The organism is Streptomyces sp. BPTC-684 (genome assembly GCF_030028635.1).
Classification (GTDB): Bacteria; Actinomycetota; Actinomycetes; order Streptomycetales; family Streptomycetaceae; genus Streptomyces; species Streptomyces noboritoensis.
This window is the reverse complement of record NZ_CP124863.1, coordinates 1067844-1296510: the sequence shown is the minus strand read 5'-3', so window position 1 is coordinate 1296510 and position 228667 is coordinate 1067844. Positions and strand designations below refer to the sequence as shown.

Below are 228667 nucleotides of genomic sequence, written 5' to 3'. Positions count from 1 at the left end.
GTGGTGTGGCTGGTGCCGATCGGCCCGTCGGAGGCGGCGTTCGTCGCGGAGAAGGGCTGGCAGGAGTTCGAGCGGGAGCTCGTCCGCCAGGACCCGGACCTGCTCGACCTGCGCCGTCCGGAGATCGCCCTGTGACGAAGGGCTGAAAGGCCCGGAGAAACGAGCGGTGCCCGGACCCCTTGTGGGGGTCCGGGCACCTTTCACGTTCCAGTCAGCCGCCTGACCGTCAGAACGTGAGCTTGAAGTTGTCGATGTAGCCCGTGTCGTACCGCGCCTTGTCCTGGACCTTCAGCTTCCAGGTGCCGTTGGCGACCTCCGAGGAGGCGTTGACGGTGTACGTGGTGTCGATGTTGTCCGTCGAGCCGCCGGTGCCGGTGGCCTTCAGCGGGTACACCGAACCGTCGGGCGCCACCAGGTCGATCTGGAGGTCGCCGATGTAGGTGTGGACGATCTTGACGCCGACCTTGAGGGTGCTGGGCGCGTTGCCCGTGACCCCGGTGACGTTGACCGACGAGGTGACCGCCGCTCCCGGGGAGTCCGGGATGTTGACGTTGGTGCCGTTCTCGAAGACCTTGCCGCCCGGGTCGCCGCCGCCGTGGCGGGCGCCGACCGCGATGGCCGCCCACGCGTCGGTGATGTTGTTGACCTCGGCGCTGCCGGCGCCGTACAGCTCGGTCGCCGCGGCGATCGTGCCGTCGCGGGCGCCCTTGTAGTCGGTGCTCGAGTTGAACTTGGTGGTGAGCGCCTTGTACCAGATCAGCTGGGCCTTGTCGCGGCCGATGCCGGTGACCGGCAGGCCGTCGGAGGTCGGCGAGTTGTAGGTCACGCCGTTGATGACCTTGGTGCCGCTGCCCTCGGAGGCCAGGTAGAACCAGTGGTTCGCCGGGCCGGAGGAGTAGTGGACGTCCAGGTTGCCGATGCCGGCGTACCAGCTGTCCTTGGAGCCGCCGTCCTTGCTCGGCTTGTCCATGTAGCGCAGCGGGGTGCCGTCGCCGTTGATGTCGATCTTCTCGCCGATGAGGTAGTCGCCCGGGTCGGACGCGTTGTTGGCGTAGAACTCGACCGAGGTGCCGAAGATGTCCGAGGTCGCCTCGTTGAGGCCGCCGGACTCGCCGCTGTACTCCAGGCCCGCCGTGTTGGAGGTGACGCCGTGCGTCATCTCGTGGCCGGCCACGTCCAGCGAGGTCAGCGGGTCGTTGTTGCCCGAGCCGTCGCCGTACGTCATGCAGAAGCAGCTGTCGTCCCAGAACGCGTTGACGTACGCGTTGCCGTAGTGGACGCGGGAGTACGCGCCGACGCCGTCGTTGCGGATGCCGCTGCGGCCGAAGACGTTCTTGTAGAAGTCCCAGGTCTCCCCGGCGCCGTAGGCGGCGTCGGCGCCCGCGGTGGCGGCGTTGGAGTTGGTGCCGTCGCCCCAGGTGTCGTTGGTCTGGGTGAACAGCGTGCCGGTGCCCGAGCCGCTGCCGTGGTTCAGGTTGTACGTCTTGTGGTTGCCGCGGCCGCCGTCGGTCAGCGTGTAGTTCGAGCCCGACTGCGTGGTGCCGAGGGTGACCTGGCCGCTGTAGTGGGTGTTGCCGACACCGGTCTCGATGCCCTGCCACTGGTACAGCTTCGCGCCGGTCGCCGCGTCGGTGATGACGTGCAGCTGGTTCGGGGTGCCGTCGTCCTGCAGACCGCCGACGACCGTCTCGTACGCGAGGGTCGGCGTGCCCTTGGCCATCCAGACGACCTTGCGCGGGGCGCGGTCGGCGGTGGCCTTCTTGGCGCCCTTGTCGGCGGCGGCCGCGAGGGCCTGCTTCTGCGCGCCGGCCGGGCCCTGCTTGGCCGTGGTGGCGACGTTCGTCAGCTGGGCGGCGTTCGCCTTGATGACGCCCTGGGTCCGGCCGCTGGCGGCCGTGTCGACGACGAGGTCGCCGCCGAGGACCGGGAGCCCGGCGTAGGTGCGCTCGTACCGCGTGTGCTGGGTGCCGTTCTGGTCCTTGATCACATCGCGGACGACGAGCTTCTCCTGCGCGCCGAGGCCGAGGCTCTTGGCGGTCTCCGCCGCCTTGTCGCCGGCCTGGCGTATGAGCTCGGCCCGCTGCGAGGGCGAGAGCTTGGCGGGCAGAGCGCCCGGGTTGCGTACGGCCTGCGCCTTGAGGGCGTTGGCGGACGCGGAGTCGTCGGGACGTGCGCTGGCGCTACCTGCCTGGACTCCGACGGTGAGCATGGCGGCTGCGGAGAGCAGAGCGGCGGTTGCGGTGGCACGACGACGGTGCGTGGATCTCACGCGAACTCCTTCTGCGAGGGGGGTACCGGCGGCTGGGTGGGGCCGTCCGGGCGAAGCATGCGGAGCAGTGGTTCTTGGATCGGGGAGAGAGTGCCAGGAGTGGCCAGGCGCTGTCAGGAGCGCGTCAAGAAGTTGGCCGGAAATCGTTCGTTGTACGAAGGACGCCGTTCGTTAAGCGGACGTTTCCTTTGTCAACACCATGTGTACAGGGGGCGGTTGGGTGCGTCGCGATCGACGGGAGTGTCCGGATACGCACCCTGCCCCACCAGCGCGAAAGGCGTCCGGAGGGGGCGCGGAAGCCGCTCGCGACAATGGCCGCAATGAGCCTCCGCACTTGCCGCCCCGGGACCCGCCGGGCGTCCGCCAGGCGGACAGTTGGACGGGCGGGACGGCGATCCGGTTCCCGTCGCCCCTCCTCTTCCGGTTACGCCAGGCTCTCCCGCCACGCCCGGTGGAGATCCGCGAACCGGCCGGTGCCCGCGATGAGTTCGGCGGGCGGGCCGTCCTCGACGACGCGGCCGTGCTCCATCACCAGCACCCGGTCCGCGATCTCCACGGTCGACAGCCGGTGGGCGATGACGACGGCGGTACGGCCGTGCAGCACGGTGTGCATCGCGCGCTGGACCGCCCGCTCGCCCGGGATGTCCAGGGACGAGGTCGCCTCGTCGAGGATCAGCACCGCCGGGTCCGCGAGCAGCGCGCGGGCGAAGGCGACCAGCTGGCGCTGGCCCGCCGAGATGCGCCCGCCGCGCTTGCGCACGTCGGTGTCGTAGCCGTCCGGCAGCCGGGTGATGAAGTCGTGCGCGCCGATCGCCTTCGCGGCCCGCTCGATCTCCTCGCGGCTCGCCTCGGGGCGGCCGATGGCGATGTTGTCGGCGACCGTGCCGGAGAAGAGGAACGCCTCCTGGGTGACCATCACGACCCCGCGCCGCAGCTCGGGCACGGCCAGCTCGCGCAGATCGACGCCGTCGAGCAGCACCCGGCCGGTGGAGGGGTCGTAGAAGCGGGCGAGGAGTTTGGCGAGGGTGGACTTGCCCGCGCCGGTCGAGCCGACCACGGCCACGGTCTGCCCGGCCGGAAGGGTCAGGTCGAAGCGGGGGAGGACCTCGCCGCCCGTACGGTACGAGAACCCGACGCCGTCGAACTCGACGCGCCGCCCCGGGAGTTCCCCGGACCGCTCCGGCAGCGGCACCGGCCGCTCGGGCTCGGGCACGGTCGGGACCTGGGCCAGCAGCCCGGCGATCTTCCCGAGGGACGAGACGGCCGCCTCGTACGAGTTGAGGAACATCCCGAGCCGGTCGATCGGGTCGTACAGCCGCCGCAGATACAGCACGGCGGCGGCGAGCACGCCAAGGGCGAGGGTGCCGTCGGCGACCCGGTAGGCGCCCCACAGCACCATCGCGGCGACGGCGGTGTTGGCCACCAGACGCGAACCCACCACGTACTGGGCCATTTCGAGGATGGCGTCGCCGTTGGTGCGCTCGTGCTGGCGGTTGAGCTTCTGGAACTCCTCGTCGTTGGTGCGCTCGCGGCGGAACGCCTGGACCGGCCGGATGCCGTTGAGGGTCTCCGCGAACTTGACGATCACGGCCGCGATCGCCGTCGAGCGGGCGTCGAACGCGCGCGAAGCGCGGCGCCGGTAGCGGCGGATCAGCAGGTGCAGCGGTGCGTAGGAGGCGACGGCGAGCGCGCCGATGCCCCAGTCGAGCCAGAGCAGCACGACGCAGATGTACACGCCGGAGAGCACGACGCCGATGAGCTCCTGGAGCCCCTCGTTGAACAGCTCGCGCAGCGACTCCACGTCGGAAGTGGAACGGGAGATGAGCCGGCCCGAGGTGTACCGCTCGTGGAAGTCCACGCTCAGCGCCTGCGCGTGCCGGAAGATCCGCCCGCGCAGATCGAGCAGCACGTCCTGGCCGACGCGGGTGGAGGCGCTGATGAACGCGTACTGGAGCAGCCCGGCCCCGAGAGCGCAGACGAGGTATCCGGCACCGACGGCTGTCAGCGGCCCGTAGTCGTCCTTGCGGAACGCGGGCACGCCCCGGTCGATGGCGTACGCGACGAGCAGCGGCCCCGCCTGCACGGCGGCCTGCTGCAACAGGATGAGCAGCGCGGTGACGACGACACGGCGCCGCATGGGGCGGAGCAGGTCGAGGAGGAGGGCGCGGGTGGCGCCGGCGGGGGAGGGAAGGGCATCGCGGTCGAAGGGATCGCCGGTGGGTTGGGGGGCTTCCCCTTCCGGCTCCTCCGGATCGGCCTGCCGCTCCGCACCGATGGTGGTCGTCATCGTTCGTCCCCTTCGTCCCCCGCGCCGGACATCAGCCAGGCGTACTCGGCGTTGCTGCGCAGCAGTTCCTGATGGGTGCCGACGGCGGCGACGCGGCCGCCGGAGAGCAGCGCGACCCGGTCGGCGAGCATCACCGTCGACGGGCGGTGGGCGACGACCAGCGCGGTGGTCTCGCGCAGGACGTCGCGCAGGGCCGCCTCGACGCGGGCCTCGGTGTGCACGTCGAGCGCGGAGAGCGGGTCGTCGAGCACCAGGAACCTGGGCCGCCCGACGACCGCCCGCGCGAGGGCGAGCCGCTGGCGCTGCCCGCCGGAGAGGCTGAGGCCCTGCTCGCCGACCTGGGTGTCGACGCCGTGCGGCAGCTCCCGCACGAACCCTGCCTGCGCGACGTCGAGCGCCCGGTCGAGGTCCTCGGGCCCGCCGCCGCCCATGAGGACGTTCTCGCCCACGGAGGCGGAGAAGAGGGTGGGCTCCTCGAACGCCACGGCGACGAGCTCGCGCAGCCGTTCGCGGGGCATGCGGGCGATGTCGACCCCGTCGAGGGTGATGCGCCCGCCGGTCGCCTCGTACAGCCGCGGCACGAGCGCGGTGAGCGTCGTCTTCCCGGACCCGGTCCCCCCGACGATGGCCATGGTCTCGCCGCTGCGGATGTGGAGATCGATCCCGGAGAGGAGGGGCGGGCTGTCGCCGGGGGCGTCGGGGTAGCGGAAGGCGACGTGGTGGAACCGGATGCCGAGGTTTTGTGCGGGTGGGTTGGTGGTTGCGCGTTCGTCTGCGGGCCGGTGGGGGCTTGTCGCGCAGTTCCCCGCGCCCCTTAGGGGGTTGGGGGTGTCCGGCGCCGACCCGTCAGGTTCAGCCGACCCGTCGGGTTCAGGGGGGCTGGGCAAATTCAGCCCCTCCGGCGTTTGAGGAGCGGGGTCCGGGGCGGAGCCCCGAGGCGGGGACGGGGGTGCGGACCCCGTAGCCCGCCCACCCCGAGGCGAAGCCCCCACGGGGGTACCGGGGGCAGAGCCCCCGTGGCGGGGTGCAGGGGCCGCAGGCCCCGCGTCGGGGTCCGGGGGCGTAGCCCCCGGGAGACCACCCTTACCCCCACCCACCCCCGGAGGGTTTAGGGAAGGGGCGGGGAGGGGCTCATCCAGGACCTCGAAGAACCGCTCCGTCGCCGTCCCCGCCTCCTGGCTCATCGCCAGCAGGAACCCGATCGAGTCCACCGGCCACCGCAGCGCCAGCGCCGTGGACAGGAACGCCACCAACGTCCCGGCGGACAGCCCGCCGTCGGCCACCCGCACAGTCCCCAGCACCAGCGCCGCCCCGATCGCCAGCTCCGGTATCGCCGTGATCACGCCCCACAGCGCCGCCAGCAGCCGCGCCTTGTGCAGCTCCGTGCCCCGCAGCTCCCGCGCCAGCGAACCGAACGCCCGCGCCTGGCTGCGATGCCGCCCGAACCCCTTGATGATCCGGATGCCGAGCACGCTCTCCTCGACCAGCGTCGTCAGATCGCCCACCTGGTCCTGCGCCCGCCGCGCCGCCAGCGAGTAACGCGACTCGAAGAGCGAGCACAGCGCCACCAGCGGCACCACGGGGACGACCAGCACCAGCCCCAGCGTCCACTCCTGCGACAGCAGGATGACGAAACCCACCACAATCGTCACCCCGTTGACCAGTAAGAACGTCAGCGGGAACGCCAGGAACATCCGTACCAGACTCAGATCCGTCGTCCCCCGCGACAGCAACTGGCCCGACGGCCACCGGTCGTGGAAGGACACCGGCAGCCGTTGCACGTGCCGGTACAGATCCGCCCGCATCGCCGCCTCCACCCCCGCCAGCGGCCGCGCCACCAGCCACCGCCGCAGGCCGAAGAGGAGCGCCTCCGCCACCCCGAGCAGCAGCAGGACGAGAGCCCCCAGCCAGACCCCGCCGGGGTCGCTGTCGCTCACCGGCCCGTCGACGATCCACTTCAGTACGAGCGGGATCAGCAGACCGAGACAGGACGCGAAGACGGCGACAAACGCCGCGCCGAACAGGCGAGTTCGAACGGGGCGTACGTACGGCCAGAGCCTCAGCAGCGTACGGACCGTCGACTGGTTCTTGGTGGGTGCATGTATGTCTGGCATCAATCATCGAGCCTAAACTTCACCACCGACAACGCCCACCGGCTTTTTGGGCTAGCCCGTCACGCGCAGCACCTGTACCGACCGCGCCCCCACCCCCACCTCCCCCCCACCCCGGTGCACCCGCCCGGCCACCCCCACCTGGTCCTCCACCGCCGTGTCGACCACCACCTCGTACCCCTCTCCCCACGGCGCCCCCGGCACCACGAACCCCGTCGGACGGCTGCCCGCGTGCAGCACGATCAGGAAGCTGTCGTCGACCACCGGCGCGCCGAGCGCGTCCCGCCCGGGGATGTCGCGGCCCGACAGGTACAGGCCGAGCGTGGACGTCGGCGCGTACCAGTCCCGCTCCGTCATCTCCGACCCGCGCGCGGTGAACCACGCGAGGTCGCGGAGCCCGTCCGCCCCCTGCGCCCGGCCGGAGAAGAACGCGCGGCGGCGCAGCACCGGATGGCGGTGGCGCAGCGCGACCAGGCGGCGGGCCAGTTCGAGCAGCCCGCGCGGGCCCGGCTGGTCCAGGAGGGACCAGTCGACCCACCCCACCTCGCCGTCCTGGCAGTACGCGTTGTTGTTGCCCCCCTGCGTGCGCCCCATCTCGTCCCCGGCCACCAGCATCGGCACCCCGGTGGACACGAGCAGCGTCGTCAGCAGGTTGCGCAGTTGGCGGCGGCGCAGGGCGTTGATCCGGGGATCGTCCGTCTCGCCCTCCACCCCGCAGTTCCAGGACCGGTTGTCGTCCGTCCCGTCCCGGTTGCCCTCCCCGTTCGCCTCGTTGTGCTTGCGCTCGTACGAGACCAGGTCCCGTAGCGTGAAGCCGTCGTGGGCCGTGATGAAGTTGATCGAGGCGTACGGGCGGCGGCCGCCCCACGCGTACAGGTCGCTCGACCCCGACAGCCGGTAGCCCAGGTCGCGCACGTCCGGCAGCGCCCCCCGCCAGAAGTCCCGCACCGCGTCCCGGTAGCGGTCGTTCCACTCCGTCCACAGCGGCGGGAAGGCCCCGACCTGGTACCCGCCGCGCCCCACGTCCCACGGCTCCGCGATCAGCTTGACCCGGCGCAGCACCGGGTCCTGGGCGATGACGGCCAGGAAGGGGGAGAGCATGTCGACGTCGTGCATCGAGCGGGCAAGGGCAGCCGCCAGGTCGAAGCGGAAGCCGTCCACCCCCATCTCCGTCACCCAGTACCGCAGCGAGTCCGTGATCAGCCGCAGCACCTGGGGCTGCACCACGTGCAGCGTGTTGCCGCAGCCCGTGTAGTCCGCGTACCGGCGCGCGTCCGACTGGAGGCGGTAGTACCCCTTGTTGTCGATGCCCCGCAGCGACAGCGTCGGGCCGCGCTCGCCCGCCTCCGCCGTGTGGTTGTAGACCACGTCGAGGATGACCTCGATGCCCGCCGCGTGCAGCGCCCGCACCATCCGCTTGAACTCGCCGACCTGCTGACCCGCCGTCCCCGACGCCGAGTACGCCGCGTGCGGCGCGAAGTAGCCGATCGAGTTGTAGCCCCAGTAGTTGCGCAGGCCCCGGCGCAGCAGATGGTCCTCGTGGGTGAACTGGTGCACAGGAAGCAGCTCGACCGCCGTCACCCCGAGGCGTACGAGATGGTCGAGCGCCGCCGGGTGTGCCAGCCCGGCGTACGTGCCGCGCAGCTCCTCCGGGATCCCCGGGTGCCGCTTGGTGAAGCCGCGCACGTGCAGCTCGTAGATGACCGAGTCGGCCCACGGCGTCTTCGGGCGGCGGTCGTCCGACCAGTCGTCGTCATCGTGGACGACGACCCCCTTGGGGACGTACGGCGCCGAGTCCCGGTCGTCCCGTACGGTGTCGGCCACCTGCTGCTGCGGCCAGTCCCGCACGTGCCCGTACACCTGCGGCGGCAGCGCGCTGTGTCCATCTCCTATGGCGCCGTCGACCGCGCGCGCGTACGGGTCGAGCAGCAGCTTCGACGGGTTCCAGCGGGCCCCCGTCCAGGGGTCCCAGCGGCCGTGCACCCGGTAGCCGTACCGCTGCCCCGGCCGTACGCCCGGCACGAAGCCGTGCCAGATCTCATGGGTGAGCTCGACGAGGGCGAGCCGGGTCTCGGTGCCCGCCGCGTCGAACAGGCACAGCTCCACCGACTCCGCCCCGCCCGCCCACAGCGCGAAGTTGGTGCCCGCCACCCCGTCGGGCCCCACCCGGAACCGGGCCCCCAGCGGGGTCGGCGCACCCGGCCAGACCGCCGGCCGCACCCCGCCGGGACCGCCCCGCGGGCCGCGGTGGCCGTTCAGTTCCCGGTGCCCTTCCCCCTGCGGAGCCGGGCGCCCCACCCCCTGCTCTGCCTCCTGCTCGGCTGCGCTCGACACCCCTCGGCCTCCCGCGGCTCGGCGCCTGGACGGAGCGCGGCGTCCCGGCCGCGGCTCCCCACGCGTGTCCTCGCAGGTTTTCTTCCCGTTACCCGGCTCGTACTCACGTTTCCCCCGGCGGGGCGCGGTCGTTGACCGGACGTGAGATTCGTACTGAAGCGGGCAGGGGCGACCACCGCGGCCGCTCTGACATGGGTGGGACTGACGGCGGCGCTGGTGGCCGGGACGGCCGGGTGCAGCGGGGAGCACCTGGACATCGGCGGGGTCGACGGGGTCAAGGACGTCGTCGCGGGCAAGGCGCCCTCGCCCCGGGACGTGATCCTGGTGACTCCGGGGGACGGGGCCAAGGGCGTCAAGGCGGACGGGAGGATCGAGGTGCGGGTGCCCGGCGGGCGCCTGGAGCGGGTCAGGGTGATGAAGGCCGAGGACGCGCAGCCCGAGGAGGTGCCGGGCCGGATCACCGAGGACGGGCTCTCCTGGCAGCCGACCCGGGGGGCCGCGGGGCGGCTCGAACTGGCCGCCAAGTACACGGTGGACGCGGTGGCGCTGGACGGCCACGGCCACCGCCAGGCCCGGCACACCAGCTTCACCACGCTGGTGCCCGAGCACCGGTTCATCGGCTACTTCAAGCCGGAGAACCGCTCGACGGTCGGCGTCGGCATGATCGTCTCGTTCAACTTCAACCAGGCGATCGAGAACCGGGCGGTCGTGGAGCGCGCCATCAAGGTCACCTCGAAGCCCGCGGTCGAGGTCGTGGGCCACTGGTTCGGCAAGGAGCGCTTGGACTTCCGGCCCAGGGAGTACTGGAAGCCCGGCACCAAGGTCACCGTGGACATGCGGCTGCGCGACGTCCCCGGCGCCCCGGGGGTCTACGGCATCCAGGAGAAGCGGATCGGCTTCACCATCGGGCGCGACCAGGAGTCCCTGGTGGACGCCGACGCGCACACGATGGAGGTGCGCCGCGGCGGCGAGCTGGTCAGCAAGGTCCCGATCTCGGCGGGGTCGCCGAAGAACACCACGTACAACGGCAAGATGGTCGTCACCGAGATGTTCGACGTGACCCGGATGAACAGCCGTACGGTCGGCTTCGGCGGGGAGTACGACATCCCGGACGTGCCGCACGCCATCCGGCTGACCGCCTCCGGGACCTTCCTGCACGGCAACTACTGGGCGACGTCCGGCACCTTCGGCTCCAGCAACACCAGCCACGGCTGTGTGGGCCTGCGCGATGTGAAGGGCGGCAGCCCGGACACCCCGGCGGGCTGGTTCTTCGACCGCACGCTCGTCGGGGACGTGGTGGAAGTCATCAACTCCCGTGACAAAACGGTCGCGCCCGACAACGGGCTCGGCGGCTGGAACCTCGACTGGGCGAAGTGGAGGGCGGGCTCGGCCCTCTGACCCTCCCTCGCCGGCCGGCCCGGCCCGTACACCCCCGGTGACGTCCGGATGTCGCCACAGCGAACGCACCGGACCATTGGGACTGAACGGTGACATTCGCGTGGCGTTGCGTGTGCGTCCGGTGTGATTACCTAGGCAATCGTGTGCGCGCGAGGACGCGCGCGGGGGTGTTTTTTCAGTGCGGGCCGTGGCGTGATCCAGGCCGTGCGAGGGGAGAGAACTGTCGTGAACGGGCAGCACATATCGGGGGCTCCGAAGAGAGCGGCGGGGCTGCGGCGCGGCACGCCGGCTCTGTTGCTGGGGGCGCTGCTTCTGCTGGTCACCGCGTGCGGTGGCGGTGACGACTCGGCCGGTGGCGGTGACGGCAAGGGCAAGGGCGGCGCCGGCAAGGCGGGCGAGGACACCAAGGCCTCGGCCGCGGTCGTCACCATCGCGCCCAAGGACGGCGCCAGCGACGTGCAGACGAGCGGCGCGCTGAAGGTGTCCGCCTCCCAGGGCAAGCTCACCGCCGTCGCGGTCGCGGACACCAAGGGCAACGCGGTGGCCGGAAAGATATCCGCCGACGGCACCGGCTGGACCCCGGACCAGCACCTCGCCTCCGCCACCAAGTACAAGGTCCACGCGGTCGCCAAGGACGACGACGGCCGCGAGTCCGCCAAGGACACCACGTTCACGACGCTCGTCCCCAAGAACACCTTCATCGGCACCTACGCCCCCGAGGACGGCGACACCGTCGGCGTCGGCATGCCGGTCTCGATCAACTTCAGCCGCGGCATCACCAACCCGCAGGCCGTCGAGAAGGCCATCAAGGTGACGGCCGAGCCGGCGGTGCCGGTCGAGGGCCACTGGTTCGGCAACGACCGCCTGGACTTCCGCCCGGAGAAGTACTGGGCCGCGGGCACCAAGGTGACCGTCAAGTTCAACCTGGACGGCGTCGAGGGCCGCCCCGGCGTCTACGGCAAGCAGACCCGTACGGTGAAGTTCACCGTCGGCCGCTCGCAGGTCTCCACGGTCGACGCCGCCGCCCACACCATGACCGTCGTGCGCGACGGCAAGACGCTCAAGACCATCCCGATCAGCGCGGGCTCCCCGCAGAACACCACGTACAACGGCCAGATGGTGATCAGCGAGAAGTACCAGGTGACCCGGATGAACGGCGCCACGGTGGGCTTCGGCGGCGAGTACGACATCAAGGACGTGCCGCACGCGATGCGCCTGTCCAGCTCGGGCACCTTCATCCACGGCAACTACTGGGGCGACCCGTCGGTGTTCGGCAACACCAACACCAGCCACGGCTGCGTCGGTCTGCGGGACGCGCGCGGCGCGGGCGACTCCTCGACCCCGGCGGCCTGGTTCTACGACCGCACGCTCATCGGTGACGTGGTCGTCGTGAAGAACTCCAAGGACAAGCAGATCCAGCCGGACAACGGCCTCAACGGCTGGAACATGTCCTGGGCGGAGTGGACGAAGTAGGACGCGCCTGACAGGAGCGGACCCGGTCGCTGTGACGCACAGCACCGGGTCCGCCGCCGTTAACCGCAACTAACCTGCTGCCATGACTGTGACCCTCGAAGTCTCCGAAGGCGTCGGCACCCTCCGCCTGGACCGCCCCCCGATGAACGCCCTGGACATCGCGATCCAGGACCGGCTGCGCGAGCTCGCCGAGGAGGCGACGCGCCGCGACGACGTACGCGCCGTGGTGATCTACGGCGGCGAGAAGGTGTTCGCGGCGGGCGCGGACATCAAGGAGATGCAGGCGATGGACCACACCGCGATGGTGGTGCGGTCCCGGGCGCTCCAGGAGTCGTTCACCGCCGTCGCGCGCATCCCCAAGCCCGTCGTCGCCGCCGTCACCGGGTACGCGCTCGGCGGCGGCTGCGAGCTCGCGCTCTGCGCCGACATCCGGATCGCCGCCGACAACGCCAAGCTGGGCCAGCCCGAGATCCTGCTCGGTCTGATCCCGGGCGCGGGCGGCACCCAGCGCCTGTCCCGGCTGATCGGCCCGGCCAAGGCGAAGGACCTCATCTTCACCGGCCGGATGGTCAGGGCCGACGAGGCGCTGTCGCTCGGCCTGGTGGACCGGGTGGTCGCGGCGGAGAAGGTGTACGAGGAGGCGCACGCCTGGGCGGCGAAGCTCGCCCAGGGACCGGCGCTCGCGCTGCGCGCCGCCAAGGAGTCCATCGACGCGGGTCTGGAGACGGACATCGAGACCGGCCTGGCCATCGAACGGAACTGGTTCGCGGGCCTGTTCGCGACCGAGGACCGCGAGCGCGGGATGCGCAGCTTCGTCGAGGAGGGCCCCGGAAAGGCCAAGTTCCTCTGAGCCGAGCGCCGTTGGGGGCCGGTCGTACACCCTGCGGGTGGATTAGCCTGGCCTTAATGGAGTCTTAAGTACGACCGGCTCCGAACTCTTGGTGATCAGTCGATCGCGGCCCGTCATCGCAGCTCGTGGGCGGTACGGACGTGATCCACTGCCCTCGGCATATGCTGAACGAGCTCCCCGGAACCTCTGGTTCCGGGGGCCGTTTTCCCCGGGAACGGCCCCGGAGGCGGCTCCGGGCGGCCATGATGGGGGCATGGCGGGGCTGGAGGGTGTGGAACAACCGCGGCAGCGCGCTGGCGCGACCGCGGCTCGGTGGTCGCCGGCCGTCGAGGACGAACGGGCGCTCAAGGCGCTGGAGTTGTTCGGCAACCCGACGGACGAAGAGGTACGGCTGCCGTCCCGGCCGGAGTCCGCGGCGACCGCGCGCCGGCTCACCCAGTGCGTGATACTGCGCCAGTGGGCGCTCTCCCCGGCCCTCGCCGAGCAGGCGATCCTGCTCGTCTCCGAGCTGGTCGGCAACGCGGTGCGGCACACCGGTGCCCGCGCCTTCGGGCTGCGGATGATGCGGCGGCGGGGCTGGATCAGGATCGAGGTGCGCGACCCCTCGCGCGGGCTGCCCTGTCTGATGCCGGTCCACGAGATGGACATCAGCGGGCGCGGACTCTTCCTCGTCGACAAGCTCTCCGACCGCTGGGGCGTGGATCTGCTGCCGCGCGGCAAGACGACCTGGTTCGAGATGCGGGTCGCCGACCGCTAGACCGGCCTCTGGACCCCTTGAGTACGCCGAAGCCCCCGTGCCTGCCGGGTGCGGCCTGCCTGCGGGGGCTTCTGCGGAGCGCCGCCGTGGATCGAAGGGGGTGTGATCCACGGCGACTGAAGACGACCGAGCTCGGGTCAATGAGGGGTCGTGTCTCCGACTATGGCAGACGGGGGGCCTTCACGCCAAAAGTCCTTACTCGGACAAACTTCCTCATACCGTCACAGTTTAGCTGTGAATCGTAGGTGAGCTAGAGCACGGGCCTTGTAAATGGTGAATAAGTATGGGCACGGCTGAGTGATTCATCGAACCGACCTGCCCGGCGAATGGCGTGTCTCCGGCGACCCGCAAAGGTCCTGAAATGGGTCAATCATTACCTTCCGCCCGTCGGCGCACTTAAATGTCCATGTGCTCAATCCATCTCCCCGTGGGGTCGACCGCCGCAGCGCACTGCGTGCCGGGGCGGGGGCGGCCGTCGCGGGGGCCTTCGCGGCCGGCTGCGCGGACGACGGGGGCGGCGCCGGATCGCCGCCCGCCGCCGCGACGCCCCCCGCGTCCGCCGCGTCCGCCCGCCCCGGCACCACCCGCGCCGCCCCGGCCCCCCGCGCCTTCCCGGCGCAGCCCGCCCAGATCGCGCACGGGCCCCGGGACCGGCCGAAGGTCGCGCTCACCTTCCACGGCCAGGGCGACCCCAAGGGCGCCACCGCCGTCCTCGCCGAGGCCGAGCGGGCCGGCGCCAAGGTCACCGTCCTGGCCGTCGGAAGCTGGCTCGACGAACACCCGCAGATGGCCCGCCGCATCCTCGACGGCGGCCACGACCTCGGCAACCACACCCAGCGCCACATCGACATCTCCGCGCTCGCGGAGCGGGACGCGTACGCCGAGATCACCGGCTGCGCGGACCGGCTGCGCCGGATCACCGGCTCCATCGGGACCTGGTTCCGGCCGTCCCGTACCCAGTACGCGACGCCGCTCGTTCAGAGACTGGCCCGGCGGGCCGGGTACCCGCACGTGCTCTCGTACGACGTCGACTCGCTCGACTTCACCTCGCCCGGTGCCCCGGCCGTGACGCGCAACGTCACCGGGCGGATCCGCAACGGATCCGTGGTGAGTCTGCACTTCGGCTACGCGGACACGGTCGCCGCGCTGCCGGCCCTCCTCGCCGACCTCGACCGCCGCGGACTGCGCGCGGTGACCACCACGGAGTTGCTGACCTGATGCCGACCCCCACCAAGAGGACCGCCGCGCTGCTGTGCGGCCTCCTGCTCGCCGCGCTCGCCGGCTGCGGCTCGTCCGCGGACAAGGGAGGGAACGAGGCCCTGGGCACCAAGGGCGCCGCGCCGCCCGCCGTCCCGAAGAAGGCGGTGCCGCAGGGCCTGCCCGGGATGCCGCCGGTCCTGGACCCCAAGGACGCCTACGCCGCGGACCGCCCGAACGCCCTTCAGCCGGCCGTGAAGAACTTCCTCGAACGCGTCTACGTGCCCAACACCAACTCCAACACGGTGTCGGTGATCGACCCCAAGACGTACAAGGTGATCGAGACCATCCCGGTCGGGCACCAGCCCCAGCACGTCGTCCCCTCCTGGGACATGAAGACCCTGTGGGTCAACAACGACCTGGGCGACAGCCTCACCGCCATCGACCCGGCGACCGGCAAGACGGGCCGCACGGTCCAGGTCTCCGACCCGTACAACCTCTACTTCACGCCCGACGGCAAGTACGCGGTCGTGATGGCGTCGATGGACCGCGAGCTGGTGTTCCGCGAGCCCGTCAACATGAACCGGGTCAAGACCGTCCCGGTCCACTGCGCGGGCGTCAACCACGCCGACTTCTCCCTGGACGGCCGCTACTTCATCGTCTCCTGCGAGTTCTCCGGCGAGCTGCTCAAGGTCGACACGGCGAAGATGGAGGTGATCGCCCACCAGAAGCTGCCGTTCGAGGGGGCGATGCCGCAGGACGTGAAGATGTCCCCGGACGGCAGGACCTTCTACATCGCCGACATGATGGCCCACGGCATGTGGGTCCTGGACGGCGACCGGTTCAGCACGCCGACGCTGCTGCCCACCGGCAAGGGCTGCCACGGCCTGTACGTCAGCCGCGACTCCAAGGAGATGTACATCTCCAACCGGGGCGAGGGCACGATCTCCATCTTCGACTTCGCCCGGAACAAGCTGACCAAGAAGTGGCACCTGCCGGACGGCGGCAGCCCCGACATGGGCGGGGTCTCGGCGGACGGCAAGGTCCTGTGGCTGTCCGGCCGCTACGACGCCGAGGTGTACGCGATCGACACCGCCACCGGCCAGGAGATCGCCCGCATCCCGGTCGGCTCGGGCCCGCACGGCCTCGCGGTCTACCCGCAGCCGGGCCGCTACTCGCTGGGCCACACCGGCATCTTCCGCTGAGTCCGTACGGACGCACGGACGCACGGCCGCCCCCGGGACGTCCTCCCGGGGGCGGCCGCGTCTCACCGGCCGTGTCTCACCAGAGCACCGGCAGCCGTTCCGGCAGGCGCTTGATGAAGCCGGTGCGCCACACCAGCTGTTCCGGCGGGACCGCCAGGCGCAGCCCCGGCAGCCGCTCCACCAGCGCGCCGAGCGCGATCTCCGCGTGCGCCCGGCCCAGGCCCGTGGCCGGGCAGAAGTGGCGGCCCGCGCCGAACGAGAGGTGCGGGTTGACCTCGCGGTCCAGGTCGAGCCGTTCGGGGTCGGTGAAGACCTCCGGGTCGAAGTTGGCGCCCTCGACCAGGACGAGCACCAACTCGCCCTTTCTCACCAGCACTTCGCCGACCCGGACGTCCTCGGTGGCCAGCCTCGGCAGGCCGTCCCCGATGGAGAGGTTCCAGCGCAGCAGCTCGTCCACGGCCCGGCCCATGCGGTCCGGGTGCGCCCGCAAGTACGCGATCAGCTCCGGGTGCTGGAGCAGCGCGAGCACCGCGAGCACCAGGAACGCGGACGTGGAGACGGCGCCCGCGCCGAAGAGCGAGACCGCGACCGTCGCCAGCATCTCGTCGGTGAGGTGCGCGGACTCCTCCTCCGTACGCAGCTCCGCGAGGCGGCCGAGCAGACCCGCGCGCTGGTCCTCCGGCGCGTTGAGCCGGTCGACCATGTACCCCAGGTCCTTGTACCAGTTGAGGCGGGAGCCGTCGAAGGCGTGCGGGCTGGTCATGAACGCGATGTCCAGACCGCTCATCAGCCGCCGCCAGTCCGCGAACGGCACCCCGACCACCTTGCAGTGCAGGGCCGCCGAGAAGGGGTCGGCGAACCCCGCCCGGAAGTCCGCCGGGGGTCCCTCGGCGAGCAGGCCGTCGACGAACTCGTCGGCCCGCTCCCGCAGCCACTCCCGCAGGCCGTCGGTGCGCGGGTTGAGCGCCTTCATCACGGCGCCGCGCAGCCCCGCGCTGTTGATGTTCCCCATGTTGTTGACGACCTCCGGCGGGATCGTCAGCGCGTACTGGCGCGGGGCGTCCGGGGCCGCGGTGTCCTTGAGGCTGAACCGGTCGTCCTCCAGGACGCGTTTGGCCAGCGCGTAACTGCTCACCAGCCAGGCGGTGTCGCCGGTCAGGGTGCGCACCCGGGCCACCGGCTCCTTGGCGCGCAGGGCGGCGCACTCCTCGGGGAGCACGTCCCCGCGCCGGCCGAGCGGGAAGTCGAGCAGCGGGCCGGTGTCGGTGGTGGTGCTCATGCGGCGACTCCTTCCGGGCGGACGGCCTGCTGCGGGCGCACGACCGCGTACGCCTGGTTGCGGGAGGCGCGCAGACCGCCGCCCTTGGCGTAGAGGAGTTCGGTGAGCGGGATCAGCGCGTGGTAGCTGGACACCGAGGACGGGACCTGGAGGATTCCCGGGGTGTCGAGGAAGAACGGGAGCTCGGCGGCGATGTAGTCGAGGCAGGCGGCGGTCTGCGCCTGGCTCACCGGGGCGCCGTCGGCCTTCCCGGCCAGGAACGCGGCGGCCATCTCCTCGCAGCCCGTGCGGAATTCGCGGTCGGTCGCGAGGAAGTGCCGCACCCGGCGGTGCAGCAGGTCGTACACCGGGTTGCCCTCGAACTCGGAGAGCGCGTGCACCCCGACCGGGAGCCCCGGGCGGCGGGCCTCCTCGACGCCCCGCACGATCCTTCTGCGGACCGCCTTCAGCTCCTTGGCGGCCCGCCTGCGCGCGTGCTCGTCGTCGTAGCCGAGCGTCGCGAACATCCGGTCCACATGGCGGTCGGCGTAGACGAGGTCGACCCGGTCGAAGCGGGCGGAGGCCCAGCGGACGAGACCGGCGATGCGGTCGGCGCTGAAATAGCTGTTTCCCGGGCTCACCCCGATGAGGACGTGGTCGCCCTCGTCCCAGATGAAGCGGCAGCTGCGGGTGAACGGCTGGAAGGTAAAGGTGGTGGTTGCTTCAGTGGTGGCAGTCACTCCTGAATCGCCCCAGCGCCGCGAGTCCCTGGGAGCCCTGTGCTCCCGGTGTGGCGGCGACAGCACGAAGTTATCGCCCGGTGGCGGAGCGTAGGGAAGGGGGTCCCGGACTTTTGGCGGGAATTCGACCCCGCGAAATGCCGGGGGCGATGTTTGCGGGACTTGGTGCGGTACCGCGCCCCTTCAGGGGCGCGGGGAACTGCGCGACCAGCCACAGACGGCCCGCAGTCGAATCACTGCCCCTCCAGCGGAGCGCACAGCAGCGCTTCCGAGCCGACCGGGCGGTACCCCGCCGCCTGGAACGTCCGTACGCTGCGGGCGTTGCCCGGCGACTGCTGCGCCCAGATCACCGGCTCGGGCGCCAGATGCCGCGCCGCCAGCGCGAGCTGTACGCCGAGCCCGCGCCCCCGCACGCCGTCGTCCACCTCGATGGCCGCCTCCCAGCGCCCCGCCACGCCCCGCCCGAGCACCAGCACCCCGCCGTCCGCCGCCCACACCCGGACGTCGTCGCGGAACTTCAGCGCCCGGGCCACCCGGGGATGGTCGGGGTCGTGGAGCTCGGTCAGCGCGAGCGGCGGCTCACCGGGCAGGGCGGGTGCGCAGGTGAGGAGGTCGACGCAGTTCATCCGACGGCCGGTACGGGCCATCAGCGCGGCCAGGAACGCCGGATTCATCGAGGCGGCGAACGGATCGGCGTCGGTGGCCGCGAGCGTGGCGAGCACCCACTTCGGATCCTCGTCCAGGAACACCACCGAGTGCGCGGTGAAGGCGAGCACGCCCGCGTCGCGCGGGTTCGGCTGGGGAACGACGGTCGTCGCCCCGTCCGTCGGCGGGAAGTGCCCGCGCGCGGCGGCGGCCAGTATGCCGCCCAGTTCCTGCCCCATGTCCCTGCAACCTCTCCTGCCGCCTCTTCTGCCCTCCATGATCACCCATGGACGGGGCCGGGCGCCGTACGGGAAGGGCGCGGGGCCGGTTAGTCTGACCCCCGTCAAAAACGCACCAAGATAGGGGTGGACCCAGTGGCGGACATCGAAGAGGCCCGCAAGGCGTTCGCGCGGCTCGACGTCGACGGCAACGGCGAGGTGACGGCGACCGAGTACAAGCAGGTCATGGCCCAGCTGGGCGACTTCCACGTCACCGAGACCGTGGCCCAGGCCATCATCAGGGCCAAGGACGCCAACGGCGACGGCAAGCTCTCCTTCGAGGAGTTCTGGGCGTCCCTCGACAAGTGACCCCGAGCCCGTCCGCCGGCCCGCGTTCTCACCGCGGACCGGCGGACGGAGCCGTCAGCACTCGATGATGTTGACGGCCAGACCGCCGCGCGCGGTCTCCTTGTACTTCACGGACATGTCGGCGCCGGTCTCCTTCATGGTCTTGATGACCTTGTCCAGGGACACCTTGTGGCTGCCGTCGCCGCGCATCGCCATCTTCGCGGCGGTCACGGCCTTCACGGCCGCCATGCCGTTGCGCTCGATGCACGGGATCTGGACCAGACCGCCGACCGGGTCGCAGGTCAGGCCCAGGTTGTGCTCCATGCCGATCTCCGCGGCGTTCTCGACCTGCTCGGGGGTGCCGCCGAGCACCTCGGCCAGCGCGCCCGCGGCCATCGAGCAGGCGGAGCCGACCTCGCCCTGGCAGCCGACCTCGGCGCCGGAGATCGAGGCGTTCTCCTTGAAGAGCATGCCGATCGCGCCGGCGGCCAGCAGGAAGCGGACCACGCCCTCGTCGTCCGCGCCGGGCACGAAGTTCATGTAGTAGTGCAGCACGGCCGGGATGATGCCCGCGGCGCCGTTGGTGGGCGCGGTGACGACGCGGCCGCCCGCCGCGTTCTCCTCGTTCACCGCCATCGCGTACAGCGTCGCCCACTCCATCGCGTGCGCGTCCGGGTTGCCCTCGGCGCGCAGCTGGCGGGCGGTGGTCGCGGCCCGGCGGCGGACCTTCAGGCCGCCCGGCAGGATGCCCTCGCGGGACATGCCGCGCGAGACGCACGCCTGCATCACGCGCCAGATCTCCAGGAGCCCGGCGCGGATCTCGTCCTCGGTGCGCCAGGCCTTCTCGTTCTCCAGCATCATCGCGGAGATCGACAGGCCCGTCTCCTTGGCGAGGCGCAGCAGCTCGTCACCGGTGCGGAAGGGGTACTTCAGGACCGTGTCGTCGGGCACGATCGGGTTCTCGCCCGCTACCGCGTCCTCGTCGACGACGAAGCCGCCACCTACCGAGTAGTACGTCTTCTCCAGGACAAGGGCGCCCTCGCTGTCGTACGCGAAGATCGTCATGCCGTTGGCGTGGTACGGCAGCGCCTTGCGGCGGTGCAGGATCAGGTCCGCGTCGAAGTCGAAGGGGATCTCGTGGGCGCCGAGCAGGTTGATCCGGCCCGCCGACTTGATCCGCTCCACCTGCTCGTCGGCGCTCTCCACGTCGACCGTGCGCGGCGAGTTCCCCTCCAGGCCGAGCAGCACCGCCTTGGGGGTGCCGTGGCCGTGGCCGGTGGCGCCGAGCGAGCCGTACAGCTCCGCGCGTATCGCGGCCGTGTGGGCCAGCAGGCCCTCGTTCTTCAGGCGCCGCGCGAACATCCGGGCAGCGCGCATCGGGCCGACCGTGTGGGAGCTGGACGGGCCGATGCCGATCGAGAACAGGTCGAAGACCGAGATGGCCACGGGAGACTCCTTGAGGGGTAGACGCCGTTGTCTGCCGGGGTGGTGCAGAGCGAGCAGGAAGAACGGGCGGTGCAAGGGTTCGGGGCACCGCACTCACTGTCCAGTGTGCGCGGTGCCCCGAAGGTTCGTACGAATAAAAGGGTACGAAACTACTTCAGGCCGGGGTACAGCGGGTGCTTCGCGGCCAGGGCGGAGACCCGGGCCGAGAGAGCGTCCTTGTCGAAGTCCGGCTTCAGGGTCTCGGCGATGATGTCGGCGACCTCGCGGAAGTCGTCGGCGCCGAAACCGCGGGTGGCCAGCGCAGGCGTGCCGATCCGCAGGCCCGAGGTGACCATCGGGGGCCGCGGGTCGTTCGGGATGGCGTTCCGGTTGACCGTGATGCCGACCTCGTGGAGGCGGTCCTCGGCCTGCTGGCCGTCGAGCTCGGAGTTCCGCAGGTCCACGAGGACCAGGTGGACGTCCGTGCCGCCGGACAGGACCGAGACGCCGTGCGCGGTGACGTCGTCCTGGACCAGGCGCTCGGCCAGGATTCGGGCGCCGTCCAGGGTGCGCTGCTGGCGCTCCTTGAACTCCTCCGAGGCGGCGACCTTGAAGGACACCGCCTTGGCCGCGATCACGTGCTCCAGCGGGCCGCCCTGGAAGCCCGGGAAGACCGCGGAGTTCAGCTTCTTCGCGAAGTCCTTGTTCCGGGCCAGGATGATGCCGCCGCGCGGGCCGCCGAGCGTCTTGTGCGTGGTGGAGGTGACCACGTCCGCGAAGGGCACCGGGTTCGGGTGCAGCCCGGCCGCGACCAGGCCCGCGAAGTGCGCCATGTCGACCCACAGCAGGGCCCCGACCTCGTCCGCGATGCGGCGGAACTCGGCGAAGTCCAGCTGGCGCGGGTACGCGGACCAGCCCGCGATGATCACCTTGGGGCGGTGTTCCTTGGCCAGCCGCTCGACCTCGGCCATGTCGACCAGACCGGCGTCGTCGACGTGGTACGGGACCACGTCGAACTGCTTGCCGGAGAAGTTCAGCCGCATGCCGTGGGTGAGGTGGCCGCCGTGCGCCAGGTCCAGGCCGAGGATCGTGTCGCCGGGCTGGGCGATCGCGAACAGGGCGGCCTGGTTGGCGGAGGCGCCGGAGTGCGGCTGGACGTTGGCGTACTCCGCACCGAACAGGTCCTTGACCCTGTCGATCGCGATCTGCTCGGTCACGTCCACGTGCTCGCAGCCGCCGTAGTAGCGGCGGCCCGGGTAGCCCTCGGCGTACTTGTTGGTGAGGACCGTGCCCTGGGCCTCCATGACCGCCACCGGAGCGAAGTTCTCCGAGGCGATCATCTCGAGGGTGGACTGCTGGCGGACGAGCTCGGCGTCGACGGCGGCGGCGACGTCCGGGTCCAGCTCATGGAGGGACTGGTTCAGAAGCGACATCAGAAGTTCCCTGGAGTGGTAGGTCAGCCGGCGGAGAAGGCGGTGTACTCGTCGGCGGAGAGCAGGTCGCCCGGCTCCTCCGCGACGCGCACCTTGAACAGCCAGCCGCCCTCGAACGGGGCGGAGTTCACCAGCGACGGGTCGTCCACGACGTCCTGGTTGGCCTCGACGACCTCGCCCGTCACCGGGGCGTAGAGGTCGCTGACCGACTTGGTCGACTCCAGCTCGCCGCAGGTCTCGCCCGCGGTCACCGTGTCGCCGACCGACGGCAGGTCGGCGTAGACGACGTCACCGAGCGCGTTGGCCGCGAACTCCGTGATGCCGACCGTCGCCACACCGTCCTCGGTGGCCGACAGCCACTCGTGCTCCTTGCTGTAACGCAGCTGCTGGGGGTTGCTCATGACCTGAATTCTCCTGTACGAGGGGGAGTGGTGGTGAACAAGAAAGTCATGCGGTGCGTGTGCGAGGGGTCACTTCTGGCGCTTGTAGAACGGCAGCGCCACAACCTCGTACGGCTCATGCGTACCGCGAATGTCGACGCCGACACCGGAGGTGCCCGGTTCGGCGTGCGCGGCGTCCACGTACGCGATGGCGATCGGCTTGCCCAGGGTCGGCGACGGGGCGCCCGAGGTGACCTCGCCGACGGCCTCGCCGCCAGCGACCACGGAGAATCCGGCGCGCGGCACCCGGCGGCCCTCGGCGATCAGGCCGACCAGCTTGCGCGGGGCCTGGGCGGCGGCGCGCTCGGCGGCGGCCTCCAGGGCCTTGCGGCCCACGAAGTCGCCCTCCTTCTCGAACTTCACGACCCGGCCGAGCCCCGCGTCGAACGGGGTGAGCGCGGTGGTCAGCTCGTGCCCGTACAGCGGCATGCCCGCCTCCAGGCGCAGCGTGTCGCGGCAGGACAGACCGCACGGCACCAGGCCCGCGTCCTTGCCCGCGTCGGTGAGCGCCAGCCACAGCCGCTCGGCGTCGGCCGGGGCCACGAAGAGCTCGAAGCCGTCCTCGCCGGTGTAGCCCGTACGGGCGATCAGCGCCGGGACGCCGGCCACGGTGCCGGGCAGGCCCGCGTAGTACTTCAGGCCGTCCAGGTCGGCGTCGGTGAGCGACTTCAGGATGCCGGGGGACTCGGGGCCCTGGACGGCGAGCAGCGCGTACGCGTCGCGGTCGTCACGGACCTCGGCGTCGAAGGCGGCCGCGCGCTCGGTGATCGCGTCGAGGACGACCTGGGCGTTGCCGGCGTTGGCGACGACCATGTACTCGTCCTCGCCGAGGCGGTAGACGATCAGGTCGTCGACGATGCCGCCGTCCTCCTGGCAGATCATCGTGTAGCGGGCGCGGCCCACGCCGATGGTGCTCATGTTGCCGACCAGCGCGTAGTCCAGCGCCTGCACGGCCTGCGGGCCGGTGACGGTGATCTCGCCCATGTGGGAGAGGTCGAAGAGACCGGCCCTGGTGCGGACGGCGTTGTGCTCGTCGCGCTCGCTGCCGTACCGCAGCGGCATGTCCCAGCCGGCGAAGTCGGTCATGGTCGCGCCCAGCGAACGGTGCAGTGCGTCAAGGGCGGTGAGGCGGGGATTGCTCATGAGGGTGTGACTCCCAGGGCATGACGGCGAGGACGATCCTCCCCATCTGTCATCGGAACCTGAGAGGTTCGCCGGGAGACCCGGCTTGCACCTTGGGTGGGACCGCGCCGTCCGAGGACGTGCGGCCCGCTTTTCAGATCTGCCTCATCCACGCGGTACGGGGCCTGAGAGATTCAAGGGAGGGACTTGCTCCTTCGGCGCCCCGCGATCCTCCCGGCCTTCTGGGGCCTTGGGGGAACTGCCGGGGACTCTCCCGCGTGGATTCAAGCGGCCGGTATGCAGTTTGGCGGGCACATCATTGCACGCCTCCCGCGGGCATCACATACCCGAGTCTCATTACCATCCTTTTACGCGCATGGGGAAAGGGTCGTACGACCCGGCAGGGGGAGCACCGATGACGGTTCACACGACGGAGGCGGCGCACGCGGACGCCCCGGTTCCGGTGGTACGGGACCTGCGCGGCCGGGGCGGTCGCTCACCGCACACGCTCCGGTTCGCCGAGGGGGACGTGGTGGTGGTCTCCGGCCTGCCCGGCAGCGGCAAGACGACCCTGCTGCGCCGGGCCGTCACCGGCGCCGGCATCGACTCGCAGGACACCCGCCGTGCCTGGGAGGCCCGGATGGGCGGGGTGCCGTACGCGCTGTACCGGCCGGTAGTACGGGTCGCCCACTTCCTGCGGATGCACCGGGCGCTGCGGTCGGGCGGGGGTCTGGCCGTCCACGACTGCGGCACCCACGCGTGGGTGCGCTGGTCGCTGGCGAAGGCCGCGGCGCGGGAAGGCCGCGCGCTGCACCTGGTGCTCCTCGACGTCACCCCGGAGACGGCCCTGGCGGGCCAGCTGGCCCGCGGCCGCAAGGTCTCCGCGTACGCCTTCGCCCGCCACTCCAGGGCGGTGCCCCGCCTGATCGCCGCGGTGGCGGAGGGCCGCCTGCCGAGGGGCGTGGCATCGGCGGTCCTGCTGGACAGGACGGCTGCGGAAACGCTGGCCCGGATCGCTTTCGGGGAGACCCCGGCCCGCCGCTAAGGTTTCAGGTGCCGGGACCCGCACCCCTCACTCTTTTAGGGGCGCGGGGCTGTGACATTTGCGGCTCCGCCGCGCGGGCGCGACCGGCCGTACCCGCTAGGGGCGCGGGGAACTGCGCGACCAGCCACAATCGGCCCGCAGACGAAGGACGGCAGATGGACCTGCTCCAACCACACGGCGGCGGCTGGCCCGGCAACGAGCTGGAAGAGGCCTTGGCGGCGGCCCTGGGCAACCCCACGGCGGGCCCCCGCCTGATAGAGGTCCTGGGACGGAACCCGGTCTGGATCCCCCTCCCCAACGGCGGCAGCCGGGACAGCGCCGACCTCGACCTCCCCACGATGGAGATCGCCGGCTCCCCCTACGTCCCCGTCTACAGCTCCGAGCAGCAGTTCCTCCAGTGCGTCGGCCCGCACATGTCGTTCGCCGTCGCCCCCGCCGTCGAGTTCGCCCGCGGCCTGCCCCCGCAGCTGGGCATCGCGCTGAACCCGGAGGGCGCGGTCGGCGTACCGCTGCCGCCGCCCGCCGTGGCCGAGCTGTGCCGCACCGGGCGCACCGCCCTCGACGGGCCCGCCTCCGGCGCCCGGGTGCGGCTCTTCGAGCCCGACTGGCAGGAGGACCCGGTCGACTTCCTGGCCGCCGCGGCCGAGGAGTTCGACGCCACCGGCGTGGTGCGCACCGCCCGCCGCGCGCTCGCCTCGATCGAGGGCGACTCCCCGACGCTCTTCATCGGCGTGGAGTTCTCCACCTGGGACGGGGCCGGGCGCAACGCCCCCATGGAGGCCCTGGGCCGGGCGCTGGGCCGGGTCCCGGTCGGCTGGCCGGTGAACCTGGTGCTGCTCGACGTGGCCCAGGACCCGGTGGGCGACTGGATGCGCGAGCGAGTGCGCCCCTTCTACACGCGGGCCACCCCCTAGCTACTCCCGCATAAGCTGGTTTCATAATCCGTAGACCCCCACGGCCGCACGCCTGTGCACCGGCGGCGCGGGGGAACGAAGAGGGGCGGGACCCAGGGTGAGTGCGTCAGGCACCGCGGCGGCCGGGCAGGTCGAGCACATGCTGCGCCAGGTGGCCCCCGGACGCTACGACGCGTACGAGGCGCTGCTGCACGCCCTCGCCGACCCCTCGTCCGGCCGGCTGTGGATGCTGCTCTGGCACGGCCGGCCCGGCGCCCCCGACGCGCAGTACGGGAACATGGAGGTCGACGGGGTGGCGTACGCACCCTGTGTGACCTCCGCCCAGGAGCTCTCCGCCAGTGGCTGGAACCGGGCCCACGAAGTGGTCACCGGCCGTGACATCGCCCGCGCCCTCTACCCCGACCGGTACGGGATCTGGCTCAACCCGCACGCCCCCGGCGGCGGGGTCGGCATCCCCTGGCCGGATCTGCGCCGGATCGCCACCGGCCTCGACCGGATGCCCGCGGGCCCGCTGCGGATCACCGAACCGGCCGTGGAGATCCCGCAGTTCTACGCCCTGCTCACGCAGCACGCGCACCGTACCCCGGCCGTCCGGGCGCTGCGCCGCGCCTGGGTGCAGCCCGCGCTCGGCACGCCGTACCTGGCCATCGGGCTCGACCTCTACGACACCGGGCCGCAGTCCGTGGACGCGGTGCGCGCGATGATGCAGCAGGCCGTCGCCGCCGTGCCCGACGGGCTTCCGGTGTCCACGGTGGCCCTGTCCGACGAGTACGACCCGGTCGGGATGTGGCTGCGCGCCAAGGGGCGCCCCTTCTACGACCGCGAGGCGTACGCCGCCCCCGCGGCCCCGGCGGGCGGGTACGGCTACCCCCCGGCGGCCCCGCGCGCCTACTGACGTCACACGTATCACCTACGCAACACGCATCAAACCCCTCCTCATCAGTCACCCCTGCCCCGGTTGCCCTGACTGCTCCACCCAATTCGGCCGCTCATAAAGGCAGTTGGGTGACATGACCGATCTGGTCGGTTAGTGCCCGACTGGTCCGCTCAGACGATCACGACGTCCGGATAACGGAAGCCGTCTGACCGCATCACGTTTAGGCAACCATTCACCGCCAGGTCTGGCGGGTGATCGCGAACGCGTTGAAGACTCCCGGCTAACAAGGGCCGGTTGGCCCGTCGCAGATCACCGCACCACCTGATGGAACAAGCCGCCACAGCGGCTGGTACGGGCCGGCCATCCGCCGGCCGGGAGGGGTCAGAGGCACTGTGACCGCACCGCTCGAGACCACCGGATCGGCTGCCGAGGTGCCGCCGGAGGCAGTACTCACGGGGGCCAAGCAGAGCCAGATCGAGGGCCGTTCACTCGGACAGATCGCCTGGACGCGCTTCAAGCGCGACAAACTCGCGGTCGCCGGTGGCGTCGTCGTCGTCCTGCTCGTCCTGCTCGCCGTTCTCTCCAAGCCCATCCAGTGGGCGTTCGGAATGGATCCGAACGAGTTCCACCAGGACCTGATCGACCCGGCCCTGCTGGCACCCAAGGGAGCCTGGGGCGGCATGAGTTGGGAACACCCGCTGGGTGTCGACCCGCAGTACGGGCGCGACATCCTGTCCCGGATCATCGAGGGCTCCTGGGTGTCGCTGCTCGTCGCGGGCGGCGCCACACTGCTCTCCGTGGTCATCGGCGTGATCATGGGCGTCACGGCAGGGTTCTACGGCGGCTGGGCGGACACCCTGATCAGCCGCGCGATGGACGTCTTCCTGGCGTTCCCGCTCCTGCTCTTCGCCATCTCGATCTCCGCGTCCCTCCAGGACGGGGCGTTCGGACTGACCGGGCTGCCACTGAGGATCAGCGTGCTGATCTTCGTGATCGGCTTCTTCAGCTGGCCGTACATGGGCCGTATCGTCCGGGCCCAGACGCTCAGCCTGCGCGAACGCGAGTTCGTCGAGGCGGCCAAGAGCCTCGGCGCCCGCGGTCCGTTCATCCTGATCCGGGAGCTGCTGCCGAACCTGGTCGCACCGATCCTGGTCTACTCCACGCTCCTGATTCCCACGAACATCCTGTTCGAGGCCGGACTCAGCTTCCTCGGCGTCGGCATCTCGCCGCCGCAGGCATCGTGGGGCGGAATGCTCTCCACCGCGACCGACCTCTACGAGGCGGACCCGCAGTACATGATCGTGCCGGGCCTGGCGATCTTCATCACGGTCCTGGCGTTCAACCTGCTGGGCGACGGGCTGCGAGACGCCCTCGACCCGCGAGGAAAGTAAGCACGCGGCACCTGCCACACAACGACACATCTGCCGCAACCATCCATAGAGGGGGCATTCCTCAGGTGAAGACGAGAAAAGCGACCGTCCTGATCGCTACCGCCGTGGCGCTGACGCTGGGGGCCACCGCGTGCAACGACTCCAAGGACGACGACGGCGGTTCCAAGCCCGGCAAGTCCGTCGCTGACGCCGGCCTGACCCAGATCGTCAACAAGTCCGACAAGAAGGGTGGCACCGCCACCTACGCCATGTCGGACGTCCCGGACTCCCTGGACCCGGGCAACACGTACTACGGCTGGGTGCAGAACTTCTCCCGCCTGTACGGCCGTACGCTCACCACGTTCAAGCCGGCCGCCGGCAAGGACGGCCTGACCGTGGTCCCGGACCTCGCGGAGTCGCTCGGCAAGCCCAGCGCCGACGCGAAGACCTGGACGTACACCCTGCGCAAGGGCCTGAAGTTCGAGGACGGCACGCCGATCACCTCGAAGGACGTCAAGTACGCCGTCGAGCGGTCGAACTTCGCCCCCGAGGCCCTGTCCAACGGCCCGACGTACTTCAAGTCCCACCTGATCGACGGTGACAAGTACGAGGGTCCGTACAAGAACAAGGACCCCAAGGGCATCGCGTCGATCGAGACGCCGGACGACAACACCATCGTCTTCAAGCTGAAGGACGCCTTCGCGGACTTCGACTACCTGGCGACGTTCTCGCAGACGGCCCCCGTGCCGAGGGACAAGGACAAGGGCGCGACCTACGTCCAGCACATCGTCTCCTCCGGCCCGTACAAGTTCGAGTCGTACGAGGAGGGCAAGGGCGCGACCCTCGTCCGCAACCCGCAGTGGGACCAGAAGACCGACCCGAACCGCCCGGCCCTGCCGGACAAGATCAGCATCCGGTTCAAGGTCAACGCGGTCACGGTCGACAACGACCTGCTCGCCGACAACCTGACCGTCGACGCGGCCGGCACCGGTGTCTCCCCGCAGACCCAGCCGAAGGTCATCACCAACCCCAAGTACAAGGCGCAGACGGACGGTTCGTACGCCGGCGCCACCTCGTACATCGGTCTGAACCTGAAGGTCGCCCCCTTCGACAACGTGCACTGCCGCAAGGCCGTCCAGTGGGGCATCGACAAGGCGTCGATCCAGGCCGCCGCGGGTGGCGCGCCCAAGGGTGACGTCGCCTCGACGCTGCTGCCGCCGTCGGTCAACGGCTACGCCAAGTTCAACCTGTACGAGACCCCGGGCGACAAGGGCGACGAGGCCAAGGCCAAGGACGAGCTCAAGCAGTGCGGTCTGCCGGGCGGCTTCTCGACCAACCTGACGGCCCGCTCCGACCGCCCGTCCGAGATGGCCATGGCCACCGCGGTCCAGGCGTCGCTGAAGAAGCTCAACATCAACGCCGAGATCAAGTCCTTCCCCGCGGGCAAGTACTTCCAGAACTTCGCCGGCAACCCGCAGTACGTGCACGACCACAAGCTCGGCATGATCATGACCGCGTGGGGTGCCGACTGGCCGACCGGCTTCGGCTTCCTGGACCAGATCATCAACGGCTCGGCCATCAAGCCGTCCGGTGGCAACAACGTCCAGGAGCTGAACGACCCGGCGATCAACAAGGCGCTGAACGACGCCATCGCCAACACGGACAAGTCCGCCCGTGAGAAGGCCTGGGGCGACATCGACAAGATGGTCGCCGAGAACGCCTCCGCCGTTCCGCTGATCTACCGCAAGAACCTGCTGTTCCGCCCGACGTCCGCGACGAACGTCACGGTCACCCAGGCGTACCTCGGTATGTACGACTACCTGCTGATGGGTTCCTCCAAGTAAGCGGCTGAGCCCCCGAGTTCTTTGAAAGGCAGGTGAAGGCTCCGGTGCCCGCCGGGTCGGGAAGACCCCCGGCCTGGCGGGCACCGGTTGCCGGACAGCTGTGGCTGCGTACATCATCCGACGCGCTTTCGGCGCGGTGGTCCTGCTGCTGATCGTCAGCGCGGTCACCTTCGCGATTTACTTCCTGGTGCCCCGGCTGGCCGGCCAGACGATGGACCAGTTGGCCGCCCAGTACGTGGGCAAGGACGCCAATGCCGGTGCGATCGCCGCGGTGAAGAAGAACCTCGGGTTCGATCAACCGCTCTACGAGCAGTACTGGCACTTCATCAAGCAGATCTTCGTCGGCGCGACCTACAAGTTCGGCCCCGACGCCTCGGTCTGCAACGCCCCCTGCTTCGGCTACTCGTTCAAGAACCACGTCGAGGTCTGGCCGCAGCTGACCCAGCGCATCCCGGTGACCTTCTCGCTCGCCATCGGTGCGGCCGTCATCTGGCTGGTCTCCGGTGTGGCGATCGGTGTCGTCTCCGCCCTCAAGCGGGGTTCGTTCATGGACCGGATCTTCATGGCGATCGCCCTCGCCGGCGTCTCGCTCCCGATCTTCTTCACCGGAATGCTGGGCCAGGGGCTGTTCACCGTCCAATGGCCCATCTGGAACGGCGTGCACTATGTGAACTTCACGGACAACCCGGCCGACTGGGCCTGGAACCTGCTGATCCCCTGGTGCAGCCTCGCCTTCCTCTACTCCGCGCTCTACGCCCGGCTCACCCGGGCCGGAATGCTGGAGACCATGGGCGAGGACTACATCCGCACCGCCCGCGCCAAGGGCCTGCGGGAGCGGACCGTCATCGGCAGGCACGGCCTGCGCGCCGCGCTCACCCCGATCGTCACCATCTTCGGCATGGACTTCGGTCTGCTGATCGGCGGCGCGGTCATCACCGAGCAGGTCTTCTCCTTCCCGGGCCTCGGCTTCTACGCGGTCGACGGCGTCCGGAACAACGACCTCCCGGTCGTCATGGGCGTGACCCTGGTCGCCGCCTTCTTCATCGTTCTCTGCAATCTGCTGGTGGACCTGGTGTACGCCGCGATCGACCCCAGGGTGAGGCTCTCGTGAGCGACCTGAACAAGACCGGCGCGGCCGTCGGCGAGCCGGTGGCCGAGCGCCCCGCCGACGCCGGGGAGGCGTTCCTCTCCGTGCGGGACCTGCGCATCCACTTCAACACCGACGACGGCCTGGTCAAGTCCGTCGACGGGGTCAGCTTCGACATCAAGCCCGGCAGGACCCTCGGCATCGTGGGCGAGTCCGGCTCGGGCAAGTCCGTCACCTCGCTCGGCGTGATGGGGCTGCACCGCAGCGCCAACGCCAAGATCTCCGGCGAGGTGTGGCTGGACGGCGAGGAGCTGATCGGCGCCGACCCCGACCACGTACGGCGGCTGCGCGGCCGGAAGATGGCCATGATCTTCCAGGACCCGCTCTCCGCGATGCACCCGTACTACTCGGTCGGCGCGCAGATCGTGGAGGCCTACCGGGTCCACAACGAGGTCTCCAAGAAGGTCGCCCGCACCCGCGCGATCGAGATGCTCGACCGGGTCGGCATCCCGGAGCCCGGCAAGCGCGTGGACTCGTATCCGCACGAGTTCTCCGGCGGTATGCGCCAGCGCGCGATGATCGCGATGGCGCTGGTCAACAACCCCGAGCTGCTGATCGCGGACGAGCCGACCACCGCCCTGGACGTCACCGTCCAGGCGCAGATCCTGGACCTGATCCGCGATCTGCAGAAGGAGTTCGGCTCCGCCGTCATCATGATCACGCACGATCTGGGCGTGGTCGCCGAGATGGCGGACGACCTCCTGGTGATGTACGGCGGCCGGTGCATCGAGCGGGGACCTGCCGAGAAGGTCTTCTACGAGCCCCAGCACCCGTACACCTGGGGCCTGTTGGGGTCGATGCCGCGCATCGACCGCGAGGAGACGGACCGGCTGATCCCGGTCAAGGGCCAGCCGCCGTCGCTGATCAACGTGCCGTCCGGCTGCGCCTTCAACCCGCGCTGCCCGTACGCGGACCTCCCCAAGGACAACGTCACGCGCACCGTGCGCCCCGAGCTCAAGCAGTGGGACGACGCCGAAGGGCACTTCTCGGCCTGCCACATGTCGCAGGAGGAGCGGACCCGTATCTGGACCGAAGAGATTGCGCCGAAGCTGTGAGCGACAAGAACCCCACGGGCACCGAGGGCACCGAGAAGGCGATCCCGGAGCAGTCGGCCGCCTCGCCCGAGCCGCTTCTCAAGGTGGAGGGGCTCGTCAAGCACTTCCCCATCAAGAAGGGCCTGTTCGGGCGGCAGACCGGCGCGGTCAAGGCGGTCGACGGCGTCTCCTTCGACGTCCGGGCGGGTGAGACCCTCGGCGTGGTGGGCGAGTCGGGCTGCGGCAAGTCGACGATGGGCCGGCTGGTCACCCGGCTGCTCGAACCGACGGGCGGCAAGGTCGAGTTCGAGGGCCACGACATCACGCACCTGTCGGCCGGGCGGATGCGTCCGCTCCGCCGCGACATGCAGATGATCTTCCAGGACCCGTACGGCTCGCTGAACCCGCGCCACACCATCGGCGGGATCGTCTCCACCCCCTTCCGGCTCCAGGGCGTCACGCCCGAGGGCGGGGTGAAGAAGGAGGTCCAGCGGCTGATGGAGCTGGTGGGCCTCAACCCCGAGCACTACAACCGCTATCCGCACGAGTTCTCCGGCGGCCAGCGCCAGCGCATCGGCATCGCCCGCGCGCTCGCGCTCAACCCGAAGCTGGTCGTGGCGGACGAGCCGGTCTCGGCGCTCGACGTGTCGATCCAGGCGCAGGTGGTCAACCTGCTCGACGACCTCCAGAGCGAGCTGGGCCTCACGTACGTGATCATCGCCCACGACCTGTCGGTCATCCGGCACGTCTCGGACCGGATCGCGGTGATGTACCTCGGCAAGATCGTGGAGCTCGCCGACCGCAAGTCGCTGTACTCGGCGCCCATGCACCCGTACACCAAGGCGCTGCTTTCGGCCGTGCCGGTGCCGGACCCCAAGCGCAAGGGCCTCAAGAGCGAGCGGATCCTGCTCAAGGGCGATGTGCCGTCGCCCATCTCGCCGCCGAGCGGCTGCCGCTTCCACACCCGGTGCTGGAAGGCGACGGAGATCTGCAAGACGCAGGAGCCGCCGCTGATCGCCCTGAAGACGGGCCACCAGGTGGCCTGCCACCACCCGGAGAACGCGCCGGACCAGGCCCCGGGCGAGGCGGTACTGCCCGAGGCGCGGGAGTCGGTGGAGGTGGTGTCGGTCGTGAAGGCCGAGGCGTCCCCGGAGGCCGAGCCGGTCACCGAGACGGCCGCCGCCGCGGAAACGCCGGACGCTGCTGAGCCCGAGTCGGAGTCCGCATCCGGACCGGACTCCACCGTTCAGGAGTCAACCGACAAGTAACGCATGACGGTTCGGCAAAGTCATGTTCACGCCGAAACGGGAGAGTGCAGAGTCTGCCTGTCCGTACGCACGGAAACGCGTTCGAAGGGCAGACTCATGGCACTCTCCCGTTCGGCACGCCGTACCTCACGGCTGCTCGCCCTCGCCACCGCGGCGGCATCGGCCTTCACCATCGCCGCCGCACCCGGCGGCGGCTCGCCCGGTGCCGCCGGAATCGGCGACCCCTACTTCCCCGACCTCGGCAACGGCGGCTTCGACGCCCTCCACTACGACCTCGGCGTCAGCTACCACCCGGACTCCGGGCGGCTCGACGGGCGTACGACGATCACCGCCCGCGCCACCCAGACCCTCACCAGCTTCGACCTCGACCTCCAGAAGCTCACCGTCGACGCGATACGGGTGAACGGCAGACCCGCCGACTTCACCCGCAGCGGCGACGAGATCGTGGTGACGCCCCGTCACAAGCTGCGCAAGGGCCAGGAGTTCGAGGTCACCGTCGTCTACGGCGGCGTTCCCGTCGCACTCAACGGCCCCATCGTCTTCGGCTCCGACTACGGCTGGATGAAGACCAAGGACGGCGTCTTCGTGGCCTGTGAGCCGAACGCCGCCTCCACCTGGTTCCCCTCCAGCGACCACCCCGCCGACAAGGCCACCTACGACATCCGCATCGACGCCCCCAAGGGCCTGACCGGCGTCTCCAACGGCCGTCTGGTCTCCTCGTACGACCGGGGCGACCGCTCGTACTCCCACTGGCGCGAGAACAAGCCGATGGCGACGTACCTGGCCACGGCGACCATCGGCAAGTTCGACGTGAGGACCGGGAAGACCCCGGCCGGGACGCCGATCTACGTGGCCGTCGACCCGGTGCTCCAGGGGCAGAACCAGGTCGACGTGTACGCGGTCACCGCCGAGGCCACCGACTACTGGTCCCGGCTCTTCGGGCCGTACCCGTTCGAGGAGACGGGCGCGATCGTCGACGACATGCCCCAGGCGGGCTTCTCGCTCGAAGTGCAGTCCAAGCCCGCGTACTCGGCGGTGCGCAACGAGACCACGATCGTCCACGAGCTCGCCCACCAGTGGTTTGGCGACTCGGTCTCGGTGGCGCAATGGAAGGACATCTGGCTCAACGAGGGCTTCGCGAGCTACGCGCAGTGGCTGTGGGAGGAGCACAAGGGGCGGGGGACCGCGCACGACCTGGCCCGCGCCTACTACAACCGGGTCCCGGCCGACAGCGCGTTCTGGCAGATCAAGGTCGCCGACCCGCAGCGCGACACGATGTTCGCCGGGGCCGTCTACCGGCGCGGCGCGCTGACGCTCCAGGTGCTCCGCGAGCGCATCGGCGACCAGGCGTTCTTCAAGCTGCTGCCCGCGTGGACGAAGCTCCACCGGTACGGCAACGCGAACACGTCCGAGTTCATCCAGCTGGCCGAGAAGATCTCCGGGCAGCAGCTGGACGACCTCTTCCAGACCTGGATCCACTCGACCGGCAAGCCGGCCTGGTAGGAGAACGGCAGGAGCGCGGGAGCACCCGACACGTTCGAGCGAGGAACAGATATCGGGGTAAAAATGTCGGGTGCTCCACGAACTGTTCACCCCCTCCGTCCAGCATGCGCTCGACCTCGTCGGAATCTTCGTCTTCGCGATCTCCGGCGCGCTGCTCGCCGTACGCAAGAACTTCGACGTGTTCGGCATCGCGGTCCTGGCCGAGGTCACCGCGCTGGGCGGAGGGCTGTTCCGGGACCTGATCATCGGCGCGGTGCCGCCCGCCGCGTTCAGCGACCTCGGGTACTTCATCACTCCGCTGCTCGCCGCCGTCCTGGTCTTCTTCCTCCACCCCGAGGTCGAGCGGACCCAGAACGCGGTCAACGTGTTCGACGCGGCGGGCCTCGGCCTGTTCTGCGTCACGGGCACGACGAAGGCGTACGACTACGGACTCGGCCTCACCTCGTCCGCGGCCCTCGGCCTCGCCACGGCGGTCGGCGGCGGCGTCCTGCGCGACATCCTGGCCAACGAGGTCCCGTCCCTGCTCCGCTGGGACCGCGACCTGTACGCCGTCCCGGCGATCGTGGGCGCCGCGATCGTGGCCCTCTGCATCCGCTTCGACACCCTGAACGCGGCCACCAGCGCCGCCGCCATCGTCACCGCGTTCCTGCTGCGCCTGGCAGCGATGCGCTACCACTGGCGCGCACCGAGGGCGTGGAACCGGCGGAGCGCGGCGGCGGAGGAGGGGTAGGGGGCGTAGCCCCCGGCCCCTGTTTCGTCTGCGGGCCGGTGGGGGCCGGCCGCGCAGTTCCCCGCGCCCCTTAAGGCAGAAGGCGGGCCCGGCAAATTCAGCCCCTCCGGCGTTTGAGGAGCGGGAAGCGGGAAGCGGGAAGCGGGGGCGGAGGCCCTGAGCGGGGTGCGGGGGCCGCAGGTCCTTCGGGGGTGCAGGGGCCGCAGGCCCCGCGAGGGGGTGCAGGGGCGCAGCCCCGCCAGGGGTGCAGGGGGCGGAGCCCCCGCCCGGGGGTCCGGGGGCGTAGCCCCCGGGAAACCCACCTCCACCCCCACCCACCCCCGGAGGGTTTAGGGAAGGGGCGGGGTGGGGCAAAAAAAGCTACCGCTCAGTAACGTACCCGTGTACCTTTGCCGCATGGCACAGGCAACGATCGGGGACAGCGAGTTCGACCGGGACACCGCCGTCACCCCGCGCGAAGACGAAGACGGCGTCTACGACGCCCACCTCTCGGCGGGGTGGACGATCATCCACGCCGTGAACGGCGGATACCTCCTCGCCCTCCTCGGCCGCACGCTCGGCCACGCCCTCCCGCACGCCGACCCGTTCAGCGTGACGGCCCACTACCTCACGCCCTCGGCCCCCGGCCCGGCCGTCGTCCGCACCCAGCGCGTCCGCACCGGCCGTACGCTCTCCACCGGCCAGGCCTCGCTCTTCCAGTACGACGAGAACGGCGCCGAGGTCGAGCGCATCCGCGTCCTCGCCTCGTACGGCGACCTGGACGCGCTCCCGGACGACGTCCGCACCACCGCCAAGCCGCCCGCGATCCCGCCGATCGAGCACTGCCTCGGCCCGGCCGACGGCCCCGCCCCGATCCCGGGCAGCTCGGCCATCACCGAGCGGCTGATGCTGAAGCTCGACCCGACCACCCTCGGCTGGGCGGTCGGCGCCCCCTCCGGCAAGGGCGAGATGCGCGGCTGGTTCGGCCTGGCCGACGGCCGCGACGCCGACCCGTACTCGCTGCTGCTCGCCGTCGACGCGCTCCCGCCGACCGCGTTCGAGATGGGCCTGACCGGCTGGACCCCCACCGTCGAGCTGACCGCGCACATCCGCTGCCGCCCGGCGCCCGGCCCGCTGCGGGTCTCCATCACCACCCGCAACCTGGCCGGCGGCTTCCTGGAGGAGGACGCCGAGGTCTGGGACAGCGCCGACCGGCTGGTCGCCCAGTCCCGCCAGCTCGCCCGCGCCCTGCGCACGCCGTAACCCGTACGCACACCCCTCCGCCGGGCCGCCGCCCTCAGCCCAGCTCTCAGTCCAGCTCTCAGTCCAGCCAGTGGCGGCGGCCCAGCGTGACCAGCCTCAACTGCCGCCGCGCGGTGGCCAGTACGGCCTCCTCGGCCCGCCGCGCCGCCTCTTCGCCGCCGTCCGCGTCCGCGTCCGCGCCCGCCTCCAGGATCGCCGACGCCGTCATCACCATGTGGTCGACGTAGACCCCGGCCAGCATCCGCAGATCCGCCGCGCTCCACCCCCGCGACTCGGGATCCGTGCCCAGCGCCTCGGCCACCTCGTCGGCGAACCGCCGCAGCTGGACGCCGATGGCCTCGCGCACCGGCGCCACCCCGCCGTGCCGCTCCCGCGCGATGAACCGGACGTGCGCCGGGTGTGCCCGTACATGAGCGGCGATCAGATCCACGGCCCGGTCGATGCGCTCGTCGCTCCCGCCGGTCGTCACGATCGCCGCCCGGATCGTCTCGTGCAGACTCCCCAGCGCCCCCTCGACCAGCGCCACCCCGAGGTCGGCGGTGTCCTTGAAGTGCCGGTAGAACGCGGCGGGGGCGACCCCCACGGCCCGGGTGACCTCGCGAAGCCCCAGGCTGCTGAGGCTCTGGTGCTCCAGCAGCCCGAGTGCCGCGTCCAGGAGGGCCTGACGCGTCTTCTGCTTCTGGGCCTGCCGGATCCCGAGAGTGTGGCTCATTCCACTCAGTAAACAGCTGTTCGCTGATTTTGGGAAGGCTAGACTGGGTAGTCAGTGAACAGTCGTACTCCGAAAACGACTTGATCCGCAAAACGAGACAAGAGAGGCACCCCATGCTTTTCCTCGTCGCAGCCCTCCTCCTGCTGGGGGTCGTGCTGGGCTCAGCGGCGCACCTTCCGCTCCCGGTCACTCTCGCCGCCGCCGGCGCCATCGGGCTCTGGTTGATCGTCTTCGCCGTACGTGAACGCATCTCGTCGCACCGGAGGGCCTGACCATGGAACTCGTCCTGAACCGCAGTCGTGTCCGTGACAAGGACGCCGACGGCATGGCCGTCGCCGCCTTCGTCCTCGGTCTGCTCGGCCTGCTGGTCATGAACGTCGTGCTCGGCCCGATGGCCATCGTGCTCGCCGGACTCGCCCTGCGGTACCGCACCACCCGGCGCGGCCGCGCCTGGCTCGGACTCGCCCTCGGCATCGCCGACCTCGCGGTCCTCGCGGGCCTGGTCATGGCCGACGGAACCGTCTCCTGGGGGCTCGGCGCCTGAGGTCGGTCCCGGTGGCTCGTAGAATCGGGCCCACCATGGCTTACCTCGACCACGCCGCGACCACCCCGATGCTCCCGGAGGCGGTCCAGGCGATGACCGCCCAGCTCACCGCCACCGGCAACGCGTCCTCGCTGCACGCCGCCGGACGCCGGGCCCGCCGAACCGCCGAGGAGGCCCGCGAGGAGCTCGCCGAGGCGCTCGGCGCGCGACCCAGCGAGGTCGTCTTCACGGCCGGCGGCACCGAGGCCGACAACCTCGCCGTCAAGGGCCTGTACTGGGCCCGCCGCGACGCCGACCCGCGCCGGGTCCGGGTCCTGGCCAGCCCCGTCGAGCACCACGCCGTGCTCGACGCGGTCCACTGGCTCGCCGAGCACGAGGGCGCGACGGTCGAGTACCTGCCCGTCGACCGGTACGGGCGGGTGCACCCCGAAGCCCTGCGCGAGGCGATCGCGCGCGACCCCTCCGACGTGGCCCTGGCCACCGTCATGTGGGCCAACAACGAGATCGGCACGGTCCTGCCGGTGGCCGAACTCGCCGCCGTGGCGCGCGAGTTCGACGTCCCACTGCACGCCGACGCGGTCCAGGCCGTGGGCCAGCTCGACGTCGACTTCGCCGCGTCGGGCCTGGCCGCGATGACGGTCTCCGGCCACAAGATCGGCGGTCCGTACGGCATCGGCGCCCTGCTGCTCGGCCGTGAGTACACCCCCGTGCCCGTGCTGCACGGCGGCGGCCAGGAGCGCCACGTCCGCTCCGGCACGCTGGACGTCCCGGCCATCGCCGCGTTCGCGGTGGCGGGACGGCTGGCCGCCGAGCGCCGCGGCGACTTCGCCCGCGAGGTCGGGGACCTGCGCGACCAACTGGTCGACGCGGTCCGCAAGGCGGTCCCGGACGCGATCCTGGGCGGCGACCCGGCCCCGGGCGGCCGCCTCCCGGCGAACGCGCACTTCTCCTTCCCGGGCTGCGAGGGCGACTCGCTGCTGCTGCTCCTGGACGCCCAGGGCATCGAGTGCTCCACCGGCTCCGCCTGCACGGCGGGCGTGGCCCAGCCCAGCCACGTCCTGCTCGCCACCGGCACCCCGCCCGACCTGGCCCGGGGCACCCTGCGCTTCTCCCTCGGCCACACCTCCACGGAAGCCGACGTCCAGGCGGTGGCGACGGCGATCGGCCCGGCGGTGGAGCGGGCGCGGACGGCGGGGCTGAGCTGACGCCCCCGGCGGGGTGCGGCCCGGCCCGCACCCCGCGCCCGGGATACTCGCGAGCCACCCGGCCCGCACGGCACGTACCCTGGTGGGTGCTATGACGAAGACACCCCCGCGCCCCCTCCGTGTGCTGGCCGCCATGTCCGGTGGCGTCGACTCGGCCGTCGCCGCCGCCCGCGCCGCCGAGGCGGGCCACGACGTCACCGGCGTCCACCTTGCCCTGTCCGCGAACCCACAGTCCTTCCGCACCGGTGCCCGGGGCTGCTGCACCATCGAGGACTCCCGCGACGCCCGCCGCGCAGCCGATGTCATCGGCATTCCCTTCTACGTCTGGGACCTCGCGGAACGCTTCCGCGAGGACGTCGTCGAGGACTTCGTCGCCGAGTACGAGGCGGGCCGCACCCCCAACCCGTGCCTGCGTTGCAACGAGAAGATCAAGTTCGCCGCGCTGCTCGACAAGGCCCTCGCCCTCGGCTTCGACGCCGTCTGCACCGGCCACTACGCCACGGTCGTCCTCAACGAGGACGGCAGCCGCGAGCTGCACCGCGCCAGCGACATGGCCAAGGACCAGTCGTACGTCCTCGGTGTCCTGGACGAGAAGCAGCTCGCCCACGCGATGTTCCCGCTCGGTGACACCCTCACCACCAAGGACGAGATCCGCGCCGAGGCCGAGCGCCGGGGCCTGGCCGTCGCCAAGAAGCCGGACAGCCACGACATCTGCTTCATCGCGGACGGCGACACCCAGGGCTTCCTGGCCAAGCGGCTCGGCAAGGCCGAGGGCGACATCGTCGACGAGTCCGGCACGAAGGTCGGCTCCCACGAGGGCGCGTACGGCTTCACCATCGGCCAGCGCAAGGGTCTGCGCATCGGCCACCCGGCGGCCGACGGCAAGCCCCGCTACGTCCTGGACATCTCCCCGGTGAACAACACGGTCACCGTCGGCCCCGTCGAGGCCCTGGACGTCACCGGCCTGACCGCGATCAAGCCCCGCTGGTGCGGCGACGCCCCGGCCGGCCCCGGCACGTACACCGCCCAGCTGCGCGCCCACGGCGGCGAGACGACGGTGACGGCGGAGCCCGTGGACGGCGAGCTCGTGGTGAGCTTCGCCGAGCCGGTGCGCGGCGTCGCGCCCGGCCAGGCGATCGTGCTCTACGACGGCACGCGCGTGGTGGGGTCGGCGACGATCGCGACCACCACACGGCGTACCGAAGCGGCGGTCTAATTCACCGGTCTGGCTCGCCGGTCTAGTTCACCGCGAGGGCCTCGCCGGAGGCGGCACCGGGCTCGGTGTCGGACTCCGTGCCTATGAAGCACAGGTGGTCCTTTATCAACGTCACGGCCGCCAGCGGCTCGTGGTAGGCCCAGGCTATGTCCGGCGCGTCCGGCAGCGACCAGTACGCGGCAACTCCCTTGTACGGGCACGTGGTCCGGGTGTCCGACGGGCTCAGCAGATCCAGTCGGACGTCCTCGGTCGGCAGGTAATAGCGGACGGGCAGGCCGTCCTCGTGCACCAGCAGCGGGCGGGTGCTGTCGGCGAGCACCTGCCCGTCCCGCACCACGCGGACGCGGAGCGCGCCCTCCCCGGCCGCCCCGGCCGAGACGAGGTGGTCCGGGTCGTAGGGCGGCGGCGGGCCCGGCGGCGGCTGCGAGGCGTTGGTGGGCTCGGCGCGAATCGTGTGAATCGTCGTAGTCATGCCCGCTCAACGGCCCATCGCCCGCTGCTTGTTCCCCCGATTCGCCGTTCGGGACACTGTTCACCCGTTCGAGTGTCGGAGGTCTCCCGGCGTACGGTTGAGCCATGAACATCTGCGTCTTCCTCTCCGCCGCCGACCTCGACGACCGCTACACCCGCCCCGCCCGCGAGTTCGCCGAGCTGCTCGGCAAGGGCGGCCACACCCTCGTGTGGGGCGGCTCGGAGAGCGGTCTGATGAAGGTCGTCGCGGACGGCGTGCAGGAGGCGGGCGGACGGCTCGTCGGCGTCTCCGTCGACTTCCTGGCCGCCAAGGCCCGCGCGAACGCCGACGAGATGGTCATCGCCAAGGACCTCGCGGAGCGCAAGGCGCTGCTCCTCGACCGGGCCGACGCCGTGGTCATCATGGTCGGCGGCACCGGCACCCTCGACGAGGCCACCGAGATCCTGGAGCTGAAGAAGCACGGCAAGCACACCAAGCCGGTGGTGCTGCTGAACACCGCGGGGTTCTACGACGGCCTCAAGGAGCAGTTCCGCCGCATGGACGACGAGGGCTTCCTGCCGCTGCCCCTCACTGACCTGGTCTTCTTCGCGGAGGACGCTGTCGCCGCCCTCGCCTACCTGGAGGAGTCGGCGGGCATCCAGTAGTGCGAGCATGTCGGGTATGGCTACACACCTGATCACTGGGGCAGGCTCCGGCATCGGCGCGGCGGTGGCGCGGCGGCTGCACGAGCGCGGCGACGAGCTCGTGCTGCTCGCACGCGACGCCGGGCGCGCCAAGGAGCTCGCGGGGCGCTTCCCCGGCGCCCGTACGCTCGTCGCAGACCTCGCCGACCCGGACCGCATCTCCAAGTCGCTCGGCATGCAGCCGATGCCGGACCACCTCGACTCCCTCCTGCACATCGCGGGCATCGTCGACCTCGGGCCCATCGGTGACCTGCGCCCCAAGACCTGGCACCAGCAGCTCAACGCGAACCTGATCTCGCCCGCCGAGCTCACCCGGCTCTTCCTGCCCCAGTTGCGCGCGGCCCGCGGACACGTCCTGTTCGTCAACTCCGGCGCCGGGCTCAACGCGCACGCCGAGTGGGGCGCCTACGCCGCCTCCAAGCACGGCCTGAAGGCGCTCGCGGACTCGCTGCGCCACGAGGAGCACACCAACGGGGTGCGCGTCACCTCCGTCTACCCGGGCCGCACCGCCAGCCCCATGCAGGCCAAGGTGCACTCGCAGGAGGGCAAGGAGTACGACCCGGCGAAGTTCATCGACCCCGAGTCGGTGGCGACCACGATCGTCATGGCGATCGACCTGCCGCGCGACGCCGAGGTCAACGACCTGACGGTGCGGCCGGGCCGATGAGCGACGCCGTCAGCGACTTCCCCTGGGGCGCGGCCACCGGCGTCGGCTCCATGCCCGGTGGCGACGCGCGCGAGGCCGCCAAGACCGTCACCGGGTCCCTCATCGGGGCCGACGGGTCGGCCGGCGACTTCCCGTTCCTGCCCGAACTGCCCGCGCGCGGCCCCGGCGCCGACATGATCGGGCGCACCGCCGGGCTGCTCGTCGAGATGTACGCGCGCGTGGAGCCCAGCGGCTGGCGGCTCGGTGACCGGCCGGGCCGCGACACCCGGCGGGCCCACTCCTGGCTCGGCGAGGACCTGGACGCCCTGGAGGAGTTCACCCAGGGGTACGAGGGGCCGCTCAAGGTCCAGGCGGTCGGGCCGTGGACGCTCGCCGCCGCCCTGGAGCTGCGCGGCGGCGAGGCCTCGCTCGGCGACCCGGGCGCCTGCCGCGACCTGGCCGGATCGCTCGCGGAGGGCCTGCGCGCCCACCTGGTGGACGTGCGCCGCCGGGTGCCGGGCGCGCGGATCCTGCTCCAGCTCGACGAGCCGTCCCTCACCGCCGTGCTGCGCGGGCAGATCAGGACCGCCAGCGGCTACCGCACCTACCGCGCGGTCGACCGGCAGGTCGTCGAGTCGGCCCTGCGGGACGTCGTCGCGGTGCACGACGGCCCGGTCGTGGTCCATTCCTGCGCGCCCGACGTGCCGTTCGCGCTGCTGCGCCGCGCCGGCGCCGCCGCCGTCTCGTTCGACTTCTCCCTGCTCACCGAGCGTGACGACGATGTGATCGGCGAGGCGGTGGAGAGCGGCACCCGGCTGTTCGCCGGAGTGGTCGGCGGCACCGACGGCCCATTGTCAGACCCTGCCGGTAGCGTCATGGGTGTCAGGACGTTGTGGCGCAGGTTGGGGCTGCATCCGGGGACTCTCGCCGAGTCCGTTGTGGTCACCCCGTCGTGCGGTCTCGCGGGCGCCTCGCCGGCGTATGCCCGCGCGGCCCTCGCGCACTGCGTCCGGGCGGCGAGATCGCTCGCGGACAACCCTGAGTGACGGGGAAGACGGGAAACGGGAGGACATGACAGTGGCTGGCGAACAGAACGACGTGGTGCCCGCGGACGCACGGGAGAAGCACGCGCTCCTCGCCGAGCAGGTCGAGGAGCACCGCTTCCGGTACTACGTGAAGGACCAGCCGGTCATCAGCGACGGCGAGTTCGACAAGCTGCTGCGCGGCCTGGAGGCCCTGGAGGAGGAGTATCCGGAGCTGCGCACGCCGGACTCGCCGACCCAGAAGGTCGCGGGGGCGTACGAGACGGACTTCGCCTCGGTGGAGCACCGCGAGCGGATGCTGTCGCTCGACAACGCCTTCGACGACGAGGAGCTGGCCGCCTGGGCCGAGCGCGTTGCCAAGGACGTCGGCACCGCCGAGTACCACTACCTGTGCGAGCTGAAGGTCGACGGCCTCGCGGTCAACCTGACGTACGAGCACGGGCGGCTGACCCGCGCCGCCACCCGCGGCGACGGCCGCACCGGTGAGGACATCACGCCCAACGTCCGCACGATCGCCGACATCCCCGACCGCCTCAAGGGCGACCGCGTCCCCGACCTGGTCGAGATCCGGGGCGAGGTCTACTTCCCGATGGAGGCCTTCGAGGGGCTGAACGCGCGTCTGGTGGAGGCGGGCGACAAGCCGTTCGCCAACCCGCGCAACGCGGCGGCCGGTTCGCTGCGCCAGAAGGACCCCAAGGTCACCGCCACCCGGCCGCTCCACATGGTGGTGCACGGCATCGGCGCGCGCGACGGCTTCACCATCGACTGCCTCTCGCACGCCTACGGCCTGCTGCGCGAGTGGGGCCTGCCCACCGCCCAGCACAACAAGGTGGCCGGCTCCCTGGACGAAGTGCGGGAGTTCATCGCGTACTTCGGGGAGAACCGCCACTCGGTGGAGCACGAGATCGACGGTGTCGTCGTCAAGCTCGACGAGATCCCCCTCCAGGGCCGCCTCGGCTCCACCGCGCGCGCCCCGCGCTGGGCGATCGCCTGGAAGTACGCGCCGGAGGAGGTCAACACCAAGCTGGTCAACATCCGCGTCGGCGTCGGCCGCACCGGCCGCGTCACGCCGTACGCGCAGGTGGAGCCGGTGACCGTGGCGGGCTCCGAGGTCGAGTTCGCCACCCTGCACAACCAGGACGTGGTCAAGGCCAAGGGCGTCCTCATCGGCGACACGGTGGTGCTGCGCAAGGCCGGTGACGTCATCCCGGAGATCCTGGGCCCCGTCACGGACCTGCGGGACGGCACCGAGCGGGAGTTCGTGATGCCCGCCGAGTGCCCCGAGTGCGGCACCGCGCTGCGGCCCATGAAGGAGGGCGACATCGACCTGCGCTGCCCCAACGCGCAGTCGTGTCCCGCCCAGTTGCGCGAGCGGCTGTTCTATCTGGCGGGCCGCAAGTGCCTGGACATCGAGAACTTCGGCTATGTCGCCGCCGCGGCCCTCACCAAGCCGCTGGAGCCGTCCGAGCCGCCGCTGCTCGACGAGGGCGACCTGTTCGACCTGACCATGGACCGGCTGCTGCCCATCAAGGCGTACGTCCTGGACCAGGACAGCGGGCTGCCCAAGCGCGACCCCAAGACCGGCGAGGAGAAGGTCGCCCTGGTCTTCGCCAACATGAACGGCGAGCCGCGCAAGAACGCGGTCTCGATGCTGGAGAACATCGCGGCCGCCAAGGAGCGCCCGCTGGCCCGGATCCTCACCGGTCTGTCGATCCGTCATGTCGGCCCGGTCGCCGCCGAGGCGCTGGCCCGCGAGTTCCGTTCCGTGGAGCGCATCGAACAGGCCACCGAGGAGGAGCTCGCGGCGGTCGAGGGCGTCGGCCCGACCATCGCGGCCTCCCTCAAGCAGTGGTTCGAGGAGGAGTGGCACCGCGAGATCCTCCGCAAGTGGAAGGCCGCGGGCGTCCGCATGGAGGAGGAGGGCTCCGGCGAGGACGAGGGCCCGCGTCCGCTGGAGGGGCTGACGGTCGTGGTGACCGGAACGCTGGCCCGCCACACCAGAGATGGCGCGAAAGAAGCGCTCCAGAGCCGTGGAGCCAAGGTCACCGGTTCCGTTTCCAAGAAGACGTCGTTCGTCGTCGTCGGGGACAGCCCTGGTTCGAAGTACGACAAGGCGATGCAGCTGAAGGTTCCGGTTCTCGACGAGGACGGGTTCGCTGTCCTGCTGGAACAGGGTCCCGAGGCTGCTCGCGCAGCGGCTGTGCCGAGCGCGGAAGAGGGGGAATAAGAGGAGTGGAAGGCTCCTCTCGGAGGGTCCGGGGTCACCCGTTCAGCGCATAGCAGACGGATCGTGGTGCCCAGGTCGCATTCGGGCAAGAGCTGTAGACCGCTGCCCGCCGGAGCCTTCCGCGGCCTACTGTTGTGATGAGCGCCAGTCGTGCACGGCTGAAACGGGGAGCTTGGGGGAGTTCCCGGTCGTGGTGGCATGACAAAGGGGCCATCGCGTGGCATCGGCACCGCCGGCTGTGAGAGGGACGGGAATGAAACCGACCGAGAGCGCCGCCCCGGCCGCACGGCTGCGCGGGTTCGCGGGATTCTCCTCCAGGCTGACCGCCGGCGTCCTCGGGACCGCCGCCCTCGCCCTGGCCGTGGGGTTCTACCGGGCCCTCGACACGGGCGACGCCCTCTTCCCCGGTTCCACCAGGGGCTGGGCGCTGGCCGTGCTCACCGGGATCATCGTGGGCCATCTGGTCGCGCTCGGGCGCGACCGCTGGTGGGGCGGCACCGGCTCCGGCGCCGCCCTCACCCTCGCCGTGCTGCTCCTGTACGGCTGGGTGCCGGCCGGGCTCGTCTCCATGGCGGTGGTGGTGCTGGTCGGCGCGGCCCGCCGGCACCGCTGGCGCCAGGGCGTGCTGCACGGCGCGGTCGACGTCCTCGGCATCGGCGCGGCCGCGCTGGTGCTCGCCCTGTTCGGCCACCATCCCAGCGTCCGCTCACCCTGGTGGCCCACCGACTGGACGGTCTCCTCGGCCCCGGTGGTGGTCCTGGCCGCCGGAACGTATCTGGTGGTCACCCGGATACTGCTCTGGTACGCGCTGGCGCCGCGCGGCGGCGGACTGCCCACGGTCGCCCGGACGGCCCTGCTGCGGCAGGGCCTCGTCGCGGTCGCCCTGCTCGGCATCGCCCCGCTGATCTGCGTGGTCGCGATGGCCCTGCCGGTCCTGCTGCCGCTGTTCGCGGTGCCGTTGATCGCCCTCGACTCCACCTTGTGGATCGCCCGCGCCCGCGCCGAGGAGCAGCTGCGCGACCCGCTCACCGGACTGCCCAACCGCCAGTGGCTCCTGGAGCGCACCTGGGCCGCCCTGGAGGAGGCCGAGGGCCCCGGCAACCGGGCCGCCCTCGTCCTGATCGACATGGACCGGTTCCGCTCGGTCAACGACACCCTCGGACACCTCGCCGGGGACCGGCTGCTCCTCCAGATAGCCGAACGGCTGCGGCTCGCCCTGCCGCGCGGCGCCGAGGCGGCCCGGCTCGGCGGCGACGAGTTCGCGGTGCTGCTGCCCGTGGCGGACTCCGCGACCAGCACCATGCGGATAGCCCGAGGCCTGGTCGCCGAGCTCTCCTCGCCGCTCGACCTCGACGGGCTCACCCTCGTCCTGGAGGCCAGCGCGGGCGTCGCCGTCTACCCCGACCACGCGCTGGACGCGGAAGGGCTGCTGCGCCGGGCGGACGTGGCGATGTACCAGGCGAAGCGGGACCGCACGGGCGTGGAGGTGTACGAGTCGAAGCGGGACTCCAACACCCCCGACCGGCTGGGCCTGTTGGGCGATCTGCGGCGCGCCCTCGACGCGGGCGACGTGGAGCTCCACTACCAGCCGAAGGTTCGCTTCGACGGCCAGGTGGCAGGCCTGGAGGCTCTGGTTCGGTGGGTGCACCCCGAGCGCGGCCGGGTCCCTCCCGACGAGTTCATCGCCATCGCGGAGTCCTCGGGGCTGATGCCGCACCTGACCGAGTACGTCCTGGAGACCGCGCTCGCCCAGGTCGCCCGGTGGCGGGCACAGGGGCTCACGGTCCCGGTCGCGGTGAACGTGTCGCCGCGCGACGTCCACACCCCGGGCTTCGCGGGCGCGGTGGCGGCCCGCCTCGCCCGGCACGGGGTCCCGGCGGGCGCCCTCCAGCTGGAGATAACCGAGCATGTGCTCCTGGAGGACCCGCAGCGGGCCGCCGACACCCTGGCGGGCCTGACCGGCCACGGCGTGAAGATGTCCCTGGACGACTTCGGCACCGGGTACTCGTCGCTGGTGCACCTGCGCCGGCTGCCCGTCAGCGAACTCAAGATCGACCGCTCCTTCGTGGCCCGGCTCGCCGTCGACAACGAGGACGCCGAGATCGTCCGCTGCACCCTCGACCTCGCCCACTCCCTCGGCCTGCTCGTCGTCGCCGAGGGCGTCGAGGACGACGAGACCTGGGAGCGGCTGCGCGACCTGGGGTGCGACGCCGTCCAGGGCTGGCTGGTCGCCGCCGCGATGCCGCCCGCCGAGGCCACCGCCTGGCTGCTCGCCCGTGGCTCGCGCGGCTGGCAGCGCCCCGCCGACCTGGAGGCGGCGGCCAAGTCCGCCGCCGCGGCCGAGGAGCCGTCGGGCACACCGGTCCAGTGACCCGGCGTGCCCGTCCCCGCGGTGCTCAGCCCGCGTGGACCGTGCCCGCGTACCGCTGGACGAACCGGGTGCCCGCGTCCGGCGTCACCGTAACGTCGTAGCGGCCCTTCAGGACACGGCAGGGGACACGGGGGGTCTGGTCCCCTCGGGCTGAGTTGGCTGGACAACTTCGCCCAGTCAGCCAGGACTTCCCTCACGTGACGTGAACGGGACATGACCGGCGGCCACAGATCCGGGGACGCGTCGGCGGGGCACGCGCGCGTGGCGGCGGCGACGGTGGAGGGGGCCGCGCGGCCGGTGATCGGGGGCCGCCGCACAAACCGTTTAGTCGAGTGGCGACCGGGCCCCATAGGATTGGGGCCTGTCGTCACATTCCCGCCTGCCCCGCGACACCTGGCACGCACGCTCGCACCAGGCGCCGCGGGGCCCGCCCTCCGGGCGGACGACGGGAATGTGACGACAGGCCCCGGCCCCAAACCACACACACCCGAACCCCTGAGGATCGCTGCATGCCTGGCATTACGCGCGAGGAGGTCGCCCACCTCGCCCGGCTGGCGCGTCTGGAGCTGAAGAGCGAAGAGCTGGACCACTTCGCCGGACAGCTCGACGACATCATCGGCGCGGTCGCCCGCGTCTCCGAGGTCGCCGACCAAGACGTACCCCCGACCTCCCACCCGCTGCCGCTGACCAACGTCATGCGCGCGGACGAGGTCCGTCCGTCGCTCACCCCCGAGCAGGCGCTCTCCGGCGCCCCGGCCCAGGAGCAGCAGCGTTTCAAGGTGCCGCAGATCCTGGGGGAGGACTAATCACATGACGGACATCATCAAGCTCACAGCCGCCGAGATCGCCGCGAAGATCGCGTCCGGCGAGCTCACGGCCGTCGAGGTCACCGAGGCCCACCTGGCCCGCATCGAGGCCGTCGACGAGAAGGTGCACGCCTTCCTGCACGTCGACCGCGAGGGCGCGCTGGCCCAGGCCCGTGCCGTCGACGCCAAGCGCGCGGCGGGCGAGAAGCTCGGCCCGCTGGCCGGCGTCCCGCTGGCGCTGAAGGACATCTTCACCACCGAGGGCATCCCGACCACGGTCGGCTCGAAGATCCTCGAAGGCTGGATCCCGCCGTACGACGCCACGCTCACCAAGCGTCTGAAGGCCGCCGACGTCGTCATCCTCGGCAAGACCAACATGGACGAGTTCGCCATGGGGTCCTCCACCGAGAACAGCGCGTACGGCCCGACCGGCAACCCGTGGGACCTCACCCGGATCCCCGGCGGCTCCGGCGGCGGCTCCTCCGCGGCGCTCGCGTCGTACGAGGCCCCGCTCGCCATCGGCACGGACACTGGCGGCTCCATCCGCCAGCCCGCCGCCGTCACCGGCACGGTCGGCGTCAAGCCGACCTACGGCGCGGTCTCCCGCTACGGCATGGTCGCCTTCTCGTCCTCCCTCGACCAGGGCGGGCCCTGCGCCCGTACGGTCCTGGACGCGGCGCTGCTGCACGAGGTCATCGCCGGGCACGACCCGCTCGACTCGACCTCCATCGACGCGCCGGTCCCGCCGGTCGTCGAGGCCGCCCGCAACGGCAGCGTCGAGGGCATGCGCGTCGGCGTCGTCAAGCAGTTCTCCGGCGAGGGCTACCAGGCCGGCGTCGTCCAGCGCTTCAACGAGTCGGTCGAGCTGCTCAAGTCGCTCGGCGCCGAGATCGTCGAGCTGGACTGCCCGTCCTTCGACCTGGCCCTGTCGGCGTACTACCTGATCGCGCCCTCGGAGTGCTCCTCCAACCTGGCCCGCTTCGACGCCATGCGCTACGGCCTGCGGGTCGGCGACGACGGCACGAAGTCCGCCGAGGACGTCACCGCGCTCACCCGCGAGGCGGGCTTCGGCGACGAGGTCAAGCGCCGGATCATCCTCGGCACGTACGCACTGAGCTCCGGCTACTACGACGCGTACTACGGCAGCGCCCAGAAGGTCCGCACGCTCATCACGCGGGACTTCGAGAAGGCCTTCGAGCAGGTCGACGTGATCGTCTCCCCGACGACCCCGACCACCGCCTTCCCGATCGGCGAGCGCGCCGACGACCCGATGGCGATGTACCTCGCGGACCTGTGCACCATCCCGACCAACATGGCGGGCAACGCCGCCATGTCGCTGCCCTGCGGCCTCGCGCCGGAGGACGGCCTGCCGGTCGGCCTGCAGATCATCGCCCCCGCCCTGAAGGACGACCGCCTGTACAAGGTGGGCGCCGCCGTCGAGGCCGCCTTCGTGGAAAAGTGGGGCCACCCGCTGCTCGAGGAGGCTCCGTCGCTGTGAGTGCACTGACCAAGGCCAAGGGCTTCAAGAAGTCCAAGACCGGTACGTATCTGTCGATGGGCACCACCGCGTTCGGCGCGCTGAGCGTGGCGAAGCAGGTCAAGAAGGCCCGCCTGGAGCACGACACGCTCAAGCTCGTCGACGCCGTCGTGTCCGCCGCCGCCATCGTCACCGGCCTCGCGATCCTGTACCGCGAGCTGAAGCGCCTCGGCGACGACGACGTCCTGCTGGGCTGAGAGGGAATTTCCACTGTGACTGTCACCGAACTGCTGTCGTACGAGGACGCCCTCGCGTCGTACGACCCCGTCATGGGCCTCGAGGTCCACGTCGAGCTCGGCACGAAGACCAAGATGTTCTGCGGGTGCTCCACCGAGCTGGGCGCCGAGCCCAACTCGCAGACCTGCCCCACCTGCCTCGGCCTGCCCGGCTCGCTCCCGGTCGTCAACGCGATCGGCGTCGAGTCGGCCGTCAAGATCGGCCTCGCGCTCAACTGCGAGATCGCCGAGTGGTGCCGCTTCGCCCGGAAGAACTACTTCTATCCGGACATGCCGAAGAACTTCCAGACCTCGCAGTACGACGAGCCGATCGCCTTCAACGGCTATCTGGACGTCCAGCTGGAGGACGGCGAGATCTTCCGCGTGGAGATCGAGCGCGCCCACATGGAGGAGGACACCGGCAAGTCGACGCACGTCGGCGGTGCCACCGGCCGCATCCACGGCGCCTCGCACTCGCTCCTGGACTACAACCGCGCGGGCATCCCGCTCATCGAGATCGTCACCAAGCCGATCGAGGGCGCGGGCGAGCGGGCCCCCGAGGTCGCCAAGGCGTACGTCGCCGAGCTGCGCGAGCTCATCAAGGCGCTCGGCGTCTCCGAGGCCCGGATGGACAAGGGCCAGATGCGCTGCGACGTGAACCTGTCGCTGCGCCCGAACGGGACCGAGAAGTTCGGCACCCGCAGCGAGACGAAGAACGTCAACTCGCTGCGCTCGGTCGAGCGCGCGGCCCGCTTCGAGATCCAGCGCCACGCGGCGGTGCTCTCGTCCGGCGGCACGATCGTGCAGGAGACCCGTCACTTCCACGAGGACGACGGCTCCACCACCTCCGGCCGCATCAAGGACAACGCCGAGGACTACCGGTACTTCCCGGAGCCCGACCTCGTCCCGGTCGCCCCGGCCCGCGAGTGGGTCGAGGAGCTCCGCAAGGGGCTGCCCGAGCTGCCCCGGGTGCGCCGCAACCGGCTCCGCGAGGAGTGGGGCGTCTCCGAGCACGACATGCAGTCGATCCTCAACGCGGGCGCGGTCGACCCGATCGTCGCCACCATCGAGGCGGGCGCGGACGCCGCGGCCGCCCGCAAGTGGTGGATGGGCGAGCTGGCGCGCAACGCCAACGAGCAGGGCAAGGCCCTGGACGAGCTGCCCATCACCCCGGCCCAGGTGGCCCGCCTCGCGGCGCTTGTGGCCTCCGGCGACCTCAACGACAAGCTGGCGCGCCAGGTCATCGAGGGCGTCCTCGCGGGCGAGGGCGACCCGGACGCGGTCGTCGAGAAGCGCGGTCTGAAGGTCGTCTCGGACGAGGGCGCGCTGGGCGCGGCCGTCGACGAGGCCATCGCGGGCAACGCGGCCATCGCGGACAAGATCCGCGGCGGCAAGGTGCAGGCCGTCGGCGCCCTGGTCGGCGCGGTCATGAAGACCACCCGCGGCCAGGCGGACGCGGCCCGCGTCAAGGAGCTCATCCTGGAGAAGCTGGGCGTCAGCGAGGGCTGATCCCCGGCGGCTTCCTCACGTACGTAGTACGTGTACGAGTCGGCCCCCGCATCCATGCGATGCGGGGGCCGAGTCATATGCCACGGTGGCGCGGAATCAAACCCTCCTGCCGGGTGACCTCGTTCCGGAACGTCTATAGGGTGCCGAGCGTGGACGGGCGAGAAGCGGTGAGAGTGCTCGGGCGCCGGACGGCGCTGCGGTATCTGGCGCTGGGGACGGCGGCCAGTGCCGTGTCCGCGTGCACCGGCGCGGGCGCGGCGGAGGGGCCGCGCAAGCAGGCGCTGAAGGCGTTCGTGAAGGGCGAGTGGGCCTACCGCTCGAACCAGAACCACCAGGGCGTCCTGACGGTCAATCCCGATGGTCACTGGTCTGTCACTCAATGGGGTGGAATGTCCGGTCAGTGGATGCTTGACGGCGCCGTCCTCTCGGTGAGCACCGACGCCCCCACGGGCGACGCCGAGTCCGAGGACCAGGAAGCCTTCACGCTGACGAGCATGCCGGAGAAGGTCTCCCGGTCGTTCTCCGAGCTCTTCACGCTCTCCGGCGGCTGGTCGAGCATCGGCACCGCCGTCGAGGCCGGCTACAGCAAGGGCGTGCTGACCCTCGCCTTCCGGGGCGACGGCGCCGAGGACCTGCTCGTCACCTGCGCCCGCCGCAAGTGACGGAAGGCGTCCTTGGGGCTCCTGTCCGCATGGGCCCGGGACCCTCCCTGTGCCCGTCCTGTGAGTAACCCCACGAAACGGGCAAACGATCACTATTCGCTGTCAGAGTTGCAGCGCGTAGAGGTCATGCGTTCTTTGCGGGCTGTTCAAGCCGTACCGGCTGTTCCCGGGCAAAGACCCACGAACCATCCAGGGAGCACATTCGTTGGCAGCCATCGCACGGTGGTGCATCAGGCACCGCCTCGTCGCCGTCCTGCTCTGGCTCCTCGCGTTCGGCGGCGCCACGGCCGCCACCGCCGTCGCCGGCTCCGCGTACTCCAACGACTACGAAGTCCCCGGCACCGAGTCCGGCCGCGCCACCGCCCTGCTCGACGCCGGATTCCACGGCGGCCGCGGCGGCGACACCGACACGGTCGTCTGGCGCACCGACAACGGATCCGTACGCGCCCCCGACGTGCAGCAGCGCATGTCCAAGGCCCTCGGCACGGTCGCGAAGCTCCCCGGCGTGGCCTCCGTGACCGGCCCGTACGGCCGCGACGGCGGTGCGCAGATCAGCGCGGACGGCCGCACGGCCTACGCCTCCGTGACCTTCGACCGGGCCGCCGACGACATCCCCGAGGCCCAGGCGCGGGCCGTCGTCGACACCGCGAAGGCCGCCTCCGCGGACGGCCTCCAGGTCGCGGTCGGCGGCAGCGCCGCCGCGCTCACCGAGACCAGCTCCGCGCACCTCAGCGAGATCGTCGGCGTGGTCGTCGCGGCCGTCGTCCTCTTCCTCGCCTTCGGCTCGCTCGCCGCCAGCATCCTGCCCATCGTCACCGCGGTGATCTCCGTCGGCACCGCGTACGCCGGCATAGGGCTGCTCGGCCACGCCATGACCGTCGCCGACTTCGCGCCCATGCTCGGCCTGCTCATCGGCCTCGGCGTCGGCATCGACTACGCCCTGTTCATCGTCACCCGGCACCGCCGCGGCCTGCGTCAGGGGCTCTCCGTCGACGAGGCCGCGACCCGGGCCGTGGCGACGACCGGGCGGGCGGTGGTCTTCGCGGGCGCGACCGTCTGCATCGCGCTGCTCGGCATGCTCATCCTGCGGCTCGGCTTCCTCAACGGGGTCGCCGTCGCGGCCTCGCTGACCGTCGTCCTCACCGTCGCCGCGTCCGTGACGCTGCTGCCCGCGCTGCTCTCCCTCATCGGGACGCGGGCGCTCAGCCGCCGCGAGCGGCGCCGGCTCGCCGAGCACGGGCCGCAGCCGGAGCCGCCCACCGGCTTCGCCGCCCGCTGGTCCGCCTTCGTCGAGCGCCGCCCCAAGCTGCTCGGCGCGGTCGCCGCCGTGGTGATGCTGGTGCTCGCCCTGCCCACGCTCTCGCTCCACCTGGGCACCTCCGACCAGGGCAACAACCCGGCGAAGTCCACCACCCGCACCGCCTACGACCTGCTCGCCGACGGATTCGGGCCCGGCGTCAACGGGCCGCTCACCCTCGCCGCGAAGCTCGACGGCGCCGACGACCGGCTCGCCATGGAGCGGCTGCCCGGCGTGCTGCGGTCGAGCCAGGGCGTCGCCTCGGTGAGCCCGGTGACGTACAACGCCAGCGGTGACACGGCCGTCCTCACCGTGGTGCCGGACTCGGCGCCGCAGTCCCAGGACACCAGCGCCCTCGTCGACCGGCTGCGCCACGAGGTGCTGCCGGGCGCCGAGAAGGGCACCTCGCTCGACGTCCACGTGGGCGGGGTGACCGCGAGCTACGACGACTTCGCGGGAGTGATCATCGGGAAGCTGCCGCTCTTCGTCGGTGTGGTGATCACCCTCGGCTGCGTCCTGCTGCTCCTCGCCTTCCGCTCGATCGGCATCCCGCTCAAGGCCGCCGCGATGAACGTGGCGGCGGTGGCCTCCGCGTTCGGGATCGTCGTCGCCGTCTTCCAGTGGGGGTGGGGGAGCGAGCTGCTGGGCCTCGGCCGCTCCGGCCCGATCGAGCCGTTCCTTCCCGTGATCATGGTCTCGGTGCTCTTCGGGCTCTCCATGGACTACCAGGTGTTCCTGGTCAGCCGGATGTACGAGGAGTGGCTGGAGACCGGCGACAACCGGCGGGCGGTCCGGGTCGGCCTCGCCGAGACCAGCCGGGTGATCAACTCGGCCGCCGTGATCATGATTTCGGTCTTCCTGGCGTTCGTGCTCAGCGGCGAGCGGGTGATCGCGATGTTCGGCATCGCCCTCGCGGCGGCCGTCGCGCTCGACGCGTTCGTCCTGCGCACCCTGCTCGTACCGGCCCTGATGCACATGCTCGGCGGCGCCAACTGGTGGCTGCCCGGCTGGCTGGACCGGCGGCTTCCGCGGATCAGCATCGAACCGCCCGAGTGCCGTCGTGCGACGATACCGGTGCAGCGCGCGAGCGAGCCGGTGGACGAGCTCGTGAGCTAGCCGTACGGGAATCATGCAGGACACATGAGCATGAGGGAGCAGCGGGATGTTCGCGATATCGCTGGGGGACGACGGCGCGGAGCTGCGGCCGCTGGAGCCGCACCACGCCGAGGAGTACCTCGCGCACATCGACCGGGGGCGTGACTTCATCGGGCAGTTCATCCTGCTCGCCGAGGTGAGCAAGGACCTCGAATCGGCGCGGGCGTTCCTCCAGGGGTACGCGGACAAGGCGGCCGCCGACACCGGGCGCATCTACGGCATCTGGTCCGACAGCACGCTCGTCGGCGGCGTCCTCTTCCGTACGTTCGACGCCCGGCTCGGCACCGCCGAGGCCGGCTGCTGGCTGGAGGAGTCGGCGGTCGGACGCGGGCTCGTCACGCGCGCGGTCCGGGTGCTGATCGACTGGGCCGTCGAGGAGCGCGGGATCCACCGCGTGGAGTGGCTCGCCGCCTCCGGCAACACCGCGAGCATCAACGTGGCCAAGCGGCTGGGGATGTCGCGGGACGGGGTGCTGCGGTCGAACTACCCGTACCGGGGCGAACGCCAGGACACCGAGGTGTGGTCGGTGCTGGCTCCCGAGTGGCGCGGTGCGCGTGAGGAGCGGTGAGCCTCTGTAGGTGAGCGGCTGCGGACCGTGCGATGGGGGTCCCCCCTGCTCGAACGAAGTTGAGAGCTTGGGGGATGGTCGCGCCCACGCGGCGGAGCCGCACAATGTCACGGCCCCGCGCCCCTTATCGGGCGCGGTAGCGCCCGTTAAGGCGCCTCTCAGAAACGCCGCCTACCGTCCCCGGCATGACTGCCACTCCCGCCACCACCAAGACCGACAACGAAGCCGACGCCGAGGCGACGGCTGCCGAGGAGTCGGAGGCCGCCGCCACTGACGCCGCCGCACAGGCCCCGGACGACGAGGACGAGCTCGGCGACGACCTTCCGCCCGCCCCTCCCGTCCGCACCGGGATCGGCGCCGGTGCCGCCGCCGTCGTCTCCGGGGCGCTCGGCCTCGCCTCGCTCACCGGCACCTGGACGGGCAAGGTCCTCTCCGAGCGCGAGACCCTGCTCGGCCAGATCAAGACCGCCCAGGGCGGCTCGGCCTCCGCGCAGATCCACGAGATCTACGGCGACTCCTGGCACACCACCGCCGCCGTCAACGGCGGCTTCGCCCTGCTCGCCCTGCTCGTCGGCGCGTTCGTCCTGGCACGCCCCGCGTTCGGCGCCCCCGACGCCCACCCGCAGCCCGTCTGGGTACGGGCGGTCGCGCTCGGCGGCCTCGTCCTCGGCGCGATCGGCCTGCTGCTCTCCGTCGGGATGTACTTCGACCTGTTCGCGACGCTGCCCTCGACCGGCTCCTGACGGCTCAGAGCGCCGGGGGCGCCATCGTGAAGCGGGCGAGGACGGCGGCGTGCACGGTCTGGCGCTGAGGCTCCAGATCGAGCGCCGGGACGCTCTCCGGCGCGCCGCCGCCGTACGCCGCCGCGCGCATCATCCCGGGCGCCGCCACCGGATACGGCCGCGCGTCCTCGGCGCCCTCGTCGGCCAGTTCGAGCAGCGCCACCAGTTCGCTGCCGAGCGCCGTCGCGTACTCGCGGGCGCGCTCCACCGCCTGCTCGACGGCCCGGCGCCGGGCCTTTCCGTACGCGGGCGAGGCCGGGCGCAGGCCCCACCAGGGGCCGTCCACCCGGGTCAGTTCGAGCGAGGCCAGGCGCGAGGCGAGTTCGCCGAGCGCCGTGAAGTCACCGAGCTCCACCGTCACCCGCACCTGCCCGTGGTACGCGCGCACCCGCTCGCCCCGGCCGAACTTGCCCAGTTCGGGGCTGACCGAGAACGAGCCCGTCTCCAGCTGCTCGACCGCCTCCCCGTACGACTTGACGAGGTCGAGGACGGCCGCGTTGCGGCGGGTGAGGTCCTCAAGGGCGGTACGGCGGTCGGTGCCGCGCGCGGTGACCGCCACACCGAGCCGGGCGATCTCCGGGTCGACGTCGAGCACGGCCTCGCCCCGGACCGCGATCCGGGGGGCGTCGGGGGTGCCGTAGGGCAGGTGCGGGGACGGGTCGGTCATCTCGGCTCCATGGGTCGGCTGGGTGCGCCCCACTCTTCCACCGGCCCGCCCCTAAGGCATCCACCAAGGCATCCGCCCGGCGTCTAAGCCCCCTGCCGGACGCCTAAGCACCCCACCCCGCCGCCCTAGGCGCATCTAAGGCCCCGCCGCCGTGCGGATGCGGCACTCTCCCGATGTGCCGGAACCCCCTGGGAGACGAGAGTTGAGGCATCGCAGGAAGCGATGAACCACCAACAAGAGCCCCGCACCAGGGGCACCAGGGAGCCCGAGATGTTCGCGTACGAGATGCACAAGGTGAACCAGGCCGAGCTGCTCCGCGAGGCCAACGCCCAGCGGCTGGTCCGCCAGGCCCGCCTCGCCCGCCGGGCCCGGCGCAACGCCGACCACGAAGGCGAGGGGCGGGTGAGCCACCTCCGGGACCTGCGCGACCGTTTCGCGCACGCCGCCTGAGCGCCGCGAGGACCGCGATGACCTCGACCGTCACCACGGGTGCCGCGGGACCGGACGGCTGTGCGATGCTCGGCGACGTGGAGACCAGGTCTTTCAGCCCCGTGTTCGTCGGCCGCGCCGGTGAACTGACCGCCTTGACCGAAGCGCTCGCCCGCGCCACCGCGGGCGAGCCGCAGGCGTTGCTGGTGGGCGGTGAGGCGGGGGTGGGCAAGACCCGGCTCATCGAGGAGTTCACCAACGCCGCCTGCGACGCCGGAGCCGTGGTCGCGGTCGGCGGCTGCGTCGAGATCGGCGCCGACGGCCTGCCGTTCGCCCCGTTCTCCACCGCCCTGCGCACCCTGCGCCGCCGACTGCCCGACGAGCTCGCCGCGGCCGCCGAGGGACAGGAGGAGGAGTTGGCCCGGCTGCTGCCGGAGCTCGGCGAGGCCAGCCGGGAGACCGGCGAGGACGGCACCGCCCGCCTCTTCGAACTCACCGTACGACTCCTGGAGCGGACCGCCGCCGACCGCACGGTCGTCCTGGTGCTCGAAGACCTGCACTGGGCGGACGCCTCCACCCGCCATCTGCTCGCCTACCTCCTGCGCACCCTGCGGCGCGGCCGCCTCGTCGTCGTCGCCACCTACCGCGCCGACGACATCCACCGCCGCCACCCCCTGCGCCCCCTGCTCGCCGAACTCGACCGGCTGCGCACGGTCCGGCGCATCGAGCTGTCCCGCTTCAACCGGGGCGAGGTCCACCGCCAGCTCACCGGAATCCTCGCCGCCGAGCCCGAACAGGCACTGGTGGACGAGATCTTCGCGCGCTCCGACGGCAACGCCTTCTTCGTGGAGGAGCTGAGCGTCTGCCACGAGTCGGGCTGCGTCCCCGGCAGCGGCCTCAGCGACTCCCTGCGCGACCTGCTGCTCGTACGGGTCGAGGCGCTGTCCGAGAACGCCCAGCTCGTCGTGCGCATCCTCGCCGAAGGCGGCTCCACCGTGGAGCACCCGCTGCTCGCCGCGGTCTGCGGGCTCGCCGAGGACGACCTCAACACGGCGCTGCGGGCGGCCGTCGGCGCCAACATCGTGCTGCCGACGGAGGACGGCGACGGCTACCGGTTCCGGCACTCGCTGGTCCGCGAGGCCGTCAGCGACGACCTGCTGCCCGGCGAGCGCTCCCGCCTCAACCGCCGTTACGCCCAGGCCCTGGAGGCCGACCCCGCGCTGGTCCGCGCCGACGTGCACGCCACCCGGCTCGCCAGCTACTGGTACTGCGCGAACGACGCCGCCAAGGCGCTGCCCGTGGTGCTGCGCGCCGCCGTCGAGGCCCGCAAGCGGCACGCCTACTCCGAGCAGCTGCGCCTGCTCGAACGCGGCATGGAGCTGTGGGACTCGGTCCCCGCCGAGGTCCGTTCCGACCTGCGTCCGCTGGACTACGCGGGCGCCTACCCCTCGTGCGGCACCTGCGACCCCGCCACCACCCCGCTCGGCTACCTCGACCTGCTCGCCGAGGCGGCCGTCGCGGCCCGCTTCAGCGGTGAACGCGAGCGCGCCGTGAAGACGGCCAAGCGCGCGCTGCGGCTCATCGAGTCCGAGGAGGGGGACGCCCCGCCCGGCACCCCCCACGGCGACCCGCTGCGGGCCGCCTGGTTCTGGACCGAGCTCTCCAAGCTGGTGCAGAACCTCGGGCGCGGCGACGGCTGGGACGAGATCGCCACCGCCCAGGAGCTGGTGCGCGGACTGCCGCCGTCCGCCGTGCACGCGGCGGTCCTGGCCACCGCCGCGGGCTGGGGCATGCTGCACCGCCCCGGCCCCGAGTCGCTCGCCGCCGCCGAACGCGCCGTGGAGTACGCCAAGCTGGTCGACGCCGAGGAGATCGAACTCAACGCCCGGCTCACCCTCGGCAGCCTGATGGTCGACGCGGGCGACATCGAGGGCGGCCTCGCCGCGATGCGCGGCGTCATCGATCGCTCCCTGGAACTCGGCCTCGTCGGCGAGGCGGGCCGCGGCTATGTGAACCTCGCCTCCAGTCTCGAATCGGTCGGCCGCTCCCAGGAGGCCGCGCGGACCGCGGCCCAGGGCGTACAGGTCTCGCGCAAGTTCGGCCTCCTCGACAACGAGGCCTGGGCTGCGACCAACGAGTCCGACGCCCTGCTCAGCCTCGGCCGCTGGGACGAGGCCACCGAGCGCGTCGAGTGGGTCCAGCGCTCCGGCGTGAGCGGCAAGCCCAGGGGCTACTCCGCACTCCGCCTTGCCCAACTCTCCTTGCTGCGCGGCGAGTTGGAGCTCGCCGCCACCCGTCTCGCCGACGCCGTCGGCCACTTCGGCGCCCGCGACCTGCTCCCGCAGAACGCGTTGCAGGTGGCCCGGGCCGAGCTCACCGTCGCGGCCGGGCAGGGCCGGTTCGCCGACGCGCGCGCCGTGCTCGCGCGCGCGGCCGAGGCCGGCTTCCCGCCCGGCACCCAGCGGTACGGCTGGCCGCTGCTGATCACCGCCGCCGCCGTGGAGGCCGATCTGCGCGGGCTGCCCGCCGCCGGGCCCGGCCGGGACGAGGCCCTGGCCCTGATCCGCTCGGCGGCCCGGACGATGGCCACCCCCAGCCCGGTCACCAAGGCGTACGCCCTGTGCGTCGAGGCGGAACTGGCCCGTGCCGAGGGCCGGGACGACGCGGCCCGCTGGGAGGCGGCCGCCACCGCGCTCCAGCCCCTTGAGCGCCCGTACGAACTCGCCCGGGTCTGCCACCGGTGGGCCGCCGCGCTGCTCGCCGAGGGCAACCAGCGCGACAGGGTCGGCACACTGCTGCGGCAGGCGCACTCCGCCGCCGTACGCCTCGGGTCCCGGCCGCTGGTGGAGGAGCTGGAGCTGCTGGCCCGCCGGGCCCGGCTGCCGCTCACCGCGCCGGAGCCCGCCGTCCCGGACGAGCCCGCCGACCCGGCGGGGGCGCTCGGGCTGACCAGCCGGGAGCAGGACGTCCTGCGTCTGGTCGCCGCGGGACACAGCAACCGGCAGATCGCCGAGGAGCTGTACATCTCCCCGAAGACGGCCAGCGTGCACGTCTCCAACATCCTGGCCAAGCTGGGCGTCTCGGGCCGGGGCGAGGCCGCCGCGCTGGCCCACCGGCTCAACCTCTTCACGGAGAAGGCGGCCTGAACGGGGGCGGGGGTGCGGGGCGCGGCTCGGCGCGCCCTGCCCCCTGCGCCTAAGTCACCCCTGCGCCTACGTCACCTCCAGTTCCAGGATCTTGTCGTCGCCCGGCTTCGGGGTGCCCCGGCCGTCGGTCTCGCTGGTGACCAGGAGCAGGGTGCGCGGCCCCGTCGCTATCACCGTGCGCAGTCGTCCGTACGTGGACGTCAGGAACGCCTCGGGCCGCGCGAGCGGCTTGGCGCCGTCGAGCGGGATGCGCCACAGCCGCTCGCCGCGCAGGGACGCCATCCAGATGCTGCCCGCCGCATAGGCGACACCGCTGGGTGAGGCGTCCGAGGTCTTCCACTGCTCCACCGGGTCCACGAACCCCGGCTTGTTCCCCTTGCCCTCGACCAGCGGCCAGCCGTCGTTGTCGCCCGGCCCGATCACATTGAGCTCGTCCCAGGTGTCCTGGCCGAACTCCGAGGCCCACAGCCGGTTCGCGCTGTCCCAGGCGAGGCCCTGCACATTGCGGTGGCCGTACGAGTACACCACCGAGTCCGCCTCGGGGTTGCCGTGCACCGGCTGCCCGTCCGGCGTCATCCGCAGGATCTTGCCGCCCAGCGACTTCTTGTCCTGGGCCAGACCCCGGTCGCCCGTCTCGCCCGTGCCCGCGTACAGCATCTTGTCCGGGCCGAAGGCGATCCGGCCGCCGTTGTGGATGGTGCCCTTGGGGATGCCCCGCAGGATGGTGTCGGGCGCGCCCAGCTGCTCGCCCGCCGGGCGCTTCTCGTCGTAGATCATGCGGGCGATGCGGTTGTCGGACTCGGTGGTGAAGTACGCGTACACCTGGTGGTCCGAGGCGAACGCGGGGGAGAGCGCGAGGCCGAGCAGGCCGCCCTCGCCGCCCGGTTCGACCCCAGGAACGCTGCCGATCACCGTCTGTTTGCCGGCCGCGTCGATCCGGCTGACCGTGCCCTCGTCGCGCGAGGCGACCAGCAGGCCCCCGTCGGGCAGCGGGGCCACGCCCCAGGGCGACTTCAGGCCCTGGGCCACGGTTCTGGTGACCTTCACCGAGCCCTTCGGGGGCGGGAGATCGGCGGCGGGCGCGGAGGTGGAGGCCCCCGGGGAGCTGGGCGCGGGCGTCGAGCGGGCGCCGCCGTCGGGCCGCGGTGCGGTCCCGGACGAGCACCCGGCCGCGAGCACCAGCGCGGCAGCGGCCAACAGGGCCGTCACAGCAGGACGTTGCACGGTTCGCTTCCTTTCGAGCGGCTGCGGTCTCTACCGTACTTACACCGCCCGAGCCGCTCAGGTTCCCGATTCCCTGATCGCCTTACCCGGCCCTGCGGGACCCCTCAGCCCCAGGCCTCCTCAGTCCCGGGCCCCCTCAGTCCCACGACCCCCGCGCCCCCGGCAGCCATTCGATCTCCGCCTCGTCCCGCGCCGTCAGCGCGAGCCCGGCCGCCGCGGCGTTCTCGCGGGCCCACTCCTCGCGCTTGGTGCCCGGGACCGGGACCACGTGCGGGCCCCGGCCGAGCAGCCACGCCAGGGCGACCTGGGCCGGGGTCACCCCGTCCCCGTGGCGCGCCGCGACCCGGCGCAGCCCCGCCACCACGGGCTGGTTGGCCGCCATCATCTCGGCGGTGAAGCGGGGGTGCCGGGCCCGTACGTCGTCCGGCTCGAAGCCCTGGCCCGGGGTGAGCGTGCCGGTGAGGAAGCCGTTGCCGAGCGGCATCGCGGCCAGGAAGCCCACGCCCCGCGCCGCGCACCACGGCAGCAGCGCGTCCAGCGCTTCCCGCGACCACACCGACAGCTCCGCCTGGACGGCGCTGACCGGGAAGACCTGCTGCACGCGCTCCAGTTGACGTATCGTCACTTCATAAGGGGCGCCGGACCGGCGGGCCGTCCGGGAGCCGCCCGTCGCGCACACCCCGAGCGCCCGCACCTTGCCCGCCGTCACCAGCTCCGCCATCGCGCCCCAGGTCTCCTCGACCGGCACTTCGGGGTCCGCCCGGTGCAGCTGGTAGAGGTCGATCACATCCGTCTGGAGCCGCCGCAGCGAGGCGTCGCAGGCGCGCTTCACATAGCCGGGCCGCCCGTTGGCCACGACGTGCGCGTCGCCGCCCACCAGCAGTCCGCACTTGGTGGCGACGAAGGCGTCCGCGCGGCGCTCCTTCAGGGCCCGGCCCACCAGCAGCTCGTTCTTGAACGGGCCGTACATGTCCGCCGTGTCGAGCAGGGTGGCCCCGGCGTCGAGCGCGGCGTGCACGGCGCGCAGCGAGCGGTCCCCGCGCTGCTGCGACGTGGTGTAACCCCAGCTCATCGGCATGCAGCCGAGGCCGATCGCGCCCACCTCCAGGGCCGCCGCACCGATAGTCCTGCGCTCCAACTCCCCGTACCCCTCCGTACCGCCCTGGGTGTGCCCCCCAAACTAACCTCTGGCCGCCGCCGGTCCTGACATAGCCTCCCGGCATGACTGCTGACGTGTGGCTCCCCCTCCCGGCCGACGAGATCCCCGGCCTGCCCGACGGCCTGACCTACCGCCTCTGGGACGGCGGCCCGGACTATCCCGCCGACCCCGCCGACTGCGCCTTCTATGTGGTCCCGTACATGAAGGGCGCCGACATCGCCGTGCGGCCGCTCGCCGCGATGACCGGCGTACGGGTCGTACAGACCCTGTCGGCGGGCATCGACCACATAGAGCCGGGTCTTGGCGCGCTGCCTACGGGCGTACGGCTCTGCAACGCGCGCGGTGTGCACGAGGCGTCCACCGCCGAGCTCACCCTCGCGCTGATCCTGGCCTCGCTGCGGGGGATTCCCTCGTTCGTCGCGGGGCAGGAGAAGGAGGAGTGGCGGTCCGGGTTCTATCCGGCCCTCGCCGACAAGTCGGTGCTGATCGTCGGGTACGGATCGATCGGCGCGGCCATCGAGGACCGGCTCGCGCCTTTTGAGTGCGCCCGGGTGGCGCGCGTGGCGCGCTCCTGGCGCACGACTGCGCGCGGCCCGGTGCATCCCCTCACCGAACTGCCCGCACTCCTCCCCGAAGCCGACGTGGTGGTCCTCTCCACGCCGCTCACCGAGCAGACGAAGGGCCTGGCGGGCGCAGAGTTCCTGGGCCGCATGAAGGACGGAGCGCTCCTGGTGAACGTGGCCCGGGGCCCGGTAGTGGACACCAAGGCGCTCCTCGCCGAGCTGGAGAGCGGCCGCATCCGCGCCGCCCTGGACGTCACCGATCCCGAGCCGCTGCCCGCCGGACACCCGCTGTGGCATGCGCCGAACGTTCTGATCAGCCCTCATGTCGGGGGCTCCACTTCGGCGTTCCTGCCGCGCGCGAAGGCGCTGATCGCCCGCCAGCTGACCCAGTACGCGGCCGGGCGGCCGCTGGACAACATCGTCCTGACGACCGGGTAGGGCCGCGCCGCCTTCGATTGGCAACTCTGCGCACCGGTCCGAGTGCGATCCGTGTCCACAACTCCCTTGGTGGTCACGGAGCGTAGAGGAACTATGTCCCTGAGTGACGAGACTGGTGTATCGTCCCGACCGGGGGCTGCGCCGCGCGTCTGGCGGCGCGGGGGAGCGAATGTCACAGCGAGGGGGGCGACGGGCGATGCACGGCCAATGGACCAACGATCCGACGCGGCGGAGCCGCCGACGGCTACCCCGAGGCGCACGGGCGGGGCTCCCGAGGGACCGCATCCGGCCCAGGATCCGCAGCCGGGCCCGCACCCGGATGCCGGCCAGGACCCGGCCGCCGGCCCGGGCGGCCCGCCCGCCCTCGCCGACCGCCCGCCCGGCGGCCGCGAGGGCCCACCCGCAGGGCCGGGCGAGCGGCCCCGGAGCGCACCGCACGTGTACGGCGCCCGGGCCCGGAGGGGCCCGGTGAGCGCCCCCGGTGCGGTGCTGCCCCACCGGCCCGTCCCCGGCGGCGGGACGGGCCTGGTCTCCCAGCTCGTCCTCGCGGTGATCTGCGCGGGGTACGCGACGGGTGCGGCGCTCGGCTGGGGATCCCCGGAAGTCGCCGATGTGATGGGGGACTTCGGGCTGAGCGCCGCGGCGACCGCGGCCTCGGTCTCCTGCTTCCTCTACGCGCGCGGAGGCGCCGGGGAGGGGGAGAGCCGCTTTCGGCCCGCATGGCTCCTCTTCTCGTTTTCCTCCGCCATGGCGGCGAGCGGCAACGGAGTCTGGGGGTGGTACCAAGTGGTGCTCGAGCACCCGGTCCCCTCGCCCTCCATGGCCGACCTGTTCTTCCTGCTCTTCGCGCCGCCCGCGATCGTCGGGCTGCTGGTGCTGGCCAAGCGTCCGGTGACCCGGGCGGGCTGGGTCTGCCTGGCCCTCGACTCCTGGCTGATCGGCGGCTCGCTGCTGACCCTCTCGTGGAGCCTGGCGCTGGCGCACACCGCGCACTTCGAGGGCGAGAGCGTCGCCCGCGCCGCGCTGGCGCTCGCGTACCCGCTGCTCGACATCGTGCTCGTGAGCATGGTGCTCGCGCTGCACTTCCGGCGCTCCTCCGCCAACCGGTCGGCGATCAACACGGCCATCGCCGCGCTCGCCCTGACCGTGCTGTGCGACGCGCTGTACACCTCGCCGCTGCTGCGCGAGCACTACCGCTCCGGCCAGCTCCTGGACGCGGGCTGGTTCGCCGCCTCGCTGCTGCTCGCCTACGCGCCGTGGGGCGCCCGCAGGCTCGCCCCGGGCCCGGCGTCCGCGCAGCCACCGCCGCCCCGGCGGCCCGGCGCGCTCCCGGCCAGCAGGCCGATCGCGGGCTCGCTGGGGGCGCTCACGCCGTACCTCGCGGCCGCCGTGTGCACCCTGGGGATCCTCTACAACGTCATCGAGGGCCGCCGGGTCGACCGGGTGGTGGTCTTCACCGGGTGCACGGTGGTGCTCGCGCTCGTCGTACGCCAGGGGATCATGCTCGTCGACAACATCGCGCTGACCCATGAACTGGCCCAGAAGGAGAACCACTTCCGCTCCCTGGTCCAGGGCTCCAGCGACGTCATCATGATCGCCGCGCCCACCGGGATACTGCGCTACGTCAGCCCCGCCGCCGCGGGCGTCTACGGACGGGACGCGGAGGACCTGGTCGGCTCCGAGCTGGCCTCCCTCATCCATCCGGAGGACCTGGGCCGGGTCGTGCACGAGGTGCGGCGCTTCCTGGCCGCGCCCCCGCTGGACGAGCCGGCCGGCCGGATCGAGTGCCGCTTCCGGTCCGGCACCGGCGAGTGGCTGAACGTGGAGTCGACCATCAACCGCCACCAGGGCGGCCTCATCCTCAACAGCCGGGACGTCACCGAACGGGTGCGCCTGCAGGCCCAGTTGCAGCACAACGCCGAGCACGACCCGCTCACCGACCTGCCCAACCGCGCCCTGTTCACCGAGCGCGTCCGCCAGGCGCTGAGCGGCCGCCGCGCCTCCGACCCCGGCACGGCGGTGCTCTTCATCGACCTCGACGGCTTCAAGCAGGTCAACGACACCATCGGCCACCAGGCCGGCGACGAGCTGTTGATCCAGGCGGCCCGCCGCCTCCAGGACTCGGTGCGCGCCGGCGACACCGCGGCCCGCCTCGGCGGCGACGAGTTCGCGGCCCTGATCCTCGGCGACGGCAGCCGCGACCGGGCGGCCCGCCAGCGCCAGGTGCACGAGATCGCCGACCGGCTGCGCCTGACCCTCTCGCAGCCGTACCAGATCGACGGCAACGAGGTGCGGGTCGCCGCCTCCATCGGCGTCGCCTTCGCCGAGCGCGACGTCAGCGCCCGCGAGCTGATGCGCAACGCCGACCTCGCGATGTACCGGGCCAAGTCCGGCGGCAAGAACCGCGTCGAGATGTACGCGCCGCAGATGCAGGCCGAGGTCGTCCGCAAGACCGAGCTGGCGGCCCGGCTGCGCACCGCGCTGCACGAGGGCGAGTTCGCGCTGCTGCACCAGCCGGTGGTCAACCTCACCACCGGGCGGGTGGCCGCCGTGGCCGCGCAGGCGCGCTGGAGATCCGCCCAGGGCATCCTCTTCACCCCGGCCGAATTCCTACGGGTCGCCGACGACAGCGAGCGCACCGCGGAGCTGGGCCGCTGGCTGCTCGAAGAGGCCGTCGAGCAGGCCGCCGAGCGGGGCAGGGCCGGGCACGACACCCCGGTCGCGGTGCGCCTCCCGGCCCGCCGCCTGCTCGACAAGTCGATGCCGTTCGGCTCCGTGGAAGCCCTGCTGACCAGGCACGGGCTGCCGTCGGGCGCCCTGGTGATCGAGCTGTCCGACAGCGACCCCCGGATCTCCTTCGACGAGCTGGAGCGCCGGCTGGTGGGCCTGCGCCGGCTCGGCGTGCGGATCGCCCTGGACGGCTTCGGCAGCGGGTACGCGGCGATCAACGCCCTGCGCCGGCTCCCCATCGACGTACTGAAACTGGACAGGGGACTGGTCGAGGGCGTGGTCGAGTCCGCCCGGCTGCACAAGATCACCAGCGGGCTGCTGCGGATCGCCTGCGACCTCGGGATGCAGTCCGTTGCCGACGGCGTGGACGTGCCGGAGCAGGTCCTGGCGCTGCGGGCGATGGGGTGCACGCACGGGCAGGGCATGGCCTTCTCCGGGCCGCTGGACGAGTACCGGCTGCGCAGGGCGCTGGTGCGGGGCGCCTTCCCGGTGCCGGGCGGGGCCGCGTTGCCCGTGCTCAGCGGCCGGGCGCTGCCCTCCGTCCGGGTCAATCACTCAAATAGTGAGACACCCGTCCCACCCACTTGACACTACCGGGGCGCCGGGGGGAGGGTCATTGCCATGCGCACCCGAATTCTCGTACTTGGAAAGCGCGTCGGCTGAAGCCGGGCCCCCACGCGGGCCCAGTGGACCACACCCGACGCGCTCCCCTCGCTTGCCTCACGGCACGAGGGGTTTTTTGTTGCACTGGCACCCCTGAAGCACGACAGCGATCTCGACCAAACCCCCGCAAAAACCCTCAGCTTCGAGAAGAGAATGCCGATGACCGAGCAGGCCACCGGGGCCCACCACCCGCAGCCGCGGGCCCGTAACGGCGGACACCACACCGCCACCGTTGAGCACGTCACGGGCGCGCAGTCCCTCATCCGCTCTCTTGAGGAAGTCGGGGCCGAGACCGTCTTCGGCATTCCGGGCGGCGCCATCCTCCCGGCGTACGACCCGATGATGGACTCCACCCGGGTCCGCCACGTCCTGGTCCGCCACGAGCAGGGCGCGGGTCACGCCGCCACCGGTTACGCGCAGGCCACCGGCAAGGTCGGCGTCTGCATGGCCACTTCCGGCCCCGGCGCCACCAACCTGGTCACGCCGATCGCCGACGCCCACATGGACTCCGTCCCGCTGGTCGCGATCACCGGTCAGGTCTCCTCCAAGGCGATCGGCACCGACGCCTTCCAGGAGGCGGACATCGTCGGCATCACCATGCCGATCACCAAGCACAACTTCCTGGTCACCAAGGCCGAGGACATCCCGAAGACGATCGCGGAGGCCTTCCACATCGCCTCCACCGGCCGCCCGGGCCCCGTCCTGGTCGACATCGCCAAGGACGCCCTCCAGGCGCGGACCACCTTCTCCTGGCCGCCGCAGCTGGACCTGCCGGGCTACCGCCCGGTCACCAAGCCGCACGCCAAGCAGATCCGCGAGGCCGCCAAGCTGATCGTCCAGGCCAAGCGCCCGGTCCTGTACGTCGGCGGCGGCGTCCTGAAGGCCGGTGCCACCGCCGAGCTGAAGGTCCTCGCGGAGCTCACCGGAGCGCCCGTCACCACCACCCTGATGGCGCTCGGCGCCTTCCCCGACAGCCACCCGCTGCACGTGGGGATGCCCGGTATGCACGGTGCGGTCACCGCCGTCACCGCGCTGCAGAAGTCCGACCTGCTGATCGCGCTCGGCACCCGCTTCGACGACCGGGTCACCGGCAAGCTGGACAGCTTCGCCCCGTACGCGAAGATCATCCACGCGGACATCGACCCGGCCGAGATCGGCAAGAACCGCGAGGTCGACGTGCCGATCGTGGGCGACGCCCGCGAGGTCATCGCCGATCTGGTCCAGGCCGTCCAGGCCGAGCACACCGAGGGTCACACCGGTGACTACACCGCCTGGTGGAACGACCTCAACCGGTGGCGCGAGACCTACCCGCTCGGCTACGACCAGCCGGACGACGGCAGCCTCTCGCCGCAGCAGGTCATCCAGCGCATCGGCGAGCTCACCCCCGCCGACACCATCTACGCGGCCGGCGTCGGCCAGCACCAGATGTGGGCCGCCCACTTCATCAACTACGAGCGCCCCGCCACCTGGCTGAACTCCGGCGGCGCCGGAACGATGGGGTACGCGGTCCCGGCGGCCATGGGCGCCAAGGCCGGTATGCCGGACCGCCCGGTCTGGGCGATCGACGGCGACGGCTGCTTCCAGATGACCAACCAGGAGCTCACCACCTGTGCGCTCAACAACATCCCGATCAAGGTCGCCATCATCAACAACGGCGCCCTCGGGATGGTCCGCCAGTGGCAGACCCTCTTCTACAACCAGCGCTACTCCAACACCGTGCTGCACAGCGGCCCGGAGGCCACCGGCCTGGAGCCCAGCGCCGGCACCCGCGTCCCGGACTTCGTGAAGCTGTCGGAGGCCATGGGCTGCTACGCGATCCGCTGCGAGCGCCCGGAGGACCTGGACAAGGCCATCGAAGAGGCCAACTCGATCAACGACCGCCCGGTCGTCGTCGACTTCATCGTCCACGAGGACGCCCAGGTGTGGCCGATGGTCGCCGCCGGCACCTCCAACGACGAGGTCATGGCCGCCCGCGGCGTCCGTCCCGACTTCGGCGACAACGAAGACGACTGAGAGAGCAGAGAGAGACCGTCACCATGTCGACCAAGCACACGCTCTCCGTCCTGGTGGAGAACACCCCCGGCATCCTCGCCCGGATCGCCGCGCTGTTCTCCCGCCGCGGCTTCAACATCGACTCGCTCGCCGTCGGTGTCACCGAACACCCCGACATCTCCCGCATCACCATCGTGGTCAATGTCGAGGACCTGCCCCTGGAGCAGGTGACGAAACAGCTCAACAAGCTGGTCAACGTCCTGAAGATCGTCGAACTCGAGCCCAGCGCTGCGATCCAGCGCGAGCTCGTCCTGGTGAAGGTGCGTGCCGACAACGAAACGCGCTCCCAGATCGTCGAGATCGTCCAGCTGTTCCGCGCCAAGACCGTCGACGTCTCGCCCGAGGCCGTGACCATCGAGGCCACCGGCGGCGCCGACAAGCTGGAGGCGATGCTCAAGATGCTGGAGCAGTTCGGCATCAAGGAGCTCGTCCAGTCCGGGACGATCGCCATAGGGCGCGGCTCGCGGTCCATCACCGACCGCAGCCTGCGGGCCCTGGACCGCACGGCCTGAACCCGCCCCCTCGCGGTGTTCGTATCGCGAGACTTAAAACTTCCCGACGCATCCCCGCCGTACGGTGGGACGCAACACCAGCACACCAAGGAGATATCCCAGTGGCCGAGCTGTTCTACGACGACGACGCCGACCTGTCCATCATCCAGGGCCGCAAGGTCGCGGTGATCGGTTACGGCAGCCAGGGCCACGCCCACGCGCTGTCGCTCCGTGACTCGGGTGTCGACGTCCGCGTCGGTCTGCACGAGGGCTCCAAGTCCAAGGCCAAGGCCGAGGAGCAGGGCCTGCGCGTGGTCACGCCCGCCGAGGCCGCCGCCGAGGCCGACGTCGTCATGATCCTGGTCCCGGACCCGATCCAGGCCCAGGTCTACGAGGAGTCCATCAAGGACAACCTGAAGGACGGCGACGCGCTGTTCTTCGGCCACGGCCTCAACATCCGCTTCGGCTTCATCAAGGCCCCCGAGGGCGTCGACGTCTGCATGGTCGCCCCCAAGGGCCCGGGCCACCTGGTCCGCCGTCAGTACGAGGAGGGCCGCGGCGTCCCGTGCATCGCGGCCGTCGAGCAGGACGCGACCGGCAACGGCTTCGCGCTCGCGCTCTCGTACGCCAAGGGCATCGGCGGCACCCGGGCGGGCGTCATCAAGACGACCTTCACCGAGGAGACCGAGACCGACCTGTTCGGCGAGCAGGCCGTGCTCTGCGGTGGCACGTCCGCGCTGGTCAAGGCGGGCTTCGAGACCCTCGTCGAGGCGGGCTACCAGCCGGAGATCGCCTACTTCGAGTGCCTCCACGAGCTGAAGCTCATCGTCGACCTGATGTACGAGGGCGGCCTGGAGAAGATGCGCTGGTCGGTCTCCGAGACCGCCGAGTGGGGCGACTACGTCACCGGCCCCCGCATCATCACCGCCGACACCAAGGCCGAGATGAAGAAGGTCCTCACGGAGATCCAGGACGGCACGTTCGCCAAGAACTGGATGGACGAGTACCACGGCGGTCTGAAGAAGTACAACGAGTACAAGACCCAGGACGAGAACCACCTCCTGGAGACCACCGGCAAGGAGCTGCGCAAGCTCATGAGCTGGGTGGACAACGAGGAGGCGTAAGCCTCGACGCCGACGGGGCCGGACATCGCGTCCGGCCCCGTCGCTGCCATGGACAACCAGTCCAACCCCATCGGGTGATCCTTCCTCCACGGCGGAAATCCCCGACTTGAGCACCACTACACTGCTGCTCAATACATCGCGTCAGGCCCACAGCGTCGTGCGTCTTCCACGCGGCTAGCACCCTCCACCGCCTGCGGCCGTCGGGACGGCCGTCCGCATTGGACTTGTGAGGACTCACGTGAGCTCGAAACCTGTCGTACTCATCGCTGAAGAGCTGTCGCCCGCCACCGTCGACGCCCTCGGTCCGGACTTCGAGATCCGGCACTGCAACGGAGCCGACCGCGCCGAACTGCTGCCCGCCGTCGCCGACGTGGACGCGATCCTGATCCGCTCCGCGACCAAGGTCGACGCCGAGGCCATCGCCGCCGCGAAGAAGCTGAAGGTCGTCGCCCGCGCGGGCGTCGGCCTCGACAACGTGGACGTCTCCGCCGCCACCAAGGCCGGCGTGATGGTCGTCAACGCCCCGACCTCCAACATCGTCACCGCCGCCGAGCTGGCCTGCGGTCTGCTGGTCGCCACCGCGCGCAACATCCCGCAGGCCAACACCGCGCTCAAGAACGGCGAGTGGAAGCGGAACAAGTACACCGGCGTAGAGCTGAGCGAGAAGACCCTCGGCGTCGTCGGCCTCGGCCGCATCGGCGTCCTGGTCGCCCAGCGCATGTCGGCCTTCGGCATGAAGATCGTCGCGTACGACCCCTATGTGCAGCCCGCGCGCGCCGCGCAGATGGGCGTCAAGCTCCTCACCCTCGACGAGCTGCTCCAGGTCGCGGACTTCATCACCGTGCACCTGCCCAAGACCCCCGAGACCCTCGGCCTCATCGGCGACGAGGCGCTCCACAAGGTCCAGCCGCACGTCCGGATCGTGAACGCGGCGCGCGGCGGCATCGTCGACGAGGCCGCGCTGTACTCGGCGCTCAAGGAGGGCCGCGTCGCGGGCGCGGGCCTGGACGTGTACGCGAAGGAGCCCTGCACGGACTCCCCGCTGTTCGAGCTCGACCAGGTCGTCTGCACCCCGCACCTGGGCGCCTCCACCGACGAGGCCCAGGAGAAGGCGGGCATCGCGGTCGCCCGCTCGGTGCGCCTCGCCCTCGCCGGTGAGCTGGTGCCGGACGCGGTCAACGTCCAGGGCGGCGTGATCGCCGAGGACGTCAAGCCGGGTCTGCCGCTCGCCGAGCGCCTGGGCCGGATCTTCACCGCGCTCGCGGGCGAGGTGGCGGTCCGCCTCGACGTCGAGGTGTACGGCGAGATCACCCAGCACGACGTGAAGGTGCTCGAACTCAGCGCGCTCAAGGGCGTGTTCGAGGACGTGGTTGACGAGACCGTCTCGTACGTCAACGCGCCGCTCTTCGCGCAGGAGCGCGGTGTCGAGGTCCGGCTCACCACCAGCTCGGAGTCGCCGGACCACCGCAACGTGGTCACCGTGCGGGGCACGCTCTCGGGCGGCGAGGAGGTGGCGGTCTCCGGCACGCTGGCGGGCCCCAAGCACCTCCAGAAGATCGTGGCGATCGGTGACTACGACGTGGACCTGGCGCTCGCGGACCACATGGTCGTGCTGCGCTACGAGGACCGCCCGGGCGTCGTCGGCACGGTCGGCCAGATCCTCGGCGAGGCCGGGCTGAACATCGCGGGCATGCAGGTCGCTCGCGCGTCGGAGGGCGGGGAGGCCCTGGCCGTCCTGACGGTCGACGATTCGGTCCCGCAGCCGGTCCTCACCGAGCTGGCCGAGGCGATCGGCGCGGCGTCGGCGCGTTCGGTGAACCTGGTGGACTAGCTGTTCGTCTGCGGACCGTGCTGGGTTGCTCGCGCAGTTCCCCGCGCCCCTAGGTAGTTAGGGGCGCGGGGAACTGCGCGACCAGCCACCCACGGTCCGCAGTCGAAAGACCACGCTTGGTGCACGACGCCCATCCCGCCATACGCGCGTATTACACGAACGTATAAAACCCGGTAGGCTCCCCGCATGGGACACCGTGAGGATCTGCTAGAGGGCGCCAAGCGCTGCCTGCTGGAGAAGGGCTTCGCGCGGACGACCGCGCGGGACATCGTCAAGGAGTCGGGGACGAATCTGGCGTCCATCGGCTACCACTACGGCTCCAAGGACGCGCTGCTCGCAGAGGCGTACATCGCCCTGGTCGAGGGCGTCTCGGTGGCCTTCGACGCCCCGGAGCAGGTGGCGGCCACCGCACCCGGCTCCCTGGAGCGCTTCCAGGAGGTCTGGTCGAACATCATCGCCACCATGGAGCAGCCCGGCTCGATGTGGCACCTCAGCATGGAGATCGTCGTCATGGGCGACCAGCTGCCGGGTGTGCGCGACCATCTGGCGCAGGCCCAGCGCGAGGGCGCGCGCGGCATCATCCCCATGTTCATGGGGGGCGAGGAGCCCGAGGTCGGCGACGACCAGGTCGACACGCTCGGCAAGCTCTACATGACGCTGATGATGGGGCTCATCGCCCAGTGGACCTTCGACCCCGGGACGGCGTCGAGCGCGGCCGAGCTGACCGAGGGGCTGCGGCGGCTCATCGCGGAGGCCGGACCGCAGAAGCCCTCACAGGCGTGACGCCTTCAGAGCCATGTGCAGCAGCAGCCGGTCCTCGCCCTCGTCGAGGTCGAGGCCGGTGAGCTGCTCGACCCGGGAGAGCCGGTAGTAGAGGGTCTGGCGGTGGATGCCGAGCGCCGCCGCCGTACGGCCCGCCTGGCCCGCGCAGTCGAGGAACACCTCGGCGGTGCGGGCCAGTTCGGTGTGGGCCGGGGTGAGCAGGGCGCGGACCGCCACGTCGTGGGGCGCGGTGTCGGGGAGCGCGGTCAGCAGCCGGTACGGGCCGATCGCCGCCCACTGCGCGACCGGGCCGAGCCCGGGTTCGGCCAGCGCCGCCCGGGCCGCCGAGGCCGCCTCGTGCCAGGAGGCGGGCAGCTCGCCCAGGCCCCGGCGGGGCAGCGCCACCCCGGCGGCGGCGCCCGGCCCCGCCGTGGCGCGCAGCCGCTCGGCGGCGGTCAGCGCGGGCGCGAGCGCGTCGGGCGAGCGGAGCCGGACGAGCGCGCCGAGCACCTGGGCGGGCGGGGCCGGTGAGGGCTCGCCCTCCTCGCCGTGCGCCCCCCACGGCACCGCGCACAGCGCCGCCGTCCCGGGGACGGTCCGCACCGACGGCGTCTCCTGGGGCCAGGGGCTGACGCAGACCACCGCGTGCAGGCCGTCCGCGTCCGGGCCGAGCGCCGCGCGCAGGGCCGCCGTCGCCATGTCGCGCTGCCAGCCCCGCCCGGCGGTCAGGGCCGCCCGGAGCTCGCGCGAGAGGTCGGCACCCGCCTGGGCCTCGTTGGCGAGCAGGCCGCCGATCCGGGAGGCCACCTCCATCGCGGCGGCGAGGCGGTCCTCGGCCGGGCCCGGGTCGGCGTCCAGGAGCCATACGTAACCGAGCACCACGCCGCGGTGGCGGACCGGCAGGCAGACGCGGTCGCGGAAGACGCCCGCCTCCGGGGCGGCCGGGATGCGGACCGGGCCGGTCGCCCGGGTGATGCCGAACCCCTCGAACCAGGCGCGGACCGCCGGGGTGGAGCGGCGGGTCAGGATCGAGCGGGTGCGCACCGGGTCCATGGCCGAGTCGTCCTCGGAGTCGTGCGCGCCGAAGGCGATCAGCCCGAAGTCCCGGTCCTCCAGGGTCGCGGGGGCGCCGAGCAGCGCCGAGATCTCATCGACCAGGTCCTGGTAGTCGCCCTTCACAGCAGACATTCTCGCGCACATCGGCGCCGCCTTCAGACATCTGTCTGAGATGCGGGGCACGGATGCGTGACAGGTGTCGATGGCAGAGGATCGGAAGGATCCTTAGGTTTCACGGTGGTTCTCCGTGCCGTTCCCGGATCGTCGGGTTTCGGCCCCCTGCTACCCCTTTCCATGGAGGTGCCCCGTGCTGGGTCCCGTGATCCTCGCCGCGTCGCGCAGCGACAAGATGCGCCGTTTCATCTCGGCCGCGCCCGGCACCAAGCAGGTCGTCGACCGGTTCATCGCCGGTGAGACGGTCGAGCAGGTCGTGCCGATCGTCAAGGACGCCGCGGGCAAGGGCCTGGAAGTCACCCTGGACGTGGTGGGCGAGGACATCACCACCGTGGAGCAGTCGTACGCCGCGCGCGACGCCTACCTCCAGCTGATCGAGCGCCTCAAGGACCTGGACCTGGGTACCCGCGCCGAGATGTCCGTGAAGCTCTCCATGTTCGGCCAGGCGCTGGAGGGCGGCCACGAGCTCGCTCTCGCCAACGTCCGCCCGGTCGTCGAGGCCGCCGCCGCCATCGGCACCACGGTCACCCTGGACGCCGAGGACCACACCACCCTCGACTCGATGTTCGCCATCCACGAGGAGCTGCGGAAGGACTTCCCGCAGACCGGCTGCGTCATCCAGGCGTACCTCTTCCGCACCGAGGACGACGCCCGCCGCCTGTCGGCCGCCGGCAGCCGCGTCCGGATCGTGAAGGGCGCCTACAAGGAGCCCGCCTCCGTCGCGTACCAGGACAAGGGCGAGATCGACAAGGCGTACGTCCGCATCCTGAAGATCCTCATGGACGGCGAGGGCTACCCGATGATCGGGTCGCACGACCCGCGCCTGATCAGCATCACCCAGGAGCTCGCGCGGCGCGCCGGGCGCAAGCTGGACGAGTACGAGTTCCAGATGCTGTACGGCATCCGCAGCGACGAGCACGTGCGCCTCGCGGCCGAGGGCCACCGGATGCGCGTCTACACGGCGTACGGCACCGACTGGTACGGCTACTTCATGCGCCGCCTGGCGGAGAAGCCCGCCAACCTGCTCTTCTTCGCCCGCTCCATCCTCACCAAGGGCTGAGCCCACCACCCCTCACCAAGGAGTTCAGAGACTCATGGACGCTGTAACCCAGGTCCCCGCTCCCGTCAACGAGCCGGTGCACGGCTACGCCCCGGGTTCCCCCGAGCGTGCGCGCCTCGAAGCCAAGCTCAAGGAGCTGGCCCAGAACCCGATCGAGCTGCCGATGACCATCGGCGGCGAGAAGCGGATGGGCGGCGGCGAGCGCTTCGACGTCGTGCAGCCGCACAACCACCAGGCCGTCATCGGCACCTACGCCAACGCCACCACCCAGGACGCGCAGGACGCGGTCGACGCCGCGCTCGCCGCCGCCCCGGCGTGGCGCGCGATGTCCTTCGACGACCGCGCCGCGATCATCCTGCGCGCCGCCGAGCTGCTCGCGGGCCCCTGGCGCGAGACGCTGGCCGCGTCCACGATGCTCGGCCAGTCGAAGACCGCCCAGCAGGCCGAGATCGACACCCCGTGCGAGCTCGTCGACTTCTGGCGCTTCAACGTGCACTACGCCCGCCAGCTGCTCGCCGAGCAGCCCCCGGCGAACTCCCCGGGCGTGTGGAACCGCATGGACCACCGTCCGCTGGAAGGTTTCGTCTACGCGATCACGCCGTTCAACTTCACGGCCATCGCGGGCAACCTGCCGACCGCCCCGGCCCTGATGGGCAACGTGGTCGTGTGGAAGCCGTCGCCGACCCAGACCCACGCCGCCGTGCTGCTGATGCAGCTCCTGGAGGAGGCCGGTCTGCCCAAGGGCGTCATCAACCTGGTCACCGGTGACGGCCTGGCCGTCTCCGAGATCGCGCTGAACCACCGCGACCTGGCGGGCATCCACTTCACCGGTTCCACCAAGACCTTCCAGCACCTGTGGAAGACGGTCGGCACCAACATCGAGAAGTACCGCACCTACCCGCGCCTGGTCGGCGAGACCGGCGGCAAGGACTTCGTCGTCGCGCACCCCAGCGCCGACCGCGCCGTCCTGAAGACCGCCCTGACCCGCGGCTCCTTCGAGTTCCAGGGCCAGAAGTGCTCGGCGTCCTCGCGTGCGTACGTCCCGGCCTCGATCTGGAACGACGGCTTCAAGGAGGAGTTCGCGGCCGAGGTCGACGGCATCACCATGGGTGACGTCACCGACCTGTCGAACTTCATCGGCGCCGTCATCGACGAGCGCTCGTTCGCCAAGAACAAGGCCGCGATCGACCGCGCCAAGGCCGACGCCTCCTGCACGATCGTGGCCGGCGGCACCTACGACGACTCGGTCGGCTACTTCGTCCGCCCGACCGTCATCGAGTGCACCGACCCCGAGAACGAGGTCTTCACGACCGAGTACTTCGGCCCGATCCTGGCGATCCACGTGTACGAGGACGACAAGTACGACGAGATGCTGACCCAGATGGAGTCGGTCTCGGACTACGCCCTCACCGGCTCGGTCATCTCCGGCGACCGCGCGGCGGCCGCGTACACGATGGACAAGCTCCGCTACGCGGCGGGCAACTTCTACATCAACGACAAGTCGACCGGCGCCGTCGTCGGCCAGCAGCCCTTCGGCGGCGGCCGCGCCTCGGGCACCAACGACAAGGCGGGCGCCCCGCAGAACCTGATGCGCTGGACGCTGACCCGCGCCATCAAGGAGACCCTGGTCCCGCCGACCGACTACACGTACCCGCACATGGGCTGACGCCTGGTCACCTCTGAACCCCGCCCCCGTCCTTGGTCCCCCAACCGAGGACGGGGGCGGTTTCCATGTGCCGGTTCACAGGTTCCGTACGAGGAAGTCGTCGATCAGCGAGGCGATCTGGGCCGCGTGGGTCTCCAGGGCGAAGTGGCCGGTGGGCAGGAGGTGGACCTCCGCCTCGGGCAGGTCGCGCTGGAAGGCGAGCGCCCCGGCCGGGACGAAGATCTCGTCGTGGGCGCCCCAGGTCGCCAGGAGCGGCACCCCGCTGGTGCGGAAGTACTCCTGGAAGGCCGGGTAGAGCTCGAAGTTGGAGCCGTAGTCGGCCATCAGGTCCAGCTGGATGGCGTCCTGGCCGTCGCGGGCCATCAGGGCGGCGTCGTAGTGGTACGCGTCCGGGCTGACCAGGGACGGGTCCGGGAGGCCGTGCAGGTACTGCCACTTGATGCCCTCCAGGGAGCGGATCTCCCGCACCGGCGCCTCCGTCTCGGGCGTGCGGTCGGCGATCAGGGCGAGCGGCGCCTCCCACGCCTCGCCCAGGCCCTCGGTGTACGCGTTGCCGTTCTGCGTGACGATCGCCGTGATCCGCTCGGGGTGCGCGAGGGCGAGCCGCAGCCCGATGGGGGCGCCGTAGTCCTGGATGTAGAGCGCGAACCGGGTGAGGCCGAGCTGTTCGGTGAACTCCTGCGTCAGGGCGGCCAGGTTGGCGAAGGTGTACGCGTACTCCTCGGCCGACGGCGCCGAGGAGTAGCCGAAGCCGAGGTGGTCCGGGGCGATCACGCGGTAGCGCGCGGCCAGCCGGGGGATCAGGTCGCGGAACATGTGCGAGCTGGTGGGGAAGCCGTGCAGGAGCAGCAGGGCGGGGGCGTCGGGCGAGCCCGCCTCCCGGTAGAAGATCTCCTGGCCGCCGACGACCGCCGTCCGGTAGTGGATCCGCTCCGCGCTCATATCTAACCCCTCAAGACTGCTTGACCGGTTGCCGTGGTGTGCGAGTAGCCAACCACGGAACGGTGTAACCGGTCAAGAGTCTTAGAGGGGTTAGAAATCTGGTCCGGGTTCCGATCAGAGCTCCACCAGCACCTGCTCCAGCGACTTCCGTACGAGATCGGGGACCTCGCAGCCCTCGGCCGGATAGCCGACCGGGATCACCGCGAACGCCTTCTCGTTGACCGGGCGGCCGAGCACCTCGCGCAGGAACCGCATCGGGCTCGGCGTGTGGACCAGCGCGGCCAGACCGCTCTGGTGGAGGGCGCTCAGGAGCATCCCGACCGCGATCCCCACCGACTCGTCCACGTAGTAGTGCTTGTGCTTGGTGCCGTCCTCGGCCAGCCAGTACCGCTGCTCGAAGACCACGATCAGGGCCGGGGCGTCGGTCAGATGGCTCTTCACGGCGTCCGTGCCCAGCGGGCGCAGCGCCGCCAGCCACTCCTCGCCGAGCCGGCCGTCGTAGGAGACGCGCTCCTCGTGCTCGGCCGCCTCCCGGATCCGCCGCCGTACCTCCGGATCGCGGACGAGCACGAAGGTCCAGGGCTGCTGGTGCGCGCCCGAGGGGGCGGTCGCCGCGCAGGCGACCGCGTCCCGGACCACCTGCTCCGGGACCGGGTCGGGGGAGAACTGCCGTACCGTACGGCGCTGCCCCATCGTGTCGCGCAGCGCCGCGGCCCGCGCCAGGGACTCGGCGGCGGGCATCCGGGCGGGGCGGTAGGGGACCGGGCGGTAGGGCTCGCCGTGGGTCGGGGTCCACTGCTGCTCTGTCGTCGGTGACATGAAAGCGAGTCTGGAGCAGCCGCGCCCGGCGCGGAAGGACGCGAAGCGGCCTGCCACAGTGTGCGCATGACTGAGTCTCAGCACACCGCGCACACCTCGCAGCTCGGCCCGGACGGCCTGCCGAGAATCCGCGAACTGCTCGACACCGCCTTCGGCGGGGACTTCAGCGACGAGGACTGGGACCACGGGCTCGGCGGGGTCCACTCGTTCCTGGACGACGAGAAGGGGCTCGCCGCGCACGGCAGCGTGATCATGCGCCGGGTGCTGCACGGCGGCCGGTCCCACCGCGTCGGCTACGTCGAGGCCGTCGCCGTGCGCGAGGACCGGCGCCGACAGGGGCTCGGCGGGCGGGTGATGGCCGCCCTGGAGCACGTGATCGACGAGGCGTACGAGTTCGGCGCGCTCTCCGCCTCCGACGAGGGCGCCGCGCTCTACCGGGCGCGCGGCTGGCAGGTCTGGCCCGGGCGGATCGAGGTGCTGAGCCCGGACGGGGTGGTGCGCCTCGCCGAGGAGGAGGGCACCACCTACGTCCGCCCGGCCGCGGGCGGGCGGCTGCCCGACCCCGGGCAGCCGCTGGTCTTCGACTGGCGCGACGGCGACGTACTGTAACGCCGTTATAGGACTGCGGACCTACAGGACGCCCGCGTCCCGCGCCGTCCACACCGACGGGTACAGCGGGCGGAAGCCCAGCTCGTCCCGGATCCGCAGGGTCGACACGATCGTGTAGAACGGGTCCGGGTCGGTGCGCTGCGCCAGCTCCGGCGGCACCTCCACGCCGTTGAGCTGGTGCAGCTCGACCGCCGTCACCGGGCAGTCGTCCGCGATGTTGTACTTGCGGCCCGCCACGCCCGGCGCGTACAGCAGCCGCATCAGGCCCTGCGCCACGTCCGCGTGGTGCACCATCGGCAGCCGCTGGTACCCGGCCCACTGCCCCGCCCAGTGCACCGAGTAGGCCAGGTGCGGGTCGCCCTCGCCGTAGACGAAGGCGAGCGCGCCCACGCGCACGTCCAGACCGTGCTCGCGGTGCAGGGCGAACAGGCCCTCCTCGGCGGCCGCCTTGGACTCCGCGTACGTCCCCCACAGCGGGCCGCCGGGCAGCGGCGCGTCGTCCTCGGTCAGCGGACGCCCGCGCCCCAGGCCGTACGCCAGGTTCGACGACACCTGGACGAACCGGCTCACCCCGGCCTCCAGCGCCGCCCGGCCCAGCGAGAGCGCCGCGTCGCGGTTGACCGCGCGGTTCTCCTCGTCCGGCACGTTCCGGTACGCCACCGCGAGGTTCACCACCGCGTCCACCCCGGCCAGCGCCTTCGCCACGGACTCCTCGTTCCGCACGTCGCCGACCGCCACCTCATGGGCGCCGAGGGCGGCACCGCGCGCCTCGTCGCGCACCAGGACCCGCACCACGTCGGCCCGCTGGACCAGCCTCGGCACGAACCGCCGGCCGACCTCGCCCGTCGCCCCCGTCACCAGAATCCGCATTGCCCGCTCCTCTCGGTTGCCTGGCCCCAGCGTGGCGCCAGGTGGCCGGCGGCGGGAGGGACGTCCGTATCCAGGGAGCGGGACTCCCTGGATACCTGCCGTGGCCACCGGCATGCTGAGGGCGTGGACAGAGAAGAACTCGCGGACTTCCTGCGGCACTGCCGGGCCCGTCTCGAACCGTCGGACGTCGGCCTCGCGGCCGGGCCCCGGCGGCGGACGGCCGGGCTGCGCAGGGAAGAGGTCGCCCAGCTCACCGGGATGTCGGCGGACTACTACACCCGGCTGGAGCAGGCCCGCGGCTCGCGCCCGTCCCGGCAGATGCTGACCGCGCTGGCGCGGGCGCTGCGGCTCAGCCGGGACGGGCGCGATCACCTCTTCCACCTCGCCGGGGAGGAGCCCCCGCGCGAGCGGCACGGCTCGGTCCATGTGCGCCCCGGTCTGATGCTGATCCTCGACCGGCTGCACGACGCGCCCGCGCAGGTGATGAGCGACTGGGGCGAGGTGCTCGCCCAGAACGCGATGGCGGCCGCCCTGGTCGGCGAGTCCGAGCCCGGCCGGAACATCATCCGCGGCTACTTCACCGATCCCGCGCTGCGCGGCCTCTTCCCGCCCGAGGACCAGGCCGAGCACGCGCGCAGCCACGTCGCCCAGCTGCGGGCGGTGCTGGCGGCCCGCCCGGACGACCCGGAACCCGCGGCGCTGGTGGCCGAACTGCGCGCGGTCAGCGAGGAGTTCTCGGCGTTCTGGGATCAGCACGAGGTGGAGACGCGGCACGCCAAGATGAAGCGGTTCGTCCACCCCGTGGTCGGCCTCCTGGAGCTGGACTGCGAGGTGCTGCTGAGCTCCGGCGAGGGCCAGTTCCTGGTGGTGCACTCGGCCCGCCCGGGCACGGAGGCCCACCAGCGTCTGGAACTGCTGCGGGTGGTGGGCCTCCAGGACCTGACGGTCAGCCGCTGACGGATAGCGGCTGTCAGGTATCAGATATCAGCCGCTGACCGACGCCGCGCCGGTCTCGATAAATGAGGTGACCGCTTAGTTGAACATCACGCTGCGCGGAATAGGGTCGCCGAAGGAACGCGACTCTCCGGGTGCCATGCTGGTGATCTGCTCCTCGCAGCCCCGGTCACAGAAGAGGACGGCCGTGCCGTCCGTGCCGTTGAGCACCTTGGTCGCCCCCTGGAGCAGTAGGCGGCACTCTCCATTGGTGGGGTTGTCCATCTCCAGCTCGCCCGACTCCGGCGAGACGTAGGTGAAGGTGCCCGTGGCGGCGTGGGCTGAGGTGGGCACCGCGACCGCGAGCGCGAGGGCTGCGAACACGGCGGAGATGGTGCGGTATCGACGCATGGGAACGGACTCCGTGCTTAGCGGGATGTCAACATCCCGAGCCTTTCCATGCCCTGTCCGCTTAGTAACGGAATCGAGGAAGTAACAATTCCCCGTCACCCATTCGGCCTGCCCCCTGCCGGGAGGTGAACCTCCCATGCGCCGCTCCCCGGGGGCCCCGTGACGGGCATGGCGTAGCCCCGGCAGGCTCGTTGGCCACATCAGGGCTGTTGAGGGCGCGCCGCGAGCCCCTGGCGGCGCGCTGGTCCACGCGTCTTCTACGCGCTACGCGTCCTCGACGCTCCGCGCGACCTCCCGCTTGACGCGCTGCCAGGCCAGGGCCATGGCCACCGGGGCGGCGACCGCCGCGCCGATCAGCGCCGGGTAGGCCACCGGGTCGCCGCCGTAGTGGATCGCGGCGGCGGTCGCCGTGCCCGAGACGACCGCCGCGGCCAGCATCTGCTTGAGCTTTCCCCGGTAGACGTCGCTGAGGAAGAGCTGCTTGGCGGGCGGTGCCACCAGCTCGTCGAGCCCGGCCGCGGGCCCGGCGCTCGCCGCCTTGGGGCGCTTGAAGTACATGAAGAGGATCCAGTGCCCGCACGGCTCCCAGCCGTCCGGAGCCAGCCCGGCCGTCACCGACTCGCGCTCGGCCGCGTTGTTCGCGCTCTCGCGCCGGTACTCCCACCGCATCGCCGCCGCCGGATCGCGGCGGCAGACGAACCGGCCGAGCCGGTCCAGGCCCTCGACCTCCCAGCCCTGGTCGCCGTAGTGGTTGAGGTACTTGCGGTCGGTGTAGATGTCGGCGGTCCACTTCCAGGTCTCCGCCTCGGCGCCGGGCTCCTGGGCCGCCCGGCCGCCGGTGAGCCGCGCCGCGAAGTCCTCCGGCGCGCCGAACTCCTCGTACGGGTCGGTGGACCCGGACTCCGCCAGATAGCCGGTGAGCTCGGCGACGTTCGCCGCCACCTCGCCCGGCGGCATCCCCGAGGCGCGCAGCTTCTCGGCGAGGGCCCGGAAGTAGTCGCTCTGCTCGCTCATGACGGTCGTCCCCCTGGTGTCGCGCTGGTCAGCATGGTCTGTACGGCGGTGTGGAACTCCAGCCAGGACCCGCCCTGTTCGGCGAGCGCCCGGTGCCCCTCATCGGTCAGCCGGTAGTACCGGCGGCCCGGCCCGCGCTCGGCGGCGCGGAACTCCCCGACGGCGAGCCCGGCCTCTTCGAGCCGGTTCAGGACGGGGTAGAGCGTCCCGCCCTTGATCTCCCCGAGCCCGGCCGCGGCCAGGGTCTTGGAGATCTCGTAGCCGTAGCTCTCGCCCCCGGTGAGACAGGTGAGGACGAGGAGGTCGAGGACGCCTTTGAGCCAACTGGATCTGCGGTCTGCGGCCATGCGTGTATTCCAGCACTAGCTAGGTAGGAATGCAAACTAGATGCCGTGCCTCACTAGGTTGCGGTGTCGATAGGAGGGCGGGCGCGGCTACTCGGCCACCCGGATCAGCATCTTCCCCGTGTTGCCGCCCCGCAGCATGCCGATGAACCCCTCCACCGTCCGCTCGATCCCGTCGACCACCGTCTCGTCCGACACCACCCGCCCCGACCGCAGGTGCGGCACCAGGAACTCCTCCAACTCGCCCTGTACGTCACGGTGGTTCCGCACCAGGACGCCCTCCAGGCGCAGGCTCTTCTCCACCACCGAGTAGAGGTTGCGAGGGGCGGCGGGCGGTGCGGCGAGGTCGTTGTACTGGGCCACCGCGCCCACCCAGGCGATCCGCCCGTGGTCGCGCAGCGCCGAGATCGCGCCCTCCAGATGGTCGCCGCCCACGTTGTCGACGTACGCGTCGATGCCGTCCGGGGCCGCCTTCGCCAGCTGCTCGCCCACCGGGGCGTCGTGGTAGTCGAAGGCGGCGTCGTAGCCGACCGCCTCCGTCAGGAAGTCCACCTTCGCGGCCGAGCCCGCGCTGCCCACGATCCGGCCCGCGCCGAGCAGCCGCGCGATCCGGCCCGCCGCCGTGCCGACGCCGCCCGCGGCCGCAGAGACGAACAGGTCCTGGCCGGGCCGCAGTTCCAGGGTGCGGGTGAGCGCCACGTACGCGGTGAGCCCGGTGCCGCCGAGGATGCCCAGATGCGCGGAGAGCGGCACGCCCTCGTACGACTGGATCGTGCGCGTCCCGTCCACGCCCAGGGTGACCAGGGCGTGGGTGCGCCAGCCCTGCCGGTGGAAGACGAGGTCGCCCTCGCGCAGGCCCGGGTCGAGGGAGGCGACGACCCGGCCGAGCGCACGGCCCTCCAGCGGCTCGTTCAGCGGGTCGAGGTCCATCGCCTCGCGGTGGTACGGGTCCACGGAGAGGTAGAGGTTCTGGACGAGGGCGGTGCCGGGGGCGGGTTCGGGGACGGGGCCCCGCACGAAGGCGAAGTCGTCGGGGGAGGGCAGGCCCTGGGGGCGGGCGGTCTGGTGCACGGTGAGCGAGGTCGTCGTCATGGGGGAGACGCTAGGAAGGAATGCGCGGGCCGGGCAGGGGGTTGCGTCGATGGAACCGCCCGATCCATCGATTCTCCTCATACGTCCAGGTGGGAGCCCTGATGCCGAACGACCTCGCCCCGCGTGAACTGCGCGTGCTCGCCGCCGTCGAGCAGGAGCGCAGCTTCTCCGGGGCCGCCGTGGCGCTCGGCATGACCCAGTCGGCGGTGTCGCACTCGGTGCGGTCCAGCGAGGCGAAGATCGGCGCGGTGCTCTTCGAGCGGGGCCGCAGTGGCGCGACTCCGACGCCCGCCGGTGCCCGGGCCGCCGCGTACGCCCGCCGGGTGCTGCGGATGCTCGACGCGCTGGCGGCCGAGGCGCGCGGCGCGGCGCCCGACCCGGCTCAGGACACCGTGGCGGGGCCGCTGCGGATCGCGGCCTTCCGCAGCGCCGCGCTGCATCTGCTGCCGCCCGCCCTGGAACGGCTCGCCGCCCGGCACCCCGGGATCACCCCGCAGGTCCGGCTGGTGCGGGAGCTGGGGGCCGGGACGGCGGGGGAGGTGGCGGCGGGCCGCGCGGACCTGGGCATCGCGACGATCGGGACCAGCTCGCCGGTGCCGCCGGGGCTGGTCGGGGACGTCCTCCTGGAGGAGGGGTACGCGCTGGTCCACCCCTCGGGGCATCCGGCGCCGCGCTCGCTGCCGCTGGTCGACTGGATGGAGAACTGCTCCTCGTACACCCGGGAGTGGTGGGCCGAGCAGGACTGGATCCCGGCGGCCACGGTGCAGGCCGAGGACGACGGAGCGGTGCTCTCGATGGTGAGCAGTGGTTTCGGTATGGCGATCATGCCGGAGCTGTCGCTGACCGGAGCACCGCACACGGTCGAGATCACTGATCTCGGAGCGGAGCGGCCGACGCGGTCCGTGGGCTATGTGACCACGCCGGAGCTGGCCGGGACGGTCGCGGTCCGCGCGCTCATCCGGGAGCTGCGGGCGCTGCGGCGCCGAAGCGGTGGTGAGGCCGCCGTCTCAGATAGTAGGAAGTCCGAGTAATTGTGGAGACAGAAGCGGAGTCCTCCCTTAGCTTTGTAGAAGCCGAACGTCTCGCTAGATCCAGCGAATGGCGGTCGCGAGCGCGGTGCCCCTTGGCAGGCAACCCCTGCGGCAGCGCTCCCCGCCCCTTCCGGCGCCTCGATATCCCCGTGATCTCAAGGAGTCGATCCCTCATGTCCGAGACGACGACCGTCCGCCGTGTCCGTCACGCCTCGCGTAGCGAATCCGACCGCAAGAATGCCGCCGCTGCCCTCCAGCGGGCGCTTGACCGCCGTGACAATGGTGGTGCCACCGGGCATTAGGCGCGGTTTCGGGTGCGGCGCCGTTGTGGCTGGTCGCGCAGTTCCCCGCGCCCCTAAACCCGCCTTCGGGTGCGGGCCGTATTGGGCTGGTCGCGCCCACGCGGCGGAGCCGCACAATGTCACAGCCCCGCGCCCCTTAGGTGATCCGGGGCGCGGGGGTTGCTGCCCGCCGCCAGTTGCTACTTCCCGCGCTTGATCTCGAAGTGGTCGATTCTCGCGCCCGATTCCGCCAGGGCCGTCACCGTCATTCGGGGGTGGTGGCCCGCCTGGACCTCCACCGCCAGGAACGAGTAGCCGGTGAAGCGGACGCGGGACCACTCCACGGTCTCGGTCGCCTTCTGGCGGCCCTTCACCCAGTGGTAGCTCGCGACGGTCTCCTGGTCCTTGACGTGGCCCTCGTAGCTGTCGGGGGCCGGGAAGTCGTAGAGCGAGCGGCCCGCGCCGCCGGCCGTGACGTACACGATGCCGTCCCGCGTCGGGTCGGTGCGCTCGCCGATCGGGACCTTGCGCCCGACCGCGTTCGCCTTGATCGCGTCGGTGCGCTCGTACACGTGGTTGTGGCCGTTGATGACCAGGTCCACCTGGTGCTTCTCGAAGAGCGGCACCCAGGCCTCGCGCACCCCGCCCTCGGAGGCGTGCGCGTTGGTGGTCGAGAAGGCGCAGTGGTGGAAGAAGACCACGATGAAGTCGACGTGCCGGTCGGCGCGCAGCTCGGCCAGGCGCCTGTCGAGCCACTGGGTCTGCTTGCCGCCGCTGATCCCGTAGTTGGCGGGGATCTCGTACGAGACGTCGTTGGCGTCCAGCGCGACCACGCCCACGTTGCCGTGCACGAACGAGTACACGCCGGGCAGGTTCACCGGGTCCGGGCCGTTGTCCGGCAGCGACCAGCGGGCGTTCTGGCCGCCGTAGCCGTCGGGCGAGTACCAGGCCTCCATGTCGTGGTTGCCGGTGGTCACCATCCACGGCACGGTCTTGGCGACCGACTCCGTCTGGGCCAGGAACTGGTCCCAGGTGCGCGCGTCGTAGCTGTCGCCGGAGGTGCCCGAGCCGGACGGGTCGGCGTAGCAGATGTCGCCCGCGTGCAGGTGGAACGCCGGGTTCTGACCGAGGATCAGCTGGTCGTTGCCGAGCGCGTGGTAGCTGACGCCCTGGTCGCCGAAGGCGGTGAAGGTGAACGACCCGGCGCGCTCGGGCGCGGTGGTGAAGGTGCCGAGGGTGCCCAGGTTGCGCGGGTCGGCCGGGTCGAAGCCGTCGTGGCCGACGCCGTAGTAGTACGTGGTGCCGGGCCGCAGCCGCTCCAGGCCCGCGTGCACGTAGTACTGCTCGGCCGCCGCGATCTTCCCGCCGTTCAGGACGGGCGTGGTGAGGTGGCGGACCTCGGCGCCGATCCGGTGGCTGAGCGCCCACGGCTTGAGCCCGATCCGGATGTACGGCCGCCGCACCGCGAAGGGGACCTGCCAGGAGACCGTCATCTGGGTCTTGGCGTCCGCGCCGTACGCGAGGTGCCGCCCGAACGGGGCCACCAGCGAACCGTCCACCTCGGTGCCGGAGCCGCGCGAGGTGAGCACGGTCGGTGCGGCGTGGGCGGGCGACGACGTGGCGAGTCCGGTGCCCACCCCGGCACCGGCGATCGCGGCGGTCGCCACGGAAGTGCGCAGCACACCGCGCCGCGTCAGCCGCGTACGCAGGTACTCGTGCTGCTCGGCCATGCTCATGCGGCCGGCGAGCTTCTCGGGTATACCGAAACGAGGGATGTCCATGGCCGGAAACGTCCTCTCCTCAGACGACGCGAATCTCACCACCGGGTGAACGGGGCGCGTACAGCTCCCCATGCAACTCCCCGGAATCTCCCCGCACATCACCCCTGACAGCCATTCAGCGGCCGCCCGGAGGGACTAGGAGGATGGCCCGCCCCGAACCTGAGCTCGGCCGGGCGAGCGACCGCCTGTCCGCATGATGGACTCGACATGTCAATGCATGGGACGCGGAGTACGGTGCATCCATGTCTCGCAGCATCGATCTCGCAGTGATCCCCGGTGACGGCATCGGCCAGGAAGTGGTGGCCCAGGGCCTCAAGGTCCTCAATGCCGTCCTTCCAGCGGACGTGAAGCTGGAGACCAAGGAGTACGACCTCGGCGCCCGGCGCTGGCACCGCACCGGCGAGACCCTGCCGGACGCGGAGCTCGAAGCGCTGAAGACCCACGACGCGATCCTGCTCGGCGCCATCGGCGACCCGAGCGTCCCGTCCGGCGTCCTGGAGCGCGGTCTGCTGCTGAAGCTGCGCTTCGCCTTCGACCACTTCATCAACCTGCGTCCGTCGAAGCTGTTCCCGAACACCGCGACCCCGCTGGCCGGCCGCCCCGACATCGACTTCGTCGTCGTCCGCGAGGGCACCGAAGGCCCGTACACGGGCAACGGCGGTTCGCTGCGCACCGGCACCCCGGCCGAGGTCGCCACCGAGGTCAGCGTGAACACGGCGTACGGCGTGGAGCGCGTGGTGCGCGACGCGTTCGCCCGCGCCCAGGCACGGCCGCGCAAGAAGCTGACGCTGGTCCACAAGAACAACGTCCTCGTCTTCGCCGGACACATGTGGAAGAACATCTTCGACACGGTGGCCGAGGAGTACCCGGACGTCACCACCGACTATCTGCACGTCGACGCCGCGACGATCTTCTTCGTCACCCAGCCCGAGCGGTTCGACGTGATCGTCACCGACAACCTCTTCGGCGACATCCTCACCGACCTCGCCGCGGCCGTGACCGGCGGCATCGGCCTGGCCGCGTCCGGCAACATCAACCCGACCGGCGCGTTCCCCTCGATGTTCGAGCCGGTCCACGGCTCCGCGCCGGACATCGCGGGCCAGGGCAAGGCCGACCCGACCGCCACGGTCCTCTCCGTCGCCCTGCTCCTGCGCCACCTCGGTTACGAGGCCGAGGCGGCCCGGATCGAGGACGCCGTCCAGGCCGACCTGGCCGCGCGGGACGGCTCCGCCCGTACCACCGACGAGATCGGCGACGCGCTCGCCGTACGCGTATCGGGCTGACCCGAGCGCTCTTCCTCAAGAAAGCCGCCGGGTCGCACCAGCACCCGGCGGCTTTTCCTGTACGGCCCCGGGGTGCCACCATCAGTCCCTGGGCCGCAACCACACCGTTTCTGTCATGGTCCCGCACGAGCGATAATCGAACGTGGGACCGCGGCATGCGGAAAAGCTCGGACGTCCTAGCAGCAGCCGGGACGGCGTGAGCGCGGTCCGACCCACACAACCGGTGAAGGACACGCAACCATGACGACGCCCACGATCGAGCTCAAGCCCTCCGCGAACCCGCTGTCGGACGCGGAGCGTGACGCGATCCTGGCCAGCCCCGGATTCGGCCGCCACTTCACCGACCACATGGTGACGGTCAAGTGGACCGAGGGCCGCGGGTGGCACGACGCGGAGCTCACTCCGTACGCGCCGCTGTCGATGGACCCGGCCAACATGACGCTGCACTACGCGCAGACGATCTTCGAGGGCCTGAAGGCCTACCGCCAGCCCGACGGCACGGTGGCGACCTTCCGCCCCGAGGCCAACGCGGAGCGCTTCCGCTCCTCGGCGCGCCGCATGGCGATGCCCGAGGTGCCGACCGAGCTGTTCATCGCCGCCTGCGACGCGCTGATCCAGCAGGACAAGGGCTGGGTCCCCTCCTCCGGCGAGGCTTCCCTCTACCTGCGCCCGTTCATGATCGCGAGCGAGGTCGGGCTCGGTGTGCGCCCCGCCAACGAGTACCTCTTCATCGTGATCGCGTCGCCCGCGGGGGCCTACTTCCCGGGCGGCGTGAAGCCGGTCTCGGTGTGGCTGTCCGAGGAGTACGTGCGCGCGGTCAAGGGCGGTACGGGCGCGGCCAAGACCGGCGGCAACTACGCCGCGTCCCTGGTCGCCCAGGCCGAGGCGGCCGAGCACGGCTGCGACCAGGTGGTCTGGCTGGACGCGGTGGAGCACCGGTGGATCGAGGAGATGGGCGGGATGAACCTGTACTTCGTGTACGGGGACCGCATCGTGACTCCCGAGCTGACGGGGTCGCTGCTGCCGGGGATCACGCGTGACTCGCTGCTGAAGATCGCGCGGGATCTGGGGTACGTGGCGGAGGAGGGGCGGATCTCCACGGAGGACTGGAAGCGGGACAACGAGGCGGGCACCCTTACCGAGGTGTTCGCGTGCGGTACGGCCGCGGTGATCACGCCGGTGGGGTCCGTCAAGTCCGCGCGGGCGAACTGGACGCAGGGGGACGGGGAGCCGGGTGCTGTGACGATGCGCCTGCGCAAGGCGCTCCTGGACCTCCAGACGGGCGTCGCGCCGGACACGCACGGCTGGATGCACCCCCTGGGCTGAGCCCGCTTTTGCCCCACCCCGCCCCTTCACCTAGACCCTCCGGGGGTGGGTGGGGGTGGCTCTCCCGGGGGCTACGCCCCCGGACCCCTGGGCGGGGCCTGCGGCCCCTGCACCCCGCTTGCGGGGCTCCGCCCCGGACCCCGGTGTAGGGGTGGGTGGGTTGCCGGGCTGCACCCCCGCCCCGTTCGTCTGCGGATCGTGCTGGGTTGCTCGCGCAGTTCCCCGCGCCCCTAACCCCCAGGGGCGTGGGGAACTGCGCGACCAGCCCCCACCGGGGCGCGGATGAACGGGGCCTCAGCTCACCTCCACCCCCGGAGGGTTCAGGGAAGGGGCGGGGTGGGGGAGCTTCCCTCGGGACAACGTCGCGTACGCCACGCCCCCCACCACCCCCGACAGCAGGAAGCTGCAGTCCACCCCACCCGTGAACCGCAGCAGCGGGCCCGCGTACTGGGGCAGGGACACCGCCAGCAGACCCGTCCCCGCGCCCAGCGCCCACGCCACCACGGCCCGCCAGTTCCACCCGCCCCGGTACCAGTACGCCCCGCCCCGCGAGCGGCGGTTGAAGACCTGGAGGGCGTCCGCGTCGTACACCCCGCGGCACCGCGCGAAGCCGATCAGGGTGATGACCGCCCAAGGCGTGCCGATCGCCGTCAGGAGCAGGACGAAGGACGTCATCGCGGTCTGCGCGTCCCACGCGTAGTGGCCCGCGAAGACGCACACCGTCGCGACCCCCGCCACCGCGAACGTCGCCTGCGTACGCGACGCGCGCGGCAGGATCGCGTCCAGGTCGAGCCCCATCGAGTACAGCATCAGGCCCGCGTTGCCCACCGAGCCCGCCGACGCGGCGAGGAGGAGGGGGACCAGGTACCAGCCGGGGGCCGCCGCCACCAGCGGGCCCGCGTAGTCCGCCGCCGCCCGCGCCGCGTACGCCGTGAACGTGCCGAACAGCTGCGGCACCAGCAGCCCCGCGGTCAGGCCCAGCCACGTCGCGTGGAGCACCCGGCGCGGGGTGTGGCGTGACGGCGAGATGTAGCGGGTGTAGTCGCCGAGCAGCGTGATGAAGGCGATCGGGCCGCTCAGGCCGGCCGCGACCAGGGCGAGCAGCCACGTCGGCCAGAACGAGCCGAGGAGGTAACCGCCCGCGTCCGGCAGCGCGGCCGTCGTGAAGTGCGGGGCGTACGCCGCCACGCCCAGGACCAGCAGCGCCGTCATGCCGACCGCGAGCACCCGGGACAGCCGCAGCAGCACCCGGTACCCGTACACCGCGCCGATCACCGTCGCCGCCGCGAGCACCGCGTACACGACCGCGTACGAGACACCGCCCGTGGGCAGGCCGAACAGCCGGTGCAGGACGCCCGTCATCGCGTCCCCGCCGATCCACACCGTCAGCGCGGTGTAGCCGAGCGAGAGCAGCAGCCCCACCACCGAGCCGACCAGCCGGCCCCGCACCCCGAACTGCGCGCCCGACGACGTCGACAGGTTCGTCGCCGTGCGCAGGGACACCAGCGCCAGCGGGGCCGTCAGCAGCGTGCCGACCAGCGTGCCCGCGACGACCGCGCTCACCGACGCCCACCAGCCGAGGCCGAAGGAGACCGGCAGCCAGCCGAAGACGATCACGCCCAGACAGAGGTTGGAGCCGAGCAGGATCGACACCAGATCGCGCGGACCGCTGGTGCGCTCCGCCTCCGGGATGGTGTCGACTCCGCGCTGTTCAATCGGCATGGGCTGCCCCTGAGTCCTATTGATGGCTTGGCTTGGCCTGGGTGGCTTGAATTCGTTGGTTCTTCGTTTGAGTGACGTTCAATCTGTGGCATCGCGGCGCACCCGTCAACCCCCTTGGCTCATGACAGAGCGCAATATGTGTGGTTAGAGTGTTGCTCGAACAGGAGGTGTGGTGGCGTGCGACTTACCCCCACGGAACGTGACCGGCTGCTGCTCTTCGGCGCCGCCGAGCTCGCGCGGGCCCGCCGGGCCCGAGGGCTGAGACTGAACGTGCCCGAGGCGACCGCGCTGATCGCGGACACCGTCTGCGAGGCGGCCCGCGACGGGCGGCGGCTCGCCGAGGCGATCGAGGCGGCCCGCTCGGTGCTCGGGCCGGACGACGTCCTGCCGGGCGTCGCGGACGTGGTCACCGAGGTGCACGTCGAGGCCGTCTTCGACGACGGTTCGCGGCTCGCCGTGGTCCCGGCGCCCATCCGGGGCGCCGCCGGGCTCGGCGGGGACGCGCCCGGCGCGGTGCTGCCCGGGCCCGAGGGCCCCGAGCGGGAGCCCGCCGTCCGGCTCACCGTGCGCAACACCGCGGCCGTTCCGGTCAGCGTGACCTCGCACTTCCACTTCTTCGAGGCCAACCCGCGCCTCGACTTCGACCGCGCCGCCGCGTACGGGATGCGGCTGTGCGTCCCGGCCGGGTCGTCGGTCCGGTTCGACCCGGGCGGCGAGGGCGAGGTCGGACTCGTACCGATCGGCGGCGCGCGGATCGCCATCGGTTTTGCCGGGCTCGTGGACGGGCCCCTCGACGCGCCCGGCGCCAAGGAGGAGGCCCTGCGCAGGGCCGCCGCCTGCGGCTATCTGGGCGCCGGCACCTCGGAAGGGACCCCCGCATGAGCAAGCAGACCCGGCACAGCGACCACTGCGCGCCCGGCAGCCGGCACATCGACCCGGACGAGTACGCGGCCGTCTTCGGGCCCCGCGCGGGCGACCGGATCCGGCTCGGCGACTCGGGCCTGACCGTGCGCGTCGAGTCCGACTCGCAGAACCCGGGGGACGAGTTCCTCGCCGGGTTCGGCAAGACCGCCCGGGACGGGCTGCACCTGAAGGCCGCCGCCGTCCGCGAGACCTGTGACGTCGTGATCAGCAACGTCGTGGTGATCGACGCCGTACAGGGCATCCGCAAGGTCTCCATCGGCATCCGCGAGGGCCGTATCCACGCCGTCGGGCGGGCCGGGAACCCGGACACCCTCGACGGCGTGGACGTCGTCGTCGGCACCGGGACCAGCATCGTCTCCGGCGAGGGGCTCATCGCCACCGCCGGAGCCGTGGACACCCACGTCCATCTGCTCTCGCCGCGCATCATGGAGGCCTCGCTCTCCTCCGGCGTCACCACCCTCATCGGCCAGGAGTTCGGCCCGGTGTGGGGCGTCGGCGTCAACTCGCCCTGGGCGCTGCGCAACGCCTTCGCGGCCTTCGACGCCTGGCCCGTCAACATCGGCTTCCTGGGCCGGGGTTCGTCCTCCGACGGTGCCCCGCTGGTGGAGGCGCTCGCCGAGGGCGGCGCCTGCGGGTTCAAGGTGCACGAGGACATGGGTGCGCACACCCGCGCCCTGGACACGGCGCTGCGGGTCGCCGAGGAGCACGACGTGCAGGTCGCCCTGCACAGTGACGGGCTGAACGAGTGCCTGTCGGTGGAGGACACCCTGCGCGTCCTGGAGGGCCGGACGATCCATGCCTTCCACATCGAGGGCTGCGGCGGCGGGCACGTCCCCAACGTCCTGAAGATGGCGGGCGTGCCGAACGTCATCGGCTCCTCCACCAACCCCACCCTTCCCTTCGGGCGGGACGCGGTCGCCGAGCACTACGGGATGATCGTCTCCGTGCACGGCCTCAAGCCGGACCTGCCGGGCGATGCCGCGATGGCGCGGGACCGGATCCGGGCCGGGACGATGGGCGCCGAGGACGTGCTGCACGACCTGGGCGCGATCGGCATCACCTCCTCCGACGCCCAGGGCATGGGCCGCGCCGGCGAGACCGTGCGCCGCACCTTCGCCATGGCCGCCAAGATGAAGGCCGAACTCGGACCCCTGGACGGCGACGGGGAGGGCGACGACAACGCGCGCGTGCTGCGCTACATCGCCAAGCTCACCATCAACCCGGCCATCGCCCACGGCCTCGCCCACGAGATCGGCTCCATCGAGGTCGGCAAACTCGCCGACATCGTCCTGTGGCGGCCCGCCTACTTCGGCGCCAAACCCCAGATGGTCCTCAAGTCCGGCTTCCCCGCCTGGGGCGTCACCGGCGACCCCAACGCGGCCACCGAGACCTGCGAACCCCTCGTCCTCGGCCCCCTCTTCGGCGCCCACGGCGCCACCCCCGCCGACCTCTCCGTCGCCTTCGTCGCCCGCGCCGCCCTCGACCAGGGAAGCGACCTGATGCCCACCCGCCGCCGCCGGGTCGCCGTGCGCGGCACCCGCGGCATCGGCCCCGCCGACCTGGTGTTCAACTCCCGCACCGGAGCCGTGGACGTGGACGGCCGCACCGGCCTCGTCACCCTCGACGGCGACCCGCTGCGCTCCGAGCCCGCCGACTCCGTCTCCCTCAACCGCCTCTACTTCCTGTAAGGACCCGCCTGATGTCTGCTGCCGCCGACGGCTTCCGCATGCCCGCCGAGTGGGCCCCGCACGAGCGCACCTGGATGGCGTGGCCGGGCCCCAACGTCACCTTCCCGAACGAGGCGGAGCTCGCCGAGTCGCGCGCCGCCTGGGCGTCCGTCGCCCGCGCCGTGCGCCGCTTCGAGCCGGTCACCGTCGTCTGCGGCCCCGGCCAGAGCACGGCGGCGGCCGCCCTGCTCGGCCCGGACATCGACCTCGTGGAGCGCGAGCTCGACGACGCCTGGATGCGCGACATCGGCCCCACCTTCCTGACCAATGGCACCGAACTGGCCGCCGTGGACTGGACGTTCAACGGCTGGGGCGCCCAGGACTGGGCCCGCTGGGAGCACGACGCCAAGATCGGCGCGTACGTCTCGGACCTGGCCGGGGCGCGTACGTACACCTCGCGCCTGGTCAACGAGGGCGGGGCGATCCACGTCGACGGCGAGGGCACGGTCCTGCTCACCGAGTCCGTGCAGCTCGGGCCCGAGCGCAACCCCGGCTGGACCCGCGAGCAGGTCGAGGCGGAGGTCCACGGGATGCTCGGCACCCGCAAGGCGATCTGGCTGCCGCGCGGCCTGACCGCCGACTACCCGCCGCACGGCTACGGCACGCTGGGCCACGTCGACATCGTCGCCGCGTTCGCCCGCCCCGGAGTGGTCGTCGCCCACACCCAGCCGGACCCGGCCCACCCCGACCACGAGGTGTGCAAGGAGAACGTGGCGCTGCTGCGGAGCCAGACCGACGCCCGGGGCCGCAGCATCGAGGTCGTGGAGATCCCCGCCCCGACCGTCCTCACCGACGACCACGGCTGGGTCGACTACTCGTATATCAACCACTACCTCTGCAACGGCGGTGTCGTCCTGTGCGGCTTCGACGACCCGAGGGACGAGAACGCGGCGGGCGTCTTCCGCCGTCTCTTCCCCGAGCGGACCGTGACCCTCGTCGACGCACGTACGATCTTTGCTGGGGGCGGTGGCATCCACTGCATCACCCAGCAGCAGCCCAGGGTGTGATCAGCCGGGGTGTGATCCAGGAGGAAGAGGACATGGCCGGTCCGGCCCGCGCGCGGAAGAACGCGCCGCCGCGCGAGGAGGTGCTGGCCGCCGCCATGGCCACGATCGCGGAGCGCGGTCTGGACGGTCTGACCATGGCCGGGCTCGGCCGCGAGGTCGGCATGTCCAGCGGCCACCTCCTCTACTACTTCCGCAGCAAGGACGAACTGCTCCTGGAAACCCTGGAGTGGAGCGAGGGCAGGCTCGGCGGCGAGCGCCGGGCCCTGCTCTCCCGGCCGGGCACGGCCCGCGAGCGCCTGGACGCCTACGTCGACCTGTACGTGCCGGACGGCGCCCGCGATCCGCACTGGATCCTGTGGCTGGAGGTCTGGAACCGCTCGCAGAACGCCGACGGCGACGCCCGTGCCCGCCAGGCCGCCATCGAGGGCGCCTGGCACCGCGACCTGGTCGCGATCATCGCGGAGGGCGTCTCGCACGGCGAGTTCCGCCCGGTCGACGCCGACCGCTTCGCGGCCCGGCTGCGGGCGCTGCTCGACGGGTTCAGCGTGCACGTGGCGGTCGGCATACCCGGCACGGGACGGCCCCAAGTCCTCGACCACGTACGGGAGTTCGTGGACGAGTCGCTCGCGCCGCCGCTGACCGGGCGCTGAACGCAACGTACGCAAGTACGCCTTATCGTTGCGTCCGCAACCCTTGTCGGCCGTATCGGCCTGGGCCACCGTGATCTTCCATGGGACGAGAGCAGTGGAAGAAGATCTGGGTCGGCTCGGCCGGGAACATGGTCGAGTGGTTCGACTGGTTCGTGTACGCCACCTTCGCGGTGTACTTCGCGGACGCGTTCTTCCCGAAGGGGAACGACACCGCGAACCTCATGAACACGATGGGGATCTTCGCCGTCGGCTTCTTCATGCGGCCGGTGGGCGGCTGGCTGCTCGGCCGCATCGGCGACCGCCGCGGCCGCAAGGCGGCGCTGACCCTGACCGTCACCCTCATGTCCGCCTCGGCGGTCCTGATCGCGGTGGCGCCGACGTACGGGGTGGCCGGATACGGCGGAGTGGCGGTCCTGCTGGTCGCCCGACTCCTCCAGGGCCTGTCGGTGGGCGGCGAGTACGCGGCGAGCGCGACCTATCTGACCGAGGCGTCCGACCCCCGCCGCCGCGGCTTCGCCTCCAGCTTCCAGTACGTGTCGATGACCGCGGGCCAGCTCGTCGGCCTCGGCCTCCTGATCGTCCTGCAGCACACGATGTCCGAGGACGCGCTGCACAGCTGGGGCTGGCGAATCCCCTTCATCGTGGGCGCCCTCGGCGCGGCGATCGTCTTCTACCTCCGGCGCAACATGCTGGAGACCGAGGTGTACGAGGAGTCCGGCGCGGCGCTCGACGAGGACCGGGGCACGCTGAAGGCGCTGTGGGGCCACCGCAGGGAGGCGTTCCTGGTCATCGCGCTGACGATGGGCGGCACGGTCGCGTACTACACGTACACCACGTATCTGACGAAGTTCCTCTCCAAGAGCGCGGGCATGCCGAAGCCGACGGCGTCGCTGGTGTCGTTCTGCGCGCTGTTCGTCTTCATGTGCCTCCAGCCGCTGGCGGGCATGCTCTCCGACCGGATCGGCCGCCGTCCGCTGCTGATCACGTTCGCGGTCGGCTCGACGTTCCTGACGGTGCCGATCATGACGATGCTCAAGCACGCGGGCACGTTCTGGCCGGCCTTCGGCCTGGCGCTGCTCGCCCTGGTGGTGGTGACGGGCTACACGTCCATCAACGCCTGCGTGAAGGCGGAGCTGTTCCCGACCGGCATCCGCGCCCTGGGCGTCGCCCTCCCGTACGCCATCGCCAACGCCCTGTTCGGCGGCACGGCGGAATACGTGGCGCTCTGGTTCAAGAAGGCGGACATGGAGTCCGGCTTCTACTGGTACGTGGCGGGGTGCGCGGCGGTGTCGCTGGTGGTGTACCTGACGATGAGGGAGACGCGAACGATCGACCTGAACCGCGTCGTGCCTTCCGCTGTCGCCCCTGCTGTGGGCAGTCGTTCCGCTGGGGCGGAACGGGTGGGCACAGCGGACCCACGGCCCGCAGCCGAACCGGGCCCCGGGGTGCCCGCATCCTGAGACCCCGAGCCACGCCGTGGTGCCTCTGTGGCAGACTCAGGGCCGTGCTCGCTTTCATGATGATTATGGACAGCAGCGCGCCGGTCCGCAGTGACCGCTGAACCCGCGGCAAACCCCCCGCGGCAGCGGACATCGTGCCCCAGACCCGCGCGCAGACCCTTCGCACCCGCGAGGGGTTTTTTCGTTTCCCGGCCCACCACGGCCGGACGCGAGCCGCACGCGATGATGGGGGCAAGTGGAGCCAGAGAACCCGGAGCCACTCACCCGACAGGAGTCACAGCAGCATGACGGCCAACGAGGCACCTGAAGAGAGCCATCGCGTCGACGACACGTTCCACGTCTTCGACACCACGCTGCGCGACGGCGCCCAGCGCGAGGGCATCAACCTCACCGTCGCGGACAAGCTGACGATCGCCCGGCACCTGGACGACTTCGGGGTGGGGTTCATCGAGGGCGGCTGGCCCGGCGCCAACCCCCGCGACACGGAGTTCTTCGCCCGCGCCAAGCAGGAGATCGACTTCAAGAACGCCCAGCTGGTGGCGTTCGGGGCGACCCGCCGCCCGGGTGGCAGCGCGGCCACGGACCCGCAGGTCAAGGCGCTGCTCGCGTCCGGTGCGCCGGTGATCACGCTGGTCGCCAAGTCCCACGACCGCCATGTCGAGCTCGCCCTGCGCACCACGCTGGACGAGAACCTGGAGATGGTCCGGGACACGGTCTCCTACCTGCGGGAGCAGGGCCGCCGGGTGTTCGTCGACTGCGAGCACTTCTTCGACGGGTACCGGGCCAACCCCGAGTACGCCAAGTCGGTCGTCCGGGCCGCGAGCGACTCCGGCGCCGACGTCGTCATCCTCTGCGACACCAATGGCGGCATGCTGCCCGCCCAGATCCAGGCCGTGGTCGCCACGGTCCTCGCCGACACCGGCGCCCGGCTCGGCATCCACGCCCAGGACGACACGGGCTGCGCCGTCGCCAACACGCTCGCGGCGGTCGACGCGGGCGCGACGCACGTGCAGTGCACGGCCAACGGCTACGGCGAACGCGTCGGCAACGCGAACCTGTTCCCGGTGGTGGCGGCGCTCGAGCTGAAGTACGGCATGAAGGTGCTGCCCGAGGGCGCGCTGGCCGAGATGACGCGCATCTCGCACGCGATCGCGGAGGTGGTGAACCTGACGCCGTCGACGCACCAGCCGTACGTGGGTGTCTCCGCCTTCGCCCACAAGGCGGGCCTGCACGCCTCGGCGATCAAGGTCGACCCGGACCTGTACCAGCACATCGACCCGGGCCTGGTCGGCAACCGCATCCGGATGCTGGTCTCCGACATGGCGGGCCGCGCCTCCATCGAGCTCAAGGGCAAGGAGCTCGGCGTCGAACTCGGCGACGACCGCGAGCTGGTCGGCCGGGTCGTCGCCCGGGTCAAGGAGCGCGAGCTCAAGGGCTACACGTACGAGGCGGCGGACGCGTCCTTCGAACTCCTCCTGCGCGCCGAGGCCGAGGGCCGGGCCCGCAAGTACTTCCGCATCGAGTCCTGGCGCGCCATCGTCGAGGACCGCCCCGACGGCACGCACGCCAACGAGGCGACGGTGAAGCTGTGGGCCAAGGGCGAGCGGATCGTGGCGACGGCGGAGGGCAACGGTCCCGTCAACGCGCTCGACCGCGCCCTGCGCGTCGGCCTGGAGCGCATCTACCCCCAGCTGGCCAAGCTGGAACTCGTCGACTACAAGGTCCGCATCCTGGAGGGCCGCCACGGCACGGACTCCACGACGCGGGTCCTGATCACGACGACGGACGGGGCGGGGGAGTGGGCGACGGTCGGCGTCGCGACGAACATCATCGGGGCGTCGTGGGGGGCGCTGGAGGACGCGTATACGTATGGGCTGCTCCGGGCTGGGGTGGAGCCGACGGAGTAGTCGGCCTGGAGTTTCCCCCACCCCGCCCCTTCCCGAAACTCTCCGAGGGAGCTCTTCGTCTGCGGACCGTGGGTGTCTTGTCGCGCAGTTCCCCGCGCCCCTAAATACCTAGGGGCGTGGGGAACTGCGCGAGCAACCCAGCATGGTCCGCAGACGAACGGGGTCCCGGGTCGTAGCCCCCGGGTAAAGACGGGTTTGTCCGGTTCGTGGGGGAGTCCGGTAGCGTCGGACTCATGAGGTCCCGGGTTTTGTTCGCGCTCTCCGCCGCCGCACTCGCCACGCTGGCCACCGTCGCCCCCATGGCAACGGCCGCCCCCGCCGCGTCCGGCGTGGCCGAAGTCGCCGCCGCGCTCAAGAAGGCACCGGTGTACGTCGACCCCGGCGCCGCCGGCCAGCTCTCGGCCGCCCAGGCCGACGCGCTGGCCAAGAAGATCAAGGACGCCGACAAGCCGCTCTTCGTCGCCGTGCTGCCCGCGACCGCCGCGTTCCCGAAGGACACCCTCCTGCGGAACCTCCGTACGGACACCGGCGTCACCGGCCTGTACGCCGTCCGCCTCGGCGACGCCTTCAACGCCGGCGCCGACCGCAAGGTCATGTCGCCGCAGGCTGTCGACAACCTGAAGACGGCCGTACGCGCCCCCGGCACCGCCACGGACGCGTCGACCCAGCTCAACGCGTTCGTCGACCAGGCCCTGCCCTCGATGCGCGGCCACGCCCCCGCCTCCTGGGGCGGCGGATCAGGATCCGGCGACAACGGCGGTGTGTCCGCCACCGCGCTCATCGCCACCGGCGCGGTCGTCGTCGCGGGCGGCGCCGGCGCGTACGCCCTCGTCCGGCGCAGCCGCAAGAAGAAGGCCGAGGAGGAGCGGGCCGCGCTCCAGCGGCTCCAGGTGGTCGTCGACGAGGACATCACCGCGTTCGGTGAGGAGCTCGACCGTCTCGACTTCCACCCGGCGGAGGCGGGCGCCGACGACGCCATGCGCGCCGACTACGAGCGCGCGCTCGACTCGTACGAGACCGCGAAGACCCTGATGGCGGCGGCCCGGCACCCCGGTGACGTACGCGGGGTGACCCAGGCCCTGGAGGACGGGCGGTTCTCGCTCGCCACGCTCGCGGCCCGCCGCGAGCACCGGCCGCTGCCGGAGCGCCGCGCCCCCTGCTTCTTCGACCCGCGCCACGGCCCCTCGGTCGAGGACGCCGCCTGGTCCCCGGCGGGCGGCGCCCCGCGCCAGGTCCCGGTCTGCCTCGCGGACGCGACGCGTCTGCGGGACGGCCAGGACCCGCTGGTGCGGGAGGTCGACACCGACGGCGGCCGCCGTCCGTACTACGACGCGGGTCCGGCGTACGGCCCCTGGGCCGGCGGCTACTTCGGCGGCGGCATCCTGCCCGGCCTGCTCATGGGCACGATGCTCGGCTCGATGCTCTCCACCCCCGCCTACGCGGCCGACTACGGCGGCGCCGACTTCGCGGGCCAGAGCTTCGACGGCGGCGACGTCTCGGGCTCCGACTTCAACCCGTCCGACTTCGGCGGCGGCTGGGGCGACGGGGGCGGCGGTGGCGGGGACGGCGGCGGGTTCGACGGGGGCGGGGGCTGGTAGGGGCTACCGGGTCACGCCGACTTGATGGCCGAGATGTCGAAGGTCAGCTTGACCTTGTCGCTGACCACGACGCCGCCGGTCTCCAGTGCCGCGTTCCAGGTCAGGCCCCAGTCGGAGCGCAGGATGTCGGCGCTGCCCTCGAAGCCGACGCGCTGGTTGCCGTAGGGGTCGGTGGCCGAGCCGTTGAACTCCAGGTCGATGGCGAGCGGCTTGGTGACGTCCTTGATGGTGAGGTCGCCGACGATCCGGTACTTGTCGCCGCCGAGCTGCTGGGCCTCGGTGGAGCGGAAGGTCATCAGCGGGAACTGCTCGGCGTCGAAGAAGTCGGCGCTGCGCAGGTGGTTGTCGCGGTCGCCGATGCCGGTGTCGACGGACGCGATCTTCACGTCGATGACGGCGGTGGAGGCGGCGGGGTCGGTCCCGTCGAGGGTGAGGGTGCCCTCGTGCTCGCCGAACGAGCCGCGGACGTTGGTGACCATCGCGTGACGCACGGTGAAGCCGATGCTGCTGTGGGCCGGGTCGATGGTGTACGTGCCCGTCAGGGCGGCGAGGGCCGGGTCGACGGGGGCGATGGTCGTGGTCGTGCTGGTGCTCTTGCGGGCGAAGATTCCCATGGCTGCTGCTCCTTCGGGGCGGTCGGTTGAATGTTCAACAAGAACGACTGTAGACCCATTCCGTTCAAGTTTCAACAACTAAGTTTTTCGGGCGCTCCGAGGCTTGTCCGGCGGGGTACGGGCTGGGGCGCAGGGGGCGGAGCCCCCGCTGGGGGTCCGGGGGCGAAGCCCCTGGGACAACCCCTCTGCCTCGCCCACCCTCACCCCCGGAGGGTTTAGGGAAGGGGTGGGGAGGGGCTCAATACCGCGGCGGCACCGGCGCAGGCCCCAGCGTCGTCGTCCCCGGCGCCGCCCGGTGGCCCAGGCCCGTCCGGTACGCGTCCAATGCCGCCTCCGTGCGCCCCGTGCGGCGCAGCAGGTCGCCGAGGAGGCGGCACAGGTCCGCCAGGTCGCCCGTCGCGCCGCTGCGCTCCAGCAGGCCCAGGGCCGTGACGTAGTGCTCCTCGGCCGCCTCCAGGTCGCCGCTCTCCTCGCGGATCAGGCCGAGGAGGCGGTGCGCGCCGCCCGCGTGGACCGCGCCGTGCCGGTCGCCCAGCTCCGGCGCCGGGTCGACGAGCGGGGTGAGCAGCGACGCCGCCTCCGTGTGGCGGCCAAGGCGGCGCAGCACGTCGGCCAGCTCGACCTCGACCTGGCAGGTGAAGAGCGCGGCCCGCTTGGCGGCCAGCATGTCGCGGGCCGTGCGCAACTCCCGCTCGGCGGCGTTCAGTTCGCCGTCCTGGGCGTACACGTACCCCCGCATCCAGTGGCAGTGCGCCAGGTCGGTCCGCAGGCGCAGCTGGCGGTAGACCGACTGGGCCTTGGCGAGTGACGCGTCGGCGTCGGCCGTGCGGCCCTCGGCCAGGAAGGTGCGCGCCACCTGGCGGTGCATCCCCGCGACCAGCGCCGGGTCGGAGACCTGTGGCGCCAGCGCCAGCGCCAGCTCGGCGGCGTGCGCGGCGCGCGCCTGGGCGCCCATGTCCAGGTACGGGCCGATGATCGCCGAGTAGAGCAGGACCAGCGACTCCGGGTCGTTGAGGCCGCTCGTGCCGAGTTCGTCGATGGTCGATTCGAGGAGGTAGCAGGCGTAGCGGAGCTCGCCCGCCAGGACGTGGGCGATCGCCCGGCCCCGGATCGCGCGCGCCCGGCGCGGCAGCGGCTCGCCGACCAGCTGGCGCTCGGACGCCTCGAAGTGCCGTATGGCGTCGGCCAGTTCACCGGTCTCCAGGGCGCAGTCGCCGAGGCCGAGCAGGGCCTCCGCCTGTTCGGGGAGCAGGTCGTGCAGCTCGGCCTCGGTCAGCAACTGGCGGTAGCGCACGGCCGCCTCCTCCGCGTCGCCGGTCGCAAGGAGGCGCTGGGCGTCGGTGAGTCCCAGGCGCAGCCCGGTCGCCAGGTGGGCCGGGCGGCCGGTGGCCAGTTCCTCGTACGTGGTGCCCAGGCGCTCGGCGAGGTGGCGCAGCGCCGCCTCGGAGGGCCTGACCTTGCCGGACTCCAGGGTCGACACATAGGCCGGGGTGTAGGCGGGCTCGGCCAACTGCCGCTGGGTGAGTCCCCGTTCGGCGCGCAGTCGCTGCACCCGGCGGCCGATCGCGGCAGGTTCGTCCATCACGTCTCCCTGGTACCGGGGCATTGCGCATGCCCCGTGCGCCCCCTAACTTAAGCGAGCCATTCAACAGATTTACCCGACTGCTTAACTTCCGTCACTGGGGGAGGAATTCATGCGCTCAGCCTTGCGTCTGCGCAGAACCATAGCGGCGACCGGACTCGCCGCGTCCGTCGTTGCGGCACTCCTGTCCGGGCCCGCCGCGGCCGCGGGCACTCCGGCTCCCCGGCCGCGCGTCGAGGTCGAGATACCCGGGCCGGAAGGGGGAGCCGAGGCCGGATCCGGGCACGTGCGCGTACCGGCCGCCGGGGTGGGCCGTCCCGCCGCCCGGCTCTCCGGGCGGGCCGCGGACGCCGACGGCGACGTCGGCGAGATCGTCAACAACGGGCCCAGCGCCGACCGCCTCGACGTCGTCATCGTCGGCGACGGGTACACCGTCGACCAGCTGGCGAAGTTCCACGCCGACGCCAAGGAGAAGTGGGGCGAGGTGACCGGCGTCGAGCCGTACACCACGTACCAGAACCTGTTCAACGTATGGACCGTCGACGCCGTCTCGGCGCAGTCGGGCGTCTCCGGCGACCCCGCCCGGGGCGATGTGAAGAACACCGCGCTCGGCGCCTACTTCTGGTGCGACGGCATCGAGCGGCTGCTCTGCATCGACCAGGACAAGGTCGACTCGTACGTCGCCAAGGCCCCGCAGGCCGACCTGGTGATCGTGCTGGCCAACAGCGCCAAGTACGGCGGCGCCGGGTACAACGAGCCCAGCCAGAAGCTCGGTTACGAGGGGATCTCCACCGCGTCGGCCGACAACGCCAAGTCCGGCCAGGTCGCCATCCACGAGACCGGCCACTCGCTGGGCAAGCTCGCGGACGAGTACTTCTACCCGGGCACGCCCGGCTACGAGCACTACTCCGGTCCCGAGGTCACCGAGTCCAACATCTCGGTGCTGAGCGCCACCGAGATGGCCGCGCGGCGGACCAAGTGGTACCGCTGGCTGGGGGAGACCTCGCCCGACGGCGGCACGGTGGGCACGTACGAAGGCGGCGGCTACTACGTCACCGGGCTCTTCCGCCCCACGGACAACTCGATCATGCGCATCCTCGGCAAGCCCTTCAGCCTGCCCGGGCGCGAGGCGATGATCGCCGGGTTCTACCGGCACGCCTCGATCGCCACGGCCGCCGTGCCCACCGCGCAGACCCTGCGCGCCCACGACCGGGCGCGGGTGACCGTGCCCGTGCTGGCGGGCGCGGACGTCGAGCAGCCGAGGATCCGCTGGTACCTGGACGGCCGCGAGCTCACCCGGTTCGAGGGGCGGACCTCGGTCGGCGTCGCGCAGGCGATCATCTCCCCGTGGGACCGGCGGACGCACCAGCTGAAGGTGACGGTGACCGACCCGACCAAGTCGGTGCGGGACCCGCAGATCACGGCCGGGCTCACGGACGCCGTCACGTGGAGCGTCAGGCGGTAGCCGGTAAGCGCTTTCTCCTCGGCGTGTCCGGGGCATTGAACGCCCCGGGCGCGCCGTGCTACACCAACGGCAGCGGTCCACACCACTTCCCTCCGGGAGTTCCCCGTGTCCTTGCTGCCCCCGTGGTCCCGTCGTGCGTTCCTCACGGCCGTGGGGGCGACTGCCCTCACCGCGGCCGTGGTTCCCGAGGCGTCCGCCGCCGACGAGTTCGCCGTGCTGCGCGGGCGCTGGCGCGACCTCTCGCTCGGCACCGGCTACGACCCGGGCGCCGAGCCGTACGCCTCCCGGCTCAAGGAGACCGGCGACCGCGCCCGGGCGCTGCGGGCCTCGATGGCCCCGGCCGACCGCTCGCTCTGGCCGGACTGCCCGTTCGACCCGCCCGCCGGGATCACCCAGAGCTACGGCCGGCTGTGGACCATGGCCCAGGCCTACCTCCAGCCCGCCACCGGCCTCACCGGCGACCCGGGTCTCCTCGGCGACGTCGTCGCCGGTCTCGACCACCTGTCGGCGAAGGTCTACAACCCGTCCACCACGCGCTACGGCAACTGGTGGGAGTGGCAGATCGGCAGCCCCCGGCTGCTGACCGACCTGGTCAACGCGCTCTACGACCATCTGGACGAGGGCCGCATCCAGGCCGCCTGCGCCGCCGTCGACCACTTCGTCCCCGACTCCGCGCTCGGCACCTACTCGGGCACCTCCACCGGCGCCAACCGCGTCGACCTGTGCCGCTCGGTCGCGGTGCGCGGGGCCGTCGGCCGCGCCCCCGCCAAGCTCGCGCTCGCCCGCGACGCCCTGTCGCCGGTCTTCCCGTACGTCACCAAGGGCGACGGCCTCTACGCCGACGGATCGTTCATCCAGCACACGTCGATCGCCTACTCCGGTACGTACGGACAGGTCATGCTCGACGGGCTCGGGCGGCTCTTCACGCTGCTCGCCGGGACGAGCTGGGCCGTCACCGACCCCGACCGGCAGATCATCCTGGACAGCGTGGAGCGCGCGTACGCGCCGCTGATCCACAACGGGCTGGTGATGGACAGCGTCAACGGGCGGGCGGTGAGCCGGGGTTATCTGCTCGCGGACGATCTGCAGGTGATGCGGAGCGACCACTTCCACGGGCAGGCGATCATCGCCGCGATCGCGGTCCTCGCGGGCGGCGCCTCCGAGGCCGAGCGGACCCGGTGGCAGGGCATGATCAAGGGCTGGGTCGAGCGGGATCGGACCCATCCCGTCCTGGCCGCCCGCCAGTTCGGGGTCGCGGACCTGGCCCGGCTCCAGGCGGTCCTGGAGTCACCGGTGGCAGCCGCGCCCGAGCCGGTCGGGCACACCCTCTTCGCCGCCATGGACCGCGCCGTCCACCGCCGCCCCGCCTGGACCGCCAACATCGCCATGGCCTCGGAGCGGATCTCGTACTACGAGTGCGGCAACGGCGAGAACCCGCGCGGCTGGCACACCGGCGCCGGAATGCTCTACTGGTGGCCCGGGGAGCAGGGCAACGACCAGTACACGGACTGGTTCTGGCCGACCGTGGACCCGTACCGGCTGCCGGGGACCACCGTGTCCACCAAGCGGCTCGCGGACCGGGCGGGCGGCGAGTGGGGCGCGGCCAAGCCCGCCGTGAAGTGGGTGGGCGGGGCGAGCGACGGCGAGTTCGGGGCCGTCGGCCAGCACGTGAAGGGGCTCGGCTCGACCCTTGAGGCCCGCAAGTCCTGGTTCTGCACGGCCGGGACCGTCATCTGCCTCGGCGCCGGGATCACCGCGACCGACGGCGTCCGGGTCGAGACGGTCGTCGACAACCGCAACCTGGGCGAGGCCGGGACCGGTGCCTTCTCCGTGGATACCGCAGCCCGCCCCCGCTGGGCGCACCTGGAGGGCCACGGCGGCTGGGTCTTCCCCGGCGGCACCACCGCACTGCACACCCTGCGCGAGCCCAGGACCGGGGCGTGGAGCGACATCAACACCACCAGCTCGGCCGAGCGGCGCACCCGCACCTATCAGACGCTGTGGCTGGACCACGGCGTCGACCCGGCGGGCGCCTCGTACGGCTACCAGCTGATGCCGGGCGCCTCGCGGCAGACGGTCGCGGCCCGTGCCGCCGACACCGGCTGGCTGTCGGTGCTCGCCAACACGGCCGCCTGCCAGGCCGTGTCCGTGCCCGCGCTCGACCTGCTGTGCGCCAACTTCTGGCAGGCTGGGAGCGCGGGCCCGCTGTCGGCCTCCGCCCCGGCGAGCGTCCTCGTACGGAGCAAAGGGGCGACCGCCACGCTCCGGGTCAGCGAGCCGCCGCGCACCGGGCAGCCCTTCGAGGTGACCTGGAACCGTCCCGTACGACGGGTGACCAGTGCCGATTCCACGGTCCAGGTCCTGGCCACCGGCAAGGCGCTGCGGCTGCGGATCACACCGGGCACGGCGGGCGCGAACCACCGCTGTGACGTGGCTCTCACCTGATCGCGTTGTTGGACCTCCACAAAGCGGGATGGGGCTGAGCTGGCACTTCGCCTGCATCGCGGGATTGTTCTGTTCAGGGCTACCAGGAAAACGGTCCGGAGACTGTGCAGAGTCGACGGCGGGAAATTCTTGGTCGGCTTCGTAGGGTCGATGCATGACCGTTGTGGACGAAACCCCGGGTGAGCCGAGTGACGCGCGTGGCCGCGTGGCCGAGCTGCTGGCCCTGCGCGAGCAGGCCCGGCGCGGGCCGAGCGAGCGCGCGACCGAGGCGCAGCACGCCAAGGGCAAGCTGACCGCGCGCGAGCGGATCGACCTGCTCCTCGACCCGGGTTCGTTCAAGGAGGTCGAGCAGCTGCGGCGGCACCGGGCGACCGGGTTCGGCCTGGAGAACAAGAAGCCGTACACCGACGGTGTCATCACCGGCTGGGGCACGGTCGAGGGCCGTACGGTCTTCGTCTACGCGCACGACTTCCGCATCTTCGGCGGCGCGCTCGGCGAGGCCCACGCCACGAAGATCCACAAGATCATGGACATGGCCATCGCGGCCGGTGCGCCGCTGGTCTCCCTGAACGACGGCGCCGGCGCCCGTATCCAGGAGGGCGTCAGCGCCCTCGCGGGCTACGGCGGCATCTTCCAGCGCAACACGCGCGCCTCGGGCGTCATCCCGCAGATCAGCGTGATGCTCGGCCCGTGCGCGGGCGGCGCGGCCTACAGCCCGGCGCTCACCGACTTCGTCTTCATGGTCCGCGAGACCTCGCAGATGTTCATCACCGGCCCGGACGTCGTCCGCGCGGTGACCGGCGAGGAGATCACCCAGAACGGCCTCGGCGGCGCGGACGTGCACGCCGAGACGTCGGGCGTGGCGCACTTCGCGTACGACGACGAGGAGACCTGCCTCGCCGAGGTCCGCTACCTCCTGTCGATGCTCCCGTCCAACAACCGGGAGAACCCGCCGTCGCACCCCAGCGAGGACCCGGCGAACCGGCGCGGCGACGTGCTGCTCGACCTGGTGCCCGCCGACGGCAACCGCCCGTACGACATGCACAAGGTGATCGAGGAGCTCGTCGACGACGGCGACTACCTGGAGATCCACGAGCGCTGGGCCCGCAACATCATCTGCGCCCTGGCCCGGCTCGACGGCCAGGTCGTGGGCATCGTGGCCAACCAGCCGCAGTCGCTCGCGGGTGTACTGGACATCGAGGCGTCGGAAAAGGCTGCCCGTTTCGTTCAGATGTGCGATGCTTTTAATATCCCGATCGTCACCCTTTTGGACGTACCCGGCTTCCTGCCGGGTGTCGACCAGGAGCACGGTGGAATCATCCGGCACGGCGCGAAGCTGCTGTACGCGTACTGCAACGCCACCGTGCCGCGGATCTCGCTGATCCTGCGCAAGGCCTACGGCGGGGCGTACATCGTCATGGACTCCCAGTCCATCGGCGCCGACCTCACCTACGCCTGGCCGACCAACGAGATCGCGGTGATGGGCGCCGAAGGCGCCGCCAACGTCATCTTCCGCAAGCAGATCGCGGAGGCCGAGGACCCCGAGGCGATGCGCGTGCGCATGGTCAAGGAGTACAAGGCCGAGCTGATGCACCCGTACTACGCGGCCGAGCGGGGCCTTGTCGACGACGTCATCGACCCCGCCGAGACCCGCGAGGTGCTGATCGCCTCCCTCGCGATGCTGCGCACCAAGCACGCCGACCTGCCGTCCCGCAAGCACGGCAATCCGCCTCAGTAACGAGGAGCTCCGTTGACCACCCCGACCTCTTCCTCTCCTTCCGTCCTCCGCGTCGAGAAGGGCGAAGCCGCGCCCGAGGAGCTGGCGGCCATCACGGCCGTCCTGCTCGCCCGCGCGGCCGCCCGGCCCGCCCCGACCCCGTCACGCGGCCGCGACACGGCAGGCTGGCGCCGCCTGGAGCGCACGCCGGGCTTCAGGGCGCCGCATTCTTGGCAGGGCTAGGCCCCGGCTGCCTTGTGGCTTTGAAGGCCCCGCTGCTCCTTTTTGGAGTGGCGGGGCCTTTGGCGTACGTACGGGGGTGATCAGTGGCGTTTGATACGGACACCGGGGATGGGGGAGGCGGGGGCTGAGTACGGGGTGCTGCCGGTGATCCGGACGGTGAGCTTGGATTGGGTGGGGGTGCGGGCGAGGGTGTGGAGGGCTAGGGGGCGGTTGTCGGGGGTGCGGCAGTTGAACAGGCGCAGGGTGTGCAGCCGGTCTGCCGTGCTGAGCGGGCCTAGATCACGCGGTACCACGCAGTTGCGGAAACCCACTAGGACGAGCTTCGGCGGAAGACTCTGCTGCCTGTGCAGCCACTCACTCAGGTTGTAACCTTCCAAGTGCAGCGAGCCCAGACGTTCCATCGTGCCGAGCCCAATGAGGCCGTGCGGGGCGCCGCTGCCCTGGAGCAGCAGATAGTGCAACCGCTTCAAGTCGGTCAGTCGACCAAGGTCGGTACTGGGACTCAGTCGGCCAAGACCCAGAGATTGCAGCTCGCTGGCGACCGGAACTGCTTCCAGCGGCGGCAGCGACAGCCAGTCCTGTAACACGAGAACTTTCAGGCTAGTCAATTCACGCAGCGGCTCCACATCGTGGAGCGGGACGTTCCCCCACAGCGACAGGCTGATCAGCTCAAGCCGGTGCCGCAGCGGTGACAGGTCGTCGGTGTCGCGCAGCATCGGCAGCCAGAGCCGATCCAGTTCACCGAGCGCGTCGGTGGCCGCGAGGCCGCCCTTGAAGGCGTACCGGATCGAGACACTGCGCGCCTGCGGCAGCTCCAGGAGGGCGAGCCACTGAGTCGGATGAGTCAGTGACAGCCATGTGCGGGCGAGCGGTAGCTGTGCGAGTACCCGCCGGGCGTACTCGTGTGGGTCGAAGTACTGCCATACCGCGACGAGTTCGGACCGCACACCCGGGCGCCAGTCTCCCGCGTACCGCGCAAGCCGCTCCAGCGCCTCGTCACCCCCGATCACCGCAGCAGTCCGTACGACCGCGATCGCAGCCTTCTCCGACAATCCGTCCAACGACTCCGGCAGCCGCCGCAGCGCCGCGAGCCCCACCCCCGCCAGCCCCTCCGCATCCGTCCTCCGCCGAGGCGGCAGCAACACGGACAGCGCGTCCTCCAACTGCCCCGCCACCCCCTCCGGCACCGTGGTCATCGTCTCCAGACAAGACGCGGCCAGCAGCCGCAGCCCCCGGGCCCGCCGCGGCTCGGCGGAGGCACGGGCGAGGACGCCCCCGATCAGCTCCTCCCGCTGGCTCCGGTTCGCATGGCCCGCCGCCATCACCACCGTCTCGCGCCACAGATCCAGATGCGCCCGCTCGATCAGATTGCCCATCCGGTCCTCGGCGGCCGCCTCCGCCGCCGCCAGGTACTCCTGGAACGTACGGTGCAGGAAGTCGACGCGGCCCTCGGCCGGGGACCTCAGCACCCCGGAGCGGGCCACCAGATGGTCCAGCAGGGCTTGGCCGTCCACGCCGTCCAGATGCCGCATCGCGGCCGTCTTCGCCCCGACGTGGGTCGCGGCCTGCTCCCACGCGATCTCGCTGCGGTTGTTGTCGGACAGCCGCCAGGCGAGGTCCTGGAGCACGCAGATCCTGTCCGTGAGGCTCAGCGGCACGTCCAGTGCGCTCGGCACCAACCGATCCGCGTCCCGCCGCTGCACCAGGATCTCCAGCGCGATCCGGTACAGCTCCATCCGGTTGCGCGGCAGCTGGCGGCGGCGGTTGAGGTGCAGGGCGCACAGCAGCGCGGCCAGCAGGGGGCTGGTGGCCAGGGACTGGAGGTGGGGGCGGTCCTGGAGGCTGGTGAGGAGGGAGCGCTCGTAGTGGGGTAACTGCTCGGCCGCGCACGGCAACTGGTCGCCCTGTTCCCGTACCGCCTCGTGCCACTGGCGGATGAACGCCGCCAGGTCCGGCGGGCGCATCCGGTCCAGGTGCAGCGCCGTGAACCCCTCCGCCCGCAGCCAGTCGGCGCGCGCGGCGGCCGGGCGCGAGGTGACCACGACCTGGTTCTCGGGGTACGCGTGCAGCAGCCCGCGCAGCCAGTCGCGCACCGCCCGCCGCTCCCCGGCCAGGAGTTCGTCGACCCCGTCGACCAGCAGCAGTACGCGGCCCGCCGCCAGCTCCCGGTCCAGCCAGGCCGTCGGCATGTGGCCCGTGAGCGGCCCGGCCACCGAGTCGAGCAGCGCCTCAGGCAGCGGCAGCTCCCGGCCCGCGTACCGGCGCAGCTTCACCAGGACCGGCACCCGGCCGTTCCAGTCGGCCAGTTCGCCCCCGAAGGCGCCCCGGGCGGCCGTCACGGCGAGCCACTGCAGGAGCGTGGTCTTGCCGGAGCCCGCCTCGCCGCGCAGCAGTACCCTCGCGGTGTTCTTGAGCGCCGTCTCGACCCGTACGCCGGGGCTGTCGTCCTCCCCGTCGGCCCAGGCGCCCGCGCCGGTCCGCAGGGGCGGGCCCGGGCGGGCGGGGCGGGGGCCGGCGTCGCCGGTGGCGCGCAGACTCACGTACGCGACGGACAGCTTGGCGCGCGGGGCGCGTTCGGAGGCGAAGCTGAACAGCTCGACCTCGTCGAGGGAGCGGCTGATGAGCTCCAGGTACTCCCGGCGGAACGCGTCGTCCTGGCCCGTGCCGCCCGGCGCGTACAGCGAGCGCACGGGCAGCCGCTCCAGTACGAGCGTGACGTCGGCTCCCAGCGAGGTGGTGCGGCCGAGGAGCTCGGTGACGGCCCGCTCGGTGAAGACGGGGAGCCTGCGCAGGATCCGTACGTAGCAGTCGCAGCACTCGGAGAAGAGCAGGTCGTGGAAGCGGGCCGCCGGCTCGTCCAGTCCGGTCGGCACCGGGGCCGTCCGGCGGATGCGGCGGGCCAGCTCGGCCGGGTCGGCGTCGGAGCCGATCACGGCCTCGTCGGAGAGGTCTGCCCGCGTGAAGGCGTCGATGACCGCGACCAGTGCGGCCTGCCGCCCCGCATCCGTCAGATCACGGAACTCATGGGCGAGCAGCGGCTCCAGGCGGCCCGCCACCGCGTCGGCGATCTGCTCGAACTGCCGCTCCACGCCCCGCTGGGCACGCAGCCCCGGCACCCGCACCCGCACCAGCTCCGCCATCGCGCTACGGGCCTCCTGCTCCCGCCGCCGAGGCCCGAGCCACAGCCCGACAGCACGGGTAGCCACAACCCGCCCGAGGTTGATAGCCGCCACTTCCGCACTCATCGCACCCCCTTCCGGCATTGTGGCGGCCCCGGGTCGTGCGGACACGACAAACGCCGGGACCCGACGTACGGGCCCCGGCGTGGGGTTTAGGGGCGCGGGGAACTGCGCGATCAGCCACAGATGACCCGCAGCCGAAGAACACAGCCCCCGCGGAGCGCTACCGCAGGCGAGCCATCAACGCATGCTCAACCAGCGTGATCAGCGCACTCTTCGCATCCGCACGATGGCGGGCGTCGGTCGTGATGATCGGCGTGTCCGGACCGATCTGAAGCGCCTCGCGGACCTCGTCCGGGGTGTACGGCTGGTGGCCGTCGAAGCCGTTGAGGGCGATGACGAACGGCAGGCCGCTGTTCTCGAAGTAGTCGACGGCCGGGAAGCAGTCGGCGAGGCGGCGCGTGTCGACGAGGACGACGGCGCCGATGGCACCGCGGACCAGGTCGTCCCACATGAACCAGAAGCGGTCCTGGCCGGGGGTGCCGAACAGGTACAGGATCAGGTCCTGGTCGAGCGTGATGCGGCCGAAGTCCATCGCGACCGTGGTGGTCGTCTTGTCGCCCGTGTGCGTGAGGTCGTCGATGCCCGCGGAAGCGGACGTCATGACGGCCTCGGTACGCAGGGGGTTGATCTCCGAGACCGCGCCGACGAACGTGGTCTTGCCCACGCCGAAGCCGCCCGCCACCACGATCTTCGCGGAAGTAGTGGAGCGGGCAGCACCGCCGCTAGAGCTTGCGAAGTCCACTGAGCACCCTTTCGAGCAGTGTCACATCTGGCTGGCCGCCGGCGGACTCGTCGCCGCCGGGCTGGTGGATGGCGACAAGTCCGGCCTCCGCCAGGTCGGCGACGAGGATTCGGGCAACGCCGAGGGGGATGGAGAGGAGTGCCGAGATCTCGGCGACCGACTTGATCTCACGGCACAGATGGCAGATCCGCTGGTGCTCGGGCAACTGCCCTTGCAGCCTGGCGGGTTCCGCCGTGGTGTGCACCAGCGCCTCGATGGCGAGCTGGTAGCGCGGCCGGGTGCGGCCGCCGGTCATGGCGTACGGACGTACAAGGGGGTTGTGCGTGCCGCCCGCCGGGGAGGACTGGGGGGTCTGCCGCGGCTGCACCGGCTCGATGCGGGGCTGCGGCGGCTGGTCGTACGGACCCGGCTGACGGTGGGGCTGCTGGTACGGGTGCTGGCCCTGACCGCTTCTGCTGGGGGCGGAGGGAAAGTTGAAGCGGTTCTGCCCGTGCTCACCCGGAGACTGCTGTCCACCGCTGTATGGGTGTCCGCCTGGGGGTGTTGTCACGTTTCCTCCTCCGACTGCCGGTCGCCCGTTCCTGTGGGACCGCGCCACCGCACTTTATGGCGCGGTGGCGAGAAACGCACTGCCTGTCTGGTAGTTGAGAACGGAAGGTTCACAACTAATTAAGGAGACTGCCCTGGAGTTCCGCGCGCAGGTCCGGGGTGAGGACGGAACCCGCGCGGTCGACAAGGAGAGCCATCTCATAGCCCACGAGGCCGATGTCGGCCTCGGGGTGGGCGAGTACGGCCAGCGAGGATCCGTCCGAGACGGACATGATGAAGAGGAAGCCGCGCTCCATCTCCACGACCGTCTGGTTGACGGCGCCGCCCTCGAAGATCCGGGAGGCTCCCGCGGTCAGGGACGTCAGTCCGGAGGCGACAGCCGCCAGCTGATCGGCTCGGTCCCGGGGGAAGCCTTCGGACATGGCCAGCAGGAGTCCGTCGGCGGAGACCACCACCGTGTGGGACACCCCGGGGGTGTTGTCCACGAAGTTGGTGATCAACCAGTTCAGATTCTGCGCCGCCTGGCTCATCGGGCTCACACTAACGCTCCTGGTTGTAGGTGTTACTTGTGTCCGACCCCGCGCTGCGGCCCTGCTGGACGCCGCGGCGCAGGTTGCTCAACCTGCCGCGGACGTCCTCGGGAGCGCGGGAGACCTGTGGGCCGCCCTGCGGGGTCTGCTCCGCCGCGCCCTCGACCAGATTGGCCTTGGGCACCCGCCGGGGAAGCCCGGAGGGTGTGACCCCGCCGGCCTTCGGCTCACGCAGCTTCTCGGCCCGCGTCCAGCGCTCGTCGTTGGTCGAACGCCAGTCGCCGGTGGGCTCGTCGGTGCCGGAGTCGGCGCCGTTCGCGGCTCCGGCACCGGAGCCGTTGACGGTTCCGTTCGCGGTTCCGTTCACGGTCGCGGGGCCGGTGCCGTTGACGGGCTGCCGCTGCTGCTCGGGCCGCTGCGGTTCGGACTTCTGCTGCGGCTCCTGGGCGGCGGGCTGCCAGTTCTGCTGGCTGCTGCCGCGCCTCGGCAGACCGGCGCCGGTCAGCTCGTGGGAGGAGGCCGGGGCGGGGCCCGGACGGTCGAAGCCTACGCGCTCGCGGCCGCCCGCGGGAACGTCCGGAGCGGATTCCGCTTCCTTGTTCGCCTGCTGGAAGTCGGACGCGTAGGAGTCCTGGTACGAGGCGTTCTGCTGCCACTCGCCCTGGTGGGGCGCGTCGCCGTAACCGCCGTCGTACTGCGGGCCGCCGGCCGCGGGCGCCTGGTAGGCGGCCTCCGCGTAGCCCTGGTCCGGGTAGTCGTTCCGCTGCTGTCCCTGCTGCTGTCCGTAGGACTCCTGCGGGTACGCGTCGGAGTAGTCCTGCGCGTACTGCTGCTGGCCCTGCTGACCGTCGAACTGGTTGTCGTACGCGCCGCCCTGCCGGCCGTTGTACGACTCGTCGTACCCGCCCTCGTAGGACTGCTGCTGCCCGTACTGCTCGTCGTACGCGCCGGCCTGCTGCACGCCGTCGACCTCGTCGCGGTAGAGCGGGCGGTCGCCGCCCTGCGCCTGGGCCTCCAGGGCCGCACGGCGCTCCTCGCGCATCAGCGAGCGGTTGACCGGGTCGAGCTGGAGGGCTTCGCCCTGCTCGCCCGTCTCGTAGCGGGAGTCGTCGAAGCCGAGCTCGGCGGCGGTGCGCAGGGCCGGGGCCGGGGCCTCGAAGCTCTGCTGCTGCTCCGGGATGATCTGCGAGACCGTGAAGTCGTCGCCGGGCAGCGGCTCGCCACCGCCACCGTGGGTGATCGCGTCCGGGAGCATGACCAGCGAGGTGGTGCCCGCCTGCTCGCCGGAGGGGCGCAGCTGGACGCGGATGCCGTGCCGGTCGGAGAGCCGGCCGACCACGAACAGGCCCATGCGCTGCGAGACGGCGGCGTCCACGGTCGGCGGGTTCGCCAGCTTGTGGTTGATGTCCGCGAAGTCCTCGGCGGTGAGGCCGATGCCCTTGTCGTGGATCTCGATCATGACGCGGCCGTCCGGGAGGCGGGTGGCCGTCACACGGACCTTGGTCTGCGGGGAGGAGAACGTCGTGGCGTTCTCCAGGAGCTCGGCGAGCAGGTGCACGAGGTCGGTCACGGCCTGGCCGTGGATCTCGCTCTCCGGCACACCGGTCAGCTCGATGCGCTCGTACGACTCCACCTCGGAGGAGGCGGCGCGCAGCACGTCGACCAGCGGGACCGGCTGGTTCCAGCGGCGGCCCGGCTCCTCGCCGGCGAGGACCAGGAGGTTCTCGCCGTTGCGGCGCATACGGGTCGCGAGGTGGTCCAGCTTGAAGAGGCTCTCCAGCTGGTCCGGGTCGGCCTCGTTGTTCTCCAGGTCGGTGATGAGGGTCAGCTGGCCCTCGATCAGGGACTGGTTGCGGCGCGACAGGTTGGTGAAGATCGCGTTGACGTTGCCTCGCAGCAGCGCCTGCTCGGCGGCGAGCCGGACGGCCTCGCGGTGGACCTGGTCGAAGGCGCGGGCGACTTCGCCGATCTCGTCCGTGGAGGTGATCGGGATGGGCTCGACCCGGGTGTCGACCCGGCCGGGCTCGGTGCGCGAGAGCTGGTCGACGAGCATCGGCAGTCGCGTTTCGGCCACCTCGAAGGCGGCGGAGCGCAGCCGGCGCATCGAGCGGCTCATCTGGCGGGCCACCATGCCGGCCAGGATGAAGGCGGCGAGCAGCGAGACCACGACGATCGCGCCGTTGATGTACGCGGCGGTCTTGGCGTCGTCGGCGATCTGGCCGGCCTCGGTCACGGCCCGGGTGACCAGGTCCTGCTCGACCTCGGTGTAGCCGTCGAACTTGGCGGTGGAGGCGGCCATCCAGGCCTCGGGGGAGATGCCCTGGGCCTTGAGCTGCTTGGCGCTCTGGCCCTCGCCGATCGCGGCGGCCATGCTGTTGAAGGGCGAGCCGTCGCGGGCCGGGGCGGCGCCGATGCGCGGGCCGTCGTCGGCCTGCTGGCGCACCGCCGGAAGGTCCTTGGCGGCCTGGGCGGCCTTGGCCTCCATGACCTGCTTCAGATGGGCGCTGTCCGCGTCCGTACCACCGGCGTCGAACTCGCCGAGGGCGATGAACTCCAGGTAGTTGTACGAGTTGAACGCCTTGACCTGCAGCTGGAAGGTCTTGGGGTCCTCGCTCGGCCGCATGATGAGGTGCAGACCGATGGAACGCTGCAGCGACTCGGCGGCCTTGGCGAGGTCGACCGCGTACACCATGCGTCCGTAGCTGGTGATGTTGCCGGTGCCGAGGCCGAGCTCGTTGGAGAACGTGCTCAGGTAGTGGGGGACCGCGGTGTAGCCCTCTTCGGTGAACACCGGGTTCGACTTCTCGACGCCCTTGGTGAAGGCGGTCTTGCGCAGGCCGTCGAGGGTCTTCTCGACCTCGCGGACCTTGGCCAGGCGGCGCTGGAGGCTGGGCGTGTCCGGCATGCCCTTGACCTCGTCGTCGAACTTGGCGCGGGCCGCGTCCGAGGCGGCGCGCGTCTTGGCGATGACGTCGGTGTCGCGCTTGTTCGCCAGCAGGTCCTGGGCCGTCAGGTCGCGCTCGTTGAGCAGGGCCTGGCCGTACTCCGAGGCGGCGCGCACGATCTTCGCCGTCTTCTCGGCGTCACGGGCGTCGCGCCAAGTGGATATGGACCCCGCGACCTCGAAGCCGCCCATGACGAGGCCGACGAGGACGGGGATGAGGAGGATGGCGTTCAGACGGGTGGCCACCCGCCAGTTGCGCGGCGAGAACTTGCTCCGACTGCCGGAGTCGGGGCTCGCGGCCGGACCCGCGCCCTTGCCCCCGGAGGGGGTCGGCAGCTCGTCCGGCGTCGCCGCACTGCGCTGCGGCGGGGTGAAGTTGCCCCGCGCCTGCTGCGTCGCGGAGCTCGTCGTGCTTCGCCTCACTCGACCAACAACCTCTCGGCGCCGGCACCTCTCGTGGTGTGCCTTTAAATGTTCTGAGCCGTACTACTCGGGAGTTCGTCGAATTCCAGCACGCCAGGGGGGTCCGTTCCAAACAGCTGGAATCAGGGGTTCCGAGTGGCCCACGCCTCAGATAAAACGGGCATAAAGAGCGAGCCCCGTCAAAAGATGGGGCCAATGTGAGCGCAGCGACACCATGTGAACGCGGCGGGTGTCCGTGACGTGGGAATTCTCTGTCGAAACGTTATGAACACAGGGGCGGATCGTGTCAAAGGACACAGTCCGCCCCTGTTCGTCTACGACAACTGCCGTATGGGCCGGACTACTTGAGTCGTGCCATCAGTGCGTGTTCCACCAGCGTGATCAGCGCGCTCTTCGCATCGCCGCGGTGGCGGGCGTCGGTGGTGATGATCGGCGTGTCCGGACCGATCTGGAGGGCCTCGCGGACCTCGTCCGGGGTGTACGGCTGGTGGCCGTCGAAGCCGTTGAGGGCGATGACGAACGGCAGGCCGCTGTTCTCGAAGTAGTCGACCGCGGGGAAGCAGTCGGCCAGACGCCGGGTGTCCACCAGGACCACGGCGCCGATCGCGCCCCGGACCAGGTCGTCCCACATGAACCAGAAGCGGTCCTGGCCCGGCGTACCGAAGAGGTACAGGATCAGGTCCTGGTCCAGGGTGATGCGGCCGAAGTCCATGGCCACCGTGGTGGTGGTCTTGTCCCCGGTGTGGGTGAGGTCGTCGATGCCCGCGGAAGCGGACGTCATGACGGCCTCGGTACGCAGCGGGTTGATCTCCGAGACCGCGCCGACGAACGTGGTCTTGCCCACGCCGAAGCCGCCCGCCACCACGATCTTCGCGGAGGTGGTAGACCGTCCCGCTCCGCCGCTAGAGCTTGCGAAGTCCACTGAGCACCCTTTCGAGCAGCGTCACATCCGGCGTGCCGCCGGCCTCTCCATTGCCCGGCTGGTGGATGGCCACCATGCCGGCCTCCGCCAGGTCGGCGACAAGAATCCGGGCCACGCCGAGCGGCATCTGCAGCAGCGCCGAGACCTCCGCCACCGACTTGACCTCGCGGCACAGGTGACAGATCCGCTGGTGCTCCGGGAGCAGCGTGGCCAGGTGCGCCGGGTCCGCGGTCGTGCTGACCAGGGCCTCGATGGCGAGCTGGTAGCGCGGCCGGGTCCGGCCGCCCGTCATGGCGTACGGGCGGACCAGCGGCTGGTCGCCTTCACTGTCGTAGTGCGCGTCGTGCAGAGCGCCGTACGAATCGTGTGAGGCGGGTGGCGGGGTCATGGATCCTCCGGGCGGGACAGCAGGGACAGCGAGTGTCTTCGAGCCGTCGGATGTGGCCGGTGGGGGGCGGGGTGCGGCCGGACGGTGGGTTCTGACTGAGGGTGGGGCCTCAGTGGAGCAGGCTCCCCTGGAGCTCCGCTCGCAGATCCGGGGTGAGGACGGAGCCCGCGCGGTCGACCAGGAGGGCCATCTCGTAACCGACCAGGCCGATGTCGCACTCGGGGTGGGCGAGCACGGCCAGCGAGGAGCCGTCGGAGACGGACATGAGGAAGAGGAAGCCGCGCTCCATCTCCACCACGGTCTGGGCGACGGTGCCGCCCTCGAAGATCCGGGACGCACCCGCGGTCAGCGAGGTGAGACCGGACGCCACGGCCGCGAGCTGGTCGGCCCGGTCCCGCGGAAAACCTTCGGACATGGCGAGCAGGAGTCCGTCGGCGGAGACCACCACTGTGTGGGACACCCCGGGGGTGTTGTCCACGAAGTTGGTGATCAACCAGTTCAGATTCTGCGCCGCCTGGCTCATCTGACTCAACTATCGCTCCTGCTGGTGAGTGGGGTCCATCGAGAAACTGCCGGTCGACGGGCCGTTTCCGGCCTGCCGCCCCTGCTGGATACCCCGGCGGAGATTGGTCAGGCGGCCGCGCACGTCGTCGGGCGCACGCGAGACCTGGGGGCCTGCCTGGTTCTGCTGCTGCTGTGCGGTGCCCGCGACCAGGTTGGCACGCGGGACCCGCTTGGGCAGACCGGAAGTGGTGACACCGCCGGCGGCGGGCTTGCGGGCCCGCTCGGCCTGGCGGACGAGTTCGTCGTTGGGCGAGGGCCGCCAGGAGTTGTTGGCGGGCGCGCCGTTGGCGTCGCGCTGGACGGGCGCCGGGCGGCGCTCGGCGGGCGGCTGCGCCGCGGCCGGGGGCTGCGCCGGACGCATCCCCTGCTGGGGTCCGCCCTGGTTGCCCTGGCCCTGGTTGCCCGGTGCGGGCTGCCCCGGCTGCTGGCCGTTCTGACCGCCCTGGCCGTGGAACCAGTTGGTCTCCAGGGTGTCGTACAGCGGCGTACGGCCGTCACCGGCGTTCGGAGCCGGCGGCAGCGCCTCGGGCTGCGGCTGCTGCGGCAGGCTCCCGGCGGCCGGACGCGGCTGCTGGTTCTGCCGGGGCTGCTGCGGTGCCTGGTACTGCTGCGGCTGCGGCTGCTGCGGGGCACGCGGCGCGTCGAAGTCCGGCCGGGCGTACTGACCGGTGTTCTGGCCGGTGTTCTGACCGTTGCCCGGACCGGTGTTCTGGCCCGGGTTCTGGCCGTACGCGCCGGGGCGCTCGAACTGACCGGTCTGTGACGGGTCCTGGGCGCCCTGGGCACCTTGGGCGCCCTGCGGCGCACCGAAGACGTCCGGGCGCACGAACTGGCCGGTGGACGAGGGGTCCTGGCTGCCGGGCGGCGGCCCGTCGAAGTCCGGGCGGGCGAACTCGGCCGTGGAGCCGGGGCCCTGCCGGTCGTCGAGCTGCGGCCGGGGGTACTGGCCGGTGTGCTGCTCGACGTCCTCGTGGCCGCGCGGGCCGTCCTGCGACGCCTGCTCGTTGCCCCAGCTCGCGGCCTGCGGGCGCTGCGGGGCGCCGCCGCCGGGCAGCTCGGCGCGCGGGGCGCCGGGCGGCGGGGTCAGCGGGCGGTCGCCGCGGCGCGGGGCCGGGGGCTGCTGGGCCGGGGTGCCGGTGCCGAAGGCGCCGCCCTGGCCGAAGCCGCCCTGGTTCTGGCCCTGACGGGGCTGCTGGGCGCTGCTGTCGCGCGGGGGCAGTGCGGCACGCGGACCGGCGCCACCGGCCACCGCGCCGCGCGGGGCGCCCGCGCCGAGCCGTCCGCCGCCACCGGGACCGCCGGCCGGGCCGCTGCCGAGCGCACCGGCGAGACCGGCGCGGGCACCGGGGCCCGGGGTCACGCCGGGACGGCCGGCGCCGGCCGGGCCCTGCGCCTGGGGGCCGCCGGGCTTGCCCGGGGCCTTCTTGCCGCCCTGGGCGACGTCGACGGGCAGCATGACGAGCGCGGTCGTACCGCCGGAGTCGGAGGGGCGCAGCTGGATGCGGATGCCGTGTCGCAGGGACAGGCGGCCGACCACGAACAGACCCATGCGGCGCGAGACCGAGACGTCCACGGTGGGCGGCGACGCGAGCCGCTCGTTGATCGCGGCGAGGTCCTCGGGGGAGAGGCCGATGCCGGTGTCGTGGATCTCGACCAGGACGCGGCCGTCGGGCAGCGCGTGACCGGTGACGCGGACCTTGGTCTGCGGCGAGGAGAACGAGGTGGCGTTCTCAAGGAGCTCGGCGAGCAGGTGCACGAGGTCGTTGACCACGCGGCCGGCGACGTCGGTGGCGGGCACGGCCGCCAGCTCGATGCGCTCGTACTGCTCCACCTCGGAGGCCGCGGCGCGGAGCACGTCGACCAGCGGGACCGGGCGGGTCCAGCGGCGACCGGGCTCTTCACCGGCGAGGACGAGGAGGTTCTCGCCGTTCCGGCGCATACGGGTCGCGAGGTGGTCGAGCTTGAAGAGCGAGGAGAGCTGGTCCGGGTCGGCCTCGCGGGACTCCAGTTCGGAGATGAGCGAGAGCTGACGCTGGATGAGGCCCTGCGAGCGGCGCGAGAGGTTGGTGAACATCGCGTTGACGTTGCCCCGCAGAAGGGCCTGCTCGGCGGCGAGGCGGACGGCCTCGCGGTGCACGTCGTCGAAGGCCGCGGCCACTTGGCCGATCTCGTCCCGGGAGTGCACGCCGACCGACTCCACGGACGTGTCGACGTCCTGCGGGTCGGACTCGGAGAGCTGCTTGACGAGCTCGGGCAGCCGGTCCTGGGCGACCCGGGTCGCGGTGTCCTGGAGGCGCCGCAGCGAGCGGATCATGGACCGGGCCACGACGAACGCGCCGACCAGCGAGACGCCGAGGACGATGAGGATCAGGGCACCGTTGAGGATCGCGTCCCGCTGCGACTGGTCGCGCAGCTCGCGGGCCTTCTGCTCCATCTCGCCGAGCAGGGTCTGCTCGATCTGCTTCATCGAGTTGATCTTGTTGGAGTCCTGGTCGTACCAGTCGAGGTACGAGCGCTTGGTCTCCGTGGCGAGGCCGCCCTTGAGGACGCGCTGGGAGTACGCGTTGGCCGCGGTGATCTCCGAGTTGCCCTTGTCGAGCGGGGCCATCAGCTCTTCGGGGTTGCCGTGGTTGCTCTCGTAGACGATCGAGAACGACGACAGCTCCTGGCGCTCGCCGTCCGCCGCGGACTTGGCGTAGAGGCGGTCGGACTCGTTGAGCTTGCCGCTGGTTTCCTTGGTCGCGGGGAGCGCGGCGGCGATGATCGCGCGCTGGATGGAGGCGTACTCCTTGGCGGAGGAGAACGCGGCCAGCGCACGGGTCCGCTTGATCATCTCCGGGTTGGAGGTGGCCTGCGCCATGTCCTGGGAGAGGCTGAGCAGGCTGCGGATGAGGCGGCTGTAGCCCTCGACGGTCTGGGAGTTCGAGACGTCGCCCTGGTAGGCGCTCTTGCGGATGTTGTCGAGGTCCTGGAGCTGGATCGCGATGGCCGTGACGTTACGGCGGATCGACTCCAGTGCGTCGTCGTTGTCCGGGTTGTCGACGTCCTGGGTGGCCGACATGAACTGCTGCTTGACCCGGTCGGTGATGCCCTTCGCCGTGGCGACCCGGGCCGCGCCGCCGGTCTGCACCGCACCCGCCGACTTGTCGCGCTCCTCCTGGAGCGCGGCGGCCAGCTCGGTGGCCTGCTTGGTCATGTCGGTGAGCAGCTGCATGTGGTCGAGCTGCTTCATGTCGTTCATCGACTGGTTGATGCGCAGCCCGCCGAGGGTGGTCGCGGCGACCACGGGCAGGGTGAGGAGCGCGACCAGGCGGGTGGAGATGCGCCAGTTGCGCAGGGCTATTCGCGACCCGGTGTCCACGGCCGGCTTCGGCTTGGGCGCGGCCGAGGGCTTCTCGCCGCCCGCGGCGGAGCGGCCGGTCGGACCGGAGGGGCCGGCGCTGTCGTCGCCGGCCGGTGAAGGGGCCGACGGATTCTGGGTGGCCCGGGGGTTCTGGGCGTGCTGGGGCGAGGAACTGACTGATGTGGGGCCAGTCCCGCCGTGCGGCTCCTGCTCCGCCGCAGCGCTGCCATCCCTCTTGAAACGTCCCTGCACTAGCGTCGCAACCTCTGGACCAGGCGTCCCCCCGCTCTGAACGGAAGGGACGGTGTCGGCGTCGTGGGGCAAGTGTGCGCCCCATGTGTTGGTCGTGAGTGACCGGCGCTTGTTGGTCTCCCCCTCCCCGCCGCCACTCGGCGCTGCGTTGCGCCCTTGCGCGCCGGTCAGTGACCCGCGGCGGTGCGTGGAATTCCAGCACAGTGCCGGATCTCCAACAAGGCCCGCGTACCGGGCTGTGACCTGAGTGACACATTGTGATGGACGAGTCACGAGCCGTAGAAACCATGCACGGATGAATCGGACTTTTACCCACGAGTCGCTTACGTGGGAGGAGTGACCCAGTCGCCATGATCAAGAGCGGAATGGAGGGTTCAGTGGTGCAATGTCCGTTTCGGTAACCGGAATTGACGGGGCGTAATGCCCGAATTGTTTACCGACTCGTGAGCAAACTCACACGATGATCGTCGCCTCTACGGCCGTTTGCCGGGAATTCGAATGTTTAGCCTGACGCTTTACAGGGATGGCCAATCCGACAACCGGCGCCGCCGCGCGCCCCGCAACCGACAGGGTTCGAACGGCAGATGAAGACGACGATGATGATCCGCACCATAGCCAACCCCCGCCGCACCACCCTGGCGCACCTCGCGGACGCCGAGGAGATGCAGACGGAGGTCCTGCCCGAGCACTCGGTGGACCTGCCCACCCAGACGGCCAACCCGCGCCGCACCGTCCTGATGGACGCACCGGTCGCCGCCGCCCAGTAGATAGCGCGGGTCGCCCCCTCACCCGCGTTAGCCTGGAGCGTCAGTCTCCAGCCAGCGACCAAGTGAGGGGCGACAGCATCCCGTGCGCATCGCCAGATTCTCCATCGACGGCAATGTCGCCTTCGGCGCGGTCGAGGACACCCCGCAGGGGCCCGTGCTCGACATCATCAAGGGCATTCCGTACGCCGACTTCGAGCTCTCGGGCACCAAGGTCCCGCTGAGCAAGGTCCGGCTGCTGCCGCCGGTGCTGCCCAACAAGGTCGTGGCCATCGGCCGCAACTACGCGGAGCACGCCAAGGAGCTCGGGAACGAGGTCCCGGAGGTGCCCGTCGCCTTCTTCAAGCCCACCACCTCGGTGATCGGCTCCGGCGACGCGATCGAGTACCCCTCCTTCTCCAACGAGCTGCACCACGAGGCCGAGCTGGCCGTGGTGATCGGCCGGATGTGCCGCGAGGTCCCGCGCGAGCGCGTCAAGGACGTCATCTTCGGCTACACCTGCGCCAACGACGTCACCGCGCGCGACGCCCAGCAGCGCGAGAAGCAGTGGGCCCGGGCCAAGGGCTTCGACACCTCGTGCCCGCTCGGCCCCTGGGTGGAGACCGACCTCGACCCGACGGATCTCACGATCCAGGCGACGGTCAACGGCGAACAGCGCCAGCTGGGCCGCACGAGCGACATGATCCGCTCCATCGAGGACCTGGTCGTCCACATCACCGAGGCCATGACGCTGCTCCCGGGCGACGTCATCCTCACGGGGACCCCGGCCGGAGTCGGCCCCCTCAACGTCGGCGACGAGGTCGCCGTCACCATCGAAGGCATCGGCACTCTCACCAACAAGGTGATCAAGCGTGGCTAACGCGAACGTCCGCGTACGTTTCTGTCCCTCCCCGACCGGCAACCCCCACGTGGGCCTGGTCAGGACCGCCCTCTTCAACTGGGCGTTCGCCCGGCACAACCAGGGCACCATGGTCTTCCGCATCGAGGACACCGACGCGGCCCGCGACTCCGAGGAGTCGTACAACCAGCTGCTCGACTCGCTGCGCTGGCTGGGCCTCGACTGGGACGAGGGCCCCGAGGTCGGCGGCCCGCACGCGCCCTACCGCCAGTCCCAGCGGATGGACATCTACCAGGACGTGGCCGAGAAGCTGCTCGCGGGCGGCTACGCGTACCACTGCTACTGCACCACCGAGGAGCTCGACGAGCGCCGCGACGCGGCCCGCGCCGCCGGCAAGCCGTCCGGCTACGACGGCCACTGCCGCGACCTGAGCGCGGAGCGGAAGGCGGCGTACGAGGCGGAGGGCCGCACGGCCATCGTCCGCTTCCGGATGCCCGACGAGCCGATCACCTTCACGGACCTGGTCCGCGGCGAGCTGACCTTCACCCCGGACAACGTGCCGGACTACGGCATCGTCCGCGCCAACGGGGCCCCGCTGTACACGCTGGTCAACCCGGTCGACGACGCCCTGATGGAGATCACCCACGTCCTGCGCGGCGAGGACCTGCTCTCCTCCACCCCGCGCCAGATCGCGCTCTACAAGGCGCTGATCGAGCTGGGCGTGGCCAAGGGGACCCCGGCCTTCGGCCACCTCCCGTACGTCATGGGCGAGGGCAACAAGAAGCTCTCCAAGCGCGACCCGCAGGCATCCCTGAACATCTACCGGGAGCGCGGCTTCCTCCCGGAGGGCCTGCTCAACTACCTCTCGCTCCTCGGCTGGTCCTTCTCGGCCGACCAGGACGTCTTCTCGATCTCCGACATGGTCGCGAAGTTCGACGTCGCGGACGTCAACGCCAACCCGGCCCGCTTCGATCTGAAGAAGGCCGAGTCGATCAACGCGGACCACATCCGCATGCTCGACGTGAAGGCGTTCACGGCCGCCTGCGAGCCGTGGCTGACCGCCCCGCACGCCAACTGGGCGCCCGAGGACTTCGACCGCGCCGCCTGGGAGGCCATCGCGCCGCACGCCCAGACCCGGCTGACCGTCCTCTCGGACATCACGGCCAACGTCGACTTCCTCTTCTTGAAGGAGCCGGTCGAGGACGAGGCGTCCTGGGCGAAGGCGATGAAGGAGGGCTCGGACGCGCTGCTGCGCACGGCCCGCGAGAAGCTGGAGTCGGCCGACTGGTCGTCCCCGGAGTCCCTCAAGGAGGCCGTCCTGGCCGCCGGCGAGGCGCACGGCCTCAAGCTCGGCAAGGCCCAGGCCCCGGTCCGCGTCGCCGTCACCGGCCGCACGATCGGCCTGCCGCTCTTCGAGTCCCTGGAGATCCTGGGCAAGGAGAAGACGCTGACCCGCATCGACGCGGCGCTGGCGAAGCTCGCGGCGTAGCCAACTGACGTACGACCCGAAGGGGCGGCAGCCGGACCGGCTGCCGCCCCTTCGGCGTACCGTCACCGTATGACCGTCCGAGCCGTCCTCTGGGACCTAGACGACACCCTCTTCGACTACGCCTCGGCCGCCCGCAGGGGCATGCGCGTGCACCTGGAGGCCGAGGGGCTGCCCGCCGCGTACGCGTCGATGGAGCGGGCACTCACGACCTGGGACGAGCTCACCGCGTACCACTGGGCGCGGTTCGCCGCGGGGGAGACCGACTGGCAGGGGCAGCGGCGCGACCGGGTGCGCGCCTTCCTCGGCGCCGAGCTGAGCGACCCCGAGGCGGAGGCCTGGTTCGAGCGGCACCTGGCCCACTACGAGGCCGCCTGGTCGCTCTTCCCGGACACCGTGCCCGTCCTCGACCTGCTCGCCGAGGGCTACCGGCACGCCGTCCTCTCCAACTCCTCCCTCCACCACCAGGAGCGCAAGCTGGAGGTCCTGGGCGTACGGGACCGGTTCGAGGCCGTGGTGTGCGCGGCCGAGCTGGGGATCTCCAAGCCCGACGCCGGGGCCTTCCACGCGGCCTGCGAGGCGCTGGGCCTGGCGCCGGAGGAGGTCGCGTACGTGGGCGACCAGCCCGACATCGACGCCCGCGGGGCGGGCGAGGCGGGGCTCCTGGGGATCTGGCTGGACCGCAACCAGGTGGGCGGGCGGCCCGAACTGATCCGGATCACGGGCCTGGAGGAGCTCCCCGACCTGCTGCGTCGCGATACCCGTTTTGGAGCGCCGGACACCTTCGGGTAATGTTCTTCCTGCGCCGAGGGGAGCGGGAAGAAAAGCCCGGAACCGAAAGCGCAAGCCGAGCAAGACTCCCAGCGGGGGTTGCGCTTTGGTGGCCTATGGTGTAATTGGCAGCACGACGGTTTCTGGTTCCGTTAGTCTAGGTTCGAGTCCTGGTAGGCCAGCTCGCAGAGCTTATCTGCACCGCGGATTCCAGATCCGCAAAGCCCCCGTTGTGTAGCGGCCTAGCACGCTGCCCTCTCAAGGCAGTAGCGCCGGTTCGAATCCGGTCGGGGGTACAGATCCTTCCCAGGGAGGCAGTCCGGGTCGCACCCGCTGACTCTCATGCAGGATCGCTAGGGCCCCCGTTGTGTAGCGGCCTAGCACGCCGCCCTCTCAAGGCGGTAGCGCCGGTTCGAATCCGGTCGGGGGTACTGGTCTAAACCACCATGGGCTATGGTGTAATTGGCAACACTACGGTTTCTGGTACCGTCATTCTAGGTTCGAGTCCTGGTAGCCCAGCGGATCGTCAAGATCTGAGGATCTTCCGAGATCCAAGCACGCCCCCGTTGTGTAGCGGCCTAGCACGCCGCCCTCTCAAGGCGGTAGCGCCGGTTCGAATCCGGTCGGGGGTACGTGAGGAAGGGGCCCGGCACACAGTGTGTGCCGGGCCCCTTCCGCATGTCCGGGGGATGCCCGGGAGCGGGTCGCCCCCGGGCGGCGCTCACGGCCGGACGAACCGCCGCGCCGACTCCTGCGCCTGGGCCAGCCGCCGCAGACTGAGCAGCACCGGCTCGTACAGGACGGTCAACGCCACCGCCGCCTCGACCTGTTCGGCGGGGGCGTCGTAGCGCTCCACCAAATCCAGGTCGGTGACCGCCACTTGGGCGGCGGCCGCCGCGTACGGGGCCAACTCTTCGGCGCCGCAGGGGTATCCGAGCCGGGCGAGCGCGGTCACCGCCGCGAGCAGCGTCAGATACGCGCCCGAGCTGCCCTGCGGGTCCGAGCCGCCGTACTGCCAGCCGAGCCCGTCGATCAGCGCGTCCACCGACGCGCGCGCCGCCTGCGCGTACGGGTCGGCGGGGTCGGGCTCCGGCGCGTTCGGCATGGCCTCGACGGCGACGCCGAGCCGGGAGTGGTGGTCCAGGGAGTCGTCCTCCAGGGCCGCGAGCACCTCCTTGGCGGCGGCCACCGGCACCCGGCCCACCTGGATCAGCGCGCGCACCAGCTTGAGCCGCTGGAGGTGGGTGGTGTCGTAGTCGGCCTGGGTGGCGGTGATCCGGTGGCCCGGCGGCAGCAGCCCCTCGCGCAGGTAGTACTTGATCGTCGCCGGGGCGACCCCGCTCCGCTCGCTCAGCTCCGCCAGTCTCATCCCTCTTGCGCCTTTCCTTGGAGAGTGCCACTATCTAATCATCGGATAGCGGAACTATCTAATGCGCGGCCGAGCAACCGTCGTTTGTCACTGGGGGAACGTCATGAGCGAGAAGCCGATCGAAGGACGTATGACCGCCGCCGCCGAGGGGGACGTGGTGGTCTTCCTCATCGGGATGCGCATCAACCGCTTCCGCGCGCTGCGCAGTTGGCTGCCGGTCACGTCCGCGATGCCCCGGATGCTGAAGGAGCTCGTCAAGGAGGAGGGCAGCGGGCTGCTCGGCTTCCAGTCAGTCCTGGCCGGGCCGCGCACGCTGGCGGTGGTGCAGTACTGGGAGTCCAAGGAGAAGCTCCTGGCGTACGCGTCGGCGCAGGACAAGGAGCACCGCCCGGCCTGGACGGCCTTCAACCGCCGGGCGCGGGGGGCCAAGGGCGCGGTGGGGGTCTGGCACGAGACGTACGCGGTCCCGGCGGGCTCGTACGAGTCGATCTACGTCTCCATGCCGGGGTTCGGCCTGGGCAAGGCGACGGGTGTGGTGCCGGTAGGGCGGCGGGGTGAGCGGGCGGCGGATCGCCTGACGGCTGCGTGAGAGCCGGCCGGTTGTTCGTCCGCGGGCCGGTGGGGGCTGATCGCGCAGTTCCCCGCGCCCCTGGAGGAGTGGCCGCCGGGTGGTCGGGTGCGGGTCGTGCTCGGTTGCTCGCGCAGTTCCCCGCGCCCCTGAAAGTCTGTGGCTGAGCTGCGTTCTCAGGCTGCGGTGGACGCCTTGAGGGGCGCGGGGAACTGCGCGACCAGGCGTCCACGGTCCGCGGACGAAAGCGGGTTTCAGGGGCGCGGGGCCGTGACATTTGCGGCTCCGCCGTGTGGGCGCGAGCAACCCCCACCCGCCCGCAGACGAACACCGGGCCCCAAAACACGCCTCCGGCCCACCGCTGCGGCGTTGAAGCGGTGGGCCGGAGACGGACGTGGGGGCTAGCCGTTGCGGCGCAGGGCCTCGGAGAGGCGGGCGGCGGCGTCGATGACCGCCTGGGCGTGCATCCGGCCGGGATGGCGGGTCAGGCGCTCGATCGGTCCGGAGACCGAGACGGCCGCCACCACGCGGTTGGACGGGCCGCGCACCGGCGCCGAGACCGAGGCCACGCCCGGCTCGCGCTCGCCGATCGACTGGGCCCAGCCCCGGCGCCGTACGCCCGACAGGGCCGTCGCCGTGAAGCGCGCGCCCTGCAGGCCCCGGTGCAGGCGCTCCGGCTCCTCCCAGGCCATCAGGATCTGGGCGGAGGAGCCCGCCTTCATCGTCAGGGTCGAGCCGACCGGCACGGTGTCCCGCAGTCCGGACAGCCGCTCGGCCGCCGCCACGCAGATCCGCATGTCGCCCTGGCGACGGTAGAGCTGGGCGCTCTCGCCCGTCACGTCGCGCAGATGCGTCAGCACGGGACCTGCCGTGGCCAGCAGGCGGTCCTCGCCGGCCGCGGCCGCGAGCTCCGCGAGCCGCGGGCCGAGGATGAACCGGCCCTGCATGTCCCTCGCCACCATCCGGTGGTGTTCCAGTGCCACGGCAAGGCGGTGTGCCGTGGGTCGTGCGAGCCCGGTGGCCGCGACCAACCCCGCGAGGGTGGCCGGACCGGACTCCAGGGCGCTCAGGACGAGAGCCGCCTTGTCGAGAACGCCGACGCCGCTAGAGTTGTCCATGAAACGATACTCGCGTCTCACTCTGTGAAACGCAAGTTCAATTTTCTCCGGAACTTGCGAACCTGTACTGGCGGTCCGCACAACGGTCCGCAGCCACCGTCCGGTCCCGGGGGCCCGGGCGGAGCACCCGGTCTCTAGTTGGGCCGGCGACGATGCCGGCCGGAGGGAAAGCGATGGGTAGGACACTCGCGGAGAAGGTCTGGGACGACCATGTCGTCAGGCGCGCCGAGGGCGAGCCCGACCTCCTCTTCATCGATCTGCACCTGCTGCACGAGGTGACCAGCCCGCAGGCCTTCGACGGTCTGCGCGCCAACGGCCGCCCGGTCCGGCGCCTCGACCTCACCATCGCCACCGAGGACCACAACACCCCGACCATCGACATCGACAAGCCCATCGCCGACCCGGTCTCCCGGGCCCAGCTGGAGACGCTGCGCAAGAACTGCGCCGAGTTCGGCGTACGGCTGCACCCGCTCGGCGACGTCGAGCAGGGCGTCGTCCACGTGGTGGGACCCCAGCTGGGCCTGACCCAGCCCGGCACCACCGTGGTCTGCGGCGACTCGCACACCTCCACGCACGGCGCCTTCGGGGCCCTGGCGTTCGGGATCGGCACCTCACAGGTAGAGCATGTGCTCGCCACCCAGACCCTGCCACTGGCACCCTTCAAGACCATGGCGATCACCGTCGACGGCGAGCTGCCCGACGGCGTCACCGCCAAGGACCTGATCCTGGCCATCATCGCCAGGATCGGCACCGGCGGCGGCCAGGGCTACGTCCTGGAGTACCGCGGCCCGGCCATCGAGAAGCTCTCGATGGAGGCCCGGATGACCATCTGCAACATGTCGATCGAGGCCGGTGCCCGGGCGGGCATGATCGCCCCCGACCGGACCACGTTCGACTACCTCGAAGGCCGCGCGCACGCCCCCAAGGGCGCGGACTGGGACGCGGCGGTCGCGTACTGGCAGACCCTGAAGACGGACGAGGACGCGGTCTTCGACGCCGAGGTGGTCATCGACGCCACCGAGCTCTCGCCGTTCGTCACCTGGGGCACCAACCCGGGCCAGGGCGCACCGCTTTCGGCGTCCGTCCCCGACCCGGCTTCGTACGAAGACGCTTCGGAGCGCCTGGCCGCCGAAAAGGCGCTGGAGTACATGGGGTTGACGGCGGGGCAGCCGCTGCGCGCCATCGGCGTCGACACCGTCTTCGTAGGTTCCTGCACCAACGGCCGCATCGAGGACCTGCGCTCGGCCGCCTCCATCCTGGAGGGCCGCAAAGTCGCCGACGGCGTACGGATGCTGGTCGTCCCCGGCTCGGTGCGGGTCGCCCTGCAGGCCGTCGAGGAGGGCCTGGACAAGGTCTTCACCGCCGCCGGAGCCGAATGGCGGCACGCGGGCTGCTCGATGTGCCTGGGCATGAACCCGGACCAGCTGGCCCCCGGCGAGCGCTCCGCCTCCACCTCCAACCGCAACTTCGAGGGCAGGCAGGGCAAGGGCGGCCGCACCCACCTGGTCTCGCCGCAGGTCGCCGCCGCGACAGCGGTTCTCGGCCATCTGGCCTCGCCCGCCGACCTCACCGACGCCCGTACGCCCGCTGGAGTCTGATCAGCCATGGAAGCTTTCACCACGCACACCGGCCGGGCCGTCCCGCTGCGCCGCTCCAACGTCGACACCGACCAGATCATCCCGGCCCACTGGCTGAAGAAGGTCACCCGGGACGGCTTCGAGGACGGACTGTTCGAGGCCTGGCGCAAGGACCCGTCCTTCGTCCTGAACAAGCCCGAGCGCCAGGGGGCGTCGGTGCTGGTCGCGGGCCCCGACTTCGGTACGGGATCGTCGCGCGAGCACGCGGTCTGGGCGCTGCAGAACTACGGCTTCAAAACCGTGATCTCGTCCCGGTTCGCCGATATCTTCCGGGGCAACTCGCTGAAGAACGGGCTGCTCACGGTGGTTCTCGACCAGAAAGTCGTGGACGCGCTCTGGGAGCTGACGGAAAACGACCCGAACGCCGAGATCACCGTTGACCTCAAGGACCGCCAGGTCCGCGCGGAAGGCGTCACAGCGGACTTCGCACTCGACGAGAACGCCCGCTGGCGGCTGCTGAACGGCCTGGACGACATCAGCATCACCCTGCAGAACGAGCCCGACATCGCCGCGTACGAGGCGAAGCGGCCCTCCTACAAGCCCAGCACCTCGCTGGTCTGAGGCTCGCGAAGGCCGGTCGCCGCCTCCGAGGCGGGCCTTCGGCAGTCTTTCGGCCCAACACGCCCCCTGTCTTTCGGGACAGGGGGCGTGTTGCGTTGCGGGGTGTCAGGGTGGCGTCAACTAGCCTAGGCTGCACCGCAGATGGCCGGATTGGGACTTGTGCGACCGGTGGTCGTGGGGGAGCCGAAAACCACCCGGAATCCCTCAGTTGCCCCCGCCGGAGGCGACAACTCGCCCCAGATGGCACAATCGGCGCATGGAACGCGACAGCCAACTCAAGCTCTACCGGGTCGTCGCGGACCGACTGAAAGAAGCGCACACAGTGGTGCGCGAACTGCAAGTCCCGGAGGGCGTACGGATGGCGCTGTCCCGGAAGCTGCTGGTCATCACAGCGGCTGCCAAACACGATCTCGCCGATGCGGCAAGGCGTCTGGACCGGTTGATGAAGGACCTCGACGAGGGCCGATTCCCCGAAGGCGACTGAGTCACAAGGAGTTCGGCGAAGGCCGACTTCGTTGCGGCACTAGGGTGATTAGCCCGTTTCGTGTTTGATTTGCGGTATATATCTGCCTAACGTGCGAAAAAGCCAGAACAGATTCGTTCCGGCCAATGTCTCCGAAGGGGAAGACGTGAACAAGGCGCAGCTCGTAGAAGCGATTGCCGACAAGCTCGGCGGCCGTCAGCAGGCCGCGGACGCCGTGGACGCGGTGCTGGACGCGGTCGTCCGCGCCGTCGTCGCCGGCGACCGGGTCTCGGTCACCGGTTTCGGTTCGTTCGAGAAGGTCGACCGCCCGGCCCGTTACGCCCGCAACCCGCAGACGGGTGAGCGCGTGCGGGTCAAGAAGACCTCGGTTCCGCGCTTCCGTGCGGGCCAGGGCTTCAAGGACCTGGTCAGCGGCTCGAAGAAGCTCCCCAAGGGTGACGAGGTCGCCGTGAAGAAGGCGCCCAAGGGCAGCCTCTCCGGTGGTACGTCCAGCCGGAGCACGGTCAAGAAGGCGGCGGCGAAGAAGGCCACCACCGCCAAGAAGGCCGCCGCCAAGAAGACCACGGCGAAGAAGACCGTCGCCAAGAAGACGGCCACCAAGGCCGTGGCGAAGACGACGGCGGCGAAGAAGACCACCACCGCCAAGAAGGCCACCACGGCCGCGAAGAAGACCACGGCGAAGAAGACCGTCGCCAAGAAGACGGCCACCAAGGCCGTGGCGAAGAAGACCGCGCCCGCGAAGAAGGCCGTCGCGAAGAAGGCGCCCGCCAAGAAGGTCACCGCGCGCAAGACCACCGCCAAGAAGACGACTGCCCGCAAGAAGTAGGCACCGCCGGACGGCTCACGCGCCGGGCCGGGCTCCCCTCGGGGAGCCCGGCCCGCGGCGTGTCCGGCTGCCGTCAGAAGGTCTGCAGCGTCACCAGCGTGATGCGCAGGGACGCGCCCTCGCCCTCGGTCTCGATGCGCACGCGCTGGCCCACCCGCAGCAGCCGCAGCCCGCCCGCGTCGAAGGCCTCGGCCCCGAAGTCCACCGGGGTCCCGTCGTCGAGCAGCACACTGCCGCTGCGGGTCTCGAAGTCGTATGTGTACGCGGTCGCCTGCATACCGCAGAGACTAGTGCCCCGGTACGACATCCACCGCTGCCCGCAGCGCCGCCGTCGCCGGGCCCGGGCCCAGGGCGAGTGCGGTGCGCAGGTCCGCGCCCGTGTCCACGTCCTGGCGCACCGAGTCCACCCCGCTCAGCAGGATTTCCGCCGCACCCGAAGCCGAATGCGCGGCGCGCGAGGGGCCGCCGAAAGCCGGGGCCAAATCCACTCCGGGCCCGGCCGAAAGGAAAGTCGTGCCGATTCCGGCCGCATCGGCAAGAAATGCGCGCGGAAATACGGAGGCGGCATCCAGGACCCGGCCCAATTCCGCCGGCCGCAGCGCGGGCAGATCCGCGTTCAGGGCCGCGACCGCAGCCCCGGGGCGCAGTTCCCGTACCGCGTACGCCCCGTGTGCGAGAGCGGCGTTGAGGCCCGCGCCAGGGCGGTCCTCGACGATCCGGGCGCCCAGCGCGGCCAGCTCCGCGCCCGCCAGCGGATCGTCCGTGACGACCGCCACATCCCGTACCGCGGGGCAGGTGAGCGCCGCCCCCACGGTGTCCAGGGCGAACGCCAGAGCGAGCCGCGGCCGCAGCTCCGCGCCGACGGCGGCGGCGAGCCTGCTCTTCGCCAGTGCCAACGGCTTCAGCGGTACGACCAGGGACCAGCGGGCCGGTGGTGCGGTGTTCGTGGCGTCCCCCTCGCTCTTGTCTCTCCCCGCCCCGTCGAACGGATAGCCGCTGGACAGGACGGGGGTCATTGTCACCCAGCCAGGAGGGGGCGCCCCACGGTCGGGGCGTACGGTGTTCTCGACAGACCGGAGGGCCGGGGCGACACTTGCCCCCTGCGTAGCTCGCGCAGTCATCGACAGTGGTCTGTCCTAGAGGAAGGTGCTCCGAGTGTCCCGCCGCAGAATCGGCTTCTGGTACCGCCTGGCGGCGGTCATCGCCAAACCTCCACTGGTGGTGCTTTTCAAGCGGGACTGGCACGGAATGGAGAACATTCCGGCGGACGGCGGTTTTATCACCGCCGTCAATCACAACTCGTATCTCGACATGTTCTCCTACGGGCACTTCCAGTACAACACCGGACGGGTGCCCCGATTCCTCGCCAAGGCCGCGCTCTTCAAGGCGCCCGGCGTGGGACTGCTGCTGCGCGGCACGGGCCAGATTCCCGTCTACCGCGAGTCCTCCAACGCCTTCGGCGCCTTCCGGGCCGCCGTCGAGGCGATCGAGGGCGGCGAATGCGTCGCGTTCTACCCCGAGGGCACCCTCACCCGCGACCCCGGCATGTGGCCGATGACCGCCAAGACCGGTGTCGCGCGCGCCGCGCTGCAGACGAAGGCCCCGGTCATCCCCGTCGCCCAGTGGGGCGCCAACTTGGCGATGCCGCCCTACGCCAAGGAGAAGAAGGTCCGCCTCTTCCCCCGCAAGACCCTCCAGGTGAAGGCCGGTCCGGCGGTCGACCTCGCGCGCTTCTACGACAAGGAGCCGACCCCCGAGGTGCTGCGCGAGGCGACCGAGGTCATCATGGCCGCGATCACCCGCCAGCTGGAGGAGATCCGGGGCGAGAGCGCCCCCGCGAAGCCGTACGATCCGCGCGAAGTCCGCGCGCAGCAGCGCCGCAAGGCCGCCGGGGAGGGCACCAAGTGACGCACGCCGCCACCAAGGCAGCAGTATTCGGAACCGGCTCCTGGGGTACGGCGTTCGCCATGGTCCTCGCCGACGCGGGCTGCGAGGTGACCCTCTGGGGCCGCCGCCCCGAACTCGCCGAGGCGATCAACACCACCCGCACCAACCCCGACTACCTGCCGGGCATCGAACTGCCCGCGGGGGTACGGGCGACCACCGACCCCGCAGAGGCAGCCGAGGGCGCCGACTTCACCGTCCTCGCCGTGCCCTCGCAGACTCTGCGCGGCAACCTCGCCGCCTGGACGCCGCTGCTCGCCCCCGACACCGTGCTCGTCTCCCTGATGAAGGGCGTCGAACTCGGCACCGCCAAGCGGATGAGCGAGGTGATCGAGAAGGTCGCCAAGGTCTCCGCCGACCGCGTCGCCGTGGTCACCGGCCCCAACCTCGCCAAGGAGATCGCCCAGCGCCGGCCCGCCGCCGCCGTGGTCGCCTGCCGCGACGAGGCCGTGGCCCAGCGCCTCCAGGCCGCCTGCCACACCCCGTACTTCCGCCCGTACACCAACACCGACGTCGTCGGCTGCGAGCTCGGCGGCGCCGTCAAGAACGTCATCGGGCTCGCCGTCGGCATCGCCGACGGCATGGGCCTGGGCGACAACGCCAAGGGCTCGCTGATCACCCGCGGCCTGGCCGAGACCACCCGGCTCGGGCTCGCGATGGGCGCCGACCCGCTGACCTTCTCCGGGCTCGCGGGCCTCGGCGACCTCGTCGCCACCTGCTCCTCGCCGCTCTCGCGCAACCACACCTTCGGCACCAACCTCGGCAAGGGCATGACGCTCCAGGAGACCATCGCGGTCACCAAGCAGACCGCCGAGGGCGTCAAGTCCTGCGAGTCCGTGCTGGATCTGGCCCGCCGCCACGGCGTCGACATGCCGATCACCGAGACCGTCGTCGGCATCGTCCACGAGGGCAAGCCCCCGGTGGTCGCGCTCAAGGAGCTGATGTCGCGCAGCGCCAAGTCCGAGCGGCGCTGAAGGCGCCGGACCGACCGGGTACGCTCAACGCGATATGAGCAGCGAGAACCTCCCCCAGAGCCCTGAGAGCAGCCAGCAGCCGCGCAAGCCGCGGGTGGCCGTCGTGTTCGGCGGCCGCAGCTCCGAGCACGGCATCTCGGTCGTCACCGCCGGTGCCGTGCTGCGCGCCATCGACCGCACGAAGTTCGACGTGCTGCCCATCGGCATCACGACGGACGGCCGCTGGGCGCTCACCGCCGACGAGCCGGAGCGGATGGCCATCGCCGACCGCAAGGTGCCCAGCGTGGCCGAGCTCGCCGAGTCCGCCGAGGGCGGCGTCGTGCTCCCCGTGGACCCGACCAGCCGCGAGGTCGTCTACACCGAGCCCGGCGCGGTCCCCAAGGCGCTGGGCGAGGTCGACGTCGTCTTCCCGGTGCTGCACGGCCCGTACGGCGAGGACGGCACCCTCCAGGGCCTCCTGGAGCTCTCCGGCATCCCTTACGTCGGCTCCGGCGTCCTCTCCTCGGCCGTCGGCCAGGACAAGGACTACATGAAGCGGGTGTTCACCTCGTTCGGGCTGCCCGTCGGCCCCTACCTGGTGGTCCGGCCGCGCGAGTGGGAGCAGGACGAGCAGGGCGCCCGCAAGCGCATCGCCGCGTTCGCGGGCGAGCACGGCTGGCCGCTGTTCATCAAGCCGGCCCGGGCCGGCTCCTCCTTCGGCATCACCAAGGTCGACTCCTTCGAGGGCCTGGACGAGGCCATCGAGGAGGCGCGGCGCCACGACCCCAAGTTCCTGGTCGAGTCGCTGCTGCGCGGCCGCGAGATCGAGTGCGGCGTCCTGGAGTTCGAGGACGGGCCGCGCGCGAGCGTCCCGGCCGAGATCCCGCCGGTCACCGACCACGCCTTCTACGACTTCGAGGCCAAGTACATCGACTCGGCCGACGGGATCGTGCCCGCGCCGATCGGCGCCGAGGCCACCGCCGAGGTCCGCCGGCTCGCCGTGGAGGCGTTCGAGGCCGCGTCCTGCGAGGGGCTGGTCCGCGCGGACTTCTTCCTCCAGGAGAACGGCGAGTTCGTGATCAACGAGATCAACACGATGCCGGGCTTCACGCCGATCTCGATGTACCCGCGGATGTGGGAGGCGACGGGCGTCGACTACGCGGAGCTGGTGGAGCGCCTGATCGAGGCGGCGCTGCGCCGTTCGACGGGCCTGCGGTAGCGCATTTAAGGGGCGCGGGGCTGTGACATTTGCGGCTCCGCCGCGTGGGCGCGACCAGCCCCCACCGGCCCGCAGTCGAATGACCGAGCCAACAGCTCTACAGACTCTCCGGGACGGTCTTCGTGACCGGCCCGGAGAGCTGTGTGAGCCAGCCGATGTCCCCGGCCGGCTTGCCGGACCCCGTCCTGAGGGTCACCTCGACGTACGCCTTCCGATACGTCGTAGTGAAGCGGAACGCGCCCTTCTGCTGCTCCAGGAGCCAGTTGACCCCGTCCACGGTCACCCCGTCCGCCTCGGGATCGTTCATCTTCTCCGGCCGCGGGATCCCGCAGCGCAGTACGATCCCGTCGTCGCCCCACCCGGCGGTCAGCTCCGACGCCGGGCTGGGATCATTCCGCTTGAGCCCGTCGAGCCTCTGAGGCAGCGCCTTGTGCAGCGCGCCGCAGAGCGCGGCGGTCTCCTTCGGCGGGCTGGGAACCGTGATCGTCGCCTTCGCGTCCGTGGAGGAGCAGCCCGCGGCGGCCAGCAGGACGAGGGCGGCTGCGGGCAGGAGGAGGGACCGGCGGCGAGAGGAAGTCACCGGCCAAGGGTAAGCGGGGGCTACAGATGAACCACCGGGCAGGTCAGGGTGCGGGTGATCCCGTCCACCTGCTGGACCTTGGCGACCACCATGCGGCCCAGCTCGTCGACCGTGTCCGCCTGGGCGCGCACGATCACGTCGTACGGCCCGGTGACGTCCTCGGCCTGGATCACCCCCGGAATCTTTGCGATGGTCTCGGCGACGGTCGACGCCTTGCCCACCTCGGTCTGGATGAGGATGTACGCCTGTACCACGGAACCTCCAGGGCGGCCACGAGGATCATGTCCCCTCCCTACGGCGGGGAGGCCCAAGGGGGGAAGAAAGAGACGCCACGGTATCGCGTCGCCGTGCGCCCCGGGGAGTACCGCGCAGGCGCGGGCGCTCGCACATCCGCGTGCGCGGAGCAGAAGTTGACGTATGTGTTGACGGTACCCACCGAGGTGACGGCTCGCGACCGCGAGCGCGCCGGGTGCCAAGGGGCACGAGGATGAGAGGTGGCACGGTGAAAGGCACTGTGGGCGAGTTGGGGGAGTTCGGGCTCATCAGGGAGCTGACCTCCCGGCTCACCTCGACCCCCGCGGTACGGATCGGCCCCGGCGACGACGCCGCGGTCGTGACCGCACCCGACCGCAGGGTGGTGGCGAGCACGGACATCCTTCTGGAGGGCCGCCACTTCCGGCGCGACTGGTCGACCGCGTACGACGTGGGGCGCAAGGCCGCCGCGCAGAATCTGGCCGATATCGCCGCCATGGGCGCGGTCCCGACGGCACTGCTGCTCGGGCTCGTCGTCCCGGCCGAGCTCCCGGCCACCTGGCCGGTCGAGCTGATGGACGGGATCCGCGACGAGTGCCAGGTCGCGGGGGCGGCCGTGGTCGGCGGCGACGTCGTGCGCGGCGACACCATCACCGTCGCCATCACGGCCCTCGGCGACCTGCGCAACCACGAGCCGGTGACCCGCGGTGGCGCGCAGCCCGGCGACGTGGTCGCGGTGACCGGCTGGCTGGGCTGGTCGGCGGCGGGCTACGCGGTCCTCTCGCGCGGCTTCCGCTCGCCGCGCGCCTTCGTGGAGGCCCACCGCCGCCCGGAGCCGCCGTACCACGCGGGCCCCGCGGCCGCCGGGCTCGGCGCCACCGCCATGACGGACGTCAGCGACGGCCTGGTGGCGGACCTCGGGCACATCGCGGAGGCGAGCAAGGTCCGCATCGACCTGCGCTCGGGCCTGATCGACATCCCGACGCAGATGAACGACATCGGCCAGGCGGTCGGCGTCGACCCGATCCAGTGGGTGCTGACCGGGGGAGAGGACCACGCGATCGTGGCGACCTTCCCGCCGGACGTGAAGCTGCCCGCGCGCTGGAAGGTGATCGGGGAAGTGCTCAACCCCTCGGCGCTGCCCCAGGTCACCGTCGACGGCGCCCCCTGGACGGCCAAGGGCGGCTGGGACCACTTCGGGGACGCGGAGTGAGCGCCGCGCCGCCCCGGGTGCTGACCGTCGCCGGTTCCGACTCCGGCGGCGGCGCGGGCATCCAGGCCGACCTCAAGACGATGCTGGCCCTGGGCGTCCACGGGATGAGCGTGATCACCGCGGTGACCGCGCAGAACTCGCTGGGCGTCCAGGGCGCCTGGGAGCTGCCAGCCGAGGCGGTACGGGCGCAGTACCGCTCGGTCGTCGACGACATCGGCGTGCAGGCGATCAAGACGGGAATGCTCTCGTCCGCCGCCCTGGTGGAGACGGTCGCGGAACTCCTGTCCGGCACGGACGCGCCGGTGGTCGTGGACCCCGTGGGCGTCTCCAAGCACGGCGACGCACTGCTGGCCGCCGAGGCACTGGAGTCCGTACGGACACGGCTGCTCCCGGTGGCGACCGTGGCCACGCCCAACCTGGACGAAGTGGCGCAGCTCACGGGCGTACGGGTGGAGGACGAGGACGGGATGCGGCGCGCGGCCGAGGCGATCCTGGCCTTCGGCCCCCGCTGGGCCCTGATCAAGGGCGGCCACTTCCCGGGCGACGCCCTCGACCTCCTCACCGACGGCAAGGAGGACCACTGGCTCCGAGCCCCCCGCCACGACAACACCCACACCCACGGCACGGGCTGCACCCTGGCCTCAGCGGTGGCCTCGGGCCTGGCGAAGGGCCTGACGGTCCCGGAGGCGGTGAGCCAGGCGAAGGAGTACGTAACGGGCGCGATCGAGGCGGGCTTCGCACTGGGGGCGGGGATCGGCCCGGTGGACCATTTCTGGCGGCACCGCACCTCCTAGGGGCGCGGGGAACTGCGGGAGCAAGCCAGCACGGTCCGCAGACGAACACCGGGCCGATAAGGGGCGCGGGGAACTGCGCGACAAGCCCCCACCGGCCCGCAGACGAAACGGCACGGCAAAAAGCCGGTCCACCGAGGTGGACCGGCTTTTTAAGGCAACCGCAGGGGCTGCGCTACGACGAAACGTCGCGTGTTAGCGCGAGACCTTGCCGGCCTTGATGCACGAGGTGCAGACGTTGAGCCGCTTCGGCGTCCGACCGACCACGGCACGCACACGCTGGATGTTCGGGTTCCAGCGACGAGACGTACGGCGGTGCGAGTGCGAAATGTTGTTGCCGAAGCCCGGCCCCTTGCCGCAGACGTCGCAGTTGGCAGCCACGGGTCACTCCAAAGACTTCAGATGCACTTACAGTGAAATCCGGCGCACCGGAATCAGAGATCTGAAGTGGCTTGCCGGGGGAATGGCCCGACTCTCGCCGGGCAACCGAAGCAGCATACAACGGCTGCTCCCGAGATACGAAACTACCACGACCGCCGCCGCACCCCACCCCGGGCCCGAGCCCCGACCCGGGTCTACCCTGCTGCTGGCCCGCAGCTCACCGGCCGCCCAAGGAGGACACCAGGTGCCGCAGACTTTCGACGCCGTCGCGGTACGCACCTGGTGCTCGCTGGCCCTGGACGGGCTCGGCCGGGACCGCGAGGAGATCGACGCGGTCAACGTCTACCCCGTCGCGGACGGGGACACCGGCACCAACCTCTATCTGACCGTGGAGTCCGCCCACCAGGCGGTCGAGGCGGTCTTCGCCGCGTACACCGAGGTGCCGGAGACCGGGGCGCCGGAGACGGCCGACGTCATACGGGCCATGGCGCACGGCGCCCTCGTCGGCGCCCGGGGCAATTCCGGCACGATCCTCTCCCAGCTCCTGCGCGGCATGGCCGAGGTCCTCGCCGAGCGCGGCACGGACCTGTCCGGGGCCCTGCGCCGGGCCGCCGAGTCGGCGTACGAGGCGGTCGCGCACCCGGTCGAGGGCACGGTCCTGACGGTGGCGACGGCCGCGGCCGACGCGGCCCGGGGGACGGACGGCGACGCGGCGGCCGTGGCCACCGCGGCCTACGGCGGCGCCCGGCGGGCCCTGGAGGAGACGCCCGGGCAGCTCGCGGTCCTGGGCCGTGCCGGGGTCGTGGACGCGGGCGGCTGGGGTCTGGTGACGGTCCTGGGGGCGCTGGCGCAGGCGCTCTCCGGCGAGGCCCCGGTCGTACGGCACGAGGCGCATCCGCCGCTCGACCCGCACACCTGCCCCTCCGACCCCGCCGAGAGCGCCGGGCCCGCCTTCGAGGTGATCTACCTCCTGGAGGCCGACGACGACGCCGTGGCCCGGCTGCGCGGCCGTCTGGACGCGCTCGGGGACTCCCTGGTGGTCGTCGGCGGCGACGGGCTGTGGAACGTCCACGTCCATGTGGACGACGCGGGCGCGGCCGTCGAGGCGGGCGTGGAGGCGGGGCGCCCGTACCGGATCCGCATCACCCACTTCGGGGCCCGTCCCGAGCCGCGCGAGCGGGTCCAGCGGGCCGTCGTCGCGGTCGTGCCCGGCGAGGGCCTGGCCGGGCTGTGCGCCGAGGCCGGGGCGACCGCCGTCCTCGCCCGGCCCGGCGAGCCCCCGGCCAGCGGCGAGCTCGTCGACGCGATCCGCCGCGCCCACGCGCGCGAGGTCGTGCTGCTGCCCAACGACGCCGAGCTGCGCCACACCGCCGCCGCGGCCGTGGAGCAGGCGCGCACCGAGGGCGTACGGGTCGCGCTCATCCCCACCCGGTCCGCCGTCCAGGGCCTCGCCGCGCTCGCGGTGCACGCCCCCGACCGCCGCTTCGACGAGGACGTGGTCGCGATGACCGCGGCGGCCGGCGCCACCCGGTACGCGGAACTGGCCGTCGCCGAGCGGCAGTCGTGGACCACGGCCGGCGTCTGCCAGGCCGGGGACGTGCTGGGCCTCATCGACGGCGACGTGGCGGTGATCGGGCAGGACCTGGCCCGTACGGCCAAGGCGGTCCTGGACCGGATGCTGGCGGCGGGCGGCGAACTGGTCACGCTGGTGCTGGCCGCCGACGCCCCCGCCGACCTGGCGCCCGGCATCGAGGCCCATGTGCGCGAGGCCCATCTGGCGGTCGACACGGTCGTCTACGACGGCGGCAACCAGAGCGCGCCGCTGCTGATCGGCGTCGAGTAGCCGGTCGCGCGGCCGGTCGACCGGCCGGTCGAGTCGCTGCCGTACGCGACGAGTTGTCCACAGGGGGCCGGGCGATCCTGCGGGATGTCAGTGGTGTGGTGTGCAATGGATCGCGTGCCTGCGCTCGATGAACCCCTCAAGAAGCTGCTCGGCGGCCCCACCGCGAAGGTCATGGCCGAGCAGCTCGACCTGCACACGGTCGGCGACCTCCTCCACCACTACCCGCGGCGGTACGAGGAGCGCGGCCAGCTGACCAAGCTGGCCGAGCTGCCCCTCGACGAGGACGTGACGGTCGTCGCCCAGGTGGCCGACGCGCGCGTGCACACGTTCAACGGCGGCCGCGGCCAGCGCCTGGAGATCACCATCACCGACGGCAGCGGCCGCCTCCAGCTGGTCTTCTTCGGCCGCGGCATCCACAAGCCGCACAAGGACCTGCTGCCCGGCAGCCGCGCGATGTTCGCGGGCAAGGTGTCGATGTTCAACCGCCGCCTCCAGCTCGCCCACCCCACGTACGCGAAGCTGAGCGCCGACGGCGACGACTCCGCCGAGGTGGTGGACTCCTGGGCGGGCGCGCTCATCCCGATCTACCCCGCCTGCAAGGGCCTGGAGTCCTGGAAGATCGCCAAGGCGGTCGACGCGGTACTGCCCAGCGCCCAGGAGGCCGTCGACCCGCTACCTGCCTCCCTTCGGGAGGGCCGGGGCTTCGTCCCCCTGCCCGAGGCACTGCTCAAGGTCCACCGCCCGCACACCAAGGACGATGTGGAGCAGGCCCGCCAGCGGCTGAAGTGGGACGAGGCGTTCGTCCTCCAGGTGGCCCTGGCCCGGCGCCGTCACGCGGACGCCCAACTGCCCGCCGTGGCCCGCAGACCCGCCCCCGACGGCCTGCTCGACGCCTTCGACGCCAAGCTCCCGTTCACCCTCACCGACGGCCAGCGCACGGTCTCCAAGGAGATCTTCGACGACCTGGCGACGGAGCATCCGATGCACCGGCTGCTCCAGGGCGAGGTCGGATCGGGGAAGACCATGGTCGCCCTGCGCGCCATGCTCGCCGTGGTCGACAGCGGCGGCCAGGCCGCCATGCTCGCGCCGACCGAGGTGCTGGCGCAGCAGCACCACCGGTCCATCACCGAGATGATGGGTGAGCTGGCCGAAGGCGGGATGCTGGGCGGCTCCGACCTCGGTACCAAGGTCGTGCTGCTCACCGGGTCGATGGGCGCGCCCGCCCGCCGCCAGGCGCTGCTCGACCTGGTCACCGGCGAGGCGGGAATCGTGATCGGCACGCACGCGCTGATCGAGGACAAGGTGCAGTTCCACGACCTGGGCCTGGTCGTGGTCGACGAGCAGCACCGGTTCGGCGTCGAGCAGCGCGACGCCCTGCGCGGGAAGGGCAAGCAGCCGCCGCACCTCCTGGTGATGACGGCCACGCCGATTCCGCGCACGGTCGCCATGACCGTCTTCGGCGACCTGGAGACCTCCGTCCTGGACCAGCTCCCGGCGGGGCGTTCGCCCATCGCCAGCCATGTCGTCCCCGCCCAGGACAAGCCGCACTTCCTGGCCCGCGCCTGGGAGCGGGTCCGCGAGGAGGTCGCCAAGGGCCACCAGGCGTACGTGGTGTGTCCGCGCATCGGTGACGACGAGGACGAGAAGAAGGCGGGCAGGAAGAAGTCCAAGGAGGACGAGGCCGAGAAGCGTCCGCCGCTCGCCGTCCTCGACATCGCGGAGCAGCTCCGCTCGGGCCCGCTCCAGGGGCTGCGCATCGAGGTGCTGCACGGGCGGATGCAGCCCGACGACAAGGACGACGTGATGCGCCGGTTCGCGGCCGGCGAGGTGGACGCGCTGATCGCGACCACGGTCATCGAGGTCGGGGTGAACGTGCCGAACGCCACCGCGATGGTGATCATGGACGCGGACCGCTTCGGCGTCTCGCAGCTGCACCAGCTGCGCGGCCGCGTCGGCCGTGGCTCGGCCCCGGGCCTGTGCCTGCTGGTCACCGAGATGCCGGAGGCGAGCGCGGCCAGGGCCCGGCTGAACGCGGTGGCCGCGACCCTGGACGGCTTCGAGCTCTCCCGGATCGACCTGGAGCAGCGCCGCGAGGGCGATGTGCTGGGCCAGGCCCAGTCGGGCGTGCGCTCGTCGCTGCGGATGCTCGCGGTCATCGAGGACGAGGAGGTGATCGCGGCGGCCCGCGAGGAGGCGGTGGCCGTGGTGGGCCAGGACCCGGATCTGGAACGGCTGCCCGCACTGCGGACGGCGCTGGACGCCCTGCTGGACAAGGACCGCGAGCAGTACCTCGACAAGGGCTGACAGGCGCCGACGGAGGCCGCGGGGGCGGCGCCCGTGGCCGCTTCTGAGAAACTGGGGGACACCAGTGACGTACGTACACCGACAAGGACTCAGATGACCCGCGTGATCGCCGGCCGGGCCGGCGGACGCCGCCTGGCCGTACCGCCGGGCAACGGCACCCGCCCCACCTCCGACCGCGCGCGCGAGGGCCTCTTCTCCACCTGGGAGGCCCTGCTCGGCACGCTGGAGGGGATCCGGGTCGCGGATCTGTACGCCGGGTCGGGCGCGGTCGGCCTGGAAGCCCTCTCCCGGGGCGCCTCGCACGCGCTGCTCGTCGAGGCGGATGCCCGGGCCGTGAAGACCGTCCGCGCCAACGTGCGCGTACTGGGCCTTCCGGGCGCTGAGGTACGTAACGGAAAAGCGGAGCAGATCGTTGCGGGCCCGGCTCCCGAAACCCCCTTTGACGTGGTGTTCCTCGACCCGCCGTATGCGGTGACAGATGACGATCTTCGCGAGATCCTCCTCACACTCCGCACTCAGGGCTGGCTCGCCGACGAGTGCCTGGTCACCGTGGAGCGCAGCACCAGAGGCGGAGAATTCGGCTGGCCGCGGGGGTTCGAACCACTGCGGGCCCGTCGTTACGGCGAGGGCACGCTTTGGTACGGTCGCGCCGCCTCTACGTGCGAAGACGCACCATGACCGGGAGCGAGGGACTTCAGTTGCGCCGAGCCGTCTGTCCGGGGTCGTTCGACCCCATCACCAATGGACACCTCGACATCATCGCCCGCGCCTCCAAGCTGTACGACGTGGTGCACGTCGCGGTGATGATCAACCAGTCGAAGAAGGGCCTGTTCACCATCGAGGAGCGGATCGAGCTGATCCGCGAGGTGACCGCCGACTTCGGCAACGTGGAGGTCGAGTCCTTCCACGGCCTGCTGGTCGACTTCTGCAAGCAGCGCGACATCCCCGCCATCGTGAAGGGCCTGCGCGCGGTCAGCGACTTCGACTACGAGCTCCAGATGGCCCAGATGAACAACGGGCTCTCGGGCGTCGAGACGCTGTTCGTGCCGACCAACCCGACGTACAGCTTCCTGTCGTCGTCGCTGGTCAAGGAGGTCGCGGCATGGGGCGGAGACGTCTCCCACCTGCTGCCCGCCACCGTCCACGAGGCACTGGTCGCCCGGATCGCCGAACAGCGCTGAGCTGACAGTCCGTCAGCTGGTGTCGGGCGGGCCCCGACTGGCCTTACAGTCGTCCCGTCCGTCTCCCAACCAGTCGTAGAGAGTGGCGAGCCCACGGTGGACGTGCAGAAGAAGCTGGACGAGATCGTCGACGTCGTCGCCGGTGCCCGCTCCATGCCCATGTCGGCCTCGTGCGTGGTCAACCGCGCCGAGCTGCTCGCGCTCCTGGAGGAGGTGCGCCAGGCCCTGCCCGGCTCCCTCGCCCAGGCGCAGGAGCTGATCGGCGGCCGCGAGCAGATGGTCGAGCAGGCCCGCCAGGAGGCCGAGCGGATCATCGAGTCCGCGCACGCCCAGCGGGGCACGCTGATCTCCGACACGGCCGTCGCCCGGCAGTCGCAGGACGAGGCCGACCGCATCCTCGCCGACGCCAAGCGCGAGGCCGACGAGATCCGCGCCGAGGCCGACGACTACGTCGACTCCAAGCTGGCCAACTTCGAGGTCGTCCTCACCAAGACCATCGGCTCGGTCGACCGCGGCCGCGAGAAGCTGCTCGGCCGCGGCCCCGGCCTGGACGAGCAGGGGCAGGCCGACACGGACGCCCCCGAGTACAGCCCCGACCCGCAGACCCTGATCCGGCGGGCCGACGAGTACATCGACACCAAGCTCGGCGCCTTCGAGGCCGTCCTCGCCAAGACCCTCGAAGCGGTCGGCCGCGGCCGCGAGACCCTGCACGGCCGGATCGCCAGCGACGAGCTGGGCGCGCACATGGCCGCCCAGGACGCCGCGGGCGCGCTCGGCGGGGGCCACACCAGCGACGCGGACTACCTCGCGGGCCTGGCCGAGCTGGCCGACCCGCAGCCGCGGGCCGCCGCGCCCCAGCAGGCCCAGGTCCCGGCGCAGGTCTACGACCCGTACGGCTACGGGCAGGCCCAGCCCCAGCCCCAGCAGGACCCGTACGCCTACCAGCAGCAGTACGCCCAGTACGGCTACGACCAGCAGCAGCCGCAGCAGGACCCGTACGGCTACGACCCGCAGGCGTACGGCCACCACGGGCAGCAGACCGTCCCGCAGCCCGCGCACCCGCCGCAGGGCGCCCTGGACGAGACCAGCCTGTTCGACACGAGCATGATCGACCTGGAACAGCTGCGGCAGTACGAGCAGGGCCGCTGAGCCGACTCTTCGGCTGCGGACCGTGTGTGGCCGGTCGCGCCCGCGCGGCGGAGCCGCATGTGTCACAGCCCCGCGCCCCTTCAGGGCCGCAGGGACCGGATTGGGTCAATCGCGGCGCGTCCAGTATCCTGGCTGTTCGGTCGCGCGTACGTCCGCGATCAACGCTGCCCGCGCATCGCCGCACCCACGGCGTCGCATGGCGGCCACCCTCCACGATTCGAAAGCGGGAAGAACCCTGAGCACGCACCTCGACCACCGCAACCCTCTCGTGTTCGACACACACGAGCTGGGTCGGCGTCCCGGTGCCCTCCAGCGGATCTCCCGCACGGTCGAGGCGCCCGCCGATCTCGGGATCGACGGCGTCGTCGGAGTGCCCCAGGGCGCGCCCGTGGAGATCGAGCTCCGTCTGGAGTCGGTCATGGAAGGGGTGCTTGTCACAGGCACCGCCCGTGCATCGGCCGAGGGGGAGTGCGTAAGGTGTCTGGAGCCGCTGGAGCTCGCGCTCGATGCGGACTTCCAGGAGTTGTTCTCGTACCCTGACGCCGACGACCGGGGCCGCAGCAAGCAGGCGGAGCCGGCCGACGACGCCGAGGACGAGGACACCATCCCGCTTGAGGACGGACTGTTCGACCTCGAGCCGGTGCTGCGTGATGCGGTGGTGCTCGCACTGCCGATGCAGCCGGTGTGCCGGGAGACCTGCCTCGGCCTGTGTTCCACCTGTGGATTCAGGCTCGAGGACGACCCCGACCACCACCACGACGCCGTCGACATCCGTTGGGCGGCACTGCAAGGACTCGCCGGGACCATCCAGGACGGCGAGAAGGACAACATGAGCGGCACTGCCTCTGACGTGCAGCGCGCCGCCGAGAAGCAGGAGAAGTAGCCGTGGCTGTTCCGAAGCGGAAGATGTCGCGCAGCAACACGCGCCACCGCCGGTCGCAGTGGAAGGCTGCGGTCCCCACCCTGGTTACGTGCGAGCGTTGCCAGGAGCCGAAGCAGCAGCACATCGCGTGCCCGAGCTGCGGCACCTACAACAAGCGCCAGGTCCTCGAGGTCTGAGCGGCTGGTGAGAGGCCCGATGTCTGATCTGTCGAATGCCGGCGCCAAGAAGGCGGGCAGTAGCGACAACAACTCGGCCTCGTCCCACACGCTTCTGGAAGGGCGGCTCGGGTATCACCTTGAGTCCGCCCTTCTGGTGCGTGCACTGACCCATCGTTCGTACGCGTACGAGAACGGCGGTCTGCCGACCAACGAGCGGCTGGAGTTCCTCGGGGACTCCGTGCTGGGCCTGGTCGTCACGGACACGCTGTACCGCACCCACCCCGATCTCCCGGAAGGCCAGCTGGCCAAACTCCGGGCCGCGGTGGTCAACTCTCGTGCGCTGGCGCAGGTGGGCCGTGGGCTCGACCTCGGCTCCTTCATCCGGCTCGGCCGGGGCGAAGAGGGCACGGGCGGCCGGGACAAGGCTTCCATCCTCGCCGACACCCTTGAAGCGGTGATCGGCGCGGTCTATCTGGACCAGGGTCTTGAGGCGGCTTCCGAGCTCGTCCACCGACTCTTCGACCCCCTGATCGAGAAGTCCTCGAACCTCGGGGCCGGCCTGGACTGGAAGACCAGCCTCCAGGAGCTCACCGCGGCCGAAGGCCTCGGCGTTCCGGAGTACCTGGTCTCCGAGACGGGTCCCGACCACGAGAAGACCTTCACTGCTGCCGCCCGCGTCGGTGGTGTCTCGTACGGCACCGGCACCGGCCGCAGCAAGAAGGAAGCGGAGCAGCAGGCCGCGGAGTCGGCATGGCGCGCGATCAGCGCGTCCGCCGACGAGCGGCTGGCGAAGGCCAAGGCGGAGGCCGAGGCCGCCGTCACCGAGCCGGAGGGCGGGACGCCGACCCCCGCCGCCGACCCGGCAGCCTGACCGTTTCCTCATCCTCGCCCGCACGAATCCCGTGCGGGCGAGGTTTTTTTGCGCCCGCCCGCCTGGCTGGGGCTGAGCTCTGCCCCCTCCCACCCGCCCGCCCGTTGTGGGCAGGCGTTCCGCAGGGCGGAACGGGTGGGCACAACGGGCCCACGGTCCGCAGGCGAAAAGGGGTCCGGGGCGCAGCCCCGAGCAAGGAGCGGGATACCCTGCGGGCAACCCGTAAACTCGCGCCCCCTCCGGAGGAGCCCCGTGCCCGAACTGCCCGAGGTAGAAGTCGTCCGGCGGGGTCTGGAGTGCTGGGTGGCCGGGCGGACCGTGGACCACGTGGACGTGCTGCACCCCCGCGCCGTGCGCCGCCACCCGGCCGGCGCGGCCGACTTCGCGGCCCGGCTCAAGGGGCACCGCATCGGCGTGGCCCGGCGGCGCGGGAAGTATCTGTGGCTGCCGCTGGCGGACACCGACCAGTCCGTGCTCGGGCACCTCGGAATGAGCGGGCAGCTCCTGGTGCAGCCCGAGAGCGCGCCCGACGAGAAGCACCTGCGGATCCGGCTGCGCTTCCAGGACGCCGCGGGCACCGAGCTGCGCTTCGTCGACCAGCGGACCTTCGGCGGGCTCTCGCTCCACGACAACACCCCCGACGGGCTGCCCGACGTGATCGCGCACATCGCGCGCGACCCGCTCGACGAACTCTTCGACGACGCCGCCTTCTTCACCGCGCTGCGGCTGCGGCGCACGACCGTCAAGCGCGCGCTGCTCGACCAGTCGCTCATCAGCGGCGTCGGCAACATCTACGCCGACGAGGCGCTGTGGCGCGCCAAGTTGCACTACGAGCGCCCCACTTCGACCCTCACGCGCCCCAAGGCCGCCGAACTCCTCGGCCACGTACGGGACGTGATGAACGCGGCGCTCGCCGCCGGCGGCACCAGCTTCGACAGTCTCTACGTCAATGTGAACGGCGAGTCGGGGTACTTCGACCGCTCGCTCGACGCGTATGGGCGCGAGGGCGAGCCCTGCCGCCGGTGCGGCACTCCGATGCGCCGACGCCCCTGGATGAACCGGTCAAGCTACTTCTGCCCGCGCTGTCAGCGCGCGCCGCGCACCGCGTCGTAACGCTCGCGGGCTTCGAGGACCGACGGCATCCGGTCCTCCATCAGGCGGATCAGCCCGAGGAGGCGCTCGGCGACCTCGTACCCCAGCGGGGTCAGGGTGTAGTCGACGCGCGGCGGGTTGGTCGGCTGGGCCTCGCGGTGGACGAGCCCGTCGCGCTCCAGCGCGTGCAGCGTCTGGGAGAGCATCTTCTCGCTCACGCCGTCGACCCGCCGCCGCAGCTCGTTGAAGCGGAAGCTCCCCTCGTGGAGCGCGCCAAGGGTGAGGCTGCCCCAGCGGCCGGTCACATGCTCAAGGGTGCCGCGCGAGGGGCACGCCTTGGAGAAGACGTCGAACGGCAGGTCCGCGGGGTCGGCGGTGGCGGTCTCTTCCATGCCTCTCACCATACGACGACGCAGCGCTAACCAAAAGTTAGCGCTGCGTCGTAGGGGTGCGGTGATCCACCGGATCGGAGCTCCGGAAGCGGATCAGTGCTCCGGAGCCGGATCAGCGCTCTAGAAGCCGAAGTCCTGCGTCCACCACGGCCCGCCCTCACCGAAGTGCACACCGACGCCGAGCGTCTTGTAGTCGCAGTTCAGGATGTTCGCCCGGTGGCCCGGGCTGTTCATCCAGGCCTCCATGACCGCCTTGGCGTCGGCCTGGCCGCGCGCGATGTTCTCGCCGCCCAGGTTGCCGATGCCCGCCTTCGCGGCCCGGTCCCAGGGGCTCTTGCCGTCCGGGTCGGTGTGGTCGAAGAAGCCGCGCGCCGCCATGTCGTCGCTGAACGCGGTGGCCAGCGCCGCCAGCGAAGCGTCGGCCCGCACCGGGCTGCAGCCCGCCTGCGCGCGCTGCTGGTTGACCAGCGAGACGATGGTGGCGGCGGCCGCCTGCTCGGCGCTGGGCGCCTTGATCTGCCGCTGCTCCGGTACGGCCTTCGCTTTGGGGGGCTGCGCGGACGGCGTGGCCGTCTTCGGCGCGGCCGCCGGGGCGGACGTCTTCTCCCGCGTCGGCGTCGGCGCGGCCGACGACGGCTTCTGGGAGGGCACAGCGGAGGGAGAGGTGAGGGGCGCGTGGCTGCTCGGCGAGGTGATCGGCGTCGAGGGGGCCGCGCTGGTCGGCTTCACGGTCTCGCCGCCCTGCTGACGCAGGTCGGAGGTGCCGCCCGCCTGGACGTGCTCGCCCGCGGTGCCGCCGCCCAGCTCGAAGGAGGAGCCGCCCGGCAGCAGGCCGGAGGCTATGGCTACGGCGCCCACCGCCACGGCGGCGGACGCGCCGAGCAGCCCGGTGCGCACGGGCACGACGGGCTTCTTCTTGGCGGGCGCGGCGGAGCGACGATGGCGTCCCATCTGCGGGCCTCCCTCATTGCTTCAGTGCTGTGGTCCCTGAGCCCGGGGCCCCGTCCGGGGGCGACGGATGCTGGTCCGAACGGGTGAGGCTCATTGCGTCGGGACTGTACGCCATGACGTAAGAGGGCGAAGTGCTCCGTGAGCTATTGGCCGGTTAGCGTGCACCCATGAACGAAGATGCACGGCTCACCGCCTGGGTACGCGGCCGAGTACAGGGAGTGGGCTTCCGCTGGTTCACCAGGGCAAACGCTTTGGAGATCGGCGACCTCGTCGGGTTCGCGCTCAACCTCGACGACGGCAGGGTGCAGGTCGTGGCCGAGGGGCCGCGTGATAAATGCCACCGTCTGCTGGAGTGGCTGAGGGACGGCGACACACCCGGCAGGGTCGACGGTGTCACCGAGATCTGGGCCGCGCCGCGCGGCGGCTACGACGGCTTCGCGATCCGCTAGGACGGCCCGGCCGCCCGCACGGCGGCCCGGACGCCACGTACCAGTCGGTCGGTCCGGGTCCGGGGCCCCTGACCTCGTACGACTTCGTTGTTGCCAATCGCGGCCGGGCGTGCAAGGCTGCCGCTAGAAGGATGATCTCCACGCCCCCGGGGCTCCGCGGAGAGGCCTCGCCGGGTGCGTCCCGGCCGGACGGCCCCCGGATTGCCCGCCGATACGGGGCGTGATCGTGTTGACCGTCAAACTTTTTGGTGAGACGCTGGAAGCCCCGCGCACCTTAGCTGTTTGGCATGAAGAACCGCAGTCAAGTCCAAGCACCGCGGGTGCGAATCCCTCACGACCCACACCGCTTCGGTCGGTCACTCATTGTGGAGGACCATCCATCATGGCAAAGGCGCTTCTCGGTTACGTCGGCGGTTCCGACCCGCGACTCCTCGCCGAGATGCGACGGCTCCAGCAGCGTGTCCAGGACCTCGAGTCCGAGCTCGTACGGATCCAGTCCGAGAAGGACGCGCTGTCCGCTGCCGTTGCTTCGCACCGCGGAGACTCGCTGCTCGAAGGCATCGACATCGACGTACCCCAGGCGGAGCCTGCGCTCACCTGATCCACGGGCCGTACCCCCGAAGGCCCGTAGGTGAGATCCACTTCTCCTAGAGACAGATATGCAAGGGACGCCTTGGCGTCCCTTCTTTCTTGCCCGGACCCTCCGGTCTTTCTCATCCGGTGTGCCCTGCGTGGCCAGAGGTGAAACCGCCGGGGCTGCGCCTTCCCCGGGCTCGGGAGGGCGCGGAGAGTAGAGTCCGACGGCGTGCACCTCAAGGCCCTCACCCTGCGCGGGTTCAAATCCTTCGCTTCCGCGACGACATTGAAGTTCGAGCCCGGCATCACCTGTGTGGTGGGCCCCAACGGCTCCGGCAAGTCCAATGTGGTGGACGCGCTGTCCTGGGTCATGGGCGAGCAGGGCGCCAAGTCGCTGCGCGGCGGCAAGATGGAGGACGTCATCTTCGCCGGGACGACCGGCCGCCCGCCGCTGGGCCGCGCCGAGGTCTCCCTCACCATCGACAACTCCGACGGCGCCCTGCCCATCGAGTACGCCGAAGTCACCATCACCCGGATCATGTTCCGGGGCGGCAGCAGCGAGTACCAGATCAACGGCGACACCTGCCGGCTGCTCGACATCCAGGAGCTGCTCTCCGACTCCGGCATCGGCCGCGAGATGCACGTGATCGTCGGGCAGGGACAGCTCGACTCGGTGCTGCACGCCGACCCGATGGGCCGCCGGGCCTTCATCGAGGAGGCGGCCGGCGTCCTCAAGCACCGCAAGCGCAAGGAGAAGGCGCTGCGCAAGCTGGACGCGATGCGGGCCAACCTCGCGCGCGTGCAGGACCTCACCGACGAGCTGCGGCGCCAGCTCAAGCCGCTGGGCAGGCAGGCCGCCGTCGCCCGCCGGGCCGCCGTCATCCAGGCCGACCTGCGCGACGCCCGGCTGCGCCTGCTCGCCGACGACCTGGTGCGGATGCGCCAGGCGCTGCGGGCCGAGATCGAGGACGAGGCGGCGCTCAAGCAGCGCAAGGACAGCGCCGAGGCCGAGCTGAAGGCCGCCCTCGCGCGCGAGGCGGAGCTGGAGGACGAGGTCCGCAGGCTCACTCCGCGTCTGCAGAGCGCCCAGCAGACCTGGTACGAGCTGTCGCAGCTGGCCGAGCGGGTGCGCGGCACCGTCTCGCTCGCGGACGCGCGCGTGAAGAGCGCCGGCGCCGAGGCGCCCGAGGAGCGCCGGGGCCGCGACCCGGAGGACATGGAGCGCGAGGCCGCCCGGATCCGCGAGCAGGAGGCGGAGCTGGAGGCGGCCCGCGAGGCGGCCGAGCGCGCCCTGGAGGACACCGCGTCCCACCGCGCCGAGCTGGAGCGGGAACTCACGCTGGAAGAGCGTCGTTTGAAGGATGTGGCCCGGGCCATCGCGGACCGGCGCGAGGGCCTGGCGCGACTGCACGGACAGGTCAACGCGGCGCGGAGCAGGGCGGGTTCGGCGCAGGCGGAGATCGACCGGCTGGCGGCCGCGCGCGACGAGGCGGGCGAGCGGGCGGCGCTGGCCCAGGAGGAGTACGAACAGCTGAAGGCTGAGGTCGACGGCCTGGACGCGGACGACCACGAGCTCGGCGAGGCGCATGAGCGCGCCAAACGCGAGCTCGCCGAGGCCGAGACGGCCCTGGGCGCCGCCCGCGAGGCGGTCACGGCCGCCGAGAGGAAACGTGCCGCCGTGGCCGCCCGCCACGACGCGCTCGCCCTCGGCCTGCGCCGCAAGGACGGCACGGGCGCGCTGCTCGCCGCCCAGGACTCGCTTCAAGGGCTGCTCGGCCCCGCCGCCGCGCTGCTCACCGTCGCGCCCGGCCACGAGGTGGCGGTGGCCGCGGCCCTGGGCGCCGCCGCCGACGCGCTCGCGGTGTCGGGCCCGGCCACCGCCGCCGAGGCGATCCGGCTGCTGCGCAAGCAGGACGCCGGGCGGGCCGCGCTCCTGGTGGGCGGGCTGCCGGGCCCCCAGGAGTCCGATCCCGTACGGCCGGGCGGGCCGCCGTACGCGGCGGACCTGGTGCGCGGTCCTGAGGAACTGCTGCCCGCCGTACGGAAGTTGCTGCGCGGGGTCGTGGTCGTGGGGACGCTGGAGGACGCCGAGGACCTGGTCCACGCGCAGCCGCATCTGACCGCCGTCACCGCCGAGGGCGACCTGCTCGGGGCGTACTTCGCGCACGGAGGCTCCGCCGGGGCGCCCAGCCTGCTGGAGGTGCAGGCCTCGGTCGACGAGGCCGCCGCCGAGCTCACCGAGCTCGCGGTGCGGTGCGAGGAGCTCGCCGAGGCCCAGCGGACGGTGGGGGAGCGGCGGGCGGAGTGCGCCGAGCGCGTCGAGGAGCTGGGGGAGCGGCGCCGGGCCGCCGACCGGGAGAAGTCGTCCGTCGCCCAGCAGCTCGGGCGGCTCGCCGGGCAGGCCCGCGGCGCCGCGGGCGAGGCCGAGCGCACGGCGTCGGCCGCGGCCCGCGCCCAGGAGGCCCTGGAGAAGGCGCTTGAGGAGGCCGAGGAGCTGACCGAGCGGCTGCTCGTCGCCGAGGAGATGCCGGTGGAGGAGGAGCCGGACACCTCCGTACGGGACCGGCTCGCCGCCGACGGGGCCAACGCCCGCCAGACCGAGATGGAGGCCCGCCTCCAGCTGCGTACGCACGAGGAGCGGGTCAAGGGCCTGGCCGGGCGGGCCGACGCGCTCGACCGGGGCGCCCGAGCCGAGCGCGAGGCCCGCGCCCGGGCCGAGGAGCGGCGCGCGAGGCTGCGCCACGAGGCACGGGTGGCGGCGGCCGTGGCGGCGGGTGCGCGCACCCTGCTCGCCCACGTCGAGGTCTCGGTGGTGCGGGCCGAGCGGGAGCGGGCCGCAGCCGAGGACTCGAAGGCCGCGCGCGAGCAGGAGCTGGCGGGCGCCCGAGCCACCGGCCGCGACCTCAAGGGCGAGCTCGACAAGTTGACGGATTCGGTGCACCGCGGCGAGGTACTCGGTGCCGAGAAGCGGATGCGGATCGAGCAACTGGAGACGAAGGCGCTGGAGGAGCTGGGGGTGGAGCCGGCCGGGCTGGTCGCGGAGTACGGCCCCGACCAGCCGGTGCCCCCGTCCCCGGCCGCCGAGGGAGAGGAGCTGCCCGAGGACCCGGACCACCCGCGCAACCGGCCCCGGAGTTTCGACCGCGCGGATCAGGAAAAGCGACTGAAGTCAGCCGAACGGGCGTACCAGCAGCTGGGCAAGGTCAACCCGCTCGCGCTTGAGGAGTTCGCGGCGCTGGAGGAGCGGCACAAGTTCCTCTCCGAGCAGCTGGAGGACCTGAAGAAGACCCGGGCCGACCTTCTTCAGGTGGTGAAGGAGGTGGACGAGCGCGTCGAGCAGGTCTTCACGGAGGCGTACCGGGACACGGCCAGGGAGTTCGAGGGCGTCTTCTCGCGGCTCTTCCCGGGCGGCGAGGGGCGGCTGGTCCTGACCGACCCGTCCAACATGCTCGCCACCGGTGTGGACGTGGAGGCGCGGCCGCCGGGCAAGAAGGTGAAGCGGCTCTCGCTGCTCTCGGGCGGCGAGCGGTCGCTGACGGCCGTGGCGCTGCTGGTGTCGATCTTCAAGGCCCGGCCGAGCCCGTTCTATGTGATGGACGAGGTCGAGGCGGCGCTCGACGACACCAATCTGCAGCGGCTCATCCGGATCATGCAGGAGCTCCAGGAGTCCTCGCAGCTGATCGTGATCACGCACCAGAAGCGGACGATGGAGGTCGCGGACGCGCTGTACGGCGTGTCCATGCAGGGTGACGGCGTCTCCAAGGTCATCAGCCAGCGGCTTCGCTAACTGATCTTCAAGACTTGAACAAGCGTGACACGCCAGGGTCATTCAATTCACACGTCTGGCCCTATTGACTTCGAAACTTGAAGGCATAGTCTCTGCAACGTTGCTTTTACCTTCAAGTGGTGGGTGACCTGAAGTTGTGCGCCACTTGAAGTGCCCCCAACGCCCGGCGACGCTGCCGGGCGGCCCCAGGAGTTCACGTGACCAGCACTACGCAGCCACCGGCCTCGGGAGCCCGCACGGCGCACCCCGAGCACCTCGGCCATGTCATCTTCATCGCGGCGGCGGCCGCGATGGGCGGCTTCCTCTTCGGCTACGACAGCGCCGTGATCAACGGCGCCGTCGAGGCCATCAGGGGCCGTTACGACATCGGCTCGGCGGCACTCGCCCAGGTCATCGCGATCGCCCTGATCGGCTGTGCGATCGGCGCCGCCACCGCGGGCCGGATCGCCGACCGCATCGGCCGCATCCGCTGCATGCAGATCGCCTCCGTGCTCTTCACCATCAGCGCCGTCGGCTCCGCGCTCCCCTTCGCCCTGTGGGACCTGGCCTTCTGGCGCATCATCGGCGGCTTCGCCATCGGCATGGCCTCGGTCATCGGCCCCGCCTACATCGCCGAGGTCGCCCCCGCCGCGTACCGCGGGCGGCTCGGCTCCTTCCAGCAGGCCGCCATCGTCATCGGCATCGCGATCTCGCAGCTGGTCAACTGGGGCATCCTCAACGCCGCGGGCGGCGACCAGCGCGGGCACCTGATGGGCCTGGAGGCCTGGCAGGTCATGCTCGGCGTGATGGTCATCCCGGCCGTCCTGTACGGCCTGCTCTCCTTCGCCATCCCCGAGTCGCCGCGCTTTTTGATCTCGGCCGGCCGCGACGCGCGCGCCCGTGAGGTGCTCAAGGAGGTCGAGGGCGAGCACATCGACCTGGACGCCCGCGTCGCCGAGATCGAGCACGCCATGAAGAGCGAGCACAAGTCGACCTTCAAGGACCTGCTCGGCGGCTCGTTCTTCTTCAAGCCGATCGTCTGGGTCGGCATCGGCCTGTCGGTCTTCCAGCAGTTCGTCGGCATCAACGTCGCGTTCTACTACTCCTCGACGCTGTGGCAGTCGGTCGGCGTCGACCCGACGCAGTCGTTCTTCTACTCGTTCACCACGTCGATCATCAACATCATCGGCACCGTGATCGCGATGATCTTCGTCGACCGGATCGGCCGCAGGCCGCTGGCGCTCATCGGCTCGGTCGGCATGGCCGCCGGCCTCGCCCTGGAGGCCTGGGCGTTCTCGTACGACCTCGTCGACGGCAAGCTGCCCGCCACCCAGGGCTGGGTCGCCCTGGTCGCCGCCCACGTCTTCGTGCTCTTCTTCGCCCTGTCCTGGGGCGTGGTGGTCTGGGTCTTCCTCGGCGAGATGTTCCCGAACCGGATCCGCGCCGCCGCCCTCGGCGTCGCCGCCTCCGCGCAGTGGATCGCCAACTGGGCCATCACCGCGAGCTTCCCGTCGCTGGCCGACTGGAACCTCTCCGCGACCTACGTGATCTACACGATCTTCGCCGCCCTCTCGATCCCCTTCGTACTGAAGTACGTGAAGGAGACCAAGGGCAAGGCGTTGGAGGAGATGGGCTAATCCCCGCTGCCCCTCTCTCCTCGACACGCGTACTGCCCCGGCTCACCCATGGAGCCGGGGCAGTACGTCGTCCGTGAACAGGCGCAGACTGCGCCACCCCTCCTCCAGCGGCATCCCGCCGCACAGCGGGTGCAGAACGAGGCTCTCGGCGCCGAGCGCGGCGCACTCGTCCGGCGTCACGATCCGGTAGACGCCCTCGGCGCGCAGCTCCTCCACCGTGGACGCCGCCGACCGCACCGCCGAGCGGATGTCCTTGGACTGCCAGGACGCGTACATCCGCGCCTCGTGCAGGAAGTGCTCCCCGTACAGCGCCCAGGCCCGGTCCGGGTCCTCGCTCAGGTGCAGCAGCGGAGTCTTCTCGGCGGGCATCATCGTCCAGCCCTCGGTGCCGTGCAGGGCCAGCTGCTCGCGGTAGTACGCCTCAAGCTCCGGCAGATGCGCGCTGGGGAAGAACGGCAGCCCGAGCCGGGCAGCCCGCCGGGCCGCCGCCTTCGACGAGCCGCCGACGAGCAGCATCGGGTGCGGCTGCGTGAACGGGCGCGGGGTGACCCGTACCGTACGGCCCTCGTAGCTGAACGGCTCGCCCGTCCAGGCCTTGAGCAGCGTCTCCAGGAGCAGGTCCTGGAGCTTGCCGCGCCGGCCCCACTCGACGCCCGCCTGCTCGTACTCCTCGGGCCGGTAGCCGATCCCCGCCACCGTCACCAGGCGCCCGCCGCTGAGCAGGTCCAGGACCGCGATGTCCTCGGCGAGCCGCAAAGGGTCGTAGAGCGGGCCGATGATCGCGGAGACGGTGACCGCGATCCGGCTGGTCGCGCCGAAGACCGCGCCCGCGAAGGCGAACGGGGAGGGCAGCCAGCCGTTGCCGGTGCCGTGGTGCTCCTCGGTCTGGACGGTGTCGACGCCGTGCGCGTCGGCGTACGCGGCCATCTCCACCGCGGCGCGGTAGCGGGCCGACAGGGTCTCGGGCGGCTCGTGCGGGGCCACCAGGTTCATGCGTACGACCGTGAACGGCATGGGAAGTCCCCCTCCGCCGGGCTGGATCCGGTGGAGGGGGACGGTAGCTGACGATGCGTCAGACAGCCAGGGGCGCGCGCTCCTCGGCCGCCTCGTCCGCCCCGGCCGGGGCCGGCACGGCGGGCTTCGGCAGGACCACGTACAGCAGGCCCGAGACCACGATGGTGGCCACCCAGCCCAGGCCGTACTCGCCGACCGGGTTGTTCGAGGCGAGCGGGCCGGTGAACCAGTCCGAGGTGGTGAAGAGCAGACCCGAGCCGAGGCCCACCGCCCAGGCGGCGACGGCGGCGGGGGAGAAGCCGCCCGTGTACCAGTACGCGCTGGTGGGGGTGGTGTCGAGCAGTGCCTTCGCGTCGTACTCGGTGCGCCGCAGCATGTCCGCGCCGAAGACGCCGACCCAGGCCGAGAAGGCGACGGCGAGCAGCGAGAGGAAGGCGATGAAGGAGCCCATGAAGCTCTTGGCGACCAGCATCAGGACGCCGCCGAAGGCCAGCGAGATCACGGCGTTGACCGAGACCGCCCAGTGGCGCGGGATCTTGAAGCCGAGGGTCTGCGCGGTGAAGCCGGCCGAGTACATCGACATCGAGTTGATCAGCACCATGCCGACCAGCGCGATCAGCAGGTACGGCACCGCGATCCACAGCGGCAGGATCTCGCCGAGGAAGGAGACCGGGTCCGCGGCCGAGGCGAGGTCCGGCGTGGAGACCGCCATGACCGCGCCCATCAGGACCATCGGCAGCACGACGATCCCGGCGCCGCCGACGGAGCTCGCGACCATGGCCTTGGAGGAGGCCGTGCGCGGCAGGTAGCGGGTGAAGTCCGGGGCGGACGGGATCCAGCTGACACCGCCCGCGGCGATCAGGCCGGTGCCGGCCACCATCAGGGAGACCTTGCCCGCCGGGCGGTCGAAGACCGCGCTCCAGTCGGTGTTCATGGCCAGATAGACGAGCACGAGCACGGAGAACGCGCCGAAGAGATAGGTCGCGTACTTGTTGCACTTCTGTACGACGTTGATGCCGAGGCCCGAGATCGCGAAGGTCGTCACCACGAAGAGCAGCAGCGTCACGATGATCAGGAAGGTGTTGCTCTTCACGCCGAGGACGATGTCCAGGACGGTGAGCATCGCGTAGGCGCCGGTGACCGCGTTGATGGTCTCCCAGCCCCAGCGGGCGACCCAGATCAGCGCGCCGGGCAGCAGGTTGCCGCGCTGTCCGAAGACCGCGCGGGAGAGCGCCATGCCGGGTGCGCCACCGCGCTTGCCCGCGATCGATATGAGCCCCACGAGGCCGTAGCTGACGAGCGGCGCGGCCGTCGCGACGACGATCGCCTGCCAGAAGTTCAGCTTGTACGTCACGACGAGGCTGGCGCCCATCGTGAGCAGCAGCACGCTGATGTTGGCGGCGACCCAGGTCGGGAAGAGATCCCGCGTTCTGGCGGTGCGCTCGCTGTCGGGGACGGGCTCCAGGCCACGGGTTTCCAGTGCGCCTTCGGACTGGGAAGTGGTGCTCATGAGGGTGCGGTTGCCTCTCGCTCGGCTCTGGCGTGAGCCGGTGGGGGTCATCTCGGGGGACTCTACGCGCGTTGACGCCTCCCCCTCCATCGTAACTTAATACGACGATTGCCCCATAATTCCCTTTGATCTTTAGGGGAAGCCACGACTGGGGCCCCGCGGCGGCCCATGGCTGATACTGGGGACGTTATGGAATTCGTCATCCTTGCTGTAGTCATCGCCCTGGTCGCGGTCGGCGCGATCAGCGGGCTCGTGGTCAGCAGCCGCAAGAAGAAGCAGCTGCCGCCCACGGCGCCCACGTCCACGCCGACCATCACTGCCCCGCCCGCCGAGCCCCACGTCGGCGAAGAAGCCGCAGAGACGGCCGAGGAGCAACGCCGCACCGTCGAGGAGGTCGCCCTCCCCGAGACCCCGGCGACCCCCGTCGTGGTCGAGGAGGCGCTTCCCGAGGCGCCCGCCGCGCCCGAGATCGAGGTGCCCGAGCCGACGGCCGGCCGCCTCGTGCGGCTGCGCGCCCGGCTCGCCCGCTCCCAGAACTCGCTGGGCAAGGGGCTGCTCACGCTGCTCTCCCGGGACAACCTCGACGAGGACACCTGGGAGGAGATCGAGGACACCCTGCTCACCGCGGACGTCGGCGTCGCCCCGACCCAGGAGCTGGTCGAGCGGCTGCGCGAGCGCGTCCGCGTGCTCGGCACCCGCACCCCCGCCGAGCTGCGCACCCTGCTGCGCGAGGAGCTCGTGGCGCTGCTCGGCCCCGACTTCGACCGCGCGGTCAAGACCGAGGGCGGCCTGGAGAGCCCCGGCGTCGTGATGGTCGTCGGCGTCAACGGCACCGGCAAGACCACCACCACCGGCAAGCTCGCGCGCGTCCTCGTCGCCGACGGCAAGTCGGTCGTCCTGGGCGCCGCGGACACGTTCCGCGCGGCCGCCGCGGACCAGTTGCAGACGTGGGGCGAGCGCGTCGGCGCCCGCACCGTGCGCGGCCCCGAGGGCGGCGACCCGGCGTCGATCGCCTTCGACGCGGTCAAGGAGGGCATCGCGGAGGGCGCGGACGTCGTCCTCATCGACACCGCGGGCCGGCTGCACACCAAGACCGGGCTCATGGACGAGCTCGGCAAGGTCAAGCGCGTCGTGGAGAAGCACGGGCCGCTGGACGAGGTGCTGCTGGTCCTCGACGCCACGACGGGGCAGAACGGGCTGGTTCAGGCCCGGGTGTTCGCCGAGGTCGTCGACATCACCGGCATCGTCCTGACCAAGCTCGACGGCACGGCCAAGGGCGGCATCGTCATCGCCGTCCAGCGCGAGCTGGGTGTCCCGGTCAAGCTCATCGGGCTCGGGGAGGGCGCGGATGATCTGGCGCCGTTCGAGCCGGGGGCGTTCGTGGATGCGCTTATCGGGGACTAGGGCGCCTACTGTCTGGGGGCTGTGTGTTGCATGGCGGCTGCGGGTTTTCTGTGGCTGGTCGCGCAGTTCCCCGCGCCCCTTTGGCATAACGGGCTTGCTTCCCCAATGAAGGGCCCCGCCTCTGGTGGCGGGGCCCTTTCTTCTTGCTCCTTACGACGGCGCCCTGTGGCAGATGTACGCCAGTGTGCCCAGCAGCAAGCGGGCCTCCGGGGGGCGGGTCGCCGTGTCCAGGGACGGTGGGCGCAGCCAGTGGACGTCCGCCGACGGGGGCGCCGGTACGTACCCCCCGGGCCCCGGGCAGGCCAGGTCCAGGTCCGCGTCGTCCCAGCCCATCCGGTAGAGCAGGCGCGGCAGTTCGGCCGCGGCCCCCGGCGCCACGAAGAAGTGCGTGCGGCCTGCCGGGGTGGTCGAGACCGGGCCGAGCGGCAGCCCCATCCGCTCCAGGCGCACCAGCGCCCGCCGCCCCGCGGGCGCCGCCACGTCCAGGATGTCGAAGCTGCGGCCCACCGGCAGCAGCACCGCCGCCCCCGGGCACTCCGCCCACGCCTTGCCGACCTCGTCCAGGGTGGCGCCCGCCGGGACCTCCGGCGCGAAGTCCAGTGGGTGCGCTCCCGGCGCCGGGCAGCCCGGCTCGCCGCACGAGCACTGGCCGGAGAGCTCCCGGGCCCCCGGGGCGACGTCCCAGCCCCACAGGCCCGTGTACTCCGCCACCGCGGTGACCTCGGTCGCGCGGCCGCGACGCCGCGAGCCGGGCCGGATTTCGCGGATCCCCCGGCTCCCGCCCATCGTGAACCCCATGCCCCCTCCAACGGATCTGACTCGACGGTGGTTACGATCCGGAGTTCCCTGATTGCGTGCTGCTCACCCCGGCGGCTTGCGGCGGAAGGGGAGGTGGTGCGAACCGGTCCGCGCGCCCCGGCGTGCACCGTTCCACCGACTCCTGATCGACCTATGTCAAGTGAATCGCGCACAGCGCCAAGGGAGTTCATTCGAAGGGGTGGCGAATGGTGGCGTTTCTGGAATCGCCCTCGCGAGAGCGGTGATCGTAGGATTACTTTCGGTACATGGACCCTGGGGACCCGCGCGCTCGTGGGTATGCCAACGGCAAGGAGCTGTACCGTCCGAAGGGCCGCGTCCTGCGGACAACAGGCCCCGACTCGCGGCATTCTGATAGGGGTTCGCGTGGCAGGGAAGACGCACAAGGCTTTAGCTGAATGGGGGCGTTCCAGTGGGCGGCAGTGGGGCTAGCGGTACGAGCGCCGGCAAGCGCCCCAACGAGCAGCTGAGTTCGTGGTTCGTGCGGAGCGGCTGGTCGAAGGGCGAGCTCGCGCGGCAGGTCAACCGGCGGGCGCGCCAGCTCGGCGCGCACCACATCAGCACGGACACCTCCCGGGTGCGCCGCTGGCTCGACGGCGAGATGCCGCGCGAGCCGATCCCGCGCATCCTCTCCGAGCTGTTCTCCGAGCGGTTCGGCAGCGTCGTGGCCGTCGAGGACCTCGGGTTGCGCACCGCACACCAGTCCCCGTCGGTCTCCGGAGTCGACCTGCCCTGGGCGGGCCCCCAGACCGTCTCCCTGCTCAGCGAGTACTCGCGCAGCGACCTGATGCTGGCCCGGCGCGGCTTCCTCGGCACCTCCCTGATGCTGTCGGCCGGGCCGGCCCTGATCGAGCCCATGCAGCGCTGGCTGGTGCCCGCGCCCCCCGGTGAGTTGATCAACGTGGAGACCCCCGCCAACGCCCGGCGCCCCTCCCGGCTCTCCAAACCGGAGCTCGACCTCCTGGAGACCACCACCGAGATGTTCCGCCAGTGGGACGCCCAGTGCGGCGGCGGACTGCGCCGCAAGGCCGTCGTCGGCCAGCTCCACGAGGTCACCGACCTCCTCCAGGAGCCGCAGCCCCAGGCCACCGCCCGCCGCCTGTTCCGGGTCGCGGCCGAACTCGCGGAACTGGCCGGGTGGATGAGCTACGACGTGGGCCTCCAGCCCACCGCCCAGAAGTACTTCGTCCTCGCCCTGCACGCGGCCAAGGAGTGCGGCGACAAGCCCCTCGGGTCGTACGTCCTGTCCTCGATGAGCCGCCAGATGATCCACCTCGGCCGCCCCGACGACGCCCTGGAACTCATCCACCTCGCCCAGTACGGCAGCCGCGACTGCGCCACCCCCCGCACCCAGGCGATGCTGTATGCGATGGAGGCGCGCGCGTACGCGAACATGGGCCAGCCCAGCAAGTGCAAGCGGGCCGTCAGGATGTCCGAGGACACCTTCGGCGACGCCGGGCTCGACGGCGAGCCGGAACCCGACTGGATCCAGTTCTTCTCCGAGGCCGAGCTCAACGGGGAGAACGCGCACTCGTTCCGCGACCTCGCCTATGTGGCCGGTCGCAGCCCCACGTACGCGACGCTCGCCGAGCCGGTGATGGAGCGCGCGGTCGAGCTCTTCGGCAAGGACGAGGTCCACCAGCGCTCGTACGCACTGAACCTGATCGGCATGGCCACCGTCCACCTCCTCAAGCGCGAGCCCGAGCAGTCCACTGTGCTGGCCGGACAGGCCCTGAAGATCGCCAAGACGGTCCGCTCCGAGCGGGTCAACACCCGGCTGCGCAAGACCGTCGACACCGCCGTGCGGGACTTCGGGGACGTGGCCGAGGTCGTCCAGTTCACCGATCTGCTCGGCCGGGAGCTGCCCGAGACCGCCGAGGCCGTCTGACCACCCGGGGAGCCGCCACGGCGGCATACAGGACGCCGGCCGCGACGCCCACCCCGTACACCCCGACTCGGCTCCCCCACGCCAGGTCAACCGGGGGACGTCGCGGCCGGTCACCCGTCCGTGTGTACGCGGATGGTAGCCGCCTCCCAGGCAGTGATCCGGCAGTTCATGGCGGCGTAACACGCCCGACCCCTTCGTCACGGTGGCGAAACATCGTGCGGCATCGACGGAAACCGCGCTGCGCCAACCTCATGGCGCATAACGGCCCACCCCTTGCAGCCACTCGTTCGCCCCCGCACGGGCCGCCGTACCGACGACGAGGAGACGCCGATGCCCCCAGGCATCACGCTCGCAGCTGACGCTCCGCAGCTGTCCAGCGCCAACACCGGTTTCATGCTGATCTGCTCGGCGCTGGTGATGATCATGACCCCCGGCCTGGCCTTCTTCTACGGAGGCATGGTCCGCGTCAAGAGCACCCTCAACATGCTGATGATGAGCTTCATCAGCCTCGGGATCGTCACGATCCTGTGGGTGCTCTACGGCTTCAGCCTCAGCTTCGGTGAGTCCAACGGCTTCATCGGCTGGTCCAAGGACTACTTCGGGCTCAGCGGCATCGGCCTCGTCCAGCTCTGGCCCGGCTACACCATCCCGATCTACGTCTTCGCCGTCTTCCAGCTGATGTTCGCGGTCATCACCCCCGCCCTGATAAGCGGCGCGCTCGCGGACCGCGTCAAGTTCAGCGCCTGGGCGCTGTTCATCACCCTGTGGGTCAGCGCCGTCTACTTCCCCGTGGCGCACTGGGTGTGGGCCTCCGACGGCTGGCTCTTCAAGAAGGGCGTCATCGACTTCGCGGGCGGCACGGCCGTCCACATCAACGCGGGTGCCGCCGCCCTCGGCGTCATCCTCGTCATCGGCAAGCGCGTCGGCTTCAAGAAGGACCCGATGCGGCCGCACAGCCTGCCGCTGGTCATGCTCGGTGCCGGGCTGCTGTGGTTCGGCTGGTTCGGCTTCAACGCCGGATCCTGGCTCGGCAACGACGACGGCGTCGGCGCGGTGATGTTCGTCAACACCCAGGTCGCCACCGCCGCCGCCATGCTCGCCTGGCTTCTCTACGAGAAGCTGCGCCACGGCTCCTTCACCACCCTCGGCGCCGCCTCCGGCGCGGTCGCGGGCCTCGTCGCCATCACCCCGTCCGGCGGCTGCGTCAGCCCCCTCGGCGCGATCGCGGTCGGCGCCATCGCGGGTCTGCTGTGCGCCATGGCCGTCGGCCTCAAGTACCGCTTCGGCTACGACGACTCCCTCGACGTCGTCGGCGTCCACATGGTCGGCGGCATCGCCGGCTCCCTCCTCGTCGGCCTCTTCGCCACCGGCGGCGTACAGTCCGACGCCAAGGGCCTCTTCTACGGCGGCGGCCTCGACCAGCTCGGCAAGCAGGCCATCGGCGTCGGCGCGGTCCTCGGCTACTCGCTGGTGGTCTCCGCCGCCCTCGCTCTCCTGCTCGACAAGACGATCGGGATGCGGGTCCCCGAGGACGACGAGGTCTCCGGCATCGACCAGGTCGAGCACGCCGAGACGGCGTACGACTTCAGCGGCGCGGGCGGCGGCACCGCCACCCGCACACCCGCCCCGGCCCCGGGCGAGAAGGCAGCGCAGAACAAGAAGGTGGACGCATGAAGCTGATCACCGCGGTCGTCAAGCCGCACCGCCTGGACGAGATCAAGGAGGCCCTCCAGGCCTTCGGGGTCCAGGGCCTCACGGTCACCGAGGCCAGCGGCTACGGGCGCCAGCGCGGCCACACCGAGGTCTACCGCGGCGCCGAGTACACCGTCGACCTCGTCCCCAAGATCCGCATCGAGGTCCTGGTCGAGGACGACGACGCCGACCTGCTGATCGACGTCGTGGTCAAGGCGGCCAGGACCGGGAAGATCGGGGACGGCAAGGTGTGGAGCGTGCCGGTCGAGACGGCGGTCCGGGTCCGCACCGGCGAACGCGGCCCCGACGCCCTCTGAGTTGGTCCCCCGATTCGGTACGGACAGGAGCTGCCGGTGACGAGTGTGGAAGTCAGCACAGAGACAGAGGACTCCGGATCCGGCGGCTACGCGGCGGCCCGGCTGCGCCTTCTCCAGGAGGAGGCGCGGTCCGGGCCGCCGCGCCGTGCCGCCCTGGCCCGGCTCACCGACGACTGGCTGGCCCAGCTCTTCACGGGAGCCGCCCGGGCGGCCGGGGTGCGCGGAGCCGCACTGCTGGCCGTCGGCGGCTACGGGCGCGGCGAACTGTCGCCCCGCAGCGACCTCGACCTGGTGCTCGTCCACGACGGCAGCGCGAGCGCGAGCGCCGTCTCCGCGCTCGCCGACAGCCTCTGGTACCCCGTGTGGGACCTGGGCCTGGCCCTCGACCACTCGGTCCGCACCCCCGCCGAGGCCCGCAGGACCGCGGGCGCCGACCTCAAGGTGCACCTCGGCCTCCTGGACGCCCGCCATCTGGCGGGCGAGCAGAGCTTGACGGCCGCCCTGCGCACCGCCGTCCTCGCCGACTGGCGCAACCTCGCGCCCAAGCGGCTGCCCGAACTCGACGCGCTGTGCCGTGAACGGGCCGAGCGTCAGGGCGAGTTGCAGTTCCTGCTCGAACCCGACCTCAAGGAGGCGCGCGGCGGGCTGCGGGACGCCACCGCCCTGCGCGCGGTCGCCGCGTCCTGGCTCGCCGACGCGCCCCGCGAGGGCCTGGGCGAGGCCCGGCGGCGGCTCCTGGACGTCCGGGACGCGCTCCACCTGGCCACCGGCCGGGCCACCGACCGCCTCGCCCTCCAGGAACAGGACGCCGTCGCCGCGGCGCTCGGGGTGCTGGACGCGGACGTCCTGCTGCGCCAGGTGTACGAGGCCGCGCGGACCATCGCGTACGCCAGTGACGTCACCTGGCGCGAGGTCGGCCGGGTCCTGCGGGCCCGCTCGGCACGGCCCCGGCTGCGGAGTCTGCTCGGAGGCCGGACGGCGGTCCCCGAGCGGACCCCGCTCGCCGAAGGGGTGGTCGAGCAGGACGGCGAGGTGGGGCTCGCGCTCGCCGCGAAACCCGAGCGCGACCCGGTGCTGCCGCTGCGGGCCGCCGCGGCCGCCGCCCGCTCCGGGCTGCCGATCTCGCTGCACGCCGTGCGCCGCCTGGCCGCCGCGGTCCGGCCGCTGCCGGTGCCCTGGCCCGCCGAGGCCCGCGAGGAGCTGGTGACGCTGCTGGGCGCGGGCGAGTCCACCGTGCCCGTCTGGGAGGCCCTGGAGGCCGAGGGGCTGATCACCCGGCTGCTGCCCGACTGGGAGCGGGTGCGCTGCCGCCCGCAGCGCAACGCCGTGCACACCTGGACCGTCGACCGCCACCTGGTGGAGACGGCCGTACGGGCCTCCTCGCTCACCCGCCGCGTCGGCCGCCCCGACCTGCTCCTGGTCGCCGCCCTGCTCCACGACATCGGCAAGGGCTGGCCCGGCGACCACAGCGTGGCGGGCGAGGTCATCGCGCGCGACGTGGCCACCCGGATCGGCTTCGACAAGGACGACGTGGCCGTGGTCGCCGCGCTCGTACGCCACCACCTGCTGCTCGTCGAGACGGCGACCCGGCGCGACCTGGACGACCCCGCGACGGTACGGGCGGTGGCCGACGCGGTCGGGACGGCGTCCACGCTCGAACTGCTCCACGCGCTCACCGAGGCGGACGCGCTGGCGACGGGACCGGCCGCCTGGTCGTCGTGGCGGGGCTCGCTCGTGGCGGACCTGGTGAAGCGGGTGGGGGCGGTGCTCGCGGGGGCGCCGGCGGACCCGGAGCCGCCGGTCGCCACGGCCGAGCAGGAGCGCCTCGCGATGGAGGCCCACCGCACGGGCGGCCCGGTCCTCGCGCTGCGCGCCCAGACGGACGCGCCCTTGGAGGAGGGGGCCCGGGAACCGCTCGGCGTGGAGCTCCTGATCGCGGTCCCGGACCAGCCGGGGGTGCTGCCGGCGGTGGCGGGCGTGCTGGCGATGCACCGGCTGACGGTGCGGACGGCGGAGCTGCGGGCGATCGAGCTGCCCGACCCCGTGGGCGGGGAGATCCTGCTGCTGGACTGGCGGGTGGCGGCGGAGTACGGCTCGCTGCCGCAGGCGGCCCGGCTCCGCGCCGACCTGGTCCGGGCCCTTGACGGTTCCCTGGACCTCGCCTCCCGCCTGGCGGAGCGCGAGGCGGCCCGCCGCCGGGGCCCGGCCGCGCCCCCGCCCCGCGTCACGGTCGCCCCGGCGGCGTCCCGCCTGGCCACGGTGATCGAGGTCCGCGCCCAGGACGCGCCGGGCCTGCTGCACCGCATCGGGCGGGAACTGGAGCGGGCGGGGGTGCGGGTGCGGAGCGCGCACGTCTCGACGTTGGGGGCGAATGCGGTGGACGCGTTCTATGTGACGGACGGGGAGGGGGAGCCGCTGGGGGCGGAGGTGGCGGTGGGGGTTGTGCGGGGGGTGGAGCGGGCGCTGGGTTCCGGCGGCGGTTGATCCCCCACCCCACCCGTTCCCTTAAGCCCTGGGCCGGCGGCCGGGTGCTTCGTCTGCGGGCCGGTGGGGGTTGCTCGCGCAGTTCCCCGCGCCCCTCCGGGGCGCCCAGGGGATGCCGCGCAGCGGCATTTTTAGGGGCGCGGGGAACTGCGCGACCAGCCACATGCGGTCCGCAGACGAACGGAGCGGGGTGCAGGGGCCGCAGGCCCCGCCCGGGGGTCCGGGGGCGTAGCCCCCGGGAAGCCACCCTCACCGCCACCCACCCCCGGAGGGTTAAGGGAACGGGGCGGGGTGGGGAAACGTCCGCCGGGATACCCTGGGGGGCGTTCACCCGACCGCCCTACGAGCCGAGGATCCGCGACCACCGTGTTCGACACCCTCTCCGACCGCCTCAGCGCGACATTCAAGAACCTCCGGGGCAAGGGCCGCCTGTCCGAGGCGGACATCGACGCCACGGCCCGCGAGATCCGCATCGCGCTCCTCGAGGCCGACGTCGCCCTGCCCGTCGTGCGCGCCTTCATCAAGCAGGTCAAGGAGCGCGCGTCCGGCGCAGAGGTCTCCCAGGCGCTCAACCCCGCCCAGCAGGTCGTCAAGATCGTCAACGAGGAGCTCATCACCATCCTCGGTGGTGAGACCCGCCGGCTGCGGTTCGCCAAGACCGCCCCGACGGTCATCATGCTCGCCGGTCTCCAGGGCGCCGGTAAGACGACCCTCGCCGGAAAGCTCGGCCAGTGGCTCAAGGGCCAGGGCCACGCGCCCCTGCTCGTCGCCTGTGACCTCCAGCGGCCGAACGCCGTCAACCAGCTCTCCGTGGTCGCCGAGCGCGCCGGCGTCGCCGTCTACGCGCCGGAGCCCGGCAACGGCGTCGGCGACCCGGTCAAGGTCGCCCAGGACTCCATCGAGTACGCCCGGTCGAAGCAGTACGACGTGGTCGTCGTCGACACCGCCGGCCGCCTCGGCATCGACCAGGAGATGATGCAGCAGGCCGCGGACATCCGCGACGCGGTCCGCCCGGACGAGATCCTGTTCGTCGTCGACGCCATGATCGGCCAGGACGCGGTCAACACCGCCGAGGCCTTCCGCGACGGCGTCGGCTTCGACGGCGTGGTGCTCTCCAAGCTCGACGGCGACGCCCGCGGCGGCGCCGCACTCTCCATCGCGCACGTCACCGGCAAGCAGATCATGTTCGCCTCCAACGGCGAGAAGCTCGACGAGTTCGACGCGTTCCACCCGGACCGCATGGCGTCGCGCATCCTCGACATGGGTGACCTGCTCACCCTGATCGAGCAGGCGGAGAAGACGTTCAGCCAAGAAGAGGCCGAGAAGATGGCCTCCAAGCTGGCGTCGAAGAAGGGCCAGGACTTCACGCTCGACGACTTCCTGGCGCAGATGGAGCAGGTCCGCAAGATGGGCTCCATCTCCAAGCTGCTCGGCATGCTCCCGGGCATGGGGCAGATCAAGGACCAGATCAACAACATCGACGAGCGCGACGTGGACCGTACCGCCGCGATCATCAAGTCGATGACCCCGGGCGAGCGCCACGACCCGACGATCATCAACGGCTCGCGCCGCGCCCGTATCGCCAAGGGCTCCGGCGTCGAGGTCAGCGCGGTCAAGAACCTCGTCGAGCGGTTCTTCGAGGCCCGCAAGATGATGTCGCGGATGGCCCAGGGCGGCGGCATGCCCGGCATGCCGGGGATCCCGGGCATGGGCGGCGGCCCCGGCCGGCAGAAGAAGCAGCAGAAGCAGGCCAAGGGCAAGCGCAAGAGCGGCAACCCGATGAAGCGCAAGGCCGAGGAGCAGGCGGCCGCCGAGCGCCGCGAGCAGGGCGCCGCGGGCCTGCCCGCCGCCGCCCAGGCCCCGCAGGACTTCGAACTGCCGGACGCGTTCAAGAAGTTCATGGGCTGACGTCCGTCCGGGCGCGTACTACGTACTTCGTACGTACGAGACGTTCGACGCAGCACCGGAAGGGCCCGTGAGCCGTACAGGCCGCGGGCCCTTCCGCGTACCCCGGGCGGCCCCTTCGGCCCACCCGGAATGCCCTGTTCCGTCCGCTCTCCGATAATCGCCGTACAGGCCAGAGGAGAGCAGCGTGCCCAATCCCGTACCCCCACGAGATCGCACCGACCAGCCGTGGCGCTCCGAGGGCGCGCCTCCGCCGCCCCCGCCGAAGCGGAAGATGCCCGGGGGCTGGGGCAGCCTGATCCTCGCCGCGCTCGTCGTCTACCTGATCACCAATCTGATCCTGTCGTTCTTCGACGAGGGCAACGAGCCGACGCTGTCGTACACCGAGTTCAGCAAGCAGGTCGCGGCCGGCAACGTGGAGAAGATCTACTCCAAGGGCGACGCCATCCAGGGGCAGCTCAAGAGCTCCCAGGCCGTGCCCGGCGGCGGCGACAAGTACACCAAGTTCACCACCCAGCGGCCCACCTTCGCCGACGACGACCTGTGGTCCCAGCTGACCAAGCAGAACGTCACGGTCACCGCCGAGCCGGTCGTCGAGCACCGCAGCTTCCTGGCCAACCTGCTGATCTCGCTCGCCCCGATGCTCCTGCTGGTCGTCCTGTGGCTGTTCATCGCGCGCCGGATGAGCGCCCGGCTCGGCGGCGGGATGCTGGGGCGCAAGGCGCCGCCCAAACCGGTCGAGCTGACCGAGGACAAGCGGACCACGTTCGAGGACGTGGCCGGCATCGACGAGGTCGAGGGCGAGCTCAACGACGTCGTGGACTTCCTCAAGAACCCCGCCGCGTACCGGAAGATGGGCGCCCGGATGCCCGGCGGCGTCCTGCTCGCGGGCCCGCCCGGCACCGGCAAGACCCTGCTCGCGCGGGCCGTGGCGGGCGAGGCGGGGGTGCCGTTCTTCTCCGCGTCGGCCTCCGAGTTCATCGAGATGATCGTGGGCGTGGGCGCCTCTCGGGTACGCGAACTCTTCGCCGAGGCACGGAAAGTGGCCCCCGCCATCATCTTCATCGACGAGATCGACACCATCGGCCGGGCGCGCGGCGGCGGCGCCGGGATGGGCGGCCACGATGAGCGCGAGCAGACGCTGAACCAGATCCTCACCGAGATGGACGGCTTCTCCGGATCCGAGGGCGTCGTCGTCATCGCCGCCACCAACCGGGCCGACGTCCTGGACCCGGCGCTCACCCGGCCCGGCAGGTTCGACCGGATCGTGCAGGTCAGCCCGCCGGACCGGGGCGGCCGCGAGTCCATCCTGAAGATTCACACCCGTGAGATCCCGATGGCGCACGACGTCGACCTCGCCCAGCTGGCCCGCACCACCCCCGGCATGACCGGCGCCGAACTCGCCAACCTGGCCAACGAGGCGGCCCTGCTCGCCGTCAAGCGCCGCCAGAGCGAGGTCACCCAGTCCGACCTCTCCGACGCCCTGGAGAAGGTCCAGCTGGGTGCCGAGCGGCCGCTGGTGATGCCGGAGGAGGAGCGCCGCCGCACCGCCTACCACGAGAGCGGCCACGCCCTGCTCGGCATGCTCCAGCCCGGCGCCGACCCCGTCCGTAAGATCACCATCGTGCCCCGGGGACGGGCGCTCGGCGTGACGCTGTCCGCCCCGGACGCCGACAAGTACGCGTACACCGAGGACTATCTGCGCGGCCGCATCATCGGCGCGCTCGGCGGCATGGCGGCCGAGCACGTCGTCTTCGACGTGATCACCACGGGTGCCGAGAACGACCTCGAACAGGTCACCAACCTGGCCCGGGGCATGGTGGCCCGGTGGGGCATGAGCAAGAAGATCGGCCCCCTCACCGCCCTGCCGGGCGACGCCCAGCAGGCGTACGGGCTCGCCGCCGCCCCCGAGACCCTGGACGCCATCGCCACCGAGATGCGCCGCATCGTCGACGAGTGCTACGCCGAGGCGTGCCGCCTGCTGCGCGAGCACCGCCCCAAGCTCGACGCCCTCGCCGAGGCGCTGCTCAAGAACGAGACGCTGGAGGAGGAGGCCGCGTACCGCGCGGCCGGCATCCCGCGCCTGGCGAAGACGGAGTCCTGAGCGGGCTCGGGATCGCCCCTACGCGCGCGTGGTGGAAGGCCGGGGCCTGCTACGGCGTACGCGCGATCAGATAGCGGAACACGTTCGGCATCCACACCGTGCCGTCCCGGCGCAGATGCGGGTGCAGCGCCTCCGTCAGCTCCTTCTCGACCTGGACCTGGTCGGTGGCCCGGGCCGCCGCGTCGAACAGGCCCGTCGAGAGCAGCCCGCGCACCGCGCTGTCCGTGTCCGCGTAGCCGAACGGGCACGCCACCCGCCCCGACCCGTCGGGCCGCAGACCCGCCCGCGACGCCAGGTCCTCCAGATCGTCGCGCAGGCTCGGCCGCCAGCGGGGCGCGTCGGTGAGCCGGGCCGCCACCCGCAGCACGCCCGAGGTGGCACACCGCTCCGGCGGACCCCAGCCAGCCAGCACCACCGCGGCGCCGCGCTCGGCGAGCCCCACCGCGGCCTCCAGGGCGGGCACCAGGCCGTCCGCGTCGCCCGCCGCGCAGCCGACCGGCTCGAAGGCGGTCACCAGGTCGTAGCGGGCCCCGGACGGATCGGCCGCGGCCCGCGGGCCGCCCTCCAGGACCCGGGTGTCGTCGCGGTCCCCGACGCGTCCCCACACCCCCTCCGGCAGCAGCCGCTCACGGGCCAGCGCGAGCCGCTCCGGCCGGGTGTCGACACCCGTCACGCGCGCGCCGCGCGAGGCCGCCATCAACAGGGCGAGCCCGGAGCCGCAGCCCAGGCCGAGCAGCCGGGTGGCGGGTCCCACCTCCAGCCGCTCGTACACCGCTTCGTAGAGCGGTACCAGCATCCGCTCCTGGATCTCCGCCCAGTCACGCGCGCGTGCACAGGCCTGCGCGGGCGGGGCGGAGGCGGCGGGGGACTGGTGCCGGACGAGCGTAGGTGTCATGGAAAGCGCCCCAATCCGCAGAAGAGGTCAGCAGTGCGCTGATGGAAAGCCCCCGTACACGTGCGGTCGCACTCCCCCCGTATGCCAGGGAACTCCGCATCCGCCATCGCGTCCAGAGGGAGGGCGATTCACGTTCGGGGCCGCCGGGCCCGTACCATTCGCGCCATGGCAAAGGCACCCGTTCTCACGCCCCAGGCGGAAGACTTCCCCCGCTGGTACCAGGATCTGATCAACAAGGCCGAGCTCGCGGACAACGGTCCGGTGCGCGGCACCATGGTGATCCGACCGTACGGCTACGGCCTGTGGGAGCGGATGCAACAGGAGATGGACGCGCGCATCAAGGACGCGGGCGCCCAGAACGCGTACTTCCCGCTGTTCATCCCGCAGTCCTACCTGACCCGCGAGGCCGAGCACGTCGAGGGCTTCGCGCCCGAGCTCGCGGTGGTCACGCACGGCGGCGGCAAGGAGCTCGAAGAGCCCGTCGTGGTGCGCCCCACCTCCGAGACGATCATCAACGACTACTTCTCGAAGTGGGTGCAGAGCTACCGCGACCTGCCCCTGCTCATCAACCAGTGGGCCAACGTGGTCCGTTGGGAGATGCGGCCGCGCGTGTTCCTCCGTACGAGTGAGTTCCTCTGGCAGGAGGGCCACACCGCGCACGCCAGCTACGAGGACGCGCGCGACTACGCGGCGCGCATCCACAAGGACGTCTACGCGGACTTCATGATCAACGTCCTGGGCATCGACGTGGTCCTGGGCCGCAAGACGCCCAAGGAGCGGTTCGCCGGCGCCATCAACACCCTCACGCTCGAAGGCATGATGGGCGACGGCAAGGCCCTCCAGCTGGGCACCAGCCACGAGCTGGGCACCAACTTCGCCAAGGCCTTCAACACCCAGTACCTGTCCAAGGACGGCAAGCAGGAGCTCGTCTGGCAGACCTCGTGGGGCGTCTCCACCCGCATGGTCGGCGGTCTGATCATGTCGCACGGCGACGACAACGGCCTGCGGGTGCCGCCGCGCCTCGCGCACGTCCAGGTCGTCGTCATGGCGATCAAGGGTGACGAGGCCGTCGCCAAGGTCCGCGAGCTCGGCGACCGCCTCAAGGCGCTGGGCATCCGCGTCCAGGTCGACGACCGGGTGGACACCCCCTTCGGCCGCCGCGCGGTGGACTGGGAGCTCAAGGGCGTTCCGGTACGCGTCGAGATCGGCCCGCGCGACCTGGAGGCCGGTACCGCGATGCTCGCCCGCCGCATCCCCGGCGGCAAGGAGCCCGTCTCCATCGACGCGCTCGGCGAACTGCTGCCCAAGGTCCTCGAAGAGGACCAGGCGCAGCTGCTGCGCGAGTCCCGCGAGCGCCGCGAGTCCCGCACCAGCGAGGTCACCACCCTGGAGGAGGCCGCCGAGGCCGCCACCGCCGGCGGCTGGGCGCGCATCCCGTGGGCCACCCTCGGCGCCGAGGGCGAGGCCAAGCTCGCCGAGCAGGCCGTGTCCGTACGGTGTCTGGTCGCCGAGGACGGGTCGGTCCCCGAGGCCGACGACGCCCCCGGTACCGTCGCCATCGTCGCCCGCTCCTACTGAGCGGCCCGCGGCCTGTTCCGGTCGGCCGAAAACGCCCCTTGCGCACCGGCTGATTCCTGGAACCCCGGCGCGTGGACATCATCTACGCGCCGGGGCGTACGCGCCGCTACGTACTACCTTGGTGTGAGCTGTGAGGCTTCTCCGCAGATCAGCGCACCCGCCCTCGTCCGGACGCATCAACGGCAACTGACGGGTACGTGCAAATTATTTGGGATGCCCCGGAATAGGAACACCGGGGCACTCCGGCTCGTTGTCACGACGTGAGCACGACACCACCTGTTCTCGCCGCAGAGCTGGCGCAGGCGTGGGCCGACATTCAGCGGTACCACCCCGAGCTGCCTGACCTTGCCGCGCCCGAGTCCCTGATCGGAGAGTCGTCGTCCGCCTGCGGCGCCGAGCTCTCCTTCGAGCGACTGCTCCACGAGGCAGTCCACGGCATTGCCGCCGCCCGGGGTGTCCGCGACACATCCCGGGCCGGGCGGTACCACAACCGCAGATTCCTGGCCATCGCCGAGGAGCTCGGCCTCGACCATCCCGAGGAGCCGCACCCCAGCAGCGGCTTCTCGCTGGTCGCGCTGAACCCCGAGGCGAGGCGCCGCTACCGGCCGACGATCGAGCGGCTGCAGCGGGCCCTCAAGGCACACACCGTGGCCACCGCCGCCGACACCAAGCGCTCCTTCAGAGGCCCGGCGGCACGGCACGGCTCCTCCGGCGGCGGCGTCCGCGTCAAGGCCGTCTGCGACTGCGGCCGCAACGTGCGCGTCGTCCCGTCCGTCCTCGCCCAGGCGCCCATCGTCTGCGGCGGCTGCGGCAAGCCGTTCCGCATCCCCGAGGTCGTGGCCGCCGCGAGCTGATCCCGGGCCGGTCGCCGGACGGGGGCGGCGCGGGCCGGGAGGCGGACACAACACGCAGGTGCGCCGCCCGGGGGTGCCCCACGGACCCCCGGCGTGCCCGGCGCCGGCATGTGGCACAATGGCTAGCTGTACTCGACAGCCGCACAGGAACCCTCTCGCCTCCGGCTGACGCGTCCATCGGGCACCCCGAGTACCGCAACCCCACGTGGCATCCCGTTGTGCCCAACCACGTCAAGACCAGGAGACACCACTCCAGTGGCAGTCAAGATCAAGCTCAAGCGCCTCGGCAAGATTCGCCAGCCGCACTACCGCATCGTCGTCGCCGACGCCCGCACCCGCCGTGACGGTCGCGCGATCGAAGAGATCGGTATCTACCACCCGACGTACAACCCGTCGCGCATCGAGGTCAACGCCGAGCGTGCGCAGTACTGGCTGTCGGTCGGCGCCCAGCCCACCGAGGCTGTGCTCGCCATCCTGAAGCTGACCGGTGACTGGCAGGCGCACAAGGGCCTCCCGGCCCCCGCGCCGCTGCTGCAGCCGGAGACGAAGGAGAGCAAGCGCCGCTCCTTCGACGAGTTCGCCAAGGCTCTCGAGGGCGACGACACCAAGGGTGAGGCCATCACCCCCAAGGCCAAGAAGGCTGACAAGAAGGCGGACGAGGCTGCGGCCGACGCCGCCGAGTCGACCGAGGCCTGAGCATGCTCGAGGAGGCTCTTGAGCACCTCGTGAAGGGCATCGTCGACAACCCCGACGACGTGCAGGTGGCCTCGCGCACCCTGCGCCGGGGGCGTGTGCTGGAGGTCCGGGTCCACCCCGACGACCTCGGCAAGGTGATCGGCCGCAACGGCCGCACCGCCCGCGCCCTGCGTACCGTCGTGGGCGCCATCGGTGGCCGTGGGATCCGCGTCGACCTCGTCGACGTGGACCAGGTCCACTGACAAAGTTGGTCGTTTTACAAGATGCACCGGCTCGGGCCGGGGAGGGCCATGGTGCCCACCCCGGCCCGCAGTCGTCTGTGAAGCCATAGGCACCGACAGGAAAGTTGAACGACGTGCAGCTGGTAGTCGCGCGGATCGGCCGCGCCCACGGCATCAAGGGCGAGGTCACCGTCGAGGTGCGCACCGACGAGCCGGAGCTGCGGCTCGCCCCCGGCGCCGTACTGGCCACCGACCCGGCCTCCACCGGGCCGCTCACCATCGAGACCGGCCGCGTCCACAGCGGCCGTCTGCTGCTGCGCTTCGAGGGCGTACGCGACCGGACCGCCGCCGAGGCCCTGCGCAACACCCTGCTCATCGCCGACGTGGACCCGGACGAGCGCCCCGAAGAGGACGACGAGTACTACGACCACCAGCTCATCGACCTCGACGTGGTCCTCACCGACGGCACCGAGGTCGGCCGGATCACCGAGATCTCGCACCTGCCGTCCCAGGACCTCTTCATCGTGGAGCGCCCCGACGGCACCGAGGTCATGGTCCCGTTCGTCGAGGAGATCGTCACCGAGATCGACCTGGACGAGCAGCGGGCGGTCATCGACCCGCCGCCCGGCCTGATCGACGACCGTGCCGAGATCGCCTCCGCGCGCGACGACGAGAGCGGTGCCGACGAGACCGACGGGAACGACGACTGATGCGCCTCGACGTCGTCACGATCTTCCCCGAGTACCTGGAGCCCCTGAACGTCTCCCTCGTCGGCAAGGCGCGCGCGCGTGGGCAGCTCGACGTCCATGTACACGACCTGCGGGAGTGGACCTACGACCGGCACAACACGGTCGACGACACCCCCTACGGCGGCGGCCCCGGCATGGTCATGAAGACCGAGCCCTGGGGCGCCTGCCTCGACGACGCGCTGGCCGACGGGTACGAGGCGGGGGCGCACGGCCCCGTCATGGTCGTGCCCACGCCCAGCGGACGGCCCTTCACCCAGGAACTCGCCGTCGAGCTCTCCGCCAAGCCGTGGCTGATCTTCACGCCCGCGCGCTACGAGGGCATCGACCGCCGCGTCATGGACGAGTACGCCACACGGATACCGGTGTACGAGGTGTCCATCGGCGACTACGTCCTCGCGGGCGGGGAGGCCGCCGTCCTGGTGATCACCGAGGCCGTGGCCCGGCTGCTGCCCGGCGTCCTCGGCAACGCCGAGTCCCACCGCGACGACTCCTTCGCCCCCGGCGCCATGGCCAACCTCCTCGAAGGGCCGGTGTACACCAAGCCCCCCGAGTGGCGCGGCCGCGGCATCCCGGACGTCCTGCTCAGCGGGCACCACGGCAAGATCGCCCGCTGGCGCCGCGACGAGGCGTTCCGCCGCACCGCCCTGAACCGGCCCGATCTCATCGAGCGCTGCGACCCCGCGGCCTTCGACAAGAAGGACCGCGAGGTGCTGTCCATCCTCGGCTGGGCGCCGGAGCCCGGCGGCCGATTTTGGCGCAGGCCCCAGGACGTGGAAGAATAAGCCGCTGCTGTACGCCCGGCCCACGCCCCTGCCACAGGGGGAAGGGCAAAGCGTTCCCCGCGCACACGGGAGTCGCCCCACGGCGGTCCGGCGCGAACGGCAACCTGAACCCCATCACGACATTCCGCTGATGACCTGTGGCATCGGCGAGGAAGCAGAAGAACATGGCCAGCCTGCTCGACTCCGTCAACGCCGCGGCGCTCCGCACCGACGTCCCGGCCTTCCGCCCGGGTGACACCGTCAACGTCCACGTCCGCGTGATCGAGGGCAACCGCTCCCGTATCCAGCAGTTCAAGGGCGTTGTCATCCGCCGCCAGGGCGCCGGCGTCTCCGAGACCTTCACGGTCCGCAAGGTCTCCTTCTCCGTCGGCGTCGAGCGCACCTTCCCGGTGAACTCCCCGATCTTCGAGAAGATCGAGCTCGTCACCCGCGGTGACGTCCGCCGCGCGAAGCTGTACTACCTGCGCGAGCTCCGCGGCAAGGCCGCGAAGATCAAGGAGAAGCGCGACAACTGAGCTCCGGCTCGGCGGTGAGCTGCGGCCCACCACACTCGCGTACGGGTCCACAGGCCGGGCGGATAGGCTCTGCCCCCGATGGACACCGAAGCACAGCACACGGAGCGCGACCTCCCCTCCACCCCTCAGCCGGGGCCGGAGCGGGGGTCGCGCTCCGCGCGTTTTCCCGCCCTCGCCGCCCGCCTGGAAGGGCCCTGGCGCAAGGCCGCGGCCCTGTTCGCGGTGTGCCTGCTCTTCCTGCTGCTGCTCAGCCACTTCGTCCTGCAGCCCTTCCTGATCCCCAGCGGCTCCATGGAACCCACCCTGAAGGTGGGCGACCGGGTCCTGGTCAACAAGCTGGCGTACCGTTTCGGCAGCCATCCGGCCCGCGGTGACGTCGTCGTCTTCGACGGCCGGGGCTCGTTCACGGACGAGGCGCCCGAGGGGAACCCGGTGGGCAGGGCCCTTCGTTCAGCCGTTGCGGCCCTGGGGCTCACGGAGCCCGCCGGGAACGTCTACGTGAAACGGGTCGTCGGCGTCGGCGGCGACCGGATCGTGTGCTGCGACAAGGGCGGGAGGGTCCAGGTGAACGGGACACCGGTGACCGAGGAGTACGTGCACCCGGGCGACGCCCCCTCCCGGATGCCGTTCGACATCGTGGTGCCCGACGGCACCCTGTTCGTCCTGGGCGACCACCGCTCGCGCTCCAGCGACTCCCGCGACCACCTCGGCTCCCCGGGCGGCGGCATGGTGCCCGTGGACCACGTGGTGGGCCGCGTCGACTGGATCGGCTGGCCGTTCGGCCGCTGGTCGGGGGTCGGCGGCTCCGGCGCCTTCGCGCGCGTGCCCGCCGCGGGCGGCGCCCATGGGTAACCGCGGGCGCCCGCGCTCGGCGCCCCGCCCCGCCGACGAACCACTGCCCACCGGCACCCGGCCGACCTCGCGTGCGGCGGCGCGGGGAGCGGGAGCGAGAACGAGAGGGGCCGAGGGGCGCGCCACGCGGCCCGATGCCTTCGCGACCGCCGAGGCGCCCACGGCCGATCCGACAGGGCCCGATCTTTCAACACCCGATCCTTCCGCGCCCGATCTTTCCGCACCCCCCGGACCCGCCACGGAGGCGGCGGCCGCCCCCGAGCGCCCGCCCGGCCGCCGGGCCCAGCAGGGCCGGGCCGACCGGCGCAGGCTCGCCCGGAAGGTGAAGCGGCGCAGGCGCAGGTCCGCGGTGAAGGAGATACCCCTGCTCGTCGGGGTGGCGGTGCTCATCGCCCTCGTACTGAAGACGTTCCTCGTCCAGGCCTTCGTGATCCCGTCCGGCTCGATGCAGCAGACGATCACCATCGGCGACCGGGTGCTCGTCGACAAGCTCACGCCCTGGTTCGGCTCCAAGCCGCAGCGCGGCGACGTGGTGGTCTTCAAGGACCCCGGCGGCTGGCTCAAGGACGAGAAGAAGACCACCGGCGGTAGCGACCCGGTGGTCGTCAAACAGGTCAAGCAGGCCCTCACCTTCATCGGGCTGCTGCCCTCCGACAACGAGCAGGACCTCATCAAGCGGGTCATCGCGGTCGGCGGCGACACCGTGAAGTGCTGCGACGCCGACGGCAAGGTCACCGTCAACGGCGTCCCCCTGGACGAGCCCTATGTGCACCCCGGCAACCCGCCCTCGGAGATCAAGTTCGAGGTGAAGGTGCCCGAGGGGCGGCTCTTCATGATGGGCGACCACCGCTCGAATTCGGCCGATTCCCGCTTCCACCTCAACGAGGCGTACCACGGGACCGTCTCCGAGGACGGCGTCATCGGGCGGGCCGTCGTCATCGGCTGGCCCCTCGACCGCTGGAAGTGGCTGGAGGAGCCCGGGACATTCGGCTCGGTGCCGGACGCGCCCGGCAGGTCGGACACCGCGCTCGGTGCGTCGCATAGGGTGTCCTCCCGGGATCCGGCTGCGGATCCCGGCAGATCACGTGAAGTAGCAGTAAATAAATCGATATCGGATGACCCGAAATCGAACGAGACGATCCGGCTCCCGAGCCCTGCGGAACTCCCGCTCGTTATGGGAGTGGTGGGTCTGCGCCTGGCACGGCGCGGGCGGTGGCACGGACTGAGGAGTGGATGTGGGGGATTTGGCGGTCGGCGCACGATCCGGACACGACGAGCCCGAGGAGCGGCCGGACGGGCCCGCCGACTCGCCCGCACAGGCTCAGGCCGACAGCGGCGGTGGCGGCACCGCCGACGGCGGCTCGGGGGGTGACGGCGAACCGGGCGGCTCGGGCAGCAGCCCCAAGAAGCAGCGCTCCTTCTGGAAGGAGCTGCCGCTGCTCATCGGCATCGCGCTGATCCTCGCGCTGCTGATCAAGACGTTCCTGGTGCAGGCGTTCTCGATCCCCTCGGACTCGATGCAGGACACCCTCCAGCGCGGCGACCGCGTCCTGGTGGACAAGCTGACGCCGTGGTTCGGCTCCACGCCCGAGCGCGGCGAGGTCGTCGTCTTCCACGACCCGGGCGGCTGGCTGGAGGACCAGAAGCCGGCCGAGCCGAACGCGGTGCAGAAGTTCCTCAGCTTCATCGGCCTGATGCCGTCCGCCGAGGAGAAGGACCTGATCAAGAGGGTCATCGCGACCGGCGGCGACACCGTGGAGTGCAAGAAGGGCGGCCCGGTCAAGGTCAACGGCCACGCCCTGAACGAGCCGTACATCTTCCCCGGCGACAGCGCCTGCGACGACATGCCGTTCGGCCCGATCAAGGTCCCCAAGGGCCGGATCTGGGTGATGGGCGACCACCGCCAGAACTCGCTGGACTCCCGCTACCACCAGGAGCTGCCGGGTGGCGGCACCGTCTCCAACGACGAAGTCGTGGGCCGCGCGTTCGTGATCGCCTGGCCGCTCAACCGCATCGACTGGCTCGGCATCCCGGGCACCTTCGACCAGAAGGGCATCAACGGCATGGGCTCGGCGGCCCCGGTGGCCGCGGGGCTCGCGGGCGCGGTGCCGATCGTGCTGTGGCGGCGCCGCCGGCTCACCCGGCCGAGTGACGCGATCGAGAGCACCGACCTCACCCGGGAGGGCTGACCGTGCGGGATACCGCCGGGTAGGGTGCCGTCCCAGATCGTCGATCTCCGGGACCCGCGCGGAACGCGGGTGACCGGGGGAGGAGCACTGGGATGAGCGGAACAGGACGTACGGACGACGGCCGCGGCCGCGGTCTCGGCAATCTGCTGTCGGGGCTGGCCGTGGCCGTCGGTTGTGTGCTCTTCCTCGGCGGGTTCGCCTGGGGCGCCGTCGAGTACAAGCCGTACACGGTGCCGACCCAGTCCATGGACCCGACGGTCAAGGCGGGCGACCGGGTCCTCGCCCAGCGCATCGACGGCGCCGACGTCAAGCGCGGCGACGTGGTGATCTTCAAGGACAAGGTCTGGGGCGACGTCCCCATGGTCAAGCGGGTCGTCGGCATAGGCGGCGACACCGTCGAGTGCTGCGACCAGGGCGGCAAGCTGACCGTCAACGGCCAGGCGATCGACGAACCGTATCTGCACAACACGGCCGCCTCCACGACCAAGTTCAGCGCCACCGTCCCCAAGGACCAGCTCTTCCTCCTCGGTGACGAGCGCGACGTCTCGCTGGACTCCCGGGTGCACCTGGAGGACGCGGCCAACGGCTCCGTGCCGCGCTCGGCCGTCAGCGCGCGCGTGGACGCCGTGGCGTGGCCGCTGGACGGCATGCTGAAGCGCCCGACGGGCTTCAAGACACTGCCGGGCGGCATCTCGCAGCCGGGGCCGCTGATGCTGGTGGTGGGGGCGGTGGTCGCCGGGGCCGTGCTGATCGTGGTGGGCGCGGCTTATGGGCCGCTGGCGCGGCGCCTGGGGCGGCGGCGCGGGGCGGGGCGGGAGGTGCCGGTTGGGGGGCAGTGAGGCGGGTGGGCCTCGACCTGGGCTTGGTGAGGCTGGCATGACCGGAGAGGCTGGTGGGTTTGGCCCTGGGGCCGGTGAGGCTGGCAGGACCAGTGCGTCCGACGGGTCCGGTGGGGCGCTCGGCGACGAGGGGTCCGGGTTTCGCAAGGTCGCCCGGGTCGTGCTGCTCGATCCGCAGGACCGCATTCTGCTGATGCACGGATACGAACCGGACAATCCCGACGACAGCTGGTGGTTCACCCCGGGCGGCGGCCTGGAGGGCGACGAGACCCGGGCCGAGGCGGCCCTGCGCGAGCTCGCCGAGGAGACGGGAATCACGGACGTCCAGCTGGGGCCGGTGCTGTGGCGCCGGATGTGCTCGTTCCCCTTCGACGGCCGCCGCTGGGACCAGGACGAGTGGTACTTCCTGGCCCGTACCACCCAGACCGAAGCCGTGCCGACCGACCTCACCGAGCTGGAACGACGCAGTACCACGGGGCTGAGGTGGTGGACCTCCGCCGAACTGTCGGCGGCCCGTGAGACGGTGTACCCGACCAGACTCGCCGAGCTGCTGCGCACGCTGCTCGACGAGGGTCCTCCGCGTGCGCCGGTGGTCCTGGCTCCGGAAATCGTCTAGAGGCCCGGGGGGCTGACGCACAATAGGGGGACGCACGGCTGAAGGGGAACATGCCATGAGCGCCGAGGACCTCGAAAAGTACGAGACCGAGATGGAGCTGAAGCTCTACCGGGAGTACCGCGACGTCGTCGGTCTGTTCAAATACGTGATCGAGACCGAGCGGCGTTTCTACCTCACCAACGACTACGAGATGCAGGTGCACTCGGTCCAGGGTGAGGTGTTCTTCGAGGTGTCGATGGCGGACGCCTGGGTCTGGGACATGTACAGGCCGGCCCGCTTCGTCAAGCAGGTCCGCGTCCTCACGTTCAAGGACGTGAATATCGAGGAGCTCAACAAGAGCGATCTGGAGCTTCCGGGGGGCTGATCCGCCGCGTCCACGGCGTCGGCATCGGTGTCCGCCGCGTCCACCGATTTCGCCGCGTCCACGTGCGCACGTCCACCGTGTGGGTGACCGGGTTATCCACAATGGCCCGGCTGTCCACCAAGATCCACTCGGTGGCGCTGGATGCGTGACAGTCGGTGCCGGAGGTGGTGCCGAAATGAACGCACGAGGAGCACTCGGGCAGTACGGCGAAGACGTGGCGGCCAGACTGCTGGCCGACGCCGGAATGACAGTGGTCGCCCGCAACTGGCGCAGCGGCAGGACCGGAGAGATCGACATCGTCGCCCGCGACGGCGACGTGCTGGTGGTCTGCGAGGTCAAGACCCGCAGAGCGGGCCCGTTCGAACACCCCATGGCGGCCGTCACCCCCGCCAAGGCCGAGCGGCTCAGACACCTCGCCGAGCGCTGGCTCGCCGACCACGGAGGACCGCCGGGCGGCGGCGTCCGCATCGACCTCGTCGGCGTCGTCCTGCCCCGGCGCGGCGCACCCCGCGCCGAGCACGTGCGGGGGGTGGCGTAGATGGGATTCGCCCGCACCTGCTCCGTGGCGCTCGTCGGCGTCGAGGGCGTCGTCGTGGAAGTCCAGGCCGACCTGGAACCGGGCGTCGCCGCCTTCACCCTCGTCGGCCTGCCCGACAAGAGCCTCAGCGAAAGCCGCGACCGCGTCAGAGCCGCCGTCGTCAATTCCGGCGGCGACTGGCCCCAGAAGAAACTCACCGTCGGCCTCAGCCCCGCCTCCGTCCCCAAGGGCGGCAGCGGCTTCGACCTCGCCGTGGCCTGCGCGGTCCTCGGCGCCGCCGAGCGCATCGACCCCAGAGAGCTCGCCGACCTGGTGATGATCGGCGAACTCGGACTCGACGGCCGGGTGCGCCCCGTGCGCGGCATCCTGCCCGCCGTCCTCGCCGCCGCCGAGGCCGGATACGAACAGGTCGTCGTCCCCGAACAAACCGCCGCCGAAGCCTCCCTGGTCCCCGGCATCTCCGTCCTCGGCGTACGGAGCCTGCGCCAGCTCATCGCCGTCCTCACCGACGAACCCGTGCCCGAGGAGGAACCCGACCAAGAAGGCAGACCCGACGCCATGCTCGCCGGACTGGTCGTCCCCGGCGCCGGAGTCGGCACCGGCCTCTCCATCGACGCCGACACCAGCCCGCCCGACCTCGCCGACGTCGCCGGGCAGCGCACCGCCCGCACCGCCCTCGAAGTCGCCGCGGCCGGCGGCCACCACCTGATGCTGTACGGACCGCCCGGCGCAGGCAAAACCATGCTGGCCGAACGGCTCCCCGGCATCCTGCCGCCGCTCACCCGCCAGGAATCCCTCGAAGTCACCGCGATCCACTCGGTCGCCGGAATCCTGCCCCCGGGCAAACCCCTCGTCCACAAAGCCCCCTACTGCGCACCCCACCACTCGGCGACCATGCAGTCCCTCGTCGGCGGAGGCAACGGCCTGCCACGTCCAGGAGCTGTCTCACTCGCCCATCGAGGAGTCCTCTTCTTGGACAGGACGTGCAAAACAAGTGGGCTCCTTGCCTGCGGCGCTGTGCGCCCGTCTAAGAGCACAGCGCCACGCATCGGCCCCGGCACTCCTCACGGGAGTGCCGGGGCCGATGCAGAGCGAGCAGGGTCCTTAGATGGGCAACGCCCAGCTTGGGCCGTCTGGGGTGCCGAGCCAGACCCGTTGTGCGTCCGGCGTGATTGTGAGGCCGAACTCGGACGGGTGGGGGCTACCGGCCCGCTGCCAAGTCTCGACCGCGTCCTCGACGGCGTCCCAGAGTCGTACTGGGCCGCGCTGCTCGACTGTCCAGCCGTCGCTGTCCTGAGCGCGGCGGGTACGCGCCTGCGAGCCGGTGGCGACGTCGAGGAGGATCTGTTCTGTGCCTAGGCCGAGCCGTTCGGCGGAAGGGACGGCGAGTTGGGCGACGAATCGGCCGGCCCAATCATCGAGGATGGCCGGGTCAATCCGGCTCGGCCGTCGTTCGCCGGGTAGAAGCTCGAATGGGCCATGTGGGGGCCGGTCGTGAGCGCGCGCGATCATGAACGAGGTGTAGCCGGGCAGGAAGCGGCCGGAGGCTCCGCCGTTGTCGTCGACCGTGAGGCGTACGAGACCGTGACCGAAAGACCAGCCCGCGAGCGTGACGAGCAGCGTTCCGCCGGGCCTGATCTGGCGAAGCAGGCCATAGGGGATGTGTCGCATGGCACAGGTAGCGATCACCCGGTCGTAGGGGGCGCCGCCCGGGTGGCCGCGTAGGCCGTCGCCGGTGATCAGGGTCGGGGTGTGGCCTGTGTCGGCGAGGGCTTTGCGGGCGCGGTCGGCGGCGTGGGGGTCGACTTCAATGGAGGTGACGTTGTGTTCGCCGAGGCCGTGGCAGAGGAGTGCGGTGGAGTAGCCGGTGCCGGTGCCGATTTCGAGGACGCGATCGGCGGGGGCGGCTCCGGAGCGTTCGATCATTTGCGCGACTAGGCCGGGCAGGGTCGAGGACGACGTAGGGGCGCCGGTGAGGGGGCCGGGTGCGTCCTCGGCGAGGATGCCGTCGATCTGGGTGACCCAGGTGGTGTCCTCGTAGGCGAGGGCGAGCCAGTCCTCGGGGGCGATGGAGTCGCGGCGGACCGGGGTCCATGTGGTGGGGCCGGGCGGCTCGCTCGGCTTGTAGAGGGCTTGGCCGAGGAAGTTCTCGCGCGGGGTGGCTTCGACGGCACCGCGCCATAGCGGGTCGGTAACCCAGTCTTCGGCGGCGAGGGCGTCGGCCAGGCCGTGCCGCAAGGTGGCGGCGAGGTCCGTCATGCGGGGGCGCCTTTCTGGAGGGTGTCAGCTAGTGCGCGGGTGATGGTCTGGCATGTGGGGTTGTCCACGAATGCCCATTGCCCGTTGGGGTTGCATTCGAGGAACCACCATGTCCCGGTCTTGGCGAGGGTGAAGTCGAAAGCGCCGAAGACCAGACCGAATGCCTTCAGGTACGCCCGGACCGCCGTGCGGATGGAGTCGGGAATGGTGATGGGGGTGTAGGCGAGGTGGGTTTGGTCTTCGCGCCAGTCGAGGTGTCCGCCGTCGATGCGTGTCGCGATCATGTCGTTGCCCACGACGGCGAGGCGGATGTCGGCGATCTTCGGTATGCACGACTGGAAGAGGTGCGGGCAGGTGGAGACGCTGTCGTCGATCTCGTCCGGTTCCACGGTGCGGACCCAGACGGTTCGGCCTTTGCCTTCCTCGCCGACGATGTGCACGGTCCGTACAGGCTTGTAGATGGCCGGTCCGTGCTTGGCGATGAACCGGCGTGCGTCGTCCGGAACGGTCGTGATCAGCGTTTCGGGAACAGGCAGGTTCAGACGGGCCGCTACGGCAAGCTGGAGGGGCTTGTGGTCGGCGTCGCGGTTGCGCCATGGGTGATTGACGTAGTGGGCGCCGGGCAGGGCGGCGAGGATTCCGCTGTATCCCGCGCGTGCCTGGGCGTTGGTGAACTGATCCTCTGGAGTCTCGGCGGCGCCGGTGCCGCCGTAGGGCGTCGGGCGGCGCCAGTAGACGGAACGGACCGAGGCGAGGTCGAGTAGGCGTGATGGGGTGGCGATTCGTCCGGAGAGGCCGGCGCGGTTGAGTCGGGCGCTTAGGCGGGCGTTGTCGGGGAAGTCGGTGCCGGGGTCGAGCCGCACGACCGGAACACCCCGGTCGTGCAGCTCGGCGAGCACCAGGTCTGCGGTGACATCTCCGAGGGAGGTCACGGCGAGGACTGGTGACTCCGTCACGTCAGTCGCTCTCCGTGTCTTCGATGACGTCGGAGTCGGACGGGGCGGGAGGCTGTGAGCCCCCGCCGTCGCTTCCGGTCGATGTCGATTGGGCGGTCGCGTTGTTTGTTCCGTGTTTGCCCATCTCGACCGGTGCTCCTGCGGTGTCGTAATACAGGCTGGTCTGTGTCTCCGGGTCGAGTTCGGTGCGACTGTAGGGAAGGGCGACGCTGTTCGGGTAGAGCGCTAAGCGCGTGAACCCCCAGGCAGTCAGGGCACCTTGCTGTGGCGGCGCTTGACTGCTGGGGGCATTGGGCTCGACCTCGGCTGTGGTGGTAGGTGCTTCGGTGGTCGGCGCTGGCATGGAACCTCTTTCTGCTCTGTTGATGGGCATCGGGGCCGATGCGTTTGGACAACGGGCAGGAGAGCTTCGGTCCGGTCAAGGCGTGTGACCGCCGCGCGGACCGTCGCACCAATTGTGGTCAGTCAGCTGAAGGAACAGGGCAGGACGGATGCACCACTGGGCTGTCTGGCCGGAATGGAGTGACAGAGTGAAGGTGACGGCTTCACCCCGGGCTAGTGCCCCAAGTGCTGGCACGTACCCGGTGTTGGCCCAGGTGATCGCTCGATGTGACTCGCGCGCGGTCAGTGCCAGAACGTGCCCGGCGCGTAGGTCACACCGGAGCGTGCGCACGGCTCGCCATGCCGTATGCAGCATGGACAGCCGGGACGCGTGAGGTACGGCGGTGTGGGCACTGGGGTAAAGCAGCGTCTCGTACCAGAACCCCCCGCCGACAGCTACGTCAGCGAAAAACGGATTCGACGGCGTGATCGCGCTCGTCTGGAACATCGCCGCACCCATGCGGTGCCCTCCTGCGTCGGGGTTGCTCCCCTCCCGGGGAATGCCAGGGAGGGGAGCAACCGCGTGCGAACCCTCCCCAACAGGCGTGATGGCATGGAGAGTTGCAGCGGCCGAGGTTGTCCACCAAGGGATTCAACGAGGGCCGGTGTTGCTCTGCGACCGTAGCGCTAGCTACAGATCCGTATCAACCGTTTGACGTCTAACGAGTGAGACGGCATATGACAACGAGTGAGACGACAAGCGGAAGCCCCCCGCCGTTGGCGGGGGGCTGACAGGAGTCGGGGTTACTTGGTTAGGTAGTCGAACTCGCCAGCCTGGGCGCCCAGTAGGAAGGCGCGGAGCTTCGCCCGGCTGGTCCGTACGATCACGTCACTCTGGTCGCTCTCGCGAAGCAGGATCTCGCCGTCGACCTCGGCGAGCTCCAGGCAGTTGCCCTCCGAGTCCGTCGAGAACGAGGACTTTCGCCACTGAATTTCCACTGTCTCCACGCCTTCATGCTTGTTGTGCGATGCCGTGAATGAAGTCTCGCGACTGGGCCGGGTTCATTGATCGCTCCTGTGTGCGATCGAGTACGGCTCGGTAGTTGGCGAGAAGGGTTTCGGCGTCCAAGAACGCCGGGCCTGTTGGGGTGTCCATCTGCACCGTATCGAGCTGCGGCACCGGGCCATAGATGTAGAGGGTCGATGACCCTGCGTTCGGGAACCCGCCAGCCCGGAACGGGATCACCCGCACGGTGATGTTGTCGCGCTCGGACTCCTTGAGCACGTGTTTGAGCTGGGTGCGAGCAATCTTCGCGCTGCCGTACTGCATCCGCAGTGCCGCCTCATGGATGAGGAAGGTGCAGGGCAGGGGCTCGGGGCGGTCCAGTACATCGCGCCGCTTGAGTCGATGCGACAGGCGAGTGCGCAGATCAATCGGATTCAGTGGCGGTACGGCTTCCTCGAACACGGCACGGGCATACTCTTCGGTCTGGAGCTGTCCGGGGACGTGCATGATGGTGACGCCTCGGAGCCCCGTGGCGTTGGCTTCCAGCTCGGAGAGATCAAGCGCGCCGCTCGACAGCTTGCCGCGATAGTCCTCCCACCAGCCTTTGCGGCGGTCCTCCGCCATGGCGGCCAGAGCGTCGATGTATGCGGCATCGGGGCACTGGTAGAGGGCAGCCCAGGTGCGAACGCGATCACTGCTCACTCCGAAGCGCCCCGACTCGCTGTTGCTGATGGTGGTGCGGTCGGTTCCGAGCAATGCCGCAGCGTCGCCGAGTGGCAGGCCGGCGTGTTCGCGCATCTTGCGAAGTTCTGTGCCCAGACGTCGTTGCCACGCAGTTGGAGCCTTCCTAGGCGGCATCTGCCTCCCCTTCTGTCGGCCCCCAGTGTGGCCCCGTACCCCCAGGGTGGTCCACCTGTTCCTCAGTTGAGGCGTATGGGTACAACTTGTGAGACGGACGCGCTACCGTCGTTCAAGCATCGCGCCACAAGAGTCTCGGGCCGAAGTGCAGTCGCTGGCATGCCAGTTGGAGCGGCATGTGTGGAGCGGCCAGAGCCACGGACGAGGAGCAGCGTGCGCTCAACTGCGTTGGGAGACGATGAAATGACCGCAGCCTTAGTACCTCCCCCACCACCTGTGCCCACTGCGACGAGAACGCACCGCCTGAGTACCGCCAGCCGACTTACGGCTGTGGGTGAGCTGCGAGAGCTGGTCGCGGCGCTGCTGCGCACGGCCGGGCACCGTCAACTCTCGGAGTCGGCACGAGTATGCACGAGTGAGCTCGTCACCAATGTGTGCAGGCACACCCCGGCGAAACTCGTGCACGTCGAGGTGACGCTCGCCGACAACTGGATCTCGGTGTACGTCTACGACGACCGCCCCCGTGAACTGCCTGTCCCGCCCGAGCGAGTCCCCGGTATCCGGGAAGGCGGGCTGGGGCTGGGGCTGGTGGATGCTCTTGCGGACCAGTGGGGCGTGTGCCTCTACGGCGGCATGGTGCCGCACTCGAAAGCGGTGTGGTTCAAGATGGTCGAGGGCGGACGGGGGATGTCGTGATCCACCCGAAGGTTGTGCACGTCGCCCGCTTCGACCCGGAGGAGAATCCCGGCTCGGTATGGCTGGCCTTCGACGCGGCGGCGATGGTCGAGCTCACCCCCGAGCAGGCCCGCGCCCTCACCTATGAACTCGGCGCACAGATCGGCCTTTCCGTCTCGGCCCACACGGCGGTGACCGAGTGAGTGCGGTCATGGAACGGATGTTCTGGGGCGTGATGGTCCTCGCGGTCTGCGTCGCGATGCTGGCGCTGCTCGCGATCTACTGGTCGATGCCTCCCGCGCACAGGGCGTACGTCGCCCTGCCGACAGACCGGGATGGCTACTCGTACACCTGCTATTGCTGGCGCGACCCGGTGCGCGTGATCCTCTGCACCGGCTCCGGCAAGCACCGGCGCCGACACGCTCGGCTTGATCAGCCTCCCCAAGACTTCCGCAGCCGCCGTGACCCGTCTTCCAGTGCGGGGGCGGACTGCGGATCGGAGGGGGACATAGCTCCCGCGCCGGTGGCCGGGTAGGTCCCCGGCGCGGTGACCCCCTCGGGTCCCTCGACGGCTGCGGGGTTGCCGTCGAGGGACCTCCTCGCGCTCCCCCACGACGAAAAGCGCCCCCCGTCACCGGCCAATGCCGGTGACGGGGGGCGCGGGGGCCTGTTAGGGGCGGGCGAGCTGCCATAGGGACAGGGCGAGGCCGATTACGCCGACGGCGGCGGCCAGCGAAGGCAGGGGCCACCGGCCCCGTTCGAGCGCATCAACGCGGTTGTCGAGGTCGGCGAGGGCGCGGTCGGTCTGGTCGCCGCGCTGCACGAGCAGGGCGAGGGCGCCGTCGACGCGGGCGAATCCCTCGGCCATTGTCCCGCGCAGCTTCTCCAGCTCGACGGCGACAGGATCGGGCGGGGGCGGCTGGGTCACGCGCCCTCGCCGTGGTCGTCGGCCAGGCCGAGGCCGACGCGGTCGAGCAGGGCCTCGACGGCGGGCAGGGCCATCACGCGGGCGAGGCCACCGGCGACGGCGAGGGCGCCCGCGACCCAGGGCAGGGACGCGGGGACGCCGGACGCGTCGACGATGGCCGGCAGGGCGACGGCGAGGGCGACGGCGGTCTGAAGAATGGTGCGGATGGTGCGCTTTGCAGCATCGGTCATGGGGTTTTCCTTCGGTCGGGGGAGGTCTGGGGGCCGCTCCCGGGGTGAGGGGGATCGGGGTGGGCTAGACGTTGGGGACGTGGAGGGCTTCCCACGAGGTCGGGCCGGGCCATCCATCCGCGTCCGAGCCGCGGTAGCCGAGCTTGTGCTGCCACTTCGCGTAGCTGGCGCGGTCCGCGTCGGTCCACTGCGGGCCGGGGCCCTCGCTGTAGGCCGAGCACCCCTCGGCGACCAGGCGCGCGCCCATGGCGGTGATGATCGGCGAGCGTGGCAGACGCTGGAAAAATGCGGCGCCCGGGAAGGGCTCGTACTTCGGTGTGGGGGTGCCGGTGCCGCCGGGGCGCGGGGCGCCGCGCTGGACCCATGCGTACAGGGCCGGGCCGGGGCAGTCGGTTGCGTAGCCGTCGCGGTGGCCGAGGATCTCCGAGCCTGCGCCGCCGCTCGTACGCAGCCACTCGATCGCGTCGCGCAGCCCGCCCAGCTGGGCGTCGGTGGGCTGGGTCAGACCGGAGCTGCCGACCATGGCGCACACCGCGTAGTGCGCGGCGTTCAGGGGCTGGTTTCCGTTGGCGGCGGTCTTCTTGTGGGCGCCGCGGCCCTCGTAGACGTAGCCGTGGGGGCAGACCATCGCCGTGTAGGCGATGTCGCTGTAGTCCTCTTCGGGGTTGGCGAGGTGGCTTGCCTGGATGGCACGGACGCGTCCGGCGCACGCGGTGTGGTTCTCCGGGCGGGCGAGGGACGATGGAACTGGCGTGCCTTCGTAATGGATCTTCACGCCTCGGGTGCTGGCGATGTAGACGAGTGAGTACCGCGAGGGGCGGGCGCCCCACTGGGTGCGGGAAACGAACTGCATGTAGACCTTCCTGACATGACGAACCCCGGACCCGTGGGGGCCCGGGGCGTGGTGGTGGAGTTGGGGCGCGCGACTACACGGCGCGGCGCGGTGCGTCGGCGTGCAGCGTGTCGGGGCGCAGCTCGGCCGGCTCACCGGCGGGTGCGCCCGGTGTCGTGGGCGCGGCTTCCTTGGACAGGGCGACCGGGGGCGCCTGGGGGGTCTCGGCGGCGCTAAAGGTGTTGCGCTGGTAGGAGCCCATTACATTGGTGCTGATCTGGCCTTGCCCGCTGGTCACGGTCTGGCGGATCCGCCATGTGATGTGGCTGAAGTGCTTCAGGCGGTGCATGGGGCGGGTGAGCTCGTTGGATGTCCACCGGCCGGACGTGCCGCCGGAAACCGTCCATGTCTGCCAGTTCTCCCATGTGCCGCCCGGCACGATCGCTTCCACGTCGACGCGGGCCCCTACGTTCGCGGGACAGTACGTCTCGATCCCGAGCCAGAAGACAGGGCATTGCACCCTCGTCGCGGCATACCAAGACGTGGCGCCCGTGGTGCTGTTGGTGGTGGCGCCTGCTGTGGGCTGCCACGGCACGGGGAGGGCCGGGCGGCCGAGGAAGGCGTCGGCGTAGGCGTCGTCCATGACGACGGCGCTTCCGCCCCGCGTCCACATGCGCACCATGTTGGCGGTGTCGGTGCCCGACCCCCCGACGGTCCATGCGGCGCTTCCGTCGTCGCGCCCCAGGTACGTGCCGTACGTGCCGTCGGCCCACTGGCCGGTGGACAGGGCGGCGCGACCGTTGGGGCCGATGACGGCGAGGCTTCCACCTTCGCCGATCGTGACGCGTCCATGCGTGATCTTGTCCATCGCCGGGCGCATCTGCGCGCGGCCGGACAGCTCGCGTACCTGCCGTTCCAGGTCGCGGATGCGGTCGAGGAGATCCAGGGGGATCGCGGCCACTTACGGTACCTCCAGGAAGAGTTTCGCGGTTTCCGGCCGGCCTCGCTCGGGTGGGCTCACCGACAGGCCGACGATGCGAAAGCGCTCGTCCAGGCTGTGCCACAGGTCCCGGATGCGGAGCCTGATCGTCGAGCCGAGCAGGGCCGGAGAGAGCGGGGTACGGTCGAGCGCGACCGTGATTTCGGGGATCACCCGCGGCTGACGGGCAGCGTTCCAGTCGGCGCGGGCGTGCGCGGCGAGGATGTAGGGAGTGCCCACGGTCGGGTAGTCGCTGCTCCCGTCCAGCCGCGGCCATCCGGCGGCGAGGTCCGCATCGGCGACCAGGTCGGACGACATGAGCGGTACCGATGCTTCGACCTGGTTCGCGTTGGTGGTGGCGCCCCGGCTGGTCCACGTGTTGGCGCGGCGGGTGCCGTCCACCGGCCATGTGTAGGCCAGGACGGGGCCGGGGTAGTCGAGGACGGTCTCGACAGCGCCTGAGCGGATGACGGGGAAGCCCATCTGCACACGCTTGACGCGTCGGCCACTCGCCGAGTCGCGGTAGGCCGCCACCCGCCACTCGAACCCGCTGTCGAGGCTGGCGAGTTGCTGGATGAGGTCGCGGATGGTGGGCAGGTCGTAGCGGCTGAAGGTGCGGTCTCGCAGGATGCCGCAGAGGTGCTGATCGCATTCGAGTCCGATGTCGCCGCCGGGGGCTTCCTGCACGTAGCGGATCAGGTCCCGCACGATGTCGAACTGATCGACACCTTGGGCGGTGAACGTGTCGTGCAAGAGCCGGTGGTCGAGATAGGAGTCGAACCCTCCCGCCTGAATCGCCATCGACAGGAAACCGCGCGCGTCGGTGGAGACGTTCGAGGTCCACACGATGCCGCCCCACCACACTTCGCCGCCGCGTTCGATCCATACCACGGTGCGGGCGGGTTCGATCGCGGCCCGCACCCGTGCAGCGAGACCGCGGTTCGGGATCGGGATCGTGGCGTTGAGCGAGCCCGTCTTGCCGATCCAGTCGTCGAACGTCACCCCGTGCAGGGGCAGTACGTCGAGGACTTGATCGGAACGCAGGTCGCAGATCAGGGCCCGGTAGGGGAGAGTCATGGGCCGCGCCATTCGAGGGCGAGTTTGCTGTAGGAGCCGTCGACGCCGGACAGGGCGGTGTCGGAGTAGATCGACATTTCGACGAACTCGCTGGCGCGCAGTACCACCGGGCGCGCGGCGGCGTGGCCCTGCCCACCACTGGAAGTGGCGATGTATGACACCTGCATGTCGCCGGTGCCGCCGACCAGGATCCGCACACGGGCGTTGGTGGCGCCGCCGGGCCAGATCTGATGGGCGTACACGATGTACAGGCCTGCCACCGGTGCGACAAGGCGGGTGGGGGCCGAGGGTGACCACAGGCCCGGCTCGGAGACGGCGTCGGTGCCGTCCCACACGACGGTGGTGTACTGGCGTGCGGTCAGGTTGTACTTGGCGGACTTGAAGGCGCTCGCATAGTGGCGCTCGACGGCGTCCCGCCACGTCAGGCCGTCCCAGCGTTGCAGGGTGCGGCCGTTGTCGCGGTACTGGCCCGGATAGGCCCCGGGGCTGTTCAGGTTGCCGCCCGGTGGCGTGATGCCGCCATAGGCACTGGTGTAGGTGCGCCGGTCGGTGAGTGCCCGGTTCCAGGTGATGCCGCCGGTGCCGGCGGAGGTCCCGGCCGGAACCGCGATGTCCCACAGGGGTAGGCAGCCGGTCGGCACGGGCGGGGCGGACGGGGTGGCGTTGGCCTCGCCCCGGAGCACTTCCAGCTGCGCAAGGGTCTGTCCGGAGATGTCGAACAGCTGGTCGTAGATGCGCAGAACGACGGTGTCGATGCGGTCGAACTGGGCGTGGCCGTCGGTGATGACCAGGACCTCGGGGGCGGTGACGGCCACGGGGTAGGCGCCTTGGACGGAGGTTCCCTGCACGATGGCGCGGCCGGTGCTGATCTGCACCCGCATGGATCCGGCGCCGGTGGCTTCCAGCGGGGTGCCGCCGGCGATGACGCCGGATCGGGAGGTGAGCGGGCCCTCGCTCTGCATGGTGCCCACAGGGGCGAGGCGGGTATCGGTACGGGTCTGCCCGCTTGGCGGGCCGGTGAGCAGCCATGCGGCGCGCACGGTCACAGCAGTGGACTCCTTCCTTTACCAGTGGGCCGAGCGCCACCGGACGGCGATGGATGCGGCGGGGGATGATCCGGGCGCGGCTCGGAACGCAAGATCCGTGGTGCCGGGGAGCAGGGCGAACAACTGCTCGGGCATCGAGCGGGCCGTCGCGGTGTGCAGGCGGCTCGCGGTGCGGTTGAGGGTGACGGTGCCCTCGCCGGTGTCGACGCTCAAAAGGTCGTCCGCAGCGAGGTCGAGGTCGTATTCGAGGCTGGCGCCGGTAGCGAGGTCGGTCACGCTCGGCAGGGATACCGGCCCACGGAACTCCACGATGGGATGGGCCGGGGCTGAACCGGCGTTGTACGCGGTGAGGTTGCCGGTGCTGCCGGGGGTTCCGAAGTCGAGGCTGGCGTCGCGGCCGTTCTCGCTGTGCCAGTCGAGACCGGTCTCGCCGTGCCAGTCGAGCCCCGGCTCGTCGAGGGGCAGTGTCGCCCTGGCGATCTGCTCGACGAGCTCATAGCGCAGGGGGTCGGAGGCGACGAATTCCAGCGCACCGCCGGTGATCGTTCCCAGGGCGTAACCGAGGGTGGTGGGGATCGCCCGGCGGGTGGCGCGTGCGTAGGCGAGCAGTGGGCCGCGCTCATCCAGCCACACCACGAGGGGGCGTTCTTCCTCGACGGGCACGGTCGCGGCATTGAGCGCGCCGACGACCGCGCCGATCGTGCTGTTCGGTGCGCGCACGACCAGGCCGTCAAAGCTGATCGTGCGCGGCTGCGCGAGCAGGGAGCCGGGGAGCGCGCCGTGGGCGGTGCTGCGGGGCACGCTGCCGGAGTCGAGGGGCGGAAGGTCTTCCCAGCCGGTCAGAGCGCGCCACCGATACGGGGTGTCTGCGCCGAGCAGCAGGTCGCCGTACTGGGCTTGTCCGGGGCGGGTGAGGAGCGAGCCAGCCACGAACACCCCCCTCACCCCCTTGTCTTGGCCAGCCACGCCAGCGCGCGGGCGGTGTCATCAGGGGTGCCGTGCTCGGCGGCGTGCCAATGCTCGACGTGCACGACCGCGCCGCCCGGTGCAGCGGTGGCGAGCGACGTGCCGTAGGCGCCCGCGCGTGCGGGGGCCGACGCAATCGGGGGGACAGGGGGCGGGGTGACGAGGCTGCGCATGGTGCGGTCGATCGCACCCGAGCCGGACTCGATACCCTTGACCAGGCCCGCGGGAATCCACCGGCCCACCTCGCGTGCCAGCACGCGACTGGGCGAGTGGATGCCCAGCGCCTTACGGATGGGCCCGGGGATCATCTCCTTGGCCCACGAGCTGAGCTTGTCCTTGATCCAGCCGCTGAGCGACTTGACGCCCTCCCACAGGCCACGAACGAGGTTCTTGCCTTCGTCCACCAGGAGCGAGCCCAGGTGCCCGACCGCACGCGCGAGCATCTGCGGCAGTCCGCGCAGCCATGTCAGCAGCGCTTCGCTGCGCTCGACCGCGCCGTCCTTGAACCGCTGAAACCCGTTCGTGGCAGCCCGGTTCATCAGCGACCCAAGCGACGCAAGCGCCGAGATGGACCGGCCCGGCAGACCGCTCACCCAGCGCACCACCGTGTCGATGCCCTGCTGCGCCCACACCCCGAGCTTGGTGAACAGGTCGCGCAGGAACGTTCCGACATTGCTGACGAGGGTCTTTGCTGACGTCCAGGCGCCGGAGAAGTCACCGGAGAGCAGCTGCGTGACCATGGTCAGGGCCGGGACGACAATGTTCGTGAGGTATCCGGCGAGCAGGTCAGCGAAGACCGCGGCGAGCTTGGCCACGAGAGCGATCAACGGGGTCAACAGCGGCATGAGCGCCGCAAGCCCTGTGGAGATCAGCTGTCCCAGCACCGTCAGCAGGGGCGCGAGCGCCACCACCACGGATGTGAACGCGGCCCCGATCTGGGCAATGCTCGGGGCGAGCGCCACGACCAGCTGTGCCAGCACCGGGAAGATCGTCTGTGCGAGCGACGACAGCAGCGCGGCAACGGGCGTCACCAGCGCGGGCAGCTGCGCGAGAACCGGCGCGAGTGCTTTCGCCAGTTCCTCCACCAGCAGCTGTACTACCGGGGCGGCCCGCTTGATCACGTCACTGAGCGCCGTGAGCAGCGGGGTGAGCGCGGGCAGCAGGGACGCGGCGAGCTTGCCCACGATCGGCAGCAGCGGGGCCACCGCATCCACCAGCGCCGCCAGCACATCAGCGGCGGCATCGAAGATCGGGCCGAGTCCCTTGACGATGGGTGCCAGCCCCTCGTCGAATGCCGTGATCAGCCGGGCGAGCGGCGGGCCCAGCTTGGCCAGCGCGGGCCCCAAGGAGCCCAGCAGCGTCTGTACGAGGGAGGCCAGAACGCCCATGAGGGCGGACATCACCGGCCCGCCGGCCTGAGCCAGCACGCCGAGGAAGCTCCCCAGGGTGGGAAGGATCACGGACAGGGCGCTGAAGATGCCGCCCAGCGCCGTCGCCGCCCCCGAAGCCCCGGTACTCAGCCCCTGGAACAGGCCGGCCACGCCCGTACCGAGCTGTCCCAGCCCGCTCGACAGTGCCTCGACTACGGGCAGGGAGGCTTGCAGGGCGGACACCAGCCCCGGCAGCACGTTCGCCACCAGGGCGCCGATGCCCGCGACAAGCGGCTGCACCATCGGGGCAGCCGCCGCGAACAGACCGCCCAGACTGGGGGCGATCTGCTTGACCGCTCCTTCGATCTGGTGCGCGGCCTGGACGAACGGCGCCACGAGCGGCTGAGCCGCCTTCTGCACGGTGGCCTTGGCCGACTCGGCCATGTCGGAGAACGCAGATTTGACCTTCGCGTTCTCGGCGAGCACCTTCGCCCCGAGCCCGATCACCGCCAGCGGCACCGCGGCCAGCGCACCACCGGCCGCGACCGCGCCACCGGCCAGCAGCATCGTGCTGACCTTGACCGCCGACAGCAGCGGACCCAGCACATTCAGCGAGCGCCCGGCCCTCTCGGCACCACCACCCACCTCCTCGCCCAGCGCCCGCCCGGCATCCTGCGCCCCGGCCCGGACACCTTCGCCGAGTGCCTGGCCCGCATCCCCGGCCGCAGCGGTCAGCTCATCCGTCAACGCCTGCCCGGCAGTCTGGGCCCCGGCCCGCACCCCGTCACCGAGTGCCCGGCCCATGGCCGCGGACTCCGAGACGTAGCGGCCGCGCATATCGCGCAGCCGCCCGGCGGTGTCGCGCTGCAACCCCTGGAGGGCGGCCTCGGTCACCTCGACACCGCGGCGGGCGCCAGCGTCGTCGAGGCTGATATAGCCGGTGAGTTCACCAATCGTGAGGGTCAACGTGCACCCCCTATGAAGTTGTTGAGCTGTTCAATTGTTGATCAATGACCCCCAAGGTGGGCTAGTGTCTCGTGCTCCTGTCGCCGTCACTCCAGTTGGCGTCGCACAGAGGGCTGACCAGCATGTTCAGTACGAGCGCGAGTGACGCGAAGAGGATCACGCGACACTAGTACGGTGACTGCACAGGTTCGCCGAGTTGGTGGTCGAGGCGAATGCCCGTCTCACCTTCCCAATGCCGCCGTAAGTCTGGGTGGATGTCACATACGAAGCTGCGCGGTGTCCTGGTGTGCGCCAGCGTCGTCCTCCCACCACATGTGCAATCTTATTGGGCCATTTGGGAACGGCCCCATGCTTGTGTGTAATTGGAGAGAGATAGATCGTCCCGGCAGGATGACGGCCATCTGAACCGTTGCGGCGGCCTCTTGGGTCATTGCCAGATAGGTTGAAAGGGGGAACTGGAGCAACAGGTGTCTTGCGGGAGAGCCTCCGGTGTTCTCGATCACCATGAAGCGCCTGCCGCTCTGTTGCTCGAATCGCGCCACAAGTTTTGCGCGCTGTCGCACCTCAGTCTCGTGAGACCAGCGTCCGCGTTCGATGGTCGCCGATTCCTCGGCGGCCTGAGCGCTGCGTTCGCCTGCACGCGCCGATTCCTCGGCGGCCTGAGCGCTGCGTTCGCCTGCACGCGCCGATTCCTCGGCGGCCCGTGCACTGCGCAGAGCGAACCAACATGCAAGAGCCGCGACCGCTAAGGCCAGCATTGTGGCGATGGAAGATCCGCCATCAAGGGCATCGCCAATGGGCACGGCTAAGGATTCCCCCACCATGGTCTCAGACGTTCCCAGAAGCGCTGATCGATACCCGCGTACGATCGGCGAACCCTATCTCCAGAGAGGATCTTGTCCAGGAGCCCGACGAGTCGAGGCGACCTCTGGGAAGGCGGAGGTTCAGGTGATGTCCCGGCGAATCTACGCGGTCGCAGCACTAGCCGGTGAGTCGGGCGATTTCGGTGGGGTCGGTCACGGCCCGTGGTGTCCTGCGCCAAGCCGCGGCGAACCCTGACTCGGCGGGCAGGCCGGCGAGCAGGACGAGCAGGCGCCGCGTGGACAGGGCAGCAAGATCGCGGGCCGTGAGGTGGTATTCGCGGGCGAGGTCGGCCTCGATGGCGGCCCAGTGCGTTACGACCGCCTGCCAGAACTCGGCCGCTTCCCCTGCCCCGTGCTCCGGCGGCCGGAACGATTCTGTATGGGCCGGGGCGAGGGGGCTTTTCCCTTGGCGTCCTCGCGCTGCTGGTACTGCTTGGCCGCCTCGCCGATGGTGATACAGCCCGGGGTGGCGGTGTTCGCGGTCGCCCAGATCAGCAGTACGCCGAGCTGGTCGTCGTCCATGCCGCGGGCGGTGAAGTCGTCGGCGGCATCCGGGCCGAACAGCGTCGCGAGCAGGGCGAGGATGTCCTCGGGGCGGGCCGAGTGCTGCACGCGGTGAAGCTGGACGGTGAACAGCGCGGGCACGGTGGCGGGCAGCCGGTACTCGCGTCCGAACAGGCGCAGTGGAACCCCGGTCCGCTTGGCCGGGCCCTGCTCGGCGAAGAACGCATCGAAGTCGGCGACCTGTACGGGGGACACTTCCCGGTCGTCAACTGCACCACCGTGCTGGGGATCGGTCACGGGGCCGTCACCACCGGGGCCGTGGTCGGCTTGCCGCAGCGGGTGAAGGTGGCGCCCCAACTGGTCTTGTCGTTGGTGTCACCGGACTGCTCGCCCGGTGACATGGTCGCTTCCCAAACGGTCCAACTGGTCTGGGTCACATGGCGATAGCGCATCTTGTTGCGGGAGTCGGCGCCGAGCCGGTAGGTCCACACGTTGTCGACGTACTTCTGCCCGGGGTCCTGAATGCCGTTGGCCGCGGCGTACAGGCCCGAGATTTCGATCGTGGCGCCGCGCTGCATCACGTCCTGCTCGTAATACCCGTCGGAGTCAAAGGTAGTGGTGTCGGCGGTTTCCTCGTTCTCGGACTCGTTGCGCGACCAGCTGTTCAGGTGGCCGATCGGCAGCCACTTGTCGGCGGGGTCGGTGCCGTCCTCGACTTCGAAGATCCAGCCTCGCGCGTCGATGGGCCTTGCCATACGGGGCGGCCTCCTATTCGGTGCGGTGGGTGGTGGGGGCCGACACGTCAAGGTCGAAGTTCACGACATGCTCGTGCCGGCCGGAGGAGTCGGGCCCCATGGGGGCGGGGGTGCCGCGCGCGGCGGCGAGGATCAACCATGGGCCGTCGGCGGGGAGCTGGATACCGGCGAGACCGTGAAGCTCGCTGTAGATCGCCTCACAGCGGCGGCGCGAGGCGCGCGGGTCGGATCCGCCGCGTACGCGGACTTGCAACCGGCGTCGGTCATAAGCGTTGAGTGAGTCCTGCGCGCCCCCGTCATACAGCCACAGACCGACCGCGGCATCGGGTGTGGGCGGCATGGACTCGATGAAGCAGTCGCCGTTTGTCCCAGTGGGGTCATAGGAGAGCAGCTTCTGCTCGGAAAGGTGGCGGGCGAGGCCGTCAAGCAGATCAGGCATCACGCTCCTGTAGATCAACACGCACCTTTGGTAGCGGAGGCTTATGTTCGAAGAGGGGTGAGGGAGTGATGACCGTGACCCCGGAGGAGTATCAACCGCAGTTCCGCCATTTCGACAGCTTCGAGGATCTTGCGCGTGCTCATGCTGCTGCGAAAGAACGTCTAAGCAAGGCAGAGCGGCGAGTCCAGGAACTGGCGAGTCAGCCAGTCGAGCCCTTGCAGACCGGCGAGATAGCACGTGTTCCCGTTGAAGTCCTGGAGGCTGACCACGAGCTGCTACAAGCGCAGGGAGATTTCGAACTGCTTGACGGGCAATACCAGGCGCAGCTCCAAGGGCAGTCCGAGGAGCGTGAACTTTAGCGGAGAGATCGTCTTAGCTGGGCAGTGATGATCTCGGCGACTGTTCCCGCTTCCTCGGTCAACGGCCCTTCGAGGTACTTCGCCGTACGCCCCGCGTCGTGGCGGTAGTTCAGCTCTTCGTGCTGGCGCACTGCGTACGGGGTGTCGTACGCGACGGCGGCGCTCAGGCGGGACTCGTCGACGGTCGCGGCGCCGGACCGTTCGAGGGTGGCCTCTTCGATCGGCACGCGCTTGCGGGACTCGGTGAGGACGTGCTCGGCGGCGATCCGCAGACCGCGGATCGCGCCCGCACGGGTGCCGCGTAGTACGGCGTCGCCGTTCCAGCGAAGCCGGGCGCGCTGCGTCATTCGCAACTCACCTCCGTTGACTGCGGCACGGGAAGGCCCGGGGCGGTGTGGCGGGCGATGTTGATCGCCTTCGTGGCGCGCCCGTCGGGCAGGGTGAGGCGGGACTCAGGCGGGCAGTCGAGACCGGGCTCGGCGATGATCTGCGCGGTGCTGGTGACCTCGCGCCCCTCGCGGTCGCGTACGGTGCGGACGGTCTCGGCGACCAGCGCCGGAACGTCTGCGACGGGTGGCCCGTATACGGGCCCGTACGCCCCTTCCCCCTGGTACGGCTCGATGGTGACGCGGTGCGGGAGCAGCCAGCGAGGGACGTTCACCAGATCACCCCCGGGAGCAGTCCGGCGCGGGTCAGGGCGCGGTGGGCACGCGGGGCGAGATCGACCTCGCCGGGGCCGGGCGGGGCCTGCCTGCGGCCGGACAGGGCCACGGGCCCGATGCTGACGCTGTCCCATCGACTCTGTGCCCCGGTGCCGTCATCGCCCGTGGCGGCCTGGTACTCGACCTGCGCACACACGGCGTCAGCAAGCGCGGCGGCGATCTTCGGGTCGGTGGGGCCGCCCACAGCGTCGACCGCATAGCAGGCGGTCAACAGGGCGTCGTCGATGTCCTCGGACGCACGGGCGAGGAGGCGCTCGGCGCCCGGCGGGGCGGCCTGTCCGGTCCACGCCGACAACTGCTCGGGGGTGGCGTAGAGGCGGCGCACGGGCGCTACTCCTTCTTGCGAGCGGCGGCGGGACGGCCCTCGGGCTTGTCCTCCGGGGCGTCCGGCGGGGCGGCCTCGACGGGCTCGACGCGGTAGCCGGCGCCCTGGCAGTACCCGACGATCGCCGGGTCGCTGGTCTCGGCGGTGCCATCGACGAACGCCAGTCCGCCGGGGCCCTCGCCGGTGTAGCCGTCAAGGGGCGCGGTGATGCGTACGCGGATACTCAACTTGACCCCCTCACGCGCTCTTGATGTTGCGGAACACAGCCGCGGCCCTGGTGGACTTGAGGACCGGGGCCGCCGGGCCGAGTTCGACCTCGCCGCTCTTGACGGCGCCCGCGTTGGAGAAGTCCGGAAGCCACGTCGAGAGCAGCGGGGCGCCACCGCCGACGCTCGCGGCGTGGAAGCCATCAAGGGCGTACCTAATGGCGTACAGGTCGCCAAGGCCGGTGATGTTCCCGCCGCTTCCGGCGCCGTCCGGGTCGCGGGCGACCAGTCCGATCACGTCGGCATTGCTACCGGCCCGGGACTTGAGGTCGAGCAGCGGAATCCCGTTGTACGCGGTGACCGGGCGGCCGAACGCATCGGTGGTCTTGTCGAGCTGGTCGGTCCATGCGGCAATCCGCTTGAAAAGAGCGAGGGTCTTGCGGTTGCCGTAGATCACATCAGGAGTGTCATCCATGGCGGCGAGCCAATTGTCGATGTGGGTCTGTGCGGTGAGGGCCGCGGCCTTGTCGTTGATCGCGGTCCAGTCGACGTAACCCGTGGTGACGCCGTTGGCGAGCGGAAGGTATTCGGTGCTCGAACCGGTAAGGATCTTGGACAGACCGTCAAAGCCGTTGGTCTCGACGGCCTTGTCACCGTTGATCACAGCATCGGCGAACTTCGCGCGGCTCGCCTTGATGAGCTGCTGCATGTTCAGCGTCACGGCCCCCGAGGCGGCCGGACCGACACGGGAGATCACCCGGTCAACCTGGAAACTGCCGCCGAGCGGCACAAGGTCGACGCTGTAGCGCTGGGTCTGGACCTCGGCCGGGGCGTACTCGGTGTTGAGCGCGCGGAACGTGGCGTCACGCTGGCTGATCAGGCGCCGGTATCCGTACGTGAGGGTGTCGCCGCCCGTCGGGGAGACGACGTTGTCGAAGGTGAGCCGGTCGAGAATGTCGCTCGACTTGCGGAACTCATCGATGACCTGGACATCCACGTCATCCTGAGCATTGTTGCGGGCCTCGGTGAGCGAAGTAGGCAAAACGATTCTCCTGTGGGTCAGCTGCCAAGCGCGGCGGTAATGGCGTCGTGCAGCGTGGCGGGCTTGCGGTCACCGGTCGGCGGCCCGCTGAACTCGGCTCCGCCGCGGTTGGGTCGGGCGGCCGGTGCGGCGAGGCGGGGGTTTGAGGCGACCGCGGTCTCGACGGCGGCCTGCACAGCCGCGGAGTCGCTCGGGTCGAGGTCGGCGAGCGCCTCGGCGAACTGGCGGGAGTCGAGCAGGGCGTCGGGGTCGCCCCCGGCCTCGCGCGCGGTGCGGTAGACAGCAAGCTCGACAGCGGTCTGCCGGGCCTGCGCCTGCGAGGCGGTGAGTTGCGCGGTGAGCTGGGCGGGGTCGGCCTCCTGGCCGTCCGGGATGATGCCGAGAGCGCGGCCGATGTCCTGGGCAAGCTGGGCGCGGGCCTCGTCAGCGGCCTTCTGCTTGGCCGTGACGCGCTGCTTTCCGGCCTCGGCGCGCGCGGCGGCGAGGTCGGATTCGAGGCGGGCAATGGTCGCGGCGGTGTCCTCACCCTGCGGCGCGGGCACCGGCGGGGTCGGCGCGGGCGTGCCGCTCGGGTCCTGCGTGGTCGGCGCGGTGGGGTCGCCCTGCGGCGCGGCGGGGGTGTCGCTCATGGGTGCACTCCTGGTGCGGATGGGCGCCTGCCCCTGGCGGGCGCGTGCGGACATGCAAAAGGGGCCCGCTCCTGGCGGGCCCCTGGGGGTGTGGTCGGTGGGGGTGCTACTCGGCGCGGTCGACCTCGACCTCGACCTCGCGCGTGCGGCGGGCGTCGGCGTATCCCTTGATCCACGCCCGGCGGAGCAGCGAATCACGGGGGTACGGGCACACGGGCCGGTCGTCGGTCTTACCGGCCTCGCGGCCTTTGAGCATCGCCTCGACGATCTGCTCTCTCGGCCCCATGCTCGCCCCCTTACCGCTTGTTCTGGTGGTCGGATTCATTCTTGCGCGCGCCCTCGGACCAGCGTTGGCGCTGGCCGGTGGCGGCCTCGATGAACTCGGCCTGAGTCAACCGGCCGCTGCCCTTCCACCACTCCTTGAGCTCGTCGGACGCGCGCGCGTACGCGATGCGCGCGGGCCCGCGGAACAGCTCGACGGGATTGACGCCCTGGGCGGTGGCCTTCTTGTTGAGCAGGTAGCCGTTGCAGTCCGCCTCTGCCTTCAGGAACTGGTCATAGACGTACTCGTCGTACAGGGCGCGGGCCTGCGCGCGCGTCAGGCGCGGGCCCTGTTCGTGCTGCTCCTCGCCGTCCGGCGTCTTGAACGACTCGTCGCCTGCGACCAGTTCGGCCCACACGGCGTCATCCGCGAGCGAGCCCCAGCCGTCCGGCGGCGGGGCGGGATCGAGCAGGGCGGCCAGGGTGTTGCGGTCGGCGAGCAGGTCGTCGACGGGGTCGCCTGTGCCCGCGGGCGGTGGGATCGGCGGCGGGCTGCCCGGTGCGGCGGGGGTGCCGGGCGGGGGCTCGTCGCGGCGGTCCAGCTCGGCGGCGATTTTGAGCAGCTCCTCGTCGGTGGCGTACTGCATGGCCCAGGCGAGTTCGTCGTCGGACAGGTCCGACAGGTCGCCGCGCAGCTGTCCGCCGGGGAACAGGCGGGCGAGCAGGTCGCGGCGCGCTGCCTCGGTGGCGATAAGGGCGAGGGTGTCCTCGTCAGCGTTGCGGGCGCGGGCGGCAAGGTCGTGGTCGGACAAGCCGACCAGTTCGGCGCGCACGCCCGGAAGCTGGGCCGCGCGGTCGCGCCGGTCCATCTCCGCCATGACACGCAGCGCGTCGGCGTCGTCGAGGTGCCGGTACGCGCGGGCGAGCTCGGAGTCGCCGAACTGCGTCAGGTCCTCGGCGACGGTGCCGCCGGGCGTGATGCGGGCGAGCAGATCGTCGAGGTCGCGGCGGTCGGCCTCAGCCTCGACGCGGGCGCGCGCCTGGTCGTCGAGCAGGCCGGACCCTACGGCGGCGGCGAGCTGGTCGTCGCCCATCTCGCGCGGCGTGGCGTCGTCGCCCGACCACAGGCGAGCGGCCTCGACCTGCTCGGGCGTCGCCTCGCGGCGCGGCTCGGGCAGGTTCGAGGCGCCCGGCTGCTCGCGGTGGCGCAAGCGGCGCAAGTCGGGGTGCGCGGCGAGGTGCGTGCGCATGGCGCCTTGCCACTGGCGGATCTTGAGGCGGGCGGCGCGTTTGGCCTCGGGCGTGACGGCGGCGGCCTCGCGGCGCTTGTACTGCCTGATCTTGCGCTCGATGGCGCGCTGCCGCTGTCCGGCCTCGTACCCGGCGGGGTCGCTTACGGCCTGCTCGGCGCGGGGGAGACCCGGGGTGTAGGCGCTGACGGAGTGTCGGCAGTTGGGGTGTTGGAGTCCGGCGAGGCGGGCCTCGTCGAGGGTTCCGGCGACGCGTACGGGGATCATGCGGCCGTCGTCGATGGCGTGCTCGACCTCGACCGTGCGCTCGCCGCCCGGCCCGTCGATGGACAGGACCTTGCCCTCCCACGGGCGGCACAGCGGGCACTCGCGCGGTGCGTCGGACACGACGACCAGCTCGATACCGGCGTCGGACAGAGCCCGCATGTGCGCCTCGGTCGCGGCACGGCCGACGCTGGTGCGTACGGCCATTTCGGCGTAAGAGGTCAGCTGCCACCTGCGGCCGGCACGGTCGGTGAACGCCCGAATGCCCGCGTCGGCAAATCGGCGCATGGCGTCCTGTGTGGCCTGTCGGCGGGTGCCGGTGCTCAGGAGCGGGGTGGCGGTGACCTCGGCGACGACGGCCCGGAACATGTCGACGACGGCTCGAAGAATCGAGCGGTGCGTCGAGGTGACGCGGTCGACGGTCTCGGCGGCGAGCCTGTCCACAGCCTGCGCATTGGGCGTCACATCGTCGACCAGCGCGCGGGCATCGTCGGACAGGGCGCCGAGTTCGGCGACCGCGGCTCGGTGTCCGGTGTTGTACGCCTCGGCGATGACCTCGAACACGTCGAGGGTCACAGCCTTGCCCAACTCGTCGACGACGCCCTGCGAGGCGCGGCGTACCTGTTGGACTGCGGCGAGTTTGCGCTCGGCCCACCCCGGGGCGTCGAGGCCGTCGGCCAACTGGCGGGCGATGATGGCGAGTAGCCGTTCCTCGGCGGCGGCGTACAGGTCGCGGGAGCGCTCAGCAAGGGGTTCAACCATCCCAGGATTGATGGGCATTACCTCTCCATGGATGGAAGTCGCCTTGATCAATTTGAAGAAAGGTTTTTCTTCTTTCGAACTTACGTACTCTGGTCACATATCGCGCCCAGCGGCCTAAACTAGTAGGGCAGTTTCAGCCATCGTCAGCTGTTGCGGCCTAATTCTCTGGCGCGTAGCGCGGGGGTGGGCGGCGTGTTCTGGGCCCACTATGGGCGGGCCCAGAGTGCGGCACCCACTGCACATCCCGTCTATGCTAGGAGAACGCGTTGAGGGTTCCCGCAGCAGTCTCATGGCTTATAGGTCATGTGAAGCGAAAGAACGAGTGGGGGCGGGGTGGTCGCGATGACCTAATCGTCGACACGGCAGTAGCTCCTCGCAAGGGGAGAGTTCGCACGCTTTTTTTCGCTGTAATGCTCGCTTTGACTTCCGTCCTCGCCTTCACCAACCAGGTTGGAAGGGCTTTTGAGTTGGCGGACAGGATCTACGAACACGGAGGTCTATGTTCATACCCGGTTGTTCGAACGGTTAAATGGTCTGACCTAGTTTGCCGATCCGATGACAAAGAAGCGTCTCGCAGCAACAGTAGTAACAGCGATGCGCTGATAGCTCGTAGCTGATAGCTCAATTTTCATCAGGCAGCAAAGGGCCCGGCCCTGATGGGGTCGGGCCCTCAAGTATTGATCCGCTTCTAGAATCACAGCGGATAGCGACCAATAGAGTCAGGTGCGGCTGCCCCTGTCTCGACAAGGATTGCTGTCACCTCGGCCTGTACCGAGGTGTCGTCCCACTCGGGGTGAAGGATCTTGACCTTCGTCGAGGTGGAGACGGCACCTGCGCGGTTGAGCAGGTCGAGCGTGGTCGCGGTCGACTGTTCCGACTCGGCGACGCCGTCGCCGAACTCTACGTGCGGGCGTGCAGGCGTGATTCGGCTGCCGAACTGGACGGCGTCCAGCTGCAACCACACGTGCACCATGTCGGCCAACGGGTGCCGCCAGTACCCGGCCTTCTTCTTCCGGGTGACCATGCTCCGCTGATCGCGGTTGTCGACCTCGGTCGCGGTGACGGGCTGTCCGTCACTGCCGAGCCCGAAACTCTGCGGGCTGTATCCGGCGGCCTGCGCTGCCTGGCGCGTGATGGCCTCGGTCGTGGCGCGGTGCTCCTCGACCCTGATCTCGAACTGAGCCAGCGTGATGCCGGCGCCCTCGTTCGGCGGCATTTTCAGGGAGTGCCATACCTCGCGGTCGTCGTCGAACGATGCACCATGGCCGGGGCCTTCGTTGCGCAGGTACCCGTCGGGGACGATCAATCGGGCGCGGGCGAGGCGGATGTCGCGCATCCAACTCGTCCACGTCTCGTCGAGGGCATCGAACAGGCCGTGAAGCGGGGCGGCGTAGTCGCTGCGCCCGATCGGGCTGTTGCGGTGCAGCCGGTTGGGCAGCATGTTCGGGACGTACGCGGCGGTCAGATCGCGGATGCCGGTGCTGATCGTCTGGCCGTCGCCGTCGGTGTCGAGCGAGTCGACCAGATCGGCGGTCTCGGGGTGCTCGGACAGCGGGACGGCGCGGCCGATGTTGTCGGGCGTACCTTCGTACAGGGCGTGCACGATGCGGCCCGGCTCGTGCCGCTCGATGTGCCGCCACACGGTGCCGCCGTCCGAACCGTCCAGTTCTCGCCAGAAGTTCACGGCCCTCAACAGGCCGAACCGGAACTCGGGCAGCGACCCGTCGGGCTGCATCACGGACAGGATCGGGCGGTCGGTGAGGTCGCGGTCCCAAGTGATCCGCAGGAACACTCCGGACAGGGCGGCGGCCTGCTCGGCGGCGCCGAGGAACGTCTGTTGCGCGCGGCCCTCGTCGAGCAGCTGGTCGAGGCGGGTTTGTGTTGCGCTGTCCTCGACGGTGATCGTCGGCATGTCCGCGAACAGCAGGTCGGCACTGGTCGATGCGATGTCGCCCGGCAGCGGGACGTGTAGGCGCTGGTCGACTCGGTGCTCGAACGACTTGCGGCCCCACAGGCGGCGGCGCTCTGGCGGACGCTTGTGGTGGGCGTAGACGCGGGCGAGGCGGCGCGGGTCGCCGCTGTACCACGCGTCGTCGACGCGCATCTCGTCGTAGTACGGGGCCCACTGCGGCGGGGGCCACGCGGCGCCGTTGTCAGGCAGCGACATTCTCGCCTCCCTTGGGCGTCGCGGTGAGCTGGTGGCGCCACTCGTGCGCGGTCGAGTGGATGACGTAGCGCAGCGCGTCGACTGAGTGGTCGTCGACCTTCAACGGGGCGTCCTCGCCGCGCGCGGTGGCTTTCGGGTCCCAGCTGTAACCGGGGAGTTCGCCGAGCAGTCCCTCGCATGATTCGTGGACGAGCAGGCGGCCGGCGGCGAGCAGGCTTGAGACGCTGCGGATTCCGTCGGCAACGTCGTTGCTCGCGCGCGCGAGGCCCGGATATCCGTCCTGCCACAGCTGCGTTGAAAAGCTCGCAGCCGACGGGTCAATAAACGTCCACTCGGGCGCAATGCCGAGGCCGTCGAGCCATGCCCGGACGGCTTGGCTGTACTGGGCGTCGGTCATGCTGCGGTGCCGGGCGCGGGAGTCGTGGCGCCACTCGGCGACGACGTACAGGCGGTCGTCGACACCCTCGCCGAGCAGCAGCGCGGCAAACGGGTTGGTGGTGCCGTAATCCACACCAGCCCAATGCCGGCGCATGTCGGGGAGTTCGGTCACGACGTGGTGTGGCTCGTCCCACATGTCGTAGATGGCGCCCTCGGCAACAACCCATGCACCGTCAATCATCCGTCGTCGCCACAGACCGACGAACTCGGCGGCGAGGTCGGCGACGTACGCGGGCGAGAGCGACGGGTTATCGGCAAGCCTGAAATGCCAGGCCCGAAGGTTCAGCTCGTGGGCGCGGTCGAGATACCCGGTCTTGAGCCAGTGCCTGGGGCTGTCGGGGTTCGTGGTCGCGTAGACGCGCGCTCCGGGAACACTGAGGCGGGCGAGCAGCTGAACGAAGAACCCTTCCGGCAGCAGGGTTGCTTCGTCGCAGTACGCGAGCTGCGCGGTAAGGCCACGTAGGCGGCCCTCGGCGCGGGTGTCCGCGGCGCCGATCAGGTGCACGGTGCGGCCCAGGATCGTCGCCGTGGTCGCGCCGCGGGTGTGCTGAACGTGCCGGGCGAGGGGCCCGAACAACGCTGCGTCTTGCAGCGGTTCGAGGCAGTTGCGTTCGATCGTCTGGAGTGACCGGCCACAGATGATGATCAGTCCCGAGGGGCTGGCCTTCGCGACGGCGATGACGAACGCGAGCAAACTCGCAACCGTCTTGCCGCTGCGCACGCTGCCGTGCCACAGGTTGATACGGGCCGTGGCGCGGCCGATGCTGCGCAGCTGCTTGCGGGACAGGGGCAGACGATCGAGATCGAGCACGGCTCACCCCCCGGCTGCGCCTCCGTCCTCGTCGGCGTCCTCGTCTTCGTCGTCGGCGGCGCGGGTCAATGCCTCGCCGAGGGCGCCGAGCATCGAACGGACCTGGGCGGCGTCCTCGCCGCCCTCGGCGGGGGCGAGCTTGAGCGACTTCTCGATCGCCGTTCCGGCCGCAGCGAGGATCTGGCGTTGATCACCGAACGTGGGCCGGTCGAGGTGGGTCTCGGACCACACGTTGTCCTTGCCGCCGAATGCCCCGACGGTGCACGCCTCCCACAGCTGCGCCCGTAGGCGCTCGGCGTCGGTGTGCAGCTGATCGGCGAGCTGGGCGCGGCGGGCGGCGAGGTCGATACGGCGGGCCTCGGTAGCGGCGACGACCTCGGGCCCGCGCTCGAAGCTGAGGCCGAGGGCGGCGGCGATCTTCGACACGGTCGAGGGGCTACGCCCCATGGCGCGGGCGATCTCGTTGCGGGCCTTGCCCTCGGCGTGCAGGCGGCGGACCTGCGCGCGGTCGCGGTCATCGATAAGGCGAGCCACGGGCGGTCACCTCCTCGCCGCGGGCATGACGAACGCCCCGCCGCTGGGGGGAGCGACGGGGCGTTCGGGAGGGCGTCCGTTTCCGGGCACGCCGAAGACGGGCCCAACTCTAGGTCACGGAACGGTAACGGCGCAAGAGGGTTCGGGCGGCCTCATGCGCGGGCGGCGCGCTCGGCGTCCGGTCGCGGCTGCCGGGCCGTCGGACGGCCGAGCAGGGTGTCGGCGTACGCCGTGGGCAGATGCGGGCCGGGCGGCGGACTGGGGAGCAGACGGCCGAGCGGTCGCGGCGCGCGGGCGGGTGACCTGTCCGACGGCCGGTCATACCCGCTGGTCGCGGGCGTGGCCGGGGCTGGGTGGCGCAGTTGGTAGGCGAGCAGCGTCGGCGCGGTGCACTCCGGGCATACCGCGTGTGCCCAAGCCGTGCGGTACATCTCGGCGAGCTGTCCGACGGCCTGTCGGACAGCATCAGCGAACGTGCCGCCCGTACTCATGATGACGGCGAGATCGTCGGCGAGGGCGTGGTCGACGCGTACGGAAGGACGGCTGCCGAGGGCCGGCGGGCTGGTGGTCTTGGGCTGGGTAGGGTTGGTGTCAGTCATGGTCGGGGGTTGCTCCCGTCTGTGGTGAGTCGGGCCCGTGAGGCGGTGAGGTCGCCGAAGCGGGCCCGCGTTGGTGTGGGGCCCGGTTACTGCTCTTCCGGGGCGCGCTCGTGGCGGTAGATCGCTTCGTCGTCGGTGCCCTCAGGGCCATCCCAGATCAAGACGCGGGCGCGGCGGGTGGTGGCCTCTTCGCCTGCGCCCTCGATGATCAGCTCGGCGAGGTGCGCCTCGCTGCCCTGCGCGAGGTGGTCCTCGCCGCTCTCCCACGTCTGCCACCCCTTCCCGGCGGAGCTGTCGGCCAGGTCGAGGCGCCACACGTAGAGCGTCTGCCCCTCGGGGAGCTGCGCACGGCGTGCCTCGTGCGCCGCGCGCTCGTGCTCCTCGACGGCGGTGCGCAGCTTGTCGAGGAACGATTCGGCGGCAACGCGGTCCGGCCCTTCGGGTACACCCGCGAGGGCTCGCGTGTAGCGGTTGAGGGATTCGCGGGGGTTGGTGCCTTTGGCGGCATCGGCGGCGACGCCCTGCTCGACGGCCCACTCGGCGCGCTTGTCGCGCAAGATCGCGTACACACGCGAGGTCGTGAGGTCGAGCAGCTGGGCAACGTCGGGCGCCTTCATGCCGACGGTGTCGGCCTGCCAGATCGCCAGAGGGGTGGAGGCGACGGCCTTCTCGCCGGCCTTGCGGGTGTCGGCGATCTGTACGAGGGCGTGGGCGGCGGGGCGCTGCTCGACGCTGAACCGTTCCTCGATCATCGCGGCGCGTTCGGCAAGTTCGCGGTTACGGTGCCCCCGGCGCATGGTGCGCTTGATGCTGGCGGGCGTCCACGTGACGCCGGTACCGCCGTGCTTGGCGACGGTGTCGAGCAGGTCGAGGGCGAGGGCGGCGAGCTGCGGGTGGTCGTCGAGCAGGGCGTCGAGGGCGGCCCGGGACTCGGCAGGGTCCGGTACGCGGGTGGCCTCGATGCCGCGATCGGCGAGGTACTGCTCGACGGCGGCGCGCTGCTGCTCAAGGCTCTGTGGCTGCTGATCGCTCGTGTTCATGCGTGCTGCTCCTGTGTCGGGACGGGGCCCGCCCCCTGGGGCGGGGGCGGGCCGGGGGTGCCTTACTCGGTGGGGCGCCAGGCAAAGACGCAGCGTCGGGACAGGGGCTCAATCTGCCACCCGGCCTTACGCAGCCTGTCGGCGCCGATCTCCAGCTCGACGGCCCACGGCTTGCCGCTCGTGCGGACGTAGCGCCCGGCCACCATCCAATAGAGGGCGACGCGCCCGTTACCGCGGGGCTCCACCAGGAACCCCCACGCGTTCGGGTCGTGGTCCGTGTTGCCAGGCTGGGCGCCTATGTCGGTGTGGTCGGTGATCTCGGCGAGGCGGAGATTCCCCAGGGCGGCGAGGGCTGCGAGGGCATCGGGGTCGGTCGAGTGCTTGGGCGCGGTGCCCCTGGTCCGGCCGTCGTGCGCCACGATCACGCCCTCGACGGCGTGCCGCTCGATGGCCTGCTCGACCTGCTGCGGGGCGTACCGGGCGGCCTCGGCCGCGCGGCGGGCGTCCATCTCGGCGCGGTACTCGGCCCGGTCGGCGTCAGCCTTGGCGCGGATGCGGTCGAGGTCTTCGCGGCGGAAACTGGCGCGCACGACGATGGAGGCGGGGCTCTCCTCGACGGTGGCCCGGTCGTCGAACAAGGCGCCCTGTTCGGTCGGGCGCTCAACAGCGAACAGGGCGTCGTCGGCCGGCTGCTCGCCGATCCACTCGCCCCGCCACGTGCCGGCGGTGACCTCGGCCTCGGTGACCAGAGCCGCGGCCTGCTGCGCCTCGGCGTCCTCAGCGATCGGCGAAGTTACGGCGTCGACCTCGGCGCCCCATGCGGCGACCTCGGCCGCGAGGCTGTCGGCCTCGGCGGCGGTCTGGCGAATGTCGGCGAGCAGGGCGTCGGCGTCGTCGATCTGCTCGGCAACCTTGGCCCCGGCGGCGGCGAGGGCGCGGTCATACGCGCGCTGCTCGGCGGCGCTGATGCAGCGGGCGCACAGCTCGCGGCCCTTGTTGAACAGGGCGAGCAGGTCACTACCGCTGACGTACTCGGATACCTCGCGGCCGCAAAGGGTGTCGTCGTTGTTCGAGTAGTGGATGCGGCGGCCGGTGCCGACGGTGGTGTACCGGACGCCGGCGCGCTCGGCGAGGGTGGGGCCATCGGTGGCGCGGTCGGCGGCGACCTGCTCGGCCTCGATGCGGTCGCGCTTCTCGGCCTTGGTGCACGTGCCGCAAGTACGGGCCGCTATGGCGGTGTTGGGGGTGTGCTGGAGTTCGCGCCCGCAGTAGCTCACGTGGGTGCCGGGCTTGGCGTAGTGGCCGGTTGAGCCGTAGCCGTGTGCGTAGGTGTCCATGGGGGTTGCTCCCTTGGTTGCTGTTGTGCCGGGTGAGGTCCGGCGTCCGCTGGGTGAGGTCCGGCGGAAACCTCAATGTAGCGGCTTCACAAGTCGCAACACAAGTAGTTTCACAAGCCACTTCACACGGGGTGCCGGGTGAACTGCCCAACGCCCCGCGGGAGTTGGCCGGGCGCTGCGCCCGGGGGTGGCTACCCCCCGGCGGCGGCTCGGCGGGCCATGTCGAAGGCGGCCCACAGGCCGACCAGCTCGTACCCCCGCCACGTGCGGTGCCCACGGCGGTCGGTCTCGACGGGGGCTGTGCACCCTGGGCCGGCCGAGCAGGTGACGCCCGGTTCGCCGCCCGGCTGGGTGTGGCCGGTGAGCTGTCCGCCGCACCATGGGCAGGGGTCGGCGAGGTCGGTCGTGCGCCCGTCGCGGCCGAGGGCGCGCTCGACCGTGCGGCGGGCCGTGCGCGCGGTGGCGGCGACCTCGTCGAGCAGCTTCGCGGGCGTCGGGGCGAACAGGCCGTCGGCGTCGTCCTCGTCCTCGTCGAGGGCCCGCCCGGCGATCCAGACGGCGGCCCAGTGCAGTCCGTACGTGCGTGATCCGGGCGAGTCGGGCGCCTGGTAGTGCCACCGTGCCGGGTTACTGGCGTCGCCCGGGTCCTGGACGTACCGGCCGCGGTGTGGGAAGGCTGCACGGATGGGGCGCTGTACGGCGGCGGCAACGTGGTCGGCAAGGTCGAACAGGGCCCGCTCGACCTCGATCGCGGCGTCAAGGGCGTCGAGGTTGAGCGGGGCCGGGTGCTCGCGAATGGTGAGTGGCAGTCTGCCGAGGATGGGCTCTACGGCCTGCTCGTCGTCGGCGCGGTCCTCGGCGGCGAGCTGGTCGAGGAATCCGCGGCGCTCGCGCGGCGGCCACTCGGCGGCCGGCGGGCGGGCAATGGCGGCGAGCAGGTCGCCCCACTGCTCGCGGACTGCGGCGAGGTCGTCGTCGGCGCGGCGCGCGATAGGCGACAGGGCGAGGGAGCGGTCGGGGCTGGTCAACATGATCGCTGCTCCTGGTGCTACTGGCTGCGGTCGGCAAGCGCGTTGGCGAGCTGCTGCTCGGCCTCGACGATGGCGGCCTCGGCGGCGCGGGTGCGCTGCTGCTCACGGCGGACGGCGGCGGACTGTCCGGCGGCCGAGCGTCGGGCCTGGTCGCCGTCGGCGAGTTCGCCCTCGACGTGCGCGCGCAGTAGGGCGGCCTCGGCGGACGTAAGCGGCTTGCCCAGCTGGACGCGGTCAAGCAGGACGGACAGGGACTCGCGGCGGGTGGCGCGCTCGGCGGCGGCGTGGGTGCGGCGGTTCACGGGTGGGGCTCCTGTGTCGAAACGGGGCGGGGCGAGAGACTGCTCGCGCGCGCGGACGGGCCCGCGACCGGACGCGGCACGGTCGCGGGGTGATTCAGGGCAGCGGTTCAGCGTTCTGCTGGGCTCGCGGACCTGCGGCGCGCGGTTACGCGGCCTGTGCGCGGTGGTGGTCGGTGCGGGAGCGGGTGAGGGTGACGGCGGCAAGCTGTGAGGCGCGTTTGGCGGCGCGGGCGGTGCGGGCCTGGGCGTTTTTGCAAGAGCGGCATTTCCGGGTTCCGTTGGGCGCCCGGTAGGTGTTGGCGTCGTCGTAGGGGTGGCCGGTGGGGCAGCGTGTGACGGCGGCGCGGCGGGCGACGTGGTTTGTCGATCGGAGGACGTTGACGCGGTGGGTCACGGCGTCGAGGTGGTGGCTGGCTACGCAGTTGCGGCGGCGGCATCGGTGGTCGACTTCGAGGCCGTCGGGTATTGGGCCGATGGCCTGTTCGTAGGCGTAGCGGTGGGCCTTGACGGTGTGGCCGTCGGCCCAAAAGGTGCCGTATCCCTTGTCGTTGAGGCTGCCGGTCCACAGGTGGCAGGGGCCGAGGACTCCGCGGATGAGGGGGAGTGGGCCGTAGGGGTCGACCTTGGCGGCGAACCGCTGGGCGGGGGTCTTCCGGTCCATCGGGGTACCTCCTGCGGGGTGCAGTCGACCTGAATGTTCTTCCGGTGACGGGTAATAACCGTCCATGGGTGGACGATAGCGTGTGGAGGGCGGCACCGGCCCGCAGGATTCCGCCCCCCTGCCTGCTGGTTACGCGGCTGCGAGCTGAGGGTCTTCGGGTTCCTTGGTGATCGTCCAGCCTTGAGCGGCCAGTTCCTCGACGACGTGCTCGGCCACGTCCTCGGGGTGGCGTAGGTCGTTGCGCTGGGCTTCCTCGACGGCGGCCCGGATGGCGGCGACCGCAGCGCCGGGGATCATCGCTGCGCCCCGGTCATGTGCCGGACCTCGCGTCGGCCGCATGCCTCGCGCGGGACGGGCGGACGGCACATCAGCCGGGCGAGGACGGCGAGTTCGCGCTCGCGGCGCTGCTCGGCGGTGCGGCGGGCCCGCTCGGCGTCGGCGGCGGCCCGTGCGGCTTCCTCGGCGGCAATGCGTCGCGCCTGCTCGGCGGCCTGCTGCTCGGCGAGAAGCGCGGGCCCGTCGACCTCGTACAGCGTGCGCCACCGGCCGCGGGCGACGTGTTCCTCGACGATCACGTACGCGCCCTGTGCGGCCATGACGCGCGAGATCCGGCGCGCGGCCTTACGGTCGCTGGTCGGCTCGACGACAGGCCGGTCCGGGCGGCCGTTCCACGATCCGGTGATCCGGTACGCCGTGGTGTTCTTCGTGCAGTCGGTGCCGCTCGCCCGGCGGCGGTGCGGGGCGCGGCCCGGGTGCTTGCTGCGGTTCATGCGGCGAACTCCTGCCGGTCAAGGCCCTGGCCGAGGGCGGCGCGGTCCACTCGGGTGGGGTGGGGAATGGCGCGCTCGGTACGGGCGCCGTGCTCGGCCTTCGGGCCGATGGCGCGCTGTGTGCACGGGGCACCCGGCTCGGCTTTGCACCATGTGCACGCAACGGCGAGGGCGTCGGGGCGGCCGGCCTTGATAGCGGCGCGGCGGGCGGCCTTGCGCGGGCGGTGCCGGTCGAGGACGTCCTCGACGCGGGCCGGAACGTAGCTGCCGAGGGCGGCGAGGCGGTCGGCGGCGAACTGGTCGCGCTCCTCGCGGGTCGTGCCGCCGGTCAGCTCGCGGAAAGTCGCGGCCGGGGCAGCACCGATGGCAACAGCGTGCCGGGTGCCGAGCAGTTCGGCCCGGTACGCCTGCGGGTCGTCCGGGTCGGCGGCCGGTACAGGGTCGTGGTGGCGGTCGACCACGTCGCGGCGGAACGCGTGCCAGAAGCGGGACACATCCGACGGCTTGATCGGATACGGCGAGGTCGCGACGTGGTGGCGTACGACCTGTGAGGCGTCCCAGTGGCGGCCGGTGGGGTGCGGGGCGGTGGGCGGCACGTCGGCGAGCAGGTCGGCCCACTGGTCGAGGCGTTCCTCGGCGGCGGCCTGGTCGGCGGGTGCGGTGTGCGGGGCGAGTTTCACGGCGTAGGCGAGCAGGGCGGCAACTTCCTGACGGTTCATCGGGCGTGCTCCTGAGGGGTGTTGGCCAGAGCGGCGGCGAACAGGTCGGCGGCTCGGGCGACCTGGCCGCGGCGTGCTCCGGCGGCAAGCGGGATCACGGCGGCGCCCGGCGTGGTGGTCTTGCGGAGGTCGGCGAGGGCGAATTGCAGCGTGCCGCCGGTGACGGGCTTGGACGTGGCGCCGAGACGGTCGAGGGCGGCCCACAGCTCGCGCGGCTCGATGCCGTTGCCGAGGGCGTCCTCGATGGCACGGCGCACGCTGGTCCTGCCCTGGGCGGTGCCGCGGCCGAAGCGTGTCCACCACGCGGTGAACAACTCGGCGGCGGGCGCCTGCTGGCCCCCTTGGGGGGAAGGGGGGGTACTACCTCCGAAGGAGGTAGTAGGGGACGGGTCGGGTCGGGGGGACCGTGACGGGTTGTCCCCCTCACGCTGTGACATGTGGCCCTGACCTGCGATGTCGTCCGGAAACTCGATGCGGTTCGCAGAGCTTTCGAGATTTTCCGCCGATGGATCGCCGTTGGTTCGCAGACGGTTCGCCGACGAATCGCGCGGATTACGTTCCTGGCTCCGCTGCTCGGATGCCCTTTCACGGGCCCGCTTCTGGCGGCCTGCGGCCTTGGCGCGCTCGTCCTCGACGCGCGCGCGGGTCGGGTTGTAGATGAGGTAGTCGTGCATCACGTAGTCGCCCGCGGGCGGCTGCGGGCACCGGGGGCACTTGTGGCCGTGCTCGTGCCACAGTCCGGCGGTGATCAGCTTGCGGACCTGCGGGGCCGTGCCGTACAGCTGGGCGACCACACCGGGGATGGCGCCTTCGGTGAGGTGCTGCGCCGCGTAGGCGCCCGCACGCATCCACAAGCCCAGCGCGGCGTTTCCCGCGCGTAGTAATTTCGGGTGGGCGTGCGCGGTGTCGTCGACCTTGAACCAAGACAACGGGAGCGCTCCTTACGGGGGTGGCGCCCGGGGCGAAGGGCTCGCGGCTCGTCCTCGCCCCGGGGCCTGATCAGGGGGCGGGGTAGAACGGGCGGGTCCGGGATGGCTGGTGCTCCTCGCACCGCGGACCGCATGGGTAGGGCCGCACCGCTCGGGCGCCGCACGCCGGGTTGCCGTGCTCGCAACTCGGCTCTGTCCTGGCGTTGTTGCAGGCGTTGCAGTAGCGGCGGCCGTCGGCGCGGTGGCGGCCGTGCACGGCCTGGTCGTGGTCGCACGACGGTGCACGGTGGATCATGCCCTTGACGGCGGCGAGGGCGGCCCGGTCGCGCTGGCGGGTGGCCTGGTCGTCGACGTGCTCGGGCTCGCAGCAGCGGGGCCGCTCGCAGACGGGCCGCACGGTGCCGACGGGGTGGCGCCCCGTCCGTAGCACGAAAGCAGCTTGGTGGGAGGTGTAGGCGACGCCGTTGTACTGGAAGCGGCCGACGCCCTGCGTCGTGGTGCCTGCGGCCCACTCGCGGTGGCCGTCGTCGCTCGGGCGGGTGCGGGCGGCGAACGCCTCGGCCAGTCCGGCGGGAACGGCGAGCGCGGGCTCGTTGAGGGTGAGCTGCCCCGGCACGGGTGGCGGCGTCGGCTCGCCGAGCAGGCGCGCGGCGCCGCTGAGGGACACCGTCATGGGCGCGGTCTCCTGTCCGGGGCTTGGCGGATGCGGGCGGCCAGGCGCGTGATCTGGGTCGCGAGGGTGATGGCCTGGTCGGGCGTGAGCAGGTCGTCTAGGCGGTCGGCGCTGCGGGTCTCGGCGAGCAGGGCCTCGCGCGTGGCGTCGGCTTCGGCGGCCCGCATGGCGCGGATGTGGTCGGGCAGGGTGGGACTCGCGGCGGCGAAGTCGAGGCGGTCGACGGCTGTGGCATGCGCGGCGAGCAGGCGGCCGACGGGGTCGGGGCCTTCGGTGTAGGCGAGGGCGAGCTCGTCGACCAGCGGCACCATGCGGAAGGTGAGCGGGAGCCGGACGTAACGGCCGTCGGCTGATAACTGCGGGCGGATCATCGGCGCCGCTTTCCGGCCGTGGTGCCGACGGCGAGCAGGGCGTGTGTTGTGCGGCGGGTAGGGGCAGGGGCGGGCACGATCGGTCCTTTGCTGGCGGGCGGGGTGGGAGTGTCCCGGTCGTCATCGGGGCAACTGCCTTGGTCTCAGGCGGCGGGGCGGTACGCCGGTGCCGGGCGCTGCTCGGTGCGCTGCTGGCGTTCGAGGCGGCGCAGCAGGAGTTCGACCTCGGGGGCGAGGCGCCCGGCGGCGCGGTCGCGGTCACGGCGCTGGCGCGCGGCGTCGAGGACGCGGCGGGCGTTGGCGAATGCCTGCTCGCGGGGGATGACGCCGTTCATGCGGCCGACCGGTGGATCAGTTCGCCGGCCGATATTCCGTAGTGGTGCTCAACAGCGGCGGCGAGGGCGGCCGAGGGGGCGGTGTGCCCGTGCCACAGGCGCCACGCGGTGCTGCGGGCGACCTTCAGACGGCGCGCGAGGTCCGAGGGGGATCGGTCACCCATGTCCCGGGCGACGGCAACAAGTACGGCGCGGTCGTACACAGGAAGCATCCTTTCGTGGTCGGATCGTTTCCGTCCACGAGTGGAACGTTATAGATCGTCGAACGTGCGTGCAAGGGAGATCGGTGAGCATGGCGGCGTCGTCACCGTGGCTGTGTGCGACCTTCCCCGGTCTGCGGCACGCCCGAACGCGCGGGGCCCCCGCCAGCGTGGCGGGGGCCCATGCGCTCAGTCCAGGGCCCGTTCCGGCGCTGAGGCGTCCGAGTGCCACCAGTAGCCCAGGGCGAAGAGGCTGTCCATGCCGGAGCCCTTGTAGAGCTTGGAAATTTCGTTCTGGTACGTGCTCGGGCTGATCACGAGCTTTTTCTGAATCCAGACGGCTTTGTGGCCGTCCCGCAGGTAATTCATGATCTTGCGCTGGCGTCGCGTGGTGAACGTGCCGTCGCGGCGCCGCAGGGCACCGCCCATCCACGGGTCCGCGGCATCCCACTGCCGGAGATATGCGCGCTCAAGAATCTCCACCATGCCGCGGTGCGTGACGATGTACGCGGGGCGTAGAGCGGTGTCGTCAGAGTCGTCATGTGCGGGGTCCTCCACGACGACCGCGTCGCCGTCAATCGCCACCATGCGCATGAACGGCGGCTCGTCGGTCCGCACTTCGCCGCCGGCCTCGCTCACCGCCGTGGCCCAGGCGATCTCGCCGGGACGGGTCCGCGCCGTGTCAGGGTAGATCGTCCGCAGCTCCACCCCCTGTTCGATCATGCGCACGTCCCGGAGCACCGAGGCGGCGAGCATGTCGGCCCGGCGGTCGGTGGGGTGAGACGTCCATACGTACGACGTTGCAGATTCGCACGCCTGAGAGATGAACGTCGTAGCAAGATCATTGCGCGGCACCCAGCGGATCCCCCCGTCACCGCTTTGGGTGCTCTCCCTTTCCGCCGCGGCCAAGATCGTCGAGAGTCGGCTCATGCGGTCGGCAGCCTCGGCAATCGCACCGTGAAGATCGCTGCCCATGTAGCGCCCGTGGATTGGCTCAAGTCGGGCAAGCCCAAGGCTGACCAGCTCATCCAGTCCGGGCTCTCCGGCGTCCGCCAGGTCCCCCTTGTCCAGGCGCGCACGCAAAGCCTCCGCCTCAGGCGTTAGTCCGTTTTCGTTTCTTTCATCCTTACTCATCGCGTTTTACCCCCCCTGGAGATTTCGGTACTACCGATTTACGCACCCGGCGTTTGCTTGATCACCTGCGCGTGGCCATGCACTCTACAGAATGTGACCGCAACGGTATCGAGCGTCTGTTCGGGGAGTGTGGGGCTGCACGTCACGTGCCTCCCGATCCCGCCAGGCTCGAAACGGCCAGAGCGGAGCGCGTACGCGCAGTAACCCTTCACCTTCTCAGGGGAGTTGATCGACATGGCACGACGCAGGATCGCCACCCTCGCCGCCAGTGCGGCGGGCGCCGCACTCCTGGCGATCGCACTGGGGTCGCCCGCCCAGGCAGACCCCAACTGGCACTTCGCTGGACCGCCCGCCGCAGTGCAGAGCGACCCCAACTGGGGTGCGCCGACGACGCAGGCGGAACCGACGTGGGACACCGCGCCGAACGCGGCCGCCACCGCCCAAGACCCGAACTGGTAGCAGGTCAGCAGGGCCGCAACAGCTCACCGAACCAGGCGCCGGACAACGTGTTCGCGCCTGGCTCGCGCTTTCAGGGCCTTCGTGTGCGCCGTGCCGATGGTGGCGACATCCATAGGGCCCGAAATTCATGAGACCCGATCCGCAAAGCGACATGACCGCCGCATCGGTCATGCGTTCGAATAATCAGCGGGCATGGCATGGGGGATCATCAGTGCATTCCAGTCGACTTCTCGCGTACCCGTGTGACGGATCGTCCACGCGCGATATGTTCCATCCATGGAACGAACGACCCGGGCGACGCCCCACCAGTTCGCCGCGTGGCTACATGACCAGCTGACACGCCGCGGCTACGACCTCCGCCCCAGAGGCGGAGGCCAGACCCGATTCGCCGACGACTCCCGCATCGGCCGCGCCACCATCAGCCGCATCCTGTCGGGCCAGGGCGCCACCGACACACGCATCCTCGCCCTCCTCTCCGAGGCACTGCGCCTGCCCCTCGGGGAAGTACTCGTACGCGCCGGAATCCTCGACGAGTCCGAACTCAGGGCCGTACAAGACCCCACACCAGGCTCCCGCCGCATCACCCCCGAGCAGGCCGCCGACGAACTAGGCATCGACGACGGACAGTCGCGACGCCTGTTCATCTCCATGACAGAAACCCTGCAACGCACCCCGCCCCCCAACCACGGAGAGGGCCGCGCCGCAGAGAGATAACCCGTACGGAGGCACAGTGACCAGCCGCTTCACGCCCGTACTCGCCCTCGCCCTGCTCGGGGCCGGCATCGTCACGGGCGTCCTCGGCCTGCTCGGCAACAGCGACGACCAGACGGCCTACGGCATCTTCCTCGCCGTCACCGCACTCCCCCTGATCATCACGCGCACCCTGCGCAACACACTGCGCATCGGCGCCCACCAACTTGCCGCAGCCGACAACGCCGGGTACCGCCGCGCCCTCGACCACGTTGCCCGTGGCCTGCTCGACCAGCACACCTCCCCGCCCCGGGGAGGACACCCCGCCGAGCCAGAGCAGGCCACGGGCAACGTGATCACACTGCGCCCCGACACCGACGACCGAACCGAATGGGAGGCCCAGTGACCCAACTTCACTTACCGGCCACGTTCCTCGCCGAGCAGGACTACGGCGAACCCTGGATCGGGTACATCCGCGTTTCGACGTGGAAAGAAGAGAAGATCAGCCCCGAACTCCAGAAGACCGCAATCACAGCATGGGCGCGTCGCACAGGCCGCCGCATCATCGACTGGATCGAAGACCCCGACGCAACCGGCCGGAACTTCAAGCGCAAAATCATGCGCGGAATCCAACGCGTCGAAGAACGCGAGGCCGTCGGCATCGCCGTATGGAAATTCAGCAGATTCGGACGCAACGACCTCGGCATCGCCGTCAACCTGGCCCGTCTCGAACGCGCCGGCGGTCAGCTCGAATCCGCAACAGAAGACGTCGATGCACGTACCGCAGTCGGCCGCTTCAACCGCCGCATCTTGTTCGACCTCGCAGTCTTCGAGTCCGATCGCGCCGGAGAGCAGTGGAAGGAAACACACAACTGGCGCCGCGCCCACGGCCTACCCGCCACAGGCGGCAAGCGCCTCGGCTACATCTGGCACCCTCGCCGCATCCCCGACCCGACACGGCCCGGACAATGGATCATCCAAGACGAGCGGTACGAGATCAACCAAGAGGCACACGACGACATCGAAGACCTGTACGCACGCAAACTCGGCCTCGCCGAAGGACACAGAGCACAGCCGGACGGATACGGAAACCTCGCCGGATGGCTCAACCGACTAGGTTACCGAACCAGCGTCGGAACACTCTGGAAGCACGACAGCCTCCGCCGCTACATGCTCTCCGGATTTGCGGCCGGACTGCTCCGCATTCATGACCCAGACTGCAAATGCGACTACACCGCCAACGGTGGGACCTGCACGCGCTGGCTCCACATCGACGGGGCTCACGACGGGATCATCGTCCCGGAGACATGGGAAAAATTCCTCGCACACGCCGAGGAACGACGGCGCATGTCCCCACGCGCCCGGAACCCCACATACCCACTGACCGGACTTGTACGATGCGGCTCCTGTCGCGGCGACGCTGGCGCCACCTCGGCCCGCCGCGCCTCCGGCCGCGTCTACGGCTATGCCTACATGTGCGGCAACTCCTCGCGCTCCGGGGGCACCGTCTGCCAAAACGGCGTCTGGGTTCAGCGGTACATGGTCGAGGACGACGTACTGGACTGGCTGACACGCGAAGCCGCGAAAGGCATCGACGCCGCTCCGGCTGCGCCTGTCGCAGGTAACCAGGCCGACGCGAAAAGGAAGCGAGCGGCCAAAGAGCGGGAGCGGCTTCAAGCTGAGCAGACCCGGCTCACCGGGGCGTTGGCCAACCTCGCAGCCGACAAGGCACTCAACCCCCGTGCCTACCCGCCCGGCGTGTTCGAGCAGGCACGGGGGACGCTGCTAATGCAGCAGACCGAAGTAACGGCAGCCCTTGAGCAAGCCGCCACAGCAGAGGCAACGCCCCTGCGGACGGACTTCGCTCCTCTGGTGGTCGGCCTTGCAGAGGAGTGGGAAACGCTCGAACCGGCAGAGAAGAACGGCATCCTCCGTCAGCTCGTCCGCCGTGTCGTCTGCACCCGCGGCGCCAAAGGCAAGAAGGGGGTAGAGGGGAGCGGGCAGACACGCGTTACTGTCCATCCGCTCTGGGAGCCGGACCCCTGGGAAGCCACCCCAGGCGCTTGACCTGCCTTTTTCACGCAGCGCATCCACCGGTTTTGCACGTGCTGTCGTTGGACGAGGCCCCCGAGTTCACCGGCAAGGCCCTCGACTCCCTGCGCCAGCCCCTGGAGGCCGGACACGTCGTCGTCGCCCGCAGCGCGGGCGTCGTGCGCCTGCCCGCCCGCTTCCTGATGGTCCTCGCCGCCAACCCCTGCCCCTGCGGCCGCCACACCCTGCACGGCGCGGGCTGCGAATGCCCCCCGTCCGTCATCCGCCGCTACCAGGCCCGGCTCTCCGGACCGCTCCTCGACCGCGTCGACCTGCGCGTGGAGGCCGAGCCGGTCCGGCGCGAGGACCTGCTCGCCCAAGGCGGACGCGGCGAATCCACGGCACAGGTCGCCGCCCGCGTCCTGACCGCCCGGGAACGGGCCGCCGCCCGCCTCCAGGGCACGCCCTGGACCACCAACAGCGAAGTCCCCGGACACGAGCTGCGCACCCGCTGGGTCACGGCCCCCGGAGCCCTCGCCGCGGCGGAACGGGACATGGAACGCGGCCTGCTCACCGCCAGAGGCCTCGACCGCGTCCTGCGCGTCGCCTGGACCCTCGCCGACCTCTGCGGCGACGACCGGCCGGACGAGACCCACATCGGCCTCGCACTGGAACTGAGAACGGGCATCTCCAGGGGCGCGCCGCTGCCGGTGGGGGGTGCGGGGTGAACGGGCCGGTTCCTGGCCCGGACGGACCGCTGCCCGCCGGTTCGATCGGGTCCGCCGACTCGGTCGGGGAGGGCCCAGCCGGTGTCGGCGCGGGCGCGGGTGGACCGGTCGGTGGCAGCCCGGGGGAGCGCGATCGGCTGGCGCGGGCCGCGCTGACCAGGGTCATCGAGCCGGGGGATGAGCGGGGCGGCCGATGGCTGCGTATGTACGGGGCGGTGGAGCTGATGCGGCGCCTCACCTCGCCCGAGGACGCCGAGAACGCCGACGACCCGCTCACCGGAGTGAGCACCGCACGGCTCGCCGGATACCGCAGACGCGCGGCGGGCGCCGCCCCCGAACGGGACCTCGCCACACTGGCCGCGCTCGGCGGGCGGTTCATCTGCCCCGGAGACCACGAATTCCGTGGACATAAACTGTGTTGCCCCAGGGTGAGTTGCGACTGAGAGGCTTCAATGTTGTGGGTGAGTGGTCGCTCTTCTGGACGGGTGATGCAGGTACACCGGGGGAAGAAACGGTGCCTGGATGGGGTGACTTGCGGGAGCGGGAGGCCGCGCTGAAGTTCCGTGACCGTCAACCGATCCTGATGTCGCCCGAGGGGCGGGTTGACCCTCGGTTGAGCAGGATCTTCCGGCGGTCGGCGTTCTCGGCCAAGGCGGAGGGCACCCAGGAGACGTACGCGCCGCTGTACCGCGTGTTCTTCACCTTCTTGTGGCAGCGGGGTCTGAACTGGGATCAGGTCACTTCCGAGGATCTGGAGGACTGGGAGGACTGGCGGCGTCGTGCGGCGGCGAACCCCAAGCGGATCGAGGGTGCTACCTGGGCGAAGGAACTCGCGGCCCTCAACCTGCTCTACACAGCGGCCTGCGGGCACGGGTTCGTGCGGGAGAACCCGGTACTGACGCGCACGGTCCGTACAGAGGACGGTGGCACGGCCGAGGTCGCGGAACTGGCCCCGAACGACGTGGTCTACGCGGACGTCAAGTGGCTGACCCCGCGGGCTTACCGCTTGTGGAGGAACGTGGGGCTGGGCGGCTTGCTGCCCAGCGGCCTGGAGGACGGGGGATGGCGGGGCCGGCTGGGAGGCCGGGACTGTGCTTTCTCGGACCTGACGTACTCCAGCGGGATGCGCCGTCGCGAGGCCGGGACGCTCCTGACCCATGAGATTCCCGAACTCGGCCGACAGAACTACTACTCGGGGAAGGTGGGCCAGCAGGTCGCCAAGCGGGCTCGCCACACCTTCTACGCCAGTCATGCCGCTCTGCAGAGAGTGTGGGGCTACCGCCTGAGCATCAGAGCGGAAGCGGTAAGGCTTGCGCAGGTCCGGGGAGCCTACGACGACGTGCCGGGTCAGCGGATCGTCCAGTCGATCACGCGGCAGGGGAAGGTGTTGTGGACGGAGTGGGACGGCCGTCTGGGCGAGGGCTCCTTGAACACGCTTACGGCGGCGGACCGGCTCAGGCTCTACATCCGTACGGAGGACGGTCTGGAGCCGGCGATGTTGTGGCTGATGGAGAACGGCATGCCGTTCTCCTACAAGAGCTGGACGAAGGTCTTCGAACGGGCGAGTGACCGGTGCGAGGCCCTGGGGCTGGGGGTGTTCGCGACCCCGCACATGCTGCGGCATTCGATGGCCCTGCGGGTTCTGGTCGCTCTGCACAATGCGCTCGACCGCCGTCTGGGGCTGACGCCTGCTGAACGGCGTCACTACGAGGATGTCTACGGACAGGTCTGGTCGATGGTCAAGGACATGCTTGGGCACAAGAACGAGCAGGTCACCCGGGATATCTATCTCGAACCGGTGCGGGGGCTGCAGCTGGATTCGCTCCTGAACGACGAGGACAACCCGGTCGACACCGAGAAGCTCGCGGAGCTGTCTGCCCGCACCGGCCTGATCCTGGACGCGGCGTGAAGGGGCGGGGGCCCGGACGCTGGGCAGCGCTGCCTGAAGCAGGCTGGGAACCGGAGGCGGTACTCGACCCGACCGGCTTGGCTGTCCGGGCGGTCGGCGAGCACGGTGAGGACCTGGGCACCTGGGACTTCACCGACGCAGCCGGGCCGGAGAGTTTCCGCCGGGAGCTGGTGGTCCTCTTCGCCCGGCATGGCCGGGCCCGGTGGACGAGCAAGGAAACGTACCGGACGAGGGCGCGGATCCTGCGCAGATTTCTGCGGGACGCCGCGGCGGCCGAGCCGCCGATCACCGCGGTTCATCAGGTCAGCGTGACCTGGTGGAAACAGTGGAGCCAGGTCAGCCAGGGCCGCCGGGACTTCGGCCCGGTCCTCAAAGACAGCGTCCAGCTGCCGGAGCAGACCCGCGCCTACCTGGAGACATGGCGCCGTCGGCCGGTTGCCGACAGGCAGGCTGCCAAGCCCAAGCGGGCTCATTCCAAGGCCGAGTTGAAGGCGGTCCGTGACGCGGCCGCAGCGACTGTGAGGGCGGCCCGCCTGCGCATCCAGGACAACGTCGCGCTCATGGAACGCTGGCGCGCGGGGGAACTGGCCGAGGGGAGCCGGGACTGGCTCGTGGGCCAGTTGCTGGACCACGTCGCCCGCACCGGGGACGTCCCCCGCGGCAAGAGCGGGCGCCGTCTGTCGCCGACGACCCGCTACCAGGTGGGCGATGACGCCGTCGGACTGTCGCTGAACGGGCTCTTCCCGACCTTCCTTGAGGCCGGGGCCGCAGCGGTGCTGCTGATCATCCACGAGGGCTGGAATCTGTCCGTGCTGAAGAAGATGCAGGTTCCTGCCTACTGGCCGAACGCGGACGGGGACAGCGAGGCCCCGGCAGTGCACCGGGTTGCCACGGACAAAGCCCGTCGCGGCAAACGGCGCCGCCACGCCAGCAACAACCTCGTCGATGCCGGCGAAGGCAGCAGCGGCTGGGCCATGAATCAAGTCCTGGATCTGACACGGCAGGCCAGGCTCACTCTTCAGGAACTGGACCGACCGAGCTCGCTGCTCTTTCTG

The 228667-nt window shown here is 71.1% G+C and carries 213 protein-coding genes, 5 tRNA genes, 3 pseudogenes and 1 riboswitch (2 of these 222 only partly in view); of the genes and pseudogenes, 128 read left to right on the top strand and 93 right to left on the bottom strand.

What is annotated here, in order from left to right; all coding sequences use genetic code 11:
• On the top strand, nucleotides 1-135 hold the 3' portion of the coding sequence (locus QIY60_RS05715; protein ID WP_283141442.1) for a suppressor of fused domain protein. Its footprint begins 441 nt before the window's first position; 135 of the gene's 576 nt are visible here — the last part of the coding sequence; its start codon lies off the left edge, out of view; it ends in the stop codon at nucleotides 133-135.
• Nucleotides 136-226: 91 nt separating this feature from the next.
• On the opposite strand, the gene QIY60_RS05710 is transcribed toward QIY60_RS05715, so the two are convergent.
• The 4 genes from QIY60_RS05710 to glgX all read right to left on the bottom strand — a co-directional run bounded on the left by QIY60_RS05710 (nucleotide 227) and on the right by glgX (nucleotide 8926).
• Entirely contained in the window at nucleotides 227-2269 is a 2043-nt protein-coding gene (locus QIY60_RS05710) for a M4 family metallopeptidase (RefSeq protein ID WP_283141441.1), read from the bottom strand.
• 424 nt (nucleotides 2270-2693) lie between these two features.
• On the bottom strand, nucleotides 2694-4556 hold the full coding sequence (locus QIY60_RS05705; protein ID WP_283141440.1) for an ABC transporter ATP-binding protein: 1863 nt from the start codon (nucleotides 4554-4556) through the stop codon (nucleotides 2694-2696).
• The gene (locus tag QIY60_RS05700; RefSeq protein ID WP_283141439.1) at nucleotides 4553-6670 is read right to left on the bottom strand and encodes an ABC transporter transmembrane domain-containing protein; all 2118 of its coding nucleotides are present in this window, start codon (nucleotides 6668-6670) and stop codon (nucleotides 4553-4555) included. The genes QIY60_RS05705 and QIY60_RS05700 overlap by 4 nt, the downstream gene beginning before the upstream one ends.
• A gap of 51 nt (nucleotides 6671-6721) precedes the next feature.
• On the bottom strand, nucleotides 6722-8926 hold the full coding sequence (glgX, locus tag QIY60_RS05695) for a glycogen debranching protein GlgX (protein WP_283145830.1): 2205 nt from the start codon (nucleotides 8924-8926) through the stop codon (nucleotides 6722-6724).
• Nucleotides 8927-9142: 216 nt separating this feature from the next.
• Between glgX and QIY60_RS05690 the strand changes: the two genes are divergently transcribed.
• The 6 genes from QIY60_RS05690 to QIY60_RS05665 all read left to right on the top strand — a co-directional run bounded on the left by QIY60_RS05690 (nucleotide 9143) and on the right by QIY60_RS05665 (nucleotide 15881).
• Entirely contained in the window at nucleotides 9143-10399 is a 1257-nt protein-coding gene (locus QIY60_RS05690) for an Ig-like domain-containing protein (RefSeq protein ID WP_283141438.1), read from the top strand.
• 225 nt (nucleotides 10400-10624) lie between these two features.
• The gene (locus tag QIY60_RS05685; protein WP_283141437.1) at nucleotides 10625-11872 is read left to right on the top strand and encodes an Ig-like domain-containing protein; all 1248 of its coding nucleotides are present in this window, start codon (nucleotides 10625-10627) and stop codon (nucleotides 11870-11872) included.
• 82 nt (nucleotides 11873-11954) lie between these two features.
• On the top strand, nucleotides 11955-12722 hold the full coding sequence (locus tag QIY60_RS05680) for an enoyl-CoA hydratase-related protein (protein WP_283141436.1): 768 nt from the start codon (nucleotides 11955-11957) through the stop codon (nucleotides 12720-12722).
• Nucleotides 12723-12870: 148 nt separating this feature from the next.
• Nucleotides 12871-13479, top strand: a complete 609-nt coding sequence (locus QIY60_RS05675; protein ID WP_283145829.1) for an ATP-binding protein — start codon at nucleotides 12871-12873, stop codon at nucleotides 13477-13479.
• Nucleotides 13480-13887: 408 nt separating this feature from the next.
• Complete coding sequence (locus QIY60_RS05670) at nucleotides 13888-14697, top strand: polysaccharide deacetylase family protein (RefSeq protein WP_283141435.1); 810 nt, start codon at nucleotides 13888-13890, stop codon at nucleotides 14695-14697.
• Nucleotides 14697-15881 (top strand): YncE family protein, encoded by a 1185-nt coding sequence (locus QIY60_RS05665; protein ID WP_283141434.1) that lies wholly within the window; start codon nucleotides 14697-14699, stop codon nucleotides 15879-15881. The genes QIY60_RS05670 and QIY60_RS05665 overlap by 1 nt, the downstream gene beginning before the upstream one ends.
• A 76-nt stretch (nucleotides 15882-15957) precedes the next feature.
• Here the strand turns inward: QIY60_RS05665 and QIY60_RS05660 are convergent, their stop codons facing one another.
• From QIY60_RS05660 to QIY60_RS05650, 3 genes are all read right to left on the bottom strand, one after another.
• Nucleotides 15958-17160: a cytochrome P450 gene (locus QIY60_RS05660; protein ID WP_283141433.1), complete on the bottom strand. Its 1203-nt coding sequence runs from the start codon at nucleotides 17158-17160 to the stop codon at nucleotides 15958-15960.
• Entirely contained in the window at nucleotides 17157-17879 is a 723-nt protein-coding gene (locus tag QIY60_RS05655) for a tRNA-dependent cyclodipeptide synthase (RefSeq protein WP_283141432.1), read from the bottom strand. Before QIY60_RS05655 ends, QIY60_RS05660 begins: the two co-directional genes overlap by 4 nt.
• 233 nt (nucleotides 17880-18112) lie before the next feature.
• The gene (locus tag QIY60_RS05650) at nucleotides 18113-18763 is read right to left on the bottom strand and encodes a GNAT family N-acetyltransferase (RefSeq protein WP_283141431.1); all 651 of its coding nucleotides are present in this window, start codon (nucleotides 18761-18763) and stop codon (nucleotides 18113-18115) included.
• 135 nt (nucleotides 18764-18898) lie between these two features.
• Here QIY60_RS05650 and QIY60_RS05645 point away from each other — a divergent pair, with 135 nt between their 5' ends.
• A complete protein-coding gene (locus tag QIY60_RS05645) occupies nucleotides 18899-19111 on the top strand; it encodes an EF-hand domain-containing protein (protein ID WP_067164534.1) in 213 nt (70 codons plus the stop codon).
• Between the two features lie 54 nt (nucleotides 19112-19165).
• Here the strand turns inward: QIY60_RS05645 and QIY60_RS05640 are convergent, their stop codons facing one another.
• From QIY60_RS05640 to gcvT, 4 genes are all read right to left on the bottom strand, one after another.
• Complete coding sequence (locus tag QIY60_RS05640; protein ID WP_283141430.1) at nucleotides 19166-20536, bottom strand: L-serine ammonia-lyase; 1371 nt, start codon at nucleotides 20534-20536, stop codon at nucleotides 19166-19168.
• 149 nt (nucleotides 20537-20685) lie between these two features.
• Nucleotides 20686-21948, bottom strand: a complete 1263-nt coding sequence (gene glyA / locus QIY60_RS05635) for a serine hydroxymethyltransferase (protein ID WP_283141429.1) — start codon at nucleotides 21946-21948, stop codon at nucleotides 20686-20688.
• Between the two features lie 23 nt (nucleotides 21949-21971).
• Nucleotides 21972-22349 carry a glycine cleavage system protein GcvH gene (gene gcvH, locus QIY60_RS05630; protein WP_283141428.1) on the bottom strand — a complete coding sequence of 126 codons (378 nt, stop codon included), beginning with the start codon at nucleotides 22347-22349 and terminating at the stop codon, nucleotides 21972-21974.
• A 69-nt stretch (nucleotides 22350-22418) separates the two neighbouring features.
• Nucleotides 22419-23531 (bottom strand): glycine cleavage system aminomethyltransferase GcvT, encoded by a 1113-nt coding sequence (gene gcvT / locus QIY60_RS05625; protein WP_283141427.1) that lies wholly within the window; start codon nucleotides 23529-23531, stop codon nucleotides 22419-22421.
• A 143-nt stretch (nucleotides 23532-23674) separates the two neighbouring features.
• A riboswitch (glycine riboswitch) is annotated at nucleotides 23675-23797 on the bottom strand.
• Nucleotides 23798-23925: 128 nt separating this feature from the next.
• Here gcvT and QIY60_RS05620 point away from each other — a divergent pair.
• From QIY60_RS05620 to QIY60_RS05570, 11 genes are all read left to right on the top strand, one after another.
• On the top strand, nucleotides 23926-24555 hold the full coding sequence (locus tag QIY60_RS05620) for an AAA family ATPase (RefSeq protein ID WP_283141426.1): 630 nt from the start codon (nucleotides 23926-23928) through the stop codon (nucleotides 24553-24555).
• Between the two features lie 155 nt (nucleotides 24556-24710).
• Complete coding sequence (locus QIY60_RS05615; RefSeq protein WP_283141425.1) at nucleotides 24711-25469, top strand: enhanced serine sensitivity protein SseB; 759 nt, start codon at nucleotides 24711-24713, stop codon at nucleotides 25467-25469.
• Nucleotides 25470-25566: 97 nt separating this feature from the next.
• Nucleotides 25567-26364, top strand: coding sequence for an enhanced serine sensitivity protein SseB C-terminal domain-containing protein (locus QIY60_RS05610; RefSeq protein WP_283141424.1), 798 nt, complete (start codon nucleotides 25567-25569; stop codon nucleotides 26362-26364).
• Between the two features lie 374 nt (nucleotides 26365-26738).
• Nucleotides 26739-27737 (top strand): ABC transporter permease, encoded by a 999-nt coding sequence (locus QIY60_RS05605; protein WP_067164548.1) that lies wholly within the window; start codon nucleotides 26739-26741, stop codon nucleotides 27735-27737.
• 65 nt (nucleotides 27738-27802) lie between these two features.
• Nucleotides 27803-29560, top strand: coding sequence for an ABC transporter substrate-binding protein (locus tag QIY60_RS05600; RefSeq protein ID WP_283141423.1), 1758 nt, complete (start codon nucleotides 27803-27805; stop codon nucleotides 29558-29560).
• 100 nt (nucleotides 29561-29660) lie between these two features.
• The gene (locus tag QIY60_RS05595; protein ID WP_283141422.1) at nucleotides 29661-30671 is read left to right on the top strand and encodes an ABC transporter permease; all 1011 of its coding nucleotides are present in this window, start codon (nucleotides 29661-29663) and stop codon (nucleotides 30669-30671) included.
• On the top strand, nucleotides 30668-31762 hold the full coding sequence (locus QIY60_RS05590) for an ABC transporter ATP-binding protein (RefSeq protein ID WP_283141421.1): 1095 nt from the start codon (nucleotides 30668-30670) through the stop codon (nucleotides 31760-31762). The genes QIY60_RS05595 and QIY60_RS05590 overlap by 4 nt, the downstream gene beginning before the upstream one ends.
• Before the next feature lie 41 nt (nucleotides 31763-31803).
• Nucleotides 31804-33009 carry a dipeptide ABC transporter ATP-binding protein gene (locus tag QIY60_RS05585; RefSeq protein ID WP_283145828.1) on the top strand — a complete coding sequence of 402 codons (1206 nt, stop codon included), beginning with the start codon at nucleotides 31804-31806 and terminating at the stop codon, nucleotides 33007-33009.
• 96 nt (nucleotides 33010-33105) lie between these two features.
• Nucleotides 33106-34512: a M1 family metallopeptidase gene (locus tag QIY60_RS05580; RefSeq protein ID WP_283141420.1), complete on the top strand. Its 1407-nt coding sequence runs from the start codon at nucleotides 33106-33108 to the stop codon at nucleotides 34510-34512.
• Between the two features lie 70 nt (nucleotides 34513-34582).
• On the top strand, nucleotides 34583-35242 hold the full coding sequence (locus QIY60_RS05575) for a trimeric intracellular cation channel family protein (RefSeq protein ID WP_283141419.1): 660 nt from the start codon (nucleotides 34583-34585) through the stop codon (nucleotides 35240-35242).
• Between the two features lie 396 nt (nucleotides 35243-35638).
• Nucleotides 35639-36484, top strand: coding sequence for a thioesterase family protein (locus QIY60_RS05570; protein WP_283141418.1), 846 nt, complete (start codon nucleotides 35639-35641; stop codon nucleotides 36482-36484).
• A gap of 58 nt (nucleotides 36485-36542) precedes the next feature.
• On the opposite strand, the gene QIY60_RS05565 is transcribed toward QIY60_RS05570, so the two are convergent.
• On the bottom strand, nucleotides 36543-37196 hold the full coding sequence (locus QIY60_RS05565; protein ID WP_283141417.1) for a TetR family transcriptional regulator: 654 nt from the start codon (nucleotides 37194-37196) through the stop codon (nucleotides 36543-36545).
• A 274-nt stretch (nucleotides 37197-37470) separates the two neighbouring features.
• On the opposite strand from QIY60_RS05565, the gene QIY60_RS05560 reads away from it, so the two are divergent.
• From QIY60_RS05560 to mnmA, 3 genes are all read left to right on the top strand, one after another.
• Entirely contained in the window at nucleotides 37471-37740 is a 270-nt protein-coding gene (locus QIY60_RS05560) for a DUF4190 domain-containing protein (protein ID WP_283141416.1), read from the top strand.
• Nucleotides 37741-37775: 35 nt separating this feature from the next.
• Complete coding sequence (locus tag QIY60_RS05555) at nucleotides 37776-38945, top strand: cysteine desulfurase family protein (RefSeq protein WP_283141415.1); 1170 nt, start codon at nucleotides 37776-37778, stop codon at nucleotides 38943-38945.
• Nucleotides 38946-39036: 91 nt separating this feature from the next.
• A complete protein-coding gene (gene mnmA, locus QIY60_RS05550) occupies nucleotides 39037-40161 on the top strand; it encodes a tRNA 2-thiouridine(34) synthase MnmA (protein ID WP_283141414.1) in 1125 nt (374 codons plus the stop codon).
• 22 nt (nucleotides 40162-40183) lie between these two features.
• Here the strand turns inward: mnmA and QIY60_RS05545 are convergent, their stop codons facing one another.
• The gene (locus tag QIY60_RS05545; protein ID WP_283145827.1) at nucleotides 40184-40498 is read right to left on the bottom strand and encodes a DUF427 domain-containing protein; all 315 of its coding nucleotides are present in this window, start codon (nucleotides 40496-40498) and stop codon (nucleotides 40184-40186) included.
• 239 nt (nucleotides 40499-40737) lie between these two features.
• Between QIY60_RS05545 and QIY60_RS05540 the strand changes: the two genes are divergently transcribed.
• The 13 genes from QIY60_RS05540 to QIY60_RS05480 all read left to right on the top strand — a co-directional run bounded on the left by QIY60_RS05540 (nucleotide 40738) and on the right by QIY60_RS05480 (nucleotide 56095).
• The gene (locus QIY60_RS05540) at nucleotides 40738-41277 is read left to right on the top strand and encodes a TIGR00730 family Rossman fold protein (RefSeq protein ID WP_283141413.1); all 540 of its coding nucleotides are present in this window, start codon (nucleotides 40738-40740) and stop codon (nucleotides 41275-41277) included.
• A gap of 16 nt (nucleotides 41278-41293) precedes the next feature.
• Entirely contained in the window at nucleotides 41294-41983 is a 690-nt protein-coding gene (locus QIY60_RS05535; protein WP_283141412.1) for an SDR family oxidoreductase, read from the top strand.
• A complete protein-coding gene (locus tag QIY60_RS05530; RefSeq protein ID WP_283141411.1) occupies nucleotides 41980-43008 on the top strand; it encodes a methionine synthase in 1029 nt (342 codons plus the stop codon). Before QIY60_RS05535 ends, QIY60_RS05530 begins: the two co-directional genes overlap by 4 nt.
• Before the next feature lie 31 nt (nucleotides 43009-43039).
• The gene (ligA, locus tag QIY60_RS05525) at nucleotides 43040-45232 is read left to right on the top strand and encodes an NAD-dependent DNA ligase LigA (protein ID WP_283141410.1); all 2193 of its coding nucleotides are present in this window, start codon (nucleotides 43040-43042) and stop codon (nucleotides 45230-45232) included.
• 253 nt (nucleotides 45233-45485) lie between these two features.
• Nucleotides 45486-47603, top strand: a complete 2118-nt coding sequence (locus QIY60_RS05520) for a bifunctional diguanylate cyclase/phosphodiesterase (RefSeq protein ID WP_283141409.1) — start codon at nucleotides 45486-45488, stop codon at nucleotides 47601-47603.
• Nucleotides 47604-48112: 509 nt separating this feature from the next.
• Nucleotides 48113-48409, top strand: a complete 297-nt coding sequence (gene gatC, locus QIY60_RS05515) for an Asp-tRNA(Asn)/Glu-tRNA(Gln) amidotransferase subunit GatC (protein ID WP_007266718.1) — start codon at nucleotides 48113-48115, stop codon at nucleotides 48407-48409.
• A gap of 4 nt (nucleotides 48410-48413) precedes the next feature.
• Complete coding sequence (gene gatA, locus QIY60_RS05510; RefSeq protein ID WP_190090975.1) at nucleotides 48414-49907, top strand: Asp-tRNA(Asn)/Glu-tRNA(Gln) amidotransferase subunit GatA; 1494 nt, start codon at nucleotides 48414-48416, stop codon at nucleotides 49905-49907.
• Complete coding sequence (locus tag QIY60_RS05505; protein WP_283141408.1) at nucleotides 49904-50143, top strand: hypothetical protein; 240 nt, start codon at nucleotides 49904-49906, stop codon at nucleotides 50141-50143. The genes gatA and QIY60_RS05505 overlap by 4 nt, the downstream gene beginning before the upstream one ends.
• Before the next feature lie 15 nt (nucleotides 50144-50158).
• Complete coding sequence (gatB, locus tag QIY60_RS05500) at nucleotides 50159-51670, top strand: Asp-tRNA(Asn)/Glu-tRNA(Gln) amidotransferase subunit GatB (protein ID WP_283141407.1); 1512 nt, start codon at nucleotides 50159-50161, stop codon at nucleotides 51668-51670.
• A gap of 149 nt (nucleotides 51671-51819) precedes the next feature.
• Nucleotides 51820-52332: a hypothetical protein gene (locus QIY60_RS05495; protein WP_283141406.1), complete on the top strand. Its 513-nt coding sequence runs from the start codon at nucleotides 51820-51822 to the stop codon at nucleotides 52330-52332.
• A gap of 205 nt (nucleotides 52333-52537) precedes the next feature.
• Nucleotides 52538-54745: an MMPL family transporter gene (locus tag QIY60_RS05490; protein WP_283141405.1), complete on the top strand. Its 2208-nt coding sequence runs from the start codon at nucleotides 52538-52540 to the stop codon at nucleotides 54743-54745.
• Between the two features lie 46 nt (nucleotides 54746-54791).
• Entirely contained in the window at nucleotides 54792-55352 is a 561-nt protein-coding gene (locus tag QIY60_RS05485) for a GNAT family protein (RefSeq protein WP_283141404.1), read from the top strand.
• Nucleotides 55353-55537: 185 nt separating this feature from the next.
• Nucleotides 55538-56095 (top strand): hypothetical protein, encoded by a 558-nt coding sequence (locus QIY60_RS05480; protein WP_283141403.1) that lies wholly within the window; start codon nucleotides 55538-55540, stop codon nucleotides 56093-56095.
• 4 nt (nucleotides 56096-56099) lie between these two features.
• On the opposite strand, the gene QIY60_RS05475 is transcribed toward QIY60_RS05480, so the two are convergent.
• Nucleotides 56100-56801, bottom strand: coding sequence for an SIMPL domain-containing protein (locus QIY60_RS05475; protein ID WP_283141402.1), 702 nt, complete (start codon nucleotides 56799-56801; stop codon nucleotides 56100-56102).
• A 222-nt stretch (nucleotides 56802-57023) separates the two neighbouring features.
• Between QIY60_RS05475 and QIY60_RS05470 the strand changes: the two genes are divergently transcribed.
• Together QIY60_RS05470 and QIY60_RS05465 are read left to right on the top strand one after the other, a co-directional pair.
• The gene (locus QIY60_RS05470) at nucleotides 57024-57251 is read left to right on the top strand and encodes a hypothetical protein (protein WP_283141401.1); all 228 of its coding nucleotides are present in this window, start codon (nucleotides 57024-57026) and stop codon (nucleotides 57249-57251) included.
• Nucleotides 57252-57268: 17 nt separating this feature from the next.
• Nucleotides 57269-60376: a helix-turn-helix transcriptional regulator gene (locus QIY60_RS05465; protein ID WP_283141400.1), complete on the top strand. Its 3108-nt coding sequence runs from the start codon at nucleotides 57269-57271 to the stop codon at nucleotides 60374-60376.
• Nucleotides 60377-60442: 66 nt separating this feature from the next.
• Here the strand turns inward: QIY60_RS05465 and QIY60_RS05460 are convergent, their stop codons facing one another.
• Entirely contained in the window at nucleotides 60443-61600 is a 1158-nt protein-coding gene (locus tag QIY60_RS05460; RefSeq protein ID WP_283141399.1) for a PQQ-dependent sugar dehydrogenase, read from the bottom strand.
• A gap of 136 nt (nucleotides 61601-61736) precedes the next feature.
• Nucleotides 61737-62738, bottom strand: a complete 1002-nt coding sequence (locus QIY60_RS05455) for an aldo/keto reductase (protein ID WP_283141398.1) — start codon at nucleotides 62736-62738, stop codon at nucleotides 61737-61739.
• 83 nt (nucleotides 62739-62821) lie between these two features.
• Between QIY60_RS05455 and QIY60_RS05450 the strand changes: the two genes are divergently transcribed.
• The 7 genes from QIY60_RS05450 to QIY60_RS05420 all read left to right on the top strand — a co-directional run bounded on the left by QIY60_RS05450 (nucleotide 62822) and on the right by QIY60_RS05420 (nucleotide 73434).
• A complete protein-coding gene (locus QIY60_RS05450; protein WP_283141397.1) occupies nucleotides 62822-63760 on the top strand; it encodes a 2-hydroxyacid dehydrogenase in 939 nt (312 codons plus the stop codon).
• Nucleotides 63761-64228: 468 nt separating this feature from the next.
• Nucleotides 64229-67078: an EAL domain-containing protein gene (locus QIY60_RS05445; RefSeq protein WP_283145826.1), complete on the top strand. Its 2850-nt coding sequence runs from the start codon at nucleotides 64229-64231 to the stop codon at nucleotides 67076-67078.
• Nucleotides 67079-67306: 228 nt separating this feature from the next.
• Nucleotides 67307-69166, top strand: coding sequence for an acetolactate synthase large subunit (locus QIY60_RS05440; protein ID WP_283141396.1), 1860 nt, complete (start codon nucleotides 67307-67309; stop codon nucleotides 69164-69166).
• A gap of 23 nt (nucleotides 69167-69189) precedes the next feature.
• Nucleotides 69190-69717 (top strand): acetolactate synthase small subunit, encoded by a 528-nt coding sequence (gene ilvN / locus QIY60_RS05435; protein ID WP_067164603.1) that lies wholly within the window; start codon nucleotides 69190-69192, stop codon nucleotides 69715-69717.
• 101 nt (nucleotides 69718-69818) lie between these two features.
• Nucleotides 69819-70820 carry a ketol-acid reductoisomerase gene (ilvC, locus tag QIY60_RS05430; RefSeq protein WP_283141395.1) on the top strand — a complete coding sequence of 334 codons (1002 nt, stop codon included), beginning with the start codon at nucleotides 69819-69821 and terminating at the stop codon, nucleotides 70818-70820.
• Nucleotides 70821-71058: 238 nt separating this feature from the next.
• Nucleotides 71059-72651, top strand: a complete 1593-nt coding sequence (gene serA, locus QIY60_RS05425; protein WP_283141394.1) for a phosphoglycerate dehydrogenase — start codon at nucleotides 71059-71061, stop codon at nucleotides 72649-72651.
• 186 nt (nucleotides 72652-72837) lie between these two features.
• Complete coding sequence (locus tag QIY60_RS05420) at nucleotides 72838-73434, top strand: TetR/AcrR family transcriptional regulator (RefSeq protein WP_283141393.1); 597 nt, start codon at nucleotides 72838-72840, stop codon at nucleotides 73432-73434.
• Here the strand turns inward: QIY60_RS05420 and QIY60_RS05415 are convergent.
• On the bottom strand, nucleotides 73423-74592 hold the full coding sequence (locus tag QIY60_RS05415) for a helix-turn-helix domain-containing protein (protein ID WP_283145825.1): 1170 nt from the start codon (nucleotides 74590-74592) through the stop codon (nucleotides 73423-73425). The two genes, QIY60_RS05420 and QIY60_RS05415, sit on opposite strands and share 12 nt — an antisense overlap.
• Nucleotides 74593-74776: 184 nt before the next feature.
• Between QIY60_RS05415 and QIY60_RS05410 the strand changes: the two genes are divergently transcribed.
• On the top strand, nucleotides 74777-75703 hold the full coding sequence (locus tag QIY60_RS05410; RefSeq protein WP_283141392.1) for a proline dehydrogenase family protein: 927 nt from the start codon (nucleotides 74777-74779) through the stop codon (nucleotides 75701-75703).
• 34 nt (nucleotides 75704-75737) lie between these two features.
• The gene (gene pruA / locus QIY60_RS05405; protein WP_283141391.1) at nucleotides 75738-77369 is read left to right on the top strand and encodes an L-glutamate gamma-semialdehyde dehydrogenase; all 1632 of its coding nucleotides are present in this window, start codon (nucleotides 75738-75740) and stop codon (nucleotides 77367-77369) included.
• A 75-nt stretch (nucleotides 77370-77444) separates the two neighbouring features.
• Here the strand turns inward: pruA and QIY60_RS05400 are convergent, their stop codons facing one another.
• Entirely contained in the window at nucleotides 77445-78311 is an 867-nt protein-coding gene (locus QIY60_RS05400) for an alpha/beta hydrolase (protein ID WP_283141390.1), read from the bottom strand.
• A gap of 114 nt (nucleotides 78312-78425) precedes the next feature.
• Nucleotides 78426-79130: a nitroreductase family protein gene (locus tag QIY60_RS05395; protein WP_283141389.1), complete on the bottom strand. Its 705-nt coding sequence runs from the start codon at nucleotides 79128-79130 to the stop codon at nucleotides 78426-78428.
• Between the two features lie 66 nt (nucleotides 79131-79196).
• Here QIY60_RS05395 and QIY60_RS05390 point away from each other — a divergent pair, with 66 nt between their 5' ends.
• Nucleotides 79197-79739, top strand: coding sequence for a GNAT family N-acetyltransferase (locus QIY60_RS05390; protein ID WP_283141388.1), 543 nt, complete (start codon nucleotides 79197-79199; stop codon nucleotides 79737-79739).
• 21 nt (nucleotides 79740-79760) lie between these two features.
• On the opposite strand, the gene QIY60_RS05385 is transcribed toward QIY60_RS05390, so the two are convergent.
• Entirely contained in the window at nucleotides 79761-80609 is an 849-nt protein-coding gene (locus QIY60_RS05385; protein ID WP_283141387.1) for an NAD(P)-dependent oxidoreductase, read from the bottom strand.
• 123 nt (nucleotides 80610-80732) lie between these two features.
• Between QIY60_RS05385 and QIY60_RS05380 the strand changes: the two genes are divergently transcribed.
• Nucleotides 80733-81566, top strand: a complete 834-nt coding sequence (locus QIY60_RS05380) for a helix-turn-helix transcriptional regulator (protein WP_283141386.1) — start codon at nucleotides 80733-80735, stop codon at nucleotides 81564-81566.
• 75 nt (nucleotides 81567-81641) lie between these two features.
• Here QIY60_RS05380 and QIY60_RS05375 read toward each other — a convergent pair whose 3' ends face one another.
• The 4 genes from QIY60_RS05375 to QIY60_RS05360 form a co-directional block, all read right to left on the bottom strand.
• Nucleotides 81642-81926 (bottom strand): hypothetical protein, encoded by a 285-nt coding sequence (locus tag QIY60_RS05375; protein ID WP_283141385.1) that lies wholly within the window; start codon nucleotides 81924-81926, stop codon nucleotides 81642-81644.
• Between the two features lie 291 nt (nucleotides 81927-82217).
• Entirely contained in the window at nucleotides 82218-82967 is a 750-nt protein-coding gene (locus QIY60_RS05370; RefSeq protein WP_283141384.1) for a hypothetical protein, read from the bottom strand.
• Entirely contained in the window at nucleotides 82964-83314 is a 351-nt protein-coding gene (locus QIY60_RS05365; RefSeq protein WP_283141383.1) for a PadR family transcriptional regulator, read from the bottom strand. Before QIY60_RS05365 ends, QIY60_RS05370 begins: the two co-directional genes overlap by 4 nt.
• A gap of 87 nt (nucleotides 83315-83401) precedes the next feature.
• A complete protein-coding gene (locus tag QIY60_RS05360) occupies nucleotides 83402-84403 on the bottom strand; it encodes an NADP-dependent oxidoreductase (RefSeq protein ID WP_283141382.1) in 1002 nt (333 codons plus the stop codon).
• Nucleotides 84404-84504: 101 nt separating this feature from the next.
• On the opposite strand from QIY60_RS05360, the gene QIY60_RS05355 reads away from it, so the two are divergent.
• Entirely contained in the window at nucleotides 84505-85434 is a 930-nt protein-coding gene (locus QIY60_RS05355) for a LysR family transcriptional regulator (RefSeq protein ID WP_283141381.1), read from the top strand.
• Nucleotides 85435-85915: 481 nt separating this feature from the next.
• On the opposite strand, the gene QIY60_RS05350 is transcribed toward QIY60_RS05355, so the two are convergent.
• Nucleotides 85916-87496 (bottom strand): metallophosphoesterase family protein, encoded by a 1581-nt coding sequence (locus QIY60_RS05350; protein WP_283141380.1) that lies wholly within the window; start codon nucleotides 87494-87496, stop codon nucleotides 85916-85918.
• Between the two features lie 242 nt (nucleotides 87497-87738).
• Between QIY60_RS05350 and QIY60_RS05345 the strand changes: the two genes are divergently transcribed.
• Together QIY60_RS05345 and QIY60_RS05340 are read left to right on the top strand one after the other, a co-directional pair.
• Nucleotides 87739-88779: a 3-isopropylmalate dehydrogenase gene (locus tag QIY60_RS05345; protein ID WP_283141379.1), complete on the top strand. Its 1041-nt coding sequence runs from the start codon at nucleotides 87739-87741 to the stop codon at nucleotides 88777-88779.
• Between the two features lie 240 nt (nucleotides 88780-89019).
• The gene (locus QIY60_RS05340) at nucleotides 89020-90105 is read left to right on the top strand and encodes a branched-chain amino acid aminotransferase (protein WP_283141378.1); all 1086 of its coding nucleotides are present in this window, start codon (nucleotides 89020-89022) and stop codon (nucleotides 90103-90105) included.
• Nucleotides 90106-90399: 294 nt separating this feature from the next.
• Here the strand turns inward: QIY60_RS05340 and QIY60_RS05335 are convergent, their stop codons facing one another.
• A complete protein-coding gene (locus QIY60_RS05335; protein ID WP_283141377.1) occupies nucleotides 90400-91827 on the bottom strand; it encodes a cytosine permease in 1428 nt (475 codons plus the stop codon).
• Between the two features lie 177 nt (nucleotides 91828-92004).
• Here QIY60_RS05335 and ureA point away from each other — a divergent pair, with 177 nt between their 5' ends.
• From ureA to QIY60_RS05300, 7 genes are all read left to right on the top strand, one after another.
• Nucleotides 92005-92709 carry an urease subunit gamma gene (gene ureA / locus QIY60_RS05330; RefSeq protein WP_283141376.1) on the top strand — a complete coding sequence of 235 codons (705 nt, stop codon included), beginning with the start codon at nucleotides 92005-92007 and terminating at the stop codon, nucleotides 92707-92709.
• Nucleotides 92706-94439 carry an urease subunit alpha gene (locus QIY60_RS05325; protein ID WP_283141375.1) on the top strand — a complete coding sequence of 578 codons (1734 nt, stop codon included), beginning with the start codon at nucleotides 92706-92708 and terminating at the stop codon, nucleotides 94437-94439. The genes ureA and QIY60_RS05325 overlap by 4 nt, the downstream gene beginning before the upstream one ends.
• 11 nt (nucleotides 94440-94450) lie before the next feature.
• Nucleotides 94451-95485, top strand: coding sequence for an agmatine deiminase family protein (locus tag QIY60_RS05320; RefSeq protein WP_283141374.1), 1035 nt, complete (start codon nucleotides 94451-94453; stop codon nucleotides 95483-95485).
• Nucleotides 95486-95517: 32 nt separating this feature from the next.
• Nucleotides 95518-96135 carry a TetR/AcrR family transcriptional regulator gene (locus tag QIY60_RS05315; protein WP_283145824.1) on the top strand — a complete coding sequence of 206 codons (618 nt, stop codon included), beginning with the start codon at nucleotides 95518-95520 and terminating at the stop codon, nucleotides 96133-96135.
• A gap of 80 nt (nucleotides 96136-96215) precedes the next feature.
• On the top strand, nucleotides 96216-97595 hold the full coding sequence (locus tag QIY60_RS05310; RefSeq protein WP_283141373.1) for an MFS transporter: 1380 nt from the start codon (nucleotides 96216-96218) through the stop codon (nucleotides 97593-97595).
• 284 nt (nucleotides 97596-97879) lie between these two features.
• Entirely contained in the window at nucleotides 97880-99502 is a 1623-nt protein-coding gene (gene cimA / locus QIY60_RS05305; protein WP_266984154.1) for a citramalate synthase, read from the top strand.
• A gap of 233 nt (nucleotides 99503-99735) precedes the next feature.
• Nucleotides 99736-101100, top strand: coding sequence for a hypothetical protein (locus tag QIY60_RS05300; RefSeq protein WP_283141372.1), 1365 nt, complete (start codon nucleotides 99736-99738; stop codon nucleotides 101098-101100).
• An 11-nt stretch (nucleotides 101101-101111) separates the two neighbouring features.
• On the opposite strand, the gene QIY60_RS05295 is transcribed toward QIY60_RS05300, so the two are convergent.
• Nucleotides 101112-101714, bottom strand: a complete 603-nt coding sequence (locus QIY60_RS05295; RefSeq protein ID WP_283141371.1) for a YceI family protein — start codon at nucleotides 101712-101714, stop codon at nucleotides 101112-101114.
• Nucleotides 101715-101952: 238 nt separating this feature from the next.
• Nucleotides 101953-103296 (bottom strand): helix-turn-helix domain-containing protein, encoded by a 1344-nt coding sequence (locus QIY60_RS05290; protein WP_283141370.1) that lies wholly within the window; start codon nucleotides 103294-103296, stop codon nucleotides 101953-101955.
• Nucleotides 103297-103408: 112 nt separating this feature from the next.
• Here QIY60_RS05290 and QIY60_RS05285 point away from each other — a divergent pair, with 112 nt between their 5' ends.
• The 4 genes from QIY60_RS05285 to QIY60_RS05270 all read left to right on the top strand — a co-directional run bounded on the left by QIY60_RS05285 (nucleotide 103409) and on the right by QIY60_RS05270 (nucleotide 109166).
• Nucleotides 103409-104761: a M64 family metallopeptidase gene (locus tag QIY60_RS05285; RefSeq protein ID WP_283141369.1), complete on the top strand. Its 1353-nt coding sequence runs from the start codon at nucleotides 103409-103411 to the stop codon at nucleotides 104759-104761.
• A gap of 150 nt (nucleotides 104762-104911) precedes the next feature.
• Nucleotides 104912-107206 carry a polysaccharide lyase 8 family protein gene (locus QIY60_RS05280; protein ID WP_349253983.1) on the top strand — a complete coding sequence of 765 codons (2295 nt, stop codon included), beginning with the start codon at nucleotides 104912-104914 and terminating at the stop codon, nucleotides 107204-107206.
• 154 nt (nucleotides 107207-107360) lie between these two features.
• Nucleotides 107361-108944 carry an acyl-CoA carboxylase subunit beta gene (locus tag QIY60_RS05275; RefSeq protein ID WP_190091015.1) on the top strand — a complete coding sequence of 528 codons (1584 nt, stop codon included), beginning with the start codon at nucleotides 107361-107363 and terminating at the stop codon, nucleotides 108942-108944.
• A 12-nt stretch (nucleotides 108945-108956) separates the two neighbouring features.
• Nucleotides 108957-109166, top strand: coding sequence for an acyl-CoA carboxylase subunit epsilon (locus tag QIY60_RS05270; protein WP_283141368.1), 210 nt, complete (start codon nucleotides 108957-108959; stop codon nucleotides 109164-109166).
• Nucleotides 109167-109246: 80 nt separating this feature from the next.
• Here QIY60_RS05270 and QIY60_RS05265 read toward each other — a convergent pair whose 3' ends face one another.
• From QIY60_RS05265 to QIY60_RS05225, 9 genes are all read right to left on the bottom strand, one after another.
• On the bottom strand, nucleotides 109247-112411 hold the full coding sequence (locus QIY60_RS05265; RefSeq protein ID WP_283141367.1) for an NACHT domain-containing protein: 3165 nt from the start codon (nucleotides 112409-112411) through the stop codon (nucleotides 109247-109249).
• A gap of 157 nt (nucleotides 112412-112568) precedes the next feature.
• Entirely contained in the window at nucleotides 112569-113150 is a 582-nt protein-coding gene (locus QIY60_RS05260) for an ATP/GTP-binding protein (protein WP_069978110.1), read from the bottom strand.
• A complete protein-coding gene (locus tag QIY60_RS05255) occupies nucleotides 113131-113700 on the bottom strand; it encodes a DUF742 domain-containing protein (protein ID WP_283141366.1) in 570 nt (189 codons plus the stop codon). Before QIY60_RS05255 ends, QIY60_RS05260 begins: the two co-directional genes overlap by 20 nt.
• A 115-nt stretch (nucleotides 113701-113815) precedes the next feature.
• On the bottom strand, nucleotides 113816-114229 hold the full coding sequence (locus QIY60_RS05250) for a roadblock/LC7 domain-containing protein (protein WP_053725133.1): 414 nt from the start codon (nucleotides 114227-114229) through the stop codon (nucleotides 113816-113818).
• Nucleotides 114230-114239: 10 nt separating this feature from the next.
• Nucleotides 114240-117596, bottom strand: a complete 3357-nt coding sequence (locus QIY60_RS05245; RefSeq protein WP_283141365.1) for a nitrate- and nitrite sensing domain-containing protein — start codon at nucleotides 117594-117596, stop codon at nucleotides 114240-114242.
• Nucleotides 117597-117936: 340 nt separating this feature from the next.
• The gene (locus tag QIY60_RS05240; RefSeq protein ID WP_190091018.1) at nucleotides 117937-118518 is read right to left on the bottom strand and encodes an ATP/GTP-binding protein; all 582 of its coding nucleotides are present in this window, start codon (nucleotides 118516-118518) and stop codon (nucleotides 117937-117939) included.
• Nucleotides 118499-118906 (bottom strand): DUF742 domain-containing protein, encoded by a 408-nt coding sequence (locus QIY60_RS05235; protein ID WP_067164662.1) that lies wholly within the window; start codon nucleotides 118904-118906, stop codon nucleotides 118499-118501. The genes QIY60_RS05240 and QIY60_RS05235 overlap by 20 nt, the downstream gene beginning before the upstream one ends.
• Before the next feature lie 109 nt (nucleotides 118907-119015).
• On the bottom strand, nucleotides 119016-119429 hold the full coding sequence (locus QIY60_RS05230; RefSeq protein WP_067164664.1) for a roadblock/LC7 domain-containing protein: 414 nt from the start codon (nucleotides 119427-119429) through the stop codon (nucleotides 119016-119018).
• Between the two features lie 9 nt (nucleotides 119430-119438).
• Nucleotides 119439-123065 carry a nitrate- and nitrite sensing domain-containing protein gene (locus QIY60_RS05225; RefSeq protein ID WP_283141364.1) on the bottom strand — a complete coding sequence of 1209 codons (3627 nt, stop codon included), beginning with the start codon at nucleotides 123063-123065 and terminating at the stop codon, nucleotides 119439-119441.
• 584 nt (nucleotides 123066-123649) lie between these two features.
• Between QIY60_RS05225 and QIY60_RS05220 the strand changes: the two genes are divergently transcribed.
• The 9 genes from QIY60_RS05220 (at nucleotide 123650) to QIY60_RS05180 (ending at nucleotide 127556) form a co-directional block, all read left to right on the top strand.
• Complete coding sequence (locus QIY60_RS05220) at nucleotides 123650-123832, top strand: hypothetical protein (RefSeq protein WP_283141363.1); 183 nt, start codon at nucleotides 123650-123652, stop codon at nucleotides 123830-123832.
• A gap of 82 nt (nucleotides 123833-123914) precedes the next feature.
• Nucleotides 123915-124688 carry a fumarylacetoacetate hydrolase family protein gene (locus QIY60_RS05215; RefSeq protein ID WP_283141362.1) on the top strand — a complete coding sequence of 258 codons (774 nt, stop codon included), beginning with the start codon at nucleotides 123915-123917 and terminating at the stop codon, nucleotides 124686-124688.
• Complete coding sequence (gltX, locus tag QIY60_RS05210; protein WP_283141361.1) at nucleotides 124681-126156, top strand: glutamate--tRNA ligase; 1476 nt, start codon at nucleotides 124681-124683, stop codon at nucleotides 126154-126156. The genes QIY60_RS05215 and gltX overlap by 8 nt, the downstream gene beginning before the upstream one ends.
• A 69-nt stretch (nucleotides 126157-126225) precedes the next feature.
• On the top strand, nucleotides 126226-126945 hold the full coding sequence (locus QIY60_RS05205) for an HAD family hydrolase (RefSeq protein WP_283141360.1): 720 nt from the start codon (nucleotides 126226-126228) through the stop codon (nucleotides 126943-126945).
• 89 nt (nucleotides 126946-127034) lie between these two features.
• Nucleotides 127035-127106: transfer RNA gene (locus QIY60_RS05200), tRNA-Gln, on the top strand.
• Between the two features lie 41 nt (nucleotides 127107-127147).
• A tRNA-Glu gene (locus tag QIY60_RS05195) sits at nucleotides 127148-127220 on the top strand.
• Nucleotides 127221-127282: 62 nt separating this feature from the next.
• A tRNA-Glu gene (locus QIY60_RS05190) sits at nucleotides 127283-127355 on the top strand.
• A gap of 16 nt (nucleotides 127356-127371) precedes the next feature.
• Nucleotides 127372-127443 (top strand) — tRNA-Gln (locus QIY60_RS05185).
• Between the two features lie 40 nt (nucleotides 127444-127483).
• Nucleotides 127484-127556, top strand: a tRNA-Glu gene (locus QIY60_RS05180).
• An 89-nt stretch (nucleotides 127557-127645) separates the two neighbouring features.
• On the opposite strand, the gene QIY60_RS05175 is transcribed toward QIY60_RS05180, so the two are convergent.
• Complete coding sequence (locus QIY60_RS05175) at nucleotides 127646-128293, bottom strand: MerR family transcriptional regulator (RefSeq protein WP_283141359.1); 648 nt, start codon at nucleotides 128291-128293, stop codon at nucleotides 127646-127648.
• Nucleotides 128294-128396: 103 nt separating this feature from the next.
• On the opposite strand from QIY60_RS05175, the gene QIY60_RS05170 reads away from it, so the two are divergent.
• The gene (locus QIY60_RS05170; protein ID WP_283141358.1) at nucleotides 128397-128882 is read left to right on the top strand and encodes a DUF4188 domain-containing protein; all 486 of its coding nucleotides are present in this window, start codon (nucleotides 128397-128399) and stop codon (nucleotides 128880-128882) included.
• A gap of 380 nt (nucleotides 128883-129262) precedes the next feature.
• On the opposite strand, the gene ndgR is transcribed toward QIY60_RS05170, so the two are convergent.
• On the bottom strand, nucleotides 129263-129979 hold the full coding sequence (gene ndgR, locus QIY60_RS05165; protein ID WP_005311436.1) for an IclR family transcriptional regulator NdgR: 717 nt from the start codon (nucleotides 129977-129979) through the stop codon (nucleotides 129263-129265).
• Between the two features lie 173 nt (nucleotides 129980-130152).
• Between ndgR and leuC the strand changes: the two genes are divergently transcribed.
• The 4 genes from leuC (at nucleotide 130153) to QIY60_RS05145 (ending at nucleotide 133487) form a co-directional block, all read left to right on the top strand.
• Nucleotides 130153-131577: a 3-isopropylmalate dehydratase large subunit gene (gene leuC / locus QIY60_RS05160; protein WP_283141357.1), complete on the top strand. Its 1425-nt coding sequence runs from the start codon at nucleotides 130153-130155 to the stop codon at nucleotides 131575-131577.
• 6 nt (nucleotides 131578-131583) lie between these two features.
• Nucleotides 131584-132177, top strand: coding sequence for a 3-isopropylmalate dehydratase small subunit (gene leuD / locus QIY60_RS05155; RefSeq protein WP_283141356.1), 594 nt, complete (start codon nucleotides 131584-131586; stop codon nucleotides 132175-132177).
• 256 nt (nucleotides 132178-132433) lie between these two features.
• On the top strand, nucleotides 132434-132661 hold the full coding sequence (locus QIY60_RS05150) for a hypothetical protein (RefSeq protein WP_283141355.1): 228 nt from the start codon (nucleotides 132434-132436) through the stop codon (nucleotides 132659-132661).
• Nucleotides 132662-132806: 145 nt separating this feature from the next.
• Nucleotides 132807-133487 (top strand): HU family DNA-binding protein, encoded by a 681-nt coding sequence (locus QIY60_RS05145; protein ID WP_283141354.1) that lies wholly within the window; start codon nucleotides 132807-132809, stop codon nucleotides 133485-133487.
• Nucleotides 133488-133560: 73 nt separating this feature from the next.
• Here the strand turns inward: QIY60_RS05145 and QIY60_RS05140 are convergent, their stop codons facing one another.
• Together QIY60_RS05140 and cofC are read right to left on the bottom strand one after the other, a co-directional pair.
• Nucleotides 133561-133764: a hypothetical protein gene (locus QIY60_RS05140; RefSeq protein WP_101390320.1), complete on the bottom strand. Its 204-nt coding sequence runs from the start codon at nucleotides 133762-133764 to the stop codon at nucleotides 133561-133563.
• A 10-nt stretch (nucleotides 133765-133774) separates the two neighbouring features.
• Entirely contained in the window at nucleotides 133775-134503 is a 729-nt protein-coding gene (gene cofC / locus QIY60_RS05135) for a 2-phospho-L-lactate guanylyltransferase (protein ID WP_283145822.1), read from the bottom strand.
• 139 nt (nucleotides 134504-134642) lie between these two features.
• On the opposite strand from cofC, the gene QIY60_RS05130 reads away from it, so the two are divergent.
• Genes QIY60_RS05130 through QIY60_RS05120 form a run of 3 tightly spaced genes read left to right on the top strand, consistent with a single transcriptional unit; the run spans nucleotide 134643 to nucleotide 137603 of the window.
• Nucleotides 134643-135395 (top strand): lysophospholipid acyltransferase family protein, encoded by a 753-nt coding sequence (locus tag QIY60_RS05130; RefSeq protein ID WP_283141353.1) that lies wholly within the window; start codon nucleotides 134643-134645, stop codon nucleotides 135393-135395.
• Nucleotides 135392-136405, top strand: coding sequence for an NAD(P)H-dependent glycerol-3-phosphate dehydrogenase (locus QIY60_RS05125; protein ID WP_283141352.1), 1014 nt, complete (start codon nucleotides 135392-135394; stop codon nucleotides 136403-136405). The genes QIY60_RS05130 and QIY60_RS05125 overlap by 4 nt, the downstream gene beginning before the upstream one ends.
• A 34-nt stretch (nucleotides 136406-136439) precedes the next feature.
• Nucleotides 136440-137603: a D-alanine--D-alanine ligase family protein gene (locus QIY60_RS05120; RefSeq protein WP_283141351.1), complete on the top strand. Its 1164-nt coding sequence runs from the start codon at nucleotides 136440-136442 to the stop codon at nucleotides 137601-137603.
• Nucleotides 137604-137700: 97 nt separating this feature from the next.
• On the opposite strand, the gene QIY60_RS05115 is transcribed toward QIY60_RS05120, so the two are convergent.
• Together QIY60_RS05115 and QIY60_RS05110 are read right to left on the bottom strand one after the other, a co-directional pair.
• Nucleotides 137701-138183, bottom strand: a complete 483-nt coding sequence (locus QIY60_RS05115) for a DUF3515 domain-containing protein (protein ID WP_283141350.1) — start codon at nucleotides 138181-138183, stop codon at nucleotides 137701-137703.
• Nucleotides 138184-138203: 20 nt separating this feature from the next.
• Complete coding sequence (locus tag QIY60_RS05110; protein ID WP_064070330.1) at nucleotides 138204-138437, bottom strand: Lrp/AsnC ligand binding domain-containing protein; 234 nt, start codon at nucleotides 138435-138437, stop codon at nucleotides 138204-138206.
• Between the two features lie 248 nt (nucleotides 138438-138685).
• Here QIY60_RS05110 and QIY60_RS05105 point away from each other — a divergent pair, with 248 nt between their 5' ends.
• Complete coding sequence (locus QIY60_RS05105; RefSeq protein ID WP_283141349.1) at nucleotides 138686-139648, top strand: thiamine-phosphate kinase; 963 nt, start codon at nucleotides 138686-138688, stop codon at nucleotides 139646-139648.
• Nucleotides 139645-140442, top strand: coding sequence for a bifunctional hydroxymethylpyrimidine kinase/phosphomethylpyrimidine kinase (gene thiD / locus QIY60_RS05100; RefSeq protein ID WP_283141348.1), 798 nt, complete (start codon nucleotides 139645-139647; stop codon nucleotides 140440-140442). The genes QIY60_RS05105 and thiD overlap by 4 nt, the downstream gene beginning before the upstream one ends.
• A gap of 192 nt (nucleotides 140443-140634) precedes the next feature.
• On the opposite strand, the gene rpmB is transcribed toward thiD, so the two are convergent.
• The gene (gene rpmB, locus QIY60_RS05095; RefSeq protein WP_003957616.1) at nucleotides 140635-140820 is read right to left on the bottom strand and encodes a 50S ribosomal protein L28; all 186 of its coding nucleotides are present in this window, start codon (nucleotides 140818-140820) and stop codon (nucleotides 140635-140637) included.
• 244 nt (nucleotides 140821-141064) lie between these two features.
• Between rpmB and QIY60_RS05090 the strand changes: the two genes are divergently transcribed.
• From QIY60_RS05090 to mutM, 9 genes are all read left to right on the top strand, one after another.
• Complete coding sequence (locus QIY60_RS05090) at nucleotides 141065-142663, top strand: DAK2 domain-containing protein (protein ID WP_283141347.1); 1599 nt, start codon at nucleotides 141065-141067, stop codon at nucleotides 142661-142663.
• Between the two features lie 105 nt (nucleotides 142664-142768).
• Complete coding sequence (recG, locus tag QIY60_RS05085; protein WP_283141346.1) at nucleotides 142769-144967, top strand: ATP-dependent DNA helicase RecG; 2199 nt, start codon at nucleotides 142769-142771, stop codon at nucleotides 144965-144967.
• A gap of 93 nt (nucleotides 144968-145060) precedes the next feature.
• On the top strand, nucleotides 145061-145645 hold the full coding sequence (rsmD, locus tag QIY60_RS05080; protein ID WP_283141345.1) for a 16S rRNA (guanine(966)-N(2))-methyltransferase RsmD: 585 nt from the start codon (nucleotides 145061-145063) through the stop codon (nucleotides 145643-145645).
• A 20-nt stretch (nucleotides 145646-145665) separates the two neighbouring features.
• On the top strand, nucleotides 145666-146148 hold the full coding sequence (gene coaD, locus QIY60_RS05075; RefSeq protein ID WP_283145821.1) for a pantetheine-phosphate adenylyltransferase: 483 nt from the start codon (nucleotides 145666-145668) through the stop codon (nucleotides 146146-146148).
• A gap of 96 nt (nucleotides 146149-146244) precedes the next feature.
• Nucleotides 146245-147297: an ATP synthase F0 subunit B gene (locus QIY60_RS05070; protein ID WP_283141344.1), complete on the top strand. Its 1053-nt coding sequence runs from the start codon at nucleotides 146245-146247 to the stop codon at nucleotides 147295-147297.
• Between the two features lie 196 nt (nucleotides 147298-147493).
• The gene (locus QIY60_RS05065; protein WP_283141343.1) at nucleotides 147494-148180 is read left to right on the top strand and encodes a DUF177 domain-containing protein; all 687 of its coding nucleotides are present in this window, start codon (nucleotides 147494-147496) and stop codon (nucleotides 148178-148180) included.
• 2 nt (nucleotides 148181-148182) lie between these two features.
• Entirely contained in the window at nucleotides 148183-148356 is a 174-nt protein-coding gene (gene rpmF / locus QIY60_RS05060; RefSeq protein WP_101390332.1) for a 50S ribosomal protein L32, read from the top strand.
• Between the two features lie 19 nt (nucleotides 148357-148375).
• Nucleotides 148376-149209, top strand: a complete 834-nt coding sequence (gene rnc, locus QIY60_RS05055) for a ribonuclease III (protein WP_101390333.1) — start codon at nucleotides 148376-148378, stop codon at nucleotides 149207-149209.
• A 252-nt stretch (nucleotides 149210-149461) separates the two neighbouring features.
• Nucleotides 149462-150322, top strand: a complete 861-nt coding sequence (gene mutM, locus QIY60_RS05050; RefSeq protein ID WP_283141342.1) for a bifunctional DNA-formamidopyrimidine glycosylase/DNA-(apurinic or apyrimidinic site) lyase — start codon at nucleotides 149462-149464, stop codon at nucleotides 150320-150322.
• Here mutM and QIY60_RS05045 read toward each other — a convergent pair.
• Nucleotides 150295-150693, bottom strand: coding sequence for a helix-turn-helix domain-containing protein (locus QIY60_RS05045; RefSeq protein WP_283141341.1), 399 nt, complete (start codon nucleotides 150691-150693; stop codon nucleotides 150295-150297). The genes mutM and QIY60_RS05045 overlap by 28 nt on opposite strands.
• A 120-nt stretch (nucleotides 150694-150813) precedes the next feature.
• Nucleotides 150814-151644, bottom strand: coding sequence for a CAP domain-containing protein (locus QIY60_RS05040; RefSeq protein WP_283141340.1), 831 nt, complete (start codon nucleotides 151642-151644; stop codon nucleotides 150814-150816).
• Between the two features lie 167 nt (nucleotides 151645-151811).
• Here QIY60_RS05040 and QIY60_RS05035 point away from each other — a divergent pair, with 167 nt between their 5' ends.
• From QIY60_RS05035 to QIY60_RS05020, 4 genes are all read left to right on the top strand, one after another.
• Nucleotides 151812-152093: an acylphosphatase gene (locus tag QIY60_RS05035; protein WP_190091043.1), complete on the top strand. Its 282-nt coding sequence runs from the start codon at nucleotides 151812-151814 to the stop codon at nucleotides 152091-152093.
• Nucleotides 152094-152475: 382 nt separating this feature from the next.
• Nucleotides 152476-152694 carry a hypothetical protein gene (locus QIY60_RS05030; protein WP_067164723.1) on the top strand — a complete coding sequence of 73 codons (219 nt, stop codon included), beginning with the start codon at nucleotides 152476-152478 and terminating at the stop codon, nucleotides 152692-152694.
• Nucleotides 152695-152898: 204 nt separating this feature from the next.
• Nucleotides 152899-156456: a chromosome segregation protein SMC gene (gene smc / locus QIY60_RS05025; protein WP_283141339.1), complete on the top strand. Its 3558-nt coding sequence runs from the start codon at nucleotides 152899-152901 to the stop codon at nucleotides 156454-156456.
• Nucleotides 156457-156653: 197 nt separating this feature from the next.
• A complete protein-coding gene (locus QIY60_RS05020; protein WP_283141338.1) occupies nucleotides 156654-158072 on the top strand; it encodes a sugar porter family MFS transporter in 1419 nt (472 codons plus the stop codon).
• A 42-nt stretch (nucleotides 158073-158114) separates the two neighbouring features.
• On the opposite strand, the gene QIY60_RS05015 is transcribed toward QIY60_RS05020, so the two are convergent.
• Nucleotides 158115-159086, bottom strand: coding sequence for an LLM class flavin-dependent oxidoreductase (locus QIY60_RS05015; protein ID WP_283141337.1), 972 nt, complete (start codon nucleotides 159084-159086; stop codon nucleotides 158115-158117).
• Nucleotides 159087-159144: 58 nt separating this feature from the next.
• The gene (locus QIY60_RS05010) at nucleotides 159145-160596 is read right to left on the bottom strand and encodes a cytosine permease (RefSeq protein WP_283141336.1); all 1452 of its coding nucleotides are present in this window, start codon (nucleotides 160594-160596) and stop codon (nucleotides 159145-159147) included.
• A 189-nt stretch (nucleotides 160597-160785) separates the two neighbouring features.
• Between QIY60_RS05010 and ftsY the strand changes: the two genes are divergently transcribed.
• On the top strand, nucleotides 160786-162000 hold the full coding sequence (gene ftsY, locus QIY60_RS05005; RefSeq protein WP_283141335.1) for a signal recognition particle-docking protein FtsY: 1215 nt from the start codon (nucleotides 160786-160788) through the stop codon (nucleotides 161998-162000).
• Between the two features lie 150 nt (nucleotides 162001-162150).
• Here ftsY and QIY60_RS05000 read toward each other — a convergent pair whose 3' ends face one another.
• The gene (locus tag QIY60_RS05000) at nucleotides 162151-162798 is read right to left on the bottom strand and encodes a bifunctional DNA primase/polymerase (protein ID WP_283141334.1); all 648 of its coding nucleotides are present in this window, start codon (nucleotides 162796-162798) and stop codon (nucleotides 162151-162153) included.
• Nucleotides 162799-163228: 430 nt separating this feature from the next.
• On the opposite strand from QIY60_RS05000, the gene QIY60_RS04995 reads away from it, so the two are divergent.
• From QIY60_RS04995 to ftsH, 6 genes are all read left to right on the top strand, one after another.
• Nucleotides 163229-164704, top strand: a complete 1476-nt coding sequence (locus QIY60_RS04995) for a hypothetical protein (protein ID WP_283141333.1) — start codon at nucleotides 163229-163231, stop codon at nucleotides 164702-164704.
• A 330-nt stretch (nucleotides 164705-165034) separates the two neighbouring features.
• Nucleotides 165035-166378 carry an ammonium transporter gene (locus QIY60_RS04990; RefSeq protein WP_283141332.1) on the top strand — a complete coding sequence of 448 codons (1344 nt, stop codon included), beginning with the start codon at nucleotides 165035-165037 and terminating at the stop codon, nucleotides 166376-166378.
• Nucleotides 166375-166713: a P-II family nitrogen regulator gene (locus tag QIY60_RS04985; protein ID WP_283141331.1), complete on the top strand. Its 339-nt coding sequence runs from the start codon at nucleotides 166375-166377 to the stop codon at nucleotides 166711-166713. The genes QIY60_RS04990 and QIY60_RS04985 overlap by 4 nt, the downstream gene beginning before the upstream one ends.
• Before the next feature lie 36 nt (nucleotides 166714-166749).
• The gene (locus QIY60_RS04980; protein ID WP_283141330.1) at nucleotides 166750-169197 is read left to right on the top strand and encodes a [protein-PII] uridylyltransferase; all 2448 of its coding nucleotides are present in this window, start codon (nucleotides 166750-166752) and stop codon (nucleotides 169195-169197) included.
• A gap of 366 nt (nucleotides 169198-169563) precedes the next feature.
• Nucleotides 169564-171105, top strand: a complete 1542-nt coding sequence (ffh, locus tag QIY60_RS04975) for a signal recognition particle protein (protein WP_266984273.1) — start codon at nucleotides 169564-169566, stop codon at nucleotides 171103-171105.
• Between the two features lie 184 nt (nucleotides 171106-171289).
• On the top strand, nucleotides 171290-173206 hold the full coding sequence (gene ftsH / locus QIY60_RS04970; protein WP_283141329.1) for an ATP-dependent zinc metalloprotease FtsH: 1917 nt from the start codon (nucleotides 171290-171292) through the stop codon (nucleotides 173204-173206).
• A 49-nt stretch (nucleotides 173207-173255) separates the two neighbouring features.
• On the opposite strand, the gene QIY60_RS04965 is transcribed toward ftsH, so the two are convergent.
• Entirely contained in the window at nucleotides 173256-174101 is an 846-nt protein-coding gene (locus tag QIY60_RS04965; RefSeq protein WP_283141328.1) for a methyltransferase domain-containing protein, read from the bottom strand.
• A gap of 165 nt (nucleotides 174102-174266) precedes the next feature.
• Here QIY60_RS04965 and proS point away from each other — a divergent pair, with 165 nt between their 5' ends.
• From proS to QIY60_RS04890, 15 genes and pseudogenes are all read left to right on the top strand, one after another.
• The gene (gene proS / locus QIY60_RS04960) at nucleotides 174267-175679 is read left to right on the top strand and encodes a proline--tRNA ligase (protein ID WP_283141327.1); all 1413 of its coding nucleotides are present in this window, start codon (nucleotides 174267-174269) and stop codon (nucleotides 175677-175679) included.
• 260 nt (nucleotides 175680-175939) lie between these two features.
• Nucleotides 175940-176533 carry a hypothetical protein gene (locus tag QIY60_RS04955; RefSeq protein WP_101390352.1) on the top strand — a complete coding sequence of 198 codons (594 nt, stop codon included), beginning with the start codon at nucleotides 175940-175942 and terminating at the stop codon, nucleotides 176531-176533.
• Between the two features lie 255 nt (nucleotides 176534-176788).
• Nucleotides 176789-177229, top strand: coding sequence for a 30S ribosomal protein S16 (gene rpsP / locus QIY60_RS04950; RefSeq protein WP_283141326.1), 441 nt, complete (start codon nucleotides 176789-176791; stop codon nucleotides 177227-177229).
• Nucleotides 177230-177231: 2 nt separating this feature from the next.
• On the top strand, nucleotides 177232-177471 hold the full coding sequence (locus QIY60_RS04945) for an RNA-binding protein (protein WP_033266910.1): 240 nt from the start codon (nucleotides 177232-177234) through the stop codon (nucleotides 177469-177471).
• A 113-nt stretch (nucleotides 177472-177584) separates the two neighbouring features.
• Complete coding sequence (gene rimM / locus QIY60_RS04940; RefSeq protein ID WP_283141325.1) at nucleotides 177585-178160, top strand: ribosome maturation factor RimM; 576 nt, start codon at nucleotides 177585-177587, stop codon at nucleotides 178158-178160.
• Nucleotides 178160-178981, top strand: a complete 822-nt coding sequence (trmD, locus tag QIY60_RS04935; protein WP_283141324.1) for a tRNA (guanosine(37)-N1)-methyltransferase TrmD — start codon at nucleotides 178160-178162, stop codon at nucleotides 178979-178981. Before rimM ends, trmD begins: the two co-directional genes overlap by 1 nt.
• A gap of 164 nt (nucleotides 178982-179145) precedes the next feature.
• Complete coding sequence (gene rplS, locus QIY60_RS04930; RefSeq protein WP_101390355.1) at nucleotides 179146-179496, top strand: 50S ribosomal protein L19; 351 nt, start codon at nucleotides 179146-179148, stop codon at nucleotides 179494-179496.
• Between the two features lie 78 nt (nucleotides 179497-179574).
• Nucleotides 179575-180348 carry a signal peptidase I gene (gene lepB / locus QIY60_RS04925; RefSeq protein WP_283141323.1) on the top strand — a complete coding sequence of 258 codons (774 nt, stop codon included), beginning with the start codon at nucleotides 179575-179577 and terminating at the stop codon, nucleotides 180346-180348.
• Nucleotides 180341-181720 (top strand): signal peptidase I, encoded by a 1380-nt coding sequence (gene lepB, locus QIY60_RS04920; protein ID WP_283141322.1) that lies wholly within the window; start codon nucleotides 180341-180343, stop codon nucleotides 181718-181720. The genes lepB (QIY60_RS04925) and lepB (QIY60_RS04920) overlap by 8 nt, the downstream gene beginning before the upstream one ends.
• Nucleotides 181721-181778: 58 nt before the next feature.
• A complete protein-coding gene (lepB, locus tag QIY60_RS04915; protein ID WP_283145820.1) occupies nucleotides 181779-182537 on the top strand; it encodes a signal peptidase I in 759 nt (252 codons plus the stop codon).
• Between the two features lie 92 nt (nucleotides 182538-182629).
• On the top strand, nucleotides 182630-183376 hold the full coding sequence (gene lepB, locus QIY60_RS04910; protein ID WP_283141321.1) for a signal peptidase I: 747 nt from the start codon (nucleotides 182630-182632) through the stop codon (nucleotides 183374-183376).
• 37 nt (nucleotides 183377-183413) lie between these two features.
• Nucleotides 183414-183992: an NUDIX hydrolase gene (locus QIY60_RS04905; RefSeq protein ID WP_283141320.1), complete on the top strand. Its 579-nt coding sequence runs from the start codon at nucleotides 183414-183416 to the stop codon at nucleotides 183990-183992.
• 55 nt (nucleotides 183993-184047) lie between these two features.
• Complete coding sequence (locus tag QIY60_RS04900; protein ID WP_003965949.1) at nucleotides 184048-184356, top strand: DUF2469 domain-containing protein; 309 nt, start codon at nucleotides 184048-184050, stop codon at nucleotides 184354-184356.
• Between the two features lie 145 nt (nucleotides 184357-184501).
• Nucleotides 184502-184894, top strand: coding sequence for a YraN family protein (locus QIY60_RS04895; protein WP_283141319.1), 393 nt, complete (start codon nucleotides 184502-184504; stop codon nucleotides 184892-184894).
• Nucleotides 184895-185872 (top strand): annotated as a pseudogene (locus tag QIY60_RS04890) (ATP-binding protein); the annotation flags it as partial. It abuts the gene before it with no gap.
• Between the two features lie 126 nt (nucleotides 185873-185998).
• Here the strand turns inward: QIY60_RS04890 and tgmC are convergent.
• The 5 genes from tgmC to QIY60_RS04865 form a co-directional block, all read right to left on the bottom strand.
• Nucleotides 185999-187153, bottom strand: coding sequence for an ATP-grasp peptide maturase system methyltransferase (tgmC, locus tag QIY60_RS04885; protein ID WP_283141318.1), 1155 nt, complete (start codon nucleotides 187151-187153; stop codon nucleotides 185999-186001).
• Nucleotides 187150-188085, bottom strand: coding sequence for an ATP-grasp ribosomal peptide maturase (tgmB, locus tag QIY60_RS04880; protein ID WP_283141317.1), 936 nt, complete (start codon nucleotides 188083-188085; stop codon nucleotides 187150-187152). The genes tgmC and tgmB overlap by 4 nt, the downstream gene beginning before the upstream one ends.
• 25 nt (nucleotides 188086-188110) lie before the next feature.
• Nucleotides 188111-188452 carry a putative ATP-grasp-modified RiPP gene (gene tgmA, locus QIY60_RS04875; RefSeq protein ID WP_283141316.1) on the bottom strand — a complete coding sequence of 114 codons (342 nt, stop codon included), beginning with the start codon at nucleotides 188450-188452 and terminating at the stop codon, nucleotides 188111-188113.
• A 782-nt stretch (nucleotides 188453-189234) separates the two neighbouring features.
• Nucleotides 189235-189429: a DUF397 domain-containing protein gene (locus QIY60_RS04870; protein WP_283145819.1), complete on the bottom strand. Its 195-nt coding sequence runs from the start codon at nucleotides 189427-189429 to the stop codon at nucleotides 189235-189237.
• A 13-nt stretch (nucleotides 189430-189442) separates the two neighbouring features.
• Complete coding sequence (locus tag QIY60_RS04865; RefSeq protein ID WP_283141315.1) at nucleotides 189443-190294, bottom strand: Scr1 family TA system antitoxin-like transcriptional regulator; 852 nt, start codon at nucleotides 190292-190294, stop codon at nucleotides 189443-189445.
• A gap of 75 nt (nucleotides 190295-190369) precedes the next feature.
• On the opposite strand from QIY60_RS04865, the gene QIY60_RS04860 reads away from it, so the two are divergent.
• From QIY60_RS04860 to QIY60_RS04850, 3 genes are read left to right on the top strand one after another with little or no spacing between them, the layout of a single operon-like run.
• The gene (locus QIY60_RS04860; protein ID WP_349253900.1) at nucleotides 190370-190990 is read left to right on the top strand and encodes an ATP-binding protein; all 621 of its coding nucleotides are present in this window, start codon (nucleotides 190370-190372) and stop codon (nucleotides 190988-190990) included.
• Nucleotides 190987-191172, top strand: coding sequence for a hypothetical protein (locus QIY60_RS04855; protein WP_283141313.1), 186 nt, complete (start codon nucleotides 190987-190989; stop codon nucleotides 191170-191172). Before QIY60_RS04860 ends, QIY60_RS04855 begins: the two co-directional genes overlap by 4 nt.
• 8 nt (nucleotides 191173-191180) lie before the next feature.
• The gene (locus tag QIY60_RS04850) at nucleotides 191181-191504 is read left to right on the top strand and encodes a hypothetical protein (RefSeq protein ID WP_283141312.1); all 324 of its coding nucleotides are present in this window, start codon (nucleotides 191181-191183) and stop codon (nucleotides 191502-191504) included.
• Nucleotides 191505-191639: 135 nt separating this feature from the next.
• Here QIY60_RS04850 and QIY60_RS04845 read toward each other — a convergent pair whose 3' ends face one another.
• From QIY60_RS04845 to QIY60_RS04790, 12 genes are all read right to left on the bottom strand, one after another.
• Nucleotides 191640-191897 carry a hypothetical protein gene (locus tag QIY60_RS04845; protein WP_283141311.1) on the bottom strand — a complete coding sequence of 86 codons (258 nt, stop codon included), beginning with the start codon at nucleotides 191895-191897 and terminating at the stop codon, nucleotides 191640-191642.
• Nucleotides 191894-192127, bottom strand: coding sequence for a hypothetical protein (locus QIY60_RS04840; protein WP_283141310.1), 234 nt, complete (start codon nucleotides 192125-192127; stop codon nucleotides 191894-191896). Before QIY60_RS04840 ends, QIY60_RS04845 begins: the two co-directional genes overlap by 4 nt.
• Nucleotides 192128-192191: 64 nt before the next feature.
• The gene (locus tag QIY60_RS04835) at nucleotides 192192-192980 is read right to left on the bottom strand and encodes a peptidoglycan-binding protein (RefSeq protein ID WP_283141309.1); all 789 of its coding nucleotides are present in this window, start codon (nucleotides 192978-192980) and stop codon (nucleotides 192192-192194) included.
• Nucleotides 192981-193053: 73 nt separating this feature from the next.
• Nucleotides 193054-193920, bottom strand: coding sequence for a hypothetical protein (locus QIY60_RS04830; protein ID WP_283141308.1), 867 nt, complete (start codon nucleotides 193918-193920; stop codon nucleotides 193054-193056).
• Complete coding sequence (locus QIY60_RS04825; RefSeq protein WP_283141307.1) at nucleotides 193921-195015, bottom strand: hypothetical protein; 1095 nt, start codon at nucleotides 195013-195015, stop codon at nucleotides 193921-193923.
• Nucleotides 195012-196061, bottom strand: a complete 1050-nt coding sequence (locus tag QIY60_RS04820; protein WP_283141306.1) for a hypothetical protein — start codon at nucleotides 196059-196061, stop codon at nucleotides 195012-195014. Before QIY60_RS04820 ends, QIY60_RS04825 begins: the two co-directional genes overlap by 4 nt.
• Before the next feature lie 18 nt (nucleotides 196062-196079).
• Nucleotides 196080-196991, bottom strand: a complete 912-nt coding sequence (locus QIY60_RS04815) for a phage tail domain-containing protein (RefSeq protein ID WP_283141305.1) — start codon at nucleotides 196989-196991, stop codon at nucleotides 196080-196082.
• Between the two features lie 11 nt (nucleotides 196992-197002).
• Nucleotides 197003-199363 carry a hypothetical protein gene (locus tag QIY60_RS04810; protein WP_283141304.1) on the bottom strand — a complete coding sequence of 787 codons (2361 nt, stop codon included), beginning with the start codon at nucleotides 199361-199363 and terminating at the stop codon, nucleotides 197003-197005.
• A gap of 257 nt (nucleotides 199364-199620) precedes the next feature.
• On the bottom strand, nucleotides 199621-200166 hold the full coding sequence (locus QIY60_RS04805) for a hypothetical protein (RefSeq protein WP_283141303.1): 546 nt from the start codon (nucleotides 200164-200166) through the stop codon (nucleotides 199621-199623).
• Nucleotides 200167-200538: 372 nt separating this feature from the next.
• Nucleotides 200539-200985 (bottom strand): hypothetical protein, encoded by a 447-nt coding sequence (locus QIY60_RS04800; RefSeq protein WP_283141302.1) that lies wholly within the window; start codon nucleotides 200983-200985, stop codon nucleotides 200539-200541.
• Nucleotides 200986-201023: 38 nt separating this feature from the next.
• Nucleotides 201024-201485 (bottom strand): hypothetical protein, encoded by a 462-nt coding sequence (locus QIY60_RS04795; RefSeq protein WP_283141301.1) that lies wholly within the window; start codon nucleotides 201483-201485, stop codon nucleotides 201024-201026.
• A 13-nt stretch (nucleotides 201486-201498) separates the two neighbouring features.
• Entirely contained in the window at nucleotides 201499-201945 is a 447-nt protein-coding gene (locus QIY60_RS04790; RefSeq protein WP_283141300.1) for a minor capsid protein, read from the bottom strand.
• A 53-nt stretch (nucleotides 201946-201998) separates the two neighbouring features.
• Here QIY60_RS04790 and QIY60_RS04785 point away from each other — a divergent pair, with 53 nt between their 5' ends.
• Nucleotides 201999-202283 (top strand): hypothetical protein, encoded by a 285-nt coding sequence (locus tag QIY60_RS04785; RefSeq protein WP_283141299.1) that lies wholly within the window; start codon nucleotides 201999-202001, stop codon nucleotides 202281-202283.
• Here the strand turns inward: QIY60_RS04785 and QIY60_RS04780 are convergent.
• From QIY60_RS04780 to QIY60_RS04655, 26 genes are all read right to left on the bottom strand, one after another.
• On the bottom strand, nucleotides 202280-202630 hold the full coding sequence (locus tag QIY60_RS04780; RefSeq protein WP_283141298.1) for a hypothetical protein: 351 nt from the start codon (nucleotides 202628-202630) through the stop codon (nucleotides 202280-202282). The genes QIY60_RS04785 and QIY60_RS04780 overlap by 4 nt on opposite strands.
• Nucleotides 202627-202944, bottom strand: coding sequence for a hypothetical protein (locus QIY60_RS04775; RefSeq protein WP_283141297.1), 318 nt, complete (start codon nucleotides 202942-202944; stop codon nucleotides 202627-202629). The genes QIY60_RS04780 and QIY60_RS04775 overlap by 4 nt, the downstream gene beginning before the upstream one ends.
• Nucleotides 202941-203330: a hypothetical protein gene (locus QIY60_RS04770; protein ID WP_283141296.1), complete on the bottom strand. Its 390-nt coding sequence runs from the start codon at nucleotides 203328-203330 to the stop codon at nucleotides 202941-202943. Before QIY60_RS04770 ends, QIY60_RS04775 begins: the two co-directional genes overlap by 4 nt.
• Nucleotides 203331-203335: 5 nt before the next feature.
• A complete protein-coding gene (locus QIY60_RS04765) occupies nucleotides 203336-203557 on the bottom strand; it encodes a hypothetical protein (protein ID WP_283141295.1) in 222 nt (73 codons plus the stop codon).
• A gap of 10 nt (nucleotides 203558-203567) precedes the next feature.
• The gene (locus tag QIY60_RS04760; RefSeq protein WP_283141294.1) at nucleotides 203568-204578 is read right to left on the bottom strand and encodes a major capsid protein; all 1011 of its coding nucleotides are present in this window, start codon (nucleotides 204576-204578) and stop codon (nucleotides 203568-203570) included.
• Nucleotides 204579-204595: 17 nt separating this feature from the next.
• Nucleotides 204596-205207: a hypothetical protein gene (locus QIY60_RS04755; RefSeq protein ID WP_283141293.1), complete on the bottom strand. Its 612-nt coding sequence runs from the start codon at nucleotides 205205-205207 to the stop codon at nucleotides 204596-204598.
• A 106-nt stretch (nucleotides 205208-205313) separates the two neighbouring features.
• Nucleotides 205314-205493 (bottom strand): Rmf/CrpP fold protein, encoded by a 180-nt coding sequence (locus tag QIY60_RS04750; RefSeq protein ID WP_283141292.1) that lies wholly within the window; start codon nucleotides 205491-205493, stop codon nucleotides 205314-205316.
• A gap of 10 nt (nucleotides 205494-205503) precedes the next feature.
• Nucleotides 205504-207762 carry a phage minor capsid protein gene (locus QIY60_RS04745; protein WP_283141291.1) on the bottom strand — a complete coding sequence of 753 codons (2259 nt, stop codon included), beginning with the start codon at nucleotides 207760-207762 and terminating at the stop codon, nucleotides 205504-205506.
• 676 nt (nucleotides 207763-208438) lie between these two features.
• The gene (locus tag QIY60_RS04740) at nucleotides 208439-209911 is read right to left on the bottom strand and encodes a phage portal protein (RefSeq protein ID WP_283141290.1); all 1473 of its coding nucleotides are present in this window, start codon (nucleotides 209909-209911) and stop codon (nucleotides 208439-208441) included.
• Entirely contained in the window at nucleotides 209898-211160 is a 1263-nt protein-coding gene (locus QIY60_RS04735; RefSeq protein WP_283141289.1) for a PBSX family phage terminase large subunit, read from the bottom strand. The genes QIY60_RS04740 and QIY60_RS04735 overlap by 14 nt, the downstream gene beginning before the upstream one ends.
• Nucleotides 211161-211163: 3 nt before the next feature.
• Nucleotides 211164-211694: a helix-turn-helix domain-containing protein gene (locus tag QIY60_RS04730; protein ID WP_283141288.1), complete on the bottom strand. Its 531-nt coding sequence runs from the start codon at nucleotides 211692-211694 to the stop codon at nucleotides 211164-211166.
• A 152-nt stretch (nucleotides 211695-211846) separates the two neighbouring features.
• Nucleotides 211847-212293, bottom strand: coding sequence for a hypothetical protein (locus tag QIY60_RS04725; protein ID WP_283141287.1), 447 nt, complete (start codon nucleotides 212291-212293; stop codon nucleotides 211847-211849).
• 86 nt (nucleotides 212294-212379) lie between these two features.
• Nucleotides 212380-213333 carry a hypothetical protein gene (locus QIY60_RS04720; protein ID WP_283141286.1) on the bottom strand — a complete coding sequence of 318 codons (954 nt, stop codon included), beginning with the start codon at nucleotides 213331-213333 and terminating at the stop codon, nucleotides 212380-212382.
• A 62-nt stretch (nucleotides 213334-213395) separates the two neighbouring features.
• On the bottom strand, nucleotides 213396-214670 hold the full coding sequence (locus tag QIY60_RS04715) for a hypothetical protein (protein WP_283141285.1): 1275 nt from the start codon (nucleotides 214668-214670) through the stop codon (nucleotides 213396-213398).
• Nucleotides 214671-214861: 191 nt separating this feature from the next.
• A complete protein-coding gene (locus QIY60_RS04710) occupies nucleotides 214862-215701 on the bottom strand; it encodes a hypothetical protein (RefSeq protein ID WP_283141284.1) in 840 nt (279 codons plus the stop codon).
• Between the two features lie 17 nt (nucleotides 215702-215718).
• Nucleotides 215719-216003: a hypothetical protein gene (locus tag QIY60_RS04705; protein ID WP_283141283.1), complete on the bottom strand. Its 285-nt coding sequence runs from the start codon at nucleotides 216001-216003 to the stop codon at nucleotides 215719-215721.
• A gap of 145 nt (nucleotides 216004-216148) precedes the next feature.
• On the bottom strand, nucleotides 216149-216664 hold the full coding sequence (locus tag QIY60_RS04700; protein ID WP_283141282.1) for an HNH endonuclease signature motif containing protein: 516 nt from the start codon (nucleotides 216662-216664) through the stop codon (nucleotides 216149-216151).
• Between the two features lie 129 nt (nucleotides 216665-216793).
• Complete coding sequence (locus tag QIY60_RS04695) at nucleotides 216794-216961, bottom strand: hypothetical protein (RefSeq protein WP_283141281.1); 168 nt, start codon at nucleotides 216959-216961, stop codon at nucleotides 216794-216796.
• Nucleotides 216958-217434, bottom strand: a complete 477-nt coding sequence (locus QIY60_RS04690) for a hypothetical protein (RefSeq protein WP_283141280.1) — start codon at nucleotides 217432-217434, stop codon at nucleotides 216958-216960. Before QIY60_RS04690 ends, QIY60_RS04695 begins: the two co-directional genes overlap by 4 nt.
• Entirely contained in the window at nucleotides 217431-218153 is a 723-nt protein-coding gene (locus QIY60_RS04685) for a cell surface glycoprotein (protein ID WP_283141279.1), read from the bottom strand. Before QIY60_RS04685 ends, QIY60_RS04690 begins: the two co-directional genes overlap by 4 nt.
• Nucleotides 218150-219082, bottom strand: coding sequence for a mucin-2 (locus QIY60_RS04680; protein WP_283141278.1), 933 nt, complete (start codon nucleotides 219080-219082; stop codon nucleotides 218150-218152). Before QIY60_RS04680 ends, QIY60_RS04685 begins: the two co-directional genes overlap by 4 nt.
• A gap of 70 nt (nucleotides 219083-219152) precedes the next feature.
• A complete protein-coding gene (locus QIY60_RS04675) occupies nucleotides 219153-219755 on the bottom strand; it encodes a hypothetical protein (RefSeq protein ID WP_283141277.1) in 603 nt (200 codons plus the stop codon).
• Nucleotides 219752-220126: a hypothetical protein gene (locus QIY60_RS04670; RefSeq protein WP_283141276.1), complete on the bottom strand. Its 375-nt coding sequence runs from the start codon at nucleotides 220124-220126 to the stop codon at nucleotides 219752-219754. The genes QIY60_RS04675 and QIY60_RS04670 overlap by 4 nt, the downstream gene beginning before the upstream one ends.
• Nucleotides 220127-220269: 143 nt before the next feature.
• Nucleotides 220270-220461 carry a hypothetical protein gene (locus QIY60_RS04665; protein ID WP_283141275.1) on the bottom strand — a complete coding sequence of 64 codons (192 nt, stop codon included), beginning with the start codon at nucleotides 220459-220461 and terminating at the stop codon, nucleotides 220270-220272.
• Entirely contained in the window at nucleotides 220458-220625 is a 168-nt protein-coding gene (locus QIY60_RS04660) for an XRE family transcriptional regulator (protein WP_283141274.1), read from the bottom strand. The genes QIY60_RS04665 and QIY60_RS04660 overlap by 4 nt, the downstream gene beginning before the upstream one ends.
• A gap of 225 nt (nucleotides 220626-220850) precedes the next feature.
• Nucleotides 220851-221795, bottom strand: coding sequence for a hypothetical protein (locus tag QIY60_RS04655; RefSeq protein ID WP_283141273.1), 945 nt, complete (start codon nucleotides 221793-221795; stop codon nucleotides 220851-220853).
• A gap of 234 nt (nucleotides 221796-222029) precedes the next feature.
• On the opposite strand from QIY60_RS04655, the gene QIY60_RS04650 reads away from it, so the two are divergent.
• From QIY60_RS04650 to QIY60_RS04615, 8 genes and pseudogenes are all read left to right on the top strand, one after another.
• The gene (locus QIY60_RS04650; RefSeq protein ID WP_283141272.1) at nucleotides 222030-222254 is read left to right on the top strand and encodes a hypothetical protein; all 225 of its coding nucleotides are present in this window, start codon (nucleotides 222030-222032) and stop codon (nucleotides 222252-222254) included.
• Between the two features lie 276 nt (nucleotides 222255-222530).
• Complete coding sequence (locus QIY60_RS04645; protein ID WP_283141271.1) at nucleotides 222531-222968, top strand: helix-turn-helix transcriptional regulator; 438 nt, start codon at nucleotides 222531-222533, stop codon at nucleotides 222966-222968.
• A gap of 16 nt (nucleotides 222969-222984) precedes the next feature.
• The gene (locus QIY60_RS04640; protein WP_283141270.1) at nucleotides 222985-223350 is read left to right on the top strand and encodes a hypothetical protein; all 366 of its coding nucleotides are present in this window, start codon (nucleotides 222985-222987) and stop codon (nucleotides 223348-223350) included.
• A complete protein-coding gene (locus QIY60_RS04635; RefSeq protein WP_283141269.1) occupies nucleotides 223347-225011 on the top strand; it encodes a recombinase family protein in 1665 nt (554 codons plus the stop codon). The genes QIY60_RS04640 and QIY60_RS04635 overlap by 4 nt, the downstream gene beginning before the upstream one ends.
• Nucleotides 225012-225049: 38 nt before the next feature.
• Nucleotides 225050-225703: pseudogene (locus tag QIY60_RS04630) on the top strand (ATP-binding protein); the annotation flags it as partial.
• Nucleotides 225704-225840: 137 nt separating this feature from the next.
• Nucleotides 225841-226104, top strand: a pseudogene (locus QIY60_RS04625) (DNA-protecting protein DprA); the annotation flags it as partial.
• Nucleotides 226105-226235: 131 nt separating this feature from the next.
• Nucleotides 226236-227612: a site-specific integrase gene (locus QIY60_RS04620; protein ID WP_283141268.1), complete on the top strand. Its 1377-nt coding sequence runs from the start codon at nucleotides 226236-226238 to the stop codon at nucleotides 227610-227612.
• A 77-nt stretch (nucleotides 227613-227689) separates the two neighbouring features.
• Nucleotides 227690-228667 carry the 5' portion of a hypothetical protein gene (locus QIY60_RS04615; protein ID WP_283141267.1) on the top strand. The gene runs 756 nt beyond the window's last position, so 978 of the gene's 1734 nt are visible here — the first part of the coding sequence; its start codon is at nucleotides 227690-227692; its stop codon lies off the right edge, out of view.

Excerpts from the sequence above, each read along its gene's own strand:
- QIY60_RS05705 (WP_283141440.1), bottom strand. The coding sequence starts at position 4,556 with ATGACGACCACCATCGGTGCGGAGCGGCAGGCCGATCCGGAGGAGCCG.
- QIY60_RS05700 (WP_283141439.1), bottom strand. The coding sequence starts at position 6,670 with ATGCCAGACATACATGCACCCACCAAGAACCAGTCGACGGTCCGTACG.
- QIY60_RS05680 (WP_283141436.1), top strand. The coding sequence starts at position 11,955 with ATGACTGTGACCCTCGAAGTCTCCGAAGGCGTCGGCACCCTCCGCCTG.
- QIY60_RS05665 (WP_283141434.1), top strand. The coding sequence starts at position 14,697 with ATGCCGACCCCCACCAAGAGGACCGCCGCGCTGCTGTGCGGCCTCCTG.
- QIY60_RS05660 (WP_283141433.1), bottom strand. The coding sequence starts at position 17,160 with ATGAGCACCACCACCGACACCGGCCCGCTGCTCGACTTCCCGCTCGGC.
- QIY60_RS05650 (WP_283141431.1), bottom strand. The coding sequence starts at position 18,763 with ATGGGGCAGGAACTGGGCGGCATACTGGCCGCCGCCGCGCGCGGGCAC.
- glyA (WP_283141429.1), bottom strand. The coding sequence starts at position 21,948 with ATGTCGCTTCTGAACCAGTCCCTCCATGAGCTGGACCCGGACGTCGCC.
- gcvH (WP_283141428.1), bottom strand. The coding sequence starts at position 22,349 with ATGAGCAACCCCCAGCAGCTGCGTTACAGCAAGGAGCACGAGTGGCTG.
- gcvT (WP_283141427.1), bottom strand. The coding sequence starts at position 23,531 with ATGAGCAATCCCCGCCTCACCGCCCTTGACGCACTGCACCGTTCGCTG.
- QIY60_RS05620 (WP_283141426.1), top strand. The coding sequence starts at position 23,926 with ATGACGGTTCACACGACGGAGGCGGCGCACGCGGACGCCCCGGTTCCG.
- QIY60_RS05615 (WP_283141425.1), top strand. The coding sequence starts at position 24,711 with ATGGACCTGCTCCAACCACACGGCGGCGGCTGGCCCGGCAACGAGCTG.
- QIY60_RS05580 (WP_283141420.1), top strand. The coding sequence starts at position 33,106 with ATGGCACTCTCCCGTTCGGCACGCCGTACCTCACGGCTGCTCGCCCTC.
- QIY60_RS05570 (WP_283141418.1), top strand. The coding sequence starts at position 35,639 with ATGGCACAGGCAACGATCGGGGACAGCGAGTTCGACCGGGACACCGCC.
- QIY60_RS05565 (WP_283141417.1), bottom strand. The coding sequence starts at position 37,196 with ATGAGCCACACTCTCGGGATCCGGCAGGCCCAGAAGCAGAAGACGCGT.
- QIY60_RS05560 (WP_283141416.1), top strand. The coding sequence starts at position 37,471 with ATGGAACTCGTCCTGAACCGCAGTCGTGTCCGTGACAAGGACGCCGAC.
- QIY60_RS05555 (WP_283141415.1), top strand. The coding sequence starts at position 37,776 with ATGGCTTACCTCGACCACGCCGCGACCACCCCGATGCTCCCGGAGGCG.
- mnmA (WP_283141414.1), top strand. The coding sequence starts at position 39,037 with ATGACGAAGACACCCCCGCGCCCCCTCCGTGTGCTGGCCGCCATGTCC.
- QIY60_RS05540 (WP_283141413.1), top strand. The coding sequence starts at position 40,738 with ATGAACATCTGCGTCTTCCTCTCCGCCGCCGACCTCGACGACCGCTAC.
- QIY60_RS05535 (WP_283141412.1), top strand. The coding sequence starts at position 41,294 with ATGGCTACACACCTGATCACTGGGGCAGGCTCCGGCATCGGCGCGGCG.
- QIY60_RS05530 (WP_283141411.1), top strand. The coding sequence starts at position 41,980 with ATGAGCGACGCCGTCAGCGACTTCCCCTGGGGCGCGGCCACCGGCGTC.
- QIY60_RS05520 (WP_283141409.1), top strand. The coding sequence starts at position 45,486 with ATGAAACCGACCGAGAGCGCCGCCCCGGCCGCACGGCTGCGCGGGTTC.
- gatC (WP_007266718.1), top strand. The coding sequence starts at position 48,113 with ATGCCTGGCATTACGCGCGAGGAGGTCGCCCACCTCGCCCGGCTGGCG.
- gatA (WP_190090975.1), top strand. The coding sequence starts at position 48,414 with ATGACGGACATCATCAAGCTCACAGCCGCCGAGATCGCCGCGAAGATC.
- QIY60_RS05485 (WP_283141404.1), top strand. The coding sequence starts at position 54,792 with ATGTTCGCGATATCGCTGGGGGACGACGGCGCGGAGCTGCGGCCGCTG.
- QIY60_RS05480 (WP_283141403.1), top strand. The coding sequence starts at position 55,538 with ATGACTGCCACTCCCGCCACCACCAAGACCGACAACGAAGCCGACGCC.
- QIY60_RS05475 (WP_283141402.1), bottom strand. The coding sequence starts at position 56,801 with ATGACCGACCCGTCCCCGCACCTGCCCTACGGCACCCCCGACGCCCCC.
- QIY60_RS05470 (WP_283141401.1), top strand. The coding sequence starts at position 57,024 with ATGAACCACCAACAAGAGCCCCGCACCAGGGGCACCAGGGAGCCCGAG.
- QIY60_RS05465 (WP_283141400.1), top strand. The coding sequence starts at position 57,269 with ATGACCTCGACCGTCACCACGGGTGCCGCGGGACCGGACGGCTGTGCG.
- QIY60_RS05450 (WP_283141397.1), top strand. The coding sequence starts at position 62,822 with ATGACTGCTGACGTGTGGCTCCCCCTCCCGGCCGACGAGATCCCCGGC.
- QIY60_RS05440 (WP_283141396.1), top strand. The coding sequence starts at position 67,307 with ATGCCGATGACCGAGCAGGCCACCGGGGCCCACCACCCGCAGCCGCGG.
- ilvN (WP_067164603.1), top strand. The coding sequence starts at position 69,190 with ATGTCGACCAAGCACACGCTCTCCGTCCTGGTGGAGAACACCCCCGGC.
- QIY60_RS05420 (WP_283141393.1), top strand. The coding sequence starts at position 72,838 with ATGGGACACCGTGAGGATCTGCTAGAGGGCGCCAAGCGCTGCCTGCTG.
- pruA (WP_283141391.1), top strand. The coding sequence starts at position 75,738 with ATGGACGCTGTAACCCAGGTCCCCGCTCCCGTCAACGAGCCGGTGCAC.
- QIY60_RS05400 (WP_283141390.1), bottom strand. The coding sequence starts at position 78,311 with ATGAGCGCGGAGCGGATCCACTACCGGACGGCGGTCGTCGGCGGCCAG.
- QIY60_RS05395 (WP_283141389.1), bottom strand. The coding sequence starts at position 79,130 with ATGTCACCGACGACAGAGCAGCAGTGGACCCCGACCCACGGCGAGCCC.
- QIY60_RS05390 (WP_283141388.1), top strand. The coding sequence starts at position 79,197 with ATGACTGAGTCTCAGCACACCGCGCACACCTCGCAGCTCGGCCCGGAC.
- QIY60_RS05385 (WP_283141387.1), bottom strand. The coding sequence starts at position 80,609 with ATGCGGATTCTGGTGACGGGGGCGACGGGCGAGGTCGGCCGGCGGTTC.
- QIY60_RS05370 (WP_283141384.1), bottom strand. The coding sequence starts at position 82,967 with ATGAGCGAGCAGAGCGACTACTTCCGGGCCCTCGCCGAGAAGCTGCGC.
- QIY60_RS05365 (WP_283141383.1), bottom strand. The coding sequence starts at position 83,314 with ATGGCCGCAGACCGCAGATCCAGTTGGCTCAAAGGCGTCCTCGACCTC.
- QIY60_RS05360 (WP_283141382.1), bottom strand. The coding sequence starts at position 84,403 with ATGACGACGACCTCGCTCACCGTGCACCAGACCGCCCGCCCCCAGGGC.
- QIY60_RS05355 (WP_283141381.1), top strand. The coding sequence starts at position 84,505 with ATGCCGAACGACCTCGCCCCGCGTGAACTGCGCGTGCTCGCCGCCGTC.
- QIY60_RS05350 (WP_283141380.1), bottom strand. The coding sequence starts at position 87,496 with ATGGACATCCCTCGTTTCGGTATACCCGAGAAGCTCGCCGGCCGCATG.
- QIY60_RS05345 (WP_283141379.1), top strand. The coding sequence starts at position 87,739 with ATGTCTCGCAGCATCGATCTCGCAGTGATCCCCGGTGACGGCATCGGC.
- QIY60_RS05340 (WP_283141378.1), top strand. The coding sequence starts at position 89,020 with ATGACGACGCCCACGATCGAGCTCAAGCCCTCCGCGAACCCGCTGTCG.
- QIY60_RS05335 (WP_283141377.1), bottom strand. The coding sequence starts at position 91,827 with ATGCCGATTGAACAGCGCGGAGTCGACACCATCCCGGAGGCGGAGCGC.
- QIY60_RS05325 (WP_283141375.1), top strand. The coding sequence starts at position 92,706 with ATGAGCAAGCAGACCCGGCACAGCGACCACTGCGCGCCCGGCAGCCGG.
- QIY60_RS05320 (WP_283141374.1), top strand. The coding sequence starts at position 94,451 with ATGTCTGCTGCCGCCGACGGCTTCCGCATGCCCGCCGAGTGGGCCCCG.
- QIY60_RS05315 (WP_283145824.1), top strand. The coding sequence starts at position 95,518 with ATGGCCGGTCCGGCCCGCGCGCGGAAGAACGCGCCGCCGCGCGAGGAG.
- QIY60_RS05310 (WP_283141373.1), top strand. The coding sequence starts at position 96,216 with ATGGGACGAGAGCAGTGGAAGAAGATCTGGGTCGGCTCGGCCGGGAAC.
- cimA (WP_266984154.1), top strand. The coding sequence starts at position 97,880 with ATGACGGCCAACGAGGCACCTGAAGAGAGCCATCGCGTCGACGACACG.
- QIY60_RS05300 (WP_283141372.1), top strand. The coding sequence starts at position 99,736 with ATGAGGTCCCGGGTTTTGTTCGCGCTCTCCGCCGCCGCACTCGCCACG.
- QIY60_RS05295 (WP_283141371.1), bottom strand. The coding sequence starts at position 101,714 with ATGGGAATCTTCGCCCGCAAGAGCACCAGCACGACCACGACCATCGCC.
- QIY60_RS05290 (WP_283141370.1), bottom strand. The coding sequence starts at position 103,296 with ATGGACGAACCTGCCGCGATCGGCCGCCGGGTGCAGCGACTGCGCGCC.
- QIY60_RS05285 (WP_283141369.1), top strand. The coding sequence starts at position 103,409 with ATGCGCTCAGCCTTGCGTCTGCGCAGAACCATAGCGGCGACCGGACTC.
- QIY60_RS05275 (WP_190091015.1), top strand. The coding sequence starts at position 107,361 with ATGACCGTTGTGGACGAAACCCCGGGTGAGCCGAGTGACGCGCGTGGC.
- QIY60_RS05265 (WP_283141367.1), bottom strand. The coding sequence starts at position 112,411 with ATGAGTGCGGAAGTGGCGGCTATCAACCTCGGGCGGGTTGTGGCTACC.
- QIY60_RS05250 (WP_053725133.1), bottom strand. The coding sequence starts at position 114,229 with ATGAGCCAGGCGGCGCAGAATCTGAACTGGTTGATCACCAACTTCGTG.
- QIY60_RS05235 (WP_067164662.1), bottom strand. The coding sequence starts at position 118,906 with ATGACCCCGCCACCCGCCTCACACGATTCGTACGGCGCTCTGCACGAC.
- QIY60_RS05230 (WP_067164664.1), bottom strand. The coding sequence starts at position 119,429 with ATGAGCCAGGCGGCGCAGAATCTGAACTGGTTGATCACCAACTTCGTG.
- QIY60_RS05220 (WP_283141363.1), top strand. The coding sequence starts at position 123,650 with ATGAAGACGACGATGATGATCCGCACCATAGCCAACCCCCGCCGCACC.
- QIY60_RS05205 (WP_283141360.1), top strand. The coding sequence starts at position 126,226 with ATGACCGTCCGAGCCGTCCTCTGGGACCTAGACGACACCCTCTTCGAC.
- QIY60_RS05175 (WP_283141359.1), bottom strand. The coding sequence starts at position 128,293 with ATGAGACTGGCGGAGCTGAGCGAGCGGAGCGGGGTCGCCCCGGCGACG.
- QIY60_RS05170 (WP_283141358.1), top strand. The coding sequence starts at position 128,397 with ATGAGCGAGAAGCCGATCGAAGGACGTATGACCGCCGCCGCCGAGGGG.
- ndgR (WP_005311436.1), bottom strand. The coding sequence starts at position 129,979 with ATGGACAACTCTAGCGGCGTCGGCGTTCTCGACAAGGCGGCTCTCGTC.
- leuC (WP_283141357.1), top strand. The coding sequence starts at position 130,153 with ATGGGTAGGACACTCGCGGAGAAGGTCTGGGACGACCATGTCGTCAGG.
- leuD (WP_283141356.1), top strand. The coding sequence starts at position 131,584 with ATGGAAGCTTTCACCACGCACACCGGCCGGGCCGTCCCGCTGCGCCGC.
- QIY60_RS05150 (WP_283141355.1), top strand. The coding sequence starts at position 132,434 with ATGGAACGCGACAGCCAACTCAAGCTCTACCGGGTCGTCGCGGACCGA.
- QIY60_RS05140 (WP_101390320.1), bottom strand. The coding sequence starts at position 133,764 with ATGCAGGCGACCGCGTACACATACGACTTCGAGACCCGCAGCGGCAGT.
- cofC (WP_283145822.1), bottom strand. The coding sequence starts at position 134,503 with ATGACCCCCGTCCTGTCCAGCGGCTATCCGTTCGACGGGGCGGGGAGA.
- QIY60_RS05120 (WP_283141351.1), top strand. The coding sequence starts at position 136,440 with ATGAGCAGCGAGAACCTCCCCCAGAGCCCTGAGAGCAGCCAGCAGCCG.
- recG (WP_283141346.1), top strand. The coding sequence starts at position 142,769 with ATGGATCGCGTGCCTGCGCTCGATGAACCCCTCAAGAAGCTGCTCGGC.
- rsmD (WP_283141345.1), top strand. The coding sequence starts at position 145,061 with ATGACCCGCGTGATCGCCGGCCGGGCCGGCGGACGCCGCCTGGCCGTA.
- QIY60_RS05065 (WP_283141343.1), top strand. The coding sequence starts at position 147,494 with ATGGCGGCCACCCTCCACGATTCGAAAGCGGGAAGAACCCTGAGCACG.
- rnc (WP_101390333.1), top strand. The coding sequence starts at position 148,376 with ATGTCTGATCTGTCGAATGCCGGCGCCAAGAAGGCGGGCAGTAGCGAC.
- QIY60_RS05045 (WP_283141341.1), bottom strand. The coding sequence starts at position 150,693 with ATGGAAGAGACCGCCACCGCCGACCCCGCGGACCTGCCGTTCGACGTC.
- QIY60_RS05040 (WP_283141340.1), bottom strand. The coding sequence starts at position 151,644 with ATGGGACGCCATCGTCGCTCCGCCGCGCCCGCCAAGAAGAAGCCCGTC.
- QIY60_RS05035 (WP_190091043.1), top strand. The coding sequence starts at position 151,812 with ATGAACGAAGATGCACGGCTCACCGCCTGGGTACGCGGCCGAGTACAG.
- QIY60_RS05030 (WP_067164723.1), top strand. The coding sequence starts at position 152,476 with ATGGCAAAGGCGCTTCTCGGTTACGTCGGCGGTTCCGACCCGCGACTC.
- QIY60_RS05015 (WP_283141337.1), bottom strand. The coding sequence starts at position 159,086 with ATGCCGTTCACGGTCGTACGCATGAACCTGGTGGCCCCGCACGAGCCG.
- QIY60_RS05010 (WP_283141336.1), bottom strand. The coding sequence starts at position 160,596 with ATGAGCACCACTTCCCAGTCCGAAGGCGCACTGGAAACCCGTGGCCTG.
- ftsY (WP_283141335.1), top strand. The coding sequence starts at position 160,786 with ATGGAATTCGTCATCCTTGCTGTAGTCATCGCCCTGGTCGCGGTCGGC.
- QIY60_RS05000 (WP_283141334.1), bottom strand. The coding sequence starts at position 162,798 with ATGGGGTTCACGATGGGCGGGAGCCGGGGGATCCGCGAAATCCGGCCC.
- QIY60_RS04990 (WP_283141332.1), top strand. The coding sequence starts at position 165,035 with ATGCCCCCAGGCATCACGCTCGCAGCTGACGCTCCGCAGCTGTCCAGC.
- QIY60_RS04985 (WP_283141331.1), top strand. The coding sequence starts at position 166,375 with ATGAAGCTGATCACCGCGGTCGTCAAGCCGCACCGCCTGGACGAGATC.
- QIY60_RS04965 (WP_283141328.1), bottom strand. The coding sequence starts at position 174,101 with ATGACACCTACGCTCGTCCGGCACCAGTCCCCCGCCGCCTCCGCCCCG.
- proS (WP_283141327.1), top strand. The coding sequence starts at position 174,267 with ATGGCAAAGGCACCCGTTCTCACGCCCCAGGCGGAAGACTTCCCCCGC.
- QIY60_RS04945 (WP_033266910.1), top strand. The coding sequence starts at position 177,232 with ATGCTCGAGGAGGCTCTTGAGCACCTCGTGAAGGGCATCGTCGACAAC.
- trmD (WP_283141324.1), top strand. The coding sequence starts at position 178,160 with ATGCGCCTCGACGTCGTCACGATCTTCCCCGAGTACCTGGAGCCCCTG.
- rplS (WP_101390355.1), top strand. The coding sequence starts at position 179,146 with ATGGCCAGCCTGCTCGACTCCGTCAACGCCGCGGCGCTCCGCACCGAC.
- lepB (WP_283141323.1), top strand. The coding sequence starts at position 179,575 with ATGGACACCGAAGCACAGCACACGGAGCGCGACCTCCCCTCCACCCCT.
- lepB (WP_283141322.1), top strand. The coding sequence starts at position 180,341 with ATGGGTAACCGCGGGCGCCCGCGCTCGGCGCCCCGCCCCGCCGACGAA.
- lepB (WP_283141321.1), top strand. The coding sequence starts at position 182,630 with ATGAGCGGAACAGGACGTACGGACGACGGCCGCGGCCGCGGTCTCGGC.
- QIY60_RS04905 (WP_283141320.1), top strand. The coding sequence starts at position 183,414 with ATGACCGGAGAGGCTGGTGGGTTTGGCCCTGGGGCCGGTGAGGCTGGC.
- QIY60_RS04900 (WP_003965949.1), top strand. The coding sequence starts at position 184,048 with ATGAGCGCCGAGGACCTCGAAAAGTACGAGACCGAGATGGAGCTGAAG.
- tgmC (WP_283141318.1), bottom strand. The coding sequence starts at position 187,153 with ATGACGGACCTCGCCGCCACCTTGCGGCACGGCCTGGCCGACGCCCTC.
- tgmA (WP_283141316.1), bottom strand. The coding sequence starts at position 188,452 with ATGCCAGCGCCGACCACCGAAGCACCTACCACCACAGCCGAGGTCGAG.
- QIY60_RS04865 (WP_283141315.1), bottom strand. The coding sequence starts at position 190,294 with ATGCCGCCTAGGAAGGCTCCAACTGCGTGGCAACGACGTCTGGGCACA.
- QIY60_RS04860 (WP_349253900.1), top strand. The coding sequence starts at position 190,370 with ATGGGTACAACTTGTGAGACGGACGCGCTACCGTCGTTCAAGCATCGC.
- QIY60_RS04850 (WP_283141312.1), top strand. The coding sequence starts at position 191,181 with ATGGAACGGATGTTCTGGGGCGTGATGGTCCTCGCGGTCTGCGTCGCG.
- QIY60_RS04840 (WP_283141310.1), bottom strand. The coding sequence starts at position 192,127 with ATGACCGATGCTGCAAAGCGCACCATCCGCACCATTCTTCAGACCGCC.
- QIY60_RS04835 (WP_283141309.1), bottom strand. The coding sequence starts at position 192,980 with ATGCAGTTCGTTTCCCGCACCCAGTGGGGCGCCCGCCCCTCGCGGTAC.
- QIY60_RS04825 (WP_283141307.1), bottom strand. The coding sequence starts at position 195,015 with ATGACTCTCCCCTACCGGGCCCTGATCTGCGACCTGCGTTCCGATCAA.
- QIY60_RS04795 (WP_283141301.1), bottom strand. The coding sequence starts at position 201,485 with ATGGCAAGGCCCATCGACGCGCGAGGCTGGATCTTCGAAGTCGAGGAC.
- QIY60_RS04780 (WP_283141298.1), bottom strand. The coding sequence starts at position 202,630 with ATGACGCAGCGCGCCCGGCTTCGCTGGAACGGCGACGCCGTACTACGC.
- QIY60_RS04755 (WP_283141293.1), bottom strand. The coding sequence starts at position 205,207 with ATGAGCGACACCCCCGCCGCGCCGCAGGGCGACCCCACCGCGCCGACC.
- QIY60_RS04750 (WP_283141292.1), bottom strand. The coding sequence starts at position 205,493 with ATGGGGCCGAGAGAGCAGATCGTCGAGGCGATGCTCAAAGGCCGCGAG.
- QIY60_RS04745 (WP_283141291.1), bottom strand. The coding sequence starts at position 207,762 with ATGCCCATCAATCCTGGGATGGTTGAACCCCTTGCTGAGCGCTCCCGC.
- QIY60_RS04740 (WP_283141290.1), bottom strand. The coding sequence starts at position 209,911 with ATGTCGCTGCCTGACAACGGCGCCGCGTGGCCCCCGCCGCAGTGGGCC.
- QIY60_RS04725 (WP_283141287.1), bottom strand. The coding sequence starts at position 212,293 with ATGACTGACACCAACCCTACCCAGCCCAAGACCACCAGCCCGCCGGCC.
- QIY60_RS04720 (WP_283141286.1), bottom strand. The coding sequence starts at position 213,333 with ATGAACACGAGCGATCAGCAGCCACAGAGCCTTGAGCAGCAGCGCGCC.
- QIY60_RS04715 (WP_283141285.1), bottom strand. The coding sequence starts at position 214,670 with ATGGACACCTACGCACACGGCTACGGCTCAACCGGCCACTACGCCAAG.
- QIY60_RS04710 (WP_283141284.1), bottom strand. The coding sequence starts at position 215,701 with ATGTTGACCAGCCCCGACCGCTCCCTCGCCCTGTCGCCTATCGCGCGC.
- QIY60_RS04700 (WP_283141282.1), bottom strand. The coding sequence starts at position 216,664 with ATGGACCGGAAGACCCCCGCCCAGCGGTTCGCCGCCAAGGTCGACCCC.
- QIY60_RS04695 (WP_283141281.1), bottom strand. The coding sequence starts at position 216,961 with ATGATCCCCGGCGCTGCGGTCGCCGCCATCCGGGCCGCCGTCGAGGAA.
- QIY60_RS04690 (WP_283141280.1), bottom strand. The coding sequence starts at position 217,434 with ATGAACCGCAGCAAGCACCCGGGCCGCGCCCCGCACCGCCGCCGGGCG.
- QIY60_RS04685 (WP_283141279.1), bottom strand. The coding sequence starts at position 218,153 with ATGAACCGTCAGGAAGTTGCCGCCCTGCTCGCCTACGCCGTGAAACTC.
- QIY60_RS04675 (WP_283141277.1), bottom strand. The coding sequence starts at position 219,755 with ATGACGGTGTCCCTCAGCGGCGCCGCGCGCCTGCTCGGCGAGCCGACG.
- QIY60_RS04670 (WP_283141276.1), bottom strand. The coding sequence starts at position 220,126 with ATGATCCGCCCGCAGTTATCAGCCGACGGCCGTTACGTCCGGCTCCCG.
- QIY60_RS04665 (WP_283141275.1), bottom strand. The coding sequence starts at position 220,461 with ATGAACGGCGTCATCCCCCGCGAGCAGGCATTCGCCAACGCCCGCCGC.
- QIY60_RS04660 (WP_283141274.1), bottom strand. The coding sequence starts at position 220,625 with ATGGGTGACCGATCCCCCTCGGACCTCGCGCGCCGTCTGAAGGTCGCC.
- QIY60_RS04655 (WP_283141273.1), bottom strand. The coding sequence starts at position 221,795 with ATGAGTAAGGATGAAAGAAACGAAAACGGACTAACGCCTGAGGCGGAG.
- QIY60_RS04650 (WP_283141272.1), top strand. The coding sequence starts at position 222,030 with ATGGCACGACGCAGGATCGCCACCCTCGCCGCCAGTGCGGCGGGCGCC.
- QIY60_RS04645 (WP_283141271.1), top strand. The coding sequence starts at position 222,531 with ATGGAACGAACGACCCGGGCGACGCCCCACCAGTTCGCCGCGTGGCTA.